Genomic DNA, 230,686 nt, shown 5'->3' with positions numbered 1-230,686 from the left:
TTAGAATGGAAATACTAGACTTTTAAAAAAGTTAAACAAGAACTAGAAATAACAAAAATTAAAAAAAATGTCAAAAGTAAAATTAGGAATAAACGGTTTTGGAAGAATTGGAAGAATTGTATTTAGAGAATCTTTCAATAGAGACAATATTGAGGTAGTTGCAATTAATGACTTATTAGATGTAGACCACTTAGCTTACTTATTGAAATACGATTCAGTTCACGGTAGATTTAATGGTACTGTAGAAGTAAAAGAGGGACAACTTTTTGTAAACGGAAAAAACATTCGAGTTACTGCAGAAAGAGAGCCAGCTAAATTAAAATGGGATGCAGTAGGAGTAGATGTTGTTGCTGAATGTACTGGTTTCTTTACTACTAAAGATACTGCAAACGCACACGTTGCTGGTGGAGCAAAAAAAGTAATTATTTCTGCACCTTCTTCTGATGCGCCAATGTTTGTAATGGGAGTGAACCATGAAGAAGCAAAAGCTTCTGATTTAGTAGTTTCTAACGCATCTTGTACTACTAACTGTTTAGCGCCTTTAGCTAAAGTTATCAATGATAATTTTGGTATTGTTGAAGCGTTAATGACTACAGTTCATGCTACAACTTCAACTCAAATGACTACTGATGGACCGTCTAAAAAAGACTGGAGAGGTGGACGTGCTGCTTCATGTAACATCATACCATCATCTACAGGTGCTGCAAAAGCAGTTGGAAAAGTAATTCCAGAATTAAATGGAAAACTTACTGGTATGGCTTTCCGTGTTCCTACAACAGATGTTTCTGCAGTGGATTTAACTGTTAAAGTTGCTAAAGAAACTTCTTATGAAGAAATAATGGCAGTTTTGAAAAAAGCTTCTGAAACTACAATGAAAGGTATCTTAGGATTTACTGAAGACCTTGTTGTTTCTCAAGATTTTGTTGGTGATTCAAGAACATCAATCATTGATGCTAATGCTGGAATTGGATTAAATTCTACTTTCTTCAAAATCATTTCTTGGTATGATAACGAATATGGTTATTCAAGTAAATTAATTGACTTAGCGGTACATATTTCTTCATTGAAATAATTACATATATTTTAAAAATCCCGCCAAATTATTTTTTGGCGGGATTTTCTTTTTTATTTTTAAATTGTACAAAATAATAGCTTACTTTTAAAAGTGAATTGGTACAATGATAACCAAAACTTAAACCGATAGAAATGAAATTAATAGTTGATAGTGGTTCTACTAAAGCGGATTGGATTGCAATAGATGATCAAGGAAAAATATTGTTTACAACTCAAACTTTAGGATTAAATCCTGAAATTCTAAATAGCGATCAAATTGTTGAACGTTTAAATGATCGTTTTGATATTTTACAGAATAAAAAAAACGCAACTCATTTATTTTTCTATGGTGCAGGTTGTGGTACTGAAAAAATGAAAGTAACGCTTCGCAAAGCTTTTCAAGAATATTTTACAAATGCAATAATCTCTGTTGAAGAGGATACTTATGCTGCAGTTTATGCAACGACTCCAAAAGGAGAAGAAGCGATTGTCTCTATTTTAGGAACAGGGTCAAACTGTAGTTATTTTGACGGTAAGGAATTGCATCAAAAAGTACAATCATTAGGCTATATTGTTATGGATGATTGTAGCGGAAACGTTCTTGGAAAAGAATTAATTCGAAAATATTACTTTAATAAAATGCCTAAAGAGCTTGCTGTTGAATTTGAAAAAGAATACAATGTTGAGCCTGATTTTATCAAAAGCAAATTATATAAAGAAGCTAATCCTAATGCTTATTTAGCAACTTTTGCTAAATTTTTAATTCAGCATAAAGACCATGAATTCTGTAAAAAAATTATTTTTAAAGGGATGAAGTCTTTTGTTAAAAATTACATCAAGCAGTTTGATAATTGTAAAGAGGTTCCTGTACATTTTGTAGGGTCAATCGCTTTTTATTTAAAAGACGAATTACAACAAACATTTGATAAATATGAATTACAATTAGGAAACGTTTTAAGAAGACCAATTGATGGTTTGATTGCTTATCACGTTGCAAATAAATAATGAAAGCTATGGAAATTGCTATTATAGCACACGACGGTAAAAAAGCAGATATGGTTCAGTTTTTAAACAAAAACACGGCGATATTACAACATGAAAAAATTAAATTAATAGCTACGGGTACCACTGGAAGTAAGGCAGAAAATGCTGGATTTAAAGTAAAGAAAATGCTTTCAGGACCTCTAGGAGGTGATGCTCAAATTGCAGCTAGAGTTGCTGAGGGTAAGACTAAAATGGTATTGTTTTTTAAAGACCCTTTAGCAAGTCATGCTCATGAAGTAGACATAAACATGTTGCTTCGTGTATGTGATGTTCACAATGTGCCTATCGCCACAAACGAAGCAACTGCTCAGTTATTATTGAAAGCTATAGGATTGCAATCATAGAAATTTCAACATTTACATTCTTTGGTAAACAAGCCACTTGAACCGTTTCACGTGCTGGAGCGGTTTTTTCGTTAAAATAAGTCGCATAAACGGTATTTATTTTAGCAAAATCATTCATATCCATAATGAATATTGTTGTTTTTACAACATCTTCAAATGTCATTCCTGCAGCGTCTAATACTGCTTTCATGTTTTGCATTACTTGTTCTGTTTCTACTTCAATAGAGCTTGTTTCTAATGCTCCTGTTACAGGATTTATAGCAATTTGTCCTGAAGTATACAGCGTGTTTCCTTTTAAAACTGCTTGGTTGTAAGGTCCTATTGGAGCAGGTGCTTTGTCTGTAAAGATTATTTTTTTCATAATGTATTTTTTATTTAGCTTGTAATAACTTTTATTTCGAATTATACTAAGCAGTTAAAATTAATGAATCTAAAATTTCTATTAACGCGTAGAACTACTTCTTTTATCCCATTTAATATCACTTAAAACACCAGATTTGATTCCGATGAAGAACCCCCAGTTAGCGTTAGTTCCAAAAGGTGTCCAGTTAAAATCCATTCTCCAGCTTAATAAATCTCTTTCAAAACGTAATTGTGTGTAGGTAACTCCTTTTTGAACAAAATCATAACCAGTAGAGATTCCTGCTTTCCATTTAGGAGTTAAGTCGGCATTTGCAGATATCATAATAGAGTTTCCAGTGATTTCTCTTTGTCGGTTACTATTACTATAGGTTAAGGAGTAGGCAAACGTCATGTCCCAAGGTAATTTAGATCTAAAAAACTCTGATATTTTGTCTTCACCATTATCATCATCGTCAAATTGACTAACAGAACTGTTATTTTGAACAGTGTTTCTTCCAAATAAATCATCTTCTCGACCACCATTTCTTTCTGTTTGGTCGTTGTTTTTGTCTTTGTTTTTATCTTTTTCTTTGCTAGAAATAGAATAGTTTAAAGTCATGTTTGCACTTGTCATTCTAAACAAACTACCTCCATTATTGATATTGAATGTGTTGATGCGATTACCTGAATTATCAATTGCGTAAGGGTCTAATGTCGTTCCAAAATTCACGTTCATTTTGTCTTTAAAAAGTTGTGTACCACCGCTGATTCGTACAGGTGCCCATGCTAAAGTTGTTTCACCGTCAGCATCAGCGTTGTAACTTGTAGAGAAGTTTAAGTTATTTAATAGCATCACTTTCTTGGGGTCAACTTTTGTACTGTCGCTATCAGTTACTTTGGCTTCAAATGTATTGCTTAAATCAAATCCTACAATATTAGAATTTGTTAATCCAGGCGAACCATAGATTCCGTTTTCAAAACGCGTATACTGTTTGTTGATTGTTCCACTAGCATCAGATGCGTAAGTGTCGTAGTATTTTTCGAAACTTGGCGTATAGCTATAAGAAACTGATGGGCGCATGACGTGCCTAATAGATTTTATTCTCTTGTTATCACCAAAATTAAACGTACCATATACCGTTGTTCCAAGACTTGAAGAAAAGTTGTAAGTACGGAATGCATCAAATCCATTTACGTCTTTATCTACTACCGCGCTTTGATCAACATCATAACTTCGGCTAATAGTTTTAGCATACCAAACCTCTTCGTAATTTACGCTAGTGGTAGCACTAAAATATTTAAAAAGTTTAAAGTTAGTACTCAACGGAATACTGTGTTGCATCCCTATTTTAGCATCTCTAAACATTTGAGGTTTAAAGAATAGCGAATCTGTAGTAGTGATACTGTTTTTTCCGTTTAAGTTATATTGTAAGTTGATGTTTTTGAAAAAACCTTTTTTAACACCATCTTTACCAACAAAAGGATAGATACGGTCTACACTTAATTGTAGGGTTGGTAAAGTCATATTAATAACTTCTGTTTGTGTGTTTTGTGAGTGAGTTGCTGATAGGGACATCCTAACTTGTGGTACTGTTGTAAAAGTTTTTGAATAAGAAACAGACGAACTCAAAGTATTGTTTAGGTTGGACCCTACGTTAGCTTGATTTATAGATTGCTGGAAATATTTACTACTTCCAAGATTCACAGAGGCTGAGAAACTAGAATTTGGATTAGCTTTTGAATCTCTAGAGTGTGACCATTGTAAATTATAGATTTTTTGTTTTGCATAATCAGGATATCCTCTTTCGCTGGTAATTAGATTTTCATACCTGAAATTCACATTTCCTCTGTAGCGATATATTTTTGCATAAGACGACTCAAGGCGTAGTCCATAACTTCCGTTAGTATAGTAATCTCCTAGGGCAGTAAGATCATAATTATCGCTTAAAGCAAAATAATAACCTCCATTTTGCAATGAAAATCCTCTTGTATTTGAATCATTATAACTAGGCAGAATAATTCCTGAGACACTAGTTTCTTTGCTCATAGGGAAATAAGCAAATGGAAGTGCGATAGGTGTAGGTACATCAGCAATTACCATATTGGTTAAACCAGTAATAACTTTTTTTCCAGGAATAAATTTCACTTTATTGGTTTGAAAATAGTACTCTGGATTTTCGATATTTTTTGAAGTAGTAAAGCGCGCTCCTTTTAAAAAGTAAACCGAATCATTTTCTTTTTTAGTTATAGCAGCTTTTATTCTAAAATCTCCTTGATCTGATCTAGAATTCCATATTAAGGCCTTTTTAGATTTAAAGTTAAATCTAATAGAATCTGGCTGTACTTCATTTGCTCCTTGTTTAAAGCTTGGGTATTGTGTGTATTTACCTGTAGAATCTTTTAAACGTCCTGCATAAACCTCATTTTTATCATAATCTAAAACAATGATACCTGATTTTAATTCGACATCTTGATAATAAAGTTCCGCTTTATCGTATAAGGTGATTGTTTTTTTCTTTTGATCAATACGGGCATATTTATCTGCCTTGTATTTTACTTTACCATCTAAGAAAGCTTTTGTTGCTTTAATGGTATCTTTTTTTACAATAGTATCTGTTACTTTCTTTGGTTCAAGAATAGTTTTTGAATCATTTATCGGTACTATTAATGGTTTTTCTACTGGTGTTTTAGCAGGAATAACGGTTGATTTTTTCTGAATTTCTTGAGCGTATAGATTATTGCATCCTAAAGTTAGGAAAAATGATACTAAAACGATATTAAATAAGTTTGTCTGCAAAGGTATAAATGCTATTTTTGTAAAATTATGGCCTGTTTTTTGAAGTGTCAAACTTACAGATTATTTTTTGTCAAAAATAATCAAATAAAAAAATTAAGTACTAACGTTCCAATAAAATTAACTTTAACATATGAAAATCAATTATTATAGTTTTTTTTTGATGACATTCATTGTATTATTCAATATAAATGCGGTGTTCTCTCAAAATGATCAAAATTTCACAATAATACTTGATGCCGGACATGGAGGGAAGGACCCCGGAAACTCATATCACGGCTATACTGAAAAAGATATTGCTCTAAAAACGACGTTGAAGGTAGGTGCTTTTCTAGAAAAGTTGCCTGATTTTAAAGTTATTTACACGCGAACTAGTGATGTTTTTATAGAATTAGCGAATCGACCAAAAATTGCCAATAAAGCAAATGCCAATCTTTTTGTTTCAATCCATTGTAATTCGGTTAAAAATTTCCAGCCTTACGGCACTGAAACTTTTGTTATGGGATTGTCTCGAACAGATTTGAATCTTGAAGTAGCTAAAAGCGAAAACTCGGTTATTTTTTTAGAAGATAATTTTAAAGAGAAATACCAAGGTTTTGATCCTAATAAACCCGAATCTTTAATTGGCTTGACCATAATGCAAGAAGAGAATTTAAATAACAGTATAATTCTTGCTACAGAGATACAAGATAATTTCACAAATAATTTAAATAGGAATTCTAGAGGTATAAAACAGCAACCATTGTGGGTTCTTGATGCTGTTTATATGCCAAGTGTTTTAATAGAACTTGGTTTTTTATCCAATAAAGAAGAAGGAGAGTATTTAAACTCTGAGTCAGGACAAGACCAGATGGCTTTGCAAATAGCAAATGCAATTGTAGCTTACAAGAAAAAATATTATGGTTCTGCTTACGCAAACAGTACTCCGGTGCAAAATAATACTAAAACAGTAAGTGTGACTACAACAGCTAATACAACTACTTATAAGGTACAACTTTTAGCAAGCTCTAAGAATATTCCAATGAATACAAGTAACTTTAAAGGCTTAAGTAAGATAACAAATACTTATGAGAATGAAATATACCGCTACATGTATGGAGAAACAGGAAGTCTTGATGAAGCTAAATTACTGCAGGCAGAAGCAAAGGTGGTTGGTTTTTCTGACGCTTTTATTGTTACCTCAAATTAAAATAAAACTCTTACTCAATAGTTTTGAAGTTATTGAGAAGAATAATTAAATTTGTACAAAATAAATAAAAATAGATTTTGAAATTGATACATACTAATAGTAATACTTTAAAAGGATTATTATTCCTCATTTTTTTTATAAGCAACCTTTCTTTTGGTCAAATTAATAACTTTAAGGTTACTCTTGATGCAGGACATGGTGCGCATGATTTTGGAGCTACCTATAATGGTCATGTCGAAAAAAATATTGCATTAGCAATAGTGTTAAAAGTGGGTAAACTATTAGAAGCAAATTCTAAAGTAGATGTTACGTATACCAGGAAAACGGATGTCTTTATAGATTTGGTTGAAAGAGCTAATATCGCTAATAGAGCTAATGCAAACATATTTGTATCCATACATTGTAATGCTAGTAGAAATACTTCTGCCGATGGTACAGAAACTTATGTAATGGGTATGAATAAAATTGCTTCAAATTTAGAAGCAGCAAAAAAAGAGAACTCGGTTATAACATTAGAAAAAGATTATAAAAGAAAATACGAAGGCTTTGATCCTAATTCGCCAGAAACTATGATTGGTATGACGTTAATGCAAGAAGAATACTTAGGAAATAGTATTTCATTAGCGAGTAAAGTTGAAAATGAATTTGAAAAATTAGGAAAAAAAATACGTGGTGGTGGAGTTAAACAAGCCCCTTTTATGGTTTTACATAAAGCATACATGACGCGTATTTTAATTGAAACAGGATTTATTTCTAATAATACTGAGGGAAATACTTTAGATTCAGAAGAAGGACAAAATGAAATTGCAAAAGCAATCACTGATGCAATTATAAGTTATAAAAATGAATATTATGGTAACGGAACCGTAGAAACATACGAGGCCAGACCAGAAACTAAAGTGATTGAAAAAGCGCCAGAAACAACTCCTGTAAAAAGTAGTGCTCCAGCTGAGACTAAAAGCACAACAACTAAAACGAGCGATACAAATGTAATTTTTAAAGTCCAACTATCAGCAAGTAGTAAAAAAGTTGCATTAGAATCTAAAAATTTTAAAGGCTTAAATACTATTTCTATGGAGAAATCTGGAAATGTTTACAAGTATATGTACGGCGAAACTTCTGATTATAACCAATCTAAGGTGTTGTTAAGTCAAGCAAAAGCAAAAGGCTATTCTTCAGCTTTTTTAATCGCTTTTAAAAACGGAAAAAAAATCAGCATTCAAGAAGCAATTAAATAATAACAAGTTGAATATTTTATATTAAATTTGTTGAAAATACTTTAAATTTTGAAACTAACAAGAGAAATCAAGACGGCAATACTAGTAATTTCGTCAATACTATTATTTATTTGGGGATATAGTTTTTTAAAAGGTCGTGACCTTTTTTCAAGCTATAAAAAATTATATGTTCAATATGAATCTGTTGAAGGATTAGGGCCATCTGCACCAGTTACTTTAAACGGTTTAATAATTGGTAAGGTAAATGCTATTAGTATTGATCAAAATACAGGAAAGATAATTGTTGAAATGCAAATTAAGTCTGATTTTCCTATTTCGCAATCTAGTACAGCAACTATATATGAGCCTGGTCTTATAAATGGTAAGCAAATTGCGATTAACCCAAATTTAACCGATAAAAATCCTGCTAAAGATGGTAGCTATTTATTAGGTGATGTTAAACAAGGACTGACTGATTCTTTAGGTGAAAAACTTGCCCCTATTCAAGTAAAGTTAGAAAAAGTTATGGCTAATGCCGATCAATTGATTACTGGTGTAAATAACATTTTAGATAAAAAAGCACAAGAAGATTTAAGAAAAACTTTAGCTGATTTAAGTCTGACTATGTCACAATTTCATAGAGCTTCTATGAGTTTGAATGGTATATTAGATGATAATAAATCACAAATTAAAGGTGTTGTATCTAATTTTGATAAAATTAGTAAAGACTTTTCTAGTATATCAGACTCTCTTAATAAAGCTGATTTGGGTAAAACAGTTCAAAACTTGAATAACACTTTAGCGAAAGTTGATGGAATTATGAAAAATTTAGAATCAGGTCAAGGTACAATGGGAAAATTACTTAAAGACGATGGTCTCTATAATAATTTATCAAAATCTACTAAAGAATTAGAACTCCTATTACAAGATGTACGCCTTTATCCTACACGTTATATTAACGTTTCTCTTTTTGGAAAAAAGAACAAACCGTATAAAGGAGCAACTGTTAACGATTCAATTAAATAAAACAAACCCCCATTTATGAGCTATTTAGATAATATATTATTTGCCATTTTATTGGTTATTGGATTTGGATATTTTTTTAACAATATTAGAAAAATATACAGAAACGTAAACCTTGGAATCGACATTGATCGAAAAGATAACCCTAGCGAACGTTGGAAAAACATGGCTATGATTGCTCTAGGGCAGTCAAAAATGGTTAAGCGTCCTATTGCAGGGATATTACACATTGTTGTTTATTTAGGTTTTGTAATTATTAATATCGAATTACTAGAAATCATCATTGATGGTTTATTTGGTACACATAGAATATTTGCCTTTTTAGGTACAACATATAATGTTTTGATTGCTATATTTGAAATATTCGCTTTTTTAGTATTAGTAGCAGTTACCGTTTTCTGGATTAGAAGAAACGTAATTAAGTTAAAACGTTTTATGAATCCTGAAATGAAAGGGTATCCTAAAAATGATGCTAATTATATTTTATATTTTGAGGTTGTTTTGATGTCTTTATTTTTATTAATGAACGCATCTGATTTGCATTTACAAAATGTTCCAGGTGGTTTTTCTCATTTTATACAAGCAGGATCGTTTCCTATAAGTCAATTTCTTGAGCCTATATTCAACGGAATGTCAAATGAAACGGTTATGCTTTTAACAGAAACTTTCTGGTGGTTGCATATTATTGGGATTTTTGTTTTCATGAATTATTTGTATTTTTCTAAACACTTACATATTTTATTAGCTTTCCCTAATACTTATTTTGCTGATTTGAATCCTTTAGGACAATTTGATAACCTTGAAGCAGTTACTAAAGAGGTGAAAATGATGATGGATCCTAATGCTGATCCTTTTGCAGCAGCGCCAGCACCAGCTGAAGGAGAAGTTCCTGCAAAGTTTGGAGCTAGTGATGTTCAAGATTTAAATTGGGTACAATTATTAAACGCTTACACTTGTACAGAATGTGGTCGTTGTACATCGTCATGTCCTGCTAATCAAACCGGAAAAAAACTTTCTCCGCGTAAGATTATGATGGACACTCGTGATAGATTAGAAGAAGTAGGTAAAAATATTGATGCTAATAAAGGAATTTTTATTCCAGATAATAAGACTTTACTAAACGATTATATAACTCCTGAAGAGCTGTGGGCATGTACATCATGTAATGCTTGTGTAGAGGAATGTCCTGTAAATATTAGTCCGTTGTCTATTATCATGGACATGCGTCGTTACCTTGTAATGGAGCAAAGTGCTGCGCCAATGCCATTAAATGCTATGATGACCAATATCGAAAATAATGGAGCACCATGGCAATACAACCAACAAGACCGTTTGAACTGGAAAGACGAAAATTAATTTCAGAGTTCAATTTTTTATCAAATTTTACAATAACTGGTTAGTTGAATAACCAAAAAATAATTATCAAATGTCAGAAAATTTAATAGTACCAACAATGGCAGAAATGCTAGCTCAAGGAAAACAACCAGAGGTTTTATTTTGGGTAGGTTGTGCAGGAAGTTTTGATGATAGAGCAAAAAAAATCACTAAAGCTTTTGTTCGAATTTTAAACCGTGCTAACGTTCCTTTTGCAGTATTAGGTACTGAAGAAAGTTGTACTGGTGATCCAGCAAAAAGAGCGGGTAATGAGTTTTTGTTCCAAATGCAAGCCATGATGAACATTGAAGTTTTGAACGCTTACGAGGCTAAAAAAATAGTTACTGCTTGTCCACATTGTTTCAATACATTAAAAAATGAATATCCTGAATTAGGTGGACAATACGAAGTAGTACACCATACAGAATTCCTGAAATCACTTTTAGATGATGGTCGATTAACCATTGAAGGTGGTCAATTTAAAGGAAAGAGAATTACTTTTCATGATCCATGTTATTTAGGTCGTGCTAATAAAATATACGAAGCTCCAAGAGAATTAATTGAGAAATTAGATGTAGAATTAGTTGAAATGAAACGTTCTAAAGCTAACGGACTTTGTTGTGGAGCTGGTGGTGCTCAAATGTTTAAAGATGCTGAACCAGGAGATAAGGAAGTAAATGTTTTAAGAACTGAAGATGCTCTTGAAGTTAAACCAGATATTATTGCAGCAGGTTGTCCTTTTTGTAATACAATGATGACTGATGGTGTGAAAAATAAAGAAAAAGAGGGAGATGTAAAAGTAATGGATATTGCTGAACTTATTGCTAATGCTCAAGATTTGTAACAATGAAGAGATTTTTCCTTTTAGTTATTATATTTGTGAATGCTATCTCTTATTCTCAAGATGTTTTGCAAGTAATAGGCAATGAAAGCTGTGAATGTTTAGCCGCTAAAAAATTAGATTATTCTAAATTGAGTAAAGCGGAATTGCAAGCTCAAGTAGGATTATGTATTATTAAAAGTTATACTAACCATGTTTCAGAATTTAAAGCTGAAGATAAAGTAAGTTTTGATGATACAGCTGGGATGCGTAAGTTAGGAGAAAATGTAGCTATTAAAATGCTAGTAGCTTGCCCAGAAACAATTATGAAATTAGGTGAAAAAACAATCGAAGAACAAGAAGTTGTTGAAGAAGAAACAGCAGATTCTTTTATTGAAGGTGAAGTAACCGAAATAAAAACAGAACAATTCATTTCGCTATTTATAAAAGATAATAACGGTAGAAATTATAATTTCATTTTGTTAGATTATTTTGAAAGTGCTGCTATAATTACAAATAATGAGCTTAAGAAAAAGGATTTTGTAAAAGTGAGCTATACTGAGATAGAACTTTATGATCCAAAGAGTAAAGAATTTAGATATTTTAAAATTATAACAGGATTAGAAAAAAAATAATTTTCTACTCCTTATAAAAATAATACAACATGTACATACCTTTTGAAGATTTACCGGAAGAGTCCAGAATTTGGATTTACCAATCGAATAGAAAGTTTTCTGATGCTGAATTTTCAGAGATTGAATCAGACTTGAAACTATTTTTAGGAGATTGGGCAGCGCATGGTACAAGTTTAGAATCATCTTACCAACTTAAATACAACCGCTTTATCATTTTAGCAGTAAATCAAGATGTTCAAGCAGCTACGGGATGTTCAATTGATTCTTCGGTAGAATTTATTCAAAGCCTTGAAAAGAAATATAACGTTGATTTATTAGATAAAATGAATGTTACCTTTAAACTGGGCGACCATATTGCACACAAGCCATTAATTGATTTTAAAAAAATGGTTAAAGACAAAGCGGTAACAGCTAATACAATTGTTTTTAATAATTTAATCAATAACGTACAAGAATTTAACGAATCTTGGGAAGTTCCTGCTATGGATAGCTGGCACAGTCGCTTTTTTTAAAATATTATAAAATTTACTTAATGAAAAATAAAGACATTAGAATTCTATTTCTGTATGTCTTATTTTTTTTTGTAGCAAGTTGTGCTACCCAGAAAAAAGATAAGGCTATTGTTAAATCAATTCACACACCTACTACAATTGCTCCTGTTGTGGAAGATTTTGTTATCGATAATTCCCTTGATGATGTTACCATTCAAGAACCTATCAATTTATTTTCAGACAGAAAAATTTGGGTTGACAGTGTTTACAACAACATGACTTTTGACGAAAAATTAGGTCAACTTTTTATGGTTGCTGCATATTCTAATAAAGGAACACCACACAGTTATGCCATAGAGAGTTTAATTGCTAACCAGAAAATAGGAGGGTTAATTTTCTTTCAAGGTGGGCCAGTTCGGCAAGCTAATCTAACTAATAACTACCAATCCAAATCAAAAATCCCTTTGTTTATAGGTAATGATGCAGAGTGGGGCTTGAGTATGCGTCTGGATTCTACTTATACGTATCCATGGAATATGACTTTGGGAGCTATTCAAGATATGAAACTTATTGAAAAATTAGGAGATCAGATGGGGGCACAAAGCAAACGTTTAGGGTTGCAATTTAATTTTGGTCCCGTTCTAGATATTAATACTAACCCAAAGAATCCTATCATTGGTTTTCGCTCTTTTGGTGAAGATAAATACAATGTTGCAAAACGCGCTGTTGCATTAATGAAAGGGTTGCAAAATCAAAATATTTTCGCAACAGGAAAACATTTTCCAGGTCATGGCGACACTGAAACTGATTCTCATAAAGGCTTACCTACAGTAAATTTCTCTAAAGAACGTCTGGAAGATGTAGAGTTTTATCCGTATAGAGAAATGTTCAAACACGGACTTTCTTCTGTAATGGTGGCGCATTTAAATGTACCTAGTTTAGAATCGAGATCTAATTATCCATCTTCGATTTCGTACAATGTAGTGACTAATATTCTAAAAAAAGAACTGGATTTTAAAGGTTTAATTTTTACGGATGCTTTGAATATGAAAGCTGCTAGCAATTATAAAAAACCAGGCGAAATTGACTTAGATGCTTTTCTCGCAGGAAATGATATTTTGTTGTTTCCAGAAGATGTGCCGTTAGGAATTCAAACTTTGGCGAAAGCCTATGAAGAAAATTTATTTACCGAAAAAAGATTAGAATATTCTGTGAAGAAAATTTTGAAGTACAAGTATTTCGCTGGTCTGAATAAATTTAAACCTATTGAAACTAATAATTTAGTTGCTGATTTAAATGATGCTAAAAATGATGCTTTGCAATATGAATTGTATGAAAATGCAGTAACAGTTTTAAAAAACCAAGAAGGTATTTTACCAATTCAGAATTTAGAAAAGCAAAAAATTGCCTATGTGAAAATAGGAGATGCTTCTAATACTAGTTTTGTTAATACACTTAAAAAATATGCTGAAGTAACAGAGGTTTCTGACAGCAATTTAGATAGTTTACAATCAAAACTAAATCAATATACTACAGTTATTGTAGGATATCATAAATTAGATTCTCCATGGAAGAGTTATCGCTTTGATGGCAATCAACTCGCTAAATTAGATTTTATTGCTAAAAATAATAAAACGATAGTTGCAGTTTTTGCAAATCCTTATGCGTTATTAGATGTAAAAGATTTTAGCGGAATTGAAGGACTTGTAGTTTCTTATCAAAATAGTACTATTGCACAAGAAGTTACTGCAGAACTTATTTTTGGGGCTATTGCTGCCAAAGGAAAATTGCCTGTTTCTATTAATGAGGATTTCAAAACCAATGATGGTTTGGCTACAGCCAAATTGAATATTTTAGGCTTTACGGCTCCAGGGAATGTGGGAATGAATCCAAAAATCCTTGATAAAATTGAAGCTGTAGCAAAAAAAGCAATTGCAGGAAAAATGACACCTGGGATGCAAATTTTAGTTGCTAGAAAAGGGAAAGTTATTTATCAAAAGGCGTTTGGAAATTTTACTTATGGAGTTTCTCCAATGGTTGCTGATACTACGATGTATGATGTTGCTTCTCTAACTAAGATCCTATCTACGTTGCCAAATGCAATGCTAGCGTACGATAAAAAGCAAATTAATATGGAAACTACTTTAGGCGAGATGTTGCCTATTTTTAAAAGTTCAGATAAGCAGGATATTCCTTTTAAAGATTTATTATCGCATTATGCAAGATTAAAAGCATGGGTTCCGTTTTACAAAGCTACAATTGATAGTAAAGGAAATCCATTAAGTGCGTATTATCGAAAAACAACTGAAGAAAATTTCACGACTAAAGTTGCGGATGATCTTTTTTTACGAAATGATTACCACGATACAATTATGAAAATAATTGCTGATAGTAAGCTGATGCCTGTAAAGAAATACCGTTATAGTGATTTTACTTTTATTATTTTAAAAGAATACCTTGAAAAGCTAACTGGAGAATCGCTAGATTCTTTAAGCAGAAATAACTTTTTTAAACCGCTTGGCGCAAATTATACGATGTATAATCCGTTACAGAGAAAGAGTAAAAACGGAATTGCGCCTACTGAAATAGACACTTATTACCGCCACCAATTATTGCAAGGTTATGTACATGATATGGGAGCAGCCATGGAAGGTGGAGTAGGAGGCCATGCTGGAATATTCTCTAATAGTATGGACGTTGCTAAAATGATGCAGTTGTTTCTACAAAAAGGAAATTACGGCGGGCGTCAATATTTTTCTGAGAAAACATTTGATGATTTTAATACCTGCTATTTTTGTGCCGAAGGTAATAGACGCGGTGTAGGATTTGATAAACCACAATTAGGAGCTAGCGGTCCAACTTGTGGATGCGCCTCTATGACTAGTTTTGGGCATACTGGATTTACGGGAACAATGGCATGGGCCGATCCTGAAACAGAAATTGTTTATGTGTTTTTATCAAATAGAACATACCCTGATGCTGGACCAAACAAACTTTCTAGAGAAAACATTAGAGAAGATATTCAAGAGATTATTTATGAGGCTATCCAGTATTAAATAACTAACTACTATTATTGAACATAATCAATTTAATATTATCATTTTACATTGTGATTGTCTCTTGTTTGCATTTGCTGGAGATTTTTTTGTAAAAAAAAAACCTATCAGGATAATAAATATTTTGATTTAGTTATTAACATGGATAAAAGGAGATAAACCTATGTTTCTAGGTTGTTTATCCCTTGCCAAATTTGTCTCAGGTTGTATTACCCTATGTAAATATTATAATTTAGAAGCAAGTTACAGTAAATTACAAAATTGCTTATGTAGCTATTGTGATTTTGCTTTTTCAAGTTATTGATCGCAGTCAGATACATTTAGTCTCAAACGTTCATGGAAAAGATTTAGGAACGATTTCATTGGAGCAAGAAGTAGATTTTGAATAGACAAATCAATCTAATAAATCTTTTTCTGTTGAAAGTAAAACCGTTGCGGTCCATGCCAAAATAAATAAATCAGACACTAAATATCTGATTTCAGAAATGTATATTTCTGTAAATTTAAATGTTGATAATACAACCGTACCAGCACTGCCGGAGGGGTAATTTTAAAATGTTGTGGTAATTTTTTTATCTTTTTAAAACAGTATAAATAATTCCAGGAACGACTGATATGAGAAATACTAAGGTAAAATTCATTATACTATTCCGCAAGATCAAGTTACTGTTCTTAAAGGAGCGTTTTATTTATTATCAGCAATAAAAGCAGGAAGAAGTCACAATCATTAATATTTTTTCTATTTTTAAGGAGAGTTTGCTTAATTAACCAAAGTCTTCTTAAAATTTAAAGCATAAAAAGAGAATCAAACATGAAAATTTTAGATAAAAAACAACATTCTTGCTGCTCAGATGATCAACCCATACAATCAAAAGACAATTCAAAACAAAAGCATCATCATGAAGAGCATGATGGTCACAGTGGTCATGACCATAATCATGATATAGGGGATCAAACTCTATGGCAACTTTTTTTGCCAACAATGATAAGTTTTATTTTGTTAGCAGTTGCTTTAGTATTTGATCATTTCTGGACACAGACTTGGTTTACAAACTGGATACGAACAGTTTGGTATGTGGCAGCTTATATTCCGGTTGGGATTCCAGTTTTGAAAGAATCATTTGAAAGTGCGCGTAAAGGTGATTTTTTCTCCGAATTTTTATTGATGAGTATTGCCACCATTGGAGCATTTGCTATAGGCGAATATCCTGAAGGTGTAGCTGTGATGTTATTTTACGCTGTGGGCGAAATTTTTCAAGGTATGGCTGTACAACGTGCTAAAAAAGACATCAAAAGTTTGCTTGATCAACGTCCAGATGAAGTGACTATTTTAGAAAATGACAAAGCCAAAAAGATAAAAGCAACTGCCGTTGAAATAGGCGCTATAATACAACTAAAAGCGGGAGAGAAACTGGGATTAGATGGTGAATTATTATCAAATTTAGCTTCGTTTAATACGGCTGCATTAACAGGTGAGAGCGTACCAGAGACAATAAAGAAAGGCAATATTGTCTTGGCTGGAATGATTAACATGAACACTGTTGCAGAGGTACGAGTAACCACAACTTATGAGGATAGTAAACTTTCTAAGATATTAGAAATGGTTCAAGATGCAACTTCAAAAAAGGCTCCAACGGAATTATTTATTAGAAAATTTGCTAATATTTATACTCCTATTGTTGTTTTCTTAGCAATAGGAATTTGTTTATTACCAATGTTATTTGTCGGTAATTATGTTTTTGAAGAATGGTTGTATAGAGCGCTTGTTTTCTTAGTGATTTCGTGTCCTTGTGCTTTAGTGATTTCAATTCCGCTTGGGTATTTTGGGGGAATAGGAGCGGCTAGTAAAAACGGAATCTTATTTAAAGGAAGTAATTTTCTGGATTTAATGGCAGGCATTCAAAATGTAGTGATGGATAAAACAGGAACGCTTACGCAAGGCGTCTTTAAAGTTCAAGACATTGTTTTTGACCCAGAATTTGACGAAAACGAAATTTTACAAATGGTAAACGTTTTAGAAAGTCAAAGTTCGCATCCTATTGCTACTGCTATTAAAGAAAAAGTAGGAGAGATTGATTCATCTATTGTATTAGAAAATGTTGAAGAAATTCCTGGTCATGGTTTAAAAGCACTCATTAATGGTAAAGCGTTATTGGTGGGTAATTTTAAACTTATGCAAAAATTTGATATCAATCATAATATTGCTCATGAAAAGATCATTTATACATTAATCGCTATAGCTTATGATAATAAATTTGTAGGCTATATCACTATTGCTGATATTATTAAAGAAGATGCTTCTATTGCTATAAATAAGTTAAAAACGCTAGGAATCAAAGTTACAATGTTGAGCGGCGATAAGGAAAATGTTGTACAAGATGTGGCTGGAAAATTAAAAATTGTGCTTGCCTATGGAGGTTTGTTACCTGAAGATAAAGTTGCAAAAGTAAATGAAATTTTGGCTAAAAATGAAACTGTTGCCTTTGTAGGTGATGGTGTAAATGATGCGCCAGTTGTTGCATTAAGTACCGTAGGAATTGCAATGGGTGGTTTGGGTAGTGATGCTACAATTGAAACTGCAGATGTTGTTATTCAAGATGACAAACCTAGTAAAATTGCAACAGCAATTACTATTGCAAAGCAAACTAAAAAAATTGTTTGGCAAAATATAACTTTAGCTTTTGTAGTTAAAGCAGCTGTTTTAATTCTAGGAGCCGGCGGTCTAGCAACAATGTGGGAAGCTGTTTTTGCAGATGTTGGTGTAGCGCTTTTAGCAATATTGAATGCGGTACGTATTCAAAGAATGAAATTTTAAGAAGGTAAATAAACGTTAAAAACGAGAAGTAATAACTTGCTTTTTCTTAATTTCGTTTTTATTAAAATACATACATGAGAATTGCAATAGTTTGTTATCCAACCTTTGGAGGAAGTGGCGTTGTCGCTACAGAATTAGGACTTGAATTAGCGCGTCAAGGACACGAGATTCACTTCATAACATATAGTCAGCCAGTACGTTTAGCGCTTTTAAATCCTAATGTTCACTACCATGAGGTAAATGTTCCTGAGTACCCTTTATTTCATTACCAACCTTATGAGTTAGCTTTATCAAGTAAATTAGTTGATATGGTGAAACTTTATAAAATAGAAATTTTACATGTTCACTATGCTATTCCACATGCTTATGCTGGATATATGGCGAAACAAATGCTAAAAAGTGAAGGAATTCGTATTCCTATGGTGACTACACTCCACGGAACCGATATTACTTTAGTAGGAAATCATCCGTTTTATAAACCAGCGGTGAGTTTTAGTATCAATAAATCTGATGTGGTGACTTCGGTATCTCAAAGTTTAAAAGACGATACCTATAAATTATTTAATATTAAGAAAGACATTCATGTTATTCCTAATTTTATCGAATTAGACAAAAACACAACAGATCCTACAATTCCTTGCAATCGTTCTGTAATGGCAAAAGGAGAGGAGCGCATTATTACGCACATTAGTAATTTTAGAAAAGTAAAACGCATCCCAGACATAATCAAAATTTTTCATAAGATACAGCAAGAAATTCCCGCTAAATTAATGATGGTAGGAGATGGTCCTGAAAAAGAAAAAGCTGAATATTTATGTCAAGAACTGGGAATTCAAGATAAGGTCATCTTTTTTGGAAACAGCAACGAGATTGATAAAATATTAAGTTATACAGATTTATTTTTATTACCATCAGAGACTGAGAGTTTTGGACTAGCTGCTCTTGAAGCAATGGCATGGGGAGTTCCTGTGATATCAAGTAATGCAGGAGGATTATCAGAAGTGAATTTTGAAGGTCTTTCTGGGTTTTTAAGCGATGTAGGTAATATTGATGAAATGGCTGTAAATGCTATAAAGATATTAAAAGATGATACTGTTTTGTGTGAGTTTAAAAGAAACGCGCTTAGCGTAGCTAAAAGATTTGACATTAAGAATATCTTGCCTTTGTACGTTGATTTATATGAAAAAGCAATTAAAAAATATTCATAAGTAACAAATTGAAAGTATTACTGTTTATACAGATATAGAATTACTATTTAATAAAAGTCATGAAAAAAACAGTTGGATTAATTTTGGCGTTAGTGATGATGTCTTGTGCAGAAACAAAAAAAGTAGTTAAAGAGAGTAACGCTTTGTATGAAGTTTTGACACAACAAGATAATGGGGGAGCAAATATTAAATTCTTTGAAATTTTGTCAGAACCTAATGAAATAAAGATGTTGCAAAATGATACCCATTTAAAAAATAAAATAGCAGAATCGGATCTTACGAAAGCTAATTTTTTGATTTTGAATATGGGAGAAAAAAATACTGGAGGTTATGCTATAAATGTTGATAACGTTGTTGAAACAGATAAAAACATTATTGTTACTGTAAAAGAAACTGTTCCTGAATCAGGAGCAATGGTTTCACAAAGTATAGTCTACCCTTATTGTGTAGTTAAAATAAACTCTAAGAAAGAAATTATTATTAAATAAAAAATGCCACTATTTCTAGTGGCATTTTTTATAAATATATTTTAAATATTAAAATTGGTATTTAATTCCCAATGCAATATCTGGTCCAAAATCTTTATTTACTTTATCTGTAAAATAAACTTCAGGTCTGAAATCTAAAGATAATAACAATGGAATATCAAAGTTATATTCTATTCCTATATCTCCAGCTGCAAATAAATAAGTATAACTATCATCATAACGTTGACCCCCACGGTTATAATCGTAACTAGAGTTAGCTAATCCACCACCAACACCTGCGTACCAGTTGAAACCACCATCAATATTCCATACCCATTGGTATAAACCAGCAAGTTTAATTGCATCAACATCTTTGCTATTTCTCCAACCTAAATCTAATTCTAATCTATTATTGTCAGATAATGCTCTTTGGTAAGTAATTTCTCCTCCAAAACCATCATTATCTCCTAAACGTAGTCCTATTGCATTTTTAGATATCTCTTGTGCTTGTGCGGTAAAAGCTAAGCCAACTAGCATTATTGCTGATAAAATAAGTTTTTTCATGATTGTTTTTGTTTTTTACAAAAGTACTACAGCACCTTATTTTATAAGTTATGCTTAAACCATTAATTGTTATGGAATTCCCATAGTTTAAAAATTGTTTAACAATAAGGTTTAGTTTATCAATTAATTTTAGCTTAGTATTTTTTTCTTGTTTTCACGTATAATAGCATTTAACATTTGGGCGCTAACTAGTTCTTCCATTTCAAACAAGTCTTCATCATCTTCATCGTATTTGGTTTCATCATAACGGTACATTTTCCATCGTTTATTATTGTATTCTAATGCGGTTAAGTTTTCGACCCAATCACCAGAATTCAAATATAAAGTACTCCCATTTTTATTTTCTTTTTGTATGATTTTAGGTTCATGAATGTGACCACATAAAACATAATCATATTTTTTTTTAATCGCTAAGTCGGTTGCCGTTTCCTCAAAGTCAGATATGTGTTTTACAGCTTTCTTGACGCTAGCCTTTATTTTTTTCGAAAAAGAATACGGTTCACGGCCTATTTTTTTTAGACACCAGTTTACAAATCGGTTTGATAAAATAAGGTAATCATATCCTATACCGCCTAATTTTGCAATCCATTTAGCATGGTTAACAGAAGCATCAAAAATATCGCCATGAAAAATCCAAGCTTTTTTACCATCAAGTTCTAATACTAATTTATCTACTAGTGAAATGTTTCCCATATTCATGTCGCTAAACTTTCTAAGCATTTCATCGTGGTTTCCTGTGATGTAATGGACTTTAGTCCCTTTAGAAGCAAAACTTATTATTTTTTGGATAACTTTTAGATGTGATTTAGGAAAATAGGACTTTCTAAATTGCCAAATGTCAATAATATCTCCATTTAGCACTAATGTTTTAGGTTTTATTGATGCTAAATATTTATTGAGTTCGACAGCGTGACTACCGTAAGTTCCTAAATGCAAGTCAGAAATCACTACTAATTCAACTTTTCTTTTTTTCAAGGTATTTTGATTTGAAGTTTAACAAATTAATGCAATTAAAAGGAACTCAATTTGATATTAAGGTTATCATTTTAACTTTAATATTAAATAAAAGCCAAATAATATGTCGTTAATTTAAAAAACTTAAAGCTTAAGCTTTTGAACTTTAAACTAATATATTACATTTGTTCAAAACTAAAAACAATGGCAGGAAATAGCTACGGAACACTATTTAAAATAACCACTTTTGGAGAATCACATGGTGAGGCTTTAGGTGGTATCATTGACGGTTGTCCATCAGGGATAACAATCGATTTAGAAGCAATTCAGCTTGAAATGTCAAGAAGAAAACCGGGGCAATCTGCAATTGTAACTCAAAGAAAAGAACCAGATGATGTACAGTTTTTATCAGGAATTTTTGAAGGCAAAACAACCGGTACTCCAATAGGATTTATTATACCCAATACAAATCAGAAATCAGACGATTACTCACATATAAAAGACAATTACAGACCTAGTCATGCTGATTATGTTTATGAAAAAAAATATGGTGTTCGTGATTATCGCGGTGGAGGAAGAAGTTCTGCGCGTGAAACTGCAAGTAGAGTTGTTGCAGGTGCCATAGCAAAACAAATGTTACCTGAGATAAAAATAAATGCTTACGTATCTTCTGTAGGGCCAATATTTTTAGAAAAACCATACCAAGATTTAGATTTCTCAAAAACAGAAAATAATCCAGTACGTTGTCCAGATGATGAAATGGCGGTAGTTATGGAAGATTATATTCGTGAAATTCGTAAAGAGGGTAATACTGTAGGTGGTACGGTAACTTGTGTTATTCAAAATGTGCCTATTGGACTAGGAGAGCCTGTTTTTGATAAATTACATGCTGAACTAGGTAAAGCAATGCTTTCTATCAACGCGGTAAAAGGTTTTGAATACGGAAGTGGTTTTTGCGGAGCTAAAATGAAGGGTAGCGAACATAATGATTTGTACAACCCTGACGGAACGACTAAAACCAACCTTTCAGGTGGGATTCAAGGTGGAATAAGCAACGGAATGGATATTTACTTTAGAGTAGCATTCAAACCGGTTGCTACAATTATGCAAAAACAAGAATCATTAGATAATAAAGGAAATATTACCGAAATGACAGGGAAAGGACGTCATGATCCTTGTGTTGTTCCTCGCGCGGTGCCTATTGTAGAAGCGATGGCAGCAATTGTTTTAGCCGATTTTTATTTGATAAACAAAACCTATAATAATAACCTTTAGCCACTTGATGTTATTTTATATTTTTATCGAAATATAAACGGACCAAGACCATAATAATTTTAAATAACCAAATGCATAATACACCAGAAAAAAAGGCGTCATTTTTATCTAACTTGACGACACAAATCCTAATTGCAATGCTTTTAGGAGGTATTTTAGGAATTGTAATTCACAATACAATTTCAGTAGAATCTGCTTTAGCTTTTAGTGCTAAAATTCAAATATTAGCTACGGTTTTTATTCGATTAGTTCAAATGATTATTTCGCCATTAGTTTTTACCACTCTTGTTGTAGGAATTGCTAAACTTGGAAACGTAAGCACTGTAGGTAGAATAGGTGGTAAGGCTTTAGGGTGGTTTTTTACAGCTTCTTTTTTGTCTTTATTACTAGGAATGTTTTTTGTTAATGTTTTAAAACCAGGTGAAGGATTAAATTTGTCAAATGTAGATTTAAGTTCAGCATCTGAAGTAGCTGCAAAAACTAAGAGTATTTCTTTTGAAAATTTTATAGAGCACATCGTACCTAAAAGTATTTTTGAGGCAATGGCTACTAATGAGATTTTACAAATTGTAGTTTTCTCTATCTTTTTTGGATTAGCAGCAGCCTCAATAGGAGATTTTGCTAAACCAGTTGTTAATGCGCTTGACAAAACGTCGCACATTGTACTTAAAATGGTTAATTATGTGATGAAATTTGCTCCTATTGGTGTTTTTGGAGCTATTGCAGGTGTTTTTGCGGTAAGAGATTTTCAGGAATTAGCGATTACTTATTTCAAGTTTTTCGGTTCCTTTTTAATTGGGATATCTTCCCTTTGGGTTTTATTAATTGCTGTAGGCTATCTTTTTCTAAAAGGAAGAATGACTGTACTTTTAAAACGCATTGTGAGTCCGTTAATTATAGCTTTTGGAACAACAAGTAGTGAAGCTGTTTTTCCTAAATTAACTGAAGAATTAGAACGTTTTGGTGTAAAAGACAAAATCGTTTCTTTCATGTTACCATTAGGATATTCCTTTAACCTTGATGGAAGCATGATGTACATGACATTTGCGAGTATTTTTATTGCTCAAGCTTATGGTGTACATTTAGATTTAGGAACTCAAATGACAATGCTTTTAGTATTAATGTTAACTAGTAAAGGAATTGCAGGAGTACCAAGAGCGAGTTTAGTTGTTGTTGCAGCAACATGTGGTATGTTTGATATTCCTATAGAAGGAATTGCTTTAATTTTACCAATTGATCATTTTTGTGACATGTTTAGAAGCGCAACAAATGTACTTGGTAATGCTTTAGCTACTTCAGTTGTTGGACAATGGGAAGAAGGGAAAGAAGATATCGTTTCTTTAGATTAAAAAAACTTATAATTTATTATATATCAAGCTCCTCTTAATAAGAGGAGCTTTTTTTGCTTAAAAATCGTTTTTTTATGTTAAAAATGTAATTTTGAGTAACTTTTACGGTATTTATTGTTAGATTGTCATTCCTTATGTACAATTAGTAAAATTCCTCTAATTGTTTTCGGTAAAACCAATTTTAAATAACAATATGAAAAAACTAGCTCTACATTATAAAATCCTAATCGCAATGGTTTTAGGATTACTCTTTGGAATGATAATGAAAAATTTAGAGTTAAATGGTGTTGTTATTGATTGGGTAAAACCCTTTGGAACCATATTTATCAATTTATTAAAAATGATTGCGGTTCCTTTAATTGTAGTTTCTTTAATCGTAGGTTTGTCTGACTTGAAAGATATTTCAAAAATATCAAAATTAGGAGGAAGGACGGTGCTTTTTTACCTTTGTTCTACTATTGTAGCAGTTAGTGTTGGTTTAGGATTAGCGAATGTTATTAAGCCAGGAAGTTATATAAACGAGGAATCAAGAATCTCTTTATTAGAAAGTTTCTCTGTAGATGCAAATCAAAAAATTGAGCTTGCCGCGAAAGCAAAAACTAGCGGACCATTACAACCATTAGTAGATGTTGTTCCTGGAAATTTCTTTGAAGCATTGTCCGATAATGGAAGCATGCTAAAAGTAATCTTGTTTGTAATCTTAATCGGTATTGGATTAATTTTAATCGAAGAAGAAAAAGCGAAACCAGTAGTTGATTTTTTTAAAGGAATGAATGATGTTATTATGAAAATAATTGATATTATCATGCTTTTCTCTCCTTATGGCGTATTTGCATTAATGGCAGCTTTGATGGTCGAGATTCCTGATTTTTCTACATTAGGTGCATTAGGTATTTATGGAATGACTGTTCTATTAGGACTGGCTTTTATGATATTTATTTTTTATCCTACCTTATTATTGCTTTTCGCAAAAGTGAATCCGATACGGTTTTTTAAAGCAATTGCACCTGCGCAATTATTAGCGTTTTCTACTAGTTCTAGTGCAGCAACACTTCCTGTAACCATGGAATGCGTTACTGAGCTGGGTGTTGATGATGAAGTTTCTAGTTTTGTCTTACCATTAGGCGCCACCGTAAATATGGATGGGACAAGTTTATATCAGGCTGTTGCTGCTATTTTTATCGCGCAAGCAATGCTTCCGGCACCATTAGACTTACATACACAATTGATGATTATAATTACAGCAACTTTAGCATCTGTGGGTTCAGCGGCGGTACCAAGTGCTGGTATGGTTATGCTTGTAATTGTTTTAGGTCAGGCTGGAATTCCAGAAGCAGGATTAGCACTAATATTTGCCATTGATAGACCATTAGACATGTGTAGAACGGTTGTCAATGTTACAAGTGACTCAACGATAGCAACGATCGTAGCTAAATCAGTGGGAAAATTACACCTCCCAAAAGAGAACGTTAAGGGTTAATAAATAAATAGTAAACATTGATTTATAATTCAAATAATGTTCTATATTGCATTGTAATGGAATGTAAAATAGATGTGGTTTTTTATTTTTTATAATCTAAAAATACACCTGTAACTTTCTGTTTTTACTATATTTAGTGTATTCAATATTGAATTAATTTTTGAACACTATTCGCTACCATTCGAAATATAATTTTTAAAATGTTAAATTCACAAGCACTACTTTTAATACTTTATTCCTTCTTTTTTTTTAGTGATAATCCTATCTCTGAAAAACCAATTCCTTCAAGATCAGAGGTTTTAAAAATAACAAAAGACGCTACTAATTATTTAAATGAAAATAATTTTGAAAAATCATTTGTTTTTTCAAGACTCGCACTTCATTATGCAATTAGTATGAAAGACGATTACTTAATTGCAAAATCATATAATATAATTGCTTCTAATTATGAAAGCTTAGCCGAAACTGATAAGGCTATTTTTTATTTTAAAAAAGGATTGTTTTACGCTAATAAAACAGATAATGATACTATAAAAAATGGACTCAATAATAACTTAGGAAATATTTATTCTTTTGGAGAAAATGATTTTAATAAGGGATTGTATTATTATAAAAAATCGTTAGGCTATAGCAATAAAATTGGTTCTCAAGTAAATGTTTTTATTACAAAAATGAATATTACATGGGCTTATTTTTATAAAAATGATTTTGAAAATGGCTACCCTTATTTAGATTATCTTAATAAAAATAAAGATAGATATGCTGATAATTCTGATTTGATGATTGTCAATATGTTAAACGGAATGTATTATAGCAATAAGAATGATTTTGCTAAGGCAAATCCTTATTTTGAAAACGCAGTAAATATTGGAGGACAATTACCTACTAAAGACGATGTGGTTTATGTTTATGAAGAATACGCAAAACTTTTACTGAAACATGGTGATTATAAAAGAGCTTATGAAAATTTAGCGATCTATAATATTATCAATAAAGACATATATAATTCTGAAAAATTACGAAGAACAAATGTTGCGGGTGTCAACCTCGAATTAGACGAGTATAAAAGAAAAATTGATTTAATTGAAACAGAAAATGATTTACAATCTAAGAGTTTGCAAAAAACTAAAATCATTAATATACTTGTTGTAATTGCCTTAATTGTTCTTTTAATATTACTTTATACTCTTTATAAAAGCTATACTTTTAAGAAAAAAAGCAATGCTGATCTAATACTTAAAAACGAGGAATTAAAAATAGCTAAAGATAAAGCAGAAGTTGCGTCGCAGTTAAAGTCGCAATTTGTTTCAACAATAAGCCATGAATTAAGAACTCCATTGTACGGTGTCATTGGAATTACAAATTTACTATCAGAGGAACACAAAGAGCTTGCGGATAGTCCGCATTTAAATTCGCTAAAATTTTCTGCAAGATACCTGCTGTCATTAGTTAATGACGTATTACAAATTAATAAAATTGAAGAAAATAGAATTGTTCTCGAAACATTGGCTTTTAATATCAACGACGAAATAAAACTTATAAATGATTCTCTAGCTTTTATTGCCGAAAATCATCACAATACAGTTACAATAAACATTGATCCTGAAATTCCTGAATATTTAATAGGTGATAAATTAAGATTTTCACAAATAATGATAAACCTACTTAGTAATGCGCTAAAATTCACTCAAAATGGTCGCATTCTTCTAGAGGCTAAATTAGAAAAGGTAGAAGTTGATACCTATTTTATAGCTTTTAAAGTTCAAGATAACGGAATAGGAATTGCTGTAGAAGATCAGGAGAAAATTTTTGAAAAATTCAGTCAAGTGAGTAGGCAAGAAATTGATTATCAAGGAACAGGTTTAGGACTACCTATTGTGAAAAGATTATTAGAACTCTTCAATAGTAGTATCATTATCGAAAGTGAATTAGACAAAGGGACTACGTTTAGATTTGTAATACCGTTTGAATACGATCCTTATAAAACGATTGAGACTTTTAATAATAATAATTTAGATTTGCAATCAGGAGAAAGCTACTCTGTTTTAGTGGTTGATGATAATAAAATTAACCAATTAGTGACAAAAAAAATAATAGAAAATAATAACTATAAATGTACCATAGTTGATTCGGGTTTTGCGGCTTTAGATGCTTTAGAAACGGAAACATTTGATGTTATTTTAATGGATATTAATATGCCATTAATGAATGGTTTTGAAACGACTAGAAAAATAAGGCAACGAGGAGTGGTAACAGCCATAGTTGCTTTAACGGCATTTGATAAAGAGGAAATTACTGAAGAAGCTATTTCGGCAGGATTCAATGATATTATTATAAAACCATTTGATCCAGTACTATTATTTAAAACGATCAATAACCTTATTCATAGTCAAAACGAAGAGTTCTTAGTTTAAAAGTTTTATTTTTATTATAAGATTTTGGTAAAAAAAAAGTGCTTTTCCTATATTAGAAAAAGCACTTTTTTGTGACTATTAGTTAAAGACTGTGTATTAATACCATCTTTTTTTATTCTGTTTAGAAGTAGTTGACTTTCTTGATTTATGAGCAGCACCGCTTCTATTAGAGTTTTTAGGTTGAGTTGAACCTCCAGAAGCAGTTTCAGGACTTCCTGAATGCCAAGGGTAAGGGTGTTCCTTAACTGTTTCAACATCTACTTTAATTAATTTTTGAATGTCTTTCCAGTAGGCATGTTCATCTTTACTACAAAAGGAGATTGCTACACCACCGTTACCCGCACGACCTGTTCTACCTATACGGTGAACATAAGTTTCAGGTATATTAGGTAAGTCAAAGTTGATTACAAATGGTAATTGATCAATATCAATTCCACGTGCAGCAATATCAGTTGCTACAAGTACACCTACTTCTTTATTTTTAAATGCTTCAAGTACTCTTTGTCTTGCATTTTGTGATTTATCACCGTGAATTGCTTCTGCAGCGATGTTGTTTTTTCGTAATGCTTTTACAACATTGTCGGCACCGTGTTTTGTTCTAGAAAAAACAAGCACATCAGTCAAATTATCATTTTTAATTAAATGATATAACAAGTTTCTTTTTTCTGCTTTTTCGACGTAATAAATCTTTTGCTCTACATTTTCTGCAGTAGAAGATACTGGAGAAACGGTTACTGTCTCTGGATTAGTTAAAAACATTTCTGCTAGTTCACGAATCGCAATTGGCATTGTTGCAGAAAAGAATAAAGTCTGTCTGTTCTTTGGCGTAAGCTTAACTATTTTCTTTACATCATTTACAAATCCCATATCGAGCATTTGATCAGCTTCATCAAGTACTAAAGTGTGTAAGTGATCTAGGTCAATAAACCCTTGTTTATGCAAGTCAAGGAGTCTTCCTGGAGTTGCAATTAAGATGTCTACACCATTTTTTAAAGTATCAACTTGTGGGTTTTGTGAAACACCACCAAAAATAGTCAATTGTGTAAGGTTAGTGTATTTTGCATACGTATCAAAACTTTGACCAATTTGAACAGCAAGCTCTCTTGTAGGAGTAACTACTAATGCTCTAATTTGTTTGGCTTTTTTTGACGATCCTACAATACGGTGTAGTTGGTGTATGATTGGGATAGCAAATGCTGCTGTTTTTCCTGTTCCTGTTTGGGCACAACCTATTAAATCTTTTCCAGCTAACACTAATGGAATAGATTGTTCTTGAATAGGTGTAGGGTTAGTATAGCCTAGTTCGTATACGGCTTTTTGAATACTTTTTGAAAGTGATAAATCTTCGAATAACATATTTTAAATATTAAATATCTTGTATTAAGTACATAGATAGTGGTGCAAAGATAGTGTTATTTATCGATTCGCTAATTTTTGGCTGTATTTCTACTCTTTTATTGGTTTGATTTTATAAAGTCGGTTACTAAATAACCAATAAGTTTACCAATTAAATGGTTATTCTTCTCTTCTCCTAAATCAGGTGCGCCTTCGCAAATGTGTAAATAAGCAGCACTTTTACTTCTTCCGAAGAAAGATACAAATTGACGCAGTTGTTCTACTGAAAATCCACTAGGTGTCATGGCACTACTAGCAATGTTTGGAATTGCATCTAAGTCAATTTCGAGACCAAAAGATTCTGTTTTAACAAATTCTAAGGCGCTAATCATTTCTTGATTAAATTCTTTTTCTCTCCTTATATTCAAACTGTCATAAGTAGTATAGCGAACGCGATCTTCGGTTTTTTTAATAAGATCTAAAACACTTTTAGAAGTATAGTTTTCATGCAAACCAAAAATAAAATATTTTTTTAAAAAACCTTCCTCATATGCATACGAAAAACCATTGCCGCTATGGCGTCCTTCTAGAATTCTAAAATCAGAATGCGCATCAAAGTTGATAGCGTTAATCGGTTTTCCTTTTGCGAGAGCAGTACCTTTTATATTACCATAGGAATTATTGTGGCCTCCGCCAATGATAATAGGGATTTTACCTGCTTTTACGATACTGAAAATAATATGAGAAACCTCTTTGTCAATTCGCTCTACTAATTGGCTTAATTTAGAACGGTCATCGATGTCATTAAAATCAAGATTTTCGACTTCTTTCATTTCAACGCTAACGTTAATTTGACCTAATATCAGGATTTGACTGCCTTTACAAAAGCGATTATGTTGAATATTTGCAATATTTGTTATAGCACTTTTCCAAGCCGATGCAGCGCCAGGACGGCCATAATTTGCTCGGATGCCTATGTCTTCAGGAATTCCTAAAATCACATATTTAGCCTCAGTCTCTTCTAAAAACAACAGAGGATCAGTACCTTTAGGAATGGTCATCATTTTTTCACCAAACTTAATTTCGCCGCTTCTGTGATTAGTTACCTTAGCAAGATCACTAGGTGTAAAAGGCACAAGTTTTTCCATAAACAAATTTATATTTTTTCAAAAATAATATAATTGTATAAACTTACGTTATAACTTAAATATATATTGTTAAATTTGAATAAATAATAATTTTAAAAATGGAAAATCAGAAAAGCAATTCAAGTCTAAAGGCAGTTATAGCTGTATTAGCAGTTTTATTAGTGGGTAGTTTAGTTTATATTTTTAAAGCAACATCTGACGCTGATGCTGTTAAAACTGAATTGAAAACTACATTGACTGAGAAAGAGTCAGTTATGAAAGATTTACAAGAATTGAAAGCAACTTATGATGCTGCAATTGCTGAAAACACATCAATGTCTGATGAGTTAATTCAAGAGAGAGATAAAGTTGTTAACTTAATTTCTGACTTAAATAAGTCTAAAGGTGATGTGAATTCATTATCAAAATACAAAAAACAATTCTTTGCTTTACAAAGCAACATGAAAGTTTTAATGGCTGAAAATGATGAGTTGAAAAAAGAGAATGCTCTTGTGACTTCTCAACGTGATAGTACTGTAGTTGTTTTAGGTGAATCTAAAAAATACAATGAAGTATTAGTAGGACAAAACGAAGAGTTATCTAAAGCAGTTGAAAAAGCGTCTAAATTGACTATTTTAAATATGAAAACTGCTGCTTACAAAATGAGAAGTTCAGGTAAACAAATAGAAACTGACAAAGCAAGTAGAGCTGATGTATTAAAAATTAGTTTTACAATTGCTGAGAATGAAGTAGCTAAATCTGGAGATAAATCGTACTATGTACAAGTTATCGATAGTAAGAATAATGTTTTAGGAAATAAAAATACGGAGACTTTTGGAGATAGCTCTTTAGTATATAGTTTCATTACTAATGTGAAATATGAAAATAAAACAGTTCAAGTTACTGAGGATTTACCAGGAAAAGACTTTGCAAAAGGAACTTACTTTGTAAATATTTTTGATAAAAACGTATTGGTTTCAAAAACAAGTTTTACTTTGAAATAGTAGACTATTTAATTTAAATAAAAAAAGAGGAGCATTTCGCTCCTCTTTTTTTATGCAATAACTTTACCTTCAATATAAACTTGATCAATTAGATTGGTCCCAAAAGCATAGGGCAGTTGGTTGTATGAGTGAATTGGTTTTGTAATTATAAAGTTGGCTTTTTTACCCACAGTTATACTTCCATGTGTGGTAGATAAATCCATTGCGTAAGCACCATTTATAGTAGCGGCATTAATAGCTTCTTCAGGTGTCATTTTCATTTTGATGCAAGCAGTAGCTACTACAAAATTCATGTTTCCAGATGGAGTAGAACCAGGGTTGTAATCTGTAGCTAAAGCCAATGGCAAGCCTGCAGCAATCATTTCACGCGCTGGAGTATACGGGATACTTAAAAAATAAGAGCAAGATGGTAATGCTACCGGCATGGTATTCGTGTTTTTTAAGGCTAGAATATCTTCGGTTTTCATTACTTCAAGATGGTCAACAGATAATGCATCATACTTTACTCCAGATTGGATTCCGCCAATAGAGTTAAATTGGTTCACATGTATCTTTGGCTTTAAGCCAAAACGAATACCTGCTTCCATAATTTGTTCTGTTTCTGCTACAGTAAAATAGCCGGTTTCACAAAACACATCAATGTATTGTGCTAAATTTTCTTTGGCTATTTGAGGAATGATTTCATTGATTAAAAGATTAATGTAACCTTGATGATTGTCTTTATAAGCTAAAGGAAAAGCATGAGCCCCTAAAAAAGTGGCTTTTATCGCAATAGGGTAATGCTGTGCTAATTTTTTAATAACACGAAGCATTTTTAATTCCCCATCAACGGTCAGTCCATAACCAGATTTAATTTCGACTGCTCCGGTCCCTAAGCGCATTACTTCTTCCAAGCGTTCTTTGGATTGTTCATAAAGTTCCTCTTGGGTGGTTTCGTTTAATTTTTGTGCTGAGTTTAAAATTCCTCCTCCGCGATTGGCAATTTCTTCATAACTCAAGCCGTTTATTCTATCTACAAATTCTTGCTCTCTATTTCCAGCGTAAACTATATGTGTATGGCTATCGCACCAAGTGGGTAAAATCATTTTTCCCGTTGCATCAATGGTTTTGTCAAAAGTTGTTTGAGGAATTTTTTTCATTGGTCCAAATTCAGCAATCAAATTATCTTTGATAACTAAATAGGCGTTTTTTATAGTAGGAAGAACAGCCATTTCACTACCAGAGACTTTTAAAATGTTGGATTCGCGTACTTGCAGTAATTCTTTTATATTTATTATTAAAGTTGTCATCGTGTTTTTTATTATTCCGAAACCGTGATTTCGAACATTTTGTCCCAGTTTTTCCCAGTTACAAAAATAGTTTTGGTTTTTGGGTTGTAAGCAATTCCATTTAATACTTCGGCGGCACTATTTTTTACAATTTTTCTTAACCCTGATAAATCAATAATCCCTTCAACAGTTCCGTCTTTTGGGTTTACTACAGCAATAGCGTCTTTTTGCCAAACGTTAGCATAGATTTTTCCGTCGATCCATTCTAGTTCATTAATTGCTTTGATCTTTGTGTTTCCAGAATAAACATTAATGTAATCAAGCATTTGTTGATTATCAGGATTAGTTGTCCAGATTTTCTCAGTTCCATCTGATTGGTAAATGTTTTTTCCATCATTTGTCATTCCCCATCCTTCAATATCTTTAGTAAAAGCAAATGTTTTTTCTAGTTTTAAAGTGTTTGGGTTATAAATGAATCCTGTTTTTTCTTGCCAAGTCAGCTGATATAACCTACCATTTACTACAGTTATTCCTTCTCCAAAATACTTGGCATCAAGATCTACTTGCTTGAATACTTTTCCTGTTTTGTAATCGTATTTTCTTAAATAGGAAGTTCCTTTTTGCCCTGTTCCTTCATATAAGGTGTCCTTGTAAAATTCTAATCCTTCAGTGAAAGAAAGTGTGTCATGGGGATATGTATTTAGAACTTTATACTTTAATAATTTAGGTTGTACTTTAGATACTAATTCAACTCTTGCGGTGGCTTCAGAATTTTCTCCATCATAATAAACCAATGCTTTTAGGTTTTGATAGCCTAACTTTTGATCAGTTAATGCTAAAGTAAATTGGTCAGCAGCTTTAGCTGAACCTACTTTTTTGTCATTTACATAATATATAATACTATCGATTTCTTTAGAATTAGGATTTAAAACTGCCAATTTAAGTACGTCATCAGACACATATTTTTCTTTAAATTCAGATTTATTGAAGGTAAATAAAGAATTTTCACCTTTTTTTGTATCTCCACAATTGCTAAGAGTGATGCCTAATAAAATGATAGATAGGAAGTTATATTTTTTCATGTTTTGTTTTTTTTGATACCACAATATACAATGTTATTTTTACAGCACAAAGGGCTTGCAAAAATATAAAAAGGTTGTATATTTGCACCGGCAAGTCCTACACGACCAGCTCCTGCAGACTCCCCCAGGATGGGAACATAGCAAGGGTACGTGGTTGAGCGGTGCGATGTAGGTCGCTTGCCATTTTTTTAATCTGAACTTAGTTCAGATTTTTTTATGTCAATTTTTTAATATTATTCCTAAAATAAAAACAATAATAGTCTTCCTTATGGAGGATTTTTTTATTTTTGGGCTATTCTAAAAAAGAAGCATTTTTAAAAACGTTGCTCTTTACTATAAAAATACAAATTGATGAATAAAGTAGTGCTGATTACAGGAGGTTCGTCCGGAATAGGAAAATCTATTGGAGAGTTTTTGCACCATAAAGGGTTTGTGGTTTATGGAACAAGCAGGAATCCTGAACGAATTTTGAATTCGGTTTTTCCTCTTGTGGCGCTTGATGTTCGTGATCCGGCTTCAATTCATACGGCTATTGCTAAAGTAATTGCTACTTCAGGACGTTTAGATGTTGTGGTTAATAATGCAGGCGTGGGGATTACAGGGCCTCTTGAAGAAATTCCTACTGTTGAAATGAAAAATCATTTTGATACTAATTTCTTTGGGCCTATTGAAGTAATGAAAGCGGTGTTGCCACAAATGCGTACACAACATGCGGGATTGATTGTAAATGTGACTTCAATTGCGGGTTATATGGGATTGCCTTATCGGTCTATGTATTCGGCTTCTAAGGGGGCTTTAGAGTTGGTTACCGAAGCGTTGCGCATGGAGGTGAAATCTTTTGGGGTTCATATTACTAATGTGGCACCAGGTGATTTTGCTACTAATATTGCATCAGGACGTTATCATGCGCCAGTTATAAAAGGATCTGCTTATGAAGTTTCCTATGGTGAATCCTTGCGTACGATGGACGAGCATGTTGATGGCGGAAGTAATCCTAATGAAATGGCTGAAGCTGTTTATAAAATAATCCTAACTAAAGAACCTAATGTACATTATAAAGTAGGTGCCTTTATGCAAAAGTTCTCGATTGTATTGAAAAGAATACTACCAGATAAAATGTATGAAAAAATATTAATGAACCATTATAAGTTGTAGTTTTACGACGAATTTGCGTGAAGGATTGCAGTGGAAATCCTTTTATTTTTTTCTTTAAAAAATAAAAGATTGTAACGAAAAGCCTGACCCTTGGGGCACGCCCAAAAAAACAAACACACAATTAATTAAATATAGAATTATGAAGTTTTTTATTGACACGGCTAATTTAGCTCAAATTAAAGAAGCACAAGCATTAGGAGTTTTAGATGGGGTAACTACAAATCCATCATTGATGGCTAAGGAAGGGATCACTGGAAAAGACAATATCTTGAAGCATTATGTTGACATTTGTAACCTTGTAGAAGGAGATGTTAGTGCTGAAGTAAATGCACTTGACTATGACGGAATGATTAAAGAAGGAGAAGAACTTGCTGAATTACATGAGCAAATCGTAGTTAAATTACCTATGACTAAGGAAGGTATTATGGCTGCTAAATATTTCTCAGATAGAGAAATTAAAACAAATGTAACATTAGTTTTCTCAGCAGGTCAAGCTTTATTAGCTGCAAAAGCCGGTGCGACTTATGTTTCGCCATTTATTGGTCGTCTTGATGATGTGTCTACTGATGGATTGGCTTTGATTGAAGAAATTAGAGATATTTATGATAATTACGGATACGAAACGCAAATTCTTGCTGCCTCTGTACGTCACACTATGCATATTGTAAATTGTGCAAAAATTGGTGCTGATGTTATGACTGGACCACTTTCGGCTATTTACGGATTATTAAAACACCCTTTAACTGATATTGGATTAGCGCAATTTGTTGCTGATTTTGAAAAAGGGAATAATAAATAATAAATAACAATATTGAGTGCATAGTCACTGGATATTGCTGAAATAAAAAAAGTCCCATTTGCTTAGCAAATGGGACTTTTTTATGGAATAATATATCTGAATTACTTTCTAACAAAAGGAGGTAATAATTTTGAAGATACTTCTCCAAAACCAATACGTACTTGACTGTTTTTACAAAAACCTTTCATGATTACAGTATCATTGTCATTGATAAATTTACGCTCCGTACCATCATTAAGTTTGATTGGGTTTTTACCACCCCAAGTAAGTTCAAGCATCGAACCGTAACTGTCTGGTGTAGGTCCTGAAATAGTACCTGATCCCATCATATCACCAGAGTTCACACGGCAACCATTTGAGGTATGGTGTGTTAACTGCTGGTTCATTGTCCAATACATGTGTTTAAAGTTGGAGTTGCTCACTATTGTTGGTTCTGCATCTTCTGGCTGAATTGCTACTTCTAGATTAATATCAAAAGAGTGCTTTCCTTTTTGTAAAAGGTAAGGAAGTGGACTTGGATTTTGTTTAGGTCCAGGAACTCTAAAAGGTTCTAAAGCATCCATAGTAACAATCCATGGAGAAATAGACGAGGCAAAATTCTTAGCTAAGAACGGTCCTAGCGGCACGTATTCCCATTTTTGAATATCACGAGCGCTCCAGTCATTTAATAAAACCATTCCAAAGATATAATCTTCAGCTTCACTAATAGGAATCATTTCGCCCATTACATTAGCATCTGTAGTGATGAAAGCGGTTTCAAGTTCAAAATCAATTAAACGGGATGGTCCAAAAACTGGTGTGTCCTCTCCAGCTGGTAATGTTTGTCCTATAGGTCTGTGAACAGGTATTCCTGAAGGGACGATTGTAGAACTTCTACCGTGGTATCCTACGGGTATGTGTAACCAGTTAGGTAATAAAGCATTTTCTGGATCACGAAACATTTTTCCTACGTTTGTAGCGTGTTCTTTGCTGGAATAGAAATCAGTATAATCACCAATAAGTACTGGTAACTGCATTTCTACATCAACAATATCAAAAATTACAATATCACGATGTTTTTGTACATCGCGAAGCTTTGGATTATTGCTATCAAAAATGTCAGCAATACGATTACGAACCAATCTCCATGTTTTTTTTCCATCAGAGATAAAGTCGTTTAATGTGTCTTGCATGAACATGTCATCAGTTAATTCAATACCTGCAAAGTAATTTAGTTGTTGTAAAGCACCTAGATCAATTGCAAAATCACCAATCCTTGTTCCTACGGTTACAACGTTTTCTTTCGTAAGAAAAACTCCAAAAGGAATATTCTGAATTGGGAAGTCACTGTTCTCTAGTACTTCTAACCATGATTCACGGTTAGTATCGTTTGCTGATATTGGCATAATATGTTAATTGTTTTGTTGAAAATTATAGTTCAAATATATTATAATCTAGGAGTTTGGCAAGCGTTTTTTTGTATTTTTGCTACAAATTAACTAAAAACAAAGAAATGCAACGCGACGAACAAATTTTTGACCTTATTCTAGAAGAACAAGAAAGACAAATACACGGATTAGAATTAATTGCTTCAGAGAACTTTGTAAGTGACGAAGTAATGGAAGCTGCTGGTTCAGTGTTAACTAATAAATATGCTGAAGGATATCCTGGAAAAAGATATTACGGAGGCTGTGAAGTAGTAGATGTTATCGAGCAAATTGCTATTGATAGAGCTAAAGAATTGTTTGGAGCTACTTATGCAAATGTACAGCCTCACTCAGGTTCTCAAGCTAATACAGCGGTTTACCATGCTTGTTTACAACCTGGAGACAAAATTTTAGGTTTTGATTTATCTCATGGTGGGCATTTAACTCACGGATCTCCTGTGAATTTCTCAGGACGATTGTACACTCCGGTTTTTTACGGGGTAGATGCTGAAACAGGTCGTTTAGATTATGATAAAATTCAAGAAATTGCTACTAGAGAGCAACCAAAATTAATTATCGCTGGAGCTTCGGCTTATTCACGTGATATGGACTTTGAGCGTTTTAGAGTAATTGCTGATAGCGTAGGAGCTATTTTATTTGCTGATATTTCTCATCCAGCTGGGCTTATCGCTAAAGGCTTGATGAATGATCCTATTCCTCATTGTCATATTGTATCTACTACAACTCACAAAACATTACGTGGACCAAGAGGTGGATTGATCTTGATGGGTAAAGATTTTGAAAACCCAATGGGATTAAAAACTCCAAAAGGAGATATTAGAATGATGTCTTCTTTATTAGATTTAGCTGTTTTTCCTGGAAATCAAGGAGGACCTTTAATGCATATTATTGCAGCAAAAGCGGTTGCTTTTGGTGAGGCCTTAAAAGATGAGTTTTTTACTTATGCTATGCAATTACAAAAAAATGCTAACGCTATGGCTGATGCTTTTGTAAAAAGAGGCTACAATATTATCTCAGGTGGTACTGATAATCACATGATGTTAATTGATTTAAGAAACAAAGGAATCTCTGGAAAAGAAGCTGAAAATGCTTTAGTTAAAGCAGAGATTACTGTAAATAAAAACATGGTTCCATTTGATGATAAATCTCCATTTGTAACTTCGGGTATACGTGTGGGAACTCCTGCAATTACTACTCGTGGTTTGGTTGAGGAAGATATGGAAACAATTGTTGCTTTAATTGATAAAGTTTTATCAAATCATACTGATGAAGATGTCCTTGAAGAAGTAGCAAATGAAGTGAATGAAATGATGAGCGAAAGAGCAATCTTCGTTTTCTAAATAGTAGTCATAAAGTCTTAAGGTCGAAGGTCGAAAGTCTAAAAAAGAGATGTGAATTTCTGTTTTTATTTTGATCTTCGACTTTTATTTTTTTGACTCTACAATTTTTGACTTTTTAACTTTAAGACTTAAATAAATGTCTGTATTACGATTAGAATTGCCAACAGATCCTAGGTGGGTCAATATTGTTGAGAAAAATATTGAGGAAATCTTGACAGATCACGCTTGGTGTGAGCAAAAAGCAGCTACAAATGCCATTACAATTATTACAAATAACTCTGAGCACCAAGATTTAGTTCAGGATTTATTGGCTTTAGCCAAAGAAGAAATTGATCATTTTGAGCAAGTACACAATATAATTATCAAAAGAGGTTTGAAGTTGGGCCGAGAACGTAAGGATCATTATGTAAATGAGTTGTATTTGTATATGAAAAAAAGTGGTAATGGGAGTAGAGTATCCAGTTTAGTAGAACGATTACTGTTCTCTGCCATGATAGAAGCAAGAAGTTGTGAGCGTTTTAAAATATTATCCGAAAATATTCAAGATCAAGAACTTGCCGTTTTTTATCGAGACTTAATGGAAAGTGAAGCAGGACATTATACCACTTTTATTACCTATGCTAGGAAATATGGTACGGGAATTGATGTAGAGAAGCGCTGGAGAGAATGGTTGGCTTTTGAAGCCTCTGTAATTGCTAATTATGGTAAAGGCGAAACAATTCATGGATAGGCATTGTGTATTTCCTTTTTAGCTGAAATAGTAGAGGAACAGCAATGATTATTGAGATTATTAAGTATCAGGTATTTGCAAATTGTACAAATTTGTAGTGTCTTTTATTTTTGATTTAAGCCTAAGTTTATTTTCACGATTATTTTTTTTAATTTATATTTATAATCTTATTTTTAATTAACACATTTGAACTATAATGAGACTCTATATAAAATATGACGGAATTGTAGCTTGTAGAGTTATTCTACAAGAACAATTAGAGCGTTTAGAAATAGGTTATAAGCTTTTAGAACTAGGAGAAATTGAGATTTCTAACACTGTTTCTAAAGAACGTTTGGCTGAGCTACAAGAAGCTTTAAATAAATACTCTATATTTGTTGTAAGTAATGAGAAAAGCCAATTAATACAAAAAATAAAAGACGCAATTGTTGAAATGGTTTATGAGAAAGATAAACTTCCTTCCGTTACGATATCGCAATATTTAGCTGATAAATTGAATTTTAGTTACGGTTATATCACTAATATTTTCTCGGAATATACATATACTTCAATTGAAAATTTTATTATCATTCAAAAAATAGAAAGGGCAAAAAAATTAATTATTGAAGATGAATTGACTTTGACCGAAGTGTCTTATAAATTAAACTACAGTAGTGTAGCGTATTTATCTAGTCAATTTAAAAAAGTTACTGGATTAACTCCATCTGCTTTTAAAAGAATAGTAGATAAGCGTAGAAATTTATCAAATTAAATAAACAAACAGACAAACATATTATGATTACACATAAGGATTCGATACACATTTTGATTGCTGATGATGATGAAGATGATCGTGCTTTCTTTAGTGATGCAATGATGGAACTTAGAATGAATAATGAGTTAACATTGTTTAATGACGGAAGAGATTTAATGGAGTATTTAGCTAAGCCTGATATTATCATGCCCCATATATTATTTCTGGATTTAAATATGCCTTATAAATCAGGTTTTGAATGCTTAAAAGAAATTAGAGCTAACGCTAGATTTAAAGATGTTTCCATCGCAATTTACTCTACTTCATCATCTGAAAAAGATATTGAAGAGACTTTTGTTGAAGGAGCTAATATTTATATTAAAAAGCCTAACGACTTTACAAAACTTAAAAAAGTAATAAAAGAAGTGTTAAATATCAACTGGCAATTTCATTCATCAGGTTTAAATAAAGAAACTTTTTTCTTTAGCATATAATCTCTTTTAATGAAGTTAAAAAGGTTATATAGAAATTCTCAAATATTCAAAATTGCTTTAGGAATTGCAATTTTGGTTGTGGGTTACATTGCATCTGTTTTTTATAAACAGATGCAAAGTTTAGAATCCTCAGTTAATTTAATTACTAATTCTACAGAAACTCAATTAGAATTAGAACGTGTTTTATCGATCATTAGTATTTATGAAACGAGTTTAAGAAGTTACATAATTACAAAAGACAAATCGTATTTAGAGCATCGTTTTCTACGTAAAGGAGAGATAGATCTCAACTTTGAACGTATAAAAAAATTAGTAGCTAATAATAAAGGTAGAAGTAAAGATGTTGATCAACTTAAAAGAATGATTGAAACTCGTTTTGCTCTTTTTAAAGAAACCTTACTGTTAGCCGAAAGCAAAAATCCCGATAAAGATCAATTGATTTTAAAACTCAAAGAAAGCACTGATTTTACTGAGGCCATGAAAACTTTTGTCTACAAAACAATCAATGCCGAAGGAGATAAAATTAAAATTCATAATGATAACCATCAATTTGAGTTACAAGATTCCATAATAAGTGCTTTTTTATTGGTTATCCTATCCCTACTTATTTTATTACTTTCCTTCAACCGAATGAATGTTGATATTAATGCACTCAAAAAGGCAAATGACGACTTACAGTTTCTAAACCACTCTTTTAACAACGCAGAGAAAATTGCAGGTTTTGGTCATTGGAAAATTAATTTGGAAACAAAATTATATACATTTTCTGATAATTTCTTGCGATTACTAGGTGTTGACCCTGATGATTTTGTCGCCACAATTGAAAATGTTTCTCAATACATACATCCTGATGATGTAGATTACGTTTTAGAGACACACATGGAATCCTTGATCACACTTGAGCCTACTACAATGATGTTTCGTTATCTCTTACCTAATGGAGAAATTAGATACATAAGGTCTGTGGGTAGTTTTACTCGAAATAGTATAGGGGATTTAGTGAAAACTGGTGTAAATTATGATATTAGTGAACAATATAAAAAAACATTAGAATTAGAAGAAAATAACAAAGAACTAAAGAGCATTAATGAAGAGCTGGAGTCTTTTAATAATATTGTAAGCCACGATTTACAAGAGCCTTTACATAAAATCCAAATGTTTATTTCTAGAATTGAAGTAAATGAAATGGATTTAATTTCAGATCAGGGAAAAGTTTATTTTTCAAAAATTAAGCTTTCCGCCAATAAAATGCAGACATTATTAATTGATTTAGTTAATTATTCCCGAACAATTAAAGGAGATAAAGTTTTTGAATTAACAGATTTAAACCAAATTGTACATCAGGTAATAGACGATTTATCTTTTAATATTGAAGAAAAAAATGCGGTAATCGATCTGGCAGTTTTACCTATTATAAAAGTTATTCCGTTTCAAATTGAACAACTATTTATCAACTTGATTTCTAATTCTTTAAAATACAGTAAAGACGATGTGATTCCAGTAATCAGTATTTTTGAAGAAGAAATTTTTGCAAATGAAATCTATGAAAACAAAATCATCACTAATGAGGAGTATTGCAAAATAGTAATTTCCGACAATGGTATTGGTTTCAAACAAGAATATGCTAATAAAATTTTTAATTTATTTTATAGATTAGAGAAAGATGTTAAATACTCTGGAACAGGATTAGGACTTGCTATTTGCAAAAGAATTGTAGAAAATCATGATGGGTTTATTCAAGTGAATTCGGAGCCAAATAACGGTTCACAATTTGCGTTATTTATACTGAGAAATAGCTAGTAATTTCAAGACGCTTTTGCATTTAATGATAAAAAAAATAAACTTATGATTAGAATTACTCCTGCGACTACAAATGATTTTAAGACAATTCAAGACATTGCATATAAGACATGGCCTGCAACCTATGGAGCAATTTTATCAGAAGAGCAATTGAGTTATATGTTAACTAATTTTTATTCTGAAGAAACTTTAAAAGATAATTTGGTTAACAAAGGACATCATTTTATTCTAGCTTTAGAAGATGATAATTGTTTGGGTTTTACTTCATTTGAACATAATTATCAAAATAAAAATAAAACCCACATTCATAAAATTTATATTCTACCAGAAACTCAAGGAAAAGGTATTGGTAAAATTTTACTGGATGCTGTGGAGCTATCTGGTCTAGAGATTGGTTCAGATATCCTTTCTTTAAATGTAAATAGATACAATACGGCACTTGGTTTCTATAAAAAAATTGGTTTTGAAATAACAGAAGAGGTCGACATCACTTTTGGTGAAGGTTACCTTATGGAAGATTACATTATGGAGAAAAGATTGTGATATGAAAAAGTTTTTTACGGTATAGTTCTATTAATTAATACCTCAAGAAAGTATCACCCGATTTAATTCCTAGTGCGAGTTCTTCAAGATTGGTGTTTTCGAGCATGAAAGCTAATTCATTTCTAATGATTTTAAATTTGTCATGAACAGGACAAGGATGCTCCTCAGAGCAGTGACTTAAACCTAATCCGCAACCGGTAAAAACACGATCACCGTCAATTGCTGATACGATTTGTATTAGCTTGATTTGGCTCATATTTTTTTTAGGAATTTCAAAACCGCCACCAACTCCTTTTATAGAATGGATAATATCATTTTTGGAAAGTATCTGCAAAATCTTGGCTGTAAAAGCCTCAGGAGAATCTATTTTTTGCGCAATGTCTTTCAGTCCTACTCGGTTGTCTTGATAGGATTGAGAAGCGATAAAAATAGTGGCGCGAATGCCGTATTCACAGGTTTTTGAAAACATAATTTGTTTTTTTCAAAATTACGAAATAAGTTTAATATTTGGTGGTAATTAGGATAGTTTTGAGCGCAAACTTAGCAGTTGTTTTTGGACACGAATTACACAAATTTTCACAAATCGCTAAGAATTTAAAGAAAATAATTACACTAATTTTTCATTAACAATTCGTGTAATTTGTGGCTTTTTGTATTTTTTTGCCAAAGCAAATTTCCAGTTATCATCAAAATTCCCGTTGCCAATGGAACGCTACCAATAAATAAACTGAGATAATAATAAGGCAGTACTCCCATGTCAAAATACAAATACAATCCTTGTAGAAATAATAATATTTCGGTAGCTACAAAACCGATCAAGAAAACTTGGATTCCCCATTTATGAAATGCGTTTTTAGCATTTAGAAATTGATGTTGCAACGTAAAGCCAAACAGAAATCCAGTGATGATTCCAAGCATCGTTAAATGGATGTATCCAATAACAAAATTCCTAATTTGATGCGACATTTGAGCCAATTCAGGAACTAAAACAACCAATTGAATTCCGATTTTTAATACCAACGAAAATAGAGCAAAACCATAAACTGTTTTTTCTAACGAAGATAAAGTACCAAAAAATACTTGTAATTGTGATCTAGTATTTTGAATAAAAAGTATAGTAGCAACTAATTGTAGCACCACACCAACAACATTGAGCCAATAAAAAATAGGATTTGGAAGAAACCAACTTACCGGCAATGCCAACGTCAATATCGTTGCAATAACGAATAAGCTGTAGAACAAACGGAATTTTTTCTCTTCAATTTTTAATTTTATTTGTTTGAAAAACAAGGCTAAAACAGCGAATAAAAACCAACCATTAAATTGAAAATGTAGAAAATACTGAATGCATATTTGGTAAAAAGCACTTGATTTCCCCAGTAATCCAACTGCTGGTCCCAAACACCAAACTCCGAAAGTAGAGAAAACCATAAAAAGTAAAGCGGTGCGCAACATTCTTTTTTCGGGGAAAGTAGCGGGTTTTGCGTCTTTCCAAATCAATCGAGCGAAATAATAACTGCAAAAAATATGTAAAGTCGAAAAAAGGATAGAAACAAAAGCATAACCTTGAGCAGGGAAATCCAGCATCATGCCAATGACGGCGACTTCAGTAATCCAAAATAAGCGATTGTAAATCCTTTTTTGTTGTGCTTCTTTTGGAACAAAATTATAAACGATTAAAAAATACAACATCATATAAACCCAGCCCAACATGGCTACGTGAGAATGACCATGCATTAAAAACTGAAAATTTACGCCTTCGATTGGAGAAACATACATCCAACGGAGGAGCAATCCCATCAACGAAGCAACGAAAAAGTTTGCAAAACAAATTGCTATCCAATGTTTTTTCATAATCAATTTCTAATACGAACTGTAACTTTTTGCTGAATTTTAAAAATAAAACATTAAAAAGTTAATGGTATAAAACCTTAACTTTTCTTAATGGTTCAAAACATAATTTTAAAGCCAAAATGCATTATCATCTTTTTCAACAAAAGCTTCTTCGGTATGGATTTCTTTAATTTTAGCTAATTGATCCGTGGTGGCTACTTTTTGAATTTCAGCAAATAATACGCGCTCTTCAAAACGAATGTGTGCTTCCAATTCTTTATCAATTAGACTAAGGTTTTCTTTTAAATCTGTAGTCGCGTTGAATAAATCTTTGAGACGACTATGTTCTGACAACGCTTGTTGAATCAATGGATTATCATCTCCTAAAATCGTAAAAATATATTTTTCTTCTAATTCAAAATGAGGTTTTAGATGATTTTCAAAAAACCAATCAGTGTATTCTTTAATGCGTTCTAGTGACACTTCCTTTTTTATTCCAGTACGTATTTTCCAGCATAGCAATAATCCATGATGATGATCGTGGCTTAAAGGTTGTAATTCAGGGGCTCTTTTTAATGGTTTAGTATCGCTCATGAGCTATTTTTAAATTAAATGGTTTATAAATACAATGGAATAATCACCCTCTAAAATGTACTTTTATTTTTTCTGTCGAAAGTGTTTCTTTTTCCAATTCCTTGAACGAATAGCCTAATTTTTCAATAGTAGTCGTTCCGTTTACAAAATGCTGAATGTAATAATTTCCCGTATATCCTGCTTTTTCCAAAAAGAGCATCATTCGATGAATATCTTCTTTCTTTAATAAATCGGAATGCACCGTGGTACGAACTTCAAATGGCAATTTACTTTCAAGCAATAAATGTAGTGACTTTTCGAAAGGGAGAAAAAGATTCGATTGTGTTATTTTTTCAAAATTATCGGGCATCGCCTTAAAATCAAGAGCCACATAGTCAATCAACTCTTTTTTGATTAATTCCTCAAGTACTTTGGGTTGCGAACCATTGGTATCTATTTTGACTAAAAACCCTAGTTTTTTGACTTCTTCAATAAATAAAATACTTTTTTTATGCAGTAAACATTCGCCTCCGCTAAAGACCACAGCATCTAGCAATTGTTTCCTGCTGTTTAAGAATGCTAATGTTTTTTCGAAAGAAATACTGCCTTTGCCAAAAACAATTTCGGGATTATAACAATACAAACACCGCATATTACAGCCTGCAAACCAAAGAATGCAAGCTGATTTATGTGGGTAATCTAATAAGGTAAATGGAGTGATGCTATAAATTGGTTTAGCAACATTTTCCTTCTGTAAAATGGGTACGTTGTTTGTGTTCACCTTTTTTTCCTATGTTAAAACTTTCTACTGGTCTGTGATACCCCATAACTCGAGTATATACCAGGCATTTTGTTCTCAATGTTTGATTTTCTTCTAAAATCTGATTTGCTGTTGTTTTCATGGTTTTTAGTTTAAAAGTTTAACTAGTTATTTGTTTAAGGTTTAGAGTTTAAAATTGTTTAGAAGTTAATTGTTTAAAAATGTAGTGTTTCAATTGTTTAAAGTTTGTGAATATTGATATAATAAAATTTCGGGTTAGTAGTTCAGCCTTAAACCTTAAACCTTAAACCTTAAACCTTAAACCTTAAACCTTAAACTTTAAACCTTTATACTTTTCTCCTTCTCTTCAATCAAAATTTCATCACATTTAGGACAATATTCATGTTCGCCATTCAAATATCCATGTATAGGACAAACACTAAATACTGGAGTCACCGTGATATAAGGCAATTTGAAATTAGAGATTACTTTTTTGACAAACTGCTTACACGCTTCAGGAGAACTAATTTTTTCACTCATATAAAGATGAAGCACCGTTCCGCCAGTGTATTTGCATTGCAATTGGTCTTGCAACAACAAAGCTTCAAAAGGGTCTTGTGTAAAATCTACTGGAATTTGAGAGCTGTTGGTGTAATAAATATTCTCCTCCTGACCCGCCTGAATAATGTCGGCATAGCGCTTTTTGTCTTCTTTGGCAAAACGATAGGTTGTCCCTTCGGCAGGAGTTGCTTCTAGATTATACAGATTTCCTGTTTCTTCTTGGAACTCTTTCATTCGGTTGCGAATATGGTCCAAAATCCCAGCAGCGAATTCAATTCCAGTGTCCGAAGCAATGTTATCTTCATTGTTCGTAAAATTCTGAATCATTTCATTCATTCCGTTTACACCAATGGTCGAAAAGTGATTCCTAAAATGTTGTAAATACCTTTTGGTATACGGATACAATCCACGGTCATACATTTCTTGAACAAAGACTCTTTTTTTCTCCAAAGTAGCTTTAGCAATATATAAAAGTCGATCTAATTGTTGGTATAATGCCGCTTTGTCACCTTTGTACAAATAACCCAAACGCGCCATGTTTACAGTTACGACACCAATACTTCCGGTCATTTCAGCACTTCCAAACAATCCGTTTCCACGTTTCAATAATTCGCGCAAATCCAGTTGCAGACGACAACACATGCTACGAACCGCATTGGGTTTATAGGCATTTTCGTTTTCTATTTGATTGCCGTTTTCATCCAAAACATATTGACTTCCGATAAAATTCTGAAAATAAGACGAACCAATTTTGGCTGTATTTTCAAAAAGTAATTCGGTGTTTTCACCATCCCAATCAAATTCTTCGGTAATATTCACTGTCGGAATCGGGAAGGTAAAGGGTTGTCCGTTGGCATCACCTTCGGTCATGACGGTGTAATAGGCTTTGTTGATAAGATTCATTTCTTTTTGAAAATGTTCGTAGCGCAAGTCTGTTAGTTTGGTAACACCTCTTTCTTTGGCTCTAGCCAAAACAGTTTCACCATTATTATTTTCGAAAAAATGCAAATCATTTTTGGTCGGAATCTGGGTTTTCAAATCTTCGGGAACGACCCAGTCCAGAGTAATATTCGTAAAAGGCGATTGTCCCCAACGAGCAGGAACATTCAAATTATACACAAAACTACGAACCGCTTTCAGTACATCATCAAAAGACAAATCATCTGCAAAAACGTAAGGAGCTAAATAGGTATCAAACGAACTAAAAGCTTGCGCACCTGCCCATTCGCTTTGCAAAATCCCAAGAAAATTGGCCATCTGCCCCAAAGCTTCTCTAAAATGAGATGGAGCTTTGCTCTCTACACGGCCTCGTACTCCGTTGAAACCGTCGTTTAGTAAAACACGCAAACTCCAGCCAGCGCAATAACCTGTTAGGCAATCTAAATCGTGAATATGAATGTCTCCATTTCGATGTGCATAACCCTCTTCTTTTGTGTATACCTTGTCTAACCAATAATTAGCAATCACTTTTCCAGCAACATTATTAACCAATCCCGCGTTGGAATAGGAGGTATTTGCATTAGCATTGATGCGCCAATCGGTTTGTTCGATATATTCTTCAATGGTTTGCGTACTATCTACATAAGTAGTGTCGTCGTTCAAACCGTTTACATGTTCTCTTTGTAGTTTTCTTGTGTGGCGAAACAACATAAAGGAACGCATCACTTCAAAATAATTATTCTCAAAGAAAGCTTTTTCGATTAAATCCTGGATTTCCTCAACAGCCCAAACTTCTTTGGTTTCGAGTATTTCACTAACACTATCAAAAACACTTTTATCAACAACTACAGAGACACTTTTGAAACTCTTTTCAATAGCATCATTAATTTTAAAAGATTCAAACGGTTCATATTTTCCATTTCTTTTGATAACGTAATTCTCCATAGTTGTTGTTTTTAAACAATTTATTTTATGGCTATCCGTTACTAGGTCTAAGATTATAAAAGGCACGCAGATTTTGCAGATTTCCGCAGAATACGGGTAAAAGATCTGCTGAAATCTGCAAAATCTGCGTGACATATTTTTTAGGACGTAAAACGGATAGTCATATTTATTTTTTAAGATTGAGCTGCAAATTCTTTTTCTAAAGCCACTGCTTTTGGGAACAAAATGTTGTTTTCCAAATGGATGTGTTTGTGTAAATCTTGTTCAAATTCTTGTAGCATTGCAAAAGTCACTTTGTAGGTATTACAAGCATCAGCTGGCGGAGTGTAATTGTTGGTTAATTCTACAATTTTAGCAAAACGATCTCCTTCTGCTTCGTGCTCAGCCATCATCATCGCAATCGGATTTTTAACGGTTCCAAAATGAGGTTGTGCAATTAATTCATCGGAAATTGATGCGGTAACCATTTTTTTAATGAAAGGAAACAACATCAATTCTTCTTTTTTCATGTGTTGTGCTAACTCTCCTGCGCAACCTTTAAAAAGTTCATTGATTTCGAATAATTCTGGATGACTCGCTCCATGAACTTTACATAATTTATCCAAAAATTGAAGTAGGGTAGGTGTTTTTTCTTCTACATAACGATGGTGTGTTTTTTCGATGTAATCAGCTAAAAGATCTAATGGCCATGCATTAAAATCGATTCCAGAATCACTTTTAGTATTCAAAATAGCATCAATTTCGATTTGTAAATCTGCGGGTTGTACTGCTTTTTTTTCGCAAACTTCATCTACAGTTCTATTTCCTTTACAGCAAAAATCAATGCCGTATTTTGAGAATAAAGCGGCTGTTCTAAAATCTTTGGCTACATATTCTCCAATTGTTATTTTTTCTAAAGTTTCCATATTATTGTTTTTTATATTTATTTGATTAAGCAAATTTAGTAATTATTTTTAATAAAAGACAATTTTATCCGTAATTAAAATAAATTTTATAATTGTCTAGTTAGTAAGTGTATGTGTTGTTATTAATGTTTTTAATTGAAGTGGTAATAGTAGTAGGCTCATAACGGATATATCATTCGAGTGAAATTCGATTTGTAAAATGATATTTGAAAAAAGGATAAAATAAACTCAAAATTATAATAAAAGATAAAGTTATCTTTTATATCTTTGCGGAATAATAAAAGACAAAGTTATCTTTTATTTAAAATCAAATTATTTAATAACTAAAAACAGATTATTATGCTTTCAAAATCACAAGCACGAGCATTTTTTCTGGGAGGAACATTAGTCACCTTTTTAATCTTTATAGGATTGACTATTTATTCGTTTATGCCCAGAAATGATCAAACGCATTACAGCGAGATTACCAAAGAGGTAGTGAGGGGAAAAGAAATTTGGGAAGCCAATAATTGTATGGGATGCCATAGTATTATGGGAGAAGGTGGTTATTATGCCCCTGAATTGACAAAAGTTTTAGATCGTCGAGGTGAAGGTTACGTCAAGGCCGTTTTAATGTCGCCAGTTCCATGGGCGCCAAGAGGACGAAAAATGGTGGCGTATAAAATGAGTGAAGCCGATGCCAATGCAATGGTCGCTTATTTTCAATGGATCGGAAAACTAGATTTGAATGGGTTTGAGCATGTGGTTTCGCCTTTAGCCAAACAAGAATAATTTAATAATAAAGGATATGAACTCGCCACTAACAAGAAGTTTGTTGCAAACAAACACCATTAAAAAAAAGGCGATCGCATATTTGACCAAAAACAAATAAAATACACAAATATGAATTCGCCACTAACAAGAAGTTTGTTGCAAACAAACATCATTAAAAAAAAGGCGATATCATTTTTGACCAATAACAAATAAAATATACAAAAATGAAATATAAATCACAAAAAGTAGCCTATTGGTTTTTTGCCCTGTGCATGCTACTCTTTTCCCTGCAAATCGTCTACGGTTTTATCATGGGATTTGACCGAATAGGAATACAAGGATTACACGAAATTATCCCTTTTAACGTAGCTCGTGCCGTGCATACCAATTTATTGGTAGTCTGGTTGTTAACCGGATTTATGGGAGCAGCGTATTACATCATCCCAGAAGAGGCGCAGCATGAATTAATAAGCGTCAAATGGGCTTATGTTCAACTAATATCTCTTGCCATAGTTGGTGTTGTAGCCATTGTAGGCTTTCACTTTAACCACTGGGAAGGACGAAAATTTCTAGAAATCCCGAGAGAATTAGACTATTTAGTAGTCGTTAATGTCTTGCTTTTCTTATTCCTAATTATAGGAACTTTATACAAAGGAAAACAAAAAACAACCACTGCTATTGTACTTGTGATGGGTTTGCTATTCGCAGCCTTGCTTTATATCCCCGGAATGATTTGGTTTGATAGCCAGGTAATGGATTCATTTTTCCGTTGGTGGGTAGTTCACCTATGGGTTGAGGGTGTTTGGGAATTAATCATGGGAGGTATTTTATCTTTCTTATTAATCAAATTAACCGGAGTTGACAGAGAAGTAATCGAAAAATGGTTATACGTAATCGTAGGTTTAACTTTCCTTTCAGGAGTTTTAGGAACAGGTCACCATTATTACTACATCGGAGTAAATAAAATTTGGTTAGTAGTAGGTGGAATTTTCTCAGCCTTAGAGCCTTTAGCTTTCTTAGCCATGGCATTATTCGCTGTCAATATGTATAGAAAAGGAGAAAAAAGCCATCCCAACAAGATTGCTTTATTCTGGACTATCGGAGCTTCGATTGTTTCATTCATTGGAGCAGGTTTGTTAGGTTTTGCACACACATTACCACAAACTAATTTATACACACACGGAACTTTAGTTACAGCAATGCACGGTCACTACGCCTTTTGGGGTGCTTATGCCATGATCGTTTTAGCCATTATTAGCTATGCACTTCCTAATTTAACAGGACGTAAACGATATGCAAGTACACAAGGAATGATGGCATTCTGGTTGTCAAACATCGGAATGTTAGGAATGACCGTTGCCTTTGGAGTTGCAGGTGTAGTACAAGTCTATTTAGAACGAAAAATGAAAATGGACTTCATGGTCGTACAAGATGAAATTGCAATTCACTTTGTTGTTTTACTGATCTGTGCCACGATGTTTACAACTGGAATTGCACTATTTATTTATGATTTCATAAAATATGGTACACCTACAGATGAAGCTTTAATTGAAGATTAAATTACTAATCTGAGTTTGATTGATAGACGGAAAATGTTTTGGGCTCCCGATAGCTATCGGGACGCGAAAAAGTGGGTCGGTGATTTGCCTCCAGCTTTAGCTGGAGGATAAATAATCAACGGAAAATGTTTTGGGCTCCCGATAGCTATCGGGACGCGAAAAAGTGGGTCGGTGATTTGCCTCCAGCTTTAGCTGGAGGATAAATAATCAACAGTCTAATAGGCTTTAGCCAAAAAGCGCATGATTGTGACTTAATTTCTTTCCCTCCAGCTGAAGCTGGAGGGAATTGAAACTACGATTGCACTGAATAATTATATTTTTAAAACAAATTACCAAATAAATATTGTTCAAACTCAGTTTACTAATTCACTTTTTTCTAACCGAAACCTTTAATACTATTTGTAGAGCTGCATTTCCATAAAATAGTGTTTTCGGTTTCGGTTTTTTTAAACTTAAAATAAAATAATATGTTAGTAGATATTGCTTTAGCGACCCCTTATTACCAAGAAGTAGGTAAGGAAATAGCCGTTTTTAATCAAGCCTATAAAAACAAAATTCCTTTTTTATTAAAAGGGCCTACAGGAACAGGAAAATCTCGTTTTGTAGAATTCATGGCACATCAGTTAGACAAAAAACTAATCACCATAAGTTGCCACGAAGAAACCTCATCCACTGATTTGATTGGTCGATTTATCATCAAAGGCGCAGAAACCGTTTGGCTCGATGGTCCACTGACTACGGCCGTAAAAACAGGTGCAATTATCTATCTCGATGAGGTAGCCGAAGCGCGCCCAGATGTAATCGTAGCCATTCACTCCTTGACAGATCACAGACGAGAACTGTTTATCGATAAACTAGGAGAAACCATAAAAGCGCATCCTGATTTTATGCTTGTCGCTTCTTTTAACCCAGGGTATCAAAGAGGTTTTAAAGAATTAAAACCATCAACACGTCAACGTTTTATAGCGGTTTCTTTCGAATATCCAGAAGCGAAACTCGAAACAGAAATTTTGGTTAACGAAACTGATATTGACCTTGAAACAGCGAAGAAATTAGTAGCCATTGGAAACAAAATCAGAAACCTAACCGAATTAGGTTTAACCGAAACTGTATCCACTCGTTTACTAGTGAATGCCGCCAAGATTATTCAAAGCGGGCATCCTAAAAGAGCGTCGGTTCACGTCGCAGTTGTAGAACCGTTAACAGACGATTTACAAACACTAGTTGCATTAAAAGATTTGTGCGATTTGATGATTTAAAATCCTTTTAACCCCGCCGCGGCGGGGGAATAAATAGAGCGTAATAGCATGCGAGTTAAAGTGGTCACAGATAAGAGCCGTAGGTTCGACAAATATTGTACGGATGAATTGGAACCCACCCTCATCAAATTGGGCTGATTTTTAACCCATGCAGATAACTGATTTTATTAATTAAAATTCCTATTGACCCCTAATAGGAGTTCCCCGCCGCGGCGGGGTTAGGGGGATAACTATGGGTTTCGAATTAGACGAATATTTAGTAGGGAAATTTTTCAAGCAATTGAAAAAAAGCAGAAAAATTGATCCCAAAATTGTAGCAAGAACGGTACTGTTGAATGATGTCAAATCCCGTTTAACGATTTTGGCTCGCGCATTAACGGGCGATCCTATCGATATATATCCTGCGGAAAGGGAAGGTGGTTATAAAAATAATAATTTTTTCCTTCCAATATCCTTTTCGGAATTAGAGACTACGAATGAGAATCTTACTTTTTATCTCTTTCGGGTGGTGTATCTGAGTATTCAAAAACGTTTGGGATTCAACTGGAAACCTACTGAAAGTGATCAATCATTAGAACTTTCACAGCAAAAAGCATTAGAGACATCCGAAGAAATTCTATCCATTTTATTTAACGAATTTTCTATCGATGCCGATTTTCATTCGAAAGTAAAAAATCATTTCACTCAAAAAGCAACCGATAAGATTGCCGCCGATTATTCGTGGTTGTACGGAAAATGGATGCAGAATGAAATTGAAGTAAACAGCGATAAAAAGCTGGAGAATTTTTCGGATAAAATCAAAAAAGCCAATGAGCCGCAACCTACAACAACTTTGAAAGCAACTGCTGTAGAAGAAGTAATTACGGTTGAATTAGACAAAAAACAACAAGAAGATTATGTGATGCTGCATAATTTTGAAAAAGTAGAAACCGCCGAAGAGTTCAATGGTGTTTGGCGTGATTTTGATGGTTCAGACGAATTAGAGGAGCATCAAGATGCGTTAGAAGAGTTGAGCATGAAATTCACCGTGAGAGTTGATGATACTGCACATTCTGTTTATCAAGCAGACTTTGTAGAAAATACTACGATCTCCGAAAGTGCCGAAGTGGATGCCAAAGGTTTTCACATTAAGTATGACGAATGGGATTTTGACAAACGCAATTATAAAGACGATTTCTGTAAAGTCTACCCCAAGTCACAGCTTAAAATAGATTCCAATTATTATAAAAATACAATTACAAAGAACGCGGCAACCTTAATGGGTTTGCGAAAAATGTTGACGAGCGTTAACAATAAAATGCAACAACAAAAACGTCAAAATCAAGGAGAAGAGTTTGACCTCGATGCGTTAACAGATTTATATGTAGATGTTCATTCTAAACGCACGCCGTCTGAGAATGTTTATATTTCGAATAGAAAAAAAGACAAAGATTTATCGATTCTTTTGCTTTTGGATATCAGTCTTTCCAGCGACAGCTACGCGGCAGGAAATAGGGTGATTGATGTCGAAAAAGAAGTTTCTATTCTCTTTGGAGAAATGTTGAATGAATTCAATATTGATTTTTCGATTGATAGTTTTTATTCTAAAACGCGCAACTATTCGACCTACTTAACGGTTAAGGATTTTGACGAAAAATGGGACGTAGCCAAGCATAAAATTGGAGCTATAGAACCAAACGGTTATACTCGAATTGGTGCTGCTTTGCGACATGCAGGCGCACGATTAGACAGCAGAAGCACCAAAAACAAATGGGTTATTCTAATTTCTGACGGAAAACCCAATGATTACGATAAATACGAAGGTAAATACGGTATTAATGATGTGAAGCAAGCACTTCGAGAGCTCAACCGCAGGAATATTAATTCTTATGCTTTAGCCATTGAAGCTCAGGCTAAATATTATCTGCCGCAAATGTTCGGACAAAATCATTACCAAATTTTGACGACTCCCGTCGAGTTGTTACAATCCTTAGTGAAATTGTACGAAAAAATTAAACATCAAAAATAAGTAATGATATGAATGAAGTATCAAATACCACAGCACTTCCAGAAGGACACCCAGTTTCGGTTTACTTTCAGGAAAAGGAAATTATAAACACACTGTTAACAGAATTAGCTGAAGTAAATCCAGAGGACGAATTACAGAAATACACTAATATTTTCAATCAATTACACACAATTGAGAAACGATTTGCACGCAAAGAAAATCAACTTTTTCCGTTTTTGGAGCTAAAAGGTTGGGTAGGACCGTCTCAAGGAATGTGGTCGTTTCATGACAATTTGAGAGAACAATTTAAAATTTTGCGTCAGCATATCGACGCAAGGGATTTCGGAAAAATAAAGGAGAATGCTCCATATTTAATTAATGGAATTTACCGATTATTGGATGTTGAAGAAACTGTTTTGTTTCCAAATGCCTTAGACATATTGACCGAAAAAGATTGGATCACCATGCGTGAAGGCGAAGAAGAAATTGGATGGATGCTTTCACAACCACCAGCTCCATATCCTGCGATTGCTTATGTTCACCCAAGTGAAGATTTTACGGTAAGGGAAATGCCTTTCTCTTTAGAAAACACTTCTCATTATGACGAAGGGCATATGACGGTAGAACAAGTGAACTTGCTTTTTCGAACCCTGCCTCTAGATCTTACTTATGTGGATGAAAATGATAAAGTTATTTTCTATAATAGAGGTGAAGAACGTGTTTTTCCTCGAAGTGCCGGAATTATCGGTCGAGAAGTAAAATTTTGTCATCCGCCCAAAAGCGTAGGAACCGTTCTCAAAATTTTGGAAGAATTTAGAAAAGGAACCAAAAGCGAATCCTCGTTTTGGATTAACTTCAAAGATCGCTTAATCTACATACGTTATTTTGCAGTTAGGGACGCCGATAAAAATTACAAAGGAGTCATAGAAATGTCGCAGGATATCACCGATATCAAGAAAATTGAAGGTGAAAAACGACTACTAGACTGGGAATAGTTTAAATAATAAAAGAGCCATTTTTCCTGACCTCCTCTCTGCTTCAAATGGATTCCAACTTCTAATAGGTGAAGGGGAGGTTTATAAAAACAGCATAATATAAAATCAATTGTATGTACCCAAAAGTCAAAATAAAAGTTAAAATCAAGCAACTATTGTTTGTCTTGTTTCCGTTTTTTATCATGATGTTTTTCGGTTTTGTTTTTTTTGCAAATAATAAAGCTAAGACCAATTTTCATGAAATAAAAACGTCAACCCGAATAGCTGCTGAAACCAAATCTGAAAATAAAAACTAAAATGAGCACATTAAAAATCGACTACAAAAACATCTTTTACCCGCCCGGAGGGATTTTGATGTGGATTATCATTTATTTGGAATTAATAACTTTCGGAATGGCATTAATTGCCTTTGTTTATTATGGACACCAAGAGCCAGAAGTATTTCATCAATCCCGTTTGCAACTCAATAGTACTTTTGGAGCTATTAATACTATTTTCTTATTGACTAGTGGTTTTTTTATGGCTACCGCCGTGCACCAATTTAAGGAAAAAAATATAGCAAAATCATCCTTTTATTTCAAGCTAACGATGCTTGGTGGTTTGTTATTTTTGATCGTAAAAAGTGTAGAATATTATCACAAAATTGAATCTGGAATTACATTAGAAACAAATGTTTTCTTTAGTTTTTATTGGTTGCTTACCGCTTTTCACTTGATTCATGTCATTATGGGATTGGTAATTTTGATTTGGACAAACGACGGAATGACCAAGAAAAATTCGGATACCGCTGTTGAAGACATTGAAGCCTGTGGCGCTTTTTGGCATATGTGTGATTTGATTTGGCTCCTACTTTTTCCAACACTTTATTTAATCTTTTAAGAAATGAAAAAATCACTATTAGTTACTTACGGATTATTAATTGTATTGACGATTACTACTGCTTTAATTTCAAATTCAACTTCATTTTCGAATATAGCTGTCGCTTTGATAATGGGACTTTCAGGCATTAAATTCTTGTTGGTTGCATTTCAATTTATGGAATTAAAAAAGGCAAATTCAGCTTGGAAATACACCTTAATTATTGTTTTAACACTGATCATTTCACTGATTTTATTAATTTTTTAAAATCCTTAAAATAAAGTTAAAAACATGACTTTTATCATAATAAAAGACCTTTTTATCTCTTAATTTTGAATAAGAATAGAAAGCGAATATAAAACCAAAACCATTCATATTATGAATAACATTAAACAACAAACAAAAAATGCTATTGTAGTAGTAGCTCTGGCTTTAGGACTTTTTTCTTGTGGTAAAACAGAAGAGAAAGATGCTAAATATTACGAAAGTATAAAAGTAGAAGGGCAGCAAGTTGCTGAACTTACAGCACCACCATTTGTTCCTAAACCAGTAGGAGATCGAGCGGCAAAAAAGCTGATCGTGAACATGGAAATCAAGGAACAAGAAGGAGAAATGGTTGATGGGGTGAAATATACCTATTGGACATTTGGGGGATCAGTTCCGGGTAGTTTTATTAGAACTAGAGTAGGAGATGAGGTAGAATTTCATTTGAAAAACCATCCAGACAACAAGATGCCGCACAATATCGATTTACATGCGGTAACAGGTCCAGGTGGAGGAGCAACTTCATCGCTTGTAGCGCCAGGACACGAAAAAGTATTTAATTTCAAAACATTACTTCCTGGTTTGTATGTGTACCATTGTGCAACAGCACCTGTAGGAATGCACATCGCAAACGGAATGTATGGTTTGATTTTGGTGGAACCAGAAGGTGGTTTACCTCCAGTAGACAAAGAGTACTACATCATGCAAGGGGATTTCTATACTAAAGGTGCTTATGGAGAACAAGGGCACCAAGCTTTTGATATGGATAAAGCGATTAAAGAAACTCCAGATTATGTAGTGTTTAATGGTAAAGTAGGAGCCTTGACTGGCGAAAAAGCATTAACAGCTAAAAAAGGCGAAACAGTACGTATTTTTATGGGTAATGGTGGACCTAACTTAGTGTCTTCTTTTCACGCCATTGGTGAAATCTTTGATAAAGTGCATATTGAAGGTGGAGATTTGATTAATAAAAATGTACAAACCACTTTGATTCCTGCTGGTGGAGCCGTTATAGTTGAACTTAAAGTAGAGGTTCCTGGAACATTCATTCTAGTAGATCACTCTATTTTTAGAGCCTTTAACAAAGGAGCTTTAGGGATGTTGAAAGTAGAAGGCGAAGACAATAAAAAAGTATATTCTGGAACAATACAAGAAGGAATTTATTTACCTGAAGGTGGAACGGTACAAAATATGCCAAAAGTTGCTGGAAAAGAAAAACCTACGGTTGCTAAAACAGTTGCACAACAAGTTAGCTCTGGTAAGGAATTGTACGGAAGAACTTGTTTTGCTTGTCACCAACAAGAAGGACAAGGAGTTCCAAATGCTTTCCCACCGTTAGCCAAATCAGATTTCTTGAATGCCAATCCGGATAGAGCTATTGGTGCGGTATTACGCGGTTTGAGTGGAGAAGTTACGGTAAACGGAAAAAAATTCAATAATGTGATGACGAGTCAAAACTTGACTGATGATGAAGTTGCCGATGTTTTAACCTATGTGTACAGCAGTTGGGGAAATAATAAAACAGTGATAACTCCAGCAAGAGTAAAAGCAATTAGAGCGACACCCGCTCCAAAGACTAAAGATATTCATGAATAATAAACAAAAATAGTTACAACAATAAATTAAGAACAAGATGAAAAAGTATGTTTTTACAATCGCAATGTTGACATTGGCTTTACAAGGATTCAGCCAAAATGCAGCCAAAGGAAAAGTAGTTTATGATAAGGTTTGCGTGGCTTGCCATCAAGCGACTGCGTTAGGAATTCCTGGTGCTTTCCCTCCATTGGCTAAATCAGATTACTTGAATAAAGATGCAAATCGAGCGATTAAAGGTGTAGTAAAAGGACTTACGGGTGCAATTATCGTAAATGGTAAAAAGTTTAACAGTGCCATGCCGGCTCAAGCTTTAAGTGACCAACAAATAGCAGATGTAATGACTTATGTGTACTCAAGTTGGGGTAATAATAAAACAGTGGTTACAACAGCAATGGTAAAAGCCCAAAGGAAATAATAAATACAAAAGCATAAAAAACAATAGCCATGTTAAAACGAAAAATAGTTTTGTCATTATTTCTATTACTAATAGCAACATCGCTATGGGCTCAACAAACTAAAATGGTTGCTATAGAAAGGGGAACATTTGTTCCCCTTTATGGTGCCGCAGATAAAAAACCGGTAGAAGTAAAAGCGTTTTATCTTGATGTTTACCCTGTTACAAATGCGCAATATTTAGCATTTCTAAAAAAATATCCAGAAAATACACGTTCTAAAATAAAAGGACTATTTGCTGATAAAAGCTATCTATCACATTGGGCAAGTGATTATAATTACGGAAAAGCTAATTTAAGCAATGCGCCAGTGACAAATGTTTCTTGGTTTACTGCAAAGAAATATTGCGAATGTCAAGGAGAACGATTGCCTACTATGGACGAATGGGAATATGTGGCTATGGCCGATGAAAAAAGAATCGATGCGCGTACCAAAGAAAGCTTCAATAAATACATTATGTCTTGGTATGAAAAGCCAAATACTTATGCTAATCATGTAGGGGAAACATTCAAAAATTATTGGGGTGTTTATGATATGCATGGATTAGTTTGGGAATGGACTGGCGACTTCAATAGTATTTTTCTTTCTGGTGAATCTAGAAAAGATAAGGATACCGACAAGAATCTATTTTGCGGAAGCGCCTCTATCAATGCCACTGATTTGATGAATTATGCCGCTTTTATGCGTTATGCTTTTCGAGGAAGTTTAAAAGCAAGTTACACCACTAAAAACCTAGGTTTCCGTTGCGCTAGGGATAAATAACCGTTCCGAAAACAATTCAAAAATTAAAGAAATGAAATCAATTAGTACATTAACTAGTACCTTAACTAGTAGTTTAAAGCTCGTTTTAGGAGTAGCAATAATGCTGTTGTCACTTCAATCGTGCAATAAGAAAAAGGAAGAAAACAAATCCGGAGAGAATGCAACTGAAAAACCAGCTGCTAAACCTATTTCGGATTTATCAATCTATAATTTACCGTCAAAATGGACTACTCAAGATAACAAGAATATCGAGATGGTAGATTTAAAAGGAAAAGTTCTTGTAATGGTAATGATCTACACTTCTTGTAAGTCGGCTTGCCCAAGATTAGTAGCTGATATGCGAAATATAGAAGCTCATTTACCAGATAATATTAAAAAAAATGTCAAGCTTGTTTTAGTGAGTATCGACCCAGAGGTTGACACTTCAAAAAAATTAAAAGCGTTCTCTATCGAAAATAAAATGGAAGGCGATCAATGGTTATTCTTGCGCTCAACGGAAGAAAATACACGTGAATTTGCTGCAGTATTAGCAGTAAATTACAAAAAAATATCACCGATGGATTTTTCACATTCAAACATTATTAGTGTTTTTAATGCCGAAGGCGAACTGGCTTTTCAACAAGAAGGCATTGGTGTAAACTCGGATGAAACGATTAAAAAAATTACGGAAGAGGCGAATAAGCTAAATTAAACAACTCATGAAATCATTAAAAATAATTGGTTTATCATTCTTTGGATTGATAAGCATAGGTTCTTACGCTCAAGAATTTGACGCAAGTCTACAACTTAGACCTCGTTTTGAGTATCGAAACGGATTTAAAAGCTTAATTAAAGATTCAGAAGACGCGACCTCATTTGTATCTCAACGTTCTCGTTTAATTTTGAACTTCAAACAAGACAAGTTAAAAACCAAATTAAGCCTACAAAACATACGTACTTGGGGTGATGTGGCTACCACAACCACCGCTGATAAAAATGCAATTGCGGTTTTCGAAGCTTGGGCACAATACGATTTTGATACCAACTGGAGCGCACGTTTAGGACGTCAGGTGATTTCGTACGACAACCAGCGTATTTTAGGCGAAATTGACTGGGCACAACAAGGACAAAGCCATGATGCCGCAGTAATCTCTTTCCATCCAAAAAATAATCAGCTGGATTTAGGGTTTGCATTAAATGCAGATAAAGAAAATCTAGTAGCGCCAACTACGCCGTACACAACCAATTACAAATCCATGCAATACGCCTGGTATCATATTGCATTTAGTAAATTAAACATGAGTTTATTATTGTTAAATACGGGTTACGAGTATGCAAAAACACTAACCGACTTAAAAGTAGATTACAAACAAACCTTTGGAACTTATCTTTCTTACAAAGAAAATAAATGGGATACAAACCTAGGTTTATATGCACAAACAGGTAAAAGCAGTGGTCAAGAGGTAAGCGCTTTTAATGCGGGTGCTTATTTAGGATATGCTGTTACAGCTAAGTTTAAAGCAGCCTTGGGATATGAATTTCTTTCTGGAAAAGATCAAAATGACAGCAGCACTGATTTTAAATCATTCACACCCCTTTTTGGAACTAATCACGGTTTCAATGGTTTGATGGATTATTTCTATGTAGGCAATCACATAAATAGCGTTGGATTACAAGATGCCTATTTAAAACTAAATTACACCCAAAACAAATGGCAGTTTAATTTAATTCCGCATGTATTCTCGGCTCCAAACACAGTTTTGGATGCTTCCAATGCAAAAATGGACAGCTATTTAGGGACAGAACTTGACTTTACAACAAGTTACGCGTTACAAAAAGACATTACAGCTTCGGCAGGATATTCTCAAATGTTTGGTTCAACAACATTAGAGCGACTAAAAGGAGGAAACGCAAGCAATACAAACAACTGGGTTTGGGTTATGGTTTCATTTAGTCCTAGAATATTCGCAACAAAATAGTTAAGTTTAGGTTTATTAATTCGAAAAAGACTGTGCGTTGGTTTCACAGTCTTTTTCATTTTTAATAACTAAAGATTCAAAAAATATTTTGGGCGTGACCCTCCAAAAAATCGGGTCGGGCTATCCGTTACAAGTCCTCAACAAGTTCCGCTATCGCTACACTTGTCTGTGGGCTTTTCACTACTATCCCTCACGCAAAACCAATAGTAACGACAATAAATTTCCGAAATATAACGCTTGGAGAGGTTGAGGACTTTTAAGCAAAATATTTTCTACAGAACCAATGGTATGATAAAAGCGTTAATGCTACTCAAACGAGAATCTCGCTAAATGCTGTTTTTATTTAGATTACTATTCGTAATTCAAATCTATTTGTATTCCAAGTAATTTTTCTTCAGGAGATTTATCACTTAATGTAAGCTTAATTCTATCCATAACTAATTCTTGATGTTGTTCACTAGTCATTTCAGTTTTTAAGTTTTCAATTACATTTTGATTTAATGAAATAATATATTGAAAGTCATTTAATTTACATTCATTATTTGCCACTTCAAACATAGTTTTAACTTGCCGAGTATCCATATCTCCAGTAATTTTACTGTCGTGAAATAAAAAATTTACATTGTGATTGTGCTTACCTTTTAATATAGTCCAATCATAACAGAAAATTTTCACTTCTTTAACAGCATTTCCAGCATCATCCTGAATTTTAGCTTTTATATCGAATCTAGTTGCATTTTTACCCTCATTATTTAAAATTGTTATTCCAGAATTTTTTTCTGAATAAAATCTTTCAACAAAATATTTAAAAAGGATTATATTTTCTTTTATTAAATCATCTGCTTGTTCAATATATTTAGCCGTTATTATATTTTCATTTGTAAAATCTTTTTTGTTTTCTTCTACAAACAATTTATAATCTGATTCTAGTTTTTTATATTGTAATAATGAATGTAATCTCTTTTCATTGTCATTTAAAGCTTGATTTAATTTAGTGTAATCATCTAAAGCACCAGTTGAGTTGAGATATTGTAACTTTTCATCTTCTTGACGACCAAGTTCAGAAATTGTTTTACTAATTTCTAATAATTGAATTTCAAAATCTCTTTTTTCTTGAATTAATTTTCTTTTTCTATTATCTAAAATTTGACTATTAAATTGTTCTAACTCTGTCAATTTTTTGATTACCATTTCACCAAGTTCAAACCTTGCATTTTCGTATAATTTTATTATTTGTTCTTTTGAAATGTCAGGTTGAATTTCTAAACTTTTATCAATATTAGAAATTGCGATTTGTAATTTAGATGCTTTATTCTTTATATTTTTTAAGGTGTAAGAAATCTTATCAGCTTCTTTTCTTATTGAATCATAATCTTCAGCAATGATAAATTCATTAATACTTTTTTTGTATCTTCTAATTACTATTTCAAGCTCAACAATCTTGATTTCTAAATCTTTTTTATTTTCTGTTCCAAAAATTGCTTTAAATTCAGGATTATTTAATTGAGCTTTTAGTTTACCTATATTTAATTCTTTCTCTCTTAAATCAGCTTTTTTTAAAATTAGATCTGTGTCTAGGCCTAATAAAAAAGCGTTGTTTAAAAGTGTAGATAAAGGATTTTCTTTTTTAATATATCTATCATTTGAAATATAACCATCCTCCCCATATCTAATAAAACGTGGCATTAAACTCCTGAAAGTAATATATTTAGTATTATCTTTTATTCTAAAAAGTTTTTCTTCTAAAATTTTATTAAATTCTTTTAAGGAATGTTTTTTACCATTTAGCTCAATTTCTTTTTGATTAATTGTTGAACGAATTGAAGTAAAATCTTCATTTCCAATTTTAAAATCAAGAGTGAATATCCAATCTTCTAATTTTAAAAATTCTTTGTTAGAATTTGACCCCAAACAAAAATGTATAAGTGCAATAGTAAGTGATTTACCAACACTATTATACGTTTTTTTTTGATCTTCTGTTTCTTTAATAGCAGCAATAACAGTTATCCCATTGGGGTTAAATGTTACAGTATGAAAGGATTTTTTATTTGCTCTTAATTCAATTAGCCGCATTGTGAATTTTTCCGTTATTGTCTATTAATATTGCTCCAATAAGATAAAGATAGTTTAAAGCTAGGATTACATTGTCAAAATTGTGATATGCAGGAAATCCTTTTTTAGAATTATTTATTTCAGAATACTTGAACCAAATATCATCAACTGTTTTAGGTTCATTAATAAAACTTAGTAATACTCCTCCTAAACCAAGTAATGATTCTGAAAATCTAATATGTTTTGATGGTAAAATCATAAATTAATTATTAGTTGGTGTTTCAAATATATCACAATATTCAAAATAATAAGCCATAAGTACAAAGATAGCATCTTGGGTGTTATGTTTGTCATTTGGTATAGATTTTTCAACAATATAAAGAAAAATCTCATCATTTTTAGTTTCGCTTTCAGGAATTAATTCTTTTCCTTCTTCATATAATGTAGTGAATATTTCTCTTAAATCTTCCTTAATAAATTTACTGTTCAATTGAAAGAAGTCATTTATTGCATAATTTTGTCTTTGTGAAATATTTAGAATTTCACTTATAACTTCACTTAATGAATTGAATGTAATTTTATTGTCAAAGTTAGGATTCGAAGGTATTTTCTCTAAAATATTTCTCGATTTTCGTTCTTTTAAATGATTTACTACTTCATTCATTACATCATATTCAAAATTTGATATATTATCAGGATTTGGAATCATACCACCTAAAATAGATTCCATTTCTTCTAAATCAAACTCCATAAAAATATCTTCTAAATCTTTACAGGTTATTACTTCGCATTCAATTTGGTATTTTTTTGCAATTAATTTTGCGTTTGTATATGTTAAAGCATAAACATTTTTGTAATTATCTTTTACTACATAATTAAATCGTTTAACTTCAAATCCCTTCTCTTTCCAAAAACTGAGTAATCCAATAATTGAAGCTTCCATTTTTGATAGTAATACAGCTTCATTTCCCGTTAATTCTTCGGGAGCATACACTTGATAATATTCACCCGTTTTTGTATTAAAACCATCACACTTACCATCTCCAAGGCGTCCTTGTGGTTTAATTTGTTTGAAGTTAGAATCTTGATTTTGCATTATTTTAGTAAACAAATCTTCATAGGTTTGCTTGTCAACCTCATAAAATTTATTTTTTAGTAAAATTCTACCCAGATACTTTTCTTCCTTTGTCATTTTTGTTTGTATAGTTATAATGCAAATAAAGTAAAAATAAACATATTAAATAAATGTTTTGTTTTTTAAAAATATGTTTGAATGTCCTCTACGCGAATAAGTTGTCGTATAACGAAATATAACGCTTGACTGTAGCTGCTTTTCATTTTTAATAATGATCAGGCACGCTTTTACAAAATTGCTGAAAATCACAATTAATAAATAGAACCCGATTGATAAGTCAATTCCGAATCGTATTTTTGAATTCAATTAAAACATTAAAACATTAAAACATGGTTTCAGTACAAGAGGCATTTTCGATACTAAAAAATAAGCTACCCGAACTAAAGGAAGTAGAATATCTTTTGTCAAAAGCGCGTAAACATGTAGTATCACAATCTTTGTATTCTCCCATAAACATGCCCCCGTTCCGACAATCGGCTATGGATGGATTTGCAGTCAACTTTCACAATAGTTTGAATTATGAAATTATTGGTGAAATAAAAGCAGGAGACAGCCACCAAGTTAAATTACTACCCGGTCAAGCAGTCAAAATATTTACAGGCGCAGCAGTTCCTGATTCGGCTTCAGCAGTGATCCAAATCGAAAAAGTTTCGGTTAATGAGACTGTTTTAAAACTAGAAGAACAACTAAAACTAAGTTTAAATATCCGACCAATTGGCGAACAAACTGCCATAGGCGATCTGGCGCTTGAAAAAGGTTCGGTACTTAATGCCGCAGCCATTGGGTTTCTAGCAGGTTTGGGATTTACCAAAGTAAAAGTATATCAAAAACCCGCTATTGGAATTCTGATTACAGGAAACGAATTGGTGAAACCCGGAAATCCATTAGAATACGGAAAAGTATATGAAAGTAATGGTGTCATGCTAGAATCAGCTTTAAAAGATGCGTTTTACGATGCTGTTACCCTTTATGAAGTAAATGATAATTTCGAAAATACTAAAAACAAAATACAACAAGCCTTGTCCGAAAATGATGTGGTGCTAGTTTCCGGCGGAATATCAGTAGGAGATTATGATTTTGTAGCGCAGGCCTTAAAAGAACTAGAGGTGGAAACCTTATTTTATAAAGTAAATCAAAAACCAGGGAAACCTTTATTTGCTGGTAGGCTAAAAGATAAAATGGTATTTGCTTTACCAGGCAATCCAGGAGCTTGTTTGACTTGTTTTTATGTGTATGTGTTGCCTACACTAACCATTCTTTCGGGAAAAGCAACAAACTACAATCAAACCGTTCGCAAAACAATCAGCCACGATTTTAGCGTAAATAACAGCCGTTGTCAATTTCTAAAAGCCAATGTTGACGGTGATACTGTTACGATCTTGTCGCATCAAGCTTCCTCGATGTTGAACTCTTTTTCGGTTGCCAATAGTCTCGTTTTTGTGTCTGATGGTAACTACGAAATCGTTAAAGGTTCACAAGTTGCTGTTTATCATATATAATTGATAGTTCTTTTCGTTATATTTGTAAAAGTATAACGAACGATTTTTAGTTTTGAAGATAAAGAGTAAAATTTGGATAGAAACAGAGGAAGGCATTCTCATTAGTGAAGGCCGTGTTCAATTATTGAAATTGATTGCCGAAACGGGTTCGCTCAATAAAGCAGCCAAAGCGATGAATCTATCCTACCAAAAAGCCTGGAAATTAGTAGACGTTTCTAATAAAGCGGCAAGCAGCCCTTTGATAGAAACCCAAGTGGGTGGAAGCAAAGGCGGAGGTACTATACTAACTCCCTATGGCGAATCACTTATAACTTCTTTCGAATCTATTAATGCAGCCTGTTGGGAGTTTCTTGACGAACAGCTCAAAAAACATTCCCTATGACTGCAGTCCATTTATTTGACACCCCTTTGTTGTTGCTTTTGTTACCTATCGTTGCTTTTTTGTATGCTAGCGTAGGCCACGGAGGAGCAAGCGGGTATTTGGCATTAATGAGTGCCTTTGCTTTTCCAGTAACGTTTATGAAACCAACTGCTTTAGTGCTTAATATTCTGGTTTCGGGAATTGCCTTTTACTTTTATTATAAAGAAAAAAAGTTCAAATGGAACTTATTTTATCCTTTTGCAATAACCTCGGTTCCTTTTTCATTTTTGGGCGGATATCTTACGGTTTCCACTTTTTATTATAAAATAATTTTGGCGACAGCCTTAATTTTTGCGGTGATGCGGTTGTTGGGTTTATTAGGAAAAACGAAGGAGGAGATAAAGCCCGTAAATATATATGTAGCCTTATTTGTGGGAGCTGTCATCGGACTTTTGTCTGGTTTGATAGGTATTGGCGGCGGTATTATATTGAGTCCTGTAATCCTTCTTTTAGGTTGGGGGACAATGAAAGAAACGGCAGCGGTTTCGGCCTTGTTTATTTTCGTTAACTCAATATCCGGAATTTCTGGTTTCTTGCTCCAAGGTGGATTACTTCCAGAATCGTCGTTGCCATTGATAGCCATTATTTTTATAGGTGGTTTTTTTGGAGCTTATTACGGAAGCAAAAAATTCAACACACTGGTTTTACGAAATGTATTGGCCGTAGTACTTTCCATAGCGATTTATAAATTATATGTAACCGCATAGCCCCCAGCCCCCAAAAGGGGGAGAAAGAACAAAATAAGTTTTACATAGAAAAAAAATGGAAAAAACAATAACAGCATTTATACTAGCAGGCGGTAAAAGCCAACGCATGGGAACCGATAAAGGTTTGCTGCCTTTGAACGGAAAACCATTTGTCAGCCATATTTGTGAAGCTGTAAGCCGTATTGTGGGCGAGAATATTGTTATTGTTTCCTCTAATACTGACTATGATTTTTTGGGTTATACCCGAATTGAAGATATAATAGAAGACAAAGGACCTGTGGGCGGAATTTATACTGCTTTGCAACAGTCCAAAACAAAATTAAACTTTGTCCTAAGCGTGGACGCGCCTCTGGTCACCACCGAATTGTTGCTATGGATTCTCGAAAATCACTCGGAATCCTTTTTAATGACGCAAGTGCAGGCCAATGACAAAAGCTATCCTTTGATTGCGATATACGACCAATCGCTGGTGACTGTTTTTGAAAAAAACCTGAGAAACGACCAATTAAGATTGCGAAGCGTACGAGATGAGGTGGCGCACCAAACCATTGTAGTTCCCGAAAAATGGAATGATCAAGTGCAAAATATAAATACACAAGAAGAATATCAAAAAATAAAATCATGATTATAAATATCAAATATTTTGGTTTACTGGCTGATATCACCAAGAAAAAAGAAGAGCAAATGGTATTGGATGAATCCAATTTTTCGGTTGCTTTTTTAAAATCTAAAATGGAATCAGCGTATCAAGAATTACAAAATACCAATTATTCAGTTGCTGTGAATCAGGCAATGGTGGGCATGGATTCCAAGATAAAAGATCAGGACGTAATTGCATTTTTGCCACCATTTGCGGGAGGATAATCCCTGAATCCCTAATGGGGAATAAAATTCTAAAATGAAAAAAGATAATTTAGATAGAGTAGCAGTGGCAGTTCCCCCTTCGGGGGATAGCGGGAGATATACCAGGCAAATGGCACTACCCGAAATAGGAGAGTTAGGCCAGCAAAAATTACAGAACGCTCATGTTCTAGTAATTGGTGCGGGTGGTTTGGGTTGTCCCGTTTTGCAGAATTTGGCTGCCGCTGGAGTAGGTTTCATCGGAATTGTAGATGGTGATATCGTTGAAGAAACCAATTTGCATCGACAATTATTATACACTTTAAAAGATTGCGGAAAAAGCAAAGCAGCAACAGCCGCTACCGTGATTAAAGAACTGAATCCCGATGTTGAAGTTAGGGTGTTTCCTGAGTTTTTTAATACTCAAAATGCCTTTGAAATTGTTGCCGATTATCAGATTATCGTAGATTGTACCGATACGATCAGTGTTCGTTATTTGATTAATGATGTTTCACTGATCAAAAAAGTTCCTGTTGTGTACGCATCAATTTACAAATTTGAAGGGCAGGTTTCGGTTTTTAATTATAAAAATGGGCCGAGTTACCGTTGTTTATTTCCTAAAAAGGAGGGTTTGAATGCTGTTCCAAATTGCGTTAGTTCGGGAGTTTTGGGAGTTTTACCCAATACACTTGGTGCATTTCAAGCTACCGAAGTGCTAAAGATTATTCTGGAAATAGGAAGTGTACTGTCAGGTAAATTGCTGATTTATGATGCATTACAGTATCACACGCAAATAATTGATTTTACCAAAAATCCTAGAGAAATTGAAAAAGGACTTAAAAGCGGAATAAATATCCTCACCCCCAACCCCTCTCCGAAGGAAAGGGGAGGCGAAACCGAAAAAAGGGGACAGCGTTTTATACCAGTTGAAAATTTAGAACAAGAAACTTTTTTAGAAAAGTGTCGTCATGACCATTGCGTAGTCATTGACATTAGGGAAGCTTACGAAGAACCGAAATTCAACGAGCAAAATGTGGTGAACGTACCACTTGCTGAGTTGGAAAACTATTGCGGTAAGCTTGATAAATCGCAAGAGATTGTTTTATTCTGTCAAAGCGGACAACGAAGTCAATTGGCTTTGGACTATTTAAAAAAAGAAGGATTTACAAAGCTTTCTCATCTTGAAAAAGGAATTGAATCCATGAAAAAAAATGTCAATGTCAATATCAATGTCAATGGCAATATCAATGTCAATGGCAATAACGATGTGATTTTTAATAGCAAATAATAAAATAAAAAAATGTCAACAACAAAACCTAAAAAAAGTTCTTTTATTCAAGGAGCGATAACATCAGATTTCATTGGGAATTCTATTGCTAAGCATCAAAGTAAAACATCTATCGGGGCTCATAATATTTTTTTAGGGCAAGTTCGTGCCGATGTTATTGATGGGAAAACGGTTGTAGCTATCGAATATTCGGCTTACGAGGAAATGGCTGAACAGACTTTTTATGAAATTCGCGAAGCGGCTTTTGCCAAATATGAGCTTTCATGTCTGCATATTTATCATAGTCTAGGAACGGTAAAAACGGGGGAGATTTGCCTTTTTGTTTTTGTCTCGGCACCAAGGCGAAAAGTGGTTTATGAAGCCTTGGAGTTTTTGGTGGAAGAAATCAAAGAAAAGACCGCTGTTTTTGGTAAAGAAATAATGGAAGACGAATCCTATACTTGGAAGCAAAACAGTTAATAGGTTTGGAAATGGAACACAGATGACACTGATTTAACGGATTTAAAACTGATCTTTCTTTTAGTTTTAGAAAGATTATTTTGATTAATGATTTATAATAGTAAATCAGCAAAAATCAGCAAAAATCTGCGTGCCATAAAGAATAATATAAACACAGCCAAAAGCTATAAAATGGTAGATATTACACATAAAATAATTACGCTTCGCACCGCAACGGCACAGGCTATTGTAAAAGTAGGCTCGGCAGAAACGATGAAAGCGATTTTGGATAAAACAGTTCCTAAAGGCGATGTGCTAGAAGTAGCTAGAACTGCAGGACTTTTTGCAGTAAAAAACACCTCTAATTCTATTCCGGATTGCCATCCTATGCCGATCGAATATACGGGAATCGACTATGAATTTTTGGAGGATTCGGTTTTGATTAAAGTTACCGTAAAAGCAATTTACAGGACTGGTGTTGAGGTTGAAGCCATGCACGGTGCTTCGATTGTGGCATTAACGATGTACGATATGCTGAAACCCATTGACAAACAAGTAGAAATTTCGACCATTAAATTATTGCATAAAAAAGGCGGAAAATCAGATTATGGCAACAAAGAAGTTCAGGATTTATCGGTAGCGGTAATGGTCTGTTCGGATAGTGTTTCAAGTGGGAAAAAAGAAGATAGAGCCGGAAAAGTAATCTCGGATAAAATCAAGAATTTAGGATTAAGTGTTTCTAATTATATCGTTATTCCGGATGAGGTTTTAGACATTCAGGACACCATTAATAAACTATGTGCTAAGAATATGGACTTGGTTATCTTGACTGGCGGAACAGGATTGTCTGATCGAGATGTCACGCCCGAAGCGGTGATTCCGTTGTTAGATCGCCGCATTCCAGGCATCGAGGAAGCGATTCGTGCGTACGGTCAGGATCGCACGCCTTATGCTATGTTGTCCAGAAGCGTTGTTGGTTTTAAAGGAGATACTTTAATTATGGCTTTACCTGGTTCTACCGCAGGAGCTGGGGAATCCATGGACGCCGTTTTTCCTTCGGTTTTGCATTTATTCAAAATTTTAAAAGGATTCAACCATGGAAAATAACATTCAAATGCAGGATACTCATGGTCGCGGACACAGCTATTTACGCATTTCAATTACAGAAAATTGTAATTTGAGATGTACGTATTGTATGCCGGCCGAAGGGATTTCGCTTACGCCAAAAGCCCATCTGATGACTGCAGATGAAATTGTTACTATTGCACAAACCTTTGTCAATCAAGGTGTAAATAAAATCAGGCTGACTGGTGGAGAGCCTTTGGTTCGAAAAGATGCCAAAGATATCATTAAACGTCTTGGGAAATTAGGAGTAGAACTCACACTGACGACTAATGGAATTCTGGTTCATGATTTTATAGATACATTCAAAGAAGCAGGTGTTCACACCTTAAACCTGAGTATTGATAGTTTACAAAAAGAAAAGTTCAATCAGATTACCCGCAGGAATTATTTTGATAAATTCAATGAAAACTTGGAGTTGCTTGACGCCAATGGTTTTCAGTTGAAACTGAATGTAGTGGTGATGAAAGGTTTTAACGACAATGAAATCATTGATTTTATCGAATTGACCAAAAACCGAAACATCCAAATTCGGTTTATCGAATTTATGCCTTTTGATGGCAATCAATGGAACAAGGAGAAGCTGGTTTCCTATGCCGAAATCCTTTCGCAAGTCAATGATAGATACACTGTTGAAAAAGTGGAACGCTTGATAGATAAGCCACACGATACCGCCAAGAATCATAAAATAGCATCTTACAAAGGGAGTTTTTCGGTGATTAGTTCCGTAACAAATCCTTTTTGTAGCAGCTGTAATCGCATCCGTTTGACCGCCGATGGCAAACTTAAAAACTGTCTTTTCTCCAATTCTGAAACGGATTTATTACAAACGCTGCGTTCTGGAGGAGCTATTGAGCCTCTTATTTTTCAGAATATAAAATCGAAACACGCCATGCGTGGTGGCATGGATGATGATGCAAAATTTCAAAACCCAAAACTGTTTTCTCAAAATAGAAGTATGATCAAGATTGGGGGTTGATTTTAATAAAATTCAGTTGAATAGTATAAAATATAATCTCTTATTCTGCTTCCTAAAACAGAAAAAAGCGGTAAATTTATAGTATCATTAGTTATTGATTTTTATTAAATACATGAGAATGAAATTCAGATATTGCTCTTATTTTACCATTTTGTTTGTGGTGTTTTCTTGTTCGAAAAAAGCAGAAGGAATACAACCCACCGTTAGTGATGTAACCGAAAGTGTCTATGCATCGGGAGTCATTAAGGCGGACGATCAATACACCGTTTTTTCTACCGTAAATGGTATTCTACAAACTATAAAAGTCACAGCAGGACAATCAATTAGTCAAGGGCAGTTATTATTCGAAATAGAAAGTAAAAAAGCCGATCTTGATACCCAAAACGCGCAATTGACATACCAATTGAGCACTGAGAATAGTCGATATATTCAGGATCGAATTGCGGAAATAGAAATGAAGGTGCAGGCTGCAAAAGACAAACTGACTCTTGACGAATCTATTTTGAATAGAAATAAAAAAGTGAGGGCTCTCGAAGGAATTTCTGAGGTTGATTTTGAAAAAATCGAACTGACCTATAAAAGTTCTAAAATCAATTACGAAAGCACCAAAAAACAATTGGCACAACTTAAGGCACAATTAGAAAATGATCAAAACCGCAATAGTAATCGACTAAAATATTCACAAAATTCACAGAGTGATTACAGTATAAAAAGTGCTTTTACAGGACGTTTATTTGATGTTTTGGTCAAAGAAGGAAGCTTGGTGACCAATCAGACTCCGCTTGCCATTATCGGTAAATCAGATTCGTTTTTATTGGAATTAGAAGTGGATGAAAATGATATGGTTCGAGTGGCAATTGGTCAAAAAGTGGTGGTAACGATGGACAGTTACAAAGGACAAACTTTTGACGCTACGGTAGATAAAATTTATCCCATCATGGACGAGCGTTCCCGTACGTTCAAAGTCGAAGCGCACTTTATAAATCCACCTCAAAAATTATATCCAAACCTCACGGCCGAAGCCAATATCGTTATCAAAACCAAGAAGAACGCGATAACGATTCCGAGAAGTTATTTGATAGATAACCAATATGTACTGTTAAATGAAGATGAAAAAAGAAAAGTAAAAATAGGATTGAGCGATTACGAAAAAGTAGAGATACTTGCGGGATTGAAAAAAGAAGAAACTATTTATACTCCCAAAAAGTGAATTACAAACTAATTTTAGATATCGCTGTTCACTTGCTTAGAGCCAGACTGAAACAAACTATTGTTGCCGCAGTTGGGGTTACTTTTAGTATTGCTATGTTTATTTCTTTGGTCAGTTTTATGAGCGGCTTGAATGGCTTACTTGATGGCTTGATGCTCAATAGAACACCGCATATCCGAATGTTTAATGAAGTAAAACCATCGGATAATCAACCTTTGTCTTTATCGAAAGATTACAAAGGGAATACTGTTTTCATTCATTCGATAAAACCAAAAGATAGAGGAAAATCGATCTACAACAGCATGTCGATTATTAGTGCTTTGAAGCAAGACAAACGCGTAATTGATGTTGCGCCAAAGGTAACGGCTTCGGTTTTATATAATTCGGGAACTATTGAGATTTCTGGTATTGTAAACGGAATCGATGTGGTGGCAGAGAATACTCTTTTTAAGATTAGCGATTATATCAAAGAAGGTAAATTATCAGATTTATTTCAGAATAATAGTATCATTATAGGTAAGGGATTGTCGGACAAAATGTTACTTTCGGTTGGAGATATAATCAAAGTTTCTACTTCCAACGGTACTTTATCCTCTTTGAAAATTGTCGGAATATCTGAAACTGGCATCGCCGATATCGATAATATGGCGAGTTATACTTCTTTGGCTACAGCCCAAAAAATAGTTGGTCAGCCTAAAAATTATATCACCGATATACAAGTTAATTTGTATAAAAAAGAAAACGCAGTGGCAATTGCCCATGAATTTCATACCGTTTTTGATGTCGATACTATAGATTATTTAACGGCAAATGTGCAATTTGAAACCGGAAGTACGGTTCGAAGCATTATTTCGTACGCAGTTGGGATTGTGTTATTGATCGTGGCTGGTTTTGGGATTTATAATATTTTGAACATGATGATTTACGAAAAAATGGATAGCATTGCAATTCTCAAAGCAACAGGATTCTCAGGCAGTGATGTAAAATGGATTTTTATATCCCTTTCTATAATTATTGGTGTTACAGGAGGTGTATTTGGGTTGATTTTTGGTTTTATTTTTTCGAGTATAATTGATGTGATTCCTTTTTCATCGCCATCAGTCCCTTCGGTAACCACTTATCCCATTGATTATAATAGTAGTTACTACGTTATCGGACTTGTATTTGCGCTTTTTACAACCCTCATCTCTGGTTTTTTTCCAGCCATGAAAGCGAGTAGAGTAGATCCAGTTGAAATTATTAGAGGAAAATAAGATGAAAGAAACGATATTAGAAACCAAAGGCTTAATTAAATATTTCTATAATCCCAGCAAATTTCAGGTGATTAAAAGTGTTGATTTAAAGATTCAGCAAGGAGAGTTTGTTTCGATTGTTGGGAAATCGGGTTGCGGTAAATCGACTTTATTGTATTTATTATCGACCATGGATACCGATTATGAAGGGCAATTATTCATTCATAATCAACTAATCACTGGACAATCAGATCAAAACTTAGCGAAAATCAGAAATGAGAAAATCGGTTTTGTATTTCAATTTCACTACCTATTACCCGAATATAATGTGCTCAACAATGTGATGCTTCCGGGGTTAAAACTAGGAAAGTATTCTAAGAAAGAGTTAGAACAAAGAGCGCTGACCCATTTAAAAACGTTAGAGATTGAGCAGCATGCTTTAAAAATGCCCAATCAATTGAGCGGTGGAGAAAAACAGCGCGTTGCTATTGCCCGTGCCTTAATAAACGATCCTTTGATTATCATGGGCGATGAACCTACGGGGAACTTGGATCGAAAAAGCGGGGATGTTGTATTTGATATCTTCAAAAAATTAGCTACCGATTTCAATCAAACAATCCTAATTGTTACCCATGATCCCGATTTTGCTCATAAAACGGATCGAATTATTACTATGGAAGATGGTAGAATAATCTCTTAAAGATTAGATCTAATTTTTGAAGACAATAGTCGCAGTAATAATGCTATTAAAAAAACTCCTGATTTCTAATCGATCAACGATTTAGAAATCAGGAGTTTTTTTATTTTATATCGAAATCCTTTAAAATGATCTTAATTCCTTCTTGATAGGTTGTTACTTTAAAATCAGGGAATCGATTTTTAAATTTTGCTGAATCAAAGATGTTTTCAATTTTATATCGAGGTAGTAATTCTTGTGTTTCTTTTAGATTTTTATTGAAAAAAGCCCCGATTTTTAAAACAAAAGAACTTAACACAGTGTATGCAACTGGACGACCAAGTTGTTTTTCAATTTCTAAAAAAAATTGTTTGTATGTAAGTCTGTTATCATCGCAAGGCAAGTGCCAAGTTTGTCCGTAGGCATCTGGAGTATTTCCTATCAAGGCCATAGCTTTGCTTGCATCGGGTGTGAAAATTAACGTTCGTAATACATTGTCTTTTAAGAATACTTTGGGTTCTTTATGTTTTCTTAAATTTTCAAAAACCATTGTATTAGTCAAGCCTTTTGTTTTTCCAGGACCGTAGAATTCAGGTGCTCTACAAATAACAGCTTCGATTTCTTTATTAGCTATCGCATGCAATAGTAAATTGGCGGCTAGTTTTTTTCCTCTTCCTTTTTTTCCTTTAGAAGTTAATGGCGTTGTTTCTATTTGAATACTACTATCCTGTGGATAAGCATAGGTATTGTCAAAGTAAACCAATTTACATTTATTGATCTTGCAAGCAGCAATTACGTTTCTCAATACAATTTGCCAATCACGAAGCCAAATTTCAGAATCATAGGTTAAGCCTACAGTCAGATACGCAATATCAGTATCTTGGAGCGCTTCAATGACGCTTTTGGGATCAAGTAAATTGGCTTTAAAAAGTTCGTCATCGAGATTTACTTTCTCTGGATTTCTACCTACTAATTTTATTTTTGATGTATATTTTTTACGCAATTCACGAGCTAATTCTTCGCCTATAATTCCGTTTGCGCCTAGTATCGTTTGCATGTTATATTGTTTTTTAGATCCCTAATTTGCATGCTAAGTTACAAAGCTAATAGTGGAATCTATTGTATTATTATGGTTTTAAGTTTTAATTTTCCCATTCATAATTTTATATAATTAGTTATAAATTTATGTCTAATTTTAAAATGCAGTTGTTTAAAAATGTAAATTTACAAACTGTACTTAATAATTAGATTATGAAAAAAATAAATCAAATCGCATTAGTATTTCTTGCTATAGTGACTATTGCAACTTCAGGTTGTGCTGAAAAAAAACACGATGATAAAGCGGTTGATAAAATTGTAGGCGATATAGAAACTGCTATGGGTGGAAAAAAAGCTTATGACGCCATCAAAACTTTAGAATGGAGTTTTGTAGGTAGAAAACTGTATTGGAATAAATGGACTGCTGATGTACGTGTTGAAAACCCTAAAGACAACCAAGTAGTATTAGTAAATGTCAATACGATGAAAGGACAAGCTTTTGAAAATGGAACATTAGTAACAGATGCAACTAAATCTGCAGCTCTTTTACAAAGTGCCAAAGAATGGTGGATTAACGACTCTTATTGGTTAGTTATGCCTTGGAAATTACAAGACAAGGGCGTAACCTTAACCTATGTAAAAGAGGATAAATTAGCAGATGGGAAAGAGGCTACTATATTGCAAATGACTTTTGATGGAGTAGGAGTTACTCCAGAAAATAAATATTGGATTTATGTAGAAAACGATACTCACCTAATTAAGCAATGGGCGTACTATAACAATTTTAACGACGAAGCTCCTGCTTTCTTAAAACCATGGAGTGATTATAAAAAGATCGCTGGAGTTCTTTTTTCTTATGATCGAATGAATGAAAAGGTAGGACCAACAAATGTTATAGCTAACAAAGATTATGGTCCAGACTTTTTTACTAAGTTGTAACTAGAATTAAAATGATAAAAACCCTTGAAGAGACCAACTCATCTATTGAAGGCTTTTTTTAATTTTATAACAACAGCTCTAAATTAGTTCAAATAAAGTAATCAGTAAATATATTGTTATACTCTAATTCTAACGGTTCTATTGTATTCACGACTATAGATATAGATACGATTTCTAAAGCAGTACTTGTGGTTTAATTAAAAATACTTTTTTAATTTTTCGATCAAAAAAGGCATTCGTTTTAAAAGGAAAAAGGGACTCAACTTTTAAGTAGATGAGTCCCTTTTTATACTTTGATGATTGTTAACTTACAATTTTTTCACGTACTGAGTAATGATGACAATGGTTTGTCCATCTACTTTTCCTTCGATATATTCAGCATTTTCATGATCTAATCTAATGTTACGAACAGCAGTTCCTTGTTTTGCAACCATGCTAGAACCTTTTACTTTTAGATCTTTAATCAATACAACAGAATCTCCTACTTCTAGAATGACTCCATTACTGTCTCTATGAACGATTTTATTCTCTTCTTCAGCACCTTCGCCAGTAGCTTGCGCCCAAGCTAAAGTATCTTCGTCAAAATACATTTGGTCAATTAATTCTTGTGGCCATCCTGCAGCACGCAAACGGCTTAACATTCTCCAAGAAACAACTTGAACGGCAGTATGCTCACTCCACATGCTATCGTTAAGGCATCTCCAGTGGTTTAAATCTTCGTTACCAGGAGTCTCAATTTGGTCAATACAAGTAGCACAGGCCATAATAGCTTCGTCAATTCCGCCTTTTTGAGTTGGTAAAACTTGATATACTTTTAGGTTTTCAGTATTTCCACAAAGTTCACATTTTGATCCACTACGTTTGTTCAATTCTCTATCTATACTCATTATAAGGCTGTTTGTTTTTTTGCGAAAGTAAGGTTTATTGACTTTTTTGCCAAATTATTACAAGGTCACTTTATTATTAATTTTATTTTACACGAACCGCTGGCGGAACGAGTTTTTGGTATTCTCCACCGTTTCTTAATACGTCTCTAACAATGCTAGAACTTATGTATGAAGTTTTTGCAGCTGTTAGTAGGAAAACCGTTTCTATTTTAGAAAGGTACCTGTTAGTATGTGCAATGGCTTTTTCGAATTCAAAATCGGCTGGATTACGTAAACCACGTAAAATAAAATTAGCTTTTACTTTTTTGCATAAGTCGATAGTTAAACCTTCATAAGTAATCACCGAAATTTTAGGTTCATTTTTAAAAGTTTCTTCAATGAATCTTTTTCTTTCCTCTAGAGTAAACATGTATTTTTTCTCGGCATTTATCCCAATGGCAATTACGATTTCATCAAATAGTGGAATTGCTCTTTTGATAATATCTTCATGTCCTAAAGTAATGGGATCAAAAGATCCTGGAAATATGGCTTTTCTCATTTCAATTATGATTAATGAATTAAATTTTAATAGCAATACGGTTTATGTAATCCGAATGGTTTTAATTGCTGCTTCACATTCTTTATTTTTGCAGCAAGCAAAGTGACATTGTCTTTTAGAATTATTAAAAAGCCAGTTCTATTGAATTTGAAAATAAGTCCGTCAATGAAATTCCAGCTGCTTCGGCTTGTTGCGGTATTAAGCTCTCTGGTGTTAATCCAGGAACGGTATTCATTTCTAACATGAACGGCTCATCATTAACGATAATAAATTCTGTTCTTGAAAATCCTTTCATTTTTAATAATTCGTAAGCGCGTTTTGCAATTTCGCCTACTTTTTTGGTCATTTCATCAGAGATTCTAGCTGGAGTAATCTCTTGGGATTTTCCTTGGTATTTTGCTTCGTAATCAAAAAAGTCATTTTCTGATACGATTTCAGTAATAGGAAGTACGATAATCTCCCCTTTATAATTGATCACTCCTACAGTAACTTCCATTCCGTCAAGGAAACTTTCAATAATGATTTCGTTGTCCTCTTGATACGCAAATTCTATGGCAATAGGTAATTCGGCTTCTGTTTTTACTTTCGATATTCCAAAACTAGAACCCCCTTTATTAGGTTTTACAAAACAAGGTAAACCTACAGTATTTACAATTTCGCTTGTTTTTATAACGTCGCCTTTATTTAAATAATATGATGTTGCACTTTTAATTCCGTATGGTTTTAAAACAGATAAGAAATCTCTTTTATTGAAGGTTAGTGCTGCTTGGTAATAATTGCATGAAGTTTGTGGAATTTCGAGCAATTCAAAATACGCTTGCATTAATCCATCTTCCCCAGGTGTACCGTGAATAGCGTTAAAAACGCAGTCGAATACTATTTTAGTACCATTTACATTGATAGAAAAATCATTTTTATCGATTGGGAATTCATTATTATCAGCATCAACATATACCCATTTTTCTTTAAAGATATGCACACAGTACCCGTTGTATTTTGTTTTATCTAGAAATTTATAAACGACGTTTCCGCTAATAAGAGAGATTTTGTATTCGCTGGAATAACCGCCCATGATTATGGCAATGTTTTTCATTTTTGTTTGTTTAATGTTTCTAGTAGGCTTGTATGGTAGTAACATACCACTAGTTTTATTGATTACTTTAACGTGTTTTAGCCCCGATAGTAGCGGCATCCCACACTTTTTTGTGTGGATACAGCGGATAGCGGGAATAGCTCCTAATGATTATAATAGCAGCACTAAATTCCATTAAACAAAATTATCATTTTTTTTGGAACGAAATAGGTTTATCTTTGCGAGAAATAAAAATAAATTTATGAGTTTACGTAACTATCTTATTAGCCGAGTTTTTCTTTTACAGGTTTTTCTTGCTGCTTTGATTATTGCCGTTTTAGGCTATTTGTTTATGCATTGGTTGACATTTACCACAAATCATGGTAACGTAATTGTAGTTCCCAATTTAAGTAAGCTTACTGAAGAGCAAGTAGAAGATAAGTTAGATGGTTTAGACCTTACTTATGTATTGCTAGACAGTTTAGATTATAGAAGTGACTACCCAAAATCTAGCGTTGTGCAGCAAGATCCTTTGCCAGGTGCAAAAGTAAAAGAGGGAAGAAAGATATATATTAAAATTAATGCTTCGGGCTTTTCATCAGTTAAAGTTCCTAATTTGATCGAAAAAACCTATCGTGAAGCAGTACCTACTTTAAAAGCTTTAGGGCTAGAGGAAGGAACAATTACTTATATTCCTAATTTGGCAAAAGATATGGTGCTGGATATGCGTTACAGAGGTAGAAGTATTAAACCAGGAGATAGGGTTTTGAAATCGTCTAAAATTGATTTAGTTTTAGGAGATGGAAAAGCGAGTTATGAAGAAGATATAAGAACGGATTCTATAGTAGAACCAGCAGAAGAAATACCAAATGAACAATAATATAGAGTCAGAAGACCTAGAACAAGAATTGTACGAACATTTTAAATTTGAAGTTACTAAAGGGACAACACCTTTAAGAATCGATAAATATTTGATGGGGTTAATACAAAATGCTACACGTAATAAATTACAGATTGCAGCTACAGAAGGAAATATTTTTGTAAATGATGTTCCTGTAAAATCTAATTATAAAGTAAAAGCATTTGATGTGGTTCGAGTGATGTTAACGCATCCTCCTTACGAAAACCATATCATACCAGAAGATATTCCGTTAAACATTGTTTATGAAGACGATACTTTATTGTTAATCAATAAAGAACCAGGAATGGTAGTACATCCTGGTCATGGTAATTATACAGGGACGCTTGTGCATGCTTTAGCACATCACTTTGATAATTTGCCTATGAACAGTAGTGAGCGTCCTGGATTAGTACATCGTATTGATAAAGATACTTCAGGTTTGTTAGTTATTGCTAAAACAGAAGCTGCTATGACGCATCTAGCTAAACAGTTTGAAGCTAAAACTTCTGAAAGGGAGTATGTGGCACTTGTTTGGGGAAATGTAGCAGAAGAAAGTGGAACTATAGAAGGTAACCTAGCACGTCACTTAAAAGACCGCATGCAAATGGCTGTTTTTGCTGATCCGGAAATAGGGAAACCTGCTATTACACATTATAAAGTTTTAGAACGTTTTGGGTATGTTACTTTGATATCGTGCCAACTGGAAACAGGAAGAACACATCAGATTAGAGCGCATTTAAAACACATAGGGCATCCTTTATTCAATGACGAACGTTATGGTGGTCATTTAATTTTAAAAGGGACTACGTTTACAAAATACAAACAGTTTATAGATAATTGTTTTAAAATATTACCTAGACAAGCATTACACGCTAAAACATTAGGTTTTATACATCCTACAACCAAGGAAATGAAACGTTTTGACACCGAATTGCCAAAAGATTTTCAAGATTGTATTGAAAAATGGAGAGGTTACTCTAAATCACATTTAACAGATGAAGAAGCGTAAACTTACGTTATAATAATAAATTCATAAAGCCCCTTTTTAAGTAAAAAGGGGCTTTTTTTTGGTTGTTTATTATTTATCGAAATAGTATTCTATTTGTTTTATAATAAATTGCCGTTTATTATCTTCAAGAATGTAAGTAAGAAAGTAATTCTTAACCAATTTTTAAGATATGTAAATTGACACAATTAAAAGTGTTATTGCAATAGCCACTTTTAGTGCTATTTAAAATATTTAGATTGTCATAAAAATTACTAATTCAATATTGCCTATGCAATAATCAAATTCTCAGTTCGAGCGAACTCGAGAACTGCTGTTGCACCTCATGATTCTTGTTGATGTGACGAAAATTTGATTGGATTATAGTATGTTGATTTTGGGTATGTTTCCTTTAAATATGTTTTTTTAAGACTTTATTTGTTTTTTAATTTTAAAGATTCTAAAATTTTAGGACTTGATTGTTCCTCCTTTTAAATGAGGATATTAAAGATGAGTTTCTAGTGAATTTCACCCACTTTTAAATTTTATGGGTTTGCCAGTCTACTTTATGTTGCAAATGAGAATTCTTTACTTAATTTTACAGAAATATAATATACCACCATTGAAAGATACTGCAAAACACCAAGGGCTTCGAAACCAATTAGTAAGCGTTTTACAAGAAAAAGGAATTACAGATAGAAATGTTTTGGATGCAATTAAAAAGATCCCTAGACACCTGTTTTTAAATTCTAGCTTCGAAGATTATGCTTATCAAGATAAGGCTTTCCCTATTGGTGCAGGGCAAACCATTTCGCAGCCATATACTGTTGCTTTTCAGTCTCAGTTATTAGAAATAAAAAAAGACCATAAAGTTTTAGAAATAGGAACGGGTTCAGGGTATCAAACTGCAGTTTTGTATTTAATGGGAGCTAAAGTTTATAGCGTAGAACGCCAAAATGAATTGTTTAAGCAAACATCAGCCTTACTTCCTAAATTGGGTATCAGACCCAAGCATCTTACTTTTGGAGATGGTTATAAAGGGTTGCCTAATTTTGGCCCTTTTGACAGTATAATTGTAACAGCGGGAGCACCTTTTATTCCGCAACCCTTGATGGCACAGCTAAAAATAGGGGGTAGGCTGGTTATTCCGCTTGGAGATGATGTGCAAGTAATGACGTTGTTAATTAGAAAAAACGAAACTCAATTTGAGAAACATGAGTTAGGTGAATTCCGATTTGTTCCTTTATTAGAAGATAAAAATTAAAACGATTCTTTTATTTTTCTGAGAGTTGCAATGTAATTTATTTATGTTTTTTTATTTACTGTTTTTTCTTTGAGAGTATTTGTGTGATAGTTTTGGGAGATTGCGTACTAAAATTTTAATAAAACACTAAATCTAGTTATTACTGAGATAAAACAAAGAAGAAGGTTAATTGCTTAACCTTCTTCTTTATTATTTGTATATTTTTTTTATTCGATCTAAATCTCGTTTAGTGTCTTGTTCTTTCAAAGATTCTCGTTTATCATAGGTTTTTTTACCTCGACAAAGCCCAATTTCAAGTTTTGCCATTCCTTTTTCGTTGGTGAATAATTTTAAAGGAACAATAGTAAGTCCTTTGGCTTGTACACTTCGTTCTAAACTTTTTAATTCTCGTTTGTTTAAAAGTAATTTTCTTTCGCTTCTCGCTTTATGATTAAACTGATTACCAAAAGTATATTCTTCTATGTACGTATTGATAGCAAAAAGTTCGCTATTACTAAACTCGCAAAAGCTTTCAGTAATATTAGCTTTTCCTAAACGGATAGATTTTATTTCGGTCCCTGCCAAAACAATTCCAGCAGTGAATTTCTCGATTATTTCGTAATCAAATCGAGCTCTTTTATTTAGTATGTTGACAGTTTTTAGCATAGGATGACAAATGTAGCAACAAATGTATGAATCAGCAATCTTTTTTGAAAAAATGGTATAAATTTGCCAAATGGAAAAACAACAATCAAAAGATCCTTTACACGGAATCACTTTAAAAACTATTTTAGAGCAATTAGAAGCGCATTATGGATTTGATACCTTAGGTGAATTAATAAAAGTTAAATGCTTCAACGATAACCCAAGTATAAAATCAAGTCTTACTTTTTTAAGAAAAACGGAATGGGCAAGAAAACAAGTTGAAGATTTGTATGTGAAAAATCACAAAAAATTTACTTCGTAAACCTAATTTAATTTATAAGAGATCATTACTCCTCCTCTATAAGGTAGCCATTCACCGCTTTTATTCCAGTGCCTTACATTTTCATAACGGCTACCGTCACTTATACGGTACCCCTTATAAAATCCTTGATGCCAACCGCCACCCAGAAAACAATCCAAGTAAAACTTATCATTTATTTTTGCTTTATAACCTACAGTTACTCCTGCAAAGTAACCAAATCCTTTTTCGTATAAATCAGTATTTAAGTAGTTCCATTTTTGAAAATTATACAAACTAGCTCCAATATGTCCACCTAAGTAAAAGCCATTGTCGATTGCTTTAAAGTGATACCTGTATTCAGGTGTGAAAGTGTAAAATTCACGTGGTTTCCCATTAACGGATTTCCAAAAAGAAGCTAATACATCAAAATTTAATGTTGATTTTTCTCCAATTGTAGTCTCTATTGCTACGTTAGGAACAGTTAAAAGTGTTGTAAAAGCATTTACTTTTACATAAGTTTGACTTTGAGATTGTAATGTAAAAAGTACAATTGCCAAAAAGATTGTTTTTTTCATAGGTAAAGTTTCAACCAATTATTTGGGGAGCTAATTGGTTTTAAATTAGTAATTGTTTAATATATAATAAACACAAAAGTAAATGATTTAGTATGCCGAGATTGTAAAATACTTCTTGTTATGATTTATTTAACAATGAATAGATGACGGTATCTAAAAAGCGTCCTTCATAAAACTGATTTTCAATAAAATGAGCTTCTTTGGAAAAACCGCTTTTTAATAAAACTTTTTCTGACGCAGTATTATTTGGGTCAATAACTGCCTCAATAGTGTGTAATTTCATTTCGTTAAAACCAAAAGCGATTACTTTTTTTAAAGCTTCAGGAATAAAGCCTTTACCATGATAATCTGGATGAAGAATATAACCCACTTCGGAACGGTAATTTTGCGGTTGGATTCGGTAATGACCAATGATTCCAATAAGTTTATCGCTGTTCTTTAAAGTTATAGCCCAATTAATCCCTTCATTCCTGTCAATTGTAGCATCAATTGTTGCAATATGTGCCAAAGCATCTTCAGGAGTTATTGCTAAAGGTCTTGGGATATATTTCATTACTTCTCGGTTTGAGCGTAAATAAAATATCTCGTTTACGTCATCATTAACCACTCTACGTAGTGATAATCGTTCGGTTTCTAAATTTGGGAAAGGACTAAAATTAAGTGCTAACATTTGTTTAATAATAAAGTTATAGAATTGCGATAGTGAGATGTGAATCAAAAGTATTTTTAGGAGCTAATAATTGGATGCCTTCTTTTTCCATAATATTTCCAGTATTATTATTGGTGTCAGAATACCCAAACCAGGGTTCTATACATATAAATGGAGCATTATTTAAGGTCCAAATTCCCAAATGCGGAAAATCATCAAAACGGATGTTTAGCATAGGGGTTTTGTTTTCTAAAATAGTAACCGATTTAGAAGCTAATAATTTAAAAATTAAGGCATCTTTCTCGAATAAAGAATAATTTAAAGGTACACTATTTACCTCAGTATCTAATCTTTTAGTTTCATCAGAAAGTAAATTATTTTCTAGAAGTGTGTAAATTAAAGGTTCTTCTTTTTCAAATTCTAAAGTATAATTTTCAAATTGAGAAGGCAATGCAAAAGCAGGATGTGCTCCAATAGAAAAGCCCATTTCTAGATCCCCTTTATTGATTACTTGATATTTTATTACAATTTCATTTTCGATTAGTTGATAGCAAATTTGGAGTTCAAATTCAAAGGGGTATACTTTTAATGTTTCCTCAGTTGATTTAAGAGAAAATGTAACCCTGTCTTCTTTTTTTTCGATTAAATCAAAAACCATATCCCTAGCAAAACCATGTCTAGATAAAGTATATTGTTGGTTATTGTAAGTGTATTTATTGTCTTTTAAAGTTCCTACTATAGGAAAGAGAATTGGGGAGTGTTTGCCCCAAAATTTAGAATTCCCTTCCCAGATATATTCTTTATTATTACTGATTTTTTTTAAAGAACATAACTCGGCACCTGCATGTTTAATTTCAGCTGATAAAAAACTATTTGTAATTATTGTTGTAGTCAAAGTAGTAGGTTTTAGTAGTTAATTTGATACTGTAAATATATTTTATAATTTCAATTAATTAATACTTGCAGAGCAAAATATGTGGAGTTATATAAATTTTACTTAAAATTTAAAGCTATTACTATTTTTTATTTACCAATCTGTTTTTTTTTGCTAATTTGGTTGTAAAATAATAACACATGAAAAATATTAGGTTCAAAGCCATACTTCAATTGGCTTTAGTATTAGGAGTTTCGTCGCTCTGGGCACAACAAACACCTGAAAGTAAGGCTACAACGCCAACTTCAAATTACAATTATCATGATGCTTTTGCTCCCTTTTTTTATACAAAAAACGGAACGAGTACAAGGTCAGCAAGTGGGCAACCGGGAGCAGAATATTGGCAAAACAGAGCTGATTATGTACTTACCGCAAAATTAAATGCTCAAAATAATGAAATTGTAGGTACAGATGTGATTACTTACACTAATAATAGTCCAGATAAGATGAATTTTGTTTGGATGAATATTGATCAAAATTTATTCAAAGCGGATTCTCGCGGTAATGCTGTAGTGCCTTTAACTGGTAGTCGCAATGGAGCTCAAGGAGAAGTTTTTGAAGGAGGTCATAATATCAAATCGGTTAAGGTTGTTACTACTGTAAAAGGCAAGTCTACTGAAATTGCAGCTAAATTTTTAATCACTGATACTAGAATGCAAGTTTTTCTACCAGAGGAATTAAAAGCTAAAGGGGGATCAGTAAAAATAAAAATTGACTTCTCATATATTTCTCCAAAAGAAGGATCTGATCGTACAGGAGTTTTAGATACAAAAAATGGAAAAATTTTTACTATTGCACAATGGTATCCGCGTATGTGTGTTTATGATGATGTAAGAGGATGGAATACCAATCCTTATTTAGGAGCGTCAGAATTTTATTTAGAATACGGAGATTTTGATGTAAATATCACCGCACCAGCAAATCACATTGTAGTTTGTTCAGGCGAGTTGTTAAACCCAACAGCGGTTTATAGCACAGTTGAACAAAGTAGATTAGCACAAGCGAAACAAAGTGATAAAACAGTTATGATTCGTACTGAGGACGAAGTTGTTGCTCTAGCAAATACAACTACTACAGCTACCAAAACATGGCATTATAAATTGAAGAATGCTAGAGATTTATCTTGGGCATCTTCTCCAGCTTTTATTTTAGACGGTGCTAAAATCAATCTTCCAAGTGGCAAAAAATCATTAGCATTATCAGCTTATCCTTCAGAAAGTGCTGGAAACGAAGCTTGGGGACGCTCTACAGAATTTACTAAAGCTTCTATCGAAAACTATTCTAAAAGATGGTTAGAATATACTTATCCAGTAGCAACAAATGTTGCAGGAAATGAAGGAGGAATGGAATATCCAGGAATCGTTTTTTGTGGATGGGAATCTAAAGGAGAAGATTTATGGGGAGTTACAGATCATGAATTTGGTCACAACTGGTTTCCTATGATTGTAGGTTCTAACGAACGTTTATTTGGTTGGATGGATGAAGGTTTTAATACTTTTATCAACTCATTAAGCTCTGTTGATTTCAATAATGGAGAATATAAAACGCCAGCTTCAGACTTACATAAATTAGCAGATAGATATACTAACGCTGAATTAGAAACTGTAATGAGCTCTCCTGATAACATGCAGGAAGGAAATATTGGGCTTTTATGTTATGCTAAACCTAGTTCAGGACTTGTAATTTTAAGAGAACAAGTTTTAGGTGAAGAACGTTTTGATATGGCTTTTAAAACATATGTACAACGTTGGGCTTTTAAACACCCTACTCCAGATGACTTTTTTAGAACAATGGAAAACGTTGCAGGTGAGGATTTAAGCTGGTTTTGGAGAGGTTGGTTTCAATACAACTGGAAATTTGACCAAGGAATTAACGGAATCAAATATGTAAAAAACGATCCAAAACAAGGGGTGGTTATTACTATTGAGAATTTTGAAAAAATGCCTATGCCTGTTATTTTAGATGTAAAAACTAAAAGTGGTAAAGTCGATAGAGTGCAATTACCTGTTGAAATATGGCAAAGAAATACTTCATGGTCATTTAAACATGATTCTACCGAAGAAATAGAAAGCATCACTTTAGATCCAGAACATGTTTTACCTGATAATAACGAAGCAAATAACGTTTGGTCTTCAGGAACAGGTGTTATTGAAAAAGACATTATTTTAGATGGTTATTTAGGTACATATTCTAATACTAAAGCGCCTATTAAAATTACCTTTTCAGAAAAAAATAGTGTTTTGAATGTTGCGATTACTGACTATCCTGAATTTTCAGTGGAGCCAGTTGGAAAAGATTTATTCGAATCTAAAAGAGCGGGATTAAAATTCCAATTTAATGAAGATAAAAACGGTTTTGATATGATCATTAGTGATAATCAAAAAATTCCTTTTACGAAGGACAAATAAATTGAACCAATTTATAGCATATAAAAACACCAGCAAATTTGCTGGTGTTTTTTATTATAACAATATTAAAGCGTTTTATTCTGGTATTTGCTGGCTTAAGCAATGTAAAGTACCCAAACCCCAAATTAAATCAATAGCACTAATCCCAATAACTTCTCTATCAGGAAAACATGCTGCAATAATATTTAGCGCTACACGATCATTAGCATCGTTAAAAGTAGGGACCAATACACATTTATTTAAAATCAAAAAGTTAGCATAACTCGCTGGTAATCTTAAATCTTCAAAATCAACCCGTTTTGGCATTGGTAAAGCCACTACAATTGGTGCTTTTCCATTTTCTAATTTGGCATTTTGCAAACGTTTTAAATTGTCTTGCAATGGGGCGTAGTTAGCGTCATTTACATCTGTTTCAATAATGGTTACAATAGTATCTTCATTGATAAAACGACATAAATCATCAATATGTCCATGCGTATCATCACCTTCAACTCCATTACCTAGCCAGATCACATTAGTAATTCCAAGATATTCTTTAAAAACGGCTTCGTAATCTGCTTTTGTAAAACCAGGGTTTCTAACCTGAATATTAGGATGCATTAAGCACTCTTCAGAGGTTAGTAAAGTTCCTCTTCCGTTAGTATCAATGGCGCCACCTTCAACAATTACTGGTTTTCCTTTGTACCTTACTTGGGTAAGCGGTATGTTTAGAAAATTAGCCACTGTAGTAGGAATGTTCCTGTCTAGTTGGTGGTTTTTATATTTTGCCCATCCATTAAAATTGAAATTTAAAGCTTCTCTATTTTCTCCATTTTTTATTACAATAGGGCCAGAGTCGCGCATCCAACTTCTATTTGTTTTTTGAATAATAAACGAAATAGTATCAAGATTAACCTTTGCCATTTCTAGCATTTCAGTTACTTTTTCTTTTAATTTTTCATCGGCTACTACTAAAAAAACAGTTTCGTAAGTTGCTACTTTTTTAATATATTCAACAAAAGCCCATTTAATGGCTTCGTATTTTCCTGGCCAGTCATTTCCGTTATGAGGAAAGCAAAGTAAAACACCTTGTTGTTTTTCCCATTCAGCAGGAAACCTTCTTTTATTTTCAGTCATAATTAGTCAATTGCTCTTTTAGTGATATCTCCAAAAGCATCGATACGTCGGTCTCTAAAAAACGGCCAGTTTTGACGTACGTTTTCTTGTAAGTCTAAATCAACTTCGGCAATTAAGATTTCTTCTTTGTCGTGTGAGGCTTGCGCCAAAATTTCACCTTGTGGCCCAGCAATAAATGAAGCACCCCAAAATTCGATTCCGTCAGTATTAGGTAAATATTTTTCTAGCCCAATTCTATTTGCAGCAGCAACATAAACACCATTTGCTACAGCATGACCTTTCATTACGTTCATCCAAGCTCCGTATTGGTTAGTTCCGTACTGTTCTTTTTCACCAGGATGCCATCCAATTGCTGTAGGGTAAAATAATACCTCAGCACCTTTAAGAGCCGTTAAACGAGCAGCTTCTGGATACCACTGATCCCAACAAATCAGTGTTCCAATTTTTCCTTTTTGTGTCGGGATTGTTTTAAAACCTAAATCTCCAGGAGTAAAATAGAATTTTTCATAGAAATGAGGATCATCTGGAATGTGCATTTTGCGGTACAAACCAGCTTCTGAGCCATCAGTATCAATAATATATGCACTGTTGTGATATATTCCAGCCATTCTTTTTTCGAAAAAAGGGACAATAATCACTACACCTAACTCTTTTGCTAAAGCGCTAAAAGCTATAAAAGAAGTACTGTATAAAGGTTCTGCAATAGCAAAATTGTCAACATCTTCACTTTGACAAAAGTAGTGGCTACTGTATAATTCGGGCAAAGAGATAACCTCAGCGCCTTGGCTAGCAGCATCGCGTACCCAACTCAAACATTTCTTGAGGTTGTTTTCGGCAACATCATTAAGATTGAGTTGAATAACCGCTATTTTATATTTTTTATTTGGCATCTTATTAATTTTTAGAGTACAAAAATAGTGAATTTTATAAAGAGTAGAAAATCACCTATTTGATTTAAGAAATATTTATACTACCGTTATATTATGTTTTGCTAATAAGCCTTTTACACCTTCGAGTGAGAAAAAAGCTTTCTTTAATTTTGTCTTTTCAGGATCAATGGTATAATTATAACTGCTTCTAAAGTCTGTTTTGTTAGCTTTTGCTCCAGCAAATTCAGTTCGGTATAAATCACAATTTTCAAATATGACATCTGTTAAATCGGTGCTCATAAAATCTACGGCAACTAAACTACAGTCTTTAAATGTAGTAGCTTTCATTTTTAAAGTATAAAATTTTGAGAAATCTAAAACGCAATTTTTAAAGTGTATTTCAAAAATAAGCTTGTCGCACATGGCAAAATTAACTGCGCTTATTTTACAATGATTAAAATAAACAGTTCTAAGGGCAACATGATTTATTTGCGAATTATCAAAAGTACAGTGGTTGAAAGTACAGTCTATAAAAGTTACTGCAATAAAGTTACAGTCAGAAAAATCACAAGATTCAAAAACACAAGATTCAAATTCTTGATGGTTTAAATCATCCACATTATAATGGATTTTTGTATAGTTTTTATCGAGTAAATAGGCTGTCATTCAAGTGTGTAAAAATCCGTTTAGTAATAATGGATAGGAATTACAAATTAACAAAAAATAATGCAGTATTAAAACCTATTTTAATATAAATATCGTGCTGTTTATTAATGATTTTCAAGGTTAAAAAGAAAGATTTTTTAAAAGTATTTAGTGGTAAAAAAAATGATAATAAAGATGATTTTTTAGACGTTGATATTCACTTTTTATAGTTTTTAATTAGGTAGTAAGTAAAATATTAAAAGCTTCTAAATACTAGGTTATTAGAGGGTTTATGTTTTTTTAAAGATATTAATTATAGGATTTTATGATAAAGTTATAAGATTATAATGTACTTTTTTTTAGTATGCTTTTTTTTACATAAATAATTAAAATTCAATTGTATTTATAACGGTTTTTAAGTTCTTTTATTTAATTTTGAATCACTGAAAAATATATTTTAGTAGATTTATTTATGAAAGTTTTTTTAAATAAATAATGTTTAAAATAAAGTTGTTTCTTTTATAAGAAAAAAACTATTTTCGTTAACTCGAAAATTTGCCTTTTAGAACGGTAATTATTTTATAATGTAAAGTTACTTAATGCATGATTTTTGTTTAAAACAAAAGTGAAAGAAATACAAATTTATGATACTAATTGTTGATGATATTAAAGCCAATATAATCGCTTTAAAAAAAATATTGGAGCTTCATAATTTAGATGTTGATTCGGCTGAGTCTGGTGAAGAAGCGCTGAAGAAAATTCTAAAGAATGATTATGCACTTATCATAATGGACGTTCAAATGCCAGGAATGGATGGATTTGAAGTTGCTGAGATATTAGCGGGCAATAATCGTACTAAGGATATTCCGGTTATCTTTTTATCAGCGGTAAATAAACAAAAGAAATTTATTTCAAAAGGATATGAAACAGGTGGAGTTGATTATATCACAAAACCAGTGGACTCTGATTTACTAATTTTAAAAGTAAAAACATTCTTAAAAATCTATCAACAACAAAAAGAGCTCATAGATATAAGAGATTTATTATCTAAAGAGGTTGAAGTTAGAAAAGAGGCGCAAGAGAACTTAGAAGTAAAAATTGCCGAAAGAACGAAAGAGTTGGTTACTAAAAATGAGGAATTAGAGCTTAAAAATCACGAGTTACAGCAATTTTCTTGGGTTGTATCTCACGATCTTAAAGAACCACTTCGTAAGATTCAAATTTTTATCAATATCATTAAAGACAAATACCTTTTAGAAGATGAAAAAGCTATTGATTATGTAAACCGCACGGTGAAAGCCGCAGAAAGGATGCAGAATTTAATTACTGATTTATTAGAGTATTCTCGCTTGTCAGCAAAAGTAAATCCTGAAAAAGCACCTTTAGAAGAATTAGCAATTGAGGTTGTTAACGATTTAGATTATTTAATAGAGGATAAAAAAGCGGTAGTCAATATTAATAAACTCCCCACAATTAATGGAATTCCAACACAATTGCGACAAGTATTTCAAAACTTGATTGGGAACTCATTAAAATTTGCTAAAAAAGATGTGTTACCAGTTATAGATATTACATCGGAATTAATTGAAGAAAGAAGTTTTGATAGTAACGTTTCTGAGTCAGGAAAGTTTTGCCGAATTTCGATAAAAGACAACGGAATAGGTTTTGATGATCAATACTTGAATAAAATTTTCATGATTTTTCAGAGTCTTAGTGACCGCAAAGTATATGAAGGAACTGGTATTGGATTGGCTATAGCCAAAAAAATAATAGAGAAACACAACGGTTTAATTACCGCTATAAGTAAAGAAGGAGAAGGGGCAAATTTTATAATAGTGTTGCCATTAGACTTTAATAGTTAATATAATAATAGGTTTATAAATAGTATGGGAAATAATTTTAAGCGTAATCTATACATTAGTTCGGGAATATCGATAGTGGTGTTAATGGTGAGTTCATTAGCTTCTTTTATGAGTATAAGAAGCCTTCTTGATAGTATGGCACTTGTTAATCATACTCAGGAAATAATCTACAATGTTAATGAAGGAACTAATAATTTAGTAGAAGCACAAACAAGCATGCGCGGTTTCTTGATTACAGGTCGAGAAGATTTTTTAAGTCATTTTGATGAATCAGAAGAAAAAGCAAATGCTGCCTTTGAAAAAATTGAACAATTAACAGTTGATAATCCTATACAACAAAGCAGTCTAAAGGAGTTAAAACCTATTAGAAATAAGCTGTTTAAGTTTTTAAGGTACCGCGTAAGTGACAAAAGAATAGGGGTAAATGTTCAAAATTACGACTTAGACACGGGTAAAATTTTAATGGAGCAAATTAAAGTTATCGTTAAACGTATCGAAAAAAATGAACAAGCATTATTAGTAAAACGCAATGCTACTTCAGAACGTTTTGGTAACTATAGTTCTGTTTTAATAGTAGTAGCTTTTTTAATAGCGATATTAATTAGTGTACTAATGCTATTTAGAATCTTGAAAGATTTTAAAGAAAGAACAGCACTTCAAAAAGAGTTAGAACGTAAGGATTTTGAAACTGCTGAACGTATAAAAGCCATTAGTAGCATCGCGGTTCAATTATCTGAGGGGCATTATGATATTAGAGTAGACGACAACCAGAGTGATGCACTAGGTAATGTAGGGGTTTCTCTAAATAATATGGGAATAGCATTAGGGAAATCTTTTCAATCATTGTCTGAAAAAGAATGGTTACAAACTGGTATTGCTCAGCTTAATGAAATTATGCTTGGTGAAAAAAAATTAACCGTTTTAAGTAAGGATATTATAGAATTTGTAGCAGTTTACTCTAACAGTAGTGCTGGACTTATTTATATTACTGAAGGAGATGAATTGTATAGAGCTGCTGGTTACAGCTATATTCCTAATAAAGACAAAGAGCGCTTTAAAATAGGTCAGGGAATTACTGGACAAGCAGCAATTTCGCGAAAGCTAATTGAAATTAAAACTTTTACAGATGATGATATTAAAATTTCTTATGGTTTAGGAGAGGTGAAGCCTTCTCATATTATTGCTATCCCTTTACAGGATAATAAAGTAGAAGGTGTTATTGAATTAGCGAGCGTTAAAGGTTTTTCAGAAATTGAATTTGAGTTTTTAAATGCAGTTGCTAGTAATATAGGAATAGCAATAAAAGCTACTCAAAACCGAAAACGCTTAAACGAATTACTTGAAGAAACGCAATCACAATCAGAAGAATTGCGTTTGCAACACAGCGAAATGGAGGCAATTAATGCCGAATTAGAAACGCAAACAGAAAAATTGCAAGCTTCTGAAGAAGAATTAAGAGTGCAACAAGAAGAGTTACAGCAAACTAATGAAGAACTGGCTGAAAGAAGTGTTTTATTAGAGGAAAAAAATTCGGAGATTCAAAAAAAATCAGAAGATTTAGAGTTAACTACGAGATACAAGTCGGAGTTTTTAGCAAATATGTCTCATGAATTGCGCACGCCATTAAACTCTATTTTATTATTGAGTCGACTGCTTTCAGAGAATAATGATAATAATATGAATGGAGAGCAAATCGAGTTTGCTAAAGTGATTCAAAGTTCTGGAAACGGACTGTTAGGTTTGATTGATGAAATCTTAGATTTATCAAAAATTGAGGCTGGAAAAATGGAATTAGAACTGACTGAAGTAACAACTAAAGAAGTTACTGATGGCCTAAAAGATTTATTTACCGAAGTAGCCAGAGATAAAAAAATAATTTTCGAAATTGACGCTCATGCTGCTCCTTTAGTCATTAAGACTGATAAAATGCGATTAGAACAAATTCTTAAAAATTTGATTTCTAATGCGATAAAGTTTACCTCAAAAGGAAGCGTAACTTTAGAAATAAAGAAAGATACTAAGGATCCGCAAATGATTTCGTTTGGAGTAAAAGACACTGGAATTGGAATTTCATTAGAAAAACAACCGCTTGTTTTTGAAGCTTTTCAGCAAGCTGATGGATCTACTAAAAGGAAATATGGTGGTACTGGATTAGGTTTGTCAATTAGTAGAGAACTGGCTAAGTTACTACAAGGAGAGATAAAACTAAAGAGTGAAATGGGCGAGGGAAGTGAGTTTACTTTACTTGTTCCCATTGTAGGTTCTACAATAGATAGAATAATTGAAGAAGAGAAAGTTGTTCCTGAATTAGAAAAAATAGTAACTATTGTAAAAGAACAAGAAGCAAACAAGTATTTAAGCTTAACGATACCTGATGACGTAGCTGATGATCGTGATACAATCACCCCGTTAGATAAAGTTATTTTAATTGTTGAAGATGATGTGAATTTTGCTAAATCGCTATTGTCTTTTAGTCGTCAACGTGGGTATAAAGGCGTTGTCTCTGTTAGGGGAGATTATGCTTTGACGTATGCTTTACAATACAACCCAGTTGGTATTTTATTAGATATTCAATTGCCTATTAAAAATGGATGGCAAGTGATGGAAGAGTTAAAAGGAAATTGGAAAACAAAACACATTCCGGTTCACATTATGTCTTCGCATCAATTAAAACAAGAAAGTTTGTTGAAAGGAGCGGTTAACTTCTTGAATAAACCAGTCGCATTTGAAAAAATGCCTGATATTTTTAAACACATTGAGCAAATCATCAATAAAGAGTCTCAAAAAGTACTTATCATAGAGGATAATCCCAAACATGCTGAAGCGCTTTCTTATTTTTTAGAGACATATAATATTAAGTCGGAAATTAAAAGTGAAGTTCATGATGGGGTACAAACTTTAAGTAATAACGAAATTGATTGCGTTATTCTAGATATGGGAATTCCTGATGCTAAAGCATATGAAATCCTAGAAGAAGTTAAAAAGAATCACGGTTTAGAAAAACTACCAGTAATTGTTTTTACAGGGAAGAGTTTATCAATGAAAGAGGAGCTGAAAATCAAAAAATACGCTGATTCTATTGTTGTAAAAACCGCACATTCTTATCAACGAATGTTGGATGAGGTTTCTTTATTTTTACATCTTGTAGAAGAGAATAAAGATGAAAGTAGTAAGAAAGACGTGTATAAAAAAATGAATCTTTTAAATAATATCCTAAAAGATAAAACGGTTTTAGTCGTTGATGATGATGTTCGAAATATCTATTCGCTTACAAAAGCGCTAGAAGTATTTAAAATGAATGTAATCACTGCCATTGACGGGAAAGAAGCATTGAAAGTTTTAGACGAAAATCCACAAACTGATATAGTTTTATTAGACATGATGATGCCTAATATGGATGGTTATGAAACGGCGGGTATCATTCGTAAAAACGAAAAACTAAAAAACCTACCCGTAATTGCTGTAACCGCAAAAGCAATGACTGGGGATAGAGAAAAATGCATTCAAGCAGGCGCATCTGACTATATTACTAAACCAGTAGATATTGACCAGTTGCTATCATTATTACGTGTGTGGCTTTATGATAATTTTTAAAATATAATGTCTTTAGATATGGCTAAAAAGAGAGTTTTAATTATTGATGACGATGCTCGAAATATATTTGCCCTTTCGGCTACATTACGAGCACGTTCGTTTGAATGTGTGTCTTGTTTAAGTGCTGAAGAAGCTTTGAAAATCTTAAGCACTGAGGATGCCATTGATGCCATTCTTATTGATATGATGATGCCTGATATTGATGGTTATGAAGCAATACCTATGATAAAAAAAATTCCGTTACGGGAACAAACTTATATCGTATCGGTTACCGCGCAAGCCATGATGGGAGATAGAGAGAAATGTTTAGAAGCGGGTGCAGATGATTATATTTCTAAACCAGTTGATGTAGATAAATTACTCGACTCGCTGCGAAATATATAATGAGATATTTATGATTGAGGATTTACAATTAGAAACATTAATTAATGTTGTATATGAATACTACGGTTTTGATTTTGGAAGTTATTCCAGAGCTTCATTAAAACGACGAGTAGATAGAATTTATCAACTCGATGGCTTTACGCGATTTTCAGACTTTTTATCGAAAATCAGGTCGGAACCGGAGTATTACAAACGATTAGTCGAAGAGATCACTGTGAACGTTACTGAAATGTTTAGAGATCCTTCGTTTTACGAATGCCTTAGAACCGAAGTTTTGCCCAATCTTGCCGCCAAACCGTTCATACGAATATGGCATGCAGGATGCTCGACTGGAGAGGAAGTTTTTTCAATGGCAATCTTACTTAAAGAAGCTAATTTATTAAGCAAATCATTGATTTATGCTACAGATATAAATGCGAAAGTATTAGAAAAAGCTCGCAAAGGTGTTTTTGGACTACAAACAATAAAACAATTTGCTGAGAATTATAGAAATTCAGGAGGTAGTAATGATTTTTCAGATTATTACACTGCAAATTATGGTCTAGCAAAGTTTAATGATGAATTTTCGGTTAAGATGGTTTTCTCCCAACATAATTTGGTTTCTGATGGTTCTTTTAACGAGTTTGACTTAATTTTATGTAGAAATGTATTGATTTATTTTGATAAGGATTTACAAGAAAGAGCGTTGAATCTTTTTGATTCTAGTTTATCTACTTTGGGCTATCTTGCCCTAGGAAGTAAAGAGACGATGAAATTTGCTCCCATTAGCGATAATTTCAAGCAATTGAATAATGAGAAAGTATGGAGAAAGATAAAGTAGAAAATCAGTTTGACATTGTCATTATAGGTGGATCTGCGGGAAGTTTACAAGTACTTATGAAAATCTTACCGCAATTAAAAGCAGCTTCTCCCTATGCTTTAGTTATTGTTTTGCACCGAAAAAATACTGAAGACAAAACTTTAGAAGAGTTAATTGATTTAAAATCAGTTATGAATGTGAAGGAAGTAGAGGATAAAGTGGCGATTTTACCTGGATGTATTTATGTAGCGCCTTCGGATTATCATTTATTATTCGAAAAAGAGGCCATTATTTCACTTGACGCTTCTGAAAAAATTAATTATAGTCGGCCCAGTATTGATGTTTCCTTTGAATCGGCTGCGGAGAGTTACGGGTCAAGAGTTTTAGGAATTGTACTATCTGGAGCAAATGCTGATGGAACTAAAGGTTTACAAGCAATAAACCTAGCAGGAGGAACTACAATTGTACAAAATCCAACCACTGCCGAAATGCCTTTTATGCCTCAAAGCGCCTTAGTAAACGCAAATCCTGATTGTGTTTTCACCATTGAAGAAATTATTGATTTTTTAAATAATTTACAATAGCTATTGGCTGTATTATTATCCAATATTCATTAGTAAAACTAATTTAACTTTTTAAAATGGTTATACAAAAAAACAGCTTTTGTCCAAAAGCTGTTTTTTTAGTAGTAATGGTATTTAGTGCTTTAATAGCTAACGTGTTTTAATCTTTTCAAGGACTAGACCTACTCTAATCCTTGAAAAAAAGTATATATTAAGCTGTAATAGCTAACGAGTTTTGACTGTATTTGTATTCTTTAGGACTGCAATTGTATTTTTGTTTGAATATTTTCGAAAAATAACTTCTGCTTGTGAATCCTATTGAATACACTATTTCTGAAATATTTAAATCCGTGTTTCTAATTAAGCTTTCCGCCTTTTCAATACGAATTAATGTTATAAAATCATTTACAGTTGTATTGTGAATTAACTTGAATCCTTCTTGTAATTTATTAGGTGATAATCCTGTTTGTTTGGCTAATGATTTTATAGAATAAGACTCAGCGGGCTCTTTTTGAATTACACTAGATAATAATTTAATTTGGTCAATTTGCTTTAGCGTTAAACAATTTATAATTGTCTCAGTAGCATTGTACTTATTAGAGTGATGCTCAATTTCCATTGCTAAAATAATTTGTAAGATTCCCTTTTTAAGTAAATTTCGAACAATACCTTTTTGATCAATTTTTCTTAATTGTTCTAATTTTTGACTGATATTTATATGTTGAATTCCTATGTGAACAAAGCTTTCTTGTTGATTGATAAAGGTGTTTTTTATTTTCGAATTTAAAGAATCTTTGTCGTCTATAGCAGCTGTAACTACACCAATTAATGCTAATTTAATGGCTATATTCTTTTTAAAATGGAATACATTAGATACTACTCCTACAGTATTTATTACCGCATTTTGCTGCGCTTTTATACTGTGTGTATTTTTGGATATACCAAAACTGTGCTCTAAAGTTCCCTCTGAACAATACGCAAAATAGGTAGGTGAGGAACTAATAGAATTAATAGTTAGTTGTACATCTTCTAAAAAAACAATGTCAAAGTCAAAGAACTTCATTTCCTCTTGGTAAGCAATTGCTTCAATACTGCCTTTAATTAAAGCGTTGTCAAGCGTTAATTTGTATTCATTAGCATTACAATCTAATGAGCCGTTGAAATTGCTTTTAAGATCAAATACAAAATCTTTTAATGTTCCAGACTGAATGGTTATGTTTTTCATTACGCTTGCTATTAAAGTTTAAAACTCGATCCCTATTTTAGTAAATATGTTTCGTTGTTTTTATTAATTCAAATTTCGTAATAAAGTAATTGCTGGCTATTATAAAATTATTATGTAATGTTTCGTAATTATACTTTTCGATTATTTAAATAAAAATAACTGTTAATAGTAAAGGTTTAGTTATTGATTAACAGTGTTTTATATTTTTTATTCAATAGCAGCATTGTTAGAGCAGTTTTCCTTGGGAACTTTATTAAAAAATTCAGCAGCTTCTAAATCAGCAGAAGGGCCGTAACCTAAAAGGTAAGTTCCCATTACTGCATTTGCTGTTTCAATCACATATAATATAGACATATCATCAGGATTGCTCATTCCTTCATACCTGTGTTGTGCAACAATATAAATTTCCTCTGGTTGGTATTTGTATTTAGTTTCAGTATCAATTAAGCTGTTTCCTTGAAAAAGAAAATTAGCTCCATACCCTTTTTCTTGATACCTTTTAATGTATCCTATTTCGTGTTTTGCATATTCTTCCATGATAGCTCTTATTTAGAATTTTTAAAAAAAAAATCACATTCTGTTTAATGATAAAACAGAATGTGATTGTGTGACTTTATAGTTTTTTTCTACCGCTTATAAGCGAAAGAATAAATAGTACAATAAATATGAAGAATAATATTTTAGCGATACCAGCAGCACCAGCAGCTATTCCTCCGAATCCAAAAATTCCTGCTACTATAGCTAGAATTATAAAAATGACTGTCCATCTTAACATAATGTTTGTTTTTTAGTTAATAAATATATTGTTTGTTTGTTGGAACAAAATTGGCATATATTCCTGCAACTATTTAACTCTAAAAATCAAAAAATTAACTCAATCGCATTTAATACATATAAAAATACGGAATGAACTCTTATTAATGATACTACCAGTACTATTTATAAAACCGTCCAATTGTCAGTTCGTGCAGAGTCGAGAATGACTATAGCATCTTGACTGCGCTAGATGTAACAAACATTAAGTTGTACTCTTTTATATTGGTTTTTGGTATAATCATATGCAAAGTGTCCTTAAAGTGAAAAACCCAACAATACTAAAAGTACGGTTGGGTTTAAAAAAAGATTTAGGAACTTAATAAGTTAGCTCACAATTACAACTTGATTGAATTAAGGCTGAAAGTCATTTTTTCAATAGGACCTGTTACTTCATTAATTCTAGAGTTAGTATAATATAACGTATTGTTATAAATACTAAAAGTATCTGCCCAGCGAACTTGATCTCCTTCAACAAAAATACTAATAACGCCTTTTGCATCCATTTTCATAATGGCATTATGCTCTAAATCGGCATAATATAAATTTCCATTTGTATCAAACACCATTCCGTCTGGAGCCGATGTTTTAGCTATCTTTTCAACACCTTTTTCAATCTCAGCTTCCGTGCCATTTATTAATGTTTGTACATCAATAGCGTATAAGGTATAACCAGATAACGCATGGAAATACAATTTTTTATTAATAGGGTTTATTGCTATTCCATCAGAGTTTACTTTGTTTTTCCATTCTTTTCCTTCAAAAGTTAAATGATCTACTTCAGCTTTTGTGACAACATTATTATCAAGAACACGCTTTGCATTTCCTGTTTCAATATTTAGAATAATTAGCCCAGCATGACCTGAATCTGTTAGGTATACGCTTCCATTTTCTGGATCCACTCGCAAGTCATTTATATAGGAGTCTTTATGAAAACTTTCTTTAGGGAAGGTATAGGTTCTTTTTAATGCATTTGTAGTAAGGTCAAATACAAATAACTTTGGCGCACCAATCACACCTTTAAATTGTGGACTACGGGTGTCAAGTACATACAAATCATTATTAAAAGCCACAACAGATTGTACTGCGACAAAAACCGAATCATTTACGTCTTGACCTATTTCCCATTTATTCCATTTAGCATTAGGATAAGCAGTAGTTTTACCATTCACGACTTCGGCAACAGCGTTTTCTACTCCAGTTCTCCAGCGCGGAAAGTTTACAAAAATACGGCCTTCCTGAGTTACGGTAACTCCAGTAACTTGTTGACCTTTAAATACAGCAACTTCTTTAATTATGGGTTTAGGAACTACTTCCTCCGTTTTAACTTGAGTTTTTTTTACTTCTTTCTTACAACTTGTGAAGCTGAGGATTGAAAGTAATAATATGACTATTTTTTTCATTTTAAATTGTTTTAATTATTGTTGGGTGTGCTAATCTCGATTTAGGTTTAACACTAGGTTGGTTTGTATCATCAGCAGCTCTATATCCTATTGCTACTGCAAAAAGGCTTCTATAACCTTCAAGTTTAAGTATTGTTTTATATTTATCGGGTTCGATTCCTTCCATTGGAGTTGCATCAATTTCCATTTGTGCACAAGCGGCTAGAAAAATACCAAGGGATAAATAGACTTGCTTGTCAAACCATATTTTAAGATCCTGATCTGATAATTGTTTTAAGTAGGTATTAAAATAATTAACCGCTGACTCAGGTAAATTCTCATTTACTTGTTTTTCAAATAAAGCTACATCATCGATAGCGTTAAAAATGACAAGAGTATCACAGTTGTTTATTTTTTCGGCATTAAATAAGGAAGCAGCAGCTAATTGTTCTTTTACTTTTTTATCAGATACAAAATAAAATTGCCAAGGCTGGCTGTTTATAGAAGAAGGACTTAGTAAAAGTATTTCTTTTAGCTCTTCAATTTTTTTGGAATCTATACTTTTAGTGTCATCATACTTTTTAGTAGTGTAACGACTTTTCATTGCATTTATAAAACTCATTTTTGAATATTTTTATTGTGAATAGTAAAGAGGCAAAGGTACCGTTTACAAGAGGTAATCACAATGATTAATAGGATGACAAGTATTAAAATTTAGTTATTTAACAGTAGTTTTAGATTTAGAAGCACATTTTGAGACCAATTTTCATATATTATAATTAAGATAAACTAAGAGTGATGATAATTGCTTTTTTATCATACTATTCACATTATAAATCTTTTAAATTAAGAATTTTTGTCAGGATTATTTATTGAATTAAGAATTTTAAAGCATTTAAAATATAATTCTTAAAATAGTATTAAAACGCATAATTTATTCAAAATTTCATTATACTTTTGACCCGAATTTAGAGCGGTAAAGAGAAAACGTTTTCGCTACTTTTATCCATTTAAATTCAGATTTTTTACTCAAATTTCATTTTAATTTTGAGCACCTAATGAGAGTAGCTTTATATTTTACATATTTCTGTATTCTTCTGCTTAGCGGAGGTAATAATCTACATGCTACTACAAATGATAGTCACATTGGCTATACCATAACAACTACTCTTGCAAAAAACCACCAAGTTAAATTTTTTCATAAAGATCAAGACAGCGACTTAATTGAAGATGCTGATACTGATGTAGAAGATGATTTTCATATTGGTACTGATAATAAGGATAATTTTGCTAAGAAATTAGCAGTCAATAATTACTTGTTACCTAAAGTTTGGTATCAAGATATTTCGGGTCTTACCCTTGTAGATTTTAACTACAATATTTTAAAAGTTATTCCACAATTTAGTGGTTATTCATCTCCAATTTTTACTAGACTACGAGTACTAAGGATTTGAGCAATAAATAATTTAGTTGCCAAATTTTAGACTGACTTTACTGATAACGTAGCTTACGTTAACTTCTTGTATGGAATAATTTGAAGCAACTGATGTTTTTTTACTACCAAACGAGATACCTAAATCTCAATCAATCAATTGCTTAATTTCTATTTTACGCCATGAAAAAAATTATCATGATTACGGGCTTTATGGCCACGTTGTTCCTTGTTAGCTGTAACTCAAAAAAAGAAGAAAAGGAAGAATCAACCAAGTTTACGGTTACAAATCCAGTGGTTATTGATACATCATTCACAAAACAGTATGTATCTCAAATTAAATCAGTTCGAAATATTGAAATCCGCGCTCAAGAAAAGGGTTTTCTACAAAACATCTATGTAGACGAAGGACAGTACGTAAAGGCAGGACAACTGTTGTTCAGAATTATGCCAAAAATGTATGAAGCCGAATTATTAAAGGCACAAGGAGAAGCTAAAGCTGCTGAAATTGAATTACAAAACGCAAAAACACTAGCCGACAAAAATATTGTTTCTAAAAATGAACAAGCGGTTGCCGTAGCAAGATTGCAACAAGCAAGAGCCGAGGTTTCTCTAGCTAAATTACATTTATCATTTACAGAAATTAGAGCGCCTTTTTCAGGTACAATTGACAGAATTCCTAAAAAACTGGGAAGTTTAATTGATGAAGGAGAATTGCTTACAAGCCTTTCTGACAATAGTGAGATTTTTGCCTATTTTAATGTGTCAGAACCTGAATATTTGAATTATCAAACGCATGTAAAAGACCGCGCTGATAATAAAGTAAACTTATTACTTGCAAATGGTGATGTATTCAAAGACAAAGGAAAAGTGGAGTTAGTTGAGGGAGAGTTTGATAATGAAACAGGTAATATCGCTTTTAGAGCGCGTTTCCCTAATTCCGAAAAACTGCTAAGAAACGGTGAAACGGGTTCCGTTATGATGACCGTTCCTTTAAAACAAGCGCTTGTAATTCCTCAAAAAGCGACTTATGAAATTCAAGATAAAAAATACGTATTTGTAGTAGACAAAAACAATGTGATTAAATCAAGAGAAATCACGATAAAAGGGGACATGCCTGATTTATATGTTATTGACTCTGGTATTACTGTTGGTGATAAAATTGTTTTTGACGGAATTCAAAAAGCGAATGAAAACGACAAAATCAAATTTGATTATTTAAGTCCAAAAAAGGTGTTATCAAGTTTGAGACTAAGAGCAGAATAGTTGGTTTAACTATATAAAAAATATAAAGATGTTTGATAAATTTATACAAAGACCGGTATTATCGATAGTGATATCGTTGGTAATTGTCTTTTTAGGAGTTCTGGCTATGACAGGACTACCTGTTACGCAGTTCCCTGCTATTTCGCCGCCTAAGGTAAATATTACTGCTGATTATCCTGGAGCAAATGGTGAGTTGATGGTTAAAGCGGTAGTAATTCCGTTAGAAAGAGCTATCAATGGAGTTCCTGGAATGAAATACATTACATCAGATGCAGGTAATGATGGAGAAGCTTCTGTTCAAGTAGTTTTTAACTTAGGAACTGATCCTAATCAAGCTGCTATTAATGTTCAAAACCGTGTGGCATCTGTAATTAATAAATTGCCGCCATTGGTTGTTAGAGAAGGTTTAAAAATTACTCGTGAAGAGCCTAACATGCTTTTGTATGTCAACTTATTCAGTAAAGACCCTAATACCAATCAAAAATTCCTTTACAACTATGCCGATATTAATATCCTTTCGGATATTAAACGTATCAATGGAGTAGGAGTTGCAGATATTTTAGGAAATCGTGATTATGCGATGCGTATTTGGTTAAAACCAGACCGAATGTTAGCTCATAAAATCTCTTCTGATGAAGTTATGGAGTCTTTAAGTGATCAAAGTTTAGAAGCATCACCAGGTAAAACTGGGGAAAGTTCAGGTAAGAGATCACAGGCATTTGAATATGTTTTAAAATACAAAGGACGTTATACTACTAAAGAAGGGTATGAAAATATCGTAGTGCGTTCTAGCGCTGATGGAGAATTACTTCGATTAAAAGATGTTGCTGACGTAGAATTTGGTAGTTCAATGTATGATATTTATTCTAGTATCAACGGAAAACCTTCTGCGGCAATTACAATCAAACAATCGTATGGTAGTAATGCAAGTCAGGTTATTAAAGATGTTAAAGCAAAATTAGAAGATTTAAAAAAATCATTTCCCAAAGGAATGGATTACGAAATTAGTTATGATGTTTCTAAATTTTTAGATGCTTCTATCGAAAAAGTAATTCACACACTTGTTGAAGCTTTTATATTAGTAGGATTAGTTGTTTTCTTATTTCTTGGTGACTGGCGTTCTACAGTTATTCCTGCAATTGCGGTTCCGGTTTCATTGATTGGTACGTTTGCTTTCATGCAACTTTTTGGGATCACTATAAATTTGATCACTTTATTTGCATTAGTATTAGCAATTGGTGTTGTGGTCGATGATGCAATTGTTGTAATTGAAGCGGTCCATGCTAAAATGGAAGAAGAACATCTCTCTGCTAGAAAAGCGACTAAAAAAGCGATGTCAGAGATTGGTGGGGCAATTATAGCGATTACCTTCCTGATGGCGGCTGTATTTATCCCCGTAGCATTTATGTCTGGTCCAGTAGGGATTTTTTACCGTCAGTTTTCGATCACAATGGCTACAGCAATTATCTTATCAGGAATTGTGGCATTGACATTAACACCGGCATTATGCGCATTGATGTTAAAAAACAATCACGGTAAACCACGTCCTAAAAATTTAATCAATAAGTTTTTAGATGGTTTTAATAAAAAGTTTGACCATTTGTCTGAAGGATATAGAAAAGTCCTTACGATATTCATCAATAGAAGATCAGTTTCAGTAGGTATTTTACTTGCTTTTTGTGTGGGTATCTTTTTCATCAACAACAGTTTGCCTTCTGGGTTTATTCCAAATGAGGATCAAGGAATGTTCTATGCTATTATCCAAACGCCTCCAGGATCATCATTAGAAAGAACCAATCAAATTGCGGAACAACTTCAAAAAGTAGCAGAGAAAATTGATGGAGTAAAATCGGTTTCTGCCTTAGCAGGATATGAAATCTTAACTGAGGGAACAGGAGCCAATACAGGTACTTGTTTGATCAACTTAAAAAGTTGGGAAGATCGTCATGAAAATGTGGAAGAAATTATCAAGAAATTAGAGGAAGAGACTAAAAATATTTCGGGTGCTACCATTGAATATTTCCAACCTCCAGCGGTACCAGGATATGGAGCTGCAGGTGGATTTGAATTGCGTTTACTTGATAAAGCAGGTTCAGGCGATTACAAAAAAATGGAAACAGTAAGTAGGGACTTTGTGGCTGCATTAAAAAAACGTCCTGAATTAACGTCGGTATTTACGTTTTATAGTGCGAGTTTCCCACAGTACATGTTAGATATTGATAATGATATTGCACAACAAAAAGGAGTAAGTATTGAGAATGCCATGAATACGTTATCCACTCTTGTAGGTAGTAATTATGAAACGAGTTTCATTAAATACGACCGTCAATACAAAGTAATTGTTCAAGCATTACCACAATATAGAGCCTTGCCAGAGGATATCTTGAAATTGTATGTTAAAAATAATAGAGACGAGATGGTACCTTTTTCTGCTTTTATGAAAATGAAAAAAGTATACGGTTTATCAGAGATTACTAGACATAATATGTATAATGCAGCCGAAATTAGTGGTGCTCCGGCTATAGGATATAGTAGTGGAACTGCAATTCAAGTTGTGAATGAAGTAGCTGCAAAAACACTTCCTAGAGGATTTGGTATTGATTGGGCTGGTATCTCTGCTGATGAGGTGGCTAGAGGAAACGAGGCTATTTATATCTTCATGATTTGCCTTGGATTTGTGTATTTGGTTCTTGCTGCTCAGTACGAAAGTTTTGTATTGCCATTGATCGTGATATTTTCACTTCCGGCGGGTATTTTTGGAGCCTTTTTATTCTTAAAATTATTTGGTTTAGAAAACAACATCTATGCTCAGGTTTCGCTAATAATGCTGATTGGATTATTAGGTAAGAATGCCGTATTGATCGTAGAGTTTGCTGCCCAGAAGCACAGTCAGGGAGTCTCTGTTATTGATGCAGCCATGGAAGGAGCCATGGTGCGTTTCAGACCAATTTTAATGACTTCTTTTGCATTTATCGCTGGTTTGATTCCACTTTCTTTAGCGTCTGATCCAGGTAAAATTGGTAATAGAACTTTAGGTACAGCTGCAGCGGGAGGAATGTTTATAGGTACTGTATGTGGGGTTATATTAATTCCGGGATTGTATTTAATTTTTGCTAAAATATCCGAAAAACACAAGCTCTCTAAAGACGAAGATGAAAATCCATTAACTGAAGAAATTAATCATAATGTATAAAACAAAATTTTATCGCTATGGTATAGTAATGATGATTGGCCTTACAGCAGTAAGTTGTAAGGCACCTTCATCAGTGATTATGCCCGAAAATAAAGCTATTCCTCAAAGTTTTGGGACTAGCAAAGACACTACCAATACAGTAAAAATTACTTGGGAGAATTACTTTAAAGATCCTAATTTAACTGCGCTTATTGAAGTTGCCTTACAAAACAATCAAGAATTGATGATTACTTTGCAAGAAATAGAAATCGCAAAGAATGATATTCGCGTTCGTAAAGGCGCTTTGTTACCTTCTGTAGGGCTTAGAGCAGGTTCAGGTGTCGAAAAAGTAGGACGCTACACAAGTCAAGGTGCGGGTGATGCTTCTACTGATATTGCTCCAGGCAAAGAGTTTCCAGAGGCTTTAACTGATTTCAATGTTAGTGCTTACGCTAATTGGGAAGTGGATATTTGGAAAAAACTACGCAATGCTAAAAAATCGGCTGTTAGTAGGTATTTAGCAACTGTTGAAGGGAAGAATTTTGTAGTGACTAACTTGATTGCTGAGGTTGCTGATTCGTATTATGAATTATTAGCTTTAGACAACCAACTCGAAATTGTAAAACAAAATATCGACTTGCAACAAAATGCACTTGAAATTGTAAAGGTTCAAAAGGAAGCGGCTAGAACAACTGAACTTGCTGTTCAAAAATTTCAAGCCGAAGTTTTCTCGTCTAAAAGCATGGAATTTGATATTAATCAAAAGATTGTAGAGACTGAAAACCGAATCAATTTTTTGCTAGGGCGTTACCCTGAGAAAATCAAACGCGAGAGCAGTAATTTTTTGAATGTATTACCCACTGCATTTCGTACAGGTATTCCTTCTCAATTATTAGCGAATCGCCCTGATATTAAGGCAGCAGAGTTAGCGTTAACAGCAGCAAAACTGGATGTTAAGGTAGCTCGTGCTGAGTTTTATCCATCGTTAGATATTTCGGCAGCTTTTGGTTTACAAGCTTTCAAAACATCTTATTTAGTGAAATTTCCAGAGTCTTTATTGTATAACTTGATAGGGGATATTACGGCACCGCTAATTAATAGAAACGCTATAAAAGCAGAGTTTGCTTCGGCAAATGCGAGACAGCTTCAGGCGTTATACAATTATGAACGTACTGTTTTGAACGCGTACTTGGAGGTTTCGAACCAAATGGCTAATATCAATAATTTAGAAAAAAGCTATAATTTAAAATCACAACAAGTAGCAGCAATGAATCAATCCATAAGTATTGCTGGTGATTTATTCAAATCAGCAAGGGCAGATTATTTTGAAGTTTTAATGACGCAACGTGACGCACTTGATTCTAAATTAGAATTAATCGAAACAAAAAAAGACCAACTAAACGCTTTTGTACATGTGTACAGAGATTTGGGTGGTGGATGGAATTAACTCATTCAAAAACCGAAAGAGCCAGCAATATTGTCTGGCTCTTTTTTTATATAATAAATTACCAGAATCTTAACAACATATATCAATAGTATTGATTATTTTTCATTGCTGCTTTTTTTACCATTAGTAAGCATTATAAATACAATTTTCAACGCTAGTACTACATTGATTATGAAAAACGATAAAATTCAAGCCTTTATTCCCTTTTTTTACCTGATTTGGTCTGATGATTTGTTAACGCAAAAGGAGTTTGTTACACTACAACATTTTGTTACAAATCAGTCTTGGCTTTCGCCAAAGGAAAAAGAAGAGGTGTTGTCTAAAATAGCAATAACAAACCCGCCATCACGAGAAACAATCACGGAATGGTATTATGAAATTCAGAGGACAGTTCAAGCTAATCCTGCAATAAAATCAGTTTTTGATTTGGCTTTAGTACTCTCTAATGATAATAGCGCCATCGTAGATTTAAAAACGGAGTTTACAAAATTAGAATCGGACTTAGGGATTTTAACCGAGGAAGTGATTAGCAACTTTAAAACAGTCGCCAATTCCTTCACTTCAAATTATCAAACGGCTACCAATTTTGATATCTCTACCATCACTGCTCTTTTAGATGGAGAGCAAGCAGCAATTATAAACAAAGTAAAATCAGTTATTTCAAGACCTGAATTTGCTTATTGCACCACTATAGATACTGCGATTTATAGAGAAAAAGTGTATGAATGGTGTCAAATTTTGGCAAAAGAAAACTTTGGAAACATGGCTTACCCAGCAAGATATGGCGGGGGAGAAAATATAACCGATTATTTTGCTATCATGGAAACCTTAAGTTATCATGATTTGAGTTTGGTAATTAAATTTGGTGTACAGTTTGGTCTTTGGGGAATGAGCGTACAATCTTTAGGGACTGAAAAACATTACAGTAAATACCTTCAAGACATTGGTTCGCTTAAAATACCAGGATGTTTTGCAATGACTGAAACACATCATGGTTCTAATGTAAAAGGACTTGAGACTACAGCTACTTACAATCATAATGATAAAACATTTACAATACATACGCCTCACGAAAAAGCGCAAAAAGAATATATAGGTAATGCTGCAGTTCATGGCCAAATGGCGACTGTATTTGCCAAACTTATTATAGACGATCACGATTATGGCGTAAACGCTTTTATTGTACCGTTACGAGATACAAGTGGAAAAACCTTAAAAGGAATAAAAATAGGGGATTGCGGACATAAAATGGGTTTAAACGGAGTGGATAATGGAACAATTCAGTTCAATCAAGTGGTGATTCCTAAAGAAAATATGTTGGATCGATTTGCTTCGGTGAATGAAGAAGGCAAATTCGAAAGTCCAATTCCTAGTGATAACAGGCGTTTCTTTACAATGCTGGGGACATTAGTAGGAGGGAGAATTGGGATTCCGCGTTCTGCTTTGGCTGCAGCCAAAAGTGGATTAGCAATAACCATAAAATATAGCGACCAACGCAGGCAATTTGGTCCCGAAGGCGGTTCCGAAGTTCCTATTTTAAATTACCGCATGCATCAAAGAAGGTTGTTACCGCCATTAGCTAAAACCTATGCCGTGCATTTTGCCTTACAATATGTAACAAAGCGGTTTTTAAATAAAAAAGAATCTGAGATGCAAGAAATTGAAGCGCTAGCAGCAGGTATGAAAGCATATTCTACCTGGAACACAACTGCAATTTTACAAGAATGTAGAGAAGCTTGCGGCGGAAAAGGATATTTATCAGAAAACAGAATTGATGCTTTAAAAAACGATACGGAAATCTACACCACTTTTGAAGGCGATAATACTGTTTTAATGCAATTAGTAGCAAAAAATAGGCTGTCAGAATTTAGAAAAGCGTTTGGAGAAATGGGCTCTCTAGGGATAATTAATTATGTTTTTGAAAATGCTAAAACAGCTATTACTGAAAAAAATCCCATTACAACCCGCAATACAGATACGGAGCATTTATTAGATAGTCAATTTCATTTGCAAGCTTTTGAACATAGAGAAAAAACAATACTAGCATCGGCAGCTAAAAGATTAAAAAAACTTATAGATAATGGCTTAGAACCTTATGATGCTTTTAATGTTGTACAGCACCAAATGATTGATGTAGCACAAGCCTATTTAGAACGCGTTGTTTTAGAACAGTTTCAGTTAGCAATTGCAAATGTTGGAGATGAAAACACAAAAGCTATTTTGATAAAATTGAATCAGTTGTATGCGCTTTCTCAATTAGAGAAAAATAAATCGTGGTATTTGGAAGATGGTTATATGGAAGCAGTAAAAACAAAAGCAATTCGTAAAATGGTCAATCAACTATGTTGGGATATCCGTCCATCGGCTGTGGCGCTGGTAGATGCTTTTGCTATTCCAGATTCTTGTTTGGCAGCACCAATAGCTTTTTAAACCTTTTTGATAAAATTAAAGCCCAACTCTTAGTTGCTAGGAGTTGGGCTTTCTTATTTCAATTTATTACGAAAAGCAGCTGCTTAATCTTTTATAATAGAAACAGGTTGTTTGTCATCATCGATAGCAACAAAAGTAAATTCGCCGGTAATGGCTTTTTCTCTATTGTCAGAATACATTTGTTCAATAAAAATTTCGACTTTTACTTTTAAACTAGTATTACCTACGTGCGTAACGCTTCCTACAAGTTCAATGATAGTTCCTGCCGGAATAGGTTTTTTAAAATCAATTTTATCACTACTTACAGTAACCATTTTTTGTCGGCTAAAACGCGTAGCAGCAATAAAAGCCACTTCATCCATATGGTATAATGCGGTACCTCCAAACAAAGTGTCATAGTGGTTTGTGGTACTAGGAAAAACAGCTTTAAATATTCGTGTCTCAGCTTTTAAAATTTTTTCTTCTAAAGTCATTATTGTTTTCTTTATTTTTTAGTTCTAATAATAAACCCATAGGCTTAATATTGCTTTAATATTCAAAGGTACTATTTTCTTAATAACTCCTACATCCTAGTTTTTAGAAATCCGTTATCGATAAAAAATAATAGCTTTTTTATACCTTAATATATATACTATTAATAAGGGTACTTATTATTACTTGTTTGTGTTCTTTTATTTTTAAATAAATTGACAAAGGGATTTCAGTCTTTTTTTTTATGAATTCTTTATTGCTTAGAATAACTCAATATCTGTTTGCTGTTTATTACTTATTTAATTCTCTTTTTAAAGTCTCTAAAAAAGCATTATTCATTTTTTTTAATAAAATTTTATGATTTTTATGTTTTTCTTATATTAATTACTATATTTGGTAAACTAAACTGGAAAACCAGTTTGGAAAACCAGATTCGCTAAATTTTTAGACTTGATTAGTCCCTTGTCACTTTGAAAATTATATGTAGTGAGCTATTAATGATTAAGCTAAAACTTAATTGAATTAAAAAACAAAACACATTAAACCAAACAAAGTAAATTATGAATTTAAAGATTAAACTTTCATTATTGGTTATTTTACTTTTTAATGTTGCAGTATTTGCCCAAAAGAAATACACCGTAACAGGTAAGGTAACCGCTAGTTCAGATAAGCTTCCTATTCCGGGTGCTAATCTAATAGTAACAAATTCTAAAGCAGGAACAGTAACTGACTTTGATGGAGCCTTTTCTATTTCAGTTACTTCAGGAGACAAACTACAGTTTAGTTACTTGGGGTATGAAACGAAAACAATTGTTATTACCAACCAAACTGTTCTAAACGTAAGTTTGACAGAAGCAGGTAATCAATTAGAACAAGTAGTAGTAATAGGTTATGGAACTCAAAAAAGAGCTAACGTGACTGGATCTATTTCTAAAGTAACAAATACAGATCTTGATCAAATTCCGGTTTCCCGTGTTGATGATGCTTTAATAGGTCAGGTAGCTGGTGTAAATATTCAACAAACAAATCCTGGAGCTGGTGAAGCACCTACAATTAAGGTAAGGGGACAAGGTTCGATATCGTTTTCATCTAATCCTTTAATTGTAGTTGACGGAATAGTAGTAGGAACTGATGCTGATTTCTTATCGAGTTTAGATATGAATGATGTAGAGTCTGTTGAGATCTTAAAAGATGCCTCTTCATCTTCTATATATGGTTCAAGAGGAGCAAATGGGGTTGTTATGGTTACAACCAAAAAAGGGAAAGAAGGACCAACTAAATTTTCCTACAATACGTATACTGGATATAAATTTGTGCCTAGAACAAATATTTTATCTACTCCTGATAAATGGGCACAATATGTATCTGATAATAATGGTGGCGAGTTAACTGACCAAATGAAATACATACAAAAATTAGGTACATATACTAATTGGGAAAAAGAAATTATGGATGGTGGAATCATAACAGATCATAACCTATCTATTAGTGGTGGTTCAGCAAATACAAAATTTAGAACCTCTATAGGTTACAATAGTGATGAAGGTGTTTTACTTAATGACAATTACAAAAAATTGAACTTACGTTTGAACTTAGACTCTAAAGCTGATAACCTAGAATTTGGTGTAATGATTAATCCTTCATTTACTAAACAGCGTAGGTTTCCTATAAACTTAGTAGATGCCATTCGTCAAAGTCCTTGGTTGCCAGTTTATTTAGATGAAAATTCTATTCAATACGTAAACCGATTAAGAGAAAACGGAAGATGGGCAAATGCACAAGTTGGTGATTATGCTATGGAGCGAATGTTTGATAACTATGATTTAGTAAACGGTGTTCCACTTGCTTCAGGAGGAACTAGTATTAGCGCTACTTCTAATCAAAACTCTTATGCAAAAGTGAATGAAATTAATGAGGAAAAATTCCAAACTAAATTTTTTGCAAATGCGTATTTCAAATACAACATTACAGATCATTTCAATTTCAAACAAACTTTGGGTGGTGATTATCGATTTGTAAAATCAGAAGAATTTAGAGGAGTTCAAGCAACACGTAATGGTGCTGCAGATTCTGGATCTTTTTATAATTCAAGTGAGCAAACACATATTGTAACAGAGAGTTTATTTAGTTATAGTAACGACTTTGGAAAACACAACTTAAGTGCAATTGCTGGTTTTACAACAGAGCATTGGTCTACTGAAAACGTAGGATTGTCTGCTGCGGGTTATACTAATGATTATATTCAAACTATTCCAGCTGCAAATTTAACAGGTGGTTCAACAAGTGAATATAAAGAAAAATTAATTTCTTACTTATCGAGAGTAAATTATTCTTATGATGATAGGTATTTATTAGCAGTAAGTTTTAGAACTGATGGTAGTTCAAAATTTGGACCAGATAAAAAATTCGGTTTCTTTCCAGCAGCTTCTATAGGATGGAGAATATCTAATGAAAAGTTTTTAGCAGGAAGTAATTTTGTTAGAGATTTAAAATTAAGAGCAAGTTATGGGGTAACAGGAAGTAATTCTGGAATTGGTGAGTACGATTACATTGGTTTAGTACAGCCAGTAGGAACAGGTCTTGACGGAGTATCTAATGGTTTTAATACCACTAATATCTCCAATCCTAATTTAGGTTGGGAACAATTAGTAGAATTCAATCCAGGAATTGATGCAAGTATATTTGGAGGTGTTTTTAGCTTCTCTTTTGATTATTATACTAGAACGAGTAAAGATTTATTAATTGATTTACCTGTTGCAGCTATCACTGGTTTTGAAACAGCTTTAGTGAATAGAGGAGAGGTTAAAAATGAAGGATTCGAATTAGAATTACGTTCAAAAAATATTAAAACTAAAAATTTCTCTTGGACATCTTCAGCTTTGTTTACTCGAAATAAAAACACATTAGTTGATTTTGCTGGTTCAAGTGGATTAATTAGTATTATTGATGACAAACGTCCATCAGAATGGATTTCATTAGAAGGGCATCCAATTTCATCTTTCTACGGTTATGTGGTAAGCAGTCAAATTGACAAAGAATTTATCAAAAACCCATTTTACCCAATCAATGCACAAGCACAAGATGTTTATGTAAAAGATATTAATGGTGACGGTGTAATTGATACTGATGATAGAACAATTTTAGGAACGCCTTACCCAGATTTAGTTTGGAGTTTTTCTAATAACTTCAAGTATAAAAATATTGATTTAAGTTTTATGTTGCAAGGCTCTTTTGGTGCTGAGGTTAGAAACATTAACTCACAATACATCAATAATGAGTTTGCATCTAATCAAGATTCAACTTCTGATCTTCCTAATCCAGAGTTTACGACTCAAAGAATTTTTACTAGTGATGATGTTCAAGATGCTTCTTATGTTGCACTTAGAAATGTAAATTTAGGATATACTTTTTCTAAAGACATGGTGAAAAAATTTGGTATTAACAAAATGCGTTTGTATGTAGCTGGTCAAAACTTAATGTATATTATGTCTAAAGATTATACAGGATATAACCCAGAGGGAATCACTGATGGTTCTGATAATCCATTGACTTACGGGTATCAAAAAGGTGCGGCACCAATCTATAAAACAGTGTCATTTGGTTTAAATGTTGAATTTTAAAAGCATAAATAATATGAAAAATATATATAAAATTTTAGGAGTATTGCTTCTAGTCGCAGGAACTTATTCTTGTGGTAAAGATGATTTAGATTTAGCACCGATATCACAAATAGGAGACAATGGTTTTTATACAAATGATGACGAAGTTGAAGGAGGAGTTATCGCCATTTATGATGGATTACAAGAGGTACCTTTACGTGAATTTGCTTTGACAGAAATGAGGTCAGATAACGCAAAATCAAAATCGCAAGAAGGAGATTGGGCACAATTTGAAACTTTTAATGTTAAAAGTACCAATGTGGCTATTGTTACTTACTGGAGAGCAAATTACAATGTAATTTTTAGAGCAAATGTAGTATTGAAAAATATTGGTGCTGTAGTAGATGCTACTAAAAAAGCTCAATTTGATGCAGAAGCACGTTTTACAAGAGCATTAGCTCATTTCAATTTGGTTAGAGCTTATGGTGAAGTACCTATTTTAGATAAAGTGGTTACCCCTACAGATGCTGATTATCAAGATTATTTAGATAAAAATTCGGTAAGCGATGTGTTAAGTTTTATTCAAAATGATTTAGAAATTGCTGCTGCAAATTTGCCATCTCAAGCTAATACTTCTTTTGGAAGAGCTACCAGTGGTGCTGCTAAAGGAATTCTTGCTAAAGTATATATGACTCAAGGAAATTATACTGCTGCCCAACCTATTTTAGCTCAATTAGTGGGAGATTCGCAATATGCATTACAAGCTAATTATAGTGATGTTTTTTATTCAGAAAAGAATAGTGAAATTATGTTTGCTATACCTTATACAAACGATGATGTTAACGAATCACAAGATTTTTCTTTTGAAATGACACAAGGTGGTCAAGTAAGCGGACTTGATTTTGTTACTGATAATTTGGCAGGTGCAATCAACCCATTGGATACAGAAAGAATACCAGTTTTAATCAATCAATTAGATACTAAAGCAAATGGTAAGTTTCTAACTACTTCGTCTAATGCACGTTTATGTGGAAATGACTGGATTGTATTGCGTTTAGCAGATGTATTATTATTAAATTCGGAAGCTATTATGGCAGGACAGGCTGAAACAGCAAGTGTTGCGGCAATTAAGAGTTACAATAGGGTACGTGCAAGATCAGGAATGAGCACACTTGCAGAAGATGGAACTGCTAAACTAACAAAGCAAATGCTAATGGATGAAAGAAGAATTGAACTTGCTTTTGAAAATCACCGTTTGTATGATTTAATTCGTTTTGGTGAAGCTCAAAATGTTTTATCTGTTTATGCAACAAGCACAGGTGTAACATTTTCAGCTACAGATTTAATATTACCTATTCCACAAGCTGAGATCAATGTAAGTAGTGGTTTATTACTTCAAAATCCTGGTTACTAGTAGCAATCAAAATAAAATAAAATAGTAATACTATGAAAAAATATAAAAATAAGCACACTTTTTCAAGTGTAAGATTAATAATATTAACAATAATAGTTGCATGTAGTTTACAGGCTTGCGATAGTTATGGGTCTGAGTGGCCTGATGAAGCTTCAATTGCTGATGTAACTCCACCAAAAGCTGATTTTATAGCGAAGGTTAATATTGCAAATAATAAAACAGTAGATTTTACTAACGCTTCGACCAGTGCTACTACTTATGCTTGGGATTTTGGTGATGGTGCAGCAAGTATTGATGCAAATCCGTCTCACGATTATGCTGATTTTGGTACTTATACAGTTAGTTTAACCGCTTCAGATAAGTTAGGTGTTCAAAATATTGTTACAAAAGAAGTATTGGTAGAAAAACCATTAGATATTTTTAAGCCAACGATTTTAAATGCTGGTTTTGAATCAGGAACTGATAGTTGGTTAAATTCCGCGCTAGGTGGTGCGCCACAAATTACAGGTAGTCCAGTTTTTGTAGGAACTCAAGCAGGTAAATTTCCATCTGATGGAAGTAGGATAGCTTATCAAACAATTACAGTTGAAAAAAATAAAATTTATAGTTTATCTTTTTATTATACTTTAAAAACATCGCCTGCAGGAAGTTTAAATGTTGCTGTGTTAGCAGGAGAAGTAAATACTTTAGCAGCAGTAGCTGGTGCTACTTTAGCTTCAACTAATCTTACTGATCAAACTGATGCTAACGCTTATGTACAAGGGGTAGTGAATTTTAATTCGGGAGATAATTCTTCAATATCGATTTTAGTAACTAATGAATCTGTTGAGGCTAGAATTGATGATTTTGTTATCACGCCACAATAAATTAATTGAAACAAATACTATGATTTTAAAACAAAATAGAATTGCAAAAATTACAGTAGGAGCGTTGCTTCTTACAAGTTTTTGTTATGCACAGGAAACGGTTGAAAAAACAGCTGCTCCTTTTGATTTAAGTCATTGGAAAGTTACCATACCAGAGGGAAAGCCAACATCTGTTGGTTTTCCTGAAATTATGGATTACGCCACCAATCCTGAAATTAATAAATACATGTACAATGATCCTGATGGTTCGATTGTGTTTTACGCATATCCATCCGGAGTCACTACTACAAATACGCATTATTCGCGTACAGAGTTAAGAGAACAAATCGTATCTGGTAAGGATAAACCAAATTGGACATTTAGCGATGGTGGCAATTTAAAAGGGACACTCGCAATGGGTGATGTTTCTAAAGATTTAAAAGGGAAGTATCATAAGGTCATAATCATGCAAATTCATGGTAGATTAACTGATTCTCAAAAAGATCTAATTGAGGAGGATGATAATAATGCACCTCCTATTTTAAAAATTTATTGGGATAATGGAAAAATACGTGTCAAGACTAAAATTATGAAGGATTCTGATGCTTCTGATTTAGAGGTATTAAATACCAAAGCATGGAAAGATGATAAAGGATATAAGTTTAAAGAAAAGGTTGGTTTTAACAAATTCACACTCGAGGTAAAAGTTCAAAAAGGACGTCTAGAAGTAATTTTAAACAATAAAGAAACTGTGGTTTACCGTTCTTGGGATATAAAAAGATGGGGGGTTTTTGAAAATTATTTTAAAGCGGGTAACTATTTACAAACGAATGATTATGGGGCTTTCGCCAAAGTTAAATATTATTCACTCAAAGTTTCTCATTAATAATTAGTTAACCGCTATTAAAAAAGTAGTTGTTTTATTTTTTTTTAGGTTTTTTTTTTATAATTTTAACAGACCAATCTGGTTAACCAGATATTAATTTAAAATTGGATATATGAATTTAGAGGCACTTACTAAAAAAGATAATAAAGAGGTTGTAAATAATATAATTGCTAAGATTAGAGATTATATGAATTTTAAAAATTTAGAACCTGGTGATAAACTACCTTCTGAGAGAATGCTCTCTGAACGATTTGAAGTAAGTAGGAATTCGGTTAGAGAAGCGATTCAAAAGCTAGAGTTTTATGGGATTCTAAATTCGATTCCTCAAAGTGGAACTTTTGTTGCAAATATTGGTGTAATTGCAATGAACGGAATTATCGAAGATATTTTGAGACTAGAAGAATCAGACTTTAAGTCTTTGGTAGAAACCAGAATTTTATTAGAGTTAAAAACAGTACGATTAGCTGCTACTAGAAGAACTGAAGCGGATCTTATTAAAATGAAAGACGCTCTCGATGCTTACACTGATAAAGTAGAAAACGGTAAAGAAGCAGTTCAAGAAGATTTGCTTTTTCATTTGGCTATAGCCAAAGCTAGTGGAAATAGTACAATCAATACTTTGATGTTGATTATCACACCAGAAATTATTACCAATTTTGAAAAACACCATGTTTGTGATGAAAATCAAGCCATGAAAGGTATTCAAGAGCATGTTGCTATTTACGAAGCGATTAAAGAACAAAATCCGCAATTAGCAAAACAAAAAATGAAAGAGCATTTTAAAGCATTATATCAGTATTGCTATAATGTATAAGTAGGGATCATAGGTAATTGCGCAATTATCTTTGTGATAAGAGAACTTAAATAAAATGATTTTATTTATTGTTATCTTGATACGATAAGCTTTTTAAATTAACAATTTAGATTATTAAAAAACAACTTCATCCTGTTTTAAAAACAGTGATGCAGATATTCTTACGCTTTTTTTTAAGTGAAAATAGAACAAAAAAACAGACACATGAAAGTAAAAGGATTGAGATGGTGGATTATTACAATGATATGTATTGCAACTGTAATTAATTACATTGACAGAACAGCTTTTGGAATTATGTGGCCAGAAATGGGGAAAGATCTAGGAATGGATGAGGCTGATTACGCCATCATGTTAAACATTTTTATGATTACTTATGCTGCGGGAAAATTTTTATCAGGAAAGCTATATGATATAATAGGAACAAGATTAGGGTTTACGGTATCCATTATTTTATGGTCTGTAGCTTCTATTTTTCATGCCTTTGCTCGAGGATTATTTTCATTAACACTTTTTAGAGGATTGTTAGGATTAGGAGAAGCAGGAAATTGGCCCGGTGCTGTAAAAAGTAACGGAGAATGGTTTCCAGTAAAGCAAAGAGCAATTGCACAAGGTATTTTTAATGCAGGTGCTTCTTTAGGTAGTGTAATTGCACCCGTTTTAATTGCTTTTTTGTATGGCAGTTTTGGATGGAGATCAACATATATAATTATTGGAGCAATAGGTGTTTTATGGGTTATTCCATGGTTATTTATTAATAAATCTACACCGGATAAACATCCTTGGATCACTAAAGAAGAATTAGATTTAATTGTTTCAAGCGCGGATGCAAGTCATAGTAAAAATCCAAATGAAAAAGGGCTTAGTGTTCTAAATATATTGAAATACAAAGAGGCTTGGGGTGTATTAACAGCAAGTTTTTTCATAGAGCCTATTTGGTGGTTATTTGTAGGTTGGATGCCGTTGTACTTACATTCTAAATTCGGATTTAGCATTGTAGAAATTGGTTCTACAATCTGGATTTCTTACTTAGGCGGAATGGCTGGAAGTATAGTAGGAGGATGGTATTGCGGTAAACTTATTGAAACTAAAACTGTAGATGCGGCTAGAAAAATAGCAATAGCAATAGGTTGTGGATTAATTTTCATAGGATTATTGGGAATTATATTTCTAGTAGATGGTGATAGTCCAATGACATTTATTTATATCGTAGGATTAGTACTTTTTGGATTCCAATTTTCTATTGGAAACTTACAAACACTATCAAGTGATTTATTTAAAGGACCATCTGTGGGAACTTTAGCGGGTCTAGCAGGAAGTATAGGAGCGTTATCAGTAATTATTATGAACTGGTTGATTCCAAAAATAACAACTGTTTCGTACACTCCTGCATTTATAATTATTGCAGTTTTAGCACCATTATCAATAGTGTCAATAATGGTACTGATTAAGAAAATAGAACCAGTAGAAAAATAAAATAGTAAATATAAAATAAATTAAGATGAGTAAAGAAACAGGAAAAGTTGCCGTGATTACGGGTGCAACTGGAGGAATAGGTTTTGCAGTAGCTAAAAGATTAGGTAAAGATGGATATACGGTAATTTTAAACGGTATCGAAGATGAAAAAGGAGCAGAAAAAGTGGCAGAACTTACAGCTGACGGAATAAAAGCAGAATACTACGGGTTTGACGTTACTAGTGACGAAGAAGTAACTGCAAACATCAAAAAAATTGGTGATAAATATGGTAGAATTGATGTGCTAGTTAATAATGCAGGTGGTTTAGGCGGAAGATCTCGATTTGAAGACATGACAACTGAATTTTACAGATCAGTTATGGCTTTGAACCTTGACTCAGTATTTTTTGCTTCAAGAGCAGCGATTCCTTACCTTAAAAAAGGAGAAAATGCATCTATAATTAATTATACTTCAAATGCAGCTTGGAACGCAGGTGGACCTGGAGCAGGAATCTACGGAACATCTAAGGCGGGTGTTAATGCAATTACTAGAGCTTTGGCTAAAGATTTAGCTGAATACGGAATTAGAGTGAATGCAGTTTCTCCGGGAACAATTGACACTCCTTTTCATGCTCAAATTAAAGCGACTAAGCCAGAAGTTTTTGCTTCTTGGAAAAACAGTATTTTATTAGGAAGATTAGGTGAACCTGAAGAAGTGGCTTCGGTTGTTTCTTTCTTAGCTAGTACTGATGCTTCATTCATAACAGCAGAGACAATCCAAATTGGAGGAGGTCAAGCTTTAGGAATATAATACGATATATATAATGATGAATATAGTAGCCATTTTTAGTTAATTTTTATTCCGTCTTTTTACAGAAAGAATTTGAGAAACTCTCAAGCGGATATTTATAATACTAATTATTTTGGTTTTGTTTTAATGGAGCTGTTTCCTTATCGAATTATGGCTTATCAGCACTCTTAATACTAGATTATCAATGACGAATAGGGACTTGTGTAGTTAAGGAAATACATAATTAAGTTGTTGTTAATTAAGCTGTACTATTTGAGTTGATAGAATAAATTTTTCTTGTAAAAGAAATCAGTATTCACGCCAGCAATGTAATCTAGGACAAGGCAAGTAATTCTCTAGCTACCATTATGAATATTACCATTAAAAATAGAAAACTAAAAGTGGCTGCTTGGTTTCATTAAAAAAATAGAGCTATTTTACGTAGCAAGGATTTAAAAAGGTTAGGCTTTTCATAAAGTAACGTGGTGGTTTTGTTTTGGATTTTTTTGAGTTTATAAATTATTTTAATATGGTTTATTGTAGTTTATCTAAAATCTTTGTGCAAAAGCCTCAACCTTTTTTATTAAAGATACATTGAAAGATGTTTATCTATTATTTAAAACAAACCCTTTTCTTGAAGGGTTTTTTTGCGTTTATAAATGTTTAATTCATTAATTTTTAGAGGCAATAAGATATTCAATTGCATCAATCTTGGATGGTTATTGGGTTAATATTTGCCACAAGTAAAAAGGAGTAAGTATTTAATGAAATTTCAGATTTTAAAAATCTTAAAAAATAGCTTAATTCCATAATAAAAGCATTTTTAAATGTAATTTTCGACAAAAAATAATTTAGTAACTTACGTCCTCTTATGATTATTAGAACAACCAATTTATGATTAATCGTTTTTTAAAAGTCAGAAAAAATTCAGAACAGCTTTGTAAACCCTTAATTACCGAGGATTATTCGGTTCAAGCCAGTGAGTTTGTATCTCCTCCTAAATGGCATTTGGCTCATGCTACTTGGTTTTGGGAAGAATTTGTATTGACAAAATATGCCGTGGGTTATAAGGTGTATAATGAAGATTTTTCATTTCTTTTTAATAGTTATTATAATAACGTAGGTAAACGTGTTTTGCGTCCTTCAAGAGGTTTAATGACCAGACCTGCTGTTGATGAAGTGTATAAATATCGTGAATATGTCACTGAGGCAATGGAAGCATTCTTGGCATCAAACCCAAACGAGCAAATTTTAGCAATTATTGAAATTGGCCTCAATCATGAGGAGCAACATCAAGAACTTTTAGTATATGACATTAAATATATTTTAGGAAACCAGCCCACCTTTCCTGTTTATGAAAATAGTTATAGAACTAAACCCGAAACTCAAGAAGGAAGTTTTATCAAAATCAAAGAAGGACTTTATGAAATAGGACATCAAGAAAACACTTTTTGTTTTGACAATGAATTAGGGAAACATAAAGTATATGTTAGTGATTTTGAAATCAGTAATAAACTGGTGACTAATAGAGAATACTTAGAATTTATTACCGCTGGTGGATATCAAGATTTTAATTATTGGCATGACGAAGGATGGAGCTGGGTTAACAGTAGTAAAATTGAAGCTCCGTTATATTGGTACAAAATCGATAATGAGTGGTGGAATTATACCTTAAACGGTTTAGAAAAAGTCGCTCTTGATTTACCCGTAATGCATGTTAGTTTCTATGAAGCTTTTGCATATAGTGAATGGAAAGGCTGCCGATTACCTACTGAATTTGAGTGGGAAATAGCCAGTGATCAATTGCAATGGGGACAACTCTGGGAATGGACAAATAGCGCCTATCTTGCTTATCCGGGCTTTAATAAATCCCCTGGAGCATTAGGAGAATACAATGGTAAGTTCATGATTAATCAAATGGTTCTTAGAGGAGGATCTGTTGCTACTCCAGATGGACACAGCCGAAAAACATACCGTAATTTTTTCCATCCAAATCTGCGCTGGCAATTTAACGGAATACGATTAGCTAAATAATTTTAAACAAATAGTATGAAAGCAATATTTAATAATAAAGTTGTTGCTCAAAGTGACAAAACAATTGTAATAGAAGGAAATCATTATTTCCCGGTAGAAAGTATTCATCGTGATTATTTTACTGAAACGACACACCATACCACTTGCCCTTGGAAAGGGAAGGCTTCCTATTATACGATCAATGTAGATGACGATAGTAGCGAAAACGCAGCTTGGTTTTACAAAGATCCAAAAGATGCCGCTAAGGAAATAAAAAATTATGTAGCATTTTGGAAAAATGTTTCGGTTGAAGAATAAGTCGTTAACTTAAAATACTGTCATGAAAATATTTGATTTTATAATAATAGGTAGTGGACAAGCAGGAATACCTTTGGCATTTAGCCTATCTAAAAAAGCTACAGTAGCACTCATTGAAAAAAGTTTAGTAGGCGGAACTTGTGTTAATAATGGTTGCGTTCCTACTAAAGCTTATGTAGCTAGCGCACGTAGAATGTGGGATAGCATGCATGGTGAAGAAATGGGAATCGAAATTCCTGCTGGCGCAAAAGCTAATATGGAAAAAATTAAAGCCAGAAAAGATACTTTAGTAAATGGTTCCCGAGAAGGGATTGAAAAAAGTATTGCCAATAATGATAATATTACACTCTACAGAGGAGAAGCACATTTTTTATCAAATTATGAAATTGCGGTTAACGAAGACAAAATTACGGCGAAACAAATTTTTATAAATGTAGGGGGTAGGGCTGTAATCCCAAATGAATATGCCCATGTTGATTATTTAACTAATATTGATATTTTAGGTTTAACCAAAATACCAGAGCATTTATTGATTATTGGCGGAAGCTACATTGGGTTAGAATTTGGTCAAATGTTCAAGCGTTTTGGTAGTAAAGTAACCATTATTGAACGCGGTGATCGATTGATTAGTAGAGAAGATATAAATGTAAGTGAAGCGGTTGCAGGAATTATGCAATCTGAGGAAATAGAAATTAAATTTAATGCGAAAGAGATCAAATTGTCTCAAGATAGTAACGGAATTTCGATAAAATTAAATGATGAGGATAAGGAGATCAAAGTATCACATGTTTTATTAGCTATTGGGCGTGTACCAAATTCAGATACGTTGCATTTAGAAAATACTACAATAAACGTGAGTGAAAAAGGAACTATAATCGTAGATGATTACTGTAAGACTAACGTTGATGGAATTTTTGCGATAGGAGATTGTAACGGAAAAGGGGGGTTTACACATACTTCTTATAATGATTTTCAAATTGTAGAAGAGTACATTTTAGGGAACAAAAACAGAAAAATAAGTGATAGAATTACTACCTATGGTTTATTTATTGATCCACCTTTAGGTAGAGTAGGAATGACAAAAAAAGAAGCAGAAGAGAAAGGTTTTGATATTTTAATTGCACACAGACCAATGGATAAAATAGGTCGTGCTAAAGAAAAAGGAGAAACTAAAGGATTTATGGAAGCAATAATTGATGCTAAAACAAATCAGTTTTTAGGAGCGAGCATCTTAGGAGTTGGTGGTGATGAAATTATTAGCAGTATCACAAATCTAATGTATGCTAAACAACCGTACACCGTTTTTAGAGATGCAGTTCACATTCATCCTACAGTGACTGAACTGATTCCTACAATGTTAGAAAACTTAAAACCAATAACAAAACAATAGCGCTTTGATTACAAAATTATACGGTCATCTACGGTCAAATAGCTTACTGTTTTATGGAGCAATGTTTGGTGTATTTTTCTTCTTTACGGGTTTATTAGCTCCTGATTTATTAACGCAAGGTTTAAATGAAATAAACCAGAAATTATTATCGGTTTTTAGCACTTATTATTTATGGGTAGGTTTAATTACAGTTGTTGCAGCTTTAATTATTTTGGTTTTACCTTTGCGAAAGCAACGATTAGGTGATGAAAAACCGGCGTACTCGTATTTTAGTTGGGTTGCTCTATTGTATAGTACAGGAATGGGTTCAGGTTTATTATTGCGTGCAGTTCAAGAGCCTGTTTATTATTTTAGTAATGCTCCCGTTGCAACTACTAATAATAAAATAACAGCTTTACAATATACTTTTTTCCACTGGGGGTTTACGCCGTGGGCTATGTATAGCTTGTTCGGTTTAATTGTTGCTTACAATCTATATGTCAACAAAACAACAAATTTATTAGACGCTATTGTACCTTATACTAAAAGTAAAGTTGTAAAATATATTGCCACGCTATTTATTGTTTTGATTACCATTACAGGAGTAATTGCCTCCTTAGGATTGGGAACCGCACAAGTAGTAAACGGCATCAACTATGCTTTTAAAGTTGATTATGGTAATAATTTTCTATTAGCAATGGTTGTACTTATTGGAGTAATTGCTACCTATTCTGCGCTTACGGGATTGAATAAAGTAATTAAGTTTTTAGCCGACTTAGATTTTACTTTTTCAATAATTCTAATGTTATTTATTGCGTTGTTTTTAAATTTTAATGATTTTATTTATCATACAGCAATCGCTTTTTATAATTATGTAATTCATTTTTTTGAAATGAGTTTATCGATAGGAAGTTACAAAACCTCCGAAAGTTTTACAAAAGACTGGACGGTTTTTTATTGGGCTTTTTGGTTGGCTTGGGTGCCTTTTACCGGAATATTCATTGCTAGAATATCTAAGGGTAGAACAATAAAAGAGTTTTTAATTACAACAATTTTGATACCGACACTAGCAACCGTTATTTGGTTTTCTATTTTTGCTAATTCGGCTTTTGAAATTATTAGTAAAGGAGACAAAACACAATTTAATGACGTTTTTACTTCCTTATTTGTATTTTTAGAACATTTTCCGTTACACAGTATAACCTTTTTTATAGCAGGATTGTTAGTGCTTATTTCGATAATCAACTCAGTTGATTCGGCGATTTTTGTTTTAGGAATGTTCAGCGATAAAGGAAACGAAAACCCCTCTAAAAAGCATAAATTAGGTTGGGGATTTATTATAACAGCAACAGCACTTGGATTAACAGCCATTGGTACCAGTGAATTACTCAACGGAATAAGTAATTTACTAGTCATTATGGCCTTACCTTTTAGTTTTTTATACGGCTATATTATCTTTTTATTTTTTAAAAATACAATTTTAAAAAAACAAGAACCTATTGCTACACAAGAGTCTTAAGCTAGTATTTAAGCTTTTTTAATTTTAAATAATTTATATCTTAACAAGATGAAAGAAACAAACACTTTAAATAAAATAGATCCCACTAATATTATGATTGACCAACTTAAAAAAGAGGTTGATGAAGGATTGAGCAATTCAGAAAAGTCATTACCATCTAAATATTTTTACGATAAAACGGGAGATGCTCTTTTTGTTAAAATCATGCATTTACCAGAGTATTATGTTACCCGATCTGAGCATGAAATTTTCAAGCAACAAAGCAACGGAATCATCACTGCTTTGCAACTTAAACCAGACACCTATTTTGAATTAATTGAGCTTGGTGCTGGAGATGGTTTAAAAACTAAAGAACTTTTAAAAGAACTCAATCGTGAAAACTACACCTTTGATTACCTGCCAGTGGATATTTCTCAAAACGCATTAGATAGCCTCGAAGCTGACTTAAATATTCAACTACCCAATTTATCGATTAAGAAAAAACAAGGTGATTATTTTGAAGTTTTAGAATCATTGAAAGAAAATAAACATCCCAAAGTGATTTTGTTTTTAGGGTCCAATATAGGAAACATGTCTGATGAAGTTGCCACCGATTTTATTTCGAAATTAAGTGCTAATTTACAAGGAGGGGACAAATTATTTTTAGGTGTCGATTTGATAAAACCAGCTTCGGTAGTTCTTCCTGCTTATAATGATAATCAAGGAGTGACTGCTGCTTTTAATCTAAATTTACTTTATAGAATAAATAGGGAATTAGAAGCAGATTTTAAAGTAGATGACTTTAAACATTTACCAGAGTATGATGAAAAGGATGGAATTGCTAAAAGTTATTTGGTTAGTACCAAGGTCCAAAAAGTTTACATCGCTGAACTTAATAAAACATTTCACTTTGATGAAGGAGAAAAAATATTGATGGAAATATCTAGAAAATACAATGATGAAATTCTAAACAAAATTTTGAGTAAAACCGACTTTGAAATTATTGATAGAATAACAGACAGTAAGAAGTATTTTGCAAATTATATTTTAGAGCGTAAATAAACAATACAAATACTATCATGTAGTTAGTATTCTAACAAATAAAAAAAGGTGTCTTTTTTATGGTTTTCCGTAAAGAGGGCATCTTTTTTAAGTTTAGATTTGCTCAAGTTTTAATTTTTAAAAGTTAAATTTGTTTGCTTAAAAAATAGAAGGATAATCTTTTTTATTTTGAGATAGTACTGTCAAAAATTACTTCAGAATCCTACTTTTTCTGAAATTTTAAATAATAAAAGTCATAAATTATGAGCATAAAGATTTTGCATACTTCTGATTGGCACATTGGAAAACAATTACTAAAAATCGATTTTGCAAAAGACATGGATCTTTTTTTTGATTGGTTAATTACATGTATCCAAGAAAACGATATCAATGTTTTATTGATGTCTGGTGATTTATTTGATCAAGCAAACCCTTCGCAAGCGGCAATGACACAGTATTATGGCTTTTTAAAACGATTATTGCCACTTAAATGCAAAGTAATCCTAACGGGGGGTAATCATGATTCTCCACACGTTATTAATGCGCCTAAGGAGTTATTAGAGATTCTTGAAATAAAGGTAGTAGGAGGTATTCCTGAAAATTTAGCTGATCTATTTGTAGAAGTTACTCTAGGTAATGAAAAAGTAGTGGTGGCTGCTGTTCCTTTTTTACGGGATAAAGATATTAGGAATGCCGTTCCAGGAGAATCGTACAGTGATAAAATCGAATTGATAAAAGACGGAATTGCAACTTACTTTGCTAATGTGAACCAATATTATAAAGCAAATTATGATAATACTCCCTTCATTGTAATGGCTCATTTGTTTGCGCAAGGGGCTTCAGTTTCTGATAGTGAACGCGAGATACAAATAGGAAACCAAGCTGGTGTTGTTTCGGCAGTTTTTGGAGAGGAACCACATTATGTTGCTTTGGGACATATTCACAGACCACAAATGGTAGGGAAGCCAAATATTCGCTATAGCGGTTCTCCAATTGCATTGAGTTTTAGTGAAAAAAAAGATATAAAAGAAGTGGTTATGCTTACTTTAGAGGATAATAATTTTACTGTAAATTCACTGCCAATTCCCAAATTTAGAAAGCTATTAACTATTAAAGGAACGGTTGAAGAAGTAACTAAACAAATAACTGATTATCAGTCGGATTCGCTTCTTACTGACCTTGCTGAAATTATAGTTGAAGAGGACAATGAAAATATTGCACACATTAAAGCTTTAAACGATTTATTGACTTCAGAACCAGAAAATGGATTGCAGATATTAAAAGGAAGTATCAACTTTAAAACGGGAGTTTCAGGTACTTCAAAATTACTTTCTAAAGGGGAAGATATTAAGGATTTTTCTGCAGTTCAATTATTCGAAAAAAGATTACAACAAGACGATTCACTAGAAAATACAGAGGAATTAATCCATGCTTTTAGAGAAATATTAGAAGGATTACAAAGCTCTGAAACAACGGAATAATAGCCTACAATGACTACTTTACTATGAAAATTTGCAAGATAAAATTTAAAAATATACACGCTTTAAAAGGCGAACATACTATTGATTTTGAAAATGGTATTCTGGGAGAAGCAGGTCTTTTTGTGATTACCGGCGCTACAGGAACTGGTAAATCTACACTGCTCGATGTAATTACTTTAGCGTTATACAACAAGATTCCTAGAATTGATAAAGCTATTTCAGAGAAAGTTATTGAGGATGAAGGAGTGATTTTGACTAAAAATGCTCCAGACTGTTATGCCGAAGTGGAATATGAAATTAAAGGCGAAAGATACCTCTCTTCATGGTCGATTAGAAGGACAAGAACAGGCTCACTAGATAAACGAAAACAAGAATTAATAAAACTAAGTACAGGGGCGATTTTAGTTTCAGGAGTACAAGAAGTAGTTAGTGAGAACGAACGCATTATTGGTCTGAATTACAATCAGTTCGTGCAGTCAATGATATTGGCTCAAGGGCAGTTTTCTAAATTGCTTTTGGCTAAAAAAGATGATCGAAACGCGTTGTTAGAAGAGATTACAGGTTCTTCTATTTATCGAAAAATTGGGAGATCCGTTTTTCAAAGATTTCGTGGAGTAGAAGATGCTGTGAAAACACAAAATATTAAAATGGGAGAAACCATTTTATTAACGACTGAAATGGTTACAGAAATTCAGGAGGATGTTTTATTGCAAAAACCTTTGTTAGCTGCACAACAAAATAATCATGATGTTTTAGCAAAGAAGAAAATAGTAAAAGAAAATATTCTTAAAAACGCTAAATTAAAAGAGGCTAATGAAATTGAATGGACCGCTTTTGCAAAAGATAAAGCGGCATTTGTAACTCAAGAAAACGAACTGAAAACGCATGATAGCTTAGTTGTTTTTAAAGATCAAATGCTATTTATAACTAACGCTGAAAAAAAAGTAGAGGAACTTTTAGAAAGTAGCACTGTAGCAAATAATAAGCTTTCCCAACAAGAAAAAGTGAAAGCGGAGTTGATTTTGATAGCAAACTCATTAACCAAAAAAGAAGTTACTGCTGAAAAATTTGAAGCCGAGATAACTGATTTTAGAACTCGTGTTCTAGCTTTACAAGAAGCTGAAAAAAATAGCTTATCTCATGCCAAACAACAATCACAACGTATAGAAGACAAACGTAAGGAGCTTATTGGTTATGGAATAACGTTGACTATAGATGATACTTTATCTCAACAAATTCAGGCTGAATTAACAACAATTGATGCTGAAATTAGTCAAAAAGGAATTACTTCTGTTGATGCAGTTAGATCTAAAAAAGAAGACTTAACACGATTGATGATTCCGGCAAATCAGTTAATTGGTGATAGGAAGTTATTTGATGAAAAAAATAAAGGAATAGGGGAGTTGCAGCTTAAAATTAAAAAGCAACAAGATGAAATAGTAGTGTTAATTAGTTTAGAAAAATCACAACAAGAGACATTAGAAAAGCTGTCACCAAAGGTTGAATTAGCTAAAGATGCACTTGATGACTGGAAACAACGTAAAAGTTTAGACGAACACCGCCAGGAATTAAAAGATGGAAAACCGTGTCCATTATGTGGGTCTGAAACGCATCCATTTGCTCAGGAGATTGCAACAACATTGGTCAATTCATTGGAAGAGAATTTTCAATCTTTGACGAAACAATTAGAAGGTTTGCAAAAAGTATTACTTGAAAATGAAGTAAAGCTTCAAAGTTTGCAGAATATAAATGCAACTGAAACTGTAACCTTAGATTATAGGATAGCAGAATTCAAAATTTTAGAAAATAAGATAACCGAATTATGTACCCAGTTAAAATGGACTACAAAAGATAGTCTTGAAAAATGGCAACTAGATGCAAATGATTTTCAGCGAGAGTTAAAAGAACTGGACAAACTTGAAAATCACATAAAAGCCAAAGTCGTTTTTAAGGAAATGCAACAATTATTTACTGATTATTTGGAACTTAAAAAGGGATATAATGAGGCCAAACAAACCTTATTGTTAGTTTATGACCGAAAAGATATAACGAATGAAATTAGTAAATTAAGCAATGATTTTAGCTCTTGCCATTCTACGATAAAGAGTTTAAAAGAACAATTAACTGACTTACAAAAGAATAAAACTGAAACAATAAAAGAAAAGGAAGAGTTACTAGCCAATCTTTTGCCTCGACTTGAGGAAAAAGGAATAGCTTCATTAAAAGAATTAAAAGCTAAAATTTTAGACGAAAACACCGCTAGCCAAATTCGTAAAACTTTACAACAATTGATTGAAAACGAAGTTCGTTTAAAAACAGATAAAAAAACTATTGACAAAGCATTAGAAGACGATAAAATTTTAGATGATGCGTCAATTACGTTAGAACAAATAACGGTTTCTTTACCAAAAATATTTGAAGAAATAACGGTATTGAATAAACATATTTGGGATCAAGAAAACAAAATTGAAATTGATATTAAGAATAGAGAAAAGCTAAAAGATAGTCAGAAAATAATGGATGGTTTACAAAAAGACTTAGCTCTTTGGAGTAAAATGAACTTATTAATTGGCGATGCTACAGGTAAAAAATTCTCTAATTTTGTTCAGGACTTAACGTTAAAAAAGTTGTTAGAGTATGGTAACCAGCGACTAATAGGTTTTTCAGATCGTTATTTATTGGATACTGCAAATGACTCTGATGGATTAAAAGTCATTGATACTTACATGGGGAATACAAAACGCTCTGTTAGCTCTTTGTCCGGTGGTGAAACGTTTAAACTGAGTTTGGCTCTCGCTTTTGGTTTATCTGATTTAGCAGCTCGCAATGTCTCAATTGAATCACTATTTATAGATGAAGGATTTGGTTCTTTAGACCCAGAATCTTTAGATCAGGCAATTAGTATTCTTGAAAATATGCAAAACGAAAGCAACAAATCTATCGGGATTATCTCTCACGTTGGGGAATTAAAAGACCGTATTGGAACCAAAATTAAATTAGTTCGCACAGGAGCAGGTTATAGCACTATTGAGATTGAGTAATATTTTCAATAAATAGAATGATATGGTAGCCATTTATAATTGAATACCTTGTGTTTCTAGGTGTTTTACTTTTCTTGGTTACTTGTCTAATTTAACACTTATACAAACATAAGATGACCTTATATTAAAATTAAAATCCATAAACAAGAGGATCTTTATGAGTAAAGAGAACAAGTTTATGGATTTTTTTGAAAACTATTAAAATTACAATACCTCTTTTAGATGCTTATAATTGGTTTTTACCATCTCTAAAACTTCATCCATATTTCCACCTAAAATCATTTTACTCATTGATAAAGCATACCCTTTCATTTGATCGAATTCCATTTTTGGAGGCATCGCTAAGGCTTGTGGATTAGTAAATACACTAACTAAAACGGGACCATCGTGTGAAAGAGCATCTTCTAATGCTTTCTTAACACCATCAGGATGATTAACTGTAATTCCTTTAAATCCCATGGCTTGAGCTACTAATTCGAAATCAGGATTTACCATATTCGTTTCATTATTGGGCAACCCTTCTACTTGCATTTCTAATTGTACCATACCCAAAGAGCGGTTATTGAATACAATTAATTTTATAGGAAGATTGTATTGTTTAATAGTAGCTAAATCACCCAATAACATAGATAGACCACCATCACCGCAAAACGCAATAACTTGTCTATCAGGATAGGCTAACTGTGCTCCTATAGCCATTGGCATTGCATTAGCCATAGATCCATGATTGAATGAACCCAACATCATTCGCTTACCTGTACCGCGAATATATCTTGCTCCCCAAACGCAGCACATACCTGTGTCTACAGTGAAGATGGTATCGTCATTTGCCATTTCATCTATTGTTGCAGCAACGTATTCCGGACTTATGTGATTTTCAGAACCTGAGTCGGCAACATAAATATTCAGATTTTCTTTTACTTTTTTATAAAATTCTAATTGCACTTTTAAGAAACTATCGTCCTCTTTTAGTTTAATTAAGGGTATTAATGCGGCAATAGTATCGGTTATTTTTCCGGTTAAACCGATCTCTAATTTTGCACGTCTTCCTAATCGTTCTGGTTTTTCATCGACCTGCACAATTTTGTTTTTTACAGGCATAAAATGTTCATAAGGAAAGTCGGTTCCTAATAAGATTACCACATCCGATTCGTGCATAGCGTGGTAAGCTGATGGTACACCTAGCAAACCAGTCATTCCTACTTCATAAGGATTATTGTGCTGCATTCCCATTTTTCCTCTAAATGAATACCCGATTGGCGCTTTTAAAAGACCAGCTAGTTTTACAATGTCATCATGCGCTTCTCTAGCACCTATTCCGCAAAATATTGAAATTTTTGGATGTTTATTTACTAAATCAGCTAATTTTTGCATTTCATTATCTGATGGTCTAAAGACTGTTTCACTATTATAATTGTACATTGAAGTAGTACTTTGTATAGCTGGCATAGCCGATACATCACCAGGTAAACCAAAAACGGCAACTCCTTTTTTATGAATAGCATTTTGAATAGCTGTTTGTAACATTCTAGGTACTTGCGTTGGTGTAGTCGCAATTTCATTATAAACACTACAGTCATCAAATAACTTGTACGTGTTTGTTGACTGAAAATAATCAACCCCAAATTCAGGTGTATTTATAGTAGATGCAATTGCAATAATAGGAACGCCAGAGCGATTAGCATCATACAAACCATTGATTAAATGTACATGACCAGGACCGCTACTTCCTGCACAACAAGCAAGTCCATCTAATTCTGCTTCTGCAGCAGCAGCATAAGCACCAACTTCTTCATGGCGAACGTGAATCCATTTAATTCTTCCATCTCTTCTAACGGCATCATTAAGTTCATTTAGACTATCGCCTGTTACTGCATAAATCCTTTTTACATTATTACTAACCAGCATTTCTACTATTTGATCGGCTACTTTTTTTGACATAATTTACTGTTTTATTTTAAGAGCATTGTTAGTAAAAACTCCTCTTTATTAGTATTGATAATAGTAGGCATTTCTGCCAAATTTATTTTCGTAAAAATGGTCGATGAATCTAAAACATAAAAGGTTTTAGAATCAGTAGTATATTATTTTTTTCTATTCGGTGTAGATATTTGAATAGGAGTAAACATTAATATATCGAAAATAAATTGTTGCTATTATAACTTGTTTTGTATGAGCTAAGTTAGTGAAAAACTATTTTAAAATTATGTGAAAAACCACTCTCAAATGTTAATGATTTCCTTAATTTATGACAAGAGTGAAAGTAGCGTAATATTGTAGATTGTGGCTAAGATATTTTTTTCTGTAAAGAGTAAAATAGTTTCAATAATGGCTTTGTAGAGATACATCAGTAGGATTATGTCAAATTAATACTATTTTTTACAAGTTTGTGTTTGGTCACAAATTATTTTTAATAAGGCATTAATTTCAAATGGTTTTGTTACAAAATCATTCATTCCAGCATGTAAACATTCATTCAATTCTTTTTCACCTACATTTGCTGTAAGCGCAATTATAGGTATGTTTTTTATTTTTTCGTCTTCCAGTTTTCTTACGTGTATTGTGGCGGTAATTCCGTCCATAACTGGCATAACGATATCCATTAATACAATGTCATATTCATTTGATTTAATCATATTCAATGCTTCTAGACCGTTATAGGCAACTGTAGTTTGGCTGTTTTTTAATTTGTTTTTCAGCTGCTTTTCTAGAATCAATAAATTAATTTTATTATCATCAACTAGCAATATTTTTAGGGCAGCATTATGAAAATTGGTTTCAATATCATTTGTATTTGTAGTACTCTTTTCGACTATAGGTAATGGTATCGTAATATTAAAAGTAGTTCCTTGATTTAGTTTAGATTGATAAGAAATACTTCCGTTCATTAAATCAATAAGTCCCTTTGAAATAGTTAACCCTAAACCAACGCTATTTTTTGATGTGTTTGATGAGGCGTATTTTTGAAAAAGTTTTTCACCTAAATGCTTATCAATTCCTTTTCCTGTATCAGAAATTGTAATTTGGAGTTCAAATTCATGCTTACTATCTTCAGAATATTCTCCATCCACAATCATAGAGACTCCTCCTGTGCTAGTGTATTCAATGGCATTATTTAATAGATTCAAAACAATTTGATTGATTCTATTTTTGTCACCATAAACAATATTAGGGATGTTTTTAGAAGTTTCAATTTTAAATGCTAATCCTTTTTCTATAGCTAATCTTTCATTCATTTTAAACAATGAATTTAAGGATTTGGATAAATCAAATTCAGAGTATTGCAATGAGAATGCACCATCATTGAGTTTTGTGAAGTCTAGAATATTGTTTACTAAAGCTAATAAATGATTGGTAGAATAATCCATCAATTCTAAAAGATTTTGATCTTCTTGACAATCGGAATTATTTTTTAAGATATCCGAAATCCCTTTTATAGCATTAAGAGGTGTTCTAATTTCATGGCTCATTATAGCAAAAAAGGATTCTTTATTAATTTGTAATTTTTTTAACTCAGCTCGAGACTCTTCTAATTCTATGTTTTTATGTTTCAATTCATTGATAATACCAGTAACAATTTTTGTCCTAGCATAGATGAGCACGACCAAATATATGGTAATCATTAAGACTACAAAATAAAATACCTGCATGTGTACATCATGCTCATAATACCTAATGTTACCCAAGTCAAAACCAAAAAAATCGTTATAAAGAATAATAGAAACAATAGCAAATATCAATAAACTAAAGAAAGCAAGTAATTTGTTAAAGCGTATTGTAATTAATAATATAAGTGGTGTCACGTAAGTTATCACTACTATAGGAATTGATTTTCCGTAGCATAAAAACACAAAGGTGTAGTACGCAGTAATAACCGATATGGCAATAATGGATTTTTGAAGAAAACTGTATTTTTTTGAAATAGAAAAATAAAGGAAAGTAGCAATCACTGGAATTGTTGCCCAAGCACCATCTGTGAGACCTAAATAACCAAGTACCACCATCACAATAAAAAATTGCATAGTGAAAATATAAAAACTTAAATTATCAATTTTACCGAATTTAGAGATGCTTCTAAGACTATTTTGGGGCTTATTTTTATCCATGAAATAGTTAAATGAGATGGTTGTAGGTTGTGATAATAAAAATAGTGAAATAATTCTGATACACAAAACATTTACTAGTGATGTTTCTAAATGTAACAATTAGATTTATAAAAACGGTATAGTATTATATGCAACAGCTATTAGTTAAGTTTCTAATTCTCATTAAGAATTAAAGATGAATTTGTTAACAAGCTAATTTATTAGAAACCAACAAACCCAACAGTACCGCTTTTATAGCATATTGTTGGGTTTTCTATTGAGATTAAGATTTTGAATTATCTATTTCTTAAAATCTGATTTTTTCAATCCGTTATTAAATTTAATATCGGTCCAATTAACTTGTATCCACGGTTCGTCAGTTACTTTGGCATCCCAGTTAGACGCTTTATATTTACGCTTTGTAGGGATCATTAAACCATCAATTGTTTCATATTCTAACTTCATCAGCAAAGGATCAATTTTACCAAAATCAGCTACAGTAAAAAGAAATTGATCCACTAAATGAGTCTCTTTATTAAGGTATAATTGATAAATATCCTTTGGTTTTCCATCTGTGCTTTCAAATGTAATTTTAACCACATCGTAATTTACGCTATCAATAGTTTTCTCATTTAAGTATTCATAATTAATGCCAGGATCAAGCAATTTTTGCATCATAGTAAACCAATAAAAATTAGTTGGTCTATTAAAAGCAACCATTTTCAAGAGTTTTTCATCTGTGAGACTTTTACCGTCATTTTTAAGCCAAAATTCATTACCATCATATCCTTGCTCTATTAATCCGCTAAGATCTGGCAAAGTGCGCTCGTGTTTTTTATATGCACCGTAGGATAGTTGACCGTCAAAAATATATTTTTCAGTTGTGATATCCGTTTTACCGTCAGGAGTTTGGTATGTATAAGTGTACACAACATCTTTCTTATCGTAAAGTTGGCTTAAATCACCCACTTTTTGAACCATGGTATAAACTAACTCCTGTCCTTTATTTTCAAATTTTGGTGCAACTATTTTAACAGAATCTGTTTGGGTTTCACTTGTTGCTGTTTGCTTGTCATTTTTGCAAGCCACCAGCGAAAGACCTAGTAATACACTTGTCAATAATTTAATTTTCATAACCGTAAATTGTTTTGTTTTCGGGCAATATTAGCGCTACAAAGACTTATAGCAAGCCACTTTTAGATTAGTAACCAAATATAATAAAACAGTAGTTAAATAAGTAGTTTTTAAAGTTTTTAAGATTTAATTAAGAAATATATAGCTTCTAAATTCCATTTTAATAAATCTGATTTTTTATGCGCCTATTCCAGCACTTCGCTTTAGCCCTCCATTCGCTGTCTTTTTTTTCTAGACAATAGAGGAGCTTCTTTTAGTCGCTCTCTATTGTCTGTAAAAAATAGCCATCAAATTCTCGGGGCTGTCGCTGCGGTCTGGGTCGGAGCGTAAAATGGTGAACAGCTATTTGTTTAATTTATAAGTAAAGCTTTCGAGCAAAATTTTTAAGTCCTTTATTTATCATAACATTTTAGTGTTTATTTCTTGATTTAAGGTAATTCGTGTTTTTGGTAAACTTTCGGGATAATTCTTTTGGATGAACTCAATCATTTTCTCCCTAATATACACTCTTAAATCCCATGCTGTTGGCGAATTTTTAGCACTAACAAGAATTCTGATCTCAATAGTAGTTTCCTTTGAGTCGGTTACTTGGAGCACATCTACTTTTTTATCCCATAATTCCGTAGTATTTAACAGCCTGGTCAACTCCTTTCTTAATTCATCAAACGGAATCATATAATCGGTATATAAAAAAATAGTCCCAATGATGTCAGCGCTGTTGCGTGTCCAGTTTTGAAATGGTTTCTCTAAAAAATAAGTTGAGGGTAGTACTAGTCGTCTCTTATCCCAAATCCGAACCACAACATAAGTCAAATTTATTTCCTCAATCCAGCCCCATTCATTTTCTACAAGAACGGCATCATCAATACGAAAAGGTTGTGTAATCGCAATTTGAATCCCCGCTAACAATGCACCTACAACTTTTTGAGCTGATAGACCTATTATAATTCCAGCAACTCCCGCCGAAGCAAATATCCCAATTCCAATTTGTCGGATACCATCAAATGAAAGTAAAATTAAACCTGTAGCAATAAGTACAATTATAAAAATCACTACTTTTTCAAGGATATTAATCTGTGTGTGTAGTTTTCTAGATACTAAATTATCTTCCTTCGTGATATCGTATCTCTTTAGAATGTTAAATTTAATGCGGCGTAATAAAATAATTATGAGCCATGAAAAACCAACAATTAATAAATTAGTTTTATGCCGAATCAAAAAAGAAAAATCAATATTTGTATAGTTTGCAAACCAACGTACTATTGGCTCAATCACAACAAATATAAATAGTAATAATAGGCTTAAAATTAGTTTGTAATACCTTTTCATAGTTGATAAATTTTAAAAAGTAGCAATGTTTAAAAGCAGGAATTAAAATGTTCTAGAGTTACTGATATTAGCATATTTGAAGGTTAATAGGTCCTTCAAAACTAAAATACAATAAAAAAATAAAATTTCATTACAATAATCTAGGCAATAGTTTTCATTTATTTAATTATCAAAAAATCTTCTATAAAATTAGTATAAGCTTAATAATTGTAGCGTATTAAGTAATCTTAATAATATAGCTGTTGCAAGAAATACATCAATGTCGTTAATATCTGAATTGCCATAAACAGCTTAATTGAGAGTTCATAATCCAACTATTGATTCCTAATATCATGGTATGTTAAAATAATAATAATGCGAGGATAGAGCAACAGAAATGTAATTATATTTGTTAGACTATCTGTATTTAAGAACAGTTAGTGTACCAAATCACTGAAACTATTTATTAAAATAAATTAAAAGATTATGACTATAAATTTTGAATCTATTGAGAAAGAAAATATAGAAACTTTAAAATTCCCACATACTGAAGTATTAAAAGACGATAATGCTATCAATCAAAGAAGAACCGAATTAGAACGCGCAATGTCTCTAGGAAATCTAGAACATTCAAAAATCCAAATTTATTTTGAAGATGATTTTTCCAAAAAAATGGTTGAAACTACCGTTTGGGCAGTTACTGATGAAAGTGTCGTGTTAAAAAAAGGAGTAGGAATCCCAATTAATAGAATTTTAAAGATATCTTAAAAGTAGGTTTTAATACCTACTGCTGAATTGATTTTATAAAATAGACATCGCTTACTCAAATAACGATAAAAAAACGGATTGGAATTTTAAATTTCAATCCGTTTTTTTATTGCAAATTTTGAATCGCATTTTATAGTTTTTTTCAAAGTAAGAAACATCTTTAATGTATAAATGCAGTTAATAACTCGTCTTTTTACTGTTATTTGGATTATAAACTGCTATTTTCATCTCTGCATTTTGCAATAAAAAATTTAATGCTTTTATAGAATTTTCCTCTTTCATAAAGCTAATTAATTTTCTTTTGATACTATGATTTTCATTTAGTAAATATAATTGATATGAAGTAGCGCTATATTCTAAATTTGGTTCCCAACGATTGAAAGCATTCCACCGTTTTGGATATTTATAATTTGGTCTTTTCCTAAAAGTTAATACCGAAACGATATTCATCTTTTTGGTTTCAATAATATTCGTTTTTAATAGCATTCCAAATAAGAAGTAAGCTGTTCTTATTTGTTCGTTTTTTTCAATTACTAATCCTTTTCGTAATAGTAATAAGCCAACTAGAATGAATAGTGTGAAAATCAACAAATTTATTATTGAGGGATTTGCATCAGATTTTATAAGCATTAGTAAAATAAAAAAGCAAATAAAATTCAAAATAAAAACATTTTTAAACTGATTAAAATCTAAGTTTCTTTCTAATATTATTTTTTTCATTATTAATTATTTCAAGAATTGTATTGCTTTTTATAGTTCCAATTACTGTTTATAACACTCCATTTATTTTTAGGTTAAATGGAGCTGTTACTCCACATTATTTTAGTACTTTATAAACTAAATTTGGTGTCTTAATTCTTTTCAAAAATGTATTATTTACAATGATTTCTAAAAAAATATTTGGTTCAAATTCTGCTGTTTTTTCATATTCAGTTTTAAAATCTAAATAATTCATTCCAACTGAATTTAAATATTTACACGCGTAACTTTTCTTGTCAGATAATAATGCAAAAATTATATGTTCTGATTTTATCTCATTCTGATTGTAAATCCAGGCATAATATTTTGAGTTTTTTAATGCTTTTTCAAATTCTTTAGTCAGAAAATAATTTTCACAATATTTTTTTTCAATTTCCACCATAGATTTTTGCAACGCTATAAACTCCCATTTCTTGTTTGTGAAAATTACATTTGGATAGTTATCCGTTTTTAACAAAGCTAAAATAAAATGATACGATGATAAATGGTCAGAACCTAGTTCTATTGCCAAACTTCTGTAATCTTTAATAATAATTTCAATTTCTTTATTAAATTCCATCTACAATTTTAAAATAGTTTTGTTCTAATGCTATTTATCGGCAAAAATATATCTAAAAACTCTGTTAATGAATTGTTTGTATTTTAAAAGCAATTCACTTTCGGTTTATTCGAACTTAATTAAAAAACACCAAATTTGAATTAATCACCTGTTATCCATTAATTTATAAATTTTGTTACGTCCTTTTTTCTTTCGTTTCTTTCTTTTTTGAATATATCCATGCACCAATTGCCAGTATTATATAAAGTATTATAATGGCCATCATCTGTTCCCATTTGGTGGTAAATTCATAGTATAAGATAAGTATTCCGCCAATTCCTAATCCAAAAATAGATAATCCTGTTAGAAATGTAGACGATGCTGTTTTATCTCTAATTTTAAAGTTTGCTACAGCCATCAATAATGAAACTAAAAGAAAAGTGATACTTCCAAATTCAAGTATCAATTCAAGTCCGCCAATTAGGATTAAAATACTTGCCATAACTGCCATTCCTATAATTGCATTTTGTGGACTATTATTCCTCCTAATTGCTAACCAATTTGGAAAATAACCATCATTTGCAATTACTGACATTTGTCTTGATGCGCCAAAAACGGTTCCGCTTATGGCACTACTTGTCGCTAATATTGCGCCTAGAATGACAAGGTTTGTTCCCGTTTTTCCAAGCAAATTTCCTGCTCCCGCGGCAAGTGCATATTCCTTGTTTTTTATAATTTCTTCTGTTGGTATAGCAAATAAAGCACCTAATGAAATCACAACATATATTAGAATTGCTAAACTAATTGCCGAATAAATAGCCCTTGGAATATTCTTTTCGGGATTAGTCATTTCATTTACTGCATTGATAATCAATTGAAAGCCTTCATAAGAAACAAACGTTAATGAGGCAACTATTAAAATTGAAAAAATACTTGAATTTTCGGCATCTAATGCCATATTTTCTATAAATGTTCCAAAATCAGTTGTTCCGTGTTGCATTAATACAACTGAAATAATAGTTAGAACTACTAATTTAGTATAAACCATCAAATCTTCGATTTTCCCCATTCCATTAACGCTCCAGATGTTTATGAATGTAAAAAGACCAATTACACCAATAGCAATTCCTTTTCTTATCCAAATATTATTTGCAAAATCGGTACTACTAATTGCGTAGGATGAAAATGTGTAAGCATATAGTGCCAATGTACTGATGTATCCAAAAATAATAAACCAACCAATTGCAGATGCTGAAAAATGTGATTTTGGATAGGTTTTTTTAAAAAAGGAATAAGTTGCTCCTTCGTCTCGATAGTATAAACCTAATTTAACATATGAATATGCAGCCAAAGCAGCAATTAATCCACCAATTACAATTGCAATTGGTGTTAAATTCCCTATCATTGATACGGAAATACCAAGAATGGTAAAAATTCCTCCACCTACCATTCCACCCAAAGCAATGGCAATCAATTCTGCTAATCCTAAATTTTTGTTTCTTTTTCTATGTTGCGTCATTTTTCTATTTCTGTATTTTTCTAGCGGGGTGTTAACTACGTTCGGCTTCAATAAGTTACGTCCCAGTAGCTATCGGGATTGTAACTAAGCCCTTTCTACTAATATAAAATTTCTTGCGAAAGATAAACGTGAATTTACCACATATTTCGCAATCTCGCAAAACCGCTGTTAACTGATGCTTTTATTTTTTTTGTATTCTTTTCTTATTGTTTCTATTATGTTTTTTACGTCATATGCTAAATGATCGTTTGGATATTTACTTTCAAAATCTGTAAAAAGAACAATATTTCCAATTTCGTTTTCCACAACTAATTGTTGCCATTTACTTGACCTTCCGTGTTTGTGAGCAATTGATTTATTTTTCAGTTCTATTTTAAAGACTTCAATAAATTTTAAATTTTTATTTTTTAAAATTAGCTTAAATAATTTGTGTTTATTTTCAGCGGTTATCAATTCGGCATTAAAATCTATTGTAAATCTAGTTCCACCTTTAATAATTTTATACAAGGTTCGGCTCAAAATTAAAATTGATAAAATTAAAAGTCCAGTTACTAATAAATCTTTATCTTTTAATATTTGATAAATTACAAGTATAATTGGACATAAAATTAGAAAGATAAAATAGAATAAAGTTCCCCAAATTTCATTTTCGCCGTAATTTATAATTAGAATTTCATTTTCAAAATGTATAAATTTTTCAGTTTTGTTTTTATTTACATTTCTTAGGATTCTATTTACTGTTTTTTCTACTTGAATGTTCATTTTACTACTATTTTTCGTAAAGTATCAGTTAACGTGTCGCGGCTTACAGAAGTGGCGAACTTCGTAACCGTAATCTTTCGGCTAAGATAAAAGCTCTTGCGAAAGATAAACGTGCATTGTGCACATATTTCGCAATTTTTTCAAACAGTTGTTGACCGCTGGCTCAATATTTAGTTTCTTGTAATAATTTTAAACATCGGTCCATCTTTTTTCACCTTCTCAATTGCCTCAATCCAATATTCCCAAAATGCAGAATCTGCTGGTTTTTCAGTTCCAATCCAATATTCTCCGCCACTTAGAATGTCTGTTAAATCATTAGAACCGCTATTTTCCCAATATGCTTTCAATACATACAACATTGCTTCGTAACCTTCTTTTTTAGTTATGATTTCATTTTGTTTTTTTTGCATTGTTCATTTTATTTTCAAGTTAATATTTTCAAAGTTCTGTTTTTATGCGCTAAATTTTTCAAGTTTCTATTTTTCTGTTTTTAGTTTTACTTTTTTAAAAATCTGATTATGTTTTGTTTACGTTCTTTTTTTTATTGCTTGTAGATAACGTGTCGCGGCTTTGCGTGGTTGCGAACCACAGAACCGAGATTTTTCTGCTAAGATAAAAATTCTTACGAAACGTTAACGTGAACTTACAACAAAATTCGCAATTGCGAGAAACAGCTGTGGCTGTTGCACAACTCAAAAATAAGTAATATTAGTCAAAAAATGTAAAATTAAAAAACCATATTAAATTGATTTACAACATTTTATAAATTAACTATTTATTAAAAGTAATAAAAACTAAACAAAAAACCAGTTGTGCAATAAGCACAGCTGTTAGCCGTCGTTATTTTTTTTACTTTTCCATTTTCCACTTTCCAATTCCACTTTCTATATTCCACATTCCACATTCACTATTTTAATTTTCAATCATTACAATTATCATTGCAATTGAAAAATATATAAAGAACGATAAACACAAAATTGTCCACAACAATCTTGTTTTCATTGCGATTCTATTTTCTTTCAGTATTAAAATTCCATTAACGATTGACAAACCCATTAATATGAAAAATATAAAAAGACTTGAAGTTTTTCCATAAGAATAAATCCAACGAAATTCTCTGTTAAACCTGAAATTGTCTGCAAATTTTGATAACAAAAAATTGCAAACAAATGCGATTAAAATTAGAACAGTATATTTCTTTAGTTGTTTCAAAATGTGTCTTTTTGCAGTTTCGGCAAATAATGTCAGCTAACGTTTCGCGGCTTCAAGAAGTGGCGAACTTCGTAACCGAGATTTTTCTGCTAAGATAAAATTTCTTGCGAAAGATAAACTTGATTTTTGCACTTATTTCGCAATCTCGCAAAACCGCTGTTAGTGGCTGTTTTTTTTGATTTCGTTATTCAAAAATAATTTAACTTTTGTTTCAATCTCATCTTCTGATTTTCCGTCCCAAGTAATTTCAAATAATTTTTGTTGTCCATTTTTGCTATAACTTAATGTAATTGTATTCAGTTTTATTCTTGCTGAAGCCCAATCAAATTTATAGCCTTTTTCTGTTATTGAGTTTTTAAGAATGTTTTTTGTTAAACGTTCTACTTTTCTATTTAAATCTTCCCAACTAAAGTCTACTCTTCCTAAATTTATGACATTTAAATAGTCTTCTTTTTCAAAAGTTAACTTAAGTTCATTTTCACTTGTCCAAATAATTAAGTTTTCGTCAACTTTCACAGTTATTGGATAATCAGCACAACCTTCGCAACCACAAGTGCATCTTCCAATCATTAATTCTCCATTTTTGTCAAAATTATTTTGGTCAAAAAAAGTTGGCGGATCAATTCCTAAATAGTCAAATCCTAAAAAATCTATTTCATCAATAAGTATTCTAACTTCACTATCATTAGATTCAGGATTTGGTAATATGTTAAAAGAAAGTTTGTTCATTAATCATTTAAAATGTTGATTAGTATTCTGTTGCGGTAAAATAGCCACTAACGTGTTGGCGTTTTGCGGAGGTTGGGGAATAAAGATGCGAGTTTTTTCCATTAAAGACAAATTTTCCAAGTACAAAACCATCTTTCCATAAGCCAAATGCCCCAATCTCGCAAAACGGCTGTTCTTTTAATTATTGTAAATTGTAAAATTATATATTGTAGTCAATTTTGAGTTTTGTTTAACCACTGTTTCAGTTAAAATTAAAGTATATTTTTTCTTTTTGTATATAATTATATTTTCACTGTTATTTTCCACATTTTGCAATCGAACATATGCTCTTTCAACCATTTTTTTAAAGTTGGCATATTTCTTTGGATCTTCTAATGAATAAATTATACTTTCTTTTAATATTGAAATGGTTTCTTCATCGAAGTCTTGAATTCTGTTTATATATATTTTTTTAGAAAATCTAACAATTGAGTCTTGACTATTACTAATTTTGGCAAATTGTTTGCTCATAAAAAAATCAGATTTAGTTTCAATTGATTTTAGTTGACAAGTGTATTCAAGTTGTTGCAATCCTATTTTTTGTGCGTTTGAAAAGAATACACATAAAAAAGTTAAAATTAATGTATAAAATAATCTCATAAATATCTTGTTTTTAATGTTTTATGTCAGAATAGCCACTAACGTGTCGCGGCTTGCAGAAGTGGCGAATTTCGTAACCGATTGTTTTCGGCTAAGATAAAATTTCTTGCGAAAGATAAACGTGAATTTACCACATATTTCGCAATCTCGCAAAACCGCTGTGCTTGTTGCACAACTGGTTTTTTGTTTAGTTTTTATTACTTTTAATAAATGGTTAGTTTGTAAAGCATTGTAAATCAATTTAATATAATTTTTAATTTTACATTTTTTGACTAATATTACTTATTTTGAGTTGTGCAACAGCCACCGCTGTTAGGTGCTGGCTTTATTACGTTTTACTATCTCAATTATATTTTTCAGTTCTTGAATTGTTAACATTTTAGCTCGCTTATGAATCATTCGATGACAATTAGAACATACTGGTCTAACATCTTCAACTTTGGATTCTCTTTCGCCTTCGCTTATAGGAATGAGATGATGAATTTCGATGAAATCTAATCCTAAATCTCCATACATTTCAGTAAAATTAAATCCACAAACCCAACAATTAGTTTTCCATTTAAGTTTTGCATCTTTAACTAATTTCTTATGTCGTGAATTATATTTGTATTCTTTTATGAATTTTTCTTTTCCTTCAATAGCGACTGTAAAATTTGGTTTTGTTGACTTTGAATTTAGAAATTTACCTTTCAATGATTCAATAGGAATTAGAAGTTGAATTCTATTATTTTCTTCTCTATCTTTTTTTAGTTTTGAAAAAATATCAACAGTATTTGTAAAAGGTTCTGCCCAGTTTAAAAATTTAGTTGTTACAAATTTTTCCAATTCCGCATCTTCAAGATTAAGAGCGTCAATAAAGCCATTGTCGTAGAAAAATGTTTTTGCATCAACAACATTTGGTATATTAAAAACATAGCACGCAATTTCTTTAGAAATACTCCAATGGTTTAGTTCTTTATTTGCTACAAAATATATAGTCGAATTTAGTTGTCTTTTAAAATCATTAGTTGTTAGAAGTATTGTTTTACTAGATTTTTCAATTTCAGAATTTATTTTTTCAAACGATATTTCCATATTTATACTTATTTTCTCTAGATTTTTGGGAAGCTTACACCTAACGTTCTGGCGCTACAAGATGTTTGGGATTAAAGATGCAAGATTTTTCCGTTATGCACAAGTTTTCCAAGTACAAAACCCTTTTTAAATTCAGCCAAATGCACAAATATCTTGTAACGGCTGTTAGGCGATGTTAAAGGTATTTATTATACTTTTTCCTAATTTAGCTCTAATTTCTATAACATCTTGTTCATTTTTATCTTTCGTAAGTTGATCTTCAATTTTAGAGTAATTTAATCCCATATATTGATGAAATCCAATTAAAAACAAAACCGATAATATTAACTGATTCTGTTTCATTAAATCTTCCAAATCTTCACGAAACTCTTTAGCTTCAATTTGAATTTTTTTATTTTTATCGTTATGTAAAAAACATTTCAAGATTGGTTCTTTTATTGGATATCCATCATAATGTTTTACACAATTAGAAATCCAGTTTATTTTTTCTGTAGTGTGAAATTTGGTTATGGTTTTTTTTAACTCGATTTGAAAGTTTGTTTTTAGATAAGTTTCAATATCTAAATATTTTTCGTTTTCAAATAAGTTACTGAAAAATTCATTCATTAAAACAGTAATATTTTTGATATAACTTTCGTATTTATGAAATGCACCGACATATCCAAGTCGTATTGTCTCAAAATAGTTTTCTTTGAGTTCTTCGTTATCAATATTTATTAAGTGTTTGTATTTTGAAAATTTAAGTTCTCTAGTAAAATCTTGAGATGATTTTATTGAAGCAGGTAAATAATAGTGAACAAATAAATTTTTAAAAGAATTAAGTTCAGAAGAATGTTTAACAATAAAAGTGAAAATTTTATTCCCTAATGGGTCTTCTTGTGTTAATTCAAAATTTTTAATTTTCGAAAATTCTGTGGATAATGTTTCAACAAGTAAATCTATCGAATTTTGTTTTTTCATATTGAGTATTGTTGTTGATTCTGCGACTCTGCGGGTCAATATCGCCTAACTTTTTATATAAAATCAAATATACTCTTCTTTTCAACATATTATTCTGCTTTATTAAACTATTTCTCTCTTTTAAGGTATTTGTTATTTTGAAACAACGTCCTAACTATAGTACTGATTTAAAAAACGTAATTATAAAAATAACTCGTTATAAATAGCCCTGATCGAGGCGGTATCCTCGTAGTGCAACGGAGAGATATAGCCGAGAGCAGGAGGGAAGGTCTTTAGAAAATAGCTGCTTCTGCTCCAAAAAAAAGGCATAAAAAAACACCAGCCTCTCGACTGGTGTTTTCTTACTACAACAAATAAATTATTCTGCTACTAGTTCAGATTGGTTTCTGAAAACTAATTCGTCATCAAAAGCGTCTAGCAAAATGATGCTGTCTGTGGTGATGGCACCAGACAGAATTTCCTTAGACAACTTGTTTAATACTTCTCTTTGTACGACACGTTTTACGGGTCTGGCTCCAAACTGTGGGTCGTAGCCTTTTTTGGCTAGATAAGCAACTGCTTGCGGTGTTGCGTCCATGGTGATGCCTTGAAGCGCCAGCATTTTAGTCACTGATTTGAGTTGGAGTCCTACAATTTTGGCAATGTTCTCACTTGTTAATGGGGTGAACATCACAATCTCGTCAATACGGTTGATGAATTCTGGACGTACGGTTTGTTTTAATAAGTTAAGGACATCAGCTTTTGCTGACTCTGTTACTTCTTCTACAGTGCCTTTGATATTATCAAATTTATCCTGAATGATCTGACTTCCCATATTGGAGGTCATGATAATTATAGTGTTCTTGAAATCGGCTAGGCGTCCTTTATTATCGGTTAATCGCCCTTCGTCTAGTACTTGCAACAAGATATTGAAGGTGTCTGGATGTGCTTTTTCGATCTCATCAAGTAAAATCACTGAATACGGTTTTCTTCGCACTGCTTCGGTCAATTGTCCGCCTTCGTCATAGCCTACGTATCCTGGAGGCGCACCTACTAAACGGCTCACACTGTGGCGCTCTTGGTATTCACTCATATCGATGCGCGTCATGGCGTTTTCATCGTCAAAAAGGTACTCGGCTAGGGCTTTGGCCAATTCGGTTTTACCCACACCAGTTGTTCCTAGAAAAAGGAAGGTTCCCACGGGTTTACGCATGTCTTGCAATCCTGCACGAGAACGACGTACGGCATCACTCACAGCTTCGATCGCTTCCTCTTGACCTACCACGCGGCGGTGCAATTCTTCCTCTAGATGCAATAGTTTTTCACGCTCGCCTTGTAGCATTTTCATAACCGGAATTCCAGTCCATTTGGCTACTACTTCGGCAATATCTTCCTTAGTAACCTCTTCTTTAATTAAGGAACTGCCGCCAGATTGATTTTCAAGCAATTCTTTATGTAAAACGTCTAGGCGTTCTTGGGCTTCTTTGATTTTTCCGTAACGAATTTCGGCTACTTTTCCGTAATCGCCATCACGCTCTGCACGTTCTGCTTCATATTTATAATCTTCAATCTCCGTTTTTATGGCTTGTACATTATCAACAACATCTTTCTCTGATTTCCATTTAGCATAAATTTTATTACGGTCTTCTTTTAAATTAGCCAACTCCATGCCTAAAACTTTGAGTTTGCTCTCATCTTTTTCGCGCTTGATGGCTTCAATTTCGATTTCGAGTTGCATTACTTTTCTATCTAAAACATCCAACTCTTCGGGTTTGGAGTTAATCTCCATTCGGATTTTTGATGCCGCTTCGTCCATTAAATCGATGGCTTTGTCTGGAAGAAAACGGTTGGTAATATAACGCTCAGATAATTCTACAGCAGCGATAATTGCCTCATCTTTGATTTGGACTTTATGGTGTGTTTCGTATTTTTCTTTGATACCACGTAAAATAGAAATCGCACTTTCGGTATCTGGTTCTTCGATGATGATTTTCTGGAAACGACGTTCTAAGGCTTTGTCTTTTTCGAAATATTTTTGATATTCGTCCAAAGTCGTTGCTCCAATAGCACGGAGTTCTCCACGAGCCAATGCCGGTTTTAGAATATTAGCAGCATCCATAGCACCTTCGCCACCACCAGCGCCTACAAGGGTGTGAATCTCATCAATGAAAAGCACAATATCTCCCTCGGCAGCGGTTACTTCTTTCACTACTGCTTTCAAGCGCTCTTCAAACTCTCCTTTGAATTTGGCTCCTGCAATAAGCGCTCCCATATCTAGAGAGAAAACAATTTTGTCTTTCAAATTATCAGGTACATCACCATCTACAATTCGGTGTGCTAATCCCTCAGCGATAGCGGTTTTACCCACACCAGGTTCTCCCACAAGCATGGGGTTGTTTTTTGTACGACGCGTTAATATTTGCAATACACGACGGATTTCCTCATCACGACCAATTACAGGGTCTAGTTTTCCGGCTTTGGCTAATTCGTTTAGGTTTTTAGCATATTTATTTAAAGAATTATAAGTTTCTTCGGCTGATGCCGAGGTTACTCGTTCTCCTTTTCGGAGTTCGTCAATGGCTGCTTTTAGTCCTTTTTCGGTTACGCCTTGGTCTTTTAATATTTGAGAAACTTTACTTTTTGAGGCAAAAATGGCTAACATTAAATGTTCAATAGAAACAAATTCATCATTCATTTTTTTAGCAATCGTTTCGGCATCATTTAAGGTACTGTTTGCTGTTCTCGAAAGCATTACTTCTCCTCCAGAAACTTTAGGAAAGCTCTGAATTGTGCTGTCTAATACTTGAATGAACAACGGCACATTGACATTTAATTTTTTCAGAATAAAAGGGGCTACATTTTCATCAACTTCAAAAATTGACTTGAAAATATGCTCGTTTTCTATTTGTTGTTGCCCATATTCTTGAGCCAGTTGTTGCGAGTGCTGAATAGCCTCCTGAGATTTAATAGTAAATTTATTTATATTCATGATTTATTTGGTTTTTAACAACAAGCCTGCGCTTGTTAATTTGTAAAATACTTTAATGGGTTTTATTATTAATTTATTTTATCTTTGTAAATGGATGTTCAATTTATATTCCATAGTAAAATTACAGACAAAATGGCTTATTAAAAATGATTTATATCATATAAAGCGGTCATTTTGACTTAAATACCGACAAATTATGAGTTTTTTTAAAAATATTTTTGGTAGTTCTGAAAACCAAAACGAATCCAATATAAAAATGGATTGGGAACCATTGAATCATATTACACAATTAGACGAGATTGTTACTTTGTCAAAAGAGAAGCCGGTTGCTATCTTTAAACACAGTACGCGTTGCAGTATCAGCCGTATGGCTTTGAAACAATTCGAAAATGAATTTGATTTTCCAGAAAAGGTAACGCCCTATTTTCTTGATTTGATTGCTTTTCGTGATATTTCTAATGATATTGCTAGTCGTTTTGGGGTACAACATCAGTCACCACAATTGATTTTAATCAAAAACGGAAAAGCAGTTTACAATACTTCACATAGTGATATTGATGCTGTAGCATTGAAGACTAAAGTATAGTTTTTATCTAAAAAGGGATAAAATTAAAGCCACGAATTCACCTATTATTTTTATGAATTTGTGGCTTTAATTATTTTAAAAACTACCGCCAGAACCGCCACCGCTAAAATCACCACCTCCAAATTCCATTGGGGATTGGGTTGTTACTTCGGGTTTTAATCCGCCTATTTGCGATGTGATAAGTATATCAGCATTCAAAAAAGCATTTGTCTTTGTAAAACGATCGGGTTGGAAAGTGATTCCGGTTTCTTTATTTTTTAATTTTAGAATCGTAAAAAGCGTTGTTGCAAATAGTACGGCTCCTCCAATGGTTAAGGCAATCTCAACGGGTAAAACGGAATAGTAATATCGGATTGTGAAAACTGAGAAACACAAGCTTAACAAACCAATCCATAGTAAGATTCGGTCTTTTTTTACCAAACCAAAATATAAATAACTCGCAGGCACAATAAAGGTAAAAGCATAAAATAGATAAGCAAAGGGAATATCGCTTCCAGGTGCAACATCTTGCCCTAGCAAATCGATAGAAAGTTCGCGCACTATTAGGTAGTTTCCTGAAAAGTAAAAAAGGATTAAAGCGAAATTCTTGGCTAATAAAAGCCCATTGTAATAAAAAGGAGTAGCTAATTTTTGTAGTGCTGTTTTGCTACTAAAATATATAGCTAAAGCAAAAGCCATCATGATGAATGGTAAGAAGGCTTGTATTGACTCATTCAATTCAAATATACCCAAAACGATGGTGTAGGTTAATGCTAAAGAAAACAGCAACGCCATTGATAAATGTAAGTAACGGAGGTAGCTCAATAATGCAGTTCCTGTTATAAATGCTGCCATTACTAATTCGTTAAAATCAGATGTGATTCCTATGCCTATAGCCAAAGCGAGTTGGGATCCTAAAATGAAGGCGTCGTCAAGCCCATGACCATAATATGTTGATCTACTTAATATTTCAGATCCAATAATTCCAATGATGGCAAAGGAAAAAACTAAATATTCAGAACTATTATGAATTGAATCAATTGCAATTAAAGCAAGAAAACCACAGATTGAGGAATATAAAAACACACCTAAAATAAAAAAAAGGATTCTAATAACTAAGTTATTGTTAGTTTTAGGAACGACAAATGTTTTTTCAATAGCTCCGTATTGCTCTTTATCAAAAAATCCCGCTTTTTGCAGCGAACCCGCTTCTTCTAGTAAGCTCAAATTTTGTAATTCTATTTTATCGTAAACTATCATTGTTTTTTTGTTTGTTAAAATGCTTTATTAATTTTATAAATAAAACGATGGAACCTATAAAGTAAAAAGGAATTATAAAGAATATTAAAATATAGAAGTCATCAAAATTAAGTAATACAATAACTTTGAAAAACAGTATGTTAGCGCCAATATAGGCGTATAATACAGTGAATATTAAAAGCGAAATAGCTTGAAACTGATAACTAACTTTATAATAGTAAAATAGAGTACCGGCCAAAATGAGTGCAAATACAAACCAATAAGGTTGAAACAAATTATTGATGCACGAAATGCTAATTAGATGCAGTCCAAAAGTAAGGTAAACGAGCGTGAAATGCTTTTTTAAGGCAATTTGGTTGCTATAAATTGACCACAGAATAAGTACCACTCCAAGTCCAATAGCCGAGTAGCTTAAAGTGTTTGTATCGTAAAAATCATTATCAAGTAGGGATTGTGGACTAACAGATAAACCAATATAAGCCGCAAGACCAGTGATTGCAATGGATAAAATACTTTTGTTGTCAAAGTAATAAGCGCAAAAGAGCCCAATTGCAGTAGGAATTAAAGTTGCTAATCCGTAGTGCGTACCAAAAGCCGTGTATTGAAATTGTAAATAGCCTATAAAAATACAACTGAGTAGCAATGCCGCTAGTATAATATAATCATAAATGGGATTTTCAAAACTGGTTTCTCCCTTTTGAAATCCATTTGCATTCTTGAAACTGAAATAATAGCAAACAACGGTCACTACTAATAAAATAGCTAAAATAGCGACATGACCAATCGTATCAATATTTTGGTAAATTAAGATTCCGATTCCTGTTGTAAATGACAAAACTGAAAGATATAGAAATAGTTTTAACTCTCCATGTAGAGAAAAAATCCCTAGGTTCCGATATGCTTTAACTTGGGTAAGTTGGTTTTCTGTCAGAAAATTTTGGTCAAAAAGTTTCTGAGTATTTTGTTCTTCAAAGCGGTTCATAAATGGTTTTTTAGTTAGCTAAGATCAAATATATGTATAAATTATATTCGTTTTTATTGTTTGTAATCATTTAATTTAAAAAAAAAATCCATTCGGTTTGGAATGGATTTTAGTAGTTTATAAAGCTTTTGTCATTTTCTCTTTTATCTCTGCTAAACAAAGGTTGTTTATACTTCCTTCATGCGTATGTTTAGTTTCTTTTGGAGATGCGTAGGTTCCATTTTCTAATTGTTCGGCAACGGCTTTGTAGGCGTCTCTAAAAGGCATTCCTGCAACCACCATTTCGTTTAAAGTGTCTACTGTAAACAAATAATTGTATTTTTTATCGGCTAAGATATTGTCTTTTACTTTAATGTCTTTGATTGAAAAAATAGCAATGTCCAAACAAGCTTGCAAGTTTTGAATGGCTGGAAATAAGCCTTCTTTTAATAGCTGCAAGTCTCTGTGGTAACCACTAGGAAGGTTATTAGTAATCAAAGTAATTTCATAAGGCAAGGCTTGAATTTTGTTGCATTTCCCACGAATTAATTCGAATACATCTGGATTTTTCTTGTGCGGCATAATACTCGAACCAGTAGTTAAATGGGCGGGTAAACCGATAAAATCAAAATTCTGACTCATGTACAAACAAACATCCATAGAAAACTTCGCTAAAGTTGCAGCTACGCTACTCATGGCAAAAGCCAGTGTTTTCTCTGATTTTCCACGGCTCATTTGAGCGGCTACAGAGTTGTATTTTAAGGTTTCGAAACCTAATTCCTTTGTCGTAAAAGTACGATCAATAGGGAAGGAGCTACCATATCCTGCAGCAGAACCCAACGGATTTTGATCAACTACTTTTAAAGCAGCGTTCAACATGGTGATATCGTCAATCAAAGTCTCCGCATAGGCAGAAAACCACATCCCGAACGAGGACGGCATCGCGATTTGCAGGTGCGTATAGCCAGGTAATAAAACGTTTTGGTATTTCTCAGCCGATTCCATTAGTAAATCAAAAAGTGATTTTACTTGCGCTTTCATTTCGATAACAACATCTTTCAAATACAAATTGACATCCACTAAAACTTGATCGTTACGAGAACGTGCGGTATGTATTTTTTTTCCAGCGTCGCCTAGTTTTACCGTCAATAAGTATTCTATTTTGGAATGTACATCTTCAAATGAATCTTCGATTTCGAAATTTCCAGCGGCTACATCAGCAATGATTTCGTTTAGAGCAGCTACTAATGAATCAGTTTCAGTAGTAGTTAATAAACCGATGTTTCCTAGCATTTTGGCATGAGCTATAGAACCCAAAGCATCGTATTTTGCTAGTACTAAATCCAATTCACGGTCGTTACCAACGGTGAATTGTTCGATTTGTTTATCAGTAGGTATTCCTTTTTCCCAAAGTTTCATAGTTGTGTTTTTTGTTTCGCAAAGATACTCAGAGTTGTCTCAGAGATTTGCAAAGTTTATTTTTTGAACTATCCGGATTTTCCGGTTAGTTGCATTTTTATTTTGAACTGCTCGAATTTTTCGAGTAGTTGAAATTTCTTCCAACTCACCATTCTGGTATATTTCTTTTAAATGATAGTTATGGTATGAGATTCTAATCCAAATAGAGACACAATAGCCTTTTGTTTTAAACAAAAAACCTCCTCAATATAAGTAATTTTAACTCTAATGTTATTGGCGCTTGTTTATAAAGTAGAATTGGTTTTCGCATTGTTTTTTATTTTGTAAAGATACTCACAGGTAAATCAGAGATTTACGTAGTTTATTAATTTTAATAACTTGAAGTTAAAACCTTAAAGCTTATTGTATCTATAAATATAACAACCAACTTCTGAAGGATGATCTAATACGAGATTGTTTTTATTTTCTTTTATAAGTCGAAAGAGAATTATAAAATCTCCAAATGCAGCCATTGTAAAAAAGATTCCAAAAATCAGAAAAAGTATATTTCCAGTTATAAATGATATTATTACTGGTAGAACTCCTAAAATTATAGTGGGCATAATACCACCAATTATATAATGTTTTACTAATAAAGGCTCTTTACAATGACAATATGGAGTTAAAAATCTCCAAAGAACACCAAATTTAATTGATTTAAAACCGTCTTTTGTAAATTTTGCCCATGTTATACCATGAATTAATTCATGTAAAATTATCCCAATTGTCAAAGTAGATATTATAATTGTGAAAATTAAAATAGGATTTAAATAACCATTATTTTTAAAATAAATTATAGATTTTTTGATGTTTTCTTTATTTATATTTTTATTCCAAATGAGATAATATGGAATTAAGTAAATTATTAAAATAGGTATAATTGAAAATATTGCATATAGGTTAGCTTTAACTAAGTTAAATGTTATTAGTTCCCTTGTATAATCTTTATTATTATCCATTTTACTTTTTTTTCAAGAAATCACTCAATATTTTGATGTACAAGTCGATTCCTTCTTCAATTTCGTTTACATATATAAATTCATCTGCTGAGTGTGATCGCAGTGTGTCTCCAGGGCCTAATTTCAATGATTTACAGCTCAAAACTGATTGGTCAGAAAGAGTAGGAGAGCCATAAGTCGTGCGACCTAAAGCAATTCCGGCTTGTACCAATCCATGGTTTTCTGGAATTGAGGACGAGCTTAGATTCATAGAGCGTGGTGTTACCTCGGCATTTACGTGTTCTTGTACAATCGCCAGAACTTCGTGATTGGTATAACAATCGTTTACCCGAATATCAACAACGATATCACATTCTGAAGGAACTACGTTATGTTGTTTTCCTGCATTGATTTGTGTAACGGTCATTTTTACTGGTCCTAACTGTTCCGATAATTTGTCGAATGTATAATTCTTAAACCATTCCATTACGGGAATTGTTTTGTACAAAGCATTGTCTTCATTTTGATGTGCTGCATGACTGGGTGTTCCTTTGATTTTTACATCCAGCACCAATAAACCTTTTTCGGCTATAGCCAATTGCATTAAAGTAGGTTCGCCTACGATAGCACACTCTAACTCGGGTAAATGTTTTAAAACACTGTTCAAACCATTTTTACCGCTGCTTTCTTCTTCAGCCGAAGCTACGATCACAATATTATAAGGCAAATTTTCCGCGGCATATAAATGTACGAAAGTTGCCAATAGCGAAACCAAGCAACCACCAGCATCATTACTCCCTAAACCGTATAGTTTTCCATCTTCTACAATGGCTTTCAATGGGTCTTTAGTGTACGCCTGATTAGGTCTCACGGTGTCGTGGTGTGAGTTCAGTAAAAGCGTTGGTTTGCTTTTATCAAATGTCTTATTGTATGCCCAAATATTGTTGTTTTCTCTCTCAAACGGAATGGCATTTACTTCAAACCATTTTTCGATCAAAGCTGCAGTATTTTCTTCTTCACTAGAAAAAGACTGAGTTTCAATCAGGTTTTTTAATAAGGCAATCGCTTCTTGAGTAAGTGTTTCTTTGTTTTTCATATTTTTTGTATGTCGAATCTTAAAACTGAAATTTTCAGTTATAAACTTACCATTAAGATATTTAGTTCATTAAGCTTAAAGACCTTAATCTCTTAATGGTGATTTTCAAGGTTTGTTTCTATAAAGCAATTGTTGTGCAAATAACATCGTTATTTTGTAACATGCTGTGGTGACCAATTCGTATTTTCTTAACTCCTTTAGACAAGCTATTGAAGCAGTTATCCAATTTAGGAATCATCCCGGAATGAATGGCTTTTTCTTCTTTTAATTTCGAATATAAGTCGGCATTCATCTTTAATATTACAGACGAATCATCTTCTGAATCGAATAAAACGCCTGGTTTCTCAAAGCAATAATTCAAAGTTACATCATAGACCTCGGATAAGGCAATGGCTAATTCACTTGCAATCGTATCGGCATTAGTGTTTAATAATTGTCCTTGTTTATCGTGGGTAATCGCGCAAAAAACAGGAATGATACTGTTCTCTAATAACGTTGATAGTAGCGGAGTGTTGACTGACTTCACATCACCAACAAAACCGTAATCTATCGTAGGATGGTTTCTTTTATCGGACTGAATTAAATTTCCATCCGCTCCAGAAAACCCCATCGCATTTGTATTATGTCCTTGCAATTGAGCCACAATATTTTTATTTATTTGCCCTGCATAAATCATGACTACAACCTCTAGCATTGCGGCATCAGTAATACGGCGACCGTCAATCATTTGAGGAACCAGACCAATGCTTTGTGCCATTTTGGTTGCCGATTTTCCACCACCATGCACCAGTACTTTATAGCCTTCAATTTTAGAGAAATCGTTCAGAAACTGTTGTAGTTCGTTGGCATCATCAATAATGTTTCCGCCAATTTTCACAAGGGTTACTAATTTACGTAGCCCTCCCGAAAGTTCGGGACTCTCCACAGAAGAGGGAGCCGAATTTGAAATATTGGAGTTTTCTAACGGTATAGTCATTACTTTTTCTTTTTAGACTTTTTTGTTTTTATTCCCCCTTTGGGGGCTAGGGGGATTAGTATTTTTTGCAACACCAATTGCGCTGCATAGGTTCTATTGTTAGCCTGTTCGATTACAATCGAATTCTCGCTGTCAATCACTTCATCGGCAACGATTACGTTACGTCTTACCGGCAAGCAATGCATGAATTTGGCGTTGTTAGTCAATGCCATCTTTTCCGCGGTTACCGTCCAACTTGGATCACTGTTGGTGATTTTGCCGTAGTCGTTGTAATTACTCCAGTTTTTAGTGTAAATAAAATCGGCATTTTCGAATGCTTTATTCTGATCGTATTCTATTATTGAATCCTTCGTGATTTCAGGATTTAATTCGTAGCCTTCTGGATGTGTAATGACAAAATCAGCGTCTTGCAACTGCATCATTTCTACAAAGGAATTGGCTACAGCCTGCGGTAAAGCTTTAGGATGTGGCGCCCATGATAATACTACTTTTGGTTTGTGTGCGGTCTTATGTTCTTCCATTGTGATGGCGTCAGCAAGTGCCTGCAGAGGGTGACCCGTGCAACCTTCCATATTCACAATAGGTACAGTCGCGTATTTTAGGAATCCAGCCATTACCGTTTCGGCATTGTCTTTTTCCTTGTCGACTAGGCCAGCAAAAGCCCTTACCGCAATGATATCACAATATTGAGATACAACCTCTGCAGCTTCTTTGATATGCTCCGAAGCACCTTGGTTCATTACCGCTCCGTCTTCAAACTCTAAAGTCCAACCTTCATTGGTAAAATTCATCACCATGACGTTCATCCCAAGGTTCAAAGCTGCCTTTTGTGTGCTCAAACGCGTTCTCAAACTTGGATTAAAAAACAACATTCCTAATGTTTTGTTTTTACCTAATTTTTTGTTTTTAAGCGGGTTGCTCTTAATTTTAATTGCCGACTTCACCCATTTAGAGAGGGAGTCGATATCTTTTATTGAAGTATAATTCATCTTTATTTAATTTTAGTAAAAGGTATTTTGTTTTGCAAGGCATTCAAAATGAAATTATCATTTAAACCATTCACAACCCAAGTCTCAATATTAGCTGCTTTTGCAATTGCAGCCGCTTCTATCTTAGATTGCATGCCACCGGTTCCTTGTGATGATTTAGCGTCGCCTACTTCTTTGTCTAGAAGTTGTAGGTCTGTAACCAAAGAAATCGTTTCCGGTACAGCGTCATGAATAGACGATTTTGTATATATTCCATTTGTATTAGTAGCTATGATTAAGATGTCTACTTTTAATAAAACTGCCGCTAATGCCGCTAATTTATCGTTGTCACCAAACCGAATTTCATCCGTTGCAACAGTATCATTTTCATTAATAATCGGAATGTAATTGTTCTCCACTAAAACATTAATCGTATTGACAATATTTACTTTTGACTGGTCTTTTTCAAAGTCGGAATAGGAGAGTAGACACTGCGAAGTCAGCAATCCTAAATCACTAAAATTTTCATGGAAGATCCGCATTAAATGTGGTTGTCCAATAGAAGCCAAAGCTTGTTTAACCACTATTTCTTTTCCTTTGCTCTCCAATTTCACAAATTGTTTTGCAGCAGCAATAGCGCCAGAACTTACAATGATAAACTCATATTCTTCGTTCAAGGCTGCAATTTGCATTCCAATATCCTCAATCTTTCCTCTCGAAATATGATTGGTTTCTCTTGTTAAGGTATTGGTGCCTATTTTTAGTAATATTCTTTTTTTAGCCATAATTTTGAGCTTTGGGCATACAGCTATCAGCAATGGGCTTTTAGCTTTGTAAATAAATTAATTTTTTAAAGGAATCGATTTTATCAACACCTTTTTACATAGCCCACGGCTCATAGCCGAAAGCCTATTTTGGAACTACCTTATCTGTCCTTCTCCGTAAACATACCATTTATTGGTTACCAAATGTTGCAAACCGATTGGTCCACGTTGGTGCAGTTTATCGGTGCTTATTGCGAGTTCGCCGCCAAGTCCAAATTGTCCTCCATCGGTAAATCGGGTAGAGGCATTTTGATAAACGGCTGCCGTGTCTACGTTATCCATAAACTCCTGCGCGATTTCGTTATTTTCTGTAATTATAGAAGCCGAATGTCCGCCACAATATTTATTGATTTTGTCAATCGCTTCTTGATCAGAATTGGTCGCGCCAATTACAATTTTATGATCTAAAAACTCTTCGTACCAAATCAAATCGGCCTCTATTGCTTTTACTCCAGTCGCTTTTGCAACAGCTGCATCTCCTAAAACGGTTACATTAAAGAGTTGTAATTCTGTCACTAATTGTTTTGCAAAAACTTCCCAGTTTGGAACGTTGGTATCAATTAATACTTTATCCAAAGCATTGCAAACGGATATATTTGAGGTCTTTCCGTTAATTATTATTGCTATTGCTTTTTCTAAATCGGCCTCCTTATTTACGTATACAAAGTTGTTTCCGCGACCACTTACAATAACGGGACAAGTAGCGTGCTTCTTTGTGAAAGCTATTAGTTGTTCGCCACCACGCGGTACAATCAAGTCCACTTTTTGTGTTGGATTTTCTAAAAAAGCCTGTGTTTTGGTGCGGTCATAATTCAAATATTCCACCCATGAAGTAGCAACATCATTATCTTTTAGCGCTTGATGCCAAAGACTCACAATCTTTAAATTAGACAGCAATGATTCTTTTCCGCCTTTCAATAAAATTTTGTTTCCCGACTTAAAAGCAATTCCACCCGCTTCCACTGTTACGTCAGGACGCGATTCATAAATGATCAAAATAGTTCCAAAAGCAGCTGTTTTATTGCTGATTTTCATTCCGTTTTCGTGTGTAAAATCAAAAAGAACTTTTCCCACCGGATCTTCCTGACTCGTTAATTGTTGCAATGACAAAATCATTCCGTCAATCTTCTCGTCATCAACAAGTAGACGCTTTTCCATAGCCAAATCATCCCCAGAATAATTGCTTAAGTCTTGTTGATTTACTGCTTTAAGGTTCGCTCTTTCTTGCTCTAAAAGTACTGCCATGGTACTTAAAACAGCATTTCTCTTTTCGATTGGAAGTATTTTGCTCATTTTATTTATATTTTTTTGGGCGTGTCCCTATCGGGTCGGGCTATTCGTTTCCGCTTTTTTTTATCAATTACCACGGGTTAAAACCCGTGGCAATTGATAAAAAAAGAGCTTCACTGCTATCCCTCACGCACACTATCTTTGATTATATTCCTTAAATTACACCTATTTGATCGGAGTGTATTTCAGTAAATATTTAAAAATTTTTAAAATCTGCAATATTTGCGTGCAATTATTTTTTCTCAGATTTTACTTTATGTCTAAAACTTAGCAACTCAGTGACTTAGTCGCTTAGCTACTTTTAATAATTATTTCAACTCTGCCAACGATTCCTGCAAAGCCACTATAAAAGTATCAATAGCATCAGTAGTAATCGTCAAAGGAGGTAGAATTCTCAATAAGTTTTTATTGTTTGCTCCACCGGTGAAAATATGTTTTTCGATGATCATTTTCTTTCTCAAAGCGCTCACGTCAAAATCAAATTCGACTCCTAGCATCAATCCTCTTCCTTTTACTTTAATGATTTCTGGAATCACTTTAATGGCTTCCAAAAAGTAAGCTTCAACTTGGATAGCGTTTGCCATCAAGTTTTCTTTTTCGATCACTTCAAGAACGGCAATACTTGCAGCACAAGCCAAATGGCTACCACCAAAAGTAGTCCCAAGCAATCCGTAGCTCGCTTTAAAGTGCGGAGCAATTAAAATACCACCAATAGGGAAACCATTCCCCATACCTTTGGCCATGCAAATAATATCTGGTGTGATGCCATGAAATTGGTGTGCAAAAAACTTCCCGCTTCTTCCAAAACCAGATTGTACCTCATCCATAATCAAAACCACATCATGAGCTTTGCAAACTTTTTCAAGTGCTTGAAAAAATTCGGTTGTTCCTTGGTCTAAACCACCTACACCTTGAATAGGCTCAATGATTACGCAAGCCACATCGCCTTTTTTTAATTCGGCTTCTACCAAATCGATTTGGTTCAAGGGTAAAAAAGTAACTACTTGTTGCGCATTAATCGGCGCAACAATTTTTTTGTTATCTGTAGTTGCCACAGCTGCAGACGTACGTCCGTGAAAAGCGTTTTCAAAAGAGACTACTCTTGCTTTATTAGTATGAAAAGAGGCCATTTTCAAAGCATTTTCATTTGCTTCGGCACCAGATGAACATAAAAACAAACTGTAATCGGTATAGCCAGAAAGTTTTCCTAGTTTGTCGGCTAGTTCCACTTGCAATGGATTCTGGATCGCATTCGAGTAAAAACTCAATTTATTCAATTGTTCGGTTACTTTAGCAACGTAATACGGTTGCGTATGTCCGATGGATATAACTCCGTGACCAGAGTATAAATCTAAATATTCGATTCCGTTCTCATCTGTAATGGTGCAATCTAATGCTTTTACAGGAGTGATAGGGTATAATGGGTAAACGTCAAATAAGTTCATGGTTTTTTGTTTTTTTAGTTTAAGGTTTAAAGTTTCAAGTTCGCGTAAAACATGAAACTTTAAACTTGAAACAAATTTTTAGAATCCTGATGGTTTCAAATGCAACCCTGTAGTTTCGTTCAGTCCAAACATGAGGTTCATGTTTTGAACGGCTTGTCCAGAGGCGCCTTTTAGTAAATTATCAATCACTGAGGTGATCAAAACCCGGTTTCCTTTTTTCATTAAACTGATAATGCATTTGTTGGTTTGTACTACTTGCTTCATGTTGATGTTTTCTGTGGTAACAGTTACAAAGGGTTGGTCTTTATAAAACGCTTGGTATTTTGTAAGCAGTTCTTCTAAACTTTCGTCTGATTTTGTGTACAACGTAGCAAAAATACCTCTGGGGAAATCTCCTCTGTTGGGTACAAAAATCAATTCGTTGGCATACGATGCTTGCAATTGATTGATGCTTTGGTTTATTTCGCCTAGATGTTGGTGTTCGAAAGCTTTGTAATGCGAGAAATTGTTGTTTCTCCAACTAAAATGCGAAGTAGTTGATAAACTTACACCTGCTCCAGTACTTCCTGTTGTGGCATTGATATGTACATCTTCGCTCAACAATCCGTCAGCAGCTAGTGGCAATAATGCTAGTTGGATTGCGGTTGCAAAACAACCTGGATTGGCGATATAGTTGGCGTTTTTAATGCTGGTTTTATTTAGTTCCGGTAATCCGTAAACAAAAGATTTCCCGTCGAAATCTTTGTCGTTGATTAGACGGAAATCATTCCCTAAGTCGATAATTTTTGTGTGACTTGCAAACGGATTTTCTTTTAAAAATGAAATCGACTTGCCGTGTCCCAAACAAAGAAAAAGTACATTAACATTGGGGTTCACAGTATCGGTGAAATTCATTTCGATATCTCCCATTAGATCTTGATGCGCAACAGATAAGGGTTTTTCAGCATTTGTGGTGCTGTAAACAAAATCAATTTTTGCATTAGGGTGAAACATCAAGATTCTTATTAATTCTCCTGCTGTGTATCCTGATCCGCCTATTATTCCTATGTTAATCATAATTTTTATTTTTAAGATTGTTTGTTTATAAAAAACGCAATCTAAATTTTAAAACATTTTTATTTTTTAACCATTAAGGAATTAAGGTAAATTAAGCTTAATGAAACTTAATTTCTTAATGGTTATAATTTTTTCAAAGTCTATATTTTATAGCTTCAACTTTTTTATTTTGAGAAACATCTTGATAAATCAAAATGTTCTTCATTAGCCCCGATTGTAGTGAAAATCCTTTTCCTTTTTTTTGAAAAAGGAAAAGATTGTAACGGAAAGCGGGACTGGATTTCTTGAGGAACAAAATGTTTCTGCTCCAAAAAAATATACTTTATCTTATTCGTAAGTTTCGTTGTTTACTGCTGAATAAATGTTTTGGGCGTTACCTAAAATTTTGATAAATCCTTTGGCATCATCAGACGTCCAGGCATTGTTCATTTCGCCATACTGACCAAAACTATTTGTCATCAAGTCATTATCCGATTTGATTCCATCAAGCGAAAAATGATACGGTTTTAAGGAAACCGTCACGGTTCCGTTTACTGTTTTTTGAGTGTCTTCAAGAAAGGCCTCGATGTTACGCATTACAGGATCAAGAAATTGTCCTTCGTGAAATAACATTCCGTACCAGTTCCCTAGTTGCTCTTTCCAATATTGTTGCCATTTACCAAGCGTGTGTTTCTCCAATAAATGATGCGCTTTGATGATAATTAGTGGAGCAGCGGCTTCAAAACCAACTCTTCCTTTAATCCCAATAATGGTATCACCTACGTGAGTATCACGACCTATGGCGTAGGCATTAGCCAATTTTTCTAAGGTTACGATGTTATTAGAAGGTTTGTCTTTTTTACCATTTACAGCAATAATTTCTCCTTCTTTAAATTCAAGCGTTACTTTTTCTTCTCCTTCTTTAATTAATTGAGAAGGGTAAGCCTCACTAGGTAGCGCTTGGTGCGAAGTCAACGTTTCTTTACCGCCCACACTTGTTCCCCAAAGTCCTTTATTGATCGAATATTGCGCTTTTTCCCAAGAGTAATGCACACCGTTTTTTGATAAATAATCTACTTCTTCTTGTCTTGACAATTTCAAGTCACGAATAGGCGTGATGATTTCGATTTCTGGAGCGATGGTGTGGAAAATTAAATCAAAACGGATTTGGTCGTTTCCTGCACCTGTGCTACCGTGTGCGATTGCCTCTGCACCAACAGATTTGGCGTATTTAATAGCTTCAATCGCTTGAAAAACTCTCTCAGCACTTACTGATAATGGGTAGGTATTGTTCTTTAATACATTCCCATAAATTAAATATTTAATGGCTTTGTCGTAGTATTTGTCCACGATGGTTAGATTGGCGTGTTTGGCGCTTCCTAACTCGTAGGCTCTCTCTTCGATTGCTTTTAATTCTTCGTCATCAAATCCACCGGTATTGATTAAAACAGTGTGAACTTCGTATCCTTTTTCGTTTTTTAAATATTTAAGGCAATAAGATGTGTCTAAACCGCCACTATATGCTAATACAACTTTTTTCATTTTGATTTTATTTTTATTCCCAACGACCTTTCTGAAGGAAGGGACGTTTATTGGGTTACTATTTTAATTAATTCTTCTATGCTTCTCGGTATTTCCCTGTTATATCTCCCTATTTTTCTGGGAGGACTAGGAATTAATCTTCTAAGAAAAGCGCTTGCTTTATTTTTTTCAATCGGTTCCAAATCCGGGTATTGAACGTATGTTTTGGTGGTACTTTTGGTTTCTCTTTTGGATCATACAGCATTCCAGTACACAAGCACATTTTATTGTCTTTGCTTTTTAGGATTTCGTAATTAGTACAGGTTTGGCAGCCTTTCCAGAAACTAGGATCGGTGGTTAACTCCGAAAACGGTACTGGTTTGTAGCCTAAGTCAGAGTTGATTTTCATTACTGCTAAACCAGTGGTGATTCCAAATACCTTTGCATTGGGATACTTCTTCAATGAATATTCAAATACCTTGGATTTAATCTTTTTGGCTAAGCCAAGGTTTCTAAAATCAGGATGTACAATCAATCCAGAGTGCGCGACATAGTTGCTTTCTTGCCAGCTTTCGATATAACAAAAACCTGCAAAAACACCATCAACTAGTGCAATTACGGCATCTTGATTTTCCATCTTTTTCTGGATGTATTCCGGAGTACGTTTTGCTATTCCGGTTCCTCTCAATAGGGCAGATGATTCTATGGTATCGCATATAACTTGTGCGTACTTAAAATGTTCTTCCTGTGCTATAATAATGGAGATATTCATTTTAAAAGATGAATTTTTGAGTTAAAAATGATTGTTTGATAGTAGCAGAAATACGACTGAAAGTTACCGATTTATTATTTAATAAACGAGTATAAGTAATTGAATAACATTTAGTTAAAAATGGTATCAATACAGTTGTAATATAGGTTTTTGGATATGTAAATCCAATGGAATACAGTTGGAATTTCAAAACAGGAAAATGAAAAAATGAATAAAATCGAATGACTTAAATAAACACTATAGTAATAGTGTCCGTACTTCGGGCGAAGCAGGAGTCAATTTTATCCGTGAGATAGAAGTTATATGTAAACTTTTATTTTTCATTACTGCAAAAGTACATATTAATATAATACATTGATTAAAAAAAAAAATTATCACAAAATTAAAGTAGGATGTTATTAAAAACAAAATAGCTCTTTAAGATTGTAGTCTTAAAGAGCTGCTTATTAGTGAGTTTTAAAATTAATTTCCGAGTCGGTTGTTTCGGATAATATTTTTCACTTTATTTTTTAAGTCTTCACCAGTATCAAAAACCATCTGCTCATTTGTAGGGAATGGTAAGTAGTCACGGTCAAAATACGCGTTATACTCCTCATCAGAAGCTCTTCTATCTCCTTTAAAAGTTGCATAACTATTTTGAAAAATAAACTCACTGTTTATAGGAAACGATTGTAATAGCTGGTTAGTTTTCAGGTTTACATAATCAACGTTGGCCGTGACCTGGCAAGCTTTAAACTGGTTAGACTCATAAATTCGTGCTTTTACAGTTTTAAAATTATCAATTTTTATTGCATTTCCTAGGCTGTCTTTTACCACTTTTCCTCTATTATCAAGTAGTGTTTTAAGGCCGTCCTTAATTTGTTTTTCTTTGTAAAAAACATTCTCTTTAACTTGTTCAGGGCTAATCATAATGTTGGTGAAATTTATAATTAGTCCATAATCATAGTTAACGCCTTTTTGTTTCACATTATGGTAGACTGTCCATTTTTCATTCATTCCGTAAGTGCTAAAATCAAGTAAATCTTGCTGCAAACGTGTTGGAATAACCATATTTGTTTCATTCTTTAAAGCAATATTAACAAAATCAGTTCCTTTGAATTGCGCTTCATCCATTAATTTAACAACGTCCTTATAGTTGGGGTTAATTTGGTTCAAATAATTCAAATCATCGTAAGCACGACGAAATATTAATTTGTCATTGGTAAGCATTAATGCTTTTGAATTATCGTATAAATATTTAGATAAAGTATTTCTACTAGAGATAATCTTGTCATTATAATTGTCGAAAGGAAAATAAGCATTTCTACCTTTATTCAATAATGGCAAAGGAAGTATGGGTCTGATTCTATCTTGACGGTTGTTTAATTGTAAGTACGTTTTGTAAATCACTTCATAGTTACGCGGATTCCCATCTTTAGCAAGTAAGTCTAAATTGCGTAAGTCACGTTCTTTAGCTTTGGCGAAAGCCTCTTCAAGTAAATAAACATAATCTTGTTTTCCTTTAGCATTTTTATTGGAACGTAACCCTTCTACAGCGCGATCAATAGCGGCATCATAATCACCTTCACTTAATAAGTTTTGAGTTTTTTTAACCCCACAAGAAGCGATAAATAGTATAAAAGTGAATAAGAGTATTGTTTTTTTCATAATGCTAATTTTAGACAAATATATTTTATATAAGCTATGATTTCAAAATTGATGCCATAAAAAAACCATCAAAGTAGATTTGATGGTTTTGATGTATTAGTTTATCATTAATGCCCTCCGCCTTCGGTTTCGACATGGTTAATTCCTTGTCTTTTTAAAATTTTAGGGCAGTAAAAACCGTACCATCCTAAATATGCAAAACCAAGTAACGGAATTACATAAGAGAAATGCGTCCATGAAATACCAAATATTCCATTAGGACTAGTAAGATCGATATCGCAAATACTTCCTTGAATTAGCGGAATAACTCCCCCTCCAAGAATCATCATGATTAAGAAAGAAGATGCTTTACCAGTATTTTTTCCTAATCCCGCTATAGCTAAATCAAAAATAGAAGGCCACATAATTGATAAGAATAGCCCTCCAGATATAAAGAAGAATTTAGCAATTTCAGTATCGGTACAAACGAGACCTGCAAACATCATTAATAATCCAGAAAGACCAAAAAGCATCAATGTTTTTCCAGCATTTTTACCTCCTACAAAACTTACTCCAATAAATAGTAAAATCCAGATTGGGTAAATATAAAAGGAAGAAACATCATGTTGTGCAAAAACGTTGGCTCCAATAATAACTCCAAATGCTATTGCGGGTACGATAAATTTAAGCGCTGTGTTGACAAGGTTTGAAGTATTAAAAACATTCACACCACCATTCCAGCGGCCAATCATTAAACTTCCCCAATATAAAGCAATAAAAGGAGAAATGGCATCTTCTAGAATTCTGCCAAACTCGGCAGTATGTAACAATGCCGGTAGGTTGCTAATTATAGTTACCTCAGTTCCTACATATATAAAGATCCCTAACATTCCTAAGTATAATTGTGGGTAATCTAGAATTCGGAATTTATCTGTACCTTCAGTTATAATTGTTTTTTCAATTTTTGTAGGATTTTCAATTTTAGAAAAATTCATAAAAATGGCAACCACAATAAAAGCTATCCCTAAAATGATGAAGGGTAATTTTATATCTTCAAGAGAAAGGGTTGTTTTTTTATCATTCCCCATTCCAAATAATGCTATTCCTAATAAAATGGCACCAATTGTAGTTCCAAATGAATTGATTCCACCAGCTAAAGTCAATCGGTGTGCGCCAGTAGAGGGACTTCCCATTTTAATTGCTAGTGGATTCGCTACAATTTGCTGAATAGAAAATCCAAGACCTACTGTAAATAAGGCAGTCAAGAAAAAAGGAAAACTTTGCATTGTAGCTGCGGGTACAAATAAGAATGATCCAACTGCTGACAGCAACAAACCTGCTGATAATGTTTTTTTGTATCCAAATTTTTGTAAAACATCTACTTTTAATGAAATCAGGAAAAAGATAATTGATCCTACAAAGTAGGCTACATAAAATGCCCAGGCCACCAGTTGAGACTGAACTTGAGACAAGGTAAATACTTTTTTGAATACGGGTATTAGTATGTCATTAGCAGACCCAACAAAACCCCAAAAAAAGAAAACAATGATCAGCGAGATGAATTGTCCCCATTTGGTTTGTACATTTTCTGAATTCATAATAGTTAGTGATTAGATTTAAAATAGCTTATTAGTTCGAACGTAAATGTATATTTAAAGGCTATCAAAAAAAAATATATTTTAAAAAAAATTGATAAAATTATTCAATGTATATTTTTTGAAGTATTTGATTGATTTATATCTATTTATAACGATTGGTAAACTTATAAAATTAAGAAATTTGAGGGGTGTATTTAAAGCGTAAAGCAATTCTTAGAATCCGTATTTTTTTTGTAATTTTGCACAAATTTATAAAAAGACATTCATGTTAACAGTTAATAATTTATCAGTACAATTTGGAAAAAGAATCCTATTTGACGAAGTAAATACCACCTTTACACACGGTAATATTTATGGGGTTATTGGAGCCAATGGTGCTGGAAAATCAACATTTCTTAAAATAATTTCAGGTGAGATGGATCCTACTTCAGGACATATCCATCTTGAACCAGGTAAACGTATGTCGGTTTTAAACCAAAACCACAATATGTTTGATGAGCACACTGTTTTGGAAACCATAATAATGGGAAACAAAGTTTTGTATGCTGTCAAGAAAGAAATGGACGAACTTTACTTAGACTATAACGATAAGAATGCGGATAGAATAGGGGAGTTACAAGTACAGTTTGAAGAGATGAATGGTTGGAATGCCGACTCAGATGCTGCTTCAATGTTATCTAATTTAGGTATAGGTGAGGAACATCATTATACCTTGATGGGAGATCTTGAGGGGAAAATAAAAGTTCGTGTCCTTTTGGCGCAAGCTTTATTTGGAAACCCGGATTTATTGATCATGGATGAGCCTACCAATGATTTGGATTTTGAAACCATTGCTTGGTTAGAAAACTTTTTAGCAAATTATGAAAACACGGTAATTGTTGTATCGCATGACCGTCACTTTTTAGATTCAGTTTGTACGCATATTTCGGATATTGATTTTAGTAAAATAAATCATTATTCAGGTAATTATACTTTCTGGTATGAGTCTAGTCAATTAGCAGCTAAGCAACGCGCACAACAAAACAAGAAAGCCGAAGAAAAGAAACAAGAGCTGGAAGAGTTTATTCGTCGTTTTAGTGCCAATGTTGCCAAATCTAAGCAAGCTACTTCTCGTAAAAAAATGATTTCGAAATTGAATATTTCAGAGATTAAACCCTCAAGTCGTCGTTATCCGGCAATTATATTTGACCAAGAACGTGAAGCGGGAGATCAAATTTTAAACATCCAAAATCTAAGCGCTTCTATTGATGGTGAACTTTTATTTAAAGGTGTAGATTTGAATATGGCAAAAGGAGATAAGATTGTATTATTTTCTAAAGATTCTCGAGCTACAACTGCTTTTTATGAAATATTAAATGGAAATAGAAAAGCAGACACTGGTAACTATGATTGGGGTGTAACAACTAATCAAGCCTATTTACCAGTTGAAAATCACGCTTTTTTTGAAAATGATTTATCTCTTGTAGACTGGTTACGTCAATGGGTTAAAACAGAGGAAGAACGTGATGAAGTAAATATTCGTAGCTTTTTAGGGAAAATGATTTTCTCTGGAGAAGAAGCATTAAAAACATGTAGAGTGTTATCAGGAGGAGAAAAAGTACGTTGTATGATGTCCCGAATGATGATGGAAAGAGCTAACGTTTTGATGATTGATGAACCTACAAATCACTTGGACTTAGAGTCGATTACCGCATTTAACAACTCTTTAAAAAACTTTAAAGGATCGGTTATTTTTACCACTCATGACCACGAATTTGCACAAACGGTTGGTAACAGAGTAGTAGAGTTGACACCTAACGGCGCAATTGATAGCTATATGACTTTTGATGAGTATCTAGATGACGAGAAAACACAAGAATTAAGAACAAAAATGTACGCTAAATAAACAATTGTTTATTGATATACTAAAATAGTAACTCCTGTAATTAAATTTACAGGAGTTTTTTATGATTTTATTTTTTTCCAAACATTTTTGCGCCTACAAAAATAACTAAGGCAATAATTGCAATCACAATAAAGATACCTACACCCATTCCTGCTTTAAATATTCCGCCTACAACTTCGCAACTTGTGAATGAAAATAATACTATGCTTAGCATTAATAATCGAGTTAATTTATTTCTCATGATTTTGATTTTAAGTGTTAAATTTTGATAAAGTAAAATTACAAAGTTAGTGTGTGGACCCAATTATATAATTATATTAAAGAGTTGTGAAATTATGAGATGCATTTTCTCCGTCTTTATTTTAGAAATCATACATTTGAATTTGTATATTTGCATAACCAAACATTATATCTTACTATGACTCAAAAAGTTTTACTTAATTCAAAAGAAGTCAACATCATTCTACACCGTTTGGCTTGTCAATTAGTTGAAAAACATCTCGATTTTAAGGATACAATTATAGTAGGGATTCAGCCTAGAGGAACTTTTATGGCTGAACGTTTAAAGGAAATTCTAGAAAAGGAATACAATACGCCTGAAATCATGTTGGGTTATTTAGACATCACCTTTTTTAGAGATGATTTTCGTAGAACCGATAAGCCTTTAGAAGCAAATAAAACTAAAATCAATTTTATTGTCGAAAACAAAAAAGTCATTTTTATTGATGATGTTTTGTTTACAGGGAGAAGTATTCGTGCTGCGTTGACAGCGATTCAATCTTTTGGGAGACCATCAGAAATTGAATTACTCGTTTTAATTGACAGACGTTTTAGTCGCAATTTACCTATTCAACCAGACTATAGAGGCAGACAAGTCGATGCTATTAATGATGAAAAAGTGAAGGTAAACTGGAAAGAGAAAGATGGTGAAGACGGCGTTTATTTAATTACAAATTAGACCATTCAAGAGTTAATCTTATAAAATATTTAATCGAAAAAGAATGAAAGAATTAAGCGTAAATCATTTATTAGGTATCAAATACATTAACAAGAATGATATTGACCTTATTTTTGAAACAGCAGATCATTTTAAAGAAGTTATTAACCGACCTATAAAGAAAGTACCTTCTTTGCGTGATATTACTATTGCCAATATCTTTTTCGAAAATAGTACCCGTACCAAGCTTTCTTTTGAATTAGCTCAAAAAAGACTTTCAGCCGATGTAATTAGTTTTTCGGCAGCACAATCATCTGTAAAAAAAGGAGAAACTTTAATTGATACTGTCAACAACATTCTTTCCATGAAAGTAGATATGGTGGTCATGCGTCATGCTACTCCTGGAGCAGCCCATTTTTTATCTAATAATGTTAAAGCGAGTATCGTAAACGCTGGTGATGGAGCACATGAGCATCCTACTCAAGCGCTATTAGATAGTTATTCTATTAGAGAAAAATTAGGAGACGTAGCAGGAAAAAAAGTGGTTATTGTTGGTGATATTCTGCATTCTAGAGTAGCTCTTTCTAATATTTACGCATTGCAAATGCAAGGAGCAGAAGTTAAAGTTTGTGGTCCTAAAACTTTAATTCCTAGATACATTGAATCATTAGGTGTTACTGTAGAACCTAATCTTAGAAAAGCCTTAGAATGGTGTGATGTTGCTAACATGCTTCGCGTGCAAAACGAACGTATGGATGTGAATTTTTTTCCTTCAACAAGAGAATATGCACAACAATATGGTTTAGATAAAGCCTTATTAGATTCTTTAAATAAAGAAATCGTAGTAATGCATCCAGGACCTATAAATAGAGGAGTCGAAATCACATCTGACGTGGCTGATTCTAGCCAATCTGTAATTTTAAATCAAGTAGAAAACGGCGTAGCAATTAGAATGGCGGTAATTTATCTTTTGGCTTCAAAAATTCAATAATTTAAAAAAAGGGTATTACCTTAGCTCCTATAAATTCTTTAAAATAAACGATAATGAAAGTAGATCAAAAAGCACATACTGTTATAATTAAAGATACTCAAGGTGATTTTACTTCTTTTTTAATGAAAGTTACTCATCAATATAAAACATTCGAAAAACAAAATATTACGATTGACCTCTCGTACCACAGTGATTTAACTGCAAAAGATATTGAATTGTTTTTACCGCTTGCTACACAACATAAAAAAGCTAAAAAATCTTTTGTAATTGTTGCTAATGACATTGATTTTAATGCTGTTTCTGATAAACTTACGGTTGTTCCGTCACTTTTAGAAGCACATGATATTATAGAAATGGAAGAGATTGAACGCGATTTAGGGTTTTAAAAAAAAAAACTATTTCTTAGATTGTTTAATCGAATGCCAATTAGGATTAACCGAATAAACTTTACAATTGAATTTAACTATACTTGGTTGCTATGCAGCCACACCACGTACATTTACCAATCCTACAGCTCAAATTTTAGAAATTAAAAACCGATTATTTCTTATTGATTGTGGTGAAGGAACACAAGTGCAACTTCGCAAAAACAAAATTAAATTCTCAAAGATTAACCATATTTTTATTTCGCATTTACATGGCGATCATTTTTTTGGACTTATTGGGTTAATTTCGACCTTTATGTTATTGGGACGGAAAACCGACTTATATATTCACGGACCTAAGGGAATTAAAGAGATTATTAAATTGCAATTGAAATTATCGAATTCTTGGCCAACATTCAATCTTCATTTTAACGAACTAGAAGCTAAAGAAAGTGTGGTAGTTTTTGAAGATGACAAGGTTTTAGTGCGCACTATTCCGTTAAAACACCGTATTTATACTAATGGTTATTTATTTGAAGAAAAAACAGAAACACGTAAATTAAATATTCAGGCTGTTCAAAGCTATGAAATAGATAAGTGTTATTATCAAAATATAAAAAACGGAAAAGACATTACTCTAGATGATGGTCAGGTGATTGATAATGCTAAATTATCACTAGATCCACCTTTACCTATGCGTTATGCTTTTTGTTCTGATACGGTTTATAATGAAGCTATTATTCCGTTGATTGCAAACGTAGATGTATTGTATCATGAAAGTACTTTTTTAGAATCAGAAGAGAAATTAGCAGGAAAAACTATGCATTCTACAGCTAAAGAAGCGGCAACAATAGCGCTTAAAGCAAATGTGAAACAGTTAATTTTAGGGCATTATTCAACGCGTTATGACAATATTGAATTATTCAAAGAGCAAGCTATTACTATTTTTCCAAATGTTTTGTTAGCTGATGATGGTAAAAGCTTTGAATTTTAAAGTTTGACAATTTTTAATTTTATTATTATCCAAAAATAAACAATATGAACGACTTAAGTAATTACAGAAAATCATATGAAAAGAGTGAGCTATTAGAAACAAATGTTCCTGAAGATCCAATTAATCTTTTTAACAAATGGTTTCATGAAATAGAAGATTTTGGGGGTACCGAAGAAGTAAATGCTATGACTGTTTCTACAATAGGAATTGATGGTTTTCCAAAGGCTAGGGTGGTGTTATTAAAGAAATTTACTGAAGAAGGTTTTATTTTTTACACCAATTATAATTCTGAAAAAGGAAAGGCTATAGCCGAAAATGCTCATATTTGTTTGTCATTTTTTTGGCACAGTATGGAACGACAAGTGATTATAAAAGGAATAGCTCAAAAAGTATCCGAGCATGTTTCTGATAATTATTTTCAATCACGTCCTGACGGAAGCAAACTTGGTGCAATTGTTTCAAACCAAAGTGAGGTGGTTCCTTCTCGTGCTTATTTAGAAGAAAATTTATTGCAATTAGAAAAGGATTATGATAGTATTGTAATTCCGAGACCCAAACATTGGGGCGGTTATTTAGTGGTTCCTGTAGAAGTTGAATTCTGGCAAGGAAGACCCAATCGATTGCATGATAGAATACGTTATACTAGCGGAGAAGATTACACTTGGAAAATTGAAAGACTATCTCCTTGATGTAATGTTTTTCTGTAATATATAATTATAAGATGTATTTCGTCGGGTTTATTTCGTCTTTTGTCTGAATAAAGCATATATTTGAAGAGAATTACAACAATACAATAGTTAAGATTTCGCCCTAAATCTACTATAAACATAACCGAAAAGTAGTATGTATAATAGATAATTACTTGGTTGGTTAATTAATAGAAAAGCTGACAGAATCTAATTTCTGTCAGCTTTTTTTATTATCTATTTATTTTCTGTATTGGTACGACTTTTATTTTTGGAATTGATTCATAATAAAGTGTTTTAGATAGAAAATGCTCATTCTGATTGCGATAAATGTTTTTTTCTCTATACACCTCATTATAATCACCATTTAAGTTTTGATCTATAAAATATGCTCTTCGAACTTCATCATTAAAATTTAAATTGCTTAAGAACTCTGCATCTACTCCTTTATTTGTTTTAATATTATATGTTGTTATTAAATTTCCCCAATTAAAAAAAGCACATAGTAAAACCAAACCATACAAACATAAAACCATGTGGTTAAATAAATAAGCATTTGTTTTTTGTTTTTTGATTTTGAAATAAGTAAAAATTAAACCGCTTAGTGTGATTCCTAAAAAAGCATAAACACCAAGTCGTTTATAGGTTAGTCCATATTGCATAATGTATTCTGAATTTTTTATAGCTGAGCTAATAATCAATATTCCGTTTAAGCCAATCCATATTTTTGCTAAAAGCTTTAGTAATGTTGCTTTAGTATCAAAATTGAAACCTCCTTTAAAGTAAAATAGAATAACTCCTACAGCCATAATTATCGAAATGATTACAGCATTTACGCGATCATGAATTGCGGCACTAAGATTAGTAACCGTTTCTACTTTAAAAAATTGCTCGTAATTATAAGTTACAATAAAAACGAGTAACATAATATTAAGTAAGATCAGTGAAATTTCCCCGCTTTTTCGTTCAAATTCTAAATCTAAAAAAGAAAAGCTTCGGTTATTTTTATCTTTCGATTCTGATGAAAAATCATTTTCTAATTTGACATTTATTTTATTAGAATATTCAGGAACAAAGTAATTCCAAAAACTGAATGAAATATAAAAGCCTAATAGTGAAATTAAAATTAGTTGCCATAAATCTAAGTCTAATTCATATATAAAAAGGGATGAAAAAGTATCACTACCAAAAGAGTAAGCTACAAAAAACACCACAATAAAAAGGGTAGGAATCAAGAAATACGCTATTATTTTTTTGGCAGTATCGTTACCTATTTTTGTTTTTGGAAACCATTGGCTAAAGATAAACGGTCTTCCAATTGATGTGATGGCATTAAGGATAACAATAGGAATTGATTGAATAAGTTTTATTTGACTGTCTTTATTTTGAAATTGTAAAAAAACTAATGATAAAAAAACGGCAATAAAAGAAGCTATATCTCCATACCAAGCAAATGAGCATGCTGATAATAATGCCGTACCAGTTAAGAGTTTAAATAATAAACTTTTATTAGTCGTTTGATAAACAATCAAACCAATTAGGAGTAAAGAAAAGAGCGCTAAATTAAGACCGATACCTTCTTTGTAAAATAGTAACGTGAAGATAGCTGTAGAAACGAGGATTAATTGGTGTTTTTTCATAATTAATTATTTAAAAGTACTTTGTTTTTCAAAGTAAAAAGTTAAAAAAAGGGTTATTTTGATTTTATTAATTTTTCAAGAAAGTTTAAATGCTCTTTAAAAGCAATGCGCCCAATATTGGTTACTCTGTATGAAGTTCTCGGTTTTTTACCTACAAACTCTTTTTTTACTTCTATGTAATTCATTTTCTCTAATCCAGCAGAATGGCTGGCTAGGTTTCCATCAGTTACTTCAAGTAAGGCTTTCATTTCGCTAAAGTCTACCCAATCATTCACCAGTAAGATAGACATAATGCCCAATCTTACTCTGCTTTCAAAATCCTTATTTAGTTTGCCTATAATACTCATGGTTATTTGTATTTTTTATACAGAATAATTCCATAAAGTAGGTGTAATATCCCGAAACCAGCAATCCAAAATAAAAGTCCTTTTCCTAGAAAAAATAACGATACGCAGCCTAAAAGTAGCTCAAGGTATCCAAGGTATTTCACATCAGAAAAAGTATATTTCTCAGCATTGATTAACGCCAAACCATAAAAGAGTAACATTGTGGGCGCTATATAAACAAACAAATCGTGTAATAATAGTGATAAGCAAAATAAACCACCTACAAACAAAGGAATCGCTAGATTTACTAATAATTTCTTAGTAGTTGATGTCCATATAGGGAGCTTATTTTTTTTACTTTTTTGTAAAGTGAAAAATATCCCAAAAGTCAAAGCAAAAAACAAAACAATCAGTGCCACAATAAAGAACTCATTGACCAAGGCACGATCATAATACTTATTTTCATTATTTAGATAATCAACTCCTATGTTTTTTAATCTAAAGTACACATAGCAACCACCAATTAAGGCAGATAGTCCTGCAAATACGCCAGACAATCCACTTAAGGATATAAAACGGGAAGAGCGTTCCATCATAGAACGAATGTGCATTAAATCTTCTTGGTGTTTTTGACTCATAATTAAAGTACTTTGAATTGCAAAGTTATAATTTATTTCAAATAATAAAAGAAAAAGTGTTTAAATTTTCTTGTTGTGATAAATGATATTTTAAATTAAAATAATTTAAAAATTAAAACACTATTTATTAAGTAGTTACGATTTATTGATTTTAAAGTAACGTAATTTACATTTGTATTTTTTGATATTGTATGGCATAAAAGTGATTAAAAGGAATTCCTATAATTTGGTTTGAGACAAATATACTAGGCACGCATAGTAAATTTGTATATATTTGTTAGATTAAAAAATCCCAAAAATGATAAAACCTACGCTTACATCACTATTGCAAATTAATCGTCCGTTAATTATGGCGCCTATGTTTCTTGTTTCGAATACTAAAATGGTAATCGAAGGAATGAAAGCGGGTGTTGCTGGATGCATTCCAGCATTGAATTACCGTACGCTAGAAGAGTTGCGTGCTTCAATTCAAGAATTGAAAGCGGCTAAAGTTCCTGGTGGAAGTTTTGGTTATAATTTAATTGTGAATAAATCGAATATCAAATATAAAGACCAACTAGCGGTTTTATGTGAGGAAAAAGTAGACTTTATAATTACCTCTTTAGGCTCGCCTGAAGAAACGATTAATGCAGCTCATAAAGTTGGAATTAAAGTTTTTTGTGACGTAACTGATTTGGCTTTCGCCAAAAAAGTAGAGAGTCTTGGAGGAGATGCTTTAATAGCAGTAAACAATCAAGCAGGAGGGCACCGCGGAAATCTTTCGCCAGAGAAATTAATCAAAGAATTAAACGAAAATACTATGTTACCTGTAATTTCAGCAGGTGGTGTGAGTACTAAGAAAGAATTGGATTTAATGATGTCGTATGGTGCAGTAGGGGTATCAGTTGGTAGTCCGTTTATTGCGACAATAGAGTCGGGAGTTTCAGAAGAATACAAACAAGCTTGTGTAGATTATAGTGCAAAAGACATTGTATTGACTGAGAAAATTTCAGGAACGCCTTGTACCGTAATTAACACGCCTTATGTTCAAAAAGTAGGTACCCGACAATCTTGGATAGAAAGAACCTTAAACAAGAATAAAACCTTAAAAAAATGGGTTAAAATGATCCGTTATATGATAGGTTCTAATGCAGTGACAAAAGCGGCAACTGAGGTTACGTATAAAACGGTTTGGGTTGCTGGTCCTACAATTGAAAACACGACTGAAATAAGTACTGTTTCTAAAATTGTTGACCGAATTTGTTCTTAATATTACAATGTTTGTTTTGACAAATATCCTATAAAAAAAAGCTATTATATCCGGTTGTGATATAATAGCTTTTTTATTTTTATGAGTGATTTATACACTTTTATGGGTGAGGGATAGTAGCGAAAAGCCCACAGCCTGACGCAGGAAGAGCGCAGACTTGTAGCGGATAGCGCGACCTGACTTTTTTAGGAAGGGCACCTCCAAGCTAATCTTATTTTACTATTTCTCGAAATCCACAGAAAGGGAGTTTACACAAAAACGTTGTCCTGTTTGTGTGGGGCCATCATTGAAAACGTGTCCTAAATGACTTCCACAATTTGCACAAACAATTTCGGTACGAATCATGCCGTGTGATTTATCAAGTACATTTTTTACTTTTCCGGGAATGGCATCGTCAAAAGAGGGCCAACCGCAGTGAGCATCAAACTTAGAGTCACTTGCAAAAAGCGGTTCCTTGCAAGCACCGCAGCAATAAGTCCCTTTTTCGTAATTTAGATTATATGCTCCAGTGTGTGCTCTTTCAGTTCCTTTTTGGCGTAGAATTTGGTATCTTTCTTCACCTAATTCTTCTTTCCATTGTTCTTCAGTTTTATTTAAAGGATATTCCATTTTGTGATTTTTTATAGATGAGTACGTGTAAAGTTAACGACTTTTTCGATAACTTGGGTGTCGCCTAATATTTTTCGGTGTCCTAGATTTTCAGTTAGCATTAGTTCGCCGTTAGCTAAATGCTTGTATATATTAAGACCTGCAGATACAGGAACTTCATAGTCTTGATTGTCATGAATTACTAAAACGGGAATTGTGAGGCTCTGAGCTGCTTTGAAAACAGAATAGTCACTCATTTTTCCGCCGTATTTTTTTTCGAAAAACTCTCTAAGTAATACTGCATATTTTGCTGGTAATTTTAATTTAGATATAAAATCATCAATAATATCCTGAACTACATCGCCACTACCTATAATCGTAGCGTTTTTTACTTTAAGCCCTTCTTTAATGGCATTAATTACTGACATGCCACCAAGTGAGTGTCCAATGGCAGCTTCAAACGGACCATATAGTTTGTCTATTTCATGAATTGTGGCAATAAAATCGACCATGATGCTATTGTTTCCAGGAGATTTACCGTGTCCAGGCGCGTCAAAGCTTATTATTGAAAAGCCTGCTTTTATAAATTCGTCTGCAATTTTTACTAATTGCGTCCCGCGACCAGACCATCCATGAACGAGTAAAACTTTTTTGTCACTAATACCATATTCATAGACTACAACTTCCTTTTTTATTTCAGGGATAAGAATTTTTTTTTGAATACTATTAGCAATCATTTCAAATTCTCGCTTAGGAGTTTTGTGTTTTATAGGCGTTGTAAATAATTTAGAAGCAAAAAGTGTGGTTAATTTTGGAGAAATATATGAGATTAGTTTGCTTGTTCCCGTAATTATGGCGGGAATTTTTGTGGATTGTGTAGTATTAGGTTTCTTTTTTGACATATCAATAAATTTTTAAGAGCTCTTTTATTTTATTTATTTTTCACTAATTTTAGAAAAAGATAAATGTACTGTATTTTATAAATAATTACTGCCTTTATTATGACTTACATGACGGTTGTTGTGTTAGAAATAAGGCTATCTTTTAAAAACCAGATAATTAACAGCATTTCAAAATTAACGAATGGAAATATTTCACATTAGTGCAGAATGTTACCCAGTTGCAAAAGTAGGAGGTTTAGCTGACGTAGTAGGTGCATTACCTAAGTATCAAAAAGCAGCCAACCAAGATGTAAAAGTTATAATACCGTGTTATGACACCAAGTTTAAAAAAGAGAATGTTTTTGAGAGCGTTTATTCAGGTAGTGTTAAGCTAGGTAAGTTTGATTTTTGTTTTAACATACTTAAAGAAGCCACAGATATATTGGGTTTTGAATTGTACCTCGTTGACATACCAGAATTATTTGACCGACCTAATGTATATAGTTACGAAGATGACATAGAGCGTTTTGTGTCCTTTCAAATTGCAACGTTAGACTGGATTGTTTCTCGAGAGTGTATGCCGGATATTATAAATTGTCACGATCATCATACAGGATTGATTCCGTTTATGATGTTGTATAGCTATAAATACGAGAAATTAAGAAGAGTCCCTTCTATTATTACCATACATAATGGTTTGTATCAAGGACAATTTGGTTTTGATAAACTAAATTACTTAGCTGAATTTAATTTAGAGCATGCTAATTTATTAGAATGGGGCAATTGTATTAACTCTCTTGCTGTAGGGGTAAAGTGTGCTTGGCAGGTAACGACTGTTTCTCCTAGTTATCTAGATGAAATTAATGAGTTTGCAAATGGTCTTGAACCGTTATTTAACATGGTGCGTTATAAATCAATAGGCATTTTAAACGGAATAGATACTGACGTTTGGAATCCCGAAACGGATAAAATGCTAGAAAATAATTATGACATTACAGCATTTGAAACAGGAAAGAGCGACAATAAAAAAGTCTTGTGTAAATTATTCAATTTGGATCCAAGCAAACCATTATTTTCATTTATAGGGAGATTACTGGAAGAAAAAGGAGGTGATTTATTGCCACAAGCTGCTGCACTAGCATTATCACAAAATTATAAAGAAATTAATATTCTAATTCTAGGCTCTGGGAATACTGAAATAGAAAAAGACCTCAATAGTTTGCTAATTGATTATAAAGGCAATTACAATACCTACATAGGGTATAATGAAGAGTTAGCCCATTTAATTTACGGTGGTGCTGATTTCTTAATGATGCCGTCACGAGTAGAACCTTGTGGTTTGAACCAAATGTACGCTATGCGCTATGGAACGGTGCCTATTGTTAGGAGAACGGGCGGTTTAAAAGATACCGTAATCGATTTTGGAGATGGAGGAAATGGTATATGTCATGATCAGGCTTCAGTAGGAGACATTTTTTATTCTATTCAAAGAGCAATAAATTTATACCAAGATAAAGATCATTTAAATAAAATAATAAAATTAGGAATGAACACAGACCATTCCTGGGAGCGAGTTTGTCAAGAGTATTTAGAAATGTACAAATTATTAATAGCAAAAGTATGAGAGTCAAAAAGAAAAATGTTGTTTCGATTATTCTAGGTGGAGGTCAAGGTTCAAGATTATATCCCTTAACTGCTACACGGTCAAAACCTGCAGTGCCTATTGCTGGGAAATATAGATTAGTTGATATTCCTATTTCAAATTGTATGAACTCAGACATTAAGAGAATGTTTGTTTTAACCCAATTTAACTCAGCTTCCTTAAATGCGCACATTAAAAACACCTACACTTTTAATGCTTTTAGTCAAGCATTTGTAGATGTTCTAGCTGCGGAGCAAACTCCAGACAATCCTACGTGGTTTCAAGGCACAGCAGATGCTGTAAGACAATGCATGCCGCATTTTTTAAATCATGATTTTGATTACGCTTTAATTTTATCCGGAGATCAGTTGTATCAAATGGATTTTAACGATATGATTGAAGCCCACATAAATTCTGGTGCCGAAATCACTGTGGCTACTTTACCAGTAAATGCTAAAGATGCACCTGATTTTGGAATATTAAAAACAAACCATGAGAACGGTATTGAATCGTTTATAGAAAAACCAGTTAAGGAATTATTAGTTGACTGGGAGTCGGAGGTGAGTGATCAAATGAAAAGCGAGGGTAAATTATACTTGGCTTCTATGGGAATCTATATTTTTAATAGAGAGTTGTTGATTGAGTTAATGGCTGACCCAGACACTAAAGATTTCGGAAAAGAAATTATTCCGCAAGCTGTAGGGAAACGCAAGTTATTAAGTTATCAATATGAGGGTTATTGGACTGATATTGGTAATATAGATTCGTTTTTTGAGGCTAACATTGGTTTAACCGATGACATTCCAAAATTTAACTTATTCGATAATGACAATAAAATATATACGAGACCGCGTTTATTACCACCATCTAAATTTAATAATTCGCTAATTGAAAAATCCTTAATATCTGAAGGGTGTATTATTAGTGCTAAGGAGATAAAGAAGTCGGTTATTGGGATTCGTTCTCGAATAGGAGAAGGAAGTGTAATTCAAAATACTTATGTAATGGGTAATGATTTTTATCAAAGCCTAGAAGATATGGATAAAGATAAAGCCAATAATAAAACATTAATAGGAATAGGAGAAAGGTGTTTTATAAATAATGCTCTTGTAGATAAAAATTGCAGACTAGGGAATGATATTTATATCAATGGTGGACAACATCTTGCAGATTTTAATAATGATTTATATGCTATTAAAGAAGGTATTGTAGTCATTAAAAAAGGTGCAATTATACCAGATAATTATAGAATAGAATAGCAATCAAAAATTATTTTTATACTAATAGTCTAATTTATAGTTAGCATTATACACGCTTATATGAGTAACGTATTATCACATTCTCTTTTTACTGATTTTGATATTGATTTGTTTAAAGCTGGCAAGCATTTTCGTTTATATGAAAAGTTAGGAGCACATTTAATAGAAAAAGAGGGGGTACAAGGCGTTTATTTTGCCGTTTGGGCACCTACTGCAAAGACAGTCTCTGTTGTAGGTGATTTTAATTACTGGACACAAGGAGCGCATTTATTAGAAGTACGCTGGGATTCATCAGGTATTTGGGAAGGTTTTATTCCAAATGTACAACAAGGTGCTATTTATAAATATAAAATTCAATCAACTAATAATGATATTGTAACAGAGAAAGCAGATCCATTTGCTTTTTATTGTGAAAAGCCACCTCATACGGCCTCAGTAGTTTGGGACTTAGACTATAAATGGAAAGATAAGAACTGGATGAATGTGCGTCAAAATCACAATGGATTAGACAAACCCTACTCTGTTTATGAAGTTCATCTTGGTTCATGGAAAAGACATAATAATGGAAAACGTTTTTTGACTTATATAGAATTTGCTGATGATTTAGTGAATTATGTAAAAGAAACAGGTTTTACTCATGTAGAATTTATGCCCGTAATGGAGTATCCTTATGATCCGTCATGGGGCTATCAATTAACAGGGTATTTTGCACCTACTTCACGTTTTGGAAAACCACAAGATTTTATGTTCTTGATTGATAAATTACATCAAGCGGGAATAGCTGTGATTCTTGACTGGGTTCCTTCTCATTTTCCAGATGATGCCCACGGTTTGGGATTTTTTGATGGTTCTAATCTCTATGAACATCCAGATCGAAGAAAAGGCTATCATCCGGACTGGAAAAGTTTAGTGTTTAATTATGGCCGCAATGAAGTGCGTTCTTTTTTAATAAGTAATGCATTATTCTGGTTGCAACATTATCATGTTGATGGATTGCGTGTTGACGCAGTAGCATCAATGTTGTATTTAGATTATTCTCGAAAAGAAGGCGAGTGGGAGCCAAATATATATGGAGGAAATGAAAATTTAGACACAATTAGCTTTCTAAAAGAATTCAATGAGGCAGTTTATGCTAATTATGAGGGAGTTCAAACCATTGCAGAGGAAAGTACTTCTTTTCCTATGGTATCTAAGCCTACTTCAATGGGAGGCTTGGGCTTTGGTATGAAATGGATGATGGGCTGGATGCATGATACGCTTGATTATTTTAAAAAAGAAACCGTTTATAGAAAGTACCATCAAAACGAATTGACTTTCTCAATGACCTACGCTTTTTCTGAGAATTTTATGTTGCCACTATCGCATGATGAAGTAGTGCATGGTAAAAAATCTATTGCTGGAAGAATGCCTGGTGACGAATGGCAAAAATTTGCAAATTTACGTTTGTTATACGGTTATATGTTTACCCATCCTGGAACCAAGCTATTATTCATGGGGTGTGAGTTTGGACAAAGTGATGAGTGGAATTTTGAAGGAAGTTTAGATTGGCATTTATTACAATATCCTTACCATAGTGGCATAAAAAAACTAGTCACTGATTTGAATAGCTTGTATAAAAAGGAAGCCGCTTTGTATGAAAAACAATTTAGTCAAGAAGGTTTTGAATGGATTAATTATTATGATCATCAAAATGCAGTTTTCTCTTTCATCCGCAAAGGAAATAATCCTAAAGACGATCTTATAATAGTCTGCAATTTTACAGAGGTTGTTCGTGATAATTATCGAATAGGAATTCCTAAAAAAGGAGAACTGATATCAATTTTTAACTCTGATGCTAAAATATATGGCGGTAGCGATGTGAAAAATAACGAAAAAGTAACAATTGAGTCCTCTCCATACGATGGTAGAGACTATTCAGCAGCATTATTGTTAGGACCATTAAGTGTTAACGTTTTTAAAATTTCATAATTTAGTTAGCTTAGAATAACGGCTAATTATTGAATGCTTTTTTTCTAATCATAAAATATAAATAATCAATAATTTAGTGCTTCTGGATGCCGTTATTTCATTATAACGTTTTCGTTAATATTGTTTTTATTACCAAGTAGAAATCAAGTTTTTTTGTAATTTTACCTAGGAATAAAGGCTTAAAAATTAATAACATACCTTATGATTACAAATACTGAATTAGAATATAAAGGAGATTTATATCCTTCAAAAATAGTTTCTTTTGAACAAAATGTTGATTCTTTTTACTTTCATACTGACAATAATGTAATATTAAAAGTCACCGTATTAAGAGATAGTTTGATTCGGTTTCGTTTCACTACCAAGGGTTATTTTAGTAATGACTTTTCGTATGCTATTGATCAAAGCCATTCTCACGGGTACAATTTTCTGGAAGTGACGGATGAGGAAACTTTTTATCAAATAAAAACTAGCAAAGTTAAATGTAAAATTCAAAAAGCCGACTTAAGAGTCTCTATCTACGATCTTAATGATTTGGTTTTGCTTGAGGATGAATTGGGGTTTCATTGGGAGGAGAGTTATGAATTTGGTGGCAACATTGTTAAAATGAGTAAAGCTTCAAAGGAGGGAGAGAGCTTTTATGGTTTAGGCGATAAAGCGACTCAAATGAACTTAAAAGGCAAACGAATTGAAAACTTTGCTACAGATCAATATGCTTTTCAAAAAGATCAGGAACCGTTATACAAAGTAGTTCCGTTTTATATTGGACTACAAAATAAACAAGCTTACGGGATTTTCTTTGATAATACCTTCAGAACCTTTTTTGATTTCTGCCAAGAACGTAGAAATGTTACTAGCTTTTGGTCAGAGGGAGGAGAGATGAATTACTACTTTATCTTCGGCCCACAAATGGAGGACGTTGTTACTACTTATACTGATCTTACTGGTAAACCGGAACTACCGCCATTATGGGCTCTAGGGTATCATCAATGTAAATGGAGTTATTATCCGGAGAGTAATGTAAAAGAAATTACAGCCAAATTTAGAGCGTTAAAAATTCCTTGCGATGCTATTTATTTAGATATTGATTACATGGATGGTTTTAGATGTTTTACTTGGAATAAAGACTATTTTCCGGATCCAAAAAGAATGGTGAAAGAACTCGCTGATGATGGGTTTAAAACGGTGGTAATTATTGATCCAGGAATTAAGATTGATAAAGATTATGACGTTTATAATGAGGCATTAAAGAATGATTATTTCTGTAAAAGAGCCGATGGTCCCTATATGAAGGGAAAGGTATGGCCTGGAGAATGTAATTTTCCTGATTACACGAATCCCGAAGTGAGAGAATGGTGGGCCGGATTATTCAAAGAATTAATTGCTGAGGTAGGTGTAAAAGGCGTGTGGAACGATATGAACGAACCCGCAGTTATGGAAGTACCTAATAAAACTTTCCCTATGGACGTGCGCCATGATTACGACGGAAACCCTTGTAGTCATAGAAAAGCCCATAACATCTATGGAATGCAAATGGCTCGTGCAACCTATCACGGAGTTAAGAAATATACCTATCCTAAAAGGCCCTTTATTATTACAAGATCCGCATACTCTGGGACGCAGCGTTACAGTTCTTCATGGACGGGCGACAATGTAGCTACCTGGGAGCATTTATGGATTGCAAATATACAAGTGCAACGCATGTCTATTTCCGGAATGGGTTTCACAGGCTCTGATATTGGTGGTTTTGCTGAACAGCCTTCCGGCGAATTATACGCTAGATGGATTCAGTTAGGGGTTTTTCATCCTTTTTGTAGAACGCACTCATCTGGTGATCATGGGAATCAAGAACCATGGGCATTTGATGTTGAGGTAATTGATATTACTCGTAAGTTTATTAACCTGCGTTACCAATTACTACCCTACTTGTACACGATGTTTTGGCAATATATAGAAGAGGGAGTTCCTATGTTAAAACCCTTAGTATATTATGATCAAGACGACATCCAAACACATTATCGTAATGATGAGTTTATTTTTGGAAACCAAATCCTAGTTTGCCCTATATTAGAACCTAATGCGGTAGGAAGAAGAATGTATTTGCCTCGCGGTGAATGGTACAACTACTGGACAAACAACCTCGTTATTGGAGGAAAAGAGATGTGGGTAGATACTAAATTTGATGAGATTCCGGTGTTTATAAAAGCAGGAGCGGTGATTCCAAAATACCCTGTTCAACAATATGTAGAAGAGTTGGATTTTGATGAATTGACATTAGACGTGTATTACAAAGAAGGAAACGAAAAGTCAGTAGTCTATGAAGATGCACAAGACGGATATGATTATAAAAAAGGTAGGTTTAGCTTTTTGACGTTTCAAGTAACTGGGCGCGATAAAGAGGTTATTATACAATTGCACAAAGAAGGTAAGTTTGAAACGAATTACGATTATTATAAAATTAACCTAATAGGATTGCCTTTTGAAATTAATGATATCCAAATCAATAATGAAAAAGTAGCCTTTGATAAGGAAGCTTTCTTAAAAGATGGTTTTTTAAAAGTAGCTAAGGAATTCCATGTTTTACACATCATGGGAGCTTAAAATAGTTTTAAAATGATACAATTGAGGATGATTTTATAAATGATTACTCAATTATAATTGTATTTTTGTTAAATATTAAAAAAACTATTATGAAAAAGCATACAATATTAGTAGGATTAGGTGTTTTAGCGCTATTGATCTCTTGTGGTACAAATCCATTAACGGGTAAAAAAACTTTAAATCTTGTTTCTAACGATCAATTATTTCCAAGTTCATTTCAACAATACGGTACTTTCTTAAAAGAAAATAAAGTGATAACAGGAACAGCAGATGCTAAAAAAGTAGAGTCTGTAGGGTTAAAAATTAAAGCAGCGGCCGAAAAATATTTAGCTTCTCTAGGTCAAACAGAATATCTAAAAGGATATGAGTGGGAATATAAATTAGTTGAAAGTCCTGATGTAAATGCTTGGTGTATGCCAGGAGGGAAAATTGTAGTCTATTCTGGAATTTTACCTATTACTAAAGATGATGCTGGTTTAGCAACTGTAATGGGACATGAGGTTTCACATGCGTTAGCTAATCACGGTGCTCAACGTATGGGTTATGCTCAACTACAAGAATATATAGGTATGGGAGTTGCTGTTGCTACATCAGGTAAAAGTGAAAGTACACAACAGGCATTTGGTACTGCTTATGGTTTAGGATCACAGTACGGTGTAATGTTACCTTTTAGTAGAAGTAATGAGAGTGAAGCTGATAAAATAGGATTAACATTAATGGCTATTGCAGGATACAACCCAGAGGAAGCAATTGCTTTCTGGACAAGAATGTCAGCTAACTCTAGTGGAGCTGCACAACCTGAATTTATGAGTACGCATCCTTCTGATGCTACAAGAATTGCAAATTTAAAAGCAATGGTTCCAGAAGCTAAAGCGACAGCAGCAAAATTTGGAGTAAAATTCAAATAATAAAATAAATTAAGATTATCTGTAATCTGTAAAGCCAACTCTCACGAGTTGGCTTTTTTTGTTAAAATTTTTATCCTTAATGTTAAAGTAGATTTTATATATTTACTCCATAAAATAAATAAATTCGTATAAAAAAGATTCCTATGAAATCATTACAAAAAGGAGATAAGAAATTAATTAATGCTTGGGCTTTTTACGATTGGGCAAATTCTGTTTATAGTTTGGTTATTGCAACGGCTGTTTTTCCTATTTACTACGAGACAGTTACAAGTGATAACAATGGTAAGGTGCAATTTCTAGGAACCGAATTTAATAATTCATCTCTACTGTCTTACTCATTATCGTTATCGTTTTTAATTGTAGCCTTAATGTCGCCTATATTATCTGGAATAGCAGATTATACGGGTAACAAGAAAAAGTTTTTAAAATTCTTTTGCTACTTAGGTTCACTATCAGTGATGAGCTTGTTTTTATTTACAGGACAAGACACTTTATGGATAGGGATTTTAGGAACCATCTTGGCGAGTATTGGTTTCTGGGGAAGTATCGTTTTTTACAATTCGTATTTGCCTGAAATTGCTTATCCGGAACAACATGATAGAGTTAGTGCTAAAGGGTTTATGTTTGGTTATTTAGGTTCGCTAGTATTACTTACTTTTAGTTTAACAATGGTAATGAAACCAGAATGGTTTGGTATTACAGATGGGTCACTACCTGCTCGTATTTCCTTTCTAGCGGTAGGAATCTGGTGGATTGGTTTTGCACAAGTGACATTCTATTATTTACCTAATAATGTGTTTCATAAAAAACCGGAGAAAGATTATATTTTTAAAGGATTAAGAGAACTTAAAGGAGTTTTAAAGAGTTTGAATGAGTTAAAAGCGCTAAAACAATTTTTAACAGCTTTCTTTCTATATAGTATTGGAGTGCAAACAGTCATTTTGTTAGCGGGCCTTTATGGTAAAAAGGAATTAGGTATAGACACCAGTAAATTAATTATAATCATTTTATTGATTAACCTAGTTGCGATCTTAGGAGCCTATATATTTTCAAGAATATCAGAAAAAATTGGAAATATTAAAACCTTAAAAATAACTATTATTATTTGGGGTGGAATTTGTATAGCCGCTTATTTATTAGATGCTAAAAGTGAATTTATTGACTTACAATTTTATGCGCTTGGAGGAACTATAGGGCTGGTATTAGGAGCAATTCAAACCTTATCACGTTCAACATATTCTAAAATTTTACCCCATACTCAAGATCATGCTACTTATTTTAGTTTCTTTGATGTGACTGAGAAAATTGCCATTGTAGTAGGTACCTTTATTTTTGGATTCGTAGGAGCAATAACCGACTCGATGCGAAATTCTTTTTTCATTCTAGCTGTTTTCTTTCTGCTTGGTTTTATCGTTTTAAGTTTTATGAAAGAAGAAAAAGAATAGTGATGTAATTAAATTGAAAAAGCTGTTTTTAAGAATTCTTAAAAACAGCTTTTTTATGCTTTAACAATGCGTTTATTTTGCAGAAATGCTACCTGATCCACTAACTTTAGTATCTTTTGTTTTAGGATTACCTTTGTAATTGATACTACCAGAACCAGATATTCTTGCAATTAAATTATTAGAACAGAATAGTTGTATGTTTCCTGAACCAGAAATAACAGCATTTGCATTTTCAGCGTTTAACTCATACGTGTTAAGATCTCCTGATCCAGATAGTTTACCGTCATAGTTTGTTGCTTTGCCTTTTAGATTTACATCACCAGAGCCACTAATATTAACCTCTGCATCGTTTACGTCAAGAGTAAGGTTGATATCTCCTGAACCTGATAATTTTACTGAAAATTTAGTTGTTTTTATCGTGCTTTTAGTAGTTATGCTTCCTGATCCTCCGAGAGAAACATCTGATATGCTTTCAAAAGGGACCGTAATGAGTAATTTTTTACTTGTTTTTATGCTTTTATTCTTTTCAGTATAGATAAGTAGAACTCCATTTTCGACTTCTATTTTTACTAAAGGAAGAATATTTTCTTCCCCTACAATAGTAATAGCACCTTCTTTACCTGAAACTAATTCTACATCAAAAAAGCCTCCAACTCTTATTTGATCATAATTAGCTGTACTTCGTTTTTCAGTTATAATTTTACCGTTGCCTTTGATTGTGTTTTTAGAAAACCACTGAGCGTTTGCCATAGTTGTAAAAAGCAATCCGCTTAACAACATTGAATTTAATAGATTTTTCATGATTGTTTTATTGTTTTTTGATTAATGATACATTTCCATAATCAGAAGAAATCTTAATTAAATTACTTCCTTTTTTCTTATAATAACCACTATACTTTTTAGTGTTATTTGTTTCTTCTTTATTTATAAATGTCAAATCTCCTGAGTATTTTAAATTAGCGTAACTCAGAATAACATCAAAATTAAAATCAAAATTTTCATCAAATCCAATAGTTGAGTTGCTATAATTTGAAACAATAGCTACAGCCGAAGCTTTAGCAGTGATGGTATGAATTAAAATATCGCTGTACTTGGTATTTATTTTTAAATTTCCGTTGAGGTTGCCCACCTTTATTTTTAAATAATTACCTAATCCGTCTAAGTTTTTAATATTTTGAAAATTCAAATCCCCATATTTACAGGTATATTTTACCTCGTTTGCGTCTTGAATATCGATATCAGTATAATCTGAGGTTAAATCAAGTTTGTTTATTTGCTGGATATTTAAGTCGGAATATTTTGCTATAATAGTTCCATTATTCAAATAGTTGATACTTGAATTATCGCAATATTCTATTTGGATGTCATTGTTATTACTACTTAATTTGCCCAATGTTAATTTTCCATATTTACAATAAATCATAGTACTCGATAACAAATCAGTACAAATAATACTTCCATATTTATTGTTGAGGTTGACATTATTGCTATTTCTTGGGATTTTTATAATGTAGTTTATTTCAAAATTATTGTTAGACCCATTGTTTCTTGAACTTGAGTTACCAATTATCGTCTTAGCACTCACCAGTCCTTTTAATGCGCTAATATCAACTGTGATGTCATTCAGGCGCTCGTTGATCCATTTCTCGTTGTTACTACTCACTTTGATAGTAATATCTAGGTCAATCTTGTCTTCATCCCAAGGTATCACTGTAATGCTTCCGTAGGAGTTAGTAATGGCTAAACTGGCATCAGTATTAACGAGATAGGTTTTTTTTATGTTTTTCTGTTTGGTATGTGTAAATTTCTCCCCATTCGAAAACATCAAAAAAGGAATTAAAAATAAAATAAAAAGGTATTTACGTTGTTTTTTCATCTTTTAAGCTAATTAATTTCTCATTAGTTTCAATATGTTGCAATACATTTTGCAGAAAAGAAATTCTTATTTGTAAGTTGCTAATCAAAGCATTTATGATCACTTTATTCTCTCCGTTTTTTTGCAATTCAATAATAATTTTATTGTAATCATTGTCTAGCTGCTTCATTTGTTTCAATGCATCCGAAATTATTTTTTCATTTTCAGGTGATTTTTTTTCTTGAATTTTATTTAACTGATTCGCTATTAAAACAGTAAAAATAGAATCGGTTTGCTTTGTTTCTTTAGATGCAAATTCAAAGGTGTTTGACTTTTCTTCTGCTTTATAAAAGGTACAAATTCCCAATAATATTAAAATTGTAGCAGCAACAGTTATCTGGAAAAAGTATTTCTGTATAGGATTTTGCTTTTTTAATTTTTTTAAAAATCGCTGTTCGTGGTTCAATTCTAAATGTTCGGTATCCCACTGGTATCTGTGTTCATCAAACATTTGATCTAATTTTTCATTTTCATTTCTCATAATTTCATCAATTTGGATCGTAAATTCTCTTTTGCTCTACACAATGTGGTTCGGCAATTAGCGTAACTAATATTCAGTATTTCGCTAATTTCTTCTTGGTCGTAGCCTTCAATATAAAATAAAGTAAGCACCATACTATAACTCTCTTTCATGGTTTGTAATGTTGCCAAGATTTGTTGCACTTTTAACTCATTAAAACTAGCGCTATCGATAAAGTCATTATCGTTTTCGACTAGTGTTACTGCAAGATTATCAAAATCTTCTTTGTAATATTTATTCTGTTGTTTGTAGAAATCAATACTGCAGTTAACAATAATTCTTTTTAGCCATGCACCAAAAGCGACTTCATTTTTATAAGAATCAATTTTGATGAAAGCCTTTAAAAAACCCTCTTGCATAATATCTTCGGCAAAATGGTAGTCTTTTACAATACGAAAAGCCACATTATACATCGCTTTGCTGTAGCGATTATAAATTTCAAATTGTGCTTTTTGATCGTTTTTTTTACAAAGCGCAATTAGTTCGTCAATATGTTTGCTGGCTAATTTCAAATAGTTAGTTAAGGTTTTATAAAGAGACTGATTATTTTTAGAACTGTTACACTTTTGTAAATAATAATTTAATTAATATTTCAAAATGGTCTGTTTTTTTTGGTTTAAACCAATGAATTAAAGGTTTAGATATTGATCGTTATTAATACTAATTGCCTTTTGCGTAAAGCGAAATTGTTAAAATGGCATAGTGATTGCCTTTTTATAACATCTAATGAATAATATGGATTTATAGCTATATTTATATAAAGCTTAGCTTATATTTGTTCATTCCATGAAATTTTTAATGACAAAAAGACTTAAATATACTATGTCAAACCATAAAATACTTACTATTGACAATTTGTCACTTCAAGAATTTGATTCTGAAGCCGAATTAATCCCTTTATTAACACCAGAAGACGAAGAGGAAATGATTAACGAGCAATTGCCGGAATCATTACCAATTTTACCGTTGCGAAACATGGTTTTATTTCCAGGAGTTGTAATCCCCATTACAGCGGGTCGTGACAAATCAATAAAATTGATCGACGATGCAAATGCTGCAGGAAAAATAATAGGAGTCGTAGCTCAAAAAAATGAAGAAGATGAAGATCCTACTAAAGACGATATTCATACTATAGGAACCGTTGCTAGAATTTTACGTGTTTTAAAAATGCCTGACGGAAATACTACGGTAATTCTACAAGGAAAAAAACGTTTTGAAATTGATACAGTTGTAGCCGAAGATCCTTATCTAACAGCGACTATTAAAGAGTTTGAAGAAAGTCGTCCAGATCAAACTGATACCGAATTTTTAGCGATTTTAGAATCAGTTAAAGAGTTGGCTATCCAGATCATTAAAGAAAGTCCAAACATTCCTAGTGAAGCTACTTTTGCTATAAAAAATATTGAGAGTCAGTCTTTTTTGATCAATTTTGTTACCTCAAACATGAACTTAACTGTTAAAGAGAAACAAGATTTATTAGCGATTAGTAATTTGAAAGATAGAGCACTAGAGACGCTTCGATATATGAATATTGAATTGCAAAAACTAGAGCTTAAAAATGATATTCAATCTAAGGTTCGTTTTGACTTAGACCAGCAACAGCGCGAATACTTTTTGCATCAGCAAATGAAAACTATCCAGGAAGAACTAGGTGGTGTGTCGCAAGAGGAAGAAATGGATGAGATGCTTCAAAAGTCAAAAACTAAGAAGTGGGATGAAAAAACGCAAAAGCATTTTGATAAAGAATTGTCAAAAATGCGTCGTATGAATCCGCAAGCACCAGACTTTGGTATTCAAAGAAATTATTTAGAGTTGTTTCTAGACTTGCCTTGGGGTGAATATTCTAAAGATAATTTTGATTTAAAAAGAGCACAGAAAATTCTTGATAGAGATCATTTTGGTCTAGAAGAAGTTAAGAAAAGAATGATTGAGCATCTGGCGGTTTTAAAACTGCGTAATGATATGAAATCACCTATAATATGCTTGACAGGACCTCCTGGAGTTGGTAAAACATCAATTGGGCGCTCTGTTGCAGAAGCTTTAGGTAGAGAATATGTACGTATTTCTTTAGGAGGATTACGTGATGAGTCTGAAATTAGAGGACATAGAAAGACCTATATAGGAGCAATGCCAGGAAGGATTATTCAGAGTTTGAAAAAAGCAGGAACATCTAATCCAGTCTTTGTTTTAGACGAAATTGATAAGTTGTCAAACAGCAATCAAGGAGATCCATCATCGGCATTATTAGAAGTTTTAGATCCAGAGCAGAACAATTCTTTTTATGATAATTTCCTAGAAATGGGTTATGATTTATCAAAAGTGATGTTTATTGCTACGTCCAACAATATGAGCACAATACAGCCCGCATTGCGTGACAGAATGGAGATTATAAAAATGACTGGCTATACTATTGAAGAAAAAGTAGAAATTGCCAAGCAACATTTATTTCCAAGACAATTAAAAGAACACGGATTAACAACCAAGGACTTAACCATTGGAAAAAAACAATTAGAAAAAATTGTTGAGGGTTATACGCGTGAATCTGGGGTACGTGGACTAGAGGCTAAAATTGCTCAAGTAATCCGTAATGCAGCAAAATCTGTAGCTATGGAGGAAGAGTACAATAAAAAAGTTACTGACGAAGATATCATAAAAGTTTTAGGTACTCCTAGATTAATTAGAGATAAGTACGAAAGTAATGATGTGGCGGGAGTTGTTACGGGGCTTGCTTGGACTAGTGTAGGAGGTGATATTTTATTTATTGAATCGCTAATTTCACCAGGAAAAGGAACCATGACTATCACTGGAAATTTAGGTACCGTAATGAAAGAATCAGCTACCATTGCTTTAGAATATATTAAAGCAAATGCGGCACATTTAGGTGTTAATCCTGATATAATCTCTAAGTACAACATTCATTTACACGTTCCAGAAGGAGCTACTCCTAAAGATGGCCCAAGTGCTGGTATCGCTATGTTGACTTCATTAGTTTCTTTGTTTACACAAAAGAGAGTGAAGAAAAATATTGCTATGACAGGTGAAATTACACTTAGAGGAAAAGTATTGCCAGTAGGTGGAATCAAAGAGAAAATCTTAGCTGCTAAAAGAGCAAATATTAAAGAAATCATATTATGTCACGAGAATAAAAGTGATATTGATGAGATAAAACCAGACTATGTTGAGGGATTAACTTTTCATTTTGTAAAAGAAATGAGTGAAGTTTTAAAATTTGCCTTAACAGATCAAGATGTTAAAAATGCTAAGAAGTTGTAGTTAGACACTTCTAAAAATGAAATTTTATTCCAAAATCCAAGTTTAAAACACAAACGAGGATTTTGGAATTTTGTTTGTTTGGAATTTTGCGATAGAAAAACAGCTTTTTATAGCATTATAATTTTATCTTCGTTTGCACAAAACAATATTATGAGCGTTTTCAAAAAATGTATTTTGTACTTTTTATTATTTGTATCTGCCTACTCGTATGGCCAGATAGGAGGAAAGAGTACCTACCAATTTTTGAATTTAATTTCCTCCCCTAGGCAAGCTGCTTTAGGAGGTAAAACGATTACAATTTATGACGATGATGTCAATCAAGCCAACTTTAACCCTGCGGTTATCAATGATGAAATGCACAATCATTTGGCTTTGAATTATGGAAGTTATTACGGGGAGGTAACTTATGGAAATGCATCTTACGCTTACACCTATGATAAACATTTAAATACCTTTCATGCAGCTGTAAATTATGTAAATTACGGATCATTTGAAGGATATGATGAAAACGGTCAAGCAACATCTTCATTTACAGGGAGCGAAATAGCTTTATCTGTTGGTTATGCTTACAATATCCCGTTTACTACGATCTATTTAGGAGCTAATGCTAAATTGATATCGTCTACTTTAGAGAGTTATAATTCACAAGGGGGAGCAATTGACCTAGGAGGTATATTCATAGACGAACGGAATGATGTTAATTGGGCTTTAGTGATTAAAAATATAGGGACACAATTCACTGCTTATAATGAATTTAGAGAAAAATTGCCTTTAGAAATAATTGCTGGGGTTTCACAGGAATTAGAGCACGTACCTTTGCGATGGCATTTAACGCTTGAAAATCTACAACAGTGGAATATTGCTTTTGCAAATCCAGAAAGAGCGACAACAGCTATAGATGGTACGGTAACTGAGGAGAAAGTGTCATTTGTAAATAATGCTTTGCGACATGTAATAGTAGGAGTTGAGCTGTTTCCTAAAAAAGCATTTAATTTGCGATTAGGATATAACTTTAGAAGAGGAGAAGAATTAAAAATAGTAGACCAGCGTAACTTTTCAGGAGCTTCGTTAGGTTTTGGATTAAGATTTAACAAATTAAAATTTAACTATTCGTATTCTAGGTATACTTTAGCCGGAAATTCGAGTTTGTTTGGATTAACTATTAATTTTCAATAATAATATTTTGAGTAAAAAAATTACAATTGCAATAGACGGATTTTCATCAACTGGAAAATCGACTTTAGCAAAACAATTGGCTAATAAATTAGGATATGTCTACGTAGATACTGGTGCTATGTACCGTGCGGTTACTTTGTATGCGATGCAAAAGGAGTATATTTCTGCTGAATTTTTTAATAAAGAAGCTTTAATTAAGGCGTTGCCAAAAATAAAATTACAATTTATATTCAATTCTGATTTAGGTTTTGGTGAAATGTTTTTGAATGATAGTAATGTAGAAAAGCAAATTAGAAAAATTGAAGTTTCTGGTTTTGTAAGTAAAGTTGCTGAAATTTCAGAAGTGCGTTCTAAATTAGTAGAACAACAGCAAGAAATGGGGAAAAATAAAGGAATCGTAATGGACGGAAGAGATATTGGGACCGTAGTTTTTCCAGAAGCAGAACTTAAAATATTCATGAATGCAACTGCAAGTACTAGAGCACAAAGACGTTATGATGAGCTGCAAGCTAAAGGTGATCAAGTAACTTATGAAGCGGTGCTAAAAAACGTTGAAGAACGCGATTATATTGATACGCACAGAGCTGATTCTCCTTTAATCGTTGCTGAGGATGCTACAGAAATTGATAATTCAAATTTAAGCAGAGACGAGCAGTTTGATTTAGTGATTGCATTAATAAATGAAGTTACTAAAACGTTATAATTTTTTGTAGATATCATTTTTAATACTAGATTTACGCCTTGTAAATTTTCGAAATAAATACAATTCATCACAATGGGAATTAAATACAGATTGATTTTAATGAGTTTTCTTCAATTTTTTGTTTGGGGAGCTTGGTTGATTACAATTGCAAACTACTGGTTTGGGACAAAAAATTGGGATGGTACGCAATTTGGTTTGGTTTTTAGTACCATGGGAATTGCCTCTTTATTTATGCCAACATTAACCGGTATCATTGCCGATAGATGGGTAAATGCTGAAAAACTATACGGAGTTTTGCACATACTTTATGCAGCAGTGTTGTTTTATTTACCAATGGTAACCGAGCCTACTACTTTTATTTATGTAATTCTAGTAGCAATGTGTTTCTATATGCCTACTATTTCACTAAGTAACTCGATTTCTTATAATGCTTTACTATTAAATAAGAATGACATTGTAAAGGATTTCCCGCCTATTCGTGTTTTCGGTACTATAGGTTTTATTGTTGCCATGTGGATTACAAACCTTACTGGAAATAAATCAACTTCATATCAATTTTATATTGCAGGAATTGCGGCATTGATTTTAGGTATTTATGCTTTTACATTACCTAAAAGCAAACCACAACGTTTGATTAAGGAGAATGCTTCTACAATGGAAATGTTGGGTTTAGAGTCATTTAAGTTATTTGCTAATTATAAAATGGCGCTGTTCTTTGTTTTTTCTATGTTTTTAGGAGGCGCTTTACAGTTGACTAATGCGTATGGCGATGTTTTTTTAGATGAATTTAAACATTTTCCTAGATATGCCGACTCATTTGTAGTGAAGTATTCTACAATTATTATGTCAATTTCTCAGGTTTCAGAAACCTTATTTATATTAGCGATTCCGTTTTTCTTGAAACGATACGGGATTAAGAGAGTAATGTTGATCAGTATGTTGGCTTGGGTATTGCGTTTTGGCTTTTTTGCGTACGGTGATCCAGTAGATGGTTTATGGATGATTATTATGTCTTGTGTTGTTTACGGAATGGCATTTGATTTCTTTAATATCTCAGGTTCATTATTTGTAGAAACGAATACGGATCCTAAAAACCGTTCTTCGGCTCAAGGGATGTTTATGATGATGACTAATGGTTTTGGAGCTATTCTTGGAAGTTTTACTTCGGGTTGGGCAATTGATCATTTTTTTACAAAATCTTTTAATTCGACTGAAACGCTTTCTACTTTTTTAAAAACAGAACCTAATAATCCTTTAATGGGAGATTTTATAAAGGGACAAGGAGTAGAGGTAGCGTCTAATGGGGTTTTTAGTCGTGAGATATTTATGAAAGACTGGCATACAATTTGGCTTTCATTTGCATTGTATGCTTTGATTATTGCAATTGCATTTGCGATATTGTTTAAGCACAAGCATGATCCTAAAATAGTTGAAAAATTAAATCATTAAGATTTATACCTTTATATATAGAAACCCGATGTTGATAGATATCGGGTTTTTTTGTGGCTGAAAATGAAGGGTGTAAGCTGCTTAGCCCCGATGGAGCCGGTATCCTCGTAGTCCCTTTTTTTGGGACGGAGAGATAAAGGGGAGAGCGGGAAACCATGCTGGTAAAAAAAGCCTATTGTTTCGCTTCTGATTTTCAGTAAGTTATCTTTTACTGAATATTTTTGTTGTTTCAAATAAAAGTATTACTTTTGCACACCTTTTGGTGGATAAGAGTTTCCATTAGGTATCAATTAATTATACAAACAACTTCTGTTGTTTTCTACTGCTTTATGAAACTCGAGAGAATGCAGAATACAAATTTTAATCAGCATGTCTGAACAAATCCAATCTCAAGAAGAATTTTTAGCAAACTTTAACTGGCATAACTTTGAAGAAGGTATCGATCCAGTTGATGATCAGCACTTAAAAGAATTCGAAGAATTAGTAACTAAAACTTTTATCGCTACTGACCAAGAAGAAGTAGTTGATGGAACAGTTGTTAGAATTACAGATAGAGACGTTATCGTTGATATCAACGCAAAATCGGAAGGTGTTATTTCATTAAACGAATTCCGTTACAACCCAAATTTAAAAGTAGGTGATACTGTTGAAGTATTAATCGATATCCGTGAAGACAAAACTGGACAACTAGTTTTATCTCACAGAAAAGCACGTACTATCAAATCATGGGATAGAGTTATTGCTGCAAACGAAACAGGAGAAATCGTTAATGGTTTTGTAAAATGCAGAACTAAAGGTGGTATGATCGTTGACGTTTTCGGAATTGAAGCGTTCTTACCAGGATCTCAAATTGATGTTAAACCAATTAGAGATTACGATGTTTACGTAAATAAAACAATGGAATTCAAAGTTGTGAAAATCAACCACGAATTTAAAAACGTTGTTGTATCTCACAAAGCGCTTATTGAAGCGGATATTGAAGTACAGAAAAAAGAAATCATTGGTCAATTACAAAAAGGACAAGTATTAGAAGGTGTTGTTAAAAACATTACTTCTTATGGTGTCTTTATTGACTTAGGTGGAGTTGATGGATTGATTCACATTACTGACCTTTCTTGGTCTAGAATCAACCACCCATCTGAAGTTCTTGAATTAGATCAAAAATTAAATGTTGTAATCCTTGATTTCGATGATGAGAAAACAAGAATTCAATTAGGATTGAAACAATTAAACGCTCACCCATGGGATGCATTAGATGCTAACTTGGCTATTGGAGATAAAGTTAAAGGAAAAGTAGTTGTTATTGCTGATTACGGAGCTTTCATCGAAGTTGCTGAAGGTGTTGAAGGTTTAATCCACGTTTCTGAAATGTCTTGGTCTACTCATTTACGTTCTGCTCAAGATTTCGTAAAAGTAGGTGATGTTGTTGAAGCTGTTATCTTAACATTAGATAGAGATGACCGTAAAATGTCATTAGGTATCAAACAATTATCTCAAGATCCTTGGACTGATATTACTTCTAAATACCCTGTAGGTTCTAAACATTCAGGTATCGTTAGAAATTTTACAAACTTTGGTATCTTCGTAGAACTTGAAGAAGGAATTGATGGATTAATTTACATCTCTGACTTATCTTGGACTAAGAAAATCAAACACCCATCTGAATTCGTTAACGTTGGTGAAAAACTTGACGTTGTTGTATTAGAATTAGATGTTGATGGTCGTAAATTATCTTTAGGTCACAAACAAACTACTCCTAATCCATGGGATCAGTACGAAGATTCATTCGCTGTTGGAACTATCCACAACGGAGAGATCTCTGAGATCGTTGATAAAGGAGCTACTGTAGAATTTGGAGATGATATAGTTGCTTTCATTCCTACTCGTCACCTTGAAAAAGAAGATGGTAAGAAATTGAAAAAAGGTGAATCTGCTGATTTCAAAGTAATCGAATTCAACAAAGAATTTAAAAGAGTTGTTGCATCTCACACTGCTATCTTCCGTGAAGAAGAAGAGAAAAATGTGAAAGCTAACACTGAAAATAATTCTTCAGCTTCAAATTCATCTAATGCACCTGCATCTACTTTAGGAGATAGCAATGATGTATTAGCTGCATTGAAAGCTAAAATGGAAAAATCAGAGAAAAAATAATTCTCAGACAATCTATATGTTTAAAGCCTCACAGTGATGTGAGGCTTTTTTTTATGTTGTAATTTCTGATAAAATGTATATATTTATCACTTAATAACTAAACTAAAATTTATGAATGAATTTACTCCAAAAGAGAATCAAGATTTAATAATTGATTTTGAATCAAAAGGGTTTTTAAAAGAAACTGCAAAATGGACATATTTCTTGTCGATCCTTGGTTTTGTAGGTGTGGGGATTTTTTTTATGATAGGACTCTTCGTGCAATCATTATTTTCTAAATTGGGAAGTATGTTTGGTGGTATGATGGGTAATCAAATGAGTGGTGGTTTTATTGGCACATTCTACATTGTGATGGCGGTCATATACTTCTTTCCAGTTTACTACATGTTTAAATTTTCTACTAAGCTTAAAGCTGCTCTTAAAACAAATGATAATTTAAAATTGAAAGATGCCTTTAAGTTTATGAAGTCACATTTTAAATTTGTGGGGATTACTTCTTTAGTTTTTATCTCATTTTATGCATTAATTTTTATTGTTTTTATAGTATTTGGAATAAGTTCAGCAATGTAAAATCAATTTTAAAAATTTTGAAACTATAGTTTATAAAGCCTCAAGTTAACTTGAGGCTTTGCTTATTTATTAAATTTTAGTAATCAGTGTTATATGATGATATTGATTGATATATCTAAATCTTTTTATGTTTATTAAATGTTAACATGTAAATTTTGATTTAATTAGATGTTTAACAAAATATTTAACTTTTTTTTAATATGTAGTCATTTAAAAGATTATTTTTACTGCATCTCAATTAATATCTATGATCTCAAAACTACCTTCTTTAATAAAGTTTAGAACTATATTTTTTCTTTTCTTTTTTTATGCGTTTCTAAATTCTACCAATACTAATGCCCAATGCGCTGGTGTTGATAATGATTTTGAAGTTTGTGATATTACAGACCCAAGCAGTAAAACAATTGATCTCTTCTCACAATTAGGAGGCATTCCTACTATTGGCGGAATTTGGAAAGACGACAATTTAAGTGGAGGGTTAAATACAACTACAGGTTATTTAAATGCTCAGAGCATTAAAAATAGTGGAGTGTACAGTTATACGTATACAGTGACTGGTGTGAGTGGTTGTGCTATTAATTCTGCAAAAATTACAGTGACTGTTGGTGGTTATACTGGAGAAGCTTTAATCACCTCTGCATGTAGTGATGATGCGGCATATAATTTATTTCAAGCATTCAATACGGTCAATTTTCCTAGTCCTCATCAAAATGGAGTGTGGTCAGATGATAGTGGGACTAACTCCTTAACAGCTAATTATTTTAATGCTAACAAAGCAGGTGTAGGAACGTATGCTTTCACCTATACTATTCCCGCAATAGGAACTTGTATCGAACAAAAATCTACTGTACAAGTAAGAGTGTTTCCAGCAGCAAATTCAGGAATACCAACTGATTTATTGCTCTGTAGTTCTAGTAATTTGAATACAAATTTTGATTTAAACAGTTTGCTAATTGATGAAGATGCAGGTGGTAGTTGGATTGATAATTACGGGACATCAGAATTATCAAGTAGTGCTGATAATTTTGTAAATATTGAAAATATTTACAATAATTTTGGAGAGGGGACTTATAGTTTTTCTTATCGTGTTTCTCCAACAAATCCCATTTGTATAGTAAAATCATCCAGTGTAAATATAATTATAGAAAAACAATTGGATTTTACAGGAGCTAGTTTAAATGTAAGTTCTGATATTTGTGAAAATGAAATAGCAACTGCTCAATACAATGCTATTATAACACAAGGGGCACAAAACATACCTAATGGAAGCTACAATGTTAAATATAGTATTACTGGAGTGTCTACAGTATATAGTATAGTTGCAAATTTTGTTAATGGAGTATTAAGTTTTTCAATAGATCGTAGTAATTTTCAGCAAGTTGGTAAATATAATGTTACTATAACTGAGATTGCAAAAACAACAAGCCTCGGGGCATGTAATAATATAGGTATACTGAATGATGAAGTAAATATTTTCACTACTCCCAATATAAATAACGCAACTTTGACAATCGATCCTGTTTGTAAAGGTTTTGATGCATTAGTCAAATTTTCTGGATCAAGTAATCTTTTAGACGGGGATTATAAAATTAAGTACAATTTGTCGGGTGCGAATTCTATAAGTGCTCAGAATGTAAACGTTACAATAGTTGGAGGAACTGGTTTTTTTCCTATTGCTGCAGGATTAATACAAAATAGTGGGAATACGCTAATTTCGATTACTAATATTACTAATGTTGCAACTAACTGCACAAATACTTCAAACATTACTAAAAATTTTATTGTAAAACCAGCGATAGATTTATCAGCTATGGTTGTAACTGTTACTGATGTTTGTTTAGGTAATGATGTTCAGGTTAATCTAAAAGGACTAAATAGTTTTTCTCAAATTACTTTAGATTATGATGTTACTGGAGCTAATACAATTGCAAATCAATCCGTGGTATTTACAGTTGTTGACGGTGCTGTTACTATTGTTATTCCAGCAACTAGCTTGGCTACTACAGGAGCGAATACTTTACATATAACTAAGTTTACTGATGTTGTAACTGGTTGCGAATTAATTTTATCAAATGATACTAATTTTAATGTAAATGAAATTCCGTTGCTTCCAACCGTTATGGATGAAGTTAGCTATTGTAAAGATGAAAATAAAACAGTTGCTGATTTACTACCAAATGGTCCAAGTTATAAATGGTTTATTTCAGCAACTAGTACTACTGCTTTAAGTAATGATGTTGTTTTAGTATCTAATAACTACTATGTAAGCGAGACTAGTAGTTCAGGCTGTGTTTCTGATAGAGCAGTTGTGGAGGTTACAATAAATGATTCTAATGCACCAATTTTATTAGATGAGCGTAGCGGTTTATTTTGTGGTTTAGACAAACCAACGCTACAAGACCTTGATAATAATATTGATAAGTCTGCCATAGGAGTAACAACTTTAGTTTATTTCGATGCCTTAAATGGCGGTAGTGAATTGAGTTTATTGGATCCATTAGAAGATAAAAAAACGTATTATGCTTTTACTTTTTTGAGCACTACAGGTTGTTATTCCAGCAATGCACTTGCTGTTGAAGTTTCTTTATATGACTGTGATGCGGTAAAATACGATTTCTTTATTCCTGATGGTTTTTCTCCAAACGGCGATATGGTCAATGACACTTTCAATATTCCAAATATTGATTTAATCTTCCCTAATTTTACTTTAGAAATTTATAATCGTTACGGAAACTTAATGTTCAGTGGTAACAAGAGCAAACCTTCTTGGGACGGTAAGAATTCTGATCACAGTACTATTGATGGTATAGCACCAAATGGGGTTTATTTTTATGTAATTAATTTTAATAAAGATAATACCAAACCTAAACAAGGCCGTTTGTACTTAAATCGATAATTTAACAATTTCTCTAAACTTGACTTCATGAAAAAAACAATACTTTTAGTAAGTTTTTTCTTATTTATTAATAAAATAGCAGCGCAACAAGATCCACAGTACACACAATACATGTATAACATGAATATTGTAAATCCTGCTTACGCCACTAGTGATGAATCCGTACTTAATTTAGGTTCTTTGTATAGAACACAATGGGTTGGTGCCGTTGGTGCTCCTAAAACATTAACTGTATTTGCACATATGCCAGTAAACGATAAAGTTGAAGTTGGATTTTCAATGATTTCTGATGATATTGGGGACGGTGCTAAAAAAGAAAATAACTTCTACGCTGATTTTGCTTACGTGTTATCATTTAATAATAGTCACAAACTTTCATTAGGTTTAAAAGCAGGAGTAACTTCTTTACAAACAAATTTTAATGGATTTAGATTTGAGAGTACTTCGCCAGATTTTGCTTTTGAAGACGTTTCTATTCTAAAGCCAAATGTAGGTGTTGGAGGGTATTATTTTACTGATAAATATTACATTGGTTTATCAACTCCTAATATTTTTAATTCAAAACATATTGAACAAAAGTCCGGTATAAGTAATTATGGCTCCGAAAATCTACATGTTTTTTTAACTGGAGGATATGTTTTTACGTTATCAGAATCGTTTAAGTTTAAGCCTGCCTTGATGACCAAATTTGTAAAAGGATCCCCAGCCAACTTAGATGTTTCTGCAAATGTTTTGTATAATGAAAAGTTTGAATTAGGATTATCTTATAGAGTAGGTGATGCCGTGAGCGGATTAATGAATGTAAAAGTATTACCTAATTTGCGTGTGGGATATGCTTATGATTATACTATTTCTAATCTTGGACAGTTCAACTCTGGAACACACGAGATTTTTTTACTGTTTGATTTAGATTTATTAAGTAAAGGATATGATAAATCACCACGATTCTTCTAAAATGAAAAATATGAAAAGAATATTACTCCTAATAATTGTGTTTTTAATACAATCTATAAATGCCCAAGATCGAAATTTACAAAGAGCAAATCGTTTTTTTGAAAAGACATCGTATAGCGAAGCCATTCCTAGATATGAAAAAATAGTTACTTATAATAACGCCGATACAGTAATTAAAAATTTAGCAGAATGTTATTACTACATAGCTAACTTTGACAAAGCGCAACGTTATTACAGTTTGCTATTTGATCGCTCAAATAAAGATCTTGACGAAGCTGATTATTTTAAATATTCTCAAGTTTTAAAAGGTCTAGGGAAATATGAAGCTGCTAATACATTAATTCATGATTATTTAGTTTCTAATAAGGATTCTGATGCTTTAGCAAAATTCAATAAAGAAGCTAAAATTTTAGAGAATGTATCAGCAATTGGAAACCGATTCGAAATTAAGAATTTAGCTTTTAATACCGAGAAGTCTGAATTTGGAGCTATTAAACTTGGTGATAAATTAGTTTTCTCTGCGGTGAGAAAAAATATTCCTTTATTTGGTAAAACCTTCAAATGGAATAATGAGTCGTATTTGAATTTAGTTACAATTGCAATTAAGAATCAAAACGCTGCTGATTCTGCTGCAAATTTTTTCTCTAAAAAAATAAATACTCCAGTACATGAGGCTAATGCTATCTTTACAAAAGATGGTAAAACAATGTATTTCACGAGAAATAATTTCACTAATTGGGGGAAAGCTAAAAACGATAAAAAAGTTTCTACATTACAAATTTTTAGATCAGAATTAGTAGACGATAAATGGACTAAAGCGGTTGCTTTACCATTCAATAGCGAAGATTATTCTGTAGAACATCCCGCTTTAAGTGTTGATGAAAAGACATTGTATTTTGCTTCTGATATGCCGGGAACATTAGGTTCCTTCGATTTATATAGCGTGAGTATTAACGGAAAAACTTTTGGTACACCAAAAAATCTAGGAACAACTATAAATACGCCAAAAAAAGAACAATTTCCTTTTTTTGCTCAAGACGGTAAATTATATTTCTCTTCAGATGGACATGAAGGATACGGTTCTCTGGATGTATTTGTAAGTGAATTTGAAAACAACGATTTTAAGAAACCTCAAAATGTAGGACTTCCATTAAACTCTGGTTACGATGATTTTGCCTTTACAATTGACTCAAAAACCAAAGAAGGTTATTTTTCATCAAATAGAAAAGGTGGTAAAGGAAGTGATGATATTTATCAATTAATAGAGACGCTGCCTTTGCTTATTGAAAATTGCAAGCAATATATTGCAGGTGTAATCACTGATTTTGATTCAAAAAAACCATTAGATAATGCGTTAGTCGTATTGAAAAATGATAAAGATGAAGAAATTCAACGTTTTGTTACTGCTGCAGATGGAAAATTTAATTTGCTTTCGCCATGCGAAACTAGTTATACAATCCATGCAAGCAAAGAGGAGTTTACTAATAAGTCTATGATACTGCGTATTGATAATATAAGAGACAAAGAAAACGATGGCTCAATGATTTTACGTTCTCTTGAGATTATTAAAAATGAAGAATTAGTAGCACTTGAGCAAAAAGAAAAAGAAGCTAAACTGGCTCAAGAAGCTAAAGACAAAGCAGCTTTAGTGGTACTGGAAAAAAAGAAAAAAGAAGACGAAATAGCACTTTTACAACAAAAGAAAGATAAAGTACTAGCTGATAAACGCGAAGTTGAAAAAGCAATAATTCAGAAAAAAGAAAAACTTGAAGCACTTGTTTCTAAAGAGAAAGATGTTGTTAAAGTTAAAGACCGTATGGTTATAAAAACAGATCCTATTTACTTTGATTACAATTTATGGTACATTCGTAGGGATTCTAAAGTTATTTTAAACCGTGTGATTGAACTGATGAAGAAATACCCTGAGATGGTTATAGAAATAGGCTCACATACTGATAATAGAGGAAATGCTAATTACAATATGAACCTTTCTGAGCAACGTGCAAATGCGACTAAGGAGTATTTTATTGATCAAGGAATAGCTGATAAAAGAGTCATTGCAAAAGGTTATGGTGAAACGGTTCAAATTGAAAAATGTGAGCCAAGTGATTCTTGTACTGAAGAACAACATGAGTTAAATAGACGAAGTGAGTTTGTAATTTTAAACTTGTAATAATCTAAAGCAAAAAAATAGTTTATTATTCCTAAAAAAAAGGTAGCTGGATTGTATAATCCTACTACCTTTTTTTGGGTTTCAAAGTCAGCTTTTTCATGATACTATTTTTAAATAATTTAATTGTTAGTTCAAGCGATTTAGTGAACCACTATTGCATTTTGTCTTTGCTCGATTTGGTAGAAATTAAGTTAGGCTATATTACATTGGTTTTGGTATTATATTATTTTTTTTCACTGATTTAAAACCATAAGTTAAGTTTTGGCGTAAATGCTTTTATATAACTTAATAATTACAATCATGAAAACAAGAAAATTTTTATCAGTAGCATTTTTAACATTAGCATTCGGAGCAACTTCATTCGCACAAAAAACAGTAATGGTAGGTGGGGCAGAAATGTATCCTTCTAAAAACATTATCGAAAATGCTGTAAACTCTAAAGACCACACTACATTAGTTGCAGCAGTAAAAGCGGCAGATTTAGTTGAAACTTTACAAGGAATGGGACCGTTTACAGTTTTTGCTCCTACTAATGCAGCTTTTGATATGTTAGCTGCAGGAACAGTAGAAACACTATTGAAGCCTGAGAATAAAAAAATGTTACAAACAATACTTACTTACCACGTAGTTTCTGGAAAAATGAACGCAGTTGATATTGCAAAAGCAATAAAAGAAGGAAATGGAAAAGCAATGCTTAAAACAGTAAGTGACGGAACTTTAACAGCTTGGATGAAAGGAAAAAAACTATACATCACAGATGAAAAAGGGGGGATGGCTGAAGTAACTATCGCTGATGTTAATCAATCAAACGGTGTTATTCACGTAGTAAATGCTGTTTTATTACCTAAAAACTAAGAATTAGTTAAAGGTTATTGCAAATAATAAAGAGTCTTGATAATTATTCAAGGCTCTTTATTTTAAAAAATAAAATCCCAATTCTAAATTAATAGAATTGGGATTTTTATATTTAGAACGAATGCCTTTATCTCAACGTAGCTCCTAATTCAGTTTCAAAAACTTTTTGCAACTTACCCATAATTTTATCGATTTGAGCGTCGGTTAATGTTTTAGAAGTATCTTGAATTGTAAAACTTAATGCGTAAGATTTTTTTCCTTCAGGTAAATTATTTCCTTCGTAAACATCAAATAAATTAATGTCTTTCAATAGGTTTTTCTCTGTTTGTTTTGCTAAAGCGAATATTGCATCGTAATTTACACTTTGATCAACTAGCAACGCTAAATCTCTACGTACTTCTGGGTATTTCGGAATATCAGTAAATTTTATTTTGCTGGCAGCAGCTTTCAAAAGGATGTCCCAATTAAAATCAGCATAATAAACTTCTTGTTTTATTCCAAAATGTTTCAAAATTGATTTTTTTACTAAACCAAATTCTACCAAAGCATTGTGACCAGTTCCAATTGCGATTCCTTCTGAAAACACATCAGAGGTAACTGGGCTATTTTGCGTTTTTTGTATTCCAAAACGTGCTAATACAGCATCAACGTATCCTTTCAATAAAAAGAAATCTGTTGGTTTTTGAGTGTTGGTCCAGCTTTCTTGATTTCTATTTCCAGTGATAAAAGCAGACAAATGTTTGTGTTCTTCAAATCCTGATAAAAACTTATGATATGTTTTACCGAATTCAAATAATTTTAAATCACTATTTTTTCGGTTTATATTATAAGAGATAGCTTCTAATCCTGAGAATAATAATGACTGACGCATTGTTGCTAGGTCGTTACTCAAAGGATTCAACATAGTAACATTGTGCTCTTCTTTTAAAGTATCCGAAAGTTGTACATAACTAGCCGTAGTTAGCGAGTTAGCCATCATTTCGTGAAAACCTTGTGAGTTTAACTGCGTTGCAATAATATTTTGCAATTTATAGTCCTCATTACGAGGGGAGTTAGCAACGGTAGCATTGAATTTTTTTGAAAAACTAATGTTGTTGTATCCGTAAACTCTTAATATTTCTTCGATAACATCAATTTCTCTTTGTACATCCACACGGTATGAAGGAATTGTAAGCCCCAATCCAGTTTCAGATACGCTATTAACTTTAATATCTAAGGATACTAAGATTTGCTTGATAGTATCTTTTGGGATTTCTTGACCAATGATTTTCTTAACATTACAAAAGTTTAAGAATACAGCAAAGTCTTCAATTTTCTTTTGGTAAACATCACTAACATCAGATGTGATTTCTCCACCGGCAACCTCTTGAATTAATAAAGCTGCACGTTTCAAAGCATAAGCAGTGATTGTTGGGTCGATACCTCTTTCAAATCTAAATGAAGCGTCAGTGCTTAATTGGTGTCTTTTTGCAGTTTTACGAATACTTACAGGATTGAAATAAGCACTTTCTAAAAATATTGCATTAGTATGCTCAGAAACCCCAGAGTTTTTACCACCAAAAACTCCTGCGATACACAATGGGCCTTTTTCATCACATATCATTAAATCCTCTTCATGTAATGTGCGTTCTACATCATCAAGAGTAGTGAACTTTGTTCCTGCTTCTAATGTTTTTACAATGATTTTCCCGTTTACTTTCGCAGCGTCAAAAGCATGTAATGGTTGTCCTAGTTCATGTAAAACGTAATTTGTAACGTCTACTATATTGTTTTTTGGATTTAATCCAATAGCTTTTAATCTATCTTGTAGCCATTGTGGAGAAGGTTTTACTGTAATCCCTGATATAGTAACTCCGCAATATCTTGGCGCTAATTGTGTGTCCTCGATTACAGTATCTATTTTAAGGGTACGCATGTCTATTCTAAAATTACTTACAGATGGCGTAATTAACTCTACATTAATACCACTTTGCAGTAAGCCCGCTCTTAAATCACGAGCAGTACCTAAATGACTCATGGCATCTGCACGATTTGGCGTTAAGCCTATTTCAAATACTTCGTCATTCTCTACTTTAAAAACTTCGGCAGCTTTTGTCCCAGGAACTAGTGCTGCGTCAAGAATCATAATTCCATCATGACTTTCTCCTAAACCTAGCTCATCCTCAGCACAAATCATACCGTGACTTTCCTGACCGCGAATTTTACCTTTTTTGATAGTAAAAGCAGTACCTTCTTTATCGTATAAAACAGTTCCTATTGTTGCCACTGGTACATTTTGTCCCGCATCAACATTGGCAGCTCCACATACTACTTGAATAGGAGTACCGGTTCCTATATCTACAGTCGTCAATTTTAGTCGGTCAGCATCAGGATGAGGAACGCAAGTAAGCACATGTCCTACTACAATTCCTTCTAATCCACCTTTTATAGATTGATATTTTTCAACCATTTCTACTTCTAAACCTAAGTCGGTTAGTAAAGCTGCTGTCTCTTCAGAATTCCAGTCTGTTTTAATAAATTGTTTTAACCAGTTATAAGATATTTTCATCTGTCATTTTTAATAAGATTGCAAATATAAGGATTGCAGTTTGTAGTAAGAAACTATTTTTTTTGTTTTTTATGTCAATTTTGTAGTATTAAAAAACTTTCTACAAAAATAATATCTTATACTTTAAGTATTTATTTTACTAATTAAATAATAAAATAAGGTTAAAAAAACGAATATGGAAATTTTATGCTATTAAGTGAATAGATAATGCTATAGATGTATTATTATTCAAAGTAAATTTGGGTAAATTAAAATAGAGAAGTATGAGCAATATAGCACAAAGACCTGAATTTAAGGCAAAGTATGACAATTACATAGGAGGTAAATTCGTAGCTCCTATAAAAGGAAATTACTTTGATGTAGTTTCTCCAATTGACGGAAAAGTATTCACTCAAGCAGCACATTCTAATATAGAGGACCTAGAACTAGCAGTAGATACTGCACATAAAGCATTTGAAACTTGGGGAAAAACATCAGCCACAGAGAGAAGTAATTTATTGAATAAGATTGCGCAAAAAATAGAAGATAACTTAGAATACATCGCTACGGTAGAAACGGTCGATAACGGAAAAGCGATTCGTGAAACGCTAGCTGCTGATATTCCGTTGGCAATTGACCATTTTAGATATTTTGCAGGAGTGATTAGAGCTGAGGAAAGTTCAATTGTAGAACTAGATTCACAAAGTATTTCAATTGCTTTGAGTGAACCTCTTGGCGTTATTGCACAAATTATTCCTTGGAATTTTCCCATATTAATGGCCGTTTGGAAAATTGCACCTGCATTAGCTGCAGGAAATACTGTAGTATTAAAACCAGCAGAAAGTACACCCATTTCCATCTTAGTTTTAATGGAATTAATAGGTGATATTTTGCCTCCAGGAGTATTGAATATTGTAAATGGTTTTGGTGCAGAATTAGGACGCGCCTTGGTAACTAATAAAAAAGTTTCTAAAGCAGCTTTTACAGGTTCTACCACTACAGGACGTTTAGTGATGCAATATGCCACTGAAAATATTATTCCGGTGACGCTGGAACTAGGAGGGAAGTCTCCTAATGTTTTTATGAAATCTGTTGGAGATGCTGATGATGACTTCTTTGATAAAGCCATTGAAGGAGCTGTTTTATTTGCTTTAAATCAAGGAGAAATTTGTACTAGTCCTTCCCGTTTATTAGTTCATGAGGATATCTATGAAAAATTTATGGCACGTGTAATTGAAAGAACTAAGGCTATAAAAATGGGGAATCCATTGGATAGAACTACAATGATGGGAGCCCAAGCTTCATTGGTACAAAAAGAAAAAATTATGTCTTATCTAAAATTAGGTAAGGAAGAAGGAGCTGAGCTGTTGACTGGTGGCGATCAATATAAAATGGATGGAGATCTTGCAGGAGGATATTATATCCAACCTACGATTTTCAAAGGGAATAATAAAATGCGTATTTTTCAAGAAGAAATTTTTGGTCCTGTTCTAGCAGTTACAACTTTTAAAACTACTGAGGAAGCTATCGCTATTGCAAATGATACTATGTATGGTTTAGGCGCGGGTTTATGGACTCGAGATGCACACGAAATCTATCAAGTTCCAAGAGCAATTCAAGCAGGTCGCGTTTGGGTTAATCAATACCATTCTTACCCTGCGGGTGCTCCTTTTGGTGGGTACAAACAATCTGGTATAGGTCGCGAAAATCATAAAATGATGCTTGCACATTACCAGCAAACTAAAAACATGTTGATTTCTTACGACAAAAAGAAATTAGGTTTCTTTTAGTAAATGATTCAAAAAAGGCAGGTGTAAGCTTGCCTTTTATCTTAAAATATAATTTAAAATAAACAAATGATTAGAAGAATTGATGCTACAAAAGAAGCTATTGAACTAATAGCTATTCTTAAAGAAAAACATGGGGAATTGATGTTTTATCAAGCAGGAGGTTGTTGTGAGGGATCGCAGCCACAGTGTTTTGAAAAGGGAGGTTTTTACCAACGAATGGGTGATGTATGCATTGGAACTATCGAAGAAGTAGCGTTTTGGGTGGATAAAGACTTATTTGAATACTGGAAACATGCTCATTTTACCTTAAAAGTTATTGATGCTTTTGGTGTTGGCGGATTCTCTTTAGAAACGCCATTAAAGAAAACGTTCCAAATTGAATACCGAATTTTCACACCAGAAGAAGAACAAAATTTAACACCTATTCACTACATTGAATAATTCAGTTTACATACAATAATTGGTATTGTTTAGGGGTAATGCCTTCATGCTTTTTAAACAATCTAATAAAGTAATTACTGTCTTCAAATCCTGATAAATGGCAAACTTCATTTATTTGTATCGTAGGGTTTTTAAGCAGTTTTTTTGCACATTTAATTTTTTCTTTAATTACAAATTCTATAGGAGTCATTCCTAATTCTCTTTTAAAGAAACGATAAAATGAAGTTGTGCTCATACATGCTTTTTCGCTAAGATTTTTCAAACTGATATTTTCACGTAAATTTAAACGAATGTATTCTATTACCTGAGTTATTGGAGCATTAGAGTCTGTTATTACTCCATCATCAATTGATTTTGCTGTTTGTGTTTGTATTATTCTAATCAATAATTCTTGTAAGGTCAAATCAGCTAAAATGTCTTTTGTTATGGACGTACCCATACATTCCTTTACTAATTTATTGATGGTAGTTGCTAATTCTATATTGTTATAAAAATAATAATTGTGGTAGTCTAAATGCCAAAACTGATTGTTGCCTTCTTTAGGATAGCGCTCGTTTAAAAAGTGTAAAGTTGCTGTGATTTTTTGTTGGTCTATCGCCAAAGCCAAGCATTGCGTAGGATTACTTTTAGTTGCTTCAGGAAAATCAATTTTCATTTCTACGTTTGACGGAATCACCACTGTTTCGCCTGGTAAATACTCAAAACAAGGATCGTCAAATAGGTGCATTATTTTTTTACCTCTTAACATGCTCGTCACCACTAAATCATTAAATTGTAATGGAACTAAAGTAGCATCTTTATAAGTCTCAAAAATATTTAATTCACAGTGGTTTAAATTATAAACCGTTCTATTTTCAACTAAAGTTTTTAAGGACTTTTCATTTGACAAACTTGGAGGAGAGATATAGCTGCGATTCATAAATATAACGTATGAAAATTGATCTATAAACTTACTGAAAATAAATGTATTACAAAAACATTTTGTAGTTATATCTAAATAATATATTCAAGAAATAGTTTTCCCTTTTATTTTTTAAGTACTCAAATTTATTACCTGAAAAACACTTACATTATTAATTATTTTAGTTTGAATTTATTTTAAAAGTAATTCTGTTTTGGGTGTTTTTAACGGTATTGGTATGACTTCTAAGCGATGTTTTTTATTATTAAATACTTTTATTAAAAATCAAGGTAATGATTTCTATTTAATCACATTAGAGGTTAAAACAATCAATTACTTTTCTTGCAAACATCATTTAAAATTTTTTCTGCTTTTTTATCTCCTAGTCCTGATGCAATATTCAAATCTTGACAGGCACCTTGAAAATCTTTTTTGGCAATTTTAGCATCTGCTCTGTTTCTATAAGCATTAAAATAGTTTAAATTAAGTACTATTGCTTCTGAATATTTTGAAATAGCCAAATCGTATTTTTTTTGGCTGAAATAAATAAAACCCAAGTTGTTTAATGCTAAGTAATTGTTTGGATTAAGAGCTAAACTTTGTGTGTAGAATATTATTGCTTTATCAAAATCTTGTTGCTCTTGATACAACAATCCTTTACTGAATACTGCTATTTCCCAGTTTGGTTTTAACGATAATGCTTTCTCTAAATCTTTTTCGGCTTCGTTGTATTTTTTTTGTTTAATCTCAATTAATGCCCTATCATGCCAGCCCCATTCATTATTAGACATTGACTCAATTGTTTTTGTAAAATCATTGTAAGCACCCTCTAAATCGTTTATTCTTTCTTTGGCAGCAGCCCTATTATAATAAATGGTTATTTCATTGGGAGCCATTTTAGCAGCTAGATCATAATCTTCTATCGCACCTTTGTAATCATCAATTTGTGTTTTTAGCTGTGCTCTTTTAAAATATTTCTCTGCTGAAGGATTCATATTTATGAAATAAGTTTGGTCTTTAATTCTGTTTCGAATTCCTTTATACCTTACCGTATCAATTTGAACACTAGTGTTGTCTATTAGTTCCGTTTGTGCAAAACTAAAAGTGGTTATAAATAAAACTAAAAGCGTTAGAATCCTCATGTTATTTGTTTTACTATTATTAAAGTTATCTGTTTTTTAAAATCGGTTTCTATTATATTCAAAAATAGTTAAATTATTTTAATAAAAAAAAACTGTATTTTGACTACAATGCTCAGAAAGATTTGTTTGAAAAAAGAACTCATTAAATATTTTCTTTTAGCGCTAAGAAAAGATTTTCTTTTTTAATGGGCTTATAAATATAGGTGTTGCAGCCCGCATTTTTAATTTTTTCTTCATCACCAGATAAAGCAAAAGCCGTTTGTGCAATAATCTTAACCTCTTTATTTAAAAGTCTAATTTGTTTTGTGGCTTCAAAACCGTCTAGTACGGGCATTTGTATGTCCATTAAAATAATGTCAATATCTTGATTTGTTTTATAGATTTCTACGGCTTCTTCGCCATTTTTAGCAACGAGTAATTCGGTTGCGATGGGAGCCAATAGAAAAGTCAATAGTTTTTTAGAGATCTCATCGTCCTCAGCAATAAGAATTTTTAATTTTTCAGGAATCACAAAATCTAAAGTTTCTCCAGATTTTCGCTTTTTAATTTCATTAGTAGGGGAATAGGGCATAGTGAAGTAAAAAATAGAACCTTTGTCTTCTTTACTTTCAACGCGAATTTTTCCTCCCATTATTTCAACAAATGCTTTAGAAATAGAAAGTCCCAAACCAGCACCATGTCTCGCTTCTCTATCGGAAATATCGGCTTGAATAAAACGTTTAAAAATGGACTCTTGTTGATCAATTGGAACTCCTATACCAGTATCTGATACGTAAAACTCGATGTAATCAGTTGTAGCGGAGTTTTTTAAGTTGTATCCAACTTCAATGGTGCCTGTATCAGAATATTTTATGGCATTTTTTATTAAATTGAGAAGAATAGAGTATAATTTTTCTCGGTCTGTATTTATAGTTGCAGCTTGATTTGACAAGGTTGTATTTTGAATAAGTTGAATTCCTTTTTTATCAGCTTCTGGCTTAAAAAATGTACAAGCATATTCTATTTGAGCATTAATATTTGTCTCTGAAATTGTCAACTCGACTAAGCCTGCTTCAATTTTAGAAAGATCCACAATATTATTAATAATATTGAGCATTCGATTCCCACTTTTTTCTATAATCTTAATATATTTTCGTTGCTCTCCTCCAGTAAGATTGGGTTCTTTAAGCAATTCCGAAAAACCTAAAATACCATTCATAGGGGTGCGAATTTCATGAGATATATTTGCTAAAAATGCTGATTTAAGTCGGTCACTTTCTTCTGCCTTTTCTTTAGCAATTATGAGTTCATCAATTATCTTCTTTTTCTCCGTAATGTCTCTAACAATATTTAGGTACTGTCCTTCGGCTATTTTTTTTGTACTTAGTTCAGTATAAATGTAGTCTCCGTTTTTTTTGCATAAGCGGTACTGACTAATTACAGTTTTTCCTTGTAGTAACTCTTGTAATGAAGCATTATGGTCTTTACGGATCATGTCTTCAGTATGTATAATATCATTTACTTTTAATAATAGAAGTTCTTCACAATCATAACCTAATATTTCACAAATTTGGTTGTTTAGTTCTAATATCTCGCTTTTTTCATTCAGTACAAGAATTCCATCAGCGGAGTTTTCGAACAAACTTTTAAATTTATTTTCGCTTGCCTTTAGCGCTTCCTCGTTTCGTTTCTTGTCTGTGATGTCTCGTAATATTCCCTGTACATAATCTTTACCTTTAATAGTAATTTTATTCAAAGATATTGATGTGTCAAAAAGTACACCATTTGATTTTATGTTTTGCCATTGTATTTTTTGAGAATGATTATTAAGCACTTGTTTAATTATTTGTTGTGCTTTTATGGTAGAATTTTGACCATCATATTGAAAATCAGGGCTTAATTTATCTAGCTCCATGCCAATTAATGTTGCTTTATTGATTTTAAAGTAATCACATGCTGTTTGATTACAATCAAAAACTCTGTTTTCTAATAAAAGGAATATAGCATCATTTGCGCCATCAAAAATCAATTGGTATTTTTTCTCACTAGTTTCAAGTAGCTCATTTTGAAGAAGTAATTTAGTAGTTGTTTCTTCTTTTTGGATGATTGTCTCAGTTAAGTTTCTATAAAAATCCCCAAAACCATAAATAAAAATAATTGTAATTGAAAAAATTGAAGACAAGGTTAAAAACCAATGTGAAGGAGAGCGAGCTAATAAATTGAGATCTAATGAGGGGTTTAAAGTATAATTTGAGTAACCAATTGCTACAAAACTAAAAAGGATAATTATTATAATGTTTACATATATAGCAAATTTTCGTTTTGTGAGTATGGCTAATATTGCCATAGCAATGATCGAATAATAGAATCCGCCATTTAAGGCAAATTTAACCAACCCAATCAAGGATATCGTTAAATATAAAAGAGAGATTAAAACTGTTTTTTGAAAATAATTTAATTTTTTGCGAAAAATAGCTAACGCAAGTACAGAAAAATAGAGTAAAGAATGAAATACGTAGATATCTTGCCATCCTATTTCAAACCATCTTAGTAATGAAAAAATATATGGAGGTATAAAAAAAATAGCGCTCATTACAACTATTTTATTGACAACTTCATCTTTAATTTTCGACAATTCGTTTTGCATACTGAAATTAGATTATGATTATTTGTTGCAATGTATTACCGTATGTAATGTTCAAATTATAATTAATTATATGAGAAATAGAACATTAGATTAAACGAAAATACAAATAAAAACGCTATAATAAGCATATTGGCAAATTGTTTGCGACTACTTAGGTATTGTTGTTGTAATTTACTAGTTATTGCTATTATTAGTCTTAAATAGAGTCTAATGTTATTGAATTTAGAGATGCCACTTTGGTTTTAAAAACTTTATTGTTAAATATTAATATAATTTAATCAGTGACAAGTTTTTTTTTTTGAGTTAATTGAATATTGCAGACTTTAAAACTGTCTAACCAAATCGATTACCTATCAGTTCATAGTATTGTAATTTAAAGCTTTTATTATAATAAAAGCTTTAAATTAGGCTAATCATCTTTTCTAGTTAGGCAACGTCCTCTAGGTTCATTGCCTTCATGTAGTACAATTTTAGAATGTAGGAACTGTGCCGCTTCGGCTGAATGTTTTACTTTTATGGCGCTACGTTGTAACATCTCGGATTCAAACTCATTTAAAACACTTTGTCTTATTCCAGCTTCCCTCCATTTAGATAAAGGTCGGCATTCTCTTGTGATTCCACGTGCCAATGCCAATGCATCTAATAAAGCTTGATTTGCTCCCTGGCCTTTAAACGGACTCATAGGATGAGCGGCATCCCCAATTAACGTTATTTGTTTTCCTTTTTCTAATAGTGCAGCATCAAGTAATTCTCTATCATATACGGGATAACCAGAAACTTGATTTGATTGAGTCGCAGACAGAATTTGAGGAATAGGAGCATGCCATTGCGTTCTACGGCAAGCTTCTTCTTTTAATGCTATAGGTCCTTTAGTACTTAGCGCTTTAGCATCTGCTTCAAGCATTGGAAAACTTAATTGCCACATCACCGAATCAGAATCATAAGGCATAATATAAATTCGTTCCTTGCCATTAGCGGTTTGAAATACTGTAGCCGAATCTAATAAAGGATTTTCAAGGCCATCTAGTTCACTCAAGGGACAAATGCCTAATATTACTATACAATCTAGGTAACGTAAAGGAGTTATTTTGTCGCCAATTAATAATTTACGCACCGAACTACGTATGCCATCAGCACCTACAACAAGATTGGATTTAGTATATTTAATCTCACCGTTTACTTGGAATTTGAGTTCAACAGTTTCACCATCAACTTCTTTAAAATCAATAAGCTGGTGACCCCATTGTACTTTATTATGTCCCCCAAGTTGCTCTAGAAGTGCTAATCGTAATGATTGGCGTGCGATATGTATGTTTGTACGTTTGGGAGCTATTTTTGAATCAGAATCCATCCATTTTCTCATTCCCCATTCCCCAATTACCTTTCCATCTGTAGTATGAACCAAATGTCTAGTAGAAACAACTCCTTTCTCTAATTTAAAAATTCCTAATCCCTCAATGGCTTTGCTCGCTTGTTGTAAAGTAAGGCCATAACCTTGAGAACGTGTATCAAAACCGTTATCACGTTCATAAATTGTAAAGGGAATTCCGCGATGTAAGCAAGCAACTGCTAGAGCAACACCACCAATACCACCGCCAATAATGGCAACGTGCGGGTAATTTTCAACATCTGCTATTGGAAAATTATCAGATGGTATTAATCCAGATCCAAAGCATTTTATACAGTGGTCTAAGTGTGCTTTAGGGCGAATAGGAGGTACTCCTTGATTATTAGATTTTTCATATTGTTCGAATGCTACTTGGTACCTAATGCGTTCTTTTTTATTGATTCTTCGACTTTTTTTACCGCGTCCTTTACATTCCTGACAAGTAGTCCAGCCAGTTACTTCATTTTTCATTTTTTTTATTTTACTTGGGAAGGCTAATGATAAATTCGCTGCCTTTTCCTAATTCACTTTTTACAGTAATATCTCCGCCATTCTTATTAATAAATTCCTTAGAAAGAATAAGACCTAATCCAGTACCTTCTTCATCATTAGTTCCTTTAGTTGATATATTTTCATCAATTTTGAATAATTTTTCGATGACTTCTGTTGTCATACCAATACCTGTATCAATAATATGTAGCATTATCGTATTTTTATTAGCATGATATTTAATTGTTATTTTTCCACCATTAGGTGTGAATTTGATTGCATTGTTCACCAAATTCCCAATAGCAATTACAGCCGAATTTAGATCAATTAAAACATTTACCTCAGATGGAATAGTTGTTGTAACCTCTATATTTTTTGCGGAAGCATTATATTTATAAGGAGCTATACTAGTTTCAACCAACTCTTTTAAGTTCAGTAGTTTTTTATTAATTTTAATTCTTCCTGTTTGCGATTGTGCCCAAGTAAGTAAGTTTGCTAATAAATCAAAAGCTGATTGGGATGATTTATTTAATGCAATTATAATTTCTTTTTTTTGATCATCATCAAAACTATCGTAATCTTCGACTAACAAATTACTAAAACCTAGAATATTACTAAATGGGCTCTTGAGATCATGGGAAATAATACTAAAGAATTTATCCTTAGTCAAATTTATTTCTTTAAGTTCATCACGTTGATTTGAAATGACTTCATTTTTAATAATTAATAATTGGTTCGCCTTTTTCTTAATAGTAAACCTATTTAAAAGAATTATAATCATAAGTATGACTAATAATGACACCCCAATAAATGAATTTCTTAAGTTGGTTTGTTTTGCAATAGCTAAATTTTGAATTTCACTGTTTTTTCGTAATAATTCATTTTCTTTCTCTTTTTGTTCACTACCGTATTTAGTTTGCATTTCAGCAATTTGCTTTGAGCTATTTTCATTATTGATGCTATCTTTTAGCGAAATATAATTTTCTAAAAAAACCACCGATTTATCAAATTTACCAGTAGTTTTATAAAGGTCGGCATAGTTCTTATAGAGTTCTAACTTTTCTTCTTTAGCGCCTAATTTAATTGCCAATTGAAACGCATTATAGTAGTAGGATAGGGCTTTATCATACTGTTGTTGTTCTTTATGAACAAGCCCTATGCTTTGATTAGCAAGTAACATCCCAATTTGATCATTAATAGTGTTACTTATATTGAGAGATTCTTCTAAATATGCACTAGCGCTAGCATAATTTTTAAGTTGGTACTCTGTGTTTCCAATATTGTATAAACAAATAGCAGTTCCATAGCTGTTTTTAGTTTTCTTAAACAGTTTTAGGGCATTTTTATAACTATCTTTCGCTTTTTTATACTCTTTTTTAAATTTATAAATCTCACCCAAAGTATTTAGTTGAGAAGCTAAATTACTTGTCTTAGATTGTTTCTTAGAAACAGCAATAGATTTCTGCACATATTCTAAGGCTTTAGGGTAATTTTTTTGTGCCAAATAAATAGAACTGATATTACTTATTGCTATGATATAAATTTCAGTAAATCCTTTCTCTTCAGAAATTTTTAAAGATCTATAATTATATTTTAATGCATTCTCATAATCATTTATATCGAGATAGACAGCTCCTAGATTACTACATAGTGCGCTTATACCTTCTAAATCATTGATTTCTTCAAATATATTTAATGATTTTTGATAGTTATCAAGAGCAAGTTTAAATTCGCTTTTAGCCCAGTAATTTACTCCTTTATTTTGTAGTGATCTTGCAATATCTTTTTTGCTGTTTTCTTTTATAGCTAGTGAATAAGCCATATTTGCATATTGAAGGCCTTTGTCTGGAGATACATTCCAGTATGCAAAGGATAATTCATTTAATAATATCACTTTTTCAAGATCTAGTTTATGAGGCAGCAGCCCTTCTAAACTATCAATCCTTGTTTGAGAAAACAAAAAATTAGAGAATAATAAAAGAATAATTACTAATGGATATTTCATATATACTACATTTGAAGATGTCGTAAACCAATTTACATAAATCATCTAAATAAGAGATCCAAAATTCTAATAAACGTATATTTTATAACTATTTAGGGCTATATTTTACTGTTAACAACTTTTATATCGCTAATTTTTATTCAAAGAATATTTGTAACAATACGAAGATAGGATAAAAAATGCTAATTCTCTTAAAACACCTATCTTGCCAAGCATTTATGTAAAAGCATAACTTTGAGAATACTAAAAACGAAGATATGTAAATACAAAACACTTTTTCTAATCTAAAGATATTCATTGGTTTAGACATTCAAAAAAAGTTGGACAGTTTATATCCAAACAGATCTATCTTTTTACAAGATCTATTAGATGCCTTCAAATGCGAGCTCATTATAGAAAAACTAACAAGAAAGATTATATTCTATTAAAAAATATTCTTGGAATAGGAGGTTATTTGCCGAGTGTTATTTTAGCCAAATGTGGAGATTTACGTCGTTTTAATAATGAAGGACAATTTAGTTCATTCGTTGGATTGGTTCCAGGAATCTACAATAGTGGAGGATCAGAAAAATGCTTAGGAATTACGCCAAGAAATCATTTACAATTGCGCAGTTATTTAGTAGAAGCAGCTTGGGTGGCTATTAGAAAAGATGTTGAGATGCAAAACTCTTACCAAAAAAATCAAGGTAAAAACGTAAAAAGCGTTATTATAAAAGTGGCTCATAAGATGGCACGAAGAATTTATCGGTCATCAAAACCGAAACACACTAACAAATCAATAGTTTAGTACAGATAGCTATCGCAATAGAGAAATAAAAAAATAACCATCTTAAAAAAGTGTCTTTTCCTGATATAGGTTGACAACTTTTGTTGTCAAAATGATATTCAAAAATAGTTATTTGTAATCGGAATATTGATAACTTTTTTTAAAAAATTCCCTCCGGGTTTTAAAAAAGTTACCAACATTCCTTACGTAGTTAAAGTTGTTTTTTTTATTTTTCTATAGGATTTGTATTTGTGTTGTTGGTTTTTGTGTGCAAACTCTGGTATTTTCATTTCTAATGAATAGTGTCTTCTATGATTGTTATAAATTTCAATTGCCTGTTTTACCATTTTTTGAGCTGTTTTAAGATTTGGAATCGTTTTTCCTAATCCAAATTCTTGTTTTAAAATCCCGTTAATTCTTTCAGCCACAGCATTTTCGTATGGGATTGAGTTTTGATTTGTACTTAAAGTCATATTTTTTGATTTGGCAAATTCTGCAAAATCAGGGCAACAATATTGTATACCTCTGTCAGAATGATGAATTGTATCTTGATGTTTGTAAATTCGTTTATTGTCAGCCATTTGCAATGCATCCTTTACTAGTTGGACTTTCATATTGGTATCTATTTTATACCCCATTACTTTTTTAGAATAGGCATCAGTCACCAGTGCTAAATAGGCATGTTGTGATGCTAATTTGATGTAAGTTATATCGCTTACAAAAAGTTGTTCAGCCTGCTTAATTTCAAGGTTAACAGTTAAATCTTCTGATTTGTAAAATCCATGATTAGAGTCGGTTGTAATATGATATCTCTTGGTTTTCTTAATCAATAAGCCATAGTTTCTCATAAAAGCGTAAAACTTGTCACGTCCCATTTTAATACCGTTTTTGATTAAATCATCCTTGATATCCAAATATACTTTTGTACAGCCATATTGAGCTTGTAAATGCCTAATAGGTCTTATTAGCTCAAAGATTATAAGTGCTTGTTTTTGTTCCAATTCTTGTTTTTTAATTCTTTTGTAATAAGCTTGTCTGCTTATTCCGAAGCATTGGTGTATCCATTTCTCTTTGAAAGGTCTTTCATTTTTTTCTCCACTTCTTTGTACAGTGCTTCGGGCAATGACTTTTTTGCGAATCCAAGATTGGTACTAACCTCAAAATCAGCGATTATTATTTGTTGGAAGTCTTTAACGAACTCGAGTTCTTTGATACGTTCTTTGATACGTTCTTTGAGTTTCTTAAGTTCTTGATTTTTACTCATTGTTTTAGAATTTTGTTCAAAGGAACGCAATTTTTTCATCCAATAGGTAATTGAGGAGCGAGAAATTCCATGTAATTTGGAAGCGTGATTTACCGAAATCTGACCGTTTGTAATTTGGTCAATGATGGAAAGTTTGAGATCAAAACCAATTTTTTGATACTCTTTTTTTGGACAGGGTTGTTTTTTTGTTAGTGCCATAAGTTGCTAAAAGTGTTTAATTTTTTGTCAACCTATTTCAGGAATTGTCATTTAGCCACATTGCCCATAACGTTCAGTATAAGAAACGTAGGGCAGGTGATAAGCACTTTCGTTTCGGTTTATTACTTAGCTAAATATAAATATTTTGCTTTTATTTTATCTCTTAAATGCCAAATTTTATATTTAGCGGACTTCATTAATAAGCACAGACCTTTCGGTTTAGCACAAACGCCCTATGTTTTTTATACATTGTTAGCATAAGTACTTTATTCAAATGTTTTTCCTTCTGTCCAATCAGATAAACTCTGATAGAATTCAAATGAGATAGAGTTATAATCGTCATCCCAAATATTTTCTTTCTCAATTGGCATTTTTTTCCAATCGTCAATACACTTTTCTAAAATTCCGAAAAGATTTGAGTCAAGAGCTTTTAATTCAGCTAATGATTTCGGATAGTTTATATGTTGTTTTGGGTCAGCTTTTATTGCTATATATTTCCCAATATAAAAATCAACTGCTTCACTATTATATGAGCCTCTAATCTTGAAATTATCTTTTAATTGTTGGATTTCTGATTTCGTACATTTATTAACATCATAATCTGTAATAAATTTTTTCTTATCAAATCCGAGTTCTAAATATATTGGTAACATTTTAATATGGTCAATACAATTTCCAAAATGTTCGATTAACTCTCCGCTTATTATTTCAGATAGTATTTGATTTCCGCTTACTAGCATTTGAAAACTCGAACCGAAGAAAAGTTCTTTTTGTCGAATTAAAACGTGTAATAACTCGTGAGTAAATGAATCTATATTAATGTCATTTTTCGGAACTATAATTCTTGAATTGTTGTTTTCAGAATCACAAGCATAATTTGGATAATCAATTAAGTCGATTGTAATAGAATGAGTTTTATTTAAATCATTCCATAATTGTTCATTTCGATTATCTATTAGTTCAAGTTCTTTTGGGCTAATTTTGGGTATTTATGCTAACGTTATGCCACTTTGAGATGGCTAGAAGTTCGTAATCTCCTAATTTTCGGCTTAACGATAACTTGATGCGAAACGGCAATTCCACTAAATTCTAGCTAGCTCAAAATGGTTGTTGTAGATAGTTTTTTATATTCGGAAACCTAATCCAACTTTTAATAAATTTACGTTTGTATTAAATGTAGTATTTGGAGTTTCTTTGTCAACTTTCAATTTCACATAGTCATATTGAATATCTATGAATATCTTTTTAGTTATATCATAAGAGATTCCAAAATTTGCATTAATTCCACCTTCTGTATCATTTGAACCCGATACATCAAATCCGTTATTTGTTCCTGAAGCATCAAAAATCATAAAACTATACCCAAATCCAACAAATGGGCGCAATTTAGAAATTGATTCTATTTTAAGTTCAGCAAAAAATCTTGGTTGAATGAGATATGATTTAATTGTAAAGTCTTGATTTCCGCTATTATCATTAGTGTTATTTACTAAAATTCCACCATTGATTGATGCTCCAATATTGATATTTGTTATTTCCGAAAATCTATATTTAGCACCAAAATCAATAATACCATTGTAATTTTTTCCAATAAAATTTTGATCAATTGGTATTGGGTAATGCATTTCAACACTAAGTTTTGAATCCTGCGAAAAAGATTTTATTGATAAAATCAATAATAATGCTAATAGTAATTTTTGTTTCATATTTTAATTTTTAAATTATCTACAACGTGTCGCTGCTTTGAGATGGCTGGAAAATCGTAACCGCTAATTTTTCGGCTTAACGAAAAAATGATGCGAAACGGTAATTCCACTAAACTCCAGCTATCTCAAAACAGCTGTTGTGCGTTCGGTTTTTTATTTATATCTATTTTCGGTCTAGTTTCCGCACCGTTTAAGTCGGAACCATTTTTAAAATATTTATTATGTTATCAAAAATAGTTTGTATTTCATTCAGTTTTTACCATACATCCATCAGCTTAGTTATTAATCCAATTAATGCTGCTACAAATCCCAAAATAACTGACACAGACTTGGCTTTTTCCCAAAACCCTTGGTCCTTATTTTTAGTTGGTTTTGCGACTGGTTTTTTTGCCTTTGCCTGTTTAGACAAAATGTTTTCTAAATCTGATGAATCTTGAATTATGTTCGATCCAATTACATTTCCAACAATATTTATTTCATTTCTCTTATCGACAACTTTAAATTTATCCACAATGATTTTTAACTTATCTAAATATTCAATTCCGCCAATTGCAATTGTATATTTCACATCTTTTGTCGGAATTCGTAGTCCACCAACATTTGCAACGCTTGGGCTTTCTAATATGTTAATCCACTTTTGTTTTTTCATTTCGACCAAAATTTCTTGGAAATTCTCCATTCCGTGTGATGGCATTATTGAAAAGAAAAATTCTCCTAATTCAACACCTTTAGGTTTATCATTCAAAAATTCAAGCAAATGAATCATAAATTCTTTACGGTTTTCAAAGATGTTTTCTATTTCAGATTCCATTATTTATTTATGTTTTATAAGAGATTTATCTTTCACATTTCCGTTCCTCTAAACTGACGCACAACGTGTCGCGGCTTGCAGAAGTGGCGAACTTCGTGACCGATTATTTTCGGCTAAGATAAAATTTATTGCGAAAGATAAACGTGAATTTACCACATATTTCGCCATTTTTGCAAACCGCTGTTACCTGCTGTTTTTTTGTTTTCAATTGGTTATTAAGTCTTCTGGATAAAATCCATATTTCATATATACTTTTCCTTGCTTGATTTCGAAATAGGGTTCTGGAAAAGTATCTTCTAATTTTCCGCCAGATTGATAGCGAGAAATGATGATTGGTTCCGCCATATCAACTTTGTGAGGTTCTTTGTTACTTTTTCTTATGGTATTACTATGTTCATAAAAAATGGGGGATGCCCAATTTCCATTTTTCATTCTGTAAACTGGTTCATATCGATATGTATTAAGTTCATCACAACCTTTGGCAACAAATAAAAGAAGATTTTCAAATTCATAATATTTTACTTTTATACTATGGTCATATAATACACAATCAGCAATTTCAAAATCTATATTTTTAGAAATTTTTTTTAATATTTCATACTTTGATTTATATTTTGAATGAGGTATATAATCGTTACAATAATTTGGTTGGCTAAGACGATTAATATCTATCTTTTTTCCAATGAATATATATTTATCTGGATTTTGTATGTTACAAGGAATATATTCTACACAAGGGTCTGTCTTTTGAGAAAATGTAATTTGTAAACTAAATGCCAGAATTATTATAAAAAATGTTTTCATTATTTGATTTTTTATTAAATTACTGAGTTCTTCGATTCTGCGGCAAAATAGCAGGTAACGTCTTGGCGCTACAAGATGTTTGGGGTTAAAGATGCGAGTTTTTTCCAATATGCACAAATTTTACAAGTACAAAACCATTTTTAAATTTAGCCAAATGCCCAAATATCTTGTAACGGCTGTTGTGCGTAGTTTTTTTATTTATTTCAATATAAAAGGAGTTAATTCAACTTTCAATTTTTCATAACCGGCTTGAGTAATTACACCTAAATCAAATAATTCTTTAGCTTCTTTTAGTTTTGTAATTGCTTGTTCTTTAGTAAGTTTACTTTTTATATTTTTAATTTCACCAAGTTCGAGAGCTGTATCGTAATCAATTAAAACAGGCATTAATCCATAACCTTTAAATTGTGCATACATTTTGTATCCACTACCTTTAGTTCCATATGTTTTTAATTTATCCACAATCACTTTCTTGTCAGATAATGTATTAGATACTCTTTGACCGTTTTGTGAAATATAAGTAAAACCTAAATCAGATGTTGGTATTCCAATTGTCAAAGTGTCTCCAACTTTCAACGTATCGTTAGTTTTCGATAGATAAATTTGGTACTCGGACTTATTAGTCAACTTTCCATATTCAGCAGTTTGTGAATATGAAATTGAAAGGCTAAAAAGCATAAATAATGTGATTTTTCTCATTTTCGGTAAAATTACGCACAACGTGTCGCGGCTTGCAGAAGTGGCGAACTTCGTGACCGATTATTTTCGGCTAAGATAAAATTTATTGCGAAAGATAAACGTGAATTTACCACATATCTCGCCATTTATGCAAACCGCTGTTGGGCGATCGGCTATTTTTTTGGTTTTCACTTTTTAAATTTTTACTGTTTATTATATTCGGAAACCTAATCCAATTTTTAATAAATTTACATTTGTATTAAATGTAGTATTTGGGGTTTCTTTGTCAACTTGCAATTTCACATAGTCATATTGAATATCTATGAATATTTTATTAGTTATATCATAAGAAACTCCAAAATTTGCATTAATTCCACTTTCGGTTTTGCCTGAACTTGAAACATCAAATCCATTATTTGTTCCTGATACATCAAAAATCATAAAAGTATAACCAAATCCTACAAATGGGTGTAATTTAGAAATTGATTCTATTTTTAGTTCTGCAAAGATTTTTGGTTGAATAAGGTATGATTTAACTTTAAAGTTTTGATCTACGTTGCTATCATTAGTGTTATTTACTAAAATCCCACCATTGATTGATGCTCCAATATTGATGTTTTTTATTTCCGTAAATCTATATTTAGCTCCAATATCAATAATTCCATTGTAACTTTTTTCAATAAAATTTTGGCCAATTGGAATTGGGTAATGCATTTCAATACTAATTTTTGAATCCTGAGAAAAAGATTTTATTGATAAGATCAATAAAAATGCTAATAATAATTTTTGTTTCATATTTTATTTTTTTTTAATTACTTCTAATTTTTATGGCTTACTTATCACTTCCAATATTCAAGTTTATACTTTTCAGGTTTTCACTTTTCGATTTCAACTTTCACGTTTCTGTTGGCAAATTAAAACCTTCAACTTTTTAAATTGTTTTAACAGCTTCGCAATTCATAATCACAATTTTGCCTTATGATTTCTCCTTTTTCTTTTTAGCTGTCGCCCAACGTGTCGCGGCTTGCAGAAGTGGCGAACTTCGTGACCGATTATTTTCGGGTAAGATAAAAGTTCTTGCGAAAGATAAACGTGAATTCACCACAAATTTCGCCATTTTTGCAAACCGCTGTTGGCAGATGTATTTATTTCAACGTCCATTTTATAAATTCATTCATTACTTCTGTCCAATGTTCTTTTTCATAATCAGCTCTTCCGTCTTCATTTACCTCGTAAAAATTATGTTCTAAATTTAAGTATCTTTTATATGTCAAATTATTTTTTGCATTTTGAATATAAAATAGAGGAACTAAATCACATAAATCAGAAGCAATGTCATTTGTCCCATAGGCTAAATATGTTGGTATTTTAATTTTCAACCAATCGTTTATTAAAGGTCTTGAAAATGATTTCCAAGCTAATAAATTTGGGTTTTTCTTTAAAGTATCTTCATTATAAGAATCTCTATACATTTGATATGTATCTTCCATACTTTTATCGGCTTCTATCCAAGTAATTTTTTTGTTTTCTGCGGACTTTCTATCTTCACGAATTAATTGGTCAATTCTACCAAAAGGATTTGAACCAAATAGACCTAAGTGAGTAACGTTTTTATTTTTTAATGAAATTAATGTCGCTACTTTTGAACCTTGAGAATGTCCTGCAACAATGAGTTTTGAATTGTCAACCCATTTTTGGTTTCTTAAAAAGCTTAATACTTTGTTAGCTCTATCTTTATAATTTTCTAAATAATCAGCTTTTACATATTCTTTTGAAAATTTATTAGTTTCATTTGGGTTTGGAATAAAGCAATATGATTTATTTAAGTTTTTTTCGTCTACTATTACTGGTGTTTTTGGCATAGAAATTACGATTAAATGATAGTTTCTGCGTATTTCATTTATATCAAAATTTGTAATTCCGCCTCCAAACATCCACATTTGCTCTTTTTCAGGTTTAATAAATAAAGGCATTGGTAATGACCCTTGACAAAATAAAAAAATTGGTTTTTTTTCATCAAGTTTTGTATCAATTACTATGAAGTTTATTGTGTCTTTTTTTTCTTTTAAACTAAATAATATTGCTTCATTGTTTATGATGTTAAAATTTTGACCAAAACTGAATTGTGTTAATATCAGTAAAATTAATGTTCTTCGTAGTTTTTTCATAATATATCTGCCAACGTGTCGTGGCTTGCAGAAGTGGCGAACTTCGTAACCGATTATTTTCGGCTAAGATAAAATTTCTTGCGAAAGATAAACGTGAATTTACCACA

The 230,686-nt window shown here is 32.6% G+C and carries 199 protein-coding genes, 1 other RNA gene and 1 pseudogene; 111 read left to right on the top strand and 90 right to left on the bottom strand.

From position 1 onward, the window contains the following. Positions 1–67 precede the first annotated feature (67 nt). The 3 genes from gap to HNP99_RS11430 all read left to right on the top strand — a co-directional run bounded on the left by gap (position 68) and on the right by HNP99_RS11430 (position 2,441). Complete coding sequence (gene gap / locus HNP99_RS11440; RefSeq protein WP_173853517.1) at positions 68–1,072, top strand: type I glyceraldehyde-3-phosphate dehydrogenase; 1,005 nt, start codon at positions 68–70, stop codon at positions 1,070–1,072. A 134-nt stretch (positions 1,073–1,206) separates the two neighbouring features. Beyond that, positions 1,207–2,058: an N-acetylglucosamine kinase gene (locus tag HNP99_RS11435; protein ID WP_173853516.1), complete on the top strand. Its 852-nt coding sequence runs from the start codon at positions 1,207–1,209 to the stop codon at positions 2,056–2,058. Positions 2,059–2,066: 8 nt separating this feature from the next. Continuing rightward, the gene (locus HNP99_RS11430; RefSeq protein ID WP_173853537.1) at positions 2,067–2,441 is read left to right on the top strand and encodes a methylglyoxal synthase; all 375 of its coding nucleotides are present in this window, start codon (positions 2,067–2,069) and stop codon (positions 2,439–2,441) included. Here HNP99_RS11430 and HNP99_RS11425 read toward each other — a convergent pair. Then, complete coding sequence (locus tag HNP99_RS11425) at positions 2,422–2,802, bottom strand: RidA family protein (RefSeq protein WP_173853515.1); 381 nt, start codon at positions 2,800–2,802, stop codon at positions 2,422–2,424. The genes HNP99_RS11430 and HNP99_RS11425 overlap by 20 nt on opposite strands. Positions 2,803–2,883: 81 nt before the next feature. Further along, entirely contained in the window at positions 2,884–5,631 is a 2,748-nt protein-coding gene (locus HNP99_RS11420) for a putative LPS assembly protein LptD (RefSeq protein WP_173853514.1), read from the bottom strand. A 109-nt stretch (positions 5,632–5,740) separates the two neighbouring features. Between HNP99_RS11420 and HNP99_RS11415 the strand changes: the two genes are divergently transcribed. From HNP99_RS11415 to HNP99_RS11365, 11 genes are all read left to right on the top strand, one after another. Beyond that, positions 5,741–6,766 carry an N-acetylmuramoyl-L-alanine amidase family protein gene (locus tag HNP99_RS11415; RefSeq protein WP_254596856.1) on the top strand — a complete coding sequence of 342 codons (1,026 nt, stop codon included), beginning with the start codon at positions 5,741–5,743 and terminating at the stop codon, positions 6,764–6,766. A 77-nt stretch (positions 6,767–6,843) separates the two neighbouring features. Continuing rightward, on the top strand, positions 6,844–8,004 hold the full coding sequence (locus HNP99_RS11410) for an N-acetylmuramoyl-L-alanine amidase family protein (protein ID WP_254596855.1): 1,161 nt from the start codon (positions 6,844–6,846) through the stop codon (positions 8,002–8,004). 48 nt (positions 8,005–8,052) lie between these two features. Further along, positions 8,053–9,009, top strand: coding sequence for an MlaD family protein (locus HNP99_RS11405; RefSeq protein ID WP_173853512.1), 957 nt, complete (start codon positions 8,053–8,055; stop codon positions 9,007–9,009). A gap of 15 nt (positions 9,010–9,024) precedes the next feature. Beyond that, positions 9,025–10,362, top strand: coding sequence for a 4Fe-4S dicluster domain-containing protein (locus HNP99_RS11400; protein ID WP_173853511.1), 1,338 nt, complete (start codon positions 9,025–9,027; stop codon positions 10,360–10,362). A 70-nt stretch (positions 10,363–10,432) separates the two neighbouring features. Further along, positions 10,433–11,224: a (Fe-S)-binding protein gene (locus tag HNP99_RS11395; protein WP_173853510.1), complete on the top strand. Its 792-nt coding sequence runs from the start codon at positions 10,433–10,435 to the stop codon at positions 11,222–11,224. 2 nt (positions 11,225–11,226) lie between these two features. Next, entirely contained in the window at positions 11,227–11,835 is a 609-nt protein-coding gene (locus tag HNP99_RS11390; protein ID WP_173853509.1) for a hypothetical protein, read from the top strand. A gap of 29 nt (positions 11,836–11,864) precedes the next feature. Next, positions 11,865–12,347, top strand: coding sequence for an ABC transporter ATPase (locus tag HNP99_RS11385; protein ID WP_173853508.1), 483 nt, complete (start codon positions 11,865–11,867; stop codon positions 12,345–12,347). A 20-nt stretch (positions 12,348–12,367) separates the two neighbouring features. After that, positions 12,368–15,382: a glycoside hydrolase family 3 N-terminal domain-containing protein gene (locus tag HNP99_RS11380; protein ID WP_173853507.1), complete on the top strand. Its 3,015-nt coding sequence runs from the start codon at positions 12,368–12,370 to the stop codon at positions 15,380–15,382. A gap of 811 nt (positions 15,383–16,193) precedes the next feature. Beyond that, positions 16,194–18,197 carry a heavy metal translocating P-type ATPase gene (locus tag HNP99_RS11375; protein WP_173853506.1) on the top strand — a complete coding sequence of 668 codons (2,004 nt, stop codon included), beginning with the start codon at positions 16,194–16,196 and terminating at the stop codon, positions 18,195–18,197. Between the two features lie 74 nt (positions 18,198–18,271). Further along, the gene (gene bshA, locus HNP99_RS11370; protein WP_173853505.1) at positions 18,272–19,405 is read left to right on the top strand and encodes an N-acetyl-alpha-D-glucosaminyl L-malate synthase BshA; all 1,134 of its coding nucleotides are present in this window, start codon (positions 18,272–18,274) and stop codon (positions 19,403–19,405) included. 59 nt (positions 19,406–19,464) lie between these two features. Further along, positions 19,465–19,893, top strand: a complete 429-nt coding sequence (locus tag HNP99_RS11365; protein ID WP_173853504.1) for a protease complex subunit PrcB family protein — start codon at positions 19,465–19,467, stop codon at positions 19,891–19,893. Positions 19,894–19,941: 48 nt separating this feature from the next. Here HNP99_RS11365 and HNP99_RS11360 read toward each other — a convergent pair whose 3' ends face one another. Continuing rightward, positions 19,942–20,436: a hypothetical protein gene (locus HNP99_RS11360; RefSeq protein WP_173853503.1), complete on the bottom strand. Its 495-nt coding sequence runs from the start codon at positions 20,434–20,436 to the stop codon at positions 19,942–19,944. 129 nt (positions 20,437–20,565) lie between these two features. Then, positions 20,566–21,411, bottom strand: a complete 846-nt coding sequence (locus tag HNP99_RS11355; protein WP_173853502.1) for a UDP-2,3-diacylglucosamine diphosphatase — start codon at positions 21,409–21,411, stop codon at positions 20,566–20,568. A gap of 183 nt (positions 21,412–21,594) precedes the next feature. On the opposite strand from HNP99_RS11355, the gene aroC reads away from it, so the two are divergent. The 4 genes from aroC to HNP99_RS11335 all read left to right on the top strand — a co-directional run bounded on the left by aroC (position 21,595) and on the right by HNP99_RS11335 (position 27,908). Further along, positions 21,595–22,665, top strand: a complete 1,071-nt coding sequence (gene aroC / locus HNP99_RS11350) for a chorismate synthase (RefSeq protein ID WP_173853501.1) — start codon at positions 21,595–21,597, stop codon at positions 22,663–22,665. A gap of 71 nt (positions 22,666–22,736) precedes the next feature. Next, positions 22,737–24,014: a dicarboxylate/amino acid:cation symporter gene (locus HNP99_RS11345; protein WP_173853500.1), complete on the top strand. Its 1,278-nt coding sequence runs from the start codon at positions 22,737–22,739 to the stop codon at positions 24,012–24,014. A gap of 193 nt (positions 24,015–24,207) precedes the next feature. Continuing rightward, entirely contained in the window at positions 24,208–25,494 is a 1,287-nt protein-coding gene (locus tag HNP99_RS11340) for a dicarboxylate/amino acid:cation symporter (RefSeq protein ID WP_173853499.1), read from the top strand. A gap of 200 nt (positions 25,495–25,694) precedes the next feature. Then, positions 25,695–27,908: a response regulator gene (locus tag HNP99_RS11335; RefSeq protein ID WP_173853498.1), complete on the top strand. Its 2,214-nt coding sequence runs from the start codon at positions 25,695–25,697 to the stop codon at positions 27,906–27,908. A gap of 96 nt (positions 27,909–28,004) precedes the next feature. On the opposite strand, the gene HNP99_RS11330 is transcribed toward HNP99_RS11335, so the two are convergent. After that, positions 28,005–29,264, bottom strand: a complete 1,260-nt coding sequence (locus HNP99_RS11330; RefSeq protein WP_173853497.1) for a DEAD/DEAH box helicase — start codon at positions 29,262–29,264, stop codon at positions 28,005–28,007. A gap of 98 nt (positions 29,265–29,362) precedes the next feature. After that, complete coding sequence (locus HNP99_RS11325; protein ID WP_173853496.1) at positions 29,363–30,391, bottom strand: formimidoylglutamase; 1,029 nt, start codon at positions 30,389–30,391, stop codon at positions 29,363–29,365. A 98-nt stretch (positions 30,392–30,489) separates the two neighbouring features. Between HNP99_RS11325 and HNP99_RS11320 the strand changes: the two genes are divergently transcribed. Next, a complete protein-coding gene (locus tag HNP99_RS11320) occupies positions 30,490–31,374 on the top strand; it encodes a hypothetical protein (protein WP_173853495.1) in 885 nt (294 codons plus the stop codon). A 50-nt stretch (positions 31,375–31,424) separates the two neighbouring features. On the opposite strand, the gene hutI is transcribed toward HNP99_RS11320, so the two are convergent. Next, on the bottom strand, positions 31,425–32,663 hold the full coding sequence (gene hutI / locus HNP99_RS11315) for an imidazolonepropionase (RefSeq protein WP_173853494.1): 1,239 nt from the start codon (positions 32,661–32,663) through the stop codon (positions 31,425–31,427). A gap of 11 nt (positions 32,664–32,674) precedes the next feature. Further along, positions 32,675–33,724: a glutaminyl-peptide cyclotransferase gene (locus HNP99_RS11310; protein WP_173853493.1), complete on the bottom strand. Its 1,050-nt coding sequence runs from the start codon at positions 33,722–33,724 to the stop codon at positions 32,675–32,677. A gap of 88 nt (positions 33,725–33,812) precedes the next feature. On the opposite strand from HNP99_RS11310, the gene ffs reads away from it, so the two are divergent. The 3 genes from ffs (at position 33,813) to fsa (ending at position 35,678) form a co-directional block, all read left to right on the top strand. Then, an RNA gene (gene ffs, locus HNP99_RS11305) (signal recognition particle sRNA small type) lies at positions 33,813–33,910 on the top strand. Between the two features lie 165 nt (positions 33,911–34,075). Further along, complete coding sequence (locus HNP99_RS11300) at positions 34,076–34,879, top strand: SDR family oxidoreductase (protein WP_173853492.1); 804 nt, start codon at positions 34,076–34,078, stop codon at positions 34,877–34,879. Positions 34,880–35,018: 139 nt separating this feature from the next. Then, positions 35,019–35,678, top strand: coding sequence for a fructose-6-phosphate aldolase (gene fsa, locus HNP99_RS11295; protein ID WP_173853491.1), 660 nt, complete (start codon positions 35,019–35,021; stop codon positions 35,676–35,678). 101 nt (positions 35,679–35,779) lie between these two features. On the opposite strand, the gene fahA is transcribed toward fsa, so the two are convergent. Further along, complete coding sequence (gene fahA, locus HNP99_RS11290) at positions 35,780–37,063, bottom strand: fumarylacetoacetase (RefSeq protein ID WP_173853490.1); 1,284 nt, start codon at positions 37,061–37,063, stop codon at positions 35,780–35,782. Positions 37,064–37,170: 107 nt separating this feature from the next. On the opposite strand from fahA, the gene glyA reads away from it, so the two are divergent. The 6 genes from glyA to HNP99_RS11260 all read left to right on the top strand — a co-directional run bounded on the left by glyA (position 37,171) and on the right by HNP99_RS11260 (position 42,745). After that, positions 37,171–38,445, top strand: a complete 1,275-nt coding sequence (gene glyA / locus HNP99_RS11285) for a serine hydroxymethyltransferase (RefSeq protein WP_173853489.1) — start codon at positions 37,171–37,173, stop codon at positions 38,443–38,445. Between the two features lie 136 nt (positions 38,446–38,581). Further along, on the top strand, positions 38,582–39,175 hold the full coding sequence (locus HNP99_RS11280) for a MiaE family protein (RefSeq protein WP_173853488.1): 594 nt from the start codon (positions 38,582–38,584) through the stop codon (positions 39,173–39,175). A gap of 196 nt (positions 39,176–39,371) precedes the next feature. Further along, entirely contained in the window at positions 39,372–39,926 is a 555-nt protein-coding gene (locus HNP99_RS11275) for a helix-turn-helix domain-containing protein (protein ID WP_173853487.1), read from the top strand. Positions 39,927–39,949: 23 nt separating this feature from the next. Continuing rightward, entirely contained in the window at positions 39,950–40,402 is a 453-nt protein-coding gene (locus tag HNP99_RS11270) for a response regulator (RefSeq protein WP_173853486.1), read from the top strand. 9 nt (positions 40,403–40,411) lie between these two features. Next, positions 40,412–42,202, top strand: a complete 1,791-nt coding sequence (locus HNP99_RS11265; RefSeq protein ID WP_173853485.1) for an ATP-binding protein — start codon at positions 40,412–40,414, stop codon at positions 42,200–42,202. Between the two features lie 45 nt (positions 42,203–42,247). Then, positions 42,248–42,745: a GNAT family N-acetyltransferase gene (locus tag HNP99_RS11260; protein ID WP_173853484.1), complete on the top strand. Its 498-nt coding sequence runs from the start codon at positions 42,248–42,250 to the stop codon at positions 42,743–42,745. A gap of 34 nt (positions 42,746–42,779) precedes the next feature. On the opposite strand, the gene HNP99_RS11255 is transcribed toward HNP99_RS11260, so the two are convergent. The 7 genes from HNP99_RS11255 to ric form a co-directional block, all read right to left on the bottom strand. Beyond that, a complete protein-coding gene (locus HNP99_RS11255; protein ID WP_173853483.1) occupies positions 42,780–43,214 on the bottom strand; it encodes an RrF2 family transcriptional regulator in 435 nt (144 codons plus the stop codon). Between the two features lie 143 nt (positions 43,215–43,357). Beyond that, positions 43,358–44,599 carry a hypothetical protein gene (locus HNP99_RS11250; RefSeq protein WP_173853482.1) on the bottom strand — a complete coding sequence of 414 codons (1,242 nt, stop codon included), beginning with the start codon at positions 44,597–44,599 and terminating at the stop codon, positions 43,358–43,360. 108 nt (positions 44,600–44,707) lie between these two features. Then, positions 44,708–45,172, bottom strand: a complete 465-nt coding sequence (locus HNP99_RS11245) for a hemerythrin domain-containing protein (protein WP_173853481.1) — start codon at positions 45,170–45,172, stop codon at positions 44,708–44,710. A gap of 43 nt (positions 45,173–45,215) precedes the next feature. Then, a complete protein-coding gene (locus HNP99_RS11240) occupies positions 45,216–45,932 on the bottom strand; it encodes an anaerobic ribonucleoside-triphosphate reductase activating protein (protein ID WP_173853480.1) in 717 nt (238 codons plus the stop codon). Continuing rightward, complete coding sequence (nrdD, locus tag HNP99_RS11235) at positions 45,886–46,053, bottom strand: anaerobic ribonucleoside-triphosphate reductase (RefSeq protein ID WP_173853479.1); 168 nt, start codon at positions 46,051–46,053, stop codon at positions 45,886–45,888. The genes HNP99_RS11240 and nrdD overlap by 47 nt, the downstream gene beginning before the upstream one ends. A 197-nt stretch (positions 46,054–46,250) precedes the next feature. Further along, positions 46,251–48,356, bottom strand: coding sequence for a ribonucleoside triphosphate reductase (locus tag HNP99_RS11230; RefSeq protein ID WP_173853478.1), 2,106 nt, complete (start codon positions 48,354–48,356; stop codon positions 46,251–46,253). Positions 48,357–48,529: 173 nt separating this feature from the next. Then, on the bottom strand, positions 48,530–49,261 hold the full coding sequence (ric, locus tag HNP99_RS11225; RefSeq protein ID WP_173853477.1) for an iron-sulfur cluster repair di-iron protein: 732 nt from the start codon (positions 49,259–49,261) through the stop codon (positions 48,530–48,532). 429 nt (positions 49,262–49,690) lie between these two features. Between ric and HNP99_RS11220 the strand changes: the two genes are divergently transcribed. The 13 genes and pseudogenes from HNP99_RS11220 to HNP99_RS11160 all read left to right on the top strand — a co-directional run bounded on the left by HNP99_RS11220 (position 49,691) and on the right by HNP99_RS11160 (position 61,705). Beyond that, on the top strand, positions 49,691–50,032 hold the full coding sequence (locus tag HNP99_RS11220) for a c-type cytochrome (RefSeq protein WP_254596854.1): 342 nt from the start codon (positions 49,691–49,693) through the stop codon (positions 50,030–50,032). A 206-nt stretch (positions 50,033–50,238) separates the two neighbouring features. After that, positions 50,239–51,573: a cbb3-type cytochrome c oxidase subunit I gene (locus HNP99_RS11215; protein WP_173853475.1), complete on the top strand. Its 1,335-nt coding sequence runs from the start codon at positions 50,239–50,241 to the stop codon at positions 51,571–51,573. A 467-nt stretch (positions 51,574–52,040) separates the two neighbouring features. Beyond that, positions 52,041–52,832, top strand: coding sequence for a CbbQ/NirQ/NorQ/GpvN family protein (locus HNP99_RS11210; protein ID WP_173853474.1), 792 nt, complete (start codon positions 52,041–52,043; stop codon positions 52,830–52,832). A gap of 232 nt (positions 52,833–53,064) precedes the next feature. Beyond that, entirely contained in the window at positions 53,065–54,840 is a 1,776-nt protein-coding gene (locus tag HNP99_RS11205) for a nitric oxide reductase activation protein NorD (RefSeq protein ID WP_173853473.1), read from the top strand. 8 nt (positions 54,841–54,848) lie between these two features. Beyond that, complete coding sequence (locus HNP99_RS11200) at positions 54,849–55,814, top strand: DUF438 domain-containing protein (RefSeq protein WP_173853472.1); 966 nt, start codon at positions 54,849–54,851, stop codon at positions 55,812–55,814. Positions 55,815–55,927: 113 nt separating this feature from the next. Then, positions 55,928–56,110: a hypothetical protein gene (locus HNP99_RS11195; RefSeq protein WP_173853471.1), complete on the top strand. Its 183-nt coding sequence runs from the start codon at positions 55,928–55,930 to the stop codon at positions 56,108–56,110. Between the two features lies 1 nt (position 56,111). Then, on the top strand, positions 56,112–56,693 hold the full coding sequence (locus HNP99_RS11190; RefSeq protein ID WP_173853470.1) for a cytochrome c oxidase subunit 3: 582 nt from the start codon (positions 56,112–56,114) through the stop codon (positions 56,691–56,693). Between the two features lie 3 nt (positions 56,694–56,696). Continuing rightward, positions 56,697–56,939: a cytochrome C oxidase subunit IV family protein gene (locus HNP99_RS11185; protein ID WP_173853469.1), complete on the top strand. Its 243-nt coding sequence runs from the start codon at positions 56,697–56,699 to the stop codon at positions 56,937–56,939. Between the two features lie 111 nt (positions 56,940–57,050). After that, entirely contained in the window at positions 57,051–58,532 is a 1,482-nt protein-coding gene (gene nirK, locus HNP99_RS11180; protein WP_173853468.1) for a copper-containing nitrite reductase, read from the top strand. Between the two features lie 91 nt (positions 58,533–58,623). Then, positions 58,624–58,947 (top strand): annotated as a pseudogene (locus HNP99_RS11175) (c-type cytochrome); the annotation flags it as partial. Positions 58,948–58,976: 29 nt separating this feature from the next. Beyond that, the gene (locus HNP99_RS11170) at positions 58,977–59,747 is read left to right on the top strand and encodes a formylglycine-generating enzyme family protein (protein ID WP_173853466.1); all 771 of its coding nucleotides are present in this window, start codon (positions 58,977–58,979) and stop codon (positions 59,745–59,747) included. A 31-nt stretch (positions 59,748–59,778) separates the two neighbouring features. Then, positions 59,779–60,438, top strand: coding sequence for an SCO family protein (locus tag HNP99_RS11165; RefSeq protein WP_173853465.1), 660 nt, complete (start codon positions 59,779–59,781; stop codon positions 60,436–60,438). A 7-nt stretch (positions 60,439–60,445) separates the two neighbouring features. Further along, a complete protein-coding gene (locus HNP99_RS11160) occupies positions 60,446–61,705 on the top strand; it encodes an alginate export family protein (protein ID WP_173853464.1) in 1,260 nt (419 codons plus the stop codon). A gap of 351 nt (positions 61,706–62,056) precedes the next feature. On the opposite strand, the gene HNP99_RS11155 is transcribed toward HNP99_RS11160, so the two are convergent. The 3 genes from HNP99_RS11155 to HNP99_RS11145 are packed head-to-tail and all read right to left on the bottom strand — an operon-like array spanning position 62,057 to position 64,949. Continuing rightward, positions 62,057–63,778, bottom strand: a complete 1,722-nt coding sequence (locus HNP99_RS11155) for a DUF2326 domain-containing protein (RefSeq protein WP_173853463.1) — start codon at positions 63,776–63,778, stop codon at positions 62,057–62,059. Further along, positions 63,765–64,016 carry an ABC-three component system middle component 6 gene (locus tag HNP99_RS11150; RefSeq protein WP_173853462.1) on the bottom strand — a complete coding sequence of 84 codons (252 nt, stop codon included), beginning with the start codon at positions 64,014–64,016 and terminating at the stop codon, positions 63,765–63,767. Before HNP99_RS11150 ends, HNP99_RS11155 begins: the two co-directional genes overlap by 14 nt. Before the next feature lie 3 nt (positions 64,017–64,019). Further along, positions 64,020–64,949: an ABC-three component system protein gene (locus HNP99_RS11145; protein WP_173853461.1), complete on the bottom strand. Its 930-nt coding sequence runs from the start codon at positions 64,947–64,949 to the stop codon at positions 64,020–64,022. Between the two features lie 272 nt (positions 64,950–65,221). Here HNP99_RS11145 and HNP99_RS11140 point away from each other — a divergent pair, with 272 nt between their 5' ends. The 12 genes from HNP99_RS11140 (at position 65,222) to HNP99_RS11085 (ending at position 75,328) form a co-directional block, all read left to right on the top strand. Next, positions 65,222–66,391: a molybdopterin molybdotransferase MoeA gene (locus HNP99_RS11140; RefSeq protein ID WP_173853460.1), complete on the top strand. Its 1,170-nt coding sequence runs from the start codon at positions 65,222–65,224 to the stop codon at positions 66,389–66,391. 52 nt (positions 66,392–66,443) lie between these two features. Next, positions 66,444–66,773 (top strand): winged helix-turn-helix domain-containing protein, encoded by a 330-nt coding sequence (locus tag HNP99_RS11135; RefSeq protein WP_173853459.1) that lies wholly within the window; start codon positions 66,444–66,446, stop codon positions 66,771–66,773. Beyond that, positions 66,770–67,519 carry a sulfite exporter TauE/SafE family protein gene (locus tag HNP99_RS11130; protein WP_173853458.1) on the top strand — a complete coding sequence of 250 codons (750 nt, stop codon included), beginning with the start codon at positions 66,770–66,772 and terminating at the stop codon, positions 67,517–67,519. The genes HNP99_RS11135 and HNP99_RS11130 overlap by 4 nt, the downstream gene beginning before the upstream one ends. A gap of 55 nt (positions 67,520–67,574) precedes the next feature. Further along, the gene (gene mobA / locus HNP99_RS11125; protein ID WP_173853457.1) at positions 67,575–68,144 is read left to right on the top strand and encodes a molybdenum cofactor guanylyltransferase; all 570 of its coding nucleotides are present in this window, start codon (positions 67,575–67,577) and stop codon (positions 68,142–68,144) included. Further along, positions 68,141–68,383: a MoaD/ThiS family protein gene (locus tag HNP99_RS11120; protein WP_173853456.1), complete on the top strand. Its 243-nt coding sequence runs from the start codon at positions 68,141–68,143 to the stop codon at positions 68,381–68,383. The genes mobA and HNP99_RS11120 overlap by 4 nt, the downstream gene beginning before the upstream one ends. A 34-nt stretch (positions 68,384–68,417) precedes the next feature. Next, entirely contained in the window at positions 68,418–69,647 is a 1,230-nt protein-coding gene (locus tag HNP99_RS11115) for a HesA/MoeB/ThiF family protein (RefSeq protein ID WP_173853455.1), read from the top strand. A 12-nt stretch (positions 69,648–69,659) separates the two neighbouring features. After that, on the top strand, positions 69,660–70,106 hold the full coding sequence (locus tag HNP99_RS11110) for a molybdenum cofactor biosynthesis protein MoaE (RefSeq protein ID WP_173853454.1): 447 nt from the start codon (positions 69,660–69,662) through the stop codon (positions 70,104–70,106). A gap of 87 nt (positions 70,107–70,193) precedes the next feature. Next, positions 70,194–71,192, top strand: coding sequence for a bifunctional molybdenum cofactor biosynthesis protein MoaC/MoaB (gene moaCB / locus HNP99_RS11105; protein WP_173853453.1), 999 nt, complete (start codon positions 70,194–70,196; stop codon positions 71,190–71,192). After that, entirely contained in the window at positions 71,182–72,186 is a 1,005-nt protein-coding gene (moaA, locus tag HNP99_RS11100; RefSeq protein ID WP_173853452.1) for a GTP 3',8-cyclase MoaA, read from the top strand. Before moaCB ends, moaA begins: the two co-directional genes overlap by 11 nt. 118 nt (positions 72,187–72,304) lie before the next feature. Further along, the gene (locus HNP99_RS11095; RefSeq protein WP_173853451.1) at positions 72,305–73,396 is read left to right on the top strand and encodes an efflux RND transporter periplasmic adaptor subunit; all 1,092 of its coding nucleotides are present in this window, start codon (positions 72,305–72,307) and stop codon (positions 73,394–73,396) included. Then, on the top strand, positions 73,393–74,649 hold the full coding sequence (locus tag HNP99_RS11090; protein ID WP_173853450.1) for an ABC transporter permease: 1,257 nt from the start codon (positions 73,393–73,395) through the stop codon (positions 74,647–74,649). The genes HNP99_RS11095 and HNP99_RS11090 overlap by 4 nt, the downstream gene beginning before the upstream one ends. 1 nt (position 74,650) lies before the next feature. Next, a complete protein-coding gene (locus HNP99_RS11085; protein WP_173853449.1) occupies positions 74,651–75,328 on the top strand; it encodes an ABC transporter ATP-binding protein in 678 nt (225 codons plus the stop codon). A gap of 100 nt (positions 75,329–75,428) precedes the next feature. Here the strand turns inward: HNP99_RS11085 and HNP99_RS11080 are convergent, their stop codons facing one another. Further along, positions 75,429–76,361, bottom strand: a complete 933-nt coding sequence (locus HNP99_RS11080) for an NAD-dependent epimerase/dehydratase family protein (RefSeq protein ID WP_173853448.1) — start codon at positions 76,359–76,361, stop codon at positions 75,429–75,431. Positions 76,362–76,555: 194 nt separating this feature from the next. On the opposite strand from HNP99_RS11080, the gene HNP99_RS11075 reads away from it, so the two are divergent. After that, on the top strand, positions 76,556–77,281 hold the full coding sequence (locus HNP99_RS11075; protein ID WP_173853447.1) for a hypothetical protein: 726 nt from the start codon (positions 76,556–76,558) through the stop codon (positions 77,279–77,281). 308 nt (positions 77,282–77,589) lie between these two features. Here the strand turns inward: HNP99_RS11075 and HNP99_RS11070 are convergent, their stop codons facing one another. From HNP99_RS11070 to HNP99_RS11060, 3 genes are all read right to left on the bottom strand, one after another. Beyond that, entirely contained in the window at positions 77,590–78,168 is a 579-nt protein-coding gene (locus HNP99_RS11070) for a PhnA domain-containing protein (protein WP_173853446.1), read from the bottom strand. An 82-nt stretch (positions 78,169–78,250) separates the two neighbouring features. Then, on the bottom strand, positions 78,251–78,706 hold the full coding sequence (gene coaD / locus HNP99_RS11065; RefSeq protein WP_173853445.1) for a pantetheine-phosphate adenylyltransferase: 456 nt from the start codon (positions 78,704–78,706) through the stop codon (positions 78,251–78,253). Positions 78,707–78,830: 124 nt separating this feature from the next. Next, a complete protein-coding gene (locus HNP99_RS11060) occupies positions 78,831–79,799 on the bottom strand; it encodes a D-alanine--D-alanine ligase (RefSeq protein ID WP_173853535.1) in 969 nt (322 codons plus the stop codon). A 241-nt stretch (positions 79,800–80,040) separates the two neighbouring features. Between HNP99_RS11060 and HNP99_RS11055 the strand changes: the two genes are divergently transcribed. The 3 genes from HNP99_RS11055 to HNP99_RS11045 all read left to right on the top strand — a co-directional run bounded on the left by HNP99_RS11055 (position 80,041) and on the right by HNP99_RS11045 (position 82,928). Further along, a complete protein-coding gene (locus HNP99_RS11055; protein ID WP_173853444.1) occupies positions 80,041–80,658 on the top strand; it encodes a PASTA domain-containing protein in 618 nt (205 codons plus the stop codon). Beyond that, on the top strand, positions 80,648–81,688 hold the full coding sequence (locus HNP99_RS11050) for an RluA family pseudouridine synthase (protein ID WP_173853443.1): 1,041 nt from the start codon (positions 80,648–80,650) through the stop codon (positions 81,686–81,688). The genes HNP99_RS11055 and HNP99_RS11050 overlap by 11 nt, the downstream gene beginning before the upstream one ends. 598 nt (positions 81,689–82,286) lie before the next feature. Further along, positions 82,287–82,928, top strand: a complete 642-nt coding sequence (locus tag HNP99_RS11045; RefSeq protein WP_173853442.1) for a protein-L-isoaspartate(D-aspartate) O-methyltransferase — start codon at positions 82,287–82,289, stop codon at positions 82,926–82,928. 189 nt (positions 82,929–83,117) lie between these two features. On the opposite strand, the gene smpB is transcribed toward HNP99_RS11045, so the two are convergent. Further along, positions 83,118–83,573 carry an SsrA-binding protein SmpB gene (smpB, locus tag HNP99_RS11040; protein ID WP_173853441.1) on the bottom strand — a complete coding sequence of 152 codons (456 nt, stop codon included), beginning with the start codon at positions 83,571–83,573 and terminating at the stop codon, positions 83,118–83,120. A 70-nt stretch (positions 83,574–83,643) separates the two neighbouring features. Here smpB and HNP99_RS11035 point away from each other — a divergent pair, with 70 nt between their 5' ends. Then, entirely contained in the window at positions 83,644–83,874 is a 231-nt protein-coding gene (locus HNP99_RS11035) for a VF530 family protein (RefSeq protein ID WP_173853440.1), read from the top strand. A 2-nt stretch (positions 83,875–83,876) separates the two neighbouring features. On the opposite strand, the gene HNP99_RS11030 is transcribed toward HNP99_RS11035, so the two are convergent. From HNP99_RS11030 to HNP99_RS11020, 3 genes are all read right to left on the bottom strand, one after another. Next, positions 83,877–84,428 (bottom strand): DUF3575 domain-containing protein, encoded by a 552-nt coding sequence (locus HNP99_RS11030; protein WP_173853439.1) that lies wholly within the window; start codon positions 84,426–84,428, stop codon positions 83,877–83,879. 118 nt (positions 84,429–84,546) lie between these two features. Continuing rightward, positions 84,547–85,098, bottom strand: a complete 552-nt coding sequence (locus tag HNP99_RS11025; protein ID WP_173853438.1) for a GNAT family N-acetyltransferase — start codon at positions 85,096–85,098, stop codon at positions 84,547–84,549. A 16-nt stretch (positions 85,099–85,114) separates the two neighbouring features. Further along, a complete protein-coding gene (locus tag HNP99_RS11020; RefSeq protein ID WP_173853437.1) occupies positions 85,115–85,972 on the bottom strand; it encodes an aldose 1-epimerase family protein in 858 nt (285 codons plus the stop codon). Between the two features lie 179 nt (positions 85,973–86,151). Here HNP99_RS11020 and HNP99_RS11015 point away from each other — a divergent pair, with 179 nt between their 5' ends. Beyond that, a complete protein-coding gene (locus HNP99_RS11015) occupies positions 86,152–88,419 on the top strand; it encodes a M1 family metallopeptidase (protein WP_173853436.1) in 2,268 nt (755 codons plus the stop codon). Between the two features lie 75 nt (positions 88,420–88,494). Here the strand turns inward: HNP99_RS11015 and HNP99_RS11010 are convergent, their stop codons facing one another. The 3 genes from HNP99_RS11010 to HNP99_RS11000 all read right to left on the bottom strand — a co-directional run bounded on the left by HNP99_RS11010 (position 88,495) and on the right by HNP99_RS11000 (position 91,070). Then, entirely contained in the window at positions 88,495–89,535 is a 1,041-nt protein-coding gene (locus HNP99_RS11010; RefSeq protein ID WP_173853435.1) for an agmatine deiminase family protein, read from the bottom strand. 2 nt (positions 89,536–89,537) lie between these two features. Continuing rightward, entirely contained in the window at positions 89,538–90,425 is an 888-nt protein-coding gene (locus HNP99_RS11005; RefSeq protein ID WP_173853434.1) for a carbon-nitrogen hydrolase, read from the bottom strand. A gap of 75 nt (positions 90,426–90,500) precedes the next feature. Next, complete coding sequence (locus HNP99_RS11000) at positions 90,501–91,070, bottom strand: pentapeptide repeat-containing protein (RefSeq protein ID WP_173853433.1); 570 nt, start codon at positions 91,068–91,070, stop codon at positions 90,501–90,503. Positions 91,071–91,693: 623 nt separating this feature from the next. Here HNP99_RS11000 and HNP99_RS10995 point away from each other — a divergent pair. The 5 genes from HNP99_RS10995 to HNP99_RS10975 are packed head-to-tail and all read left to right on the top strand — an operon-like array spanning position 91,694 to position 98,272. Next, positions 91,694–92,911 (top strand): hybrid sensor histidine kinase/response regulator, encoded by a 1,218-nt coding sequence (locus HNP99_RS10995; RefSeq protein WP_173853432.1) that lies wholly within the window; start codon positions 91,694–91,696, stop codon positions 92,909–92,911. A gap of 24 nt (positions 92,912–92,935) precedes the next feature. After that, complete coding sequence (locus HNP99_RS10990; RefSeq protein WP_173853431.1) at positions 92,936–96,505, top strand: hybrid sensor histidine kinase/response regulator; 3,570 nt, start codon at positions 92,936–92,938, stop codon at positions 96,503–96,505. Positions 96,506–96,511: 6 nt separating this feature from the next. Beyond that, positions 96,512–96,889, top strand: coding sequence for a response regulator (locus tag HNP99_RS10985; protein WP_371810464.1), 378 nt, complete (start codon positions 96,512–96,514; stop codon positions 96,887–96,889). Positions 96,890–96,899: 10 nt separating this feature from the next. Continuing rightward, positions 96,900–97,709 (top strand): CheR family methyltransferase, encoded by an 810-nt coding sequence (locus HNP99_RS10980; protein ID WP_173853430.1) that lies wholly within the window; start codon positions 96,900–96,902, stop codon positions 97,707–97,709. After that, a complete protein-coding gene (locus HNP99_RS10975) occupies positions 97,691–98,272 on the top strand; it encodes a chemotaxis protein CheB (protein ID WP_173853429.1) in 582 nt (193 codons plus the stop codon). The genes HNP99_RS10980 and HNP99_RS10975 overlap by 19 nt, the downstream gene beginning before the upstream one ends. A gap of 190 nt (positions 98,273–98,462) precedes the next feature. Here the strand turns inward: HNP99_RS10975 and HNP99_RS10970 are convergent, their stop codons facing one another. The 5 genes from HNP99_RS10970 to HNP99_RS10950 all read right to left on the bottom strand — a co-directional run bounded on the left by HNP99_RS10970 (position 98,463) and on the right by HNP99_RS10950 (position 102,293). Then, entirely contained in the window at positions 98,463–99,476 is a 1,014-nt protein-coding gene (locus tag HNP99_RS10970) for a helix-turn-helix domain-containing protein (protein WP_173853428.1), read from the bottom strand. Positions 99,477–99,683: 207 nt separating this feature from the next. Next, positions 99,684–100,013, bottom strand: a complete 330-nt coding sequence (locus tag HNP99_RS10965; protein ID WP_217424413.1) for a hypothetical protein — start codon at positions 100,011–100,013, stop codon at positions 99,684–99,686. A gap of 76 nt (positions 100,014–100,089) precedes the next feature. Further along, positions 100,090–100,251 (bottom strand): DUF1328 family protein, encoded by a 162-nt coding sequence (locus HNP99_RS10960; RefSeq protein ID WP_173853427.1) that lies wholly within the window; start codon positions 100,249–100,251, stop codon positions 100,090–100,092. Between the two features lie 376 nt (positions 100,252–100,627). Continuing rightward, positions 100,628–101,692 (bottom strand): L-dopachrome tautomerase-related protein, encoded by a 1,065-nt coding sequence (locus HNP99_RS10955; RefSeq protein WP_173853426.1) that lies wholly within the window; start codon positions 101,690–101,692, stop codon positions 100,628–100,630. Between the two features lies 1 nt (position 101,693). Next, positions 101,694–102,293: a nitroreductase family protein gene (locus tag HNP99_RS10950; RefSeq protein ID WP_173853425.1), complete on the bottom strand. Its 600-nt coding sequence runs from the start codon at positions 102,291–102,293 to the stop codon at positions 101,694–101,696. Between the two features lie 436 nt (positions 102,294–102,729). Between HNP99_RS10950 and HNP99_RS10945 the strand changes: the two genes are divergently transcribed. The 5 genes from HNP99_RS10945 to HNP99_RS10925 all read left to right on the top strand — a co-directional run bounded on the left by HNP99_RS10945 (position 102,730) and on the right by HNP99_RS10925 (position 111,418). Continuing rightward, positions 102,730–103,125: a hypothetical protein gene (locus tag HNP99_RS10945; protein WP_173853424.1), complete on the top strand. Its 396-nt coding sequence runs from the start codon at positions 102,730–102,732 to the stop codon at positions 103,123–103,125. A 161-nt stretch (positions 103,126–103,286) separates the two neighbouring features. After that, entirely contained in the window at positions 103,287–104,369 is a 1,083-nt protein-coding gene (locus tag HNP99_RS10940; protein ID WP_173853423.1) for an efflux RND transporter periplasmic adaptor subunit, read from the top strand. A gap of 28 nt (positions 104,370–104,397) precedes the next feature. Then, positions 104,398–107,562: an efflux RND transporter permease subunit gene (locus tag HNP99_RS10935; protein WP_173853422.1), complete on the top strand. Its 3,165-nt coding sequence runs from the start codon at positions 104,398–104,400 to the stop codon at positions 107,560–107,562. Continuing rightward, complete coding sequence (locus HNP99_RS10930) at positions 107,555–108,988, top strand: TolC family protein (protein WP_173853421.1); 1,434 nt, start codon at positions 107,555–107,557, stop codon at positions 108,986–108,988. The genes HNP99_RS10935 and HNP99_RS10930 overlap by 8 nt, the downstream gene beginning before the upstream one ends. Positions 108,989–109,159: 171 nt before the next feature. After that, the gene (locus HNP99_RS10925; RefSeq protein ID WP_173853420.1) at positions 109,160–111,418 is read left to right on the top strand and encodes an acyl-CoA dehydrogenase family protein; all 2,259 of its coding nucleotides are present in this window, start codon (positions 109,160–109,162) and stop codon (positions 111,416–111,418) included. An 83-nt stretch (positions 111,419–111,501) separates the two neighbouring features. Here HNP99_RS10925 and HNP99_RS10920 read toward each other — a convergent pair whose 3' ends face one another. Continuing rightward, positions 111,502–111,891, bottom strand: coding sequence for an acyl-CoA thioesterase (locus tag HNP99_RS10920; protein WP_173853419.1), 390 nt, complete (start codon positions 111,889–111,891; stop codon positions 111,502–111,504). Between the two features lie 558 nt (positions 111,892–112,449). On the opposite strand from HNP99_RS10920, the gene HNP99_RS10915 reads away from it, so the two are divergent. The 14 genes from HNP99_RS10915 to HNP99_RS10850 all read left to right on the top strand — a co-directional run bounded on the left by HNP99_RS10915 (position 112,450) and on the right by HNP99_RS10850 (position 132,450). Beyond that, complete coding sequence (locus HNP99_RS10915; RefSeq protein ID WP_173853418.1) at positions 112,450–115,509, top strand: SusC/RagA family TonB-linked outer membrane protein; 3,060 nt, start codon at positions 112,450–112,452, stop codon at positions 115,507–115,509. Positions 115,510–115,522: 13 nt separating this feature from the next. Beyond that, positions 115,523–116,902: a RagB/SusD family nutrient uptake outer membrane protein gene (locus HNP99_RS10910; protein WP_173853417.1), complete on the top strand. Its 1,380-nt coding sequence runs from the start codon at positions 115,523–115,525 to the stop codon at positions 116,900–116,902. A gap of 32 nt (positions 116,903–116,934) precedes the next feature. Continuing rightward, a complete protein-coding gene (locus tag HNP99_RS10905) occupies positions 116,935–117,768 on the top strand; it encodes a PKD domain-containing protein (protein WP_173853416.1) in 834 nt (277 codons plus the stop codon). 19 nt (positions 117,769–117,787) lie between these two features. Beyond that, positions 117,788–118,633, top strand: coding sequence for a polysaccharide lyase family 7 protein (locus HNP99_RS10900; RefSeq protein ID WP_254596852.1), 846 nt, complete (start codon positions 117,788–117,790; stop codon positions 118,631–118,633). A gap of 112 nt (positions 118,634–118,745) precedes the next feature. Further along, entirely contained in the window at positions 118,746–119,447 is a 702-nt protein-coding gene (locus tag HNP99_RS10895; protein WP_173853414.1) for a FadR/GntR family transcriptional regulator, read from the top strand. 204 nt (positions 119,448–119,651) lie between these two features. Further along, positions 119,652–120,920: an MFS transporter gene (locus HNP99_RS10890; RefSeq protein ID WP_173853413.1), complete on the top strand. Its 1,269-nt coding sequence runs from the start codon at positions 119,652–119,654 to the stop codon at positions 120,918–120,920. Between the two features lie 25 nt (positions 120,921–120,945). Further along, positions 120,946–121,710, top strand: a complete 765-nt coding sequence (locus HNP99_RS10885; protein WP_173853412.1) for an SDR family NAD(P)-dependent oxidoreductase — start codon at positions 120,946–120,948, stop codon at positions 121,708–121,710. An 873-nt stretch (positions 121,711–122,583) separates the two neighbouring features. Then, entirely contained in the window at positions 122,584–123,723 is a 1,140-nt protein-coding gene (gene egtB / locus HNP99_RS10880; protein ID WP_173853411.1) for an ergothioneine biosynthesis protein EgtB, read from the top strand. Positions 123,724–123,738: 15 nt separating this feature from the next. After that, on the top strand, positions 123,739–124,020 hold the full coding sequence (locus HNP99_RS10875; protein ID WP_173853410.1) for a DUF427 domain-containing protein: 282 nt from the start codon (positions 123,739–123,741) through the stop codon (positions 124,018–124,020). Positions 124,021–124,042: 22 nt separating this feature from the next. Then, a complete protein-coding gene (locus tag HNP99_RS10870) occupies positions 124,043–125,410 on the top strand; it encodes a mercuric reductase (protein ID WP_173853409.1) in 1,368 nt (455 codons plus the stop codon). A 4-nt stretch (positions 125,411–125,414) separates the two neighbouring features. Next, the gene (locus tag HNP99_RS10865; RefSeq protein WP_173853408.1) at positions 125,415–126,908 is read left to right on the top strand and encodes a BCCT family transporter; all 1,494 of its coding nucleotides are present in this window, start codon (positions 125,415–125,417) and stop codon (positions 126,906–126,908) included. Between the two features lie 48 nt (positions 126,909–126,956). After that, positions 126,957–127,949, top strand: a complete 993-nt coding sequence (locus HNP99_RS10860) for an L-histidine N(alpha)-methyltransferase (protein ID WP_254596851.1) — start codon at positions 126,957–126,959, stop codon at positions 127,947–127,949. A 242-nt stretch (positions 127,950–128,191) separates the two neighbouring features. Next, positions 128,192–129,409, top strand: a complete 1,218-nt coding sequence (sbcD, locus tag HNP99_RS10855) for an exonuclease subunit SbcD (RefSeq protein WP_173853407.1) — start codon at positions 128,192–128,194, stop codon at positions 129,407–129,409. Positions 129,410–129,432: 23 nt separating this feature from the next. Next, positions 129,433–132,450, top strand: a complete 3,018-nt coding sequence (locus tag HNP99_RS10850; protein ID WP_173853406.1) for an AAA family ATPase — start codon at positions 129,433–129,435, stop codon at positions 132,448–132,450. A 204-nt stretch (positions 132,451–132,654) separates the two neighbouring features. Here the strand turns inward: HNP99_RS10850 and HNP99_RS10845 are convergent, their stop codons facing one another. The 4 genes from HNP99_RS10845 to HNP99_RS10830 form a co-directional block, all read right to left on the bottom strand. Then, positions 132,655–134,391, bottom strand: coding sequence for a thiamine pyrophosphate-dependent enzyme (locus tag HNP99_RS10845; RefSeq protein ID WP_173853405.1), 1,737 nt, complete (start codon positions 134,389–134,391; stop codon positions 132,655–132,657). A gap of 431 nt (positions 134,392–134,822) precedes the next feature. Beyond that, a complete protein-coding gene (locus HNP99_RS10840) occupies positions 134,823–136,472 on the bottom strand; it encodes a response regulator (RefSeq protein WP_173853404.1) in 1,650 nt (549 codons plus the stop codon). A 363-nt stretch (positions 136,473–136,835) separates the two neighbouring features. After that, on the bottom strand, positions 136,836–137,669 hold the full coding sequence (locus tag HNP99_RS10835) for a DUF6503 family protein (protein ID WP_173853403.1): 834 nt from the start codon (positions 137,667–137,669) through the stop codon (positions 136,836–136,838). 399 nt (positions 137,670–138,068) lie between these two features. Further along, on the bottom strand, positions 138,069–138,998 hold the full coding sequence (locus tag HNP99_RS10830; RefSeq protein ID WP_173853402.1) for a mechanosensitive ion channel family protein: 930 nt from the start codon (positions 138,996–138,998) through the stop codon (positions 138,069–138,071). A gap of 465 nt (positions 138,999–139,463) precedes the next feature. On the opposite strand from HNP99_RS10830, the gene HNP99_RS10825 reads away from it, so the two are divergent. Further along, the gene (locus tag HNP99_RS10825) at positions 139,464–139,745 is read left to right on the top strand and encodes a hypothetical protein (protein ID WP_173853401.1); all 282 of its coding nucleotides are present in this window, start codon (positions 139,464–139,466) and stop codon (positions 139,743–139,745) included. Positions 139,746–139,922: 177 nt separating this feature from the next. On the opposite strand, the gene HNP99_RS10820 is transcribed toward HNP99_RS10825, so the two are convergent. The 10 genes from HNP99_RS10820 to clpB form a co-directional block, all read right to left on the bottom strand. Next, positions 139,923–140,465, bottom strand: a complete 543-nt coding sequence (locus HNP99_RS10820; RefSeq protein ID WP_173853400.1) for a hypothetical protein — start codon at positions 140,463–140,465, stop codon at positions 139,923–139,925. Between the two features lie 97 nt (positions 140,466–140,562). Further along, complete coding sequence (locus HNP99_RS10815) at positions 140,563–141,063, bottom strand: Clp protease N-terminal domain-containing protein (protein ID WP_173853399.1); 501 nt, start codon at positions 141,061–141,063, stop codon at positions 140,563–140,565. A 175-nt stretch (positions 141,064–141,238) separates the two neighbouring features. Continuing rightward, complete coding sequence (locus HNP99_RS10810; RefSeq protein ID WP_173853398.1) at positions 141,239–142,561, bottom strand: APC family permease; 1,323 nt, start codon at positions 142,559–142,561, stop codon at positions 141,239–141,241. Between the two features lie 168 nt (positions 142,562–142,729). Next, complete coding sequence (locus HNP99_RS10805; RefSeq protein ID WP_173853397.1) at positions 142,730–143,323, bottom strand: hypothetical protein; 594 nt, start codon at positions 143,321–143,323, stop codon at positions 142,730–142,732. Between the two features lie 170 nt (positions 143,324–143,493). After that, positions 143,494–143,733 carry a hypothetical protein gene (locus HNP99_RS10800; RefSeq protein ID WP_173853396.1) on the bottom strand — a complete coding sequence of 80 codons (240 nt, stop codon included), beginning with the start codon at positions 143,731–143,733 and terminating at the stop codon, positions 143,494–143,496. A gap of 961 nt (positions 143,734–144,694) precedes the next feature. Then, positions 144,695–145,264, bottom strand: a complete 570-nt coding sequence (locus tag HNP99_RS10795) for a hypothetical protein (protein WP_173853395.1) — start codon at positions 145,262–145,264, stop codon at positions 144,695–144,697. A gap of 177 nt (positions 145,265–145,441) precedes the next feature. Next, the gene (locus HNP99_RS10790) at positions 145,442–145,903 is read right to left on the bottom strand and encodes a hypothetical protein (protein ID WP_173853394.1); all 462 of its coding nucleotides are present in this window, start codon (positions 145,901–145,903) and stop codon (positions 145,442–145,444) included. 312 nt (positions 145,904–146,215) lie between these two features. Continuing rightward, a complete protein-coding gene (locus HNP99_RS10785; RefSeq protein WP_173853393.1) occupies positions 146,216–146,977 on the bottom strand; it encodes an HNH endonuclease in 762 nt (253 codons plus the stop codon). A 165-nt stretch (positions 146,978–147,142) separates the two neighbouring features. Beyond that, positions 147,143–147,937 carry a hypothetical protein gene (locus HNP99_RS10780; protein WP_173853392.1) on the bottom strand — a complete coding sequence of 265 codons (795 nt, stop codon included), beginning with the start codon at positions 147,935–147,937 and terminating at the stop codon, positions 147,143–147,145. Positions 147,938–148,295: 358 nt separating this feature from the next. Beyond that, a complete protein-coding gene (gene clpB, locus HNP99_RS10775) occupies positions 148,296–150,905 on the bottom strand; it encodes an ATP-dependent chaperone ClpB (protein WP_173853391.1) in 2,610 nt (869 codons plus the stop codon). 196 nt (positions 150,906–151,101) lie between these two features. Between clpB and ytxJ the strand changes: the two genes are divergently transcribed. Then, on the top strand, positions 151,102–151,491 hold the full coding sequence (ytxJ, locus tag HNP99_RS10770; protein ID WP_173853390.1) for a bacillithiol system redox-active protein YtxJ: 390 nt from the start codon (positions 151,102–151,104) through the stop codon (positions 151,489–151,491). Positions 151,492–151,566: 75 nt separating this feature from the next. On the opposite strand, the gene HNP99_RS10765 is transcribed toward ytxJ, so the two are convergent. The 15 genes from HNP99_RS10765 to HNP99_RS10695 form a co-directional block, all read right to left on the bottom strand. Next, positions 151,567–152,730: a hypothetical protein gene (locus tag HNP99_RS10765; RefSeq protein ID WP_173853389.1), complete on the bottom strand. Its 1,164-nt coding sequence runs from the start codon at positions 152,728–152,730 to the stop codon at positions 151,567–151,569. Next, positions 152,714–153,712: a DUF2157 domain-containing protein gene (locus HNP99_RS10760; RefSeq protein ID WP_173853388.1), complete on the bottom strand. Its 999-nt coding sequence runs from the start codon at positions 153,710–153,712 to the stop codon at positions 152,714–152,716. The genes HNP99_RS10765 and HNP99_RS10760 overlap by 17 nt, the downstream gene beginning before the upstream one ends. Before the next feature lie 117 nt (positions 153,713–153,829). Beyond that, the gene (gene argH / locus HNP99_RS10755) at positions 153,830–155,110 is read right to left on the bottom strand and encodes an argininosuccinate lyase (protein ID WP_173853387.1); all 1,281 of its coding nucleotides are present in this window, start codon (positions 155,108–155,110) and stop codon (positions 153,830–153,832) included. Between the two features lie 392 nt (positions 155,111–155,502). Next, positions 155,503–156,108 carry a DUF3267 domain-containing protein gene (locus HNP99_RS10750; RefSeq protein WP_173853386.1) on the bottom strand — a complete coding sequence of 202 codons (606 nt, stop codon included), beginning with the start codon at positions 156,106–156,108 and terminating at the stop codon, positions 155,503–155,505. A gap of 1 nt (position 156,109) precedes the next feature. Beyond that, complete coding sequence (locus HNP99_RS10745; RefSeq protein WP_173853385.1) at positions 156,110–157,183, bottom strand: M20 family metallo-hydrolase; 1,074 nt, start codon at positions 157,181–157,183, stop codon at positions 156,110–156,112. 118 nt (positions 157,184–157,301) lie between these two features. After that, a complete protein-coding gene (argB, locus tag HNP99_RS10740; protein ID WP_173853384.1) occupies positions 157,302–158,159 on the bottom strand; it encodes an acetylglutamate kinase in 858 nt (285 codons plus the stop codon). Continuing rightward, positions 158,159–159,148 carry an N-acetylornithine carbamoyltransferase gene (locus HNP99_RS10735; protein ID WP_173853383.1) on the bottom strand — a complete coding sequence of 330 codons (990 nt, stop codon included), beginning with the start codon at positions 159,146–159,148 and terminating at the stop codon, positions 158,159–158,161. The genes argB and HNP99_RS10735 overlap by 1 nt, the downstream gene beginning before the upstream one ends. 2 nt (positions 159,149–159,150) lie before the next feature. Beyond that, entirely contained in the window at positions 159,151–159,912 is a 762-nt protein-coding gene (proB, locus tag HNP99_RS10730; protein ID WP_173853382.1) for a glutamate 5-kinase, read from the bottom strand. Positions 159,913–160,047: 135 nt separating this feature from the next. Next, positions 160,048–161,244 carry a glutamate-5-semialdehyde dehydrogenase gene (locus HNP99_RS10725; protein WP_173853381.1) on the bottom strand — a complete coding sequence of 399 codons (1,197 nt, stop codon included), beginning with the start codon at positions 161,242–161,244 and terminating at the stop codon, positions 160,048–160,050. Positions 161,245–161,549: 305 nt separating this feature from the next. Then, positions 161,550–162,686, bottom strand: a complete 1,137-nt coding sequence (locus tag HNP99_RS10720; protein WP_173853380.1) for an aspartate aminotransferase family protein — start codon at positions 162,684–162,686, stop codon at positions 161,550–161,552. A gap of 78 nt (positions 162,687–162,764) precedes the next feature. After that, positions 162,765–163,742 carry an N-acetyl-gamma-glutamyl-phosphate reductase gene (gene argC / locus HNP99_RS10715; RefSeq protein ID WP_173853379.1) on the bottom strand — a complete coding sequence of 326 codons (978 nt, stop codon included), beginning with the start codon at positions 163,740–163,742 and terminating at the stop codon, positions 162,765–162,767. 327 nt (positions 163,743–164,069) lie between these two features. After that, complete coding sequence (locus HNP99_RS10710) at positions 164,070–165,263, bottom strand: argininosuccinate synthase (RefSeq protein ID WP_173853378.1); 1,194 nt, start codon at positions 165,261–165,263, stop codon at positions 164,070–164,072. Between the two features lie 133 nt (positions 165,264–165,396). Further along, complete coding sequence (locus HNP99_RS10705) at positions 165,397–166,014, bottom strand: GNAT family N-acetyltransferase (protein ID WP_173853377.1); 618 nt, start codon at positions 166,012–166,014, stop codon at positions 165,397–165,399. Between the two features lie 462 nt (positions 166,015–166,476). Then, on the bottom strand, positions 166,477–167,661 hold the full coding sequence (locus tag HNP99_RS10700; protein ID WP_173853376.1) for a hypothetical protein: 1,185 nt from the start codon (positions 167,659–167,661) through the stop codon (positions 166,477–166,479). Positions 167,662–167,768: 107 nt separating this feature from the next. After that, positions 167,769–169,238, bottom strand: a complete 1,470-nt coding sequence (locus HNP99_RS10695; RefSeq protein WP_173853375.1) for an MFS transporter — start codon at positions 169,236–169,238, stop codon at positions 167,769–167,771. Positions 169,239–169,503: 265 nt separating this feature from the next. Between HNP99_RS10695 and HNP99_RS10690 the strand changes: the two genes are divergently transcribed. Continuing rightward, a complete protein-coding gene (locus HNP99_RS10690) occupies positions 169,504–171,123 on the top strand; it encodes an ABC-F family ATP-binding cassette domain-containing protein (protein ID WP_173853374.1) in 1,620 nt (539 codons plus the stop codon). A 67-nt stretch (positions 171,124–171,190) separates the two neighbouring features. On the opposite strand, the gene HNP99_RS10685 is transcribed toward HNP99_RS10690, so the two are convergent. Further along, positions 171,191–171,364: a hypothetical protein gene (locus HNP99_RS10685; protein WP_173853373.1), complete on the bottom strand. Its 174-nt coding sequence runs from the start codon at positions 171,362–171,364 to the stop codon at positions 171,191–171,193. 177 nt (positions 171,365–171,541) lie between these two features. Between HNP99_RS10685 and pyrR the strand changes: the two genes are divergently transcribed. The 5 genes from pyrR (at position 171,542) to pdxH (ending at position 175,099) form a co-directional block, all read left to right on the top strand. Further along, positions 171,542–172,081 (top strand): bifunctional pyr operon transcriptional regulator/uracil phosphoribosyltransferase PyrR, encoded by a 540-nt coding sequence (gene pyrR, locus HNP99_RS10680; protein WP_173853372.1) that lies wholly within the window; start codon positions 171,542–171,544, stop codon positions 172,079–172,081. Positions 172,082–172,124: 43 nt separating this feature from the next. After that, the gene (locus HNP99_RS10675; RefSeq protein ID WP_173853371.1) at positions 172,125–173,051 is read left to right on the top strand and encodes an aspartate carbamoyltransferase catalytic subunit; all 927 of its coding nucleotides are present in this window, start codon (positions 172,125–172,127) and stop codon (positions 173,049–173,051) included. Positions 173,052–173,104: 53 nt separating this feature from the next. Beyond that, on the top strand, positions 173,105–173,437 hold the full coding sequence (locus HNP99_RS10670) for a ribonuclease Z (RefSeq protein ID WP_173853370.1): 333 nt from the start codon (positions 173,105–173,107) through the stop codon (positions 173,435–173,437). Between the two features lie 67 nt (positions 173,438–173,504). Beyond that, positions 173,505–174,410, top strand: coding sequence for a ribonuclease Z (locus HNP99_RS10665; RefSeq protein ID WP_173853369.1), 906 nt, complete (start codon positions 173,505–173,507; stop codon positions 174,408–174,410). A 44-nt stretch (positions 174,411–174,454) separates the two neighbouring features. After that, positions 174,455–175,099, top strand: coding sequence for a pyridoxamine 5'-phosphate oxidase (gene pdxH, locus HNP99_RS10660; protein WP_173853368.1), 645 nt, complete (start codon positions 174,455–174,457; stop codon positions 175,097–175,099). Positions 175,100–175,329: 230 nt separating this feature from the next. Here the strand turns inward: pdxH and HNP99_RS10655 are convergent, their stop codons facing one another. Genes HNP99_RS10655 through HNP99_RS10645 form a run of 3 tightly spaced genes read right to left on the bottom strand, consistent with a single transcriptional unit; the run spans position 175,330 to position 177,700 of the window. Further along, the gene (locus HNP99_RS10655) at positions 175,330–176,736 is read right to left on the bottom strand and encodes a DUF4153 domain-containing protein (protein WP_173853367.1); all 1,407 of its coding nucleotides are present in this window, start codon (positions 176,734–176,736) and stop codon (positions 175,330–175,332) included. Positions 176,737–176,789: 53 nt separating this feature from the next. Continuing rightward, positions 176,790–177,083 carry a winged helix-turn-helix domain-containing protein gene (locus tag HNP99_RS10650; RefSeq protein ID WP_173853366.1) on the bottom strand — a complete coding sequence of 98 codons (294 nt, stop codon included), beginning with the start codon at positions 177,081–177,083 and terminating at the stop codon, positions 176,790–176,792. Between the two features lie 2 nt (positions 177,084–177,085). Then, positions 177,086–177,700, bottom strand: a complete 615-nt coding sequence (locus tag HNP99_RS10645; RefSeq protein WP_173853365.1) for a hypothetical protein — start codon at positions 177,698–177,700, stop codon at positions 177,086–177,088. 298 nt (positions 177,701–177,998) lie between these two features. On the opposite strand from HNP99_RS10645, the gene HNP99_RS10640 reads away from it, so the two are divergent. Beyond that, positions 177,999–178,949 carry an NAD(P)H-dependent flavin oxidoreductase gene (locus HNP99_RS10640; protein ID WP_173853364.1) on the top strand — a complete coding sequence of 317 codons (951 nt, stop codon included), beginning with the start codon at positions 177,999–178,001 and terminating at the stop codon, positions 178,947–178,949. A 219-nt stretch (positions 178,950–179,168) separates the two neighbouring features. Here HNP99_RS10640 and msrB read toward each other — a convergent pair whose 3' ends face one another. Further along, a complete protein-coding gene (gene msrB / locus HNP99_RS10635) occupies positions 179,169–179,558 on the bottom strand; it encodes a peptide-methionine (R)-S-oxide reductase MsrB (RefSeq protein ID WP_173853363.1) in 390 nt (129 codons plus the stop codon). An 11-nt stretch (positions 179,559–179,569) separates the two neighbouring features. Beyond that, entirely contained in the window at positions 179,570–180,439 is an 870-nt protein-coding gene (locus HNP99_RS10630; RefSeq protein ID WP_173853362.1) for an alpha/beta fold hydrolase, read from the bottom strand. A 181-nt stretch (positions 180,440–180,620) separates the two neighbouring features. Here HNP99_RS10630 and HNP99_RS10625 point away from each other — a divergent pair, with 181 nt between their 5' ends. The 6 genes from HNP99_RS10625 (at position 180,621) to HNP99_RS10600 (ending at position 190,241) form a co-directional block, all read left to right on the top strand. Continuing rightward, complete coding sequence (locus tag HNP99_RS10625; RefSeq protein WP_173853361.1) at positions 180,621–182,042, top strand: glycogen synthase; 1,422 nt, start codon at positions 180,621–180,623, stop codon at positions 182,040–182,042. Continuing rightward, positions 182,039–183,319: a glucose-1-phosphate adenylyltransferase gene (locus HNP99_RS10620; protein WP_173853360.1), complete on the top strand. Its 1,281-nt coding sequence runs from the start codon at positions 182,039–182,041 to the stop codon at positions 183,317–183,319. Before HNP99_RS10625 ends, HNP99_RS10620 begins: the two co-directional genes overlap by 4 nt. Positions 183,320–183,379: 60 nt before the next feature. Beyond that, the gene (glgB, locus tag HNP99_RS10615) at positions 183,380–185,287 is read left to right on the top strand and encodes a 1,4-alpha-glucan branching protein GlgB (protein ID WP_173853359.1); all 1,908 of its coding nucleotides are present in this window, start codon (positions 183,380–183,382) and stop codon (positions 185,285–185,287) included. Positions 185,288–185,488: 201 nt separating this feature from the next. After that, complete coding sequence (locus tag HNP99_RS10610; RefSeq protein WP_173853358.1) at positions 185,489–187,888, top strand: glycoside hydrolase family 31 protein; 2,400 nt, start codon at positions 185,489–185,491, stop codon at positions 187,886–187,888. An 89-nt stretch (positions 187,889–187,977) separates the two neighbouring features. Continuing rightward, positions 187,978–188,796, top strand: coding sequence for a M48 family metallopeptidase (locus HNP99_RS10605; RefSeq protein ID WP_173853357.1), 819 nt, complete (start codon positions 187,978–187,980; stop codon positions 188,794–188,796). Positions 188,797–188,939: 143 nt separating this feature from the next. After that, positions 188,940–190,241 carry an MFS transporter gene (locus HNP99_RS10600; RefSeq protein WP_173853356.1) on the top strand — a complete coding sequence of 434 codons (1,302 nt, stop codon included), beginning with the start codon at positions 188,940–188,942 and terminating at the stop codon, positions 190,239–190,241. Between the two features lie 72 nt (positions 190,242–190,313). Here the strand turns inward: HNP99_RS10600 and HNP99_RS10595 are convergent, their stop codons facing one another. From HNP99_RS10595 to HNP99_RS10580, 4 genes are read right to left on the bottom strand one after another with little or no spacing between them, the layout of a single operon-like run. After that, positions 190,314–191,042, bottom strand: coding sequence for a head GIN domain-containing protein (locus HNP99_RS10595; RefSeq protein ID WP_173853355.1), 729 nt, complete (start codon positions 191,040–191,042; stop codon positions 190,314–190,316). Positions 191,043–191,049: 7 nt separating this feature from the next. Continuing rightward, positions 191,050–192,117 (bottom strand): hypothetical protein, encoded by a 1,068-nt coding sequence (locus HNP99_RS10590; protein WP_173853354.1) that lies wholly within the window; start codon positions 192,115–192,117, stop codon positions 191,050–191,052. After that, positions 192,101–192,637: an anti-sigma factor gene (locus HNP99_RS10585; protein ID WP_173853353.1), complete on the bottom strand. Its 537-nt coding sequence runs from the start codon at positions 192,635–192,637 to the stop codon at positions 192,101–192,103. The genes HNP99_RS10590 and HNP99_RS10585 overlap by 17 nt, the downstream gene beginning before the upstream one ends. Further along, on the bottom strand, positions 192,634–193,188 hold the full coding sequence (locus tag HNP99_RS10580; protein WP_173853352.1) for an RNA polymerase sigma factor: 555 nt from the start codon (positions 193,186–193,188) through the stop codon (positions 192,634–192,636). The genes HNP99_RS10585 and HNP99_RS10580 overlap by 4 nt, the downstream gene beginning before the upstream one ends. A 310-nt stretch (positions 193,189–193,498) precedes the next feature. Between HNP99_RS10580 and lon the strand changes: the two genes are divergently transcribed. The 10 genes from lon (at position 193,499) to HNP99_RS10530 (ending at position 208,876) form a co-directional block, all read left to right on the top strand. After that, on the top strand, positions 193,499–195,949 hold the full coding sequence (gene lon, locus HNP99_RS10575) for an endopeptidase La (protein WP_173853351.1): 2,451 nt from the start codon (positions 193,499–193,501) through the stop codon (positions 195,947–195,949). A 150-nt stretch (positions 195,950–196,099) separates the two neighbouring features. Then, positions 196,100–197,125: a type IX secretion system protein PorQ gene (porQ, locus tag HNP99_RS10570; protein ID WP_173853350.1), complete on the top strand. Its 1,026-nt coding sequence runs from the start codon at positions 196,100–196,102 to the stop codon at positions 197,123–197,125. A 7-nt stretch (positions 197,126–197,132) separates the two neighbouring features. Then, on the top strand, positions 197,133–197,828 hold the full coding sequence (gene cmk, locus HNP99_RS10565) for a (d)CMP kinase (RefSeq protein ID WP_173853349.1): 696 nt from the start codon (positions 197,133–197,135) through the stop codon (positions 197,826–197,828). Positions 197,829–197,900: 72 nt separating this feature from the next. Next, positions 197,901–199,277, top strand: a complete 1,377-nt coding sequence (locus HNP99_RS10560) for a nucleoside permease (protein ID WP_173853348.1) — start codon at positions 197,901–197,903, stop codon at positions 199,275–199,277. A gap of 369 nt (positions 199,278–199,646) precedes the next feature. Then, entirely contained in the window at positions 199,647–201,428 is a 1,782-nt protein-coding gene (gene rpsA, locus HNP99_RS10555) for a 30S ribosomal protein S1 (protein ID WP_173853347.1), read from the top strand. A gap of 111 nt (positions 201,429–201,539) precedes the next feature. Further along, on the top strand, positions 201,540–201,998 hold the full coding sequence (locus HNP99_RS10550) for a DUF5362 family protein (protein ID WP_173853346.1): 459 nt from the start codon (positions 201,540–201,542) through the stop codon (positions 201,996–201,998). Between the two features lie 247 nt (positions 201,999–202,245). After that, positions 202,246–204,894, top strand: coding sequence for a gliding motility-associated C-terminal domain-containing protein (locus tag HNP99_RS10545; RefSeq protein ID WP_173853345.1), 2,649 nt, complete (start codon positions 202,246–202,248; stop codon positions 204,892–204,894). Between the two features lie 27 nt (positions 204,895–204,921). After that, entirely contained in the window at positions 204,922–205,848 is a 927-nt protein-coding gene (locus HNP99_RS10540) for a PorP/SprF family type IX secretion system membrane protein (protein ID WP_173853344.1), read from the top strand. A 10-nt stretch (positions 205,849–205,858) separates the two neighbouring features. Then, on the top strand, positions 205,859–208,021 hold the full coding sequence (locus tag HNP99_RS10535; RefSeq protein ID WP_173853343.1) for an OmpA family protein: 2,163 nt from the start codon (positions 205,859–205,861) through the stop codon (positions 208,019–208,021). A 300-nt stretch (positions 208,022–208,321) separates the two neighbouring features. Next, positions 208,322–208,876, top strand: a complete 555-nt coding sequence (locus tag HNP99_RS10530) for a fasciclin domain-containing protein (RefSeq protein ID WP_173853342.1) — start codon at positions 208,322–208,324, stop codon at positions 208,874–208,876. A 127-nt stretch (positions 208,877–209,003) separates the two neighbouring features. Here the strand turns inward: HNP99_RS10530 and pheT are convergent, their stop codons facing one another. Then, on the bottom strand, positions 209,004–211,424 hold the full coding sequence (gene pheT / locus HNP99_RS10525; protein ID WP_173853341.1) for a phenylalanine--tRNA ligase subunit beta: 2,421 nt from the start codon (positions 211,422–211,424) through the stop codon (positions 209,004–209,006). A gap of 263 nt (positions 211,425–211,687) precedes the next feature. On the opposite strand from pheT, the gene HNP99_RS10520 reads away from it, so the two are divergent. Further along, positions 211,688–213,193, top strand: coding sequence for an aldehyde dehydrogenase family protein (locus HNP99_RS10520; RefSeq protein WP_173853340.1), 1,506 nt, complete (start codon positions 211,688–211,690; stop codon positions 213,191–213,193). A 66-nt stretch (positions 213,194–213,259) separates the two neighbouring features. Continuing rightward, positions 213,260–213,634 carry a DUF779 domain-containing protein gene (locus tag HNP99_RS10515; RefSeq protein ID WP_173853339.1) on the top strand — a complete coding sequence of 125 codons (375 nt, stop codon included), beginning with the start codon at positions 213,260–213,262 and terminating at the stop codon, positions 213,632–213,634. Position 213,635: 1 nt separating this feature from the next. Here HNP99_RS10515 and HNP99_RS10510 read toward each other — a convergent pair whose 3' ends face one another. The 5 genes from HNP99_RS10510 to HNP99_RS10490 all read right to left on the bottom strand — a co-directional run bounded on the left by HNP99_RS10510 (position 213,636) and on the right by HNP99_RS10490 (position 222,184). Then, positions 213,636–214,553 carry an AraC family transcriptional regulator gene (locus HNP99_RS10510; protein ID WP_173853338.1) on the bottom strand — a complete coding sequence of 306 codons (918 nt, stop codon included), beginning with the start codon at positions 214,551–214,553 and terminating at the stop codon, positions 213,636–213,638. A gap of 311 nt (positions 214,554–214,864) precedes the next feature. Continuing rightward, positions 214,865–215,677 carry a tetratricopeptide repeat protein gene (locus HNP99_RS10505; RefSeq protein WP_173853337.1) on the bottom strand — a complete coding sequence of 271 codons (813 nt, stop codon included), beginning with the start codon at positions 215,675–215,677 and terminating at the stop codon, positions 214,865–214,867. A 142-nt stretch (positions 215,678–215,819) separates the two neighbouring features. Further along, the gene (locus HNP99_RS10500; protein WP_173853336.1) at positions 215,820–218,303 is read right to left on the bottom strand and encodes a PAS domain-containing hybrid sensor histidine kinase/response regulator; all 2,484 of its coding nucleotides are present in this window, start codon (positions 218,301–218,303) and stop codon (positions 215,820–215,822) included. Positions 218,304–218,712: 409 nt separating this feature from the next. Further along, complete coding sequence (locus tag HNP99_RS10495) at positions 218,713–220,161, bottom strand: FAD-dependent oxidoreductase (RefSeq protein ID WP_173853335.1); 1,449 nt, start codon at positions 220,159–220,161, stop codon at positions 218,713–218,715. A gap of 10 nt (positions 220,162–220,171) precedes the next feature. Further along, positions 220,172–222,184, bottom strand: a complete 2,013-nt coding sequence (locus HNP99_RS10490; protein ID WP_173853334.1) for a tetratricopeptide repeat-containing sensor histidine kinase — start codon at positions 222,182–222,184, stop codon at positions 220,172–220,174. Between the two features lie 379 nt (positions 222,185–222,563). Here HNP99_RS10490 and HNP99_RS10485 point away from each other — a divergent pair, with 379 nt between their 5' ends. Continuing rightward, positions 222,564–222,971: a transposase gene (locus HNP99_RS10485; RefSeq protein WP_254596850.1), complete on the top strand. Its 408-nt coding sequence runs from the start codon at positions 222,564–222,566 to the stop codon at positions 222,969–222,971. A 182-nt stretch (positions 222,972–223,153) separates the two neighbouring features. Here the strand turns inward: HNP99_RS10485 and HNP99_RS10480 are convergent, their stop codons facing one another. The 9 genes from HNP99_RS10480 to HNP99_RS10440 form a co-directional block, all read right to left on the bottom strand. Next, positions 223,154–223,993 (bottom strand): IS3 family transposase, encoded by an 840-nt coding sequence (locus tag HNP99_RS10480; RefSeq protein ID WP_371810465.1) that lies wholly within the window; start codon positions 223,991–223,993, stop codon positions 223,154–223,156. Continuing rightward, the gene (locus HNP99_RS10475; protein ID WP_173853333.1) at positions 223,990–224,412 is read right to left on the bottom strand and encodes a helix-turn-helix domain-containing protein; all 423 of its coding nucleotides are present in this window, start codon (positions 224,410–224,412) and stop codon (positions 223,990–223,992) included. Before HNP99_RS10475 ends, HNP99_RS10480 begins: the two co-directional genes overlap by 4 nt. 266 nt (positions 224,413–224,678) lie before the next feature. Further along, entirely contained in the window at positions 224,679–225,152 is a 474-nt protein-coding gene (locus HNP99_RS10470; protein WP_173853332.1) for a hypothetical protein, read from the bottom strand. 384 nt (positions 225,153–225,536) lie between these two features. After that, positions 225,537–226,118, bottom strand: coding sequence for an outer membrane beta-barrel protein (locus HNP99_RS10465; protein WP_173853331.1), 582 nt, complete (start codon positions 226,116–226,118; stop codon positions 225,537–225,539). A 256-nt stretch (positions 226,119–226,374) separates the two neighbouring features. Beyond that, the gene (locus HNP99_RS10460) at positions 226,375–226,929 is read right to left on the bottom strand and encodes a hypothetical protein (RefSeq protein WP_173853330.1); all 555 of its coding nucleotides are present in this window, start codon (positions 226,927–226,929) and stop codon (positions 226,375–226,377) included. 204 nt (positions 226,930–227,133) lie between these two features. Further along, entirely contained in the window at positions 227,134–227,733 is a 600-nt protein-coding gene (locus HNP99_RS10455; RefSeq protein ID WP_173839518.1) for a hypothetical protein, read from the bottom strand. Between the two features lie 198 nt (positions 227,734–227,931). Further along, entirely contained in the window at positions 227,932–228,432 is a 501-nt protein-coding gene (locus tag HNP99_RS10450) for a hypothetical protein (RefSeq protein WP_173853329.1), read from the bottom strand. 192 nt (positions 228,433–228,624) lie between these two features. Beyond that, entirely contained in the window at positions 228,625–229,206 is a 582-nt protein-coding gene (locus tag HNP99_RS10445) for an outer membrane protein (protein ID WP_173853328.1), read from the bottom strand. Between the two features lie 350 nt (positions 229,207–229,556). Further along, on the bottom strand, positions 229,557–230,579 hold the full coding sequence (locus HNP99_RS10440) for an alpha/beta hydrolase family protein (protein WP_173853327.1): 1,023 nt from the start codon (positions 230,577–230,579) through the stop codon (positions 229,557–229,559). Positions 230,580–230,686 lie beyond the last annotated feature (107 nt).

This window comes from Flavobacterium gelidicaeli (genome assembly GCF_013294005.1).
Taxonomy (GTDB): domain Bacteria; phylum Bacteroidota; class Bacteroidia; order Flavobacteriales; family Flavobacteriaceae; genus Flavobacterium.
Note: the sequence above shows the minus strand (reverse complement) of the source record. Positions and strands in the feature narration are given on the sequence as shown.

Bases quoted from the DNA above. Each gene is read 5' to 3' on its own strand.
- gap (WP_173853517.1), top strand. From the start codon at position 68: ATGTCAAAAGTAAAATTAGGAATAAACGGTTTTGGAAGAATTGGAAGA.
- HNP99_RS11435 (WP_173853516.1), top strand. From the start codon at position 1,207: ATGAAATTAATAGTTGATAGTGGTTCTACTAAAGCGGATTGGATTGCA.
- HNP99_RS11430 (WP_173853537.1), top strand. From the start codon at position 2,067: ATGGAAATTGCTATTATAGCACACGACGGTAAAAAAGCAGATATGGTT.
- HNP99_RS11425 (WP_173853515.1), bottom strand. From the start codon at position 2,802: ATGAAAAAAATAATCTTTACAGACAAAGCACCTGCTCCAATAGGACCT.
- HNP99_RS11415 (WP_254596856.1), top strand. From the start codon at position 5,741: ATGACATTCATTGTATTATTCAATATAAATGCGGTGTTCTCTCAAAAT.
- HNP99_RS11400 (WP_173853511.1), top strand. From the start codon at position 9,025: ATGAGCTATTTAGATAATATATTATTTGCCATTTTATTGGTTATTGGA.
- HNP99_RS11395 (WP_173853510.1), top strand. From the start codon at position 10,433: ATGTCAGAAAATTTAATAGTACCAACAATGGCAGAAATGCTAGCTCAA.
- HNP99_RS11390 (WP_173853509.1), top strand. From the start codon at position 11,227: ATGAAGAGATTTTTCCTTTTAGTTATTATATTTGTGAATGCTATCTCT.
- HNP99_RS11385 (WP_173853508.1), top strand. From the start codon at position 11,865: ATGTACATACCTTTTGAAGATTTACCGGAAGAGTCCAGAATTTGGATT.
- HNP99_RS11380 (WP_173853507.1), top strand. From the start codon at position 12,368: ATGAAAAATAAAGACATTAGAATTCTATTTCTGTATGTCTTATTTTTT.
- HNP99_RS11375 (WP_173853506.1), top strand. From the start codon at position 16,194: ATGAAAATTTTAGATAAAAAACAACATTCTTGCTGCTCAGATGATCAA.
- bshA (WP_173853505.1), top strand. From the start codon at position 18,272: ATGAGAATTGCAATAGTTTGTTATCCAACCTTTGGAGGAAGTGGCGTT.
- HNP99_RS11365 (WP_173853504.1), top strand. From the start codon at position 19,465: ATGAAAAAAACAGTTGGATTAATTTTGGCGTTAGTGATGATGTCTTGT.
- HNP99_RS11360 (WP_173853503.1), bottom strand. From the start codon at position 20,436: ATGAAAAAACTTATTTTATCAGCAATAATGCTAGTTGGCTTAGCTTTT.
- aroC (WP_173853501.1), top strand. From the start codon at position 21,595: ATGGCAGGAAATAGCTACGGAACACTATTTAAAATAACCACTTTTGGA.
- HNP99_RS11345 (WP_173853500.1), top strand. From the start codon at position 22,737: ATGCATAATACACCAGAAAAAAAGGCGTCATTTTTATCTAACTTGACG.
- HNP99_RS11340 (WP_173853499.1), top strand. From the start codon at position 24,208: ATGAAAAAACTAGCTCTACATTATAAAATCCTAATCGCAATGGTTTTA.
- HNP99_RS11335 (WP_173853498.1), top strand. From the start codon at position 25,695: ATGTTAAATTCACAAGCACTACTTTTAATACTTTATTCCTTCTTTTTT.
- HNP99_RS11330 (WP_173853497.1), bottom strand. From the start codon at position 29,264: ATGTTATTCGAAGATTTATCACTTTCAAAAAGTATTCAAAAAGCCGTA.
- HNP99_RS11325 (WP_173853496.1), bottom strand. From the start codon at position 30,391: ATGGAAAAACTTGTGCCTTTTACACCTAGTGATCTTGCTAAGGTAACT.
- HNP99_RS11320 (WP_173853495.1), top strand. From the start codon at position 30,490: ATGGAAAATCAGAAAAGCAATTCAAGTCTAAAGGCAGTTATAGCTGTA.
- hutI (WP_173853494.1), bottom strand. From the start codon at position 32,663: ATGACAACTTTAATAATAAATATAAAAGAATTACTGCAAGTACGCGAA.
- HNP99_RS11310 (WP_173853493.1), bottom strand. From the start codon at position 33,724: ATGAAAAAATATAACTTCCTATCTATCATTTTATTAGGCATCACTCTT.
- HNP99_RS11300 (WP_173853492.1), top strand. From the start codon at position 34,076: ATGAATAAAGTAGTGCTGATTACAGGAGGTTCGTCCGGAATAGGAAAA.
- fsa (WP_173853491.1), top strand. From the start codon at position 35,019: ATGAAGTTTTTTATTGACACGGCTAATTTAGCTCAAATTAAAGAAGCA.
- fahA (WP_173853490.1), bottom strand. From the start codon at position 37,063: ATGCCAATATCAGCAAACGATACTAACCGTGAATCATGGTTAGAAGTA.
- glyA (WP_173853489.1), top strand. From the start codon at position 37,171: ATGCAACGCGACGAACAAATTTTTGACCTTATTCTAGAAGAACAAGAA.
- HNP99_RS11280 (WP_173853488.1), top strand. From the start codon at position 38,582: ATGTCTGTATTACGATTAGAATTGCCAACAGATCCTAGGTGGGTCAAT.
- HNP99_RS11275 (WP_173853487.1), top strand. From the start codon at position 39,372: ATGAGACTCTATATAAAATATGACGGAATTGTAGCTTGTAGAGTTATT.
- HNP99_RS11270 (WP_173853486.1), top strand. From the start codon at position 39,950: ATGATTACACATAAGGATTCGATACACATTTTGATTGCTGATGATGAT.
- HNP99_RS11265 (WP_173853485.1), top strand. From the start codon at position 40,412: ATGAAGTTAAAAAGGTTATATAGAAATTCTCAAATATTCAAAATTGCT.
- HNP99_RS11260 (WP_173853484.1), top strand. From the start codon at position 42,248: ATGATTAGAATTACTCCTGCGACTACAAATGATTTTAAGACAATTCAA.
- HNP99_RS11255 (WP_173853483.1), bottom strand. From the start codon at position 43,214: ATGTTTTCAAAAACCTGTGAATACGGCATTCGCGCCACTATTTTTATC.
- HNP99_RS11250 (WP_173853482.1), bottom strand. From the start codon at position 44,599: ATGAAAAAACATTGGATAGCAATTTGTTTTGCAAACTTTTTCGTTGCT.
- HNP99_RS11245 (WP_173853481.1), bottom strand. From the start codon at position 45,172: ATGAGCGATACTAAACCATTAAAAAGAGCCCCTGAATTACAACCTTTA.
- nrdD (WP_173853479.1), bottom strand. From the start codon at position 46,053: ATGAAAACAACAGCAAATCAGATTTTAGAAGAAAATCAAACATTGAGA.
- HNP99_RS11230 (WP_173853478.1), bottom strand. From the start codon at position 48,356: ATGGAGAATTACGTTATCAAAAGAAATGGAAAATATGAACCGTTTGAA.
- ric (WP_173853477.1), bottom strand. From the start codon at position 49,261: ATGGAAACTTTAGAAAAAATAACAATTGGAGAATATGTAGCCAAAGAT.
- HNP99_RS11220 (WP_254596854.1), top strand. From the start codon at position 49,691: ATGCCCAGAAATGATCAAACGCATTACAGCGAGATTACCAAAGAGGTA.
- HNP99_RS11215 (WP_173853475.1), top strand. From the start codon at position 50,239: ATGAAATATAAATCACAAAAAGTAGCCTATTGGTTTTTTGCCCTGTGC.
- HNP99_RS11210 (WP_173853474.1), top strand. From the start codon at position 52,041: ATGTTAGTAGATATTGCTTTAGCGACCCCTTATTACCAAGAAGTAGGT.
- HNP99_RS11205 (WP_173853473.1), top strand. From the start codon at position 53,065: ATGGGTTTCGAATTAGACGAATATTTAGTAGGGAAATTTTTCAAGCAA.
- HNP99_RS11200 (WP_173853472.1), top strand. From the start codon at position 54,849: ATGAATGAAGTATCAAATACCACAGCACTTCCAGAAGGACACCCAGTT.
- HNP99_RS11195 (WP_173853471.1), top strand. From the start codon at position 55,928: ATGTACCCAAAAGTCAAAATAAAAGTTAAAATCAAGCAACTATTGTTT.
- HNP99_RS11190 (WP_173853470.1), top strand. From the start codon at position 56,112: ATGAGCACATTAAAAATCGACTACAAAAACATCTTTTACCCGCCCGGA.
- HNP99_RS11185 (WP_173853469.1), top strand. From the start codon at position 56,697: ATGAAAAAATCACTATTAGTTACTTACGGATTATTAATTGTATTGACG.
- nirK (WP_173853468.1), top strand. From the start codon at position 57,051: ATGAATAACATTAAACAACAAACAAAAAATGCTATTGTAGTAGTAGCT.
- HNP99_RS11170 (WP_173853466.1), top strand. From the start codon at position 58,977: ATGTTAAAACGAAAAATAGTTTTGTCATTATTTCTATTACTAATAGCA.
- HNP99_RS11165 (WP_173853465.1), top strand. From the start codon at position 59,779: ATGAAATCAATTAGTACATTAACTAGTACCTTAACTAGTAGTTTAAAG.
- HNP99_RS11160 (WP_173853464.1), top strand. From the start codon at position 60,446: ATGAAATCATTAAAAATAATTGGTTTATCATTCTTTGGATTGATAAGC.
- HNP99_RS11155 (WP_173853463.1), bottom strand. From the start codon at position 63,778: ATGCGGCTAATTGAATTAAGAGCAAATAAAAAATCCTTTCATACTGTA.
- HNP99_RS11150 (WP_173853462.1), bottom strand. From the start codon at position 64,016: ATGATTTTACCATCAAAACATATTAGATTTTCAGAATCATTACTTGGT.
- HNP99_RS11145 (WP_173853461.1), bottom strand. From the start codon at position 64,949: ATGACAAAGGAAGAAAAGTATCTGGGTAGAATTTTACTAAAAAATAAA.
- HNP99_RS11140 (WP_173853460.1), top strand. From the start codon at position 65,222: ATGGTTTCAGTACAAGAGGCATTTTCGATACTAAAAAATAAGCTACCC.
- HNP99_RS11130 (WP_173853458.1), top strand. From the start codon at position 66,770: ATGACTGCAGTCCATTTATTTGACACCCCTTTGTTGTTGCTTTTGTTA.
- mobA (WP_173853457.1), top strand. From the start codon at position 67,575: ATGGAAAAAACAATAACAGCATTTATACTAGCAGGCGGTAAAAGCCAA.
- HNP99_RS11120 (WP_173853456.1), top strand. From the start codon at position 68,141: ATGATTATAAATATCAAATATTTTGGTTTACTGGCTGATATCACCAAG.
- HNP99_RS11115 (WP_173853455.1), top strand. From the start codon at position 68,418: ATGAAAAAAGATAATTTAGATAGAGTAGCAGTGGCAGTTCCCCCTTCG.
- HNP99_RS11110 (WP_173853454.1), top strand. From the start codon at position 69,660: ATGTCAACAACAAAACCTAAAAAAAGTTCTTTTATTCAAGGAGCGATA.
- moaCB (WP_173853453.1), top strand. From the start codon at position 70,194: ATGATTTATAATAGTAAATCAGCAAAAATCAGCAAAAATCTGCGTGCC.
- moaA (WP_173853452.1), top strand. From the start codon at position 71,182: ATGGAAAATAACATTCAAATGCAGGATACTCATGGTCGCGGACACAGC.
- HNP99_RS11095 (WP_173853451.1), top strand. From the start codon at position 72,305: ATGAAATTCAGATATTGCTCTTATTTTACCATTTTGTTTGTGGTGTTT.
- HNP99_RS11085 (WP_173853449.1), top strand. From the start codon at position 74,651: ATGAAAGAAACGATATTAGAAACCAAAGGCTTAATTAAATATTTCTAT.
- HNP99_RS11080 (WP_173853448.1), bottom strand. From the start codon at position 76,361: ATGCAAACGATACTAGGCGCAAACGGAATTATAGGCGAAGAATTAGCT.
- HNP99_RS11075 (WP_173853447.1), top strand. From the start codon at position 76,556: ATGAAAAAAATAAATCAAATCGCATTAGTATTTCTTGCTATAGTGACT.
- HNP99_RS11070 (WP_173853446.1), bottom strand. From the start codon at position 78,168: ATGAGTATAGATAGAGAATTGAACAAACGTAGTGGATCAAAATGTGAA.
- coaD (WP_173853445.1), bottom strand. From the start codon at position 78,706: ATGAGAAAAGCCATATTTCCAGGATCTTTTGATCCCATTACTTTAGGA.
- HNP99_RS11060 (WP_173853535.1), bottom strand. From the start codon at position 79,799: ATGAAAAACATTGCCATAATCATGGGCGGTTATTCCAGCGAATACAAA.
- HNP99_RS11055 (WP_173853444.1), top strand. From the start codon at position 80,041: ATGAGTTTACGTAACTATCTTATTAGCCGAGTTTTTCTTTTACAGGTT.
- HNP99_RS11050 (WP_173853443.1), top strand. From the start codon at position 80,648: ATGAACAATAATATAGAGTCAGAAGACCTAGAACAAGAATTGTACGAA.
- smpB (WP_173853441.1), bottom strand. From the start codon at position 83,573: ATGCTAAAAACTGTCAACATACTAAATAAAAGAGCTCGATTTGATTAC.
- HNP99_RS11035 (WP_173853440.1), top strand. From the start codon at position 83,644: ATGGAAAAACAACAATCAAAAGATCCTTTACACGGAATCACTTTAAAA.
- HNP99_RS11030 (WP_173853439.1), bottom strand. From the start codon at position 84,428: ATGAAAAAAACAATCTTTTTGGCAATTGTACTTTTTACATTACAATCT.
- HNP99_RS11025 (WP_173853438.1), bottom strand. From the start codon at position 85,098: ATGTTAGCACTTAATTTTAGTCCTTTCCCAAATTTAGAAACCGAACGA.
- HNP99_RS11015 (WP_173853436.1), top strand. From the start codon at position 86,152: ATGAAAAATATTAGGTTCAAAGCCATACTTCAATTGGCTTTAGTATTA.
- HNP99_RS11010 (WP_173853435.1), bottom strand. From the start codon at position 89,535: ATGACTGAAAATAAAAGAAGGTTTCCTGCTGAATGGGAAAAACAACAA.
- HNP99_RS11005 (WP_173853434.1), bottom strand. From the start codon at position 90,425: ATGCCAAATAAAAAATATAAAATAGCGGTTATTCAACTCAATCTTAAT.
- HNP99_RS11000 (WP_173853433.1), bottom strand. From the start codon at position 91,070: ATGACAGCCTATTTACTCGATAAAAACTATACAAAAATCCATTATAAT.
- HNP99_RS10995 (WP_173853432.1), top strand. From the start codon at position 91,694: ATGATACTAATTGTTGATGATATTAAAGCCAATATAATCGCTTTAAAA.
- HNP99_RS10990 (WP_173853431.1), top strand. From the start codon at position 92,936: ATGGGAAATAATTTTAAGCGTAATCTATACATTAGTTCGGGAATATCG.
- HNP99_RS10985 (WP_371810464.1), top strand. From the start codon at position 96,512: ATGTCTTTAGATATGGCTAAAAAGAGAGTTTTAATTATTGATGACGAT.
- HNP99_RS10980 (WP_173853430.1), top strand. From the start codon at position 96,900: ATGATTGAGGATTTACAATTAGAAACATTAATTAATGTTGTATATGAA.
- HNP99_RS10975 (WP_173853429.1), top strand. From the start codon at position 97,691: ATGGAGAAAGATAAAGTAGAAAATCAGTTTGACATTGTCATTATAGGT.
- HNP99_RS10970 (WP_173853428.1), bottom strand. From the start codon at position 99,476: ATGAAAAACATAACCATTCAGTCTGGAACATTAAAAGATTTTGTATTT.
- HNP99_RS10965 (WP_217424413.1), bottom strand. From the start codon at position 100,013: ATGGAAGAATATGCAAAACACGAAATAGGATACATTAAAAGGTATCAA.
- HNP99_RS10960 (WP_173853427.1), bottom strand. From the start codon at position 100,251: ATGTTAAGATGGACAGTCATTTTTATAATTCTAGCTATAGTAGCAGGA.
- HNP99_RS10955 (WP_173853426.1), bottom strand. From the start codon at position 101,692: ATGAAAAAAATAGTCATATTATTACTTTCAATCCTCAGCTTCACAAGT.
- HNP99_RS10950 (WP_173853425.1), bottom strand. From the start codon at position 102,293: ATGAGTTTTATAAATGCAATGAAAAGTCGTTACACTACTAAAAAGTAT.
- HNP99_RS10945 (WP_173853424.1), top strand. From the start codon at position 102,730: ATGAGAGTAGCTTTATATTTTACATATTTCTGTATTCTTCTGCTTAGC.
- HNP99_RS10940 (WP_173853423.1), top strand. From the start codon at position 103,287: ATGAAAAAAATTATCATGATTACGGGCTTTATGGCCACGTTGTTCCTT.
- HNP99_RS10935 (WP_173853422.1), top strand. From the start codon at position 104,398: ATGTTTGATAAATTTATACAAAGACCGGTATTATCGATAGTGATATCG.
- HNP99_RS10930 (WP_173853421.1), top strand. From the start codon at position 107,555: ATGTATAAAACAAAATTTTATCGCTATGGTATAGTAATGATGATTGGC.
- HNP99_RS10925 (WP_173853420.1), top strand. From the start codon at position 109,160: ATGAAAAACGATAAAATTCAAGCCTTTATTCCCTTTTTTTACCTGATT.
- HNP99_RS10920 (WP_173853419.1), bottom strand. From the start codon at position 111,891: ATGACTTTAGAAGAAAAAATTTTAAAAGCTGAGACACGAATATTTAAA.
- HNP99_RS10915 (WP_173853418.1), top strand. From the start codon at position 112,450: ATGAATTTAAAGATTAAACTTTCATTATTGGTTATTTTACTTTTTAAT.
- HNP99_RS10910 (WP_173853417.1), top strand. From the start codon at position 115,523: ATGAAAAATATATATAAAATTTTAGGAGTATTGCTTCTAGTCGCAGGA.
- HNP99_RS10905 (WP_173853416.1), top strand. From the start codon at position 116,935: ATGAAAAAATATAAAAATAAGCACACTTTTTCAAGTGTAAGATTAATA.
- HNP99_RS10900 (WP_254596852.1), top strand. From the start codon at position 117,788: ATGATTTTAAAACAAAATAGAATTGCAAAAATTACAGTAGGAGCGTTG.
- HNP99_RS10895 (WP_173853414.1), top strand. From the start codon at position 118,746: ATGAATTTAGAGGCACTTACTAAAAAAGATAATAAAGAGGTTGTAAAT.
- HNP99_RS10890 (WP_173853413.1), top strand. From the start codon at position 119,652: ATGAAAGTAAAAGGATTGAGATGGTGGATTATTACAATGATATGTATT.
- HNP99_RS10885 (WP_173853412.1), top strand. From the start codon at position 120,946: ATGAGTAAAGAAACAGGAAAAGTTGCCGTGATTACGGGTGCAACTGGA.
- egtB (WP_173853411.1), top strand. From the start codon at position 122,584: ATGATTAATCGTTTTTTAAAAGTCAGAAAAAATTCAGAACAGCTTTGT.
- HNP99_RS10875 (WP_173853410.1), top strand. From the start codon at position 123,739: ATGAAAGCAATATTTAATAATAAAGTTGTTGCTCAAAGTGACAAAACA.
- HNP99_RS10870 (WP_173853409.1), top strand. From the start codon at position 124,043: ATGAAAATATTTGATTTTATAATAATAGGTAGTGGACAAGCAGGAATA.
- HNP99_RS10860 (WP_254596851.1), top strand. From the start codon at position 126,957: ATGAAAGAAACAAACACTTTAAATAAAATAGATCCCACTAATATTATG.
- sbcD (WP_173853407.1), top strand. From the start codon at position 128,192: ATGAGCATAAAGATTTTGCATACTTCTGATTGGCACATTGGAAAACAA.
- HNP99_RS10850 (WP_173853406.1), top strand. From the start codon at position 129,433: ATGAAAATTTGCAAGATAAAATTTAAAAATATACACGCTTTAAAAGGC.
- HNP99_RS10845 (WP_173853405.1), bottom strand. From the start codon at position 134,391: ATGTCAAAAAAAGTAGCCGATCAAATAGTAGAAATGCTGGTTAGTAAT.
- HNP99_RS10840 (WP_173853404.1), bottom strand. From the start codon at position 136,472: ATGCAATTTTTTATTGTGATGGTGGTACTTGGTTATTTAGGTCTCACA.
- HNP99_RS10835 (WP_173853403.1), bottom strand. From the start codon at position 137,669: ATGAAAATTAAATTATTGACAAGTGTATTACTAGGTCTTTCGCTGGTG.
- HNP99_RS10830 (WP_173853402.1), bottom strand. From the start codon at position 138,998: ATGAAAAGGTATTACAAACTAATTTTAAGCCTATTATTACTATTTATA.
- HNP99_RS10825 (WP_173853401.1), top strand. From the start codon at position 139,464: ATGACTATAAATTTTGAATCTATTGAGAAAGAAAATATAGAAACTTTA.
- HNP99_RS10820 (WP_173853400.1), bottom strand. From the start codon at position 140,465: ATGAAAAAAATAATATTAGAAAGAAACTTAGATTTTAATCAGTTTAAA.
- HNP99_RS10815 (WP_173853399.1), bottom strand. From the start codon at position 141,063: ATGGAATTTAATAAAGAAATTGAAATTATTATTAAAGATTACAGAAGT.
- HNP99_RS10810 (WP_173853398.1), bottom strand. From the start codon at position 142,561: ATGACGCAACATAGAAAAAGAAACAAAAATTTAGGATTAGCAGAATTG.
- HNP99_RS10805 (WP_173853397.1), bottom strand. From the start codon at position 143,323: ATGAACATTCAAGTAGAAAAAACAGTAAATAGAATCCTAAGAAATGTA.
- HNP99_RS10800 (WP_173853396.1), bottom strand. From the start codon at position 143,733: ATGCAAAAAAAACAAAATGAAATCATAACTAAAAAAGAAGGTTACGAA.
- HNP99_RS10795 (WP_173853395.1), bottom strand. From the start codon at position 145,264: ATGAACAAACTTTCTTTTAACATATTACCAAATCCTGAATCTAATGAT.
- HNP99_RS10790 (WP_173853394.1), bottom strand. From the start codon at position 145,903: ATGAGATTATTTTATACATTAATTTTAACTTTTTTATGTGTATTCTTT.
- HNP99_RS10785 (WP_173853393.1), bottom strand. From the start codon at position 146,977: ATGGAAATATCGTTTGAAAAAATAAATTCTGAAATTGAAAAATCTAGT.
- HNP99_RS10780 (WP_173853392.1), bottom strand. From the start codon at position 147,937: ATGAAAAAACAAAATTCGATAGATTTACTTGTTGAAACATTATCCACA.
- clpB (WP_173853391.1), bottom strand. From the start codon at position 150,905: ATGAATATAAATAAATTTACTATTAAATCTCAGGAGGCTATTCAGCAC.
- ytxJ (WP_173853390.1), top strand. From the start codon at position 151,102: ATGAGTTTTTTTAAAAATATTTTTGGTAGTTCTGAAAACCAAAACGAA.
- HNP99_RS10765 (WP_173853389.1), bottom strand. From the start codon at position 152,730: ATGATAGTTTACGATAAAATAGAATTACAAAATTTGAGCTTACTAGAA.
- HNP99_RS10760 (WP_173853388.1), bottom strand. From the start codon at position 153,712: ATGAACCGCTTTGAAGAACAAAATACTCAGAAACTTTTTGACCAAAAT.
- argH (WP_173853387.1), bottom strand. From the start codon at position 155,110: ATGAAACTTTGGGAAAAAGGAATACCTACTGATAAACAAATCGAACAA.
- HNP99_RS10750 (WP_173853386.1), bottom strand. From the start codon at position 156,108: ATGGATAATAATAAAGATTATACAAGGGAACTAATAACATTTAACTTA.
- HNP99_RS10745 (WP_173853385.1), bottom strand. From the start codon at position 157,183: ATGAAAAACAAAGAAACACTTACTCAAGAAGCGATTGCCTTATTAAAA.
- argB (WP_173853384.1), bottom strand. From the start codon at position 158,159: ATGACTATACCGTTAGAAAACTCCAATATTTCAAATTCGGCTCCCTCT.
- HNP99_RS10735 (WP_173853383.1), bottom strand. From the start codon at position 159,148: ATGAATTATACTTCAATAAAAGATATCGACTCCCTCTCTAAATGGGTG.
- proB (WP_173853382.1), bottom strand. From the start codon at position 159,912: ATGGCTAAAAAAAGAATATTACTAAAAATAGGCACCAATACCTTAACA.
- HNP99_RS10725 (WP_173853381.1), bottom strand. From the start codon at position 161,244: ATGAGCAAAATACTTCCAATCGAAAAGAGAAATGCTGTTTTAAGTACC.
- HNP99_RS10720 (WP_173853380.1), bottom strand. From the start codon at position 162,686: ATGAACTTATTTGACGTTTACCCATTATACCCTATCACTCCTGTAAAA.
- argC (WP_173853379.1), bottom strand. From the start codon at position 163,742: ATGATTAACATAGGAATAATAGGCGGATCAGGATACACAGCAGGAGAA.
- HNP99_RS10710 (WP_173853378.1), bottom strand. From the start codon at position 165,263: ATGAAAAAAGTTGTATTAGCATATAGTGGCGGTTTAGACACATCTTAT.
- HNP99_RS10705 (WP_173853377.1), bottom strand. From the start codon at position 166,014: ATGAATATCTCCATTATTATAGCACAGGAAGAACATTTTAAGTACGCA.
- HNP99_RS10700 (WP_173853376.1), bottom strand. From the start codon at position 167,661: ATGAAAAAAACAATACTCTTATTCACTTTTATACTATTTATCGCTTCT.
- HNP99_RS10695 (WP_173853375.1), bottom strand. From the start codon at position 169,238: ATGAATTCAGAAAATGTACAAACCAAATGGGGACAATTCATCTCGCTG.
- HNP99_RS10690 (WP_173853374.1), top strand. From the start codon at position 169,504: ATGTTAACAGTTAATAATTTATCAGTACAATTTGGAAAAAGAATCCTA.
- HNP99_RS10685 (WP_173853373.1), bottom strand. From the start codon at position 171,364: ATGAGAAATAAATTAACTCGATTATTAATGCTAAGCATAGTATTATTT.
- pyrR (WP_173853372.1), top strand. From the start codon at position 171,542: ATGACTCAAAAAGTTTTACTTAATTCAAAAGAAGTCAACATCATTCTA.
- HNP99_RS10675 (WP_173853371.1), top strand. From the start codon at position 172,125: ATGAAAGAATTAAGCGTAAATCATTTATTAGGTATCAAATACATTAAC.
- HNP99_RS10670 (WP_173853370.1), top strand. From the start codon at position 173,105: ATGAAAGTAGATCAAAAAGCACATACTGTTATAATTAAAGATACTCAA.
- pdxH (WP_173853368.1), top strand. From the start codon at position 174,455: ATGAACGACTTAAGTAATTACAGAAAATCATATGAAAAGAGTGAGCTA.
- HNP99_RS10655 (WP_173853367.1), bottom strand. From the start codon at position 176,736: ATGAAAAAACACCAATTAATCCTCGTTTCTACAGCTATCTTCACGTTA.
- HNP99_RS10650 (WP_173853366.1), bottom strand. From the start codon at position 177,083: ATGAGTATTATAGGCAAACTAAATAAGGATTTTGAAAGCAGAGTAAGA.
- HNP99_RS10645 (WP_173853365.1), bottom strand. From the start codon at position 177,700: ATGAGTCAAAAACACCAAGAAGATTTAATGCACATTCGTTCTATGATG.
- HNP99_RS10640 (WP_173853364.1), top strand. From the start codon at position 177,999: ATGATAAAACCTACGCTTACATCACTATTGCAAATTAATCGTCCGTTA.
- msrB (WP_173853363.1), bottom strand. From the start codon at position 179,558: ATGGAATATCCTTTAAATAAAACTGAAGAACAATGGAAAGAAGAATTA.
- HNP99_RS10630 (WP_173853362.1), bottom strand. From the start codon at position 180,439: ATGTCAAAAAAGAAACCTAATACTACACAATCCACAAAAATTCCCGCC.
- HNP99_RS10625 (WP_173853361.1), top strand. From the start codon at position 180,621: ATGGAAATATTTCACATTAGTGCAGAATGTTACCCAGTTGCAAAAGTA.
- HNP99_RS10620 (WP_173853360.1), top strand. From the start codon at position 182,039: ATGAGAGTCAAAAAGAAAAATGTTGTTTCGATTATTCTAGGTGGAGGT.
- glgB (WP_173853359.1), top strand. From the start codon at position 183,380: ATGAGTAACGTATTATCACATTCTCTTTTTACTGATTTTGATATTGAT.
- HNP99_RS10610 (WP_173853358.1), top strand. From the start codon at position 185,489: ATGATTACAAATACTGAATTAGAATATAAAGGAGATTTATATCCTTCA.
- HNP99_RS10605 (WP_173853357.1), top strand. From the start codon at position 187,978: ATGAAAAAGCATACAATATTAGTAGGATTAGGTGTTTTAGCGCTATTG.
- HNP99_RS10600 (WP_173853356.1), top strand. From the start codon at position 188,940: ATGAAATCATTACAAAAAGGAGATAAGAAATTAATTAATGCTTGGGCT.
- HNP99_RS10595 (WP_173853355.1), bottom strand. From the start codon at position 191,042: ATGAAAAATCTATTAAATTCAATGTTGTTAAGCGGATTGCTTTTTACA.
- HNP99_RS10590 (WP_173853354.1), bottom strand. From the start codon at position 192,117: ATGAAAAAACAACGTAAATACCTTTTTATTTTATTTTTAATTCCTTTT.
- HNP99_RS10585 (WP_173853353.1), bottom strand. From the start codon at position 192,637: ATGAGAAATGAAAATGAAAAATTAGATCAAATGTTTGATGAACACAGA.
- lon (WP_173853351.1), top strand. From the start codon at position 193,499: ATGTCAAACCATAAAATACTTACTATTGACAATTTGTCACTTCAAGAA.
- porQ (WP_173853350.1), top strand. From the start codon at position 196,100: ATGAGCGTTTTCAAAAAATGTATTTTGTACTTTTTATTATTTGTATCT.
- HNP99_RS10560 (WP_173853348.1), top strand. From the start codon at position 197,901: ATGGGAATTAAATACAGATTGATTTTAATGAGTTTTCTTCAATTTTTT.
- rpsA (WP_173853347.1), top strand. From the start codon at position 199,647: ATGTCTGAACAAATCCAATCTCAAGAAGAATTTTTAGCAAACTTTAAC.
- HNP99_RS10550 (WP_173853346.1), top strand. From the start codon at position 201,540: ATGAATGAATTTACTCCAAAAGAGAATCAAGATTTAATAATTGATTTT.
- HNP99_RS10545 (WP_173853345.1), top strand. From the start codon at position 202,246: ATGATCTCAAAACTACCTTCTTTAATAAAGTTTAGAACTATATTTTTT.
- HNP99_RS10540 (WP_173853344.1), top strand. From the start codon at position 204,922: ATGAAAAAAACAATACTTTTAGTAAGTTTTTTCTTATTTATTAATAAA.
- HNP99_RS10535 (WP_173853343.1), top strand. From the start codon at position 205,859: ATGAAAAGAATATTACTCCTAATAATTGTGTTTTTAATACAATCTATA.
- HNP99_RS10530 (WP_173853342.1), top strand. From the start codon at position 208,322: ATGAAAACAAGAAAATTTTTATCAGTAGCATTTTTAACATTAGCATTC.
- pheT (WP_173853341.1), bottom strand. From the start codon at position 211,424: ATGAAAATATCTTATAACTGGTTAAAACAATTTATTAAAACAGACTGG.
- HNP99_RS10520 (WP_173853340.1), top strand. From the start codon at position 211,688: ATGAGCAATATAGCACAAAGACCTGAATTTAAGGCAAAGTATGACAAT.
- HNP99_RS10515 (WP_173853339.1), top strand. From the start codon at position 213,260: ATGATTAGAAGAATTGATGCTACAAAAGAAGCTATTGAACTAATAGCT.
- HNP99_RS10510 (WP_173853338.1), bottom strand. From the start codon at position 214,553: ATGAATCGCAGCTATATCTCTCCTCCAAGTTTGTCAAATGAAAAGTCC.
- HNP99_RS10505 (WP_173853337.1), bottom strand. From the start codon at position 215,677: ATGAGGATTCTAACGCTTTTAGTTTTATTTATAACCACTTTTAGTTTT.
- HNP99_RS10500 (WP_173853336.1), bottom strand. From the start codon at position 218,303: ATGCAAAACGAATTGTCGAAAATTAAAGATGAAGTTGTCAATAAAATA.
- HNP99_RS10495 (WP_173853335.1), bottom strand. From the start codon at position 220,161: ATGAAAAATGAAGTAACTGGCTGGACTACTTGTCAGGAATGTAAAGGA.
- HNP99_RS10490 (WP_173853334.1), bottom strand. From the start codon at position 222,184: ATGAAATATCCATTAGTAATTATTCTTTTATTATTCTCTAATTTTTTG.
- HNP99_RS10485 (WP_254596850.1), top strand. From the start codon at position 222,564: ATGCGAGCTCATTATAGAAAAACTAACAAGAAAGATTATATTCTATTA.
- HNP99_RS10475 (WP_173853333.1), bottom strand. From the start codon at position 224,412: ATGGCACTAACAAAAAAACAACCCTGTCCAAAAAAAGAGTATCAAAAA.
- HNP99_RS10470 (WP_173853332.1), bottom strand. From the start codon at position 225,152: ATGCTAGTAAGCGGAAATCAAATACTATCTGAAATAATAAGCGGAGAG.
- HNP99_RS10465 (WP_173853331.1), bottom strand. From the start codon at position 226,118: ATGAAACAAAAATTACTATTAGCATTATTATTGATTTTATCAATAAAA.
- HNP99_RS10460 (WP_173853330.1), bottom strand. From the start codon at position 226,929: ATGGAATCTGAAATAGAAAACATCTTTGAAAACCGTAAAGAATTTATG.
- HNP99_RS10455 (WP_173839518.1), bottom strand. From the start codon at position 227,733: ATGAAAACATTTTTTATAATAATTCTGGCATTTAGTTTACAAATTACA.
- HNP99_RS10450 (WP_173853329.1), bottom strand. From the start codon at position 228,432: ATGAGAAAAATCACATTATTTATGCTTTTTAGCCTTTCAATTTCATAT.
- HNP99_RS10445 (WP_173853328.1), bottom strand. From the start codon at position 229,206: ATGAAACAAAAATTATTATTAGCATTTTTATTGATCTTATCAATAAAA.
- HNP99_RS10440 (WP_173853327.1), bottom strand. From the start codon at position 230,579: ATGAAAAAACTACGAAGAACATTAATTTTACTGATATTAACACAATTC.